Below are 230,686 nucleotides of genomic sequence, written 5' to 3' on the forward strand. Positions count from 1 at the left end.
CCCCTATAATTTGATTCCTAGTTTATTCTTGAACCATGCTTCTATTTCTTCGTATTCCTCTTGGGTAATTTCCCAATTCTCTAGAAATTCTCGAAAAGAATCTCGTCTTGCTTCTTTCATCAACGCATACATAAAGTCATTCAACATTTTTGGTTGCATCAAAATGCTCCTCTCTTTAGGTAGTTCTTCATTTGGTAGTAAAAATGGTAATAAATAAAATTCCCACTAAACTTATTATCTAAGTAGACAATTTCAAAGCCGTAACGAGCCTTGAAAGTATTCAACGAGCCAAGCAATGCAAGTGGATCGTATTTACTTCTGTAGGTTCCGTTTAGTATTTTCTTATAGCCTTCTGGATCTTCAAGTAAGATTGTGAATGGCATATCCTTCGCGCGAATTAATTCATTTTCAAAGCGTGTACGCTCGTCCTTACCCAAGTTTCCAACAATCTCATCTACACTGGCTTTGCGTTCAACTCCACTGTTCAAATAAATATCTCGCATGATGCCAAGCTCTTCATTTTTCGGTAACATTGCTGTGTAATCGCCAGTGTCTAACTTTTTCAATTTGATTGGTACATCCTTGCTGCGTAAATATTCAAGAATATGACCGTTTACTTGTTCACGTGTATCAACCACGATTGTCATTGTTTTTAAGATTTTGTTTAATTCGGTATCTGTGTAATGGTAGTGAATCATTCCGACTCGCCCTCAATAACGTCAGTAGTTACACGAACAACCTCACTCATTCGTACATAATGCCCGCCATGACCTTCTTTTTCGAAAGTAATACAAGCTCCAATTCCTTCTCGCATTGCAGTTTCTATAGTTTCTAAAACTTCTAAAACAGCAGAATGATTTTCTTCTGTAATAGGTTGATCAAATGTCTCTTTAGTGCCATTTTTATATAAAAAGTCGAATTTCATTTTCACTGTTCATTACCTCCTTATTTTTGTTTGTTTTAAGCGTCGTACAGACGTTCTATTAATAAGTTGGATATATTTATCACCCGTCCTCTAAAACGTCTTAAAACGGCTGTAAATCACTTATTTTGATTAGCGTATAAAACAGCACTCTCGTACAATTTTTTCTTCATGACATTCGAAGCTTCATTTTCAAATTGTCGATAGTCTGTGTAAATGTCGTTCCATCCGTTATTAGCTAGTGTCTCTTGCCACTCCATAAACAACATTAATGCATCTACATCTGCACATATCCATTCATTCAATTTCGGATTGTGTTGCCATCCACAGGCTTGATGCACCATCATTCGAATGTGTTTATCGATTGCTTTAGCTTCTTCCCATGATTTGAACCATTTTTCTATTTCACCGAAAATCGGATCAGCTGCCTTTAATACTTCTTCTGGAACCAACTTCGCATTTTTTAGCGATAATCTACCATCCGATTCATCCCGATAAATTTCAGCACCAGATTTCCAAATCATCGATAGTACATGAAGGGTTTTCAAAAATACCACTTCCTTACATTTCAGTAGTTACTATTTTCTTTAAAAACGGCGTTTTAACCCCTATTAAATAACTCAGTTACTTTTAAGTAACTCCCTTGGACCTTACAGCCATATAGGTTTAAGCAATTTTAGTTAAAATCGTTACTTGGAAAGTGCATTACGCTCTTATATATATATATTTATATTTTTTATTTTTTTATTAATATAAAAACCAAATAACAAAAGTAACTTTAGTAATATAAAAATAGTCTTAAACCATTGATATGACTGAATTTCCGAGAGTTACTAATGAGAGTTACTTTGTTAACTCAAAGTTACTAAACTAGCTTAAATGACGTATTTTCAGCCTCTTTTGTAACTATTTTTTCTTCAAAAGTAACTCCTTTAGGGGCACGCTCTTGTAAAGTAATTCCAATGAAAAAGTTTTTGTTTCCTGTACCACGTTCTTTTTTAAAGCCTTTCGTTTCTAACATTCGATAAAAACTACGGTTACTCACTGTGCGTTCACCTGATTTATAACCAAAACTGTCATAGACGGTATATAATTCTTTGGCTTCGATTTTGATATTTTCATTAGTTTTATCTACATAGCAACATTCGGCTAAAAACGGTCCAAGGATGTCCATGTCTTCTTTATAGTTACCCGTTGCTTTTGCCACCACTGCTGGCTCAATTAAACCGTCCTTCTGCCACTTTAAGCAGCCTTCAATTGCCCAGTTGAGTATTCCACTCATTTCTAACGACAACTTCTCAGGTAACTTTTTATCACGTTTATGTGCTGGCAAATTTAAATCAAATGGAATCAACTTAACCCTGCGCCATATACCTTCATCCAAGCCCCCAATGATCGGCTTATGGTTAGTGGTGAAGAATACTTTAAATTCTGGAATGTACTCAAAATACTCTTGTCGTAAAAAGCGTGCTAGGACAGGTTCACCGCCTGTAATTTGCTTAACGAATGATTCTGATAGCTTTTCGCCTTCCTCTGATTCAATCGCTGATACAAAACGCGAACCTACTAACCTAGCTATATCGTTATTAGCACCAGTTTCTTTTTTCTTAATAAAAGTATCTGATTTTGCTTGCTTGCCATATTCCCCTACAAGATCTTTGATTGTGTTGATAAAGGTTGATTTACCGTTACTACCACCACCAACTAAGAACATCATAATTTGTTCTGAAATATCACCAGTGAGGCTATAGCCAATCAATCGCTGCATGTATTCTGCTAGTTCTTTATCTCCCAAAAATATTTGGTCCAAAAATGCTAACCAGTTCGGACATTTAGCATTTTCTTCATAAAAAATGTTCGTTATTTTAGTTAGCTTTAATTCCCTATCGTGCGGTTGTAGCTTTCCTGTTTTCAGGTCTACAACTCCATTTGCAACATTGAGCAAATATTTATGTTGGTCAAAGTCACTACGATCTCCTGGAACCAATACTTTTAAATCTTTAATAGCACTTTCACGTACATTATGTTTTTCACAATGCCTAGCCCATTTTTGTTCAGTTTCATCATCTGATTCACCAAGCTTGCGAACGACTTTGGCTACAATTCGATGAAGCTTTCCTTTTTCGTCAAACTCCCAATACTTGCCGTTCCAGATATACCAACCAACCGATGGAATATAACGAATTACATGGCCGTATTCATATGCTATTCGCTCTGCATTTCCTAGGTCAGTTAATTTGAATTTACGCGATGGCTTTTCAACTTCTTCTGCCACTACTTCATCACTGTGGAAGCTGAATGAAAACTCGCTGTCATTTTGATGGTCCAACACCGTTGTAGTGGTAGAAGATATTGATTCTGCAATGGTACGTTCACCGTATGTTTCACCAGTATCACTAAAATGGATCCTATCCCATTTGTCGCGCATCAAGGATGTTTCCCGGAACATGCTATCCATTCTAGAAGCACTTTTACCTGTCCAGAAGGCCAAATGATTACATAAAGCTAAATCACTAGAAGAATGGTCATCGTTTATCAAATTTCCGTTATACAGTGAACGTATTTCATCACCTGATTTACTACGGAACATTCGCTCCCAAAGTGCATCGTTTGAAAGCTTGATTTCATCCTTTTCGAAGTCTGCTAAATTGACTCGACCTTGTACGTTACTATCATCAAAATACTTTTCAAATATCTCTGCCAGTTCATCAGTGCGATCATATATTTCATTGGAATTTTCACGATTGCCTGTCATGGTGAAGTAGCGTCCATACTGATAAATTTCTAAACCATGTTTTGCACTTTTACGGCCCGTACCCACTACTGACTGTGGAAGGCTACCCTTGATGATGATGTGAATGCCTGTACCACTCACACTAAACTCGGTATAGCTATCCAACGTATCAATAATCTCTTTAGCAAAGTCGTTAATAATTGGATTTACTTTATCTGTATCATCTGCTGCATACGTAATGCATTTATCAATATCAATACCGATATAGTTGTCTTGACGCGAGAATACAAAGCCTATCCCATCTGCATTTGATTCTGTATAAAACTTGGCTGCTGTAGCGAATGTGGACCATGTTCTACGATCATTTGACCGTGCCTCGTTACCATCAACTTGATATGGAATTTTTGTATAACGGCCACTTTTTTCCTCCTTACGCCAAAGTAGCCATTGAGGTAATAGTCGTAATTCTGAAGGTATTTCATTAAAGTTAATTGGTGCTTTCACGTTCTCACCTTCATTCGTTGATGCCTTTGATTTTGATGTTCAAATTATCCAATACGTATCTAATACCTGCCATAAAACCTATTTCCCATTCAACGTCAAATGGTTCTGGACTCTCTTCACATTTACGTTTTTTATCTAAATAATTAGCTGCTATTTTTTCTTCAGGTGTTTCTTCGATTTCGTAATCTAACACTAAAATTCTCGCTAATTCAAAAGGTGAGTATTGAAGCATGCATAAAGCATCAGGATTTATTACAACAGCTTCTTTTTTGTGGTGACTTTCGAAAATTTTAATATGTTCGTGTAATACTGCATCTTCCCAATTCACGTCACCGCTGTTTTTGCACTTCTCGAAAAAATTAGCAACTTCACGACTAACCTTCACTTTTTCAGCCATGTCTCTTTCACCTCATTTACTTTTGCCTTGCCTTTATAAACTAGAGTTTCTTTAGTTCCACATACCGCACAATACATTCGTTTAGTTTGATAAAATTTATCGACCACTGTCACGTGACCACAACCTGTTTTACATTCGTACCGATGAAAAACTTTATTTTCCATTTGTACCACCTTCTCCGTAAAATTTGGGTATAAAAATAGAGAAGTCCGCCTAAAACAGACCTCTCTATTAAGTTTTATTTAGAATGGAAGATCATCACTTCCAACTGTGATTGGTGGTCCACTTGGTTGAGGTGGATTCACTTTAGATTCAGCAACAAATGAAACGCGTGGATATTTACGTTCCTTATCGTTTTTATCCTCAACATGCTTGATGTACACTAACACTGATTTCCCTATAATATTTTTTACTACTTCATCTAAATCAAGGCTTTGTTTACCACTATAACCGCATGCTACTAAGAATGAATTTCTTTTCTTTTCCGTATTTTCCGCGTATTCAGGGTTAGTACTACTTAAAAAAAGTGTGTTATAAAGAACTTTTGCTCCTTGATGTTTTTGATCAATGTCTGAACGAATCTCAACATCAAATCCAATTGAATATTGACCTTGCCACTCTTTGGCCTCTGCATTGATGATAGAAGCTTCATATTTCCCCTCTGCTACTAATTGAAATTCACCTGTTGATACGTTTTCTGAATCGAAATTAATTTTGAAACCCATAATTATTTTTCCTCCTTATTGTTTGTGGAAGGCACATGACCAACCTTAAAAATATCTTCTTGCAAACATGCTTTACGATTATCCAATTGATTCTTAGCGAATAAGAAATCTGTTGGCTCTAAAATAAATCCACGCTTTTGCGTTTCTGGATTGATAACTAATTTGCCTACTACGTGACAAAGACCCATAAAGTTATTCAGAATCTTATCTCGCATATCTGGATATGATCGGTTAACAGCTTGACCACTTGGCAACTCCCATTTATCGGTTGTTTCCCATGCGGTGAACACCACTCGTTTCCCTAATGTTTGGATAAAACGAACACTATCGATAATGAAGAAATCAATCTGTTGGTAGTTAGCCATCGACGGAACCCGATTATTTTTGCCATCTCGTCCTAAATTGCCAAGCATGGAACGAGTTAGTTCTGAAATATTATCAAACACTAAGTTGTCATATTTTGATAAGTCAGTACGAGAAAGATCTCGCATAAGTGCATTCCATTCTTCCCATGCCTGATGACTATTGAAATCCACAATGTCGATATTCTCGCAACCTTTTAAGACTGAATGTGTTTTATCAAGAGGGACATATAGTGTTTTACCTTCCAAATATTTAATAGTGGACGTTTTGCCCATACCAGGTGGAGCATAAAATAAAAACGTTGAAGCATCTATTTGTATATCAGCTGCGCTTGAAACCTTCATATTGTCTTCCACACTCCTTTTCTATTAAAATGGCACGTTTTCAGTAGTTGCATCTTGCTTCGCCTCTACATCTGCGAATGGATCTTCAAATTCTGGCAAGTCCTCATCATTTTCCACTGTTACACTGCCATCATGATTGACTGTATATGGAACACCTTCATGCACTTCTTCAATACTCATTTGACCATCTGGTGCATCATCCTTCGGTTTACCTTCCATGACCTCTTTAGGAGTGCCGTATTGATACGTTAAATCAACAAGGAAATATTGGCCGTATTTGTTGTATTTCTCGCTGATTTTGTTCATAATAAGTGCTTCGTTTTCTTTAGCAGTAACTACAATTTCCTCTGCTTCTTCACGTGTATCTGCATAGTGTTGTTCTTTTTGATTGAGTAATTTTTTCAAGTGGGTTTCCTCCTATCGAATACTTAATGATTGATTTTCAACAAGTTGAGCACCTTCTATTTGCTCACCTGCTTTTAGTGCTTTCGCTAATTCTGAACGACTGATAGTACGCTCTACCTTCACATATTCCTGTGGAAGGCTATCAATATCTGAAACTTCAACCTTAGATGACTTGCGGAAACTGAATGTGAATTTTTCAGTCTTCAAACGCTTCACACCTTTGGCATCTGGTTCAACGGTTTCTAAGGTTTCGGCCATGCGTTCTTTCATTCGCGCAATAGCATTTTCGTTGTACTTCCTACGTTTTGCAAAGCGTTCTTCTTCAGCTTTAATGCCTGCATTTTCGTTTTCTAGATTCTTAATGACCATCGCATAACCTTCTAATTTTGCTTCACGTTCAAGTGAGATAGTATCCATGTAGCCTTTTAATTCTTCTTCATCTGCTCCATCCAGTATTAATTGTTGAAGGTTATACATCATTTCATTTAGTTCTTTGAGTGTGTATATGCTCATGATTCCACCTCGTATTTAGCGTTACTGTCGTTTAGGATAGTAGTAAATTCTTCAATCTCACAATATTCGTGGTTGTTGTAACGTTTATTGTCTTTCAGGCAAATGAAATCAAACCAATCCCCATTTTTTGTAACAACTTTATGTGGTTCATTAGGAGATTCATTCCAAACAATAATATGACCAGGTACAACTTCATTCGGCTGCACCGCCTGTTCAAACTCGCTCACATCAAGACCAAGCGCTCGTCCAAGTGCAATGGCTTTGCCAATATGTTCGTTGAATATGTCAGATGGATTGCATTTTGCTTGTCTGAACATCATTAACATTCCGTTACTGTCATAAATTAAGATTTGAACGGTATGACCAACAATATTCCATTCGGAACGGTATTTAGATTTATGTTCATCAACAAACTTCTTAGCCTTCTCAATAATTGCAGCACGTTGTTGATTTCGTGTTAGTGGTTCAATTGTTTCGTCCACAATTGGAATTTGTGGATTCAGTCCACCTTCGATTAGTTCGTAGACATAATATCCATCTACATATTCTCCATCTACAGGATATTCAGTACCAGAATCTGCTGTATGACTCAACTTATTTTCTTCTATATTTTTACCCTTAAAAACTTTGTACGGTTTTCCGTCTGTAATTTGAGGATGTCTACTTCCGTAGAAAACAATTACATCACCCTCATACACTTCACGATCAACCTTGCGATATTGCTGACCTTCAAATTCGATAATGTCCTCCACAGTATTAGTTGTGGAAGGCCCCTGTATTGAATTATTTATAACAGTCGTTAACTGTGGACGTTCACGTAATTCATGAACAATTAGCTTTAATTCAGCTACTTCGTTTTCTAATGCTGTGATGCGTTGATTTTTGGTTGGTTTTGTTTCAACTAGTTCAAATCTTTCTTCATCAAATGAATGTGATGAACCCTTTTCATTAATAATTTGAACAGTACAATGGGATGGGAAAACTTCTTGCACTTCGTATGGTTTGTTTATTTTGTAATCAAATTGTTTAGCAACATGCTCGTTTTCTTTATTGAAAATTACCTTATCCCCAACATTAAACTTTGTCATTTCGCATCCTCCTGTGGTACACTACCAGTGTCATATAATTTTTTTATCTCGCCATTGGTTGCCGCCTTTGACGAGTTTTTTTGTGCCTCAATTTGGGCATTTTCTGCATCCTCGATGTCTTGCCAGTAATCTGATTCACGGTCGTATACATCAGCGTGTGTGTGGCCTATACGCATGGAATCACCTACTTCTCTATCTCATCGAGAAGCTTTTCTAAGCCTTCACGACTCAATATCAACTTGCCACCTAGCAAACTATAATTATCATCAGAGACTTCACCAGTAGCCATGCATGCCATATTAGGCTTGTACTTTTTCAAAATAACCTTGTCCCCATCAGTGAAAATTTCTACTGCATCCTTTACCTTGATGCCTAATGTAGTGCGCAACTCTTTTGGAATTACTAAGCGACCTAATTCATCCACCTTACGAACCATGCCTGTTGATTTCATGATATTTCCTCCTTTTGATTGGTTAACTGCATAAACAACTCACGATTTCCTGTAGCAAGGGCATTATCAATTAAATGTTGAAGATTGATCTGTTCAATTTCTTTCACCAATTCAATCGTACTTGGATTTAAAACAATGCCGTCTTCTTCCACCAATACCCCCTCCTTAATTGCAACCGTATATGCTGCTTTCATAAAAGCATTAAAGAAGTCGTTAAACACTTCATCACCCCCCCTTCAATCCAATTCAGAACGCTTACGAGCCAACACTTTAAGTAGTGTGGAATACAAAACATCTTCCAAAGGTTGTCCATCAATACCGTGGATGCCCAATTTATTTAGCTTGGAAATGACTGATTTACGCTTTAGGTGATTGATCATCGACATTTGCGTAATATCCCTCCGTGAATGCTTTGACTTCTTCCACAGCATCGATTAACCCAAAAACACGTTGCTGCTTAAGCTTGTACTCTTTTTGCTTGATTGATAGATGACTATCAAATGGTAAGTCTGGCTCGCTTTCCATAGCATCAATTGCAATGCATGTTAACTCATTACTTTCTTGCTCAATCATTTCGTCAAGATGCTCAATCAGTTTGGTCCGTTCCTCCACAATTAATGGAGTTTCGATGCTTTTTGCTAAATCAACCTTTTGCTCATCTGGCATATACGAATAGAATTCGCTATCATAAATATGTTTTCTTTCACCTGTTTCAGGATCTTGAACCTCTACAGAAATAATGTTGTGTTTACGACCTAAAATATTTAAACGCGCTTTCATACTCCCAACCTCCAAATAGTTTGATAGATTTACTTCTGACGTGATGCTACTGCTTTATTTATTGCCTTTGCGATTAGTTCGATTGGAACAGGTTTAATTTTCATTGAACTCTCCTCTCCAACTCGTTATCTTGAAATCGCTCAATCTTCGCTACAATATGGTGCCATTGCTGTATTTCTGTAGCATTTAATATCCGTGTCAACTCACCATGTCGAATCATGATTTTGCTATTATTACGTGTGATGATCTTGTTTCCGTTGGACATCTGATTCACCTACCAAAGCTTGACGTGCTATTTCACCACCATCTTTATCAACTTTTGATCCGTTATATTGCCCATGTTCATCAAATATAGGTGCAATATGATTTTTTTCATCTGCATAAAATTCAAGTGCTTCACGAAGTCTTTCAATCTCAGCTACAAGCGCTGGCACATCTTCACGAGCATGAGAAATGAATTTAGCGTTATCTGGGGCATTACCAAAACCGTTATCATGTATCTCGGCATAACCGTTGTCCTCGCCATCAAACCAAATATCTACAACATGATCACGGTCATCTGTATCGTAAGCAACTTTCCATGGTCCTGGTGTAGCCTTTGACATACGATCTTTAATGGCATTCAACTGTTCTTGATTCACCTTAATGACCTCCTTTTTGCCCGCTTATTCAACTCAGCTTGCTTAACCTCATCTGACATTGCATTCCAATCAGCTACTTTGTATTTCATTTGGTCGCACCACCTAACCATTTATCAATATCATCCAGGTCAAACAACAAAACTCTCGGTGCTGGACGATTAAACGGTATTTCCTTACGTTTTACTAATCTGTATAGAGTTGCTTCTGACATTGGACAGTTATTCAATTTAAGATACTTGTCTAATTCTTTTACACCTCTTACTTTTCGCATCTCAATACACCCTCCAATTTTTGTTTTGTGCATTTTTTAAATATCTAATATCTTACGAATATGCTTAATGTGTTCTTGCGCCTTGGGGCCATCTTTACGACCTCGAATGATATCTGATAGATAAGCATTCGAAATCCCTACCATTGCAGCAAGCTCTTTTTGACTCATCTTTTTTTTGAATAATTCACTTCTTACTTGAGCCCCTAAATCCTCTGACATACTTTAGCCTCCTTCCCTAATCCAATCGCAAAGTTAGTTGTCCGTCATGTAAAAACTTATTAATGAAGAACATCAATCCCTTGCCTGTGACAACTACTTGTCTGTTTACCTTCAGCTCTCCTTCAGAATCAAAATACTGTTGAGTGTGTATTTTCATCAGACCTTGATTTAGAGATTTTTGAGTTGGCATGTTATATTCGCGGCCTTGTCGACTTACCAGGTACCCTTGTCCACGTAACCATTTGAATAATCGATCTCTACCAATGTTTACACCGTTTTGTCGCATGTACTTAGCTGCAGCTTCAATTAAAAGTCCTTCATCACTTGTTGTAATTGCATTTGCTAAGACGACCTTCTCACGGTCATTTTCAATTTGTTGTTTCAATTTGTCGTTTTCATCCACAGATTCAGCGAGCATAATGAGTGCTTCTTTGAATGTGGAGGGCAAATGATAATTTGGTTGTGGTTGTTCAATTAATGCTTGCTCCATTTTATTGAAGGCTTGAATGTACTTAAGTTTAAATTCAAGTGCTTTCTTGCCATTGAAGCCCATTGCTAATAAAGTAAAGCCGTCTCGATTCATGTAATACATGCGATATTGTTGTTTGTTTTGTGGGTGTTCATAAGCCCCTGCTTGAAAGTATTTTTGGGCTTCCTCAATTTTGAGGAGACCCTCAATTTCGCGCAAAACATTGTCATGACGCTTTTCGAATGATTCAGCAACTTGCAATGATGTAGTTACTGCTTGTCTATTTTGTATAACTACTAAATCCAATTAATTTCCTCCTTTCGCCTACCTTTTGTTACAATTTGGATAGAAAGGCAGGTGATACATATGATTTTTGAAGTTAAAAAGCCTGGTAAGAAAATTAAAGATACCCTTGCTGAACTAGGCTCAGATTATGAAATAAAACGTGTTGATTTATGGAACAATATTTATCGTGACTTAGGAAATGGTTACGAACTATTTGTCGGCGAAGTAGATAATACCGATAAAGATTTCAATGTTTCGGTTTCTGTTTATCAAAACAAACCAAACGTTAAATCTGTTGAAACAATCTCCAATATTAAATCCACAGAAGAATTAAGAACTATTTTGAATGAGCTAGTAATCAAATATTACTAATTCGAAATGTTTTCAGTAACACCATTAAATCTTGGCGGTTTAGTTGTTTTCTCTCTACAAGTAATTCAGCTTCCGCCAATGATTTGTCATCAACGACTTCAAATCTACGCCACAAGGTTTCAACTGTTTCTTCCTCATACTTTTTTCTACCAGTGACTACATTCGCAATACCATCTTGGTATGGTTTGTTCCCAACTGAATGACCATTATTTTTTTCCTCACTTGTTGTTCTGGCAACTTGTGAGGTCTTTTTATCAGCCATACTTTTCACCTCATCTTTCATTAAAAACTCATACCGTCATTGGCTCGGTATCACAGCGCATCACATATTTGGAAATTTTTAAGCTAAAAAATTAGCCAATTGTATTGACGAAAAGTATCCAATAGTATACTATTTAGACATAGCTAAATAAGACTTATAAAAAGCCTGATAACAACACTTTGACCGTTCCCCAACGATAATGTGTATTAATTATTGGTTGTCTTTTTTATACTCTTTTTGCTAATAATTTAGCTTATGTGAACATAATAATACAACTGGATACATACGTCAACAATAAAGTATCCAATTGTATAATTTATTTCACTTAAGCAACATGAAAGGTTGGTATTATGCTGTTCGATAGAGTAAAGGAATTATCTGAACAACGTGGTGAAAATATAAAAAATGTTGCTGTGAAATTAGGTTTTAGTGAAAATGCATTTTATAAATGGAAAAATCAAAGTCCTAAATCAGAGACTTTAGAGAAAGTTGCTGATTATTTCAATGTATCTGTAGATTACTTACTTGGTCGCACTGATATAAAAGAACTTCCAGATAACAAAGTACAAAATATCGCTGCGCACCATGATGGAGATGAATGGACTGAAGAAGAATTGGAGGAAATTGAAGAATTTAAACGCTTTGTAGCCATGAGACGAAAGGCTCGTCAACAAAAAGGGGAGTAGCCTATGCATTTATATGATGAATTATTGATTGAGTGTGACAACTTGGATGTAGAGGTATATGAAAAAGATGATATGAAAAGCAAAGGTTTATATGCTGATAATATCATTTGGATAAATAAAATGTTACCTTCCATCATTGAAAAATATTGCATACTAACAGAAGAGATAGGACATCACCATACAACTACTGGTGATATCCTTGATCTAACTAGTATAGAGAATCGCAAACAAGAGTTGAGAGCACGCAGTTGGGCATACGAGAGACTTGTTCCTTTTTCAAAAATAATACAAGCACATAAATTACATATAGTGAATCGTTATGAATTAGCTGATTTTCTTAATGTAACAGAAGACTTTTTAGATGAAGCTCTTGAGTGGTACAAGAGTAAGTACGGTTTATGTGTAACTATTGATAATTTCACAGTTTGCTTTGAACCATTAGGCGTAATTGAATTGTTTGATTGGATTGATAGACCACTATTAAAATACGGAACATGATAATTATTTTAGATTACTATAAAAAATTTTTACCCTTAAATAGAACGTATATTCTTAAAGGTGGTGATTACTATGTGAAACCAATGTAAATTATTTTTATAAAAGAAAGGAGAATAATCTTGGCAAGTTATACAGTTTTACCACCTACCAAGAAAGGAGAACCTCGAATAAAAGTTACTGTTGAGCATGGGTATGATGAAGATACTGGTGAACGACTTAGATATACTAAAACCATACGTATGAAATCCATGTCTGATCGTGCAATAAAGAAAGCTATTACAGATTTCGAAATTGAAGTATCAAATAAAGAAGATGAAAAGTTAAAAAAAGTTGAAAATATTAAATTTGTAGATTTTATTGATCAATGGATGAATTTGTATGTTAAAGCTGAGTTGTCTTTTAAAACACGAGATACTTACAAAGTGAGCTTGAATAACGGTATTATAGAGGATTTAGGTGACTATAAACTTTCTAACATCAAAACTCTGCATCTAGTAGAATGTCTAAAAAGATGGAGAGAAAGATGCCCTAGTGTAGCAAAAGGACAATATACAGTTTTAAAAAGTATCTTCTCCAAAGCTATTGAATGGAAATTAATTAAAGATAATCCTATGGACAACATTAAATCTCCTCGTTTGGAACCTAAAAAGAAGGCCTTAGAATTTTACGATGAAGATCAGTTAAAACATCTTTTCAGAGTATTAGAAAACGTAAATCCTAAACACAAGATCCAGATTAAGTTGGCAGCAATGGTTGGACTTCGACTAGCAGAAGTAGCAGGATTATGTGTGGAATCTTTTGATTTTGACAATAATACTATCTATGTAGACAAAACTCTTCAATTTGATATTGAAATTAGAAAACTAAAAATTTTACCTCCCAAAAACAAAAAGCCTCGATTAGTTAACGTCCCTAGTAGTTTGATGCGTGAACTAAAGTTATTTGTTGATGGCTATTTGGAGCTTAAAAATGAAATGGGTAATGCTTGGAATCCGATAAAAGATGATGATGGAATCCCATTAAATTTAATCTTTACAAAATCAGATGGTTATCCATCAAAGCCTGCTGCTATAGATCTTGCTTGGAGAAGAATTATTGAAAAGTACAATTTACCAAAGTTGAATTTTCACGCTTTACGACATTCATATGCTTCATTTATGGTCAGTCGGAATGTAAATTTTAAGATCATTCAGGAGCAACTAGGTCACTCTGATATAAAAATGACAATCAACACATATAGTCATTTAACCAAAAGAGATAAAAATGAAGCAAGTGACCATTTCGATGATTTAAATTAATTGGTCACTTTTTGGTCACTTGCTCATTTTTTCATCATATTTCTGCAAGCATAACTCCCTAAAATTACAGCCACGGCAATGCCATTTTTCTTGTGTTTGTTCAAAGTCCTCGATGTCTACAGGCTCGTTGGAAAAAATATCAGCCTGATACTTTTTCATTTCTAAAACACTGCGCTGAAACGTATACAAAATGTTCTCCATATCGATGTCTGTAAAACTATATTTCTTGCGCTTGCCTGTTAATAAATATTCATTATAGACCTCGATTTGCGCTAGAGACACACGGTATTTTTGCTGAACATAGTAAGCGTAGAGGGCTAATTGCTGACGGTCATCATCAGACTCTCCACCAGTCTTCCAGTCAACAATAATCCATTTATCCCTCAGTTCATCATAATAATGAAAGTCCATAACAACGAATACCTGGACATCTTCTATTTTCATGGAGCGGAATTGCTCTGGTTCTCCGATACGGAGAGAGCCTTTTTGTGAGGTGATTTGCTGGAATGTTTCACTCATTAAAAAATGATTAAAAACAAGTCGTAAACGTTCTTTATAGTCTTGCACAAGCTCAGGAGAAAGGGTGCCATGATAATAGATTTCCTGCATCATATAATACTTATTTGGTTTTTGCCTCCAAAATTCAAGACGACGAGTGGAGTCAATAAAGGCTGCATTCAGCTGCCCGCGCCCCAATTGAATTAGCTCCTCTACTGTTGGAGCTTTTCCTGTTTGTAAATAATCATTAATGGCCTGCTCAATGTATCGATGGACAATTTGCCCAAATAAAATAGGCATCGATTGCAGCTTTTTTAAGCGATACACCTGTTGATGATATGGCTCCACATTGTAACTGAGCCACCCGTTATGTGAAAAGTAATATTCATAGCCGTATTTGCGGGCACAGCTTGTCAATGTTTTATGACGCGATAACGACCACGAAAAGGTTGGATAGGGTGAAATTTCAAACAGGACAATCACCTCCTAAAGCTGATGGATGAAATCATAAACAAGCTGTATAATCAGCACAATCGTTACAATACGCAGTAAAAGCTTTACCTGATGTGCTTTCACTTTTCTGGCTAGCACAAGCCCAATTTGTGCACCAATCGTCGAGCCAATCATTAAAATAAGCGTTAACGGCCATTCGATTTTCCCTGTAGCAATATAGGTAATCGCTGCTCCTGAGCACATTGCAAATACCCCTACCCGTGATAGCCCCACGGCTTTAATATAGGAAATCTTCTCATGTGCATATGTATAAAGCGCCAATGTACTACTGCCCGGACCAAACATACCGTCATAAAAGCCAACTCCAAGAAGGATAGGACCGTTTTTTCGATTCATCGTAAAACGTTCCTTGTCGCCAAAATCAGCTCCACCCATAAAGGACATGACAAGCGCAAAGCCAAGTAAAATAATAGCAATGAACGTTAATGATTGACTACTCATTAATGAAGCGAAAAGTCCCCCCAATGTACCTCCGATTAAAGAGACAAGTAACACCGACCGCATTTCGTTCCATGCTAATTCCTTACGTTGATAAATTGTATAAAAGCTTGAAAAAGCACTCACCATATTGGACACTTTATTTGCGCCAATAGCCGAATGGACGGGTACACCCATTAGCATCATCGTTGGCAAGGTAATTAAGCCACCACCCCCAACTAACGTACCAATGACATTCCCAATGATGCCAATAAGTAAAAACAACAAGTATTCCATAATATCCTTCTTTCCCTAACACAAAAAGCAATCATTCTATGATACAGTATAACAGATTGTTATTATCAATGATGATGGAAATGAGGAGCAAGGATGCATATACAACAAAAAACACCTACACCACGCTTTTGTCACCAGTTAACGGTTATTGTGGCGACTATTTTTCTAGCTGGCATTACAGCGACACTCATTCAATACGGCAAGCTCCCTGCCATGATTCCTGTCTTGCAAAGCTTCACGAGTGACCATGCCCAATTCGGTCCGAAAATTGCTATTTTTTATTTACCCTTTGTGGCTCTTATGCTCTTTCTACTTTTACACTATTTAGAGATAAAGGCAGCTTATCCTGTGATGCGTAAAAATAAAGCACCTCTCTCCCATAAACAGCGACAAAATGGCATCCTTACGTTTTGTCTCATCAAAAATAGTATTCTATTGTATTTTACCTACTCCCTATTCAATGACCTGACGGTAGCTCTAGGTCGTGAACGTATTTTACAACAATGGCATGCTTACTTATTTTTACTGCTGTTATTTGGCATCTTCATGATAGGGATTGTGCGAGGCATTTTGTTGGCTAAAAAAAGTTAATGTAAAAAAAGAGAGCATGTTTTAACAATAAACATGCTCTTCTTAGATTAATTATTATTCAATGGATGTCATTAATTCATAAAAATATTTTTTCTCCTGCGTCTCATAAAGCTTATACCAAGCATGTAATGTTTCAGGTGTAAAAACATCTAGTAGCCTCAAAACATGGTAGGCAAAATCCAAAGGTGCAATGCCAGATGCCGTTACTAAATTTCCTTCAGTTACGGCTGGCTTCTGTTTAAAATGTTCATCCCCAATATAATGTGGACAAAGCATCTTCAAGTATTCGAGATCGTTGCTCGTATGTTGTCTTGTATCAAGCAAACCAACCTTTGCGAGACCAAATGTTGCACCACAAATTGCAGCTACGAAAACATCTTCATTCAACGCTTTTGAGACTTCATTCAATATAGGCTCATGAATAGATTCTAGCCATGTATTGCCTCCTGGGAGAATCAAGACATCCATGCTATTCAAGTGACATTCAGCAACGGCCATCGTTGGAAGTATGGTGATGCCACCCATCGTCGTAACAGGACTTCTATCAATCCCTACTGTCATCACCTCTAAAGGCTCTAACCCCTTTTTAAAATATCTACCTGTATTTAATTCGGCCATTAAATACCCTATCTCCCAATCTGCCATCGTATCAAATACATAAAGATACACTTTTCTTGTCTGCATAATAAACACTCCTTTTATTGAAACTATGCTTAGTATAAAAAAACTTTACTGACATTCTCCGTCAGTAAAGTTTTCATTTTCATAAAAATGGATGAGCTCATATAGAACGTCAATTATCTTTTGCTTTAGACTTATGGGTTCTACTACTTGGATTGATTTTCCATAGGGAAAAAGTAAATAGGGTACATATGTATGTAGTGCTTCCTCATCTACTAAAAATATTGCGTTCTTATTGGTGCGTTCTTGGAGGTGATACTTTAAAAACCAATGCTGACTGATTGCATCCACAGCACTTGTCTTTCCACAAATGATGAAGGGCACAAGGTTCTGTTTATCTTCGGCTTGGGGAAAAAGGCTTTTCATAAAAAAATCACTGGCAGAGAAAGATTGTGGTCGTTGGAAGGGAATGCCTGTTTGATGCAGACTACTAATTCGGCCTACTTTAAAAGTACGGATTTCATTTCTTACATGACAAAATGCAACGACATACCAGTTTTGTTTCCAATAAACCAAACCATATGGATTAACCACCCTAGACTTAGATTGCTCTTCATTATTAGTATGGTATTCCATTTCTATAGATGTTCTCTTTACTATACTCTCTTCTAATTTTTTTAACAGTGGCTCCAAGGAGGATTCATCTGGACCGATTATCTCGAAACCTTGTAAATGCTGTTGAATCATTTTTTCTTGCTCTTGATTTGAATACATTGTAAGCTTTGCTGTTGCACTGTTTAATGCCTCATCTAAAAAATAGCCAGCTTCTTTTGCAAAAATAGAAGCATGAAGTAATGCCGCTTTCTCATCAACATCAAAAATAAGAGGACTTTTAATAAAATTATTCAACAGGGTATATCCTCCATGATGACCTGTTTCAGCTATAATCGGCACACCGCTGGCAGAAAGTGAGTTAATATAGCGGTAAACGGATCTGATATTAATCTCTAATTTTTCAGCGATTTCTTTCGCGGTAATTTTCCTACCTGAATTCAACATCCATAAAATCTGCATCATTTGATCCATTTTAGACAAACATTTTCACCTCATTGAATTAATTTATGATTTCTGACACAAAATCAGGCTACCTGATACTGTTATCAAGTAGCCCTTCCATTATGCCTTTACCAATTCATCTTCCATTTGCTTAAAATTATGTATTAAACCGTATTTCTGTATGCCACGTGCTTGTTGGATGCTGGCATCCGCGAATTGGCGGAAATTAGCCTGATCCTTTATTGTACAGGCATAGACCGCTTCAATTGCAAGTTGCATCCACGGCTGTGTTAGTTTATCACTTCTCATATCGGCCGCTCGACCTTCCAGCGCAGCAATATAGCATAGTGCATAGCTAGTTAAAGGCTCCTTATCAATTTGTCTTGCGGCTACTTTAGCAGCACCAAGATTCTCCTCCATAATGGCCTTAATAAAGAGGTAATTGTACTTAATGGCTGGCTGCTTATAATGATGGATGATGACATCGATTGCCTGAATCTGTTCCTCTTTTGTCCCGTAAGCTGATGCATAGAGAGCAGCAAATATAGGCTCTTTTCGGTGATTTTTAACCCATTTATCCACCTGCTCCATATTGTTTGTGCGGTATAAAATATGTATATGGCGATAAATCATCCCTACCGCAATTAATGCAAATATCCCAAGAGAGATGGATAGACGAACACCCGCTAAGGACAGCGTCAATGCCAATAAAATAATAGCTAAATAAAAGAATGTTAATTTAACAATTTTCATATTACCTCCTACTGTAATTTCCTACGCATTTTACGAGAAAAGATATAGCCTGCCCCTATAAAAAAGATAAGAGCCATCACTTTCATAATAGGAATAATAAACAGCTTGCTAATAACGACTACAACGAGGATATAATAGACAACCATCGCCAGTAAAAACAATGTCAGCTTATTCACGAAGTTCCCTACTTTCCTTTAGTGCCGCCTCAATCGCTGCTAAAGCTTTTGGACCCATTCCATGAAGATGAGCTAATGTAGAAAGCTCAACTCTTTCTAGCTGCTTCAATTCTGTATAGCCCGCTGCATGTAATGCGCGAATTGCTGGTTTTGCTACTCCCTTAGGCCACTCTGTCATGCTTGCACGTCCCTTCACGAAAAAATCTTCTCTGCCCTATTATGCAAGTGACAGCAAAGAAATGCAAATAAGTCAAAATTTAAACATATACAAGCACGCCGCTATGAAATTTACGATACTATGGATACTCCAGCTAGTGACAATGGAACCTCCAGCAATTCGTTCGTTCACCCAGCCCATCACATAGCCAGCAAGCGCTGTAGTAAGCACAACTAATAAGATTACATGAAGCGGAAGCACCGACCATAGCATGGCCCCATGAACACAGCCAAAAACAATACTTTGCAAGAGATTTGCTACTTGAAAATCAAAAATCTTCATCAATCTCTTTAATAAAAAGCCGCGAAATAATAGCTCCTCTGATAAACCTGTTTGAATAATAGCGTAGAAAAGTGCTGGAATGACGGCAGCAGCTCCAAGTCCCGCGAATTGATTCGCCGCTAGCAAGGAGCGATCAATATAGAAAAAGACTAGCGCAAAGCTCGGTATTAACATCGTGAAAGTAGAAAGTACAATGTACATAGCATACCTTCCCTTGTGCACAATAATAGGCTTTTGCAATCCTATCCACGTTAAAAAGAGCTGTTTTTTTCTCGCTGTACAAAGCCACCAAATAAACGGAATCACTGAAAATAACATCACTTGCAAAATGGCACTGATTAAACTATTCATCATCTTATTTCCCCTCCTGTTTACTACAAGCATAGAAGAAAGTGCCATTTTTTTCAATAGATATTTAACGATAAACATTAAATTATTTATCTTTATTATTAATTATTAAATGTTTTACAATAAAAAACGATGTCTAAGGGCTTCTCCTTTGTCTTTTCAGTTACTTTCATTTATACTCAATTACAGATATTAAAGGTCTGTAATAGAGACGATAAAACACTGGAGGCTATCACAATGCGTACATTATCTACACAATTATTAGAAAAGGCACAAACATATGAGCACAGCACAAGAATTTCAGTGCCTGCCTATGACACATTATTTGCCGTGACACAAGCCTATTTCCGCATGCATTTAGGAGAACAAGAAGCATCCCTGCTTGTTGTAGGAGCTGGTGGGGGCAACGAGCTTTCTGCATGGGGACCAACAAACCCTAAATGGATGTTCACTGGGGTTGATCCATCTGAGGAAATGCTCCAAATTGCACAACATAAAGCCGTGCAACTGGATATTGAAAGTCGCGTTCAGCTACTACAAGGAACAATTGAGCGCTTACCCCAATCAACACCGAAATTCGATGCGGCAAGCTGTATCCTAGTTCTTCATTTTATTGAAGATCGACAGGAGAAACTCCATCTACTGCAAAATATTCACAAGCAATTAAAACCTGGAAAGCCCTTTGTCCTCGCTTGTGCCTACGGAGAACGAGAAAGTGACGAGCTACAAGATCGCATCAAAATATGGCAAAGCTACTTTTTAGAGACCGGCTATACAAAAGAAAAGGTAGATAGCATGGGCAAGGGCATCATGAATATTTCCTTCCTCTCCGATCAAGAAATCCAACAGCTATTAAGTGAAGCGGGCTTTCAAAATATTACCCGCTTTTTCTCATCAGGTCTCTTCGCAGGATGGATGAGCCACGCCTAACCACAAAGCCCCCACCATAGTCACAATCAATGGTGGGGGCTGAAACTTAGATTTATAGTGGTATTGAGCGGGCTCTCCACCAACATCCATCACATCGAAAAAATTACCAATAAATACTGTAATAATAAACAGTTTCATCAATCGTCATGCCCATTTTTTCATAGAGCTTCTGTGCTTGGACATTATCTCTGGCAGTTTCTAGCATCATGTAACGCGCATCTTCCTGCTGACAATAGCTATAGCATTGCTCCATCAACGCCTGTGCTACACCTTGTTTTCTGGCTTGTTTCGCCACAAATAAATCATTTAAGAGAAACGCTCGTTTCATAGCTACGGATGAAAAGACTGGAAACAATTGTGCAAATCCAACTGGCTCCTCCTCCAAATATGCCAGGAAAATAATAGACTCTGCTCCCATTACTCGCTCCTGTATAAACTGCTCAGCTTGCTGTAAATCAGATGATTGTCCATAAAATTCACGATAGGCATTAAATAATGGGACTACGTCTCCCATCGTTTGCTGTGTCACCATACAAATTTTCATATTTTAATCTCCATTTCCTTTTGATTGTCCTTCTAGTATGATGGTAGTAAATAATCTGACATTTCAAAAGAAACAGTTCCAAACATTTTAACATGTCAAGGTGGTGCCTGATGGACGATTTTATCTTTCTATTAACAGAAAAAGAGGCAAAATATAAGCAAGTGTACCAGCAAATTAAAGCACTTATTATGCAAGGTTCACTTCAAACAGATGATTCCCTGCCCTCTATACGAAAACTTGCAGATACTTTACAGGTCAGTCGTAATACTACATTAACCGCTTATGAACAGCTTGTAGCAGAAGGATATATACGTGGGGAGGGACGAAAAGGCTATTTCGTCAATGCACTAGAGCAGGTTTTTCTAAAGGAGCAGGAACAGTCCCCTATGACACAGCCAAAAAAGAAGGCTGCATCCTATCTTGTAGATTTTCGCGCTGGGGCTGTCGATCAGCAACATTTTCCCATGAAAACATGGCGCCAAATTGCCAATCAAGTATTACAGGAATCAACCTGTTACGAATATGGAGAACTGTTTGGAGAATCAGTGCTAAAGGAGCAGCTTGTGCAATATTTACTGCAAGCAAGAGGGGTTTATACAACGAGCGACAATATCGTTATTGGTAGTAGCACACAGCAAATGCTCTTGTATCTTGGATTTTTACTAAAAGAATCTTTCCCAAGCATTCTTTTGGAAGACCCTGGCTATGATGGTGCACGGGAAGCCTTCCAGTTACATCACTTCGAAATAGAGCCACTACCTGTAATGGAAACAGGAGCTCAACTTGACATACTCCAAAACTGTCAATCACGCTTAATGTATGTCACCCCGTCACATCATTTCCCATACGGTGTGTCCATGTCTATTCAGCAGCGACAGACCTTAATACAATGGGCTCAACAAGTCGATGGTTATATTCTAGAGGATGATTATGATGGAGAGTTTCGCTATACGCAACAGCCATTTCCTGCCCTTGCTTCCATCGACTCATCAAGGGTAATCTATCTCGGCACCTTCTCTAAATCGTTTTTACCAGGTGTGCGTTTAAGCTATATGGTGCTACCAAATGCACTTGTTCAGCCCTATAAAGAGCGTTTTGCTCATTTTGAACAAAATGCTTCGTCCCTCCATCAACGCACAATGGCCCAATTTATGGCGCAGGGGGAATGGACACGCCATATTAAACGAATGCGTTTGACCTATAAACAAAAAATGCAGCACCTTGTACAGGAGCTACAACGACATTTTGGTCAGCAAATAACCGTGTTAGGTGAGCAATCAGGACTCTATGTATTAGTGAAGATAAAGTCTCCACTTTCTGAGCAGCAGCTGATCCAACAGGCGGCGACTTACGGTGTGAAGGTTTATCCGACAAGCCCCTTTTTTATCCATCAAAAAAATGAGGAACCAATGCTGCAATTAGGCTTTAGTAAATTAGCGTTGGAAGAAATCAAGCTGGGCATCGAGCTGTTAAAAGAGGCGTGGCAGCCATAACCTTCAACGTTACGGCTCTTACCATACCACTTAAAAATAATCAATAAATGTTGGGATACCTACTGGTAAAACCGCCTCGAGCAATGCAATTTCCTCTGTACGTCCCTGTAATCGTTCAATTCGTTCTAAATAGGTTGGACGTTTGTAGCCTAACAGCATAGTAGCCAGTGTTTGCACTGTTAAATGCACAGCATTCATGTCCAACGTCTCACTTACCTTCTGCACAGAAAGGTTTCCATCTTTCATTTTAATGATGTAGGTGCCATTATTCCACGCCACAGTGCGATCACTGACAGCTAGCTGAAGCTCGAAATTCTGACCAATAAATGGATAGCGCAGTAAAAATTCTTTGACATCGACGATTCTTGCCATGAAATAAGGCGATACCTTTTGAATGATCTCACTGTCCTCTAATAGAAAGGCTACCGCTTCATTACCGGTTGTTTTCCCGTAGACATTGTAGACCATCGAGCTGTGAGCCGAGACGAAATTCCATAAACCTTTACGAGCCTCTTCCTGCAAATAGACGATTTCATCAATGTAATAATTTTCCTCCATAATACGATAGAACATGTAGCCCTGTGCCACATCTTCTTCATCATAGTAGACCGCTGCCTGAAGGTTCACATCACTATCTATAAATTTCTCCTCCCAGAAATCCTCCTGAAACTTCTCGTTCCAGGCAATACTATTGCGCACCATTACCCCATGCGTTTTCTGCGCATAGCGTGCGTAGATAGCCACCACATCCTCATGCTTCGGATCAACTCGGCGAATTTTCCCATTAAGCCCTGCATAATGTGGAAGCTGTGTATCCTTCACTTGAAATTCCACAATATCACTCATAATTTCCCATCCCTTTTTGCGGTAATAAGGGATAGAATATGGAAATAAATAGGATATATAATGTCCTTCATTTCGCATACTTTGCAGACTTTCAATTATCAAACTCTCCATTAAGCCATGTCCCGAATATTCAGGGTATGTCCCAACTGCTGTGATGCCACCCATTTCATAAATCTTGCCATGCACATTCACCTCAAAAGGCAAACTTAAAATTTGCGATACAAGCTGTGAACCATCAAACCACCCGATAGCATGCCCTTCATTAAATTGCCTACTCTTAGCATTCACAAAGCGACGATCCTTGTGAATGGACATTGACATTTGAAAGACATAATTCAGTAAATCAATGGACTGTGCCATTTCATCCAATCGAATTTCTCGCATGATTAAGCCTTTTCGTTGATTCATGATTCCCTCTCCTCATCAAATAACTCTCTTAATATCGACTGTGGTGCATCTAAAAAACGTTTGGTCACAATATAATGAATGGTATCCTCATAGCGAATGGATTCAATTTCTCCTTGATCAAAACTATAAATCGTTGCATTCGGATAGCCAAGCAAAATGGGTGAGTGTGTAGCAATAATAAATTGTGCCTCATGCTCAAGGTCCTTGATTATTTTCAGCAAGCTCAGCTGCCTCGTTGGTGACAATGCCGCCTCAGGCTCATCCAATAAATAAATGGCTTTACCCTTAAAACGATTCATAAATAACGCAAGAAAGGATTCACCATGAGATTGATGGTGTAGTGATTTCCCACCAAAAGCAGCATATTTGTTTGGATGGCGCTCTAACAAATCAATATGACTGGCAAATTGATAAAATGTTTCTGATCGAAGAAAAAACCCATTCGATATTTTTGGCAGCCACGACAAACGGATATATTCCCCCAATGAAGATTCCGCCTTATGTACTTCATATAAATTTTGACGACCACCACCAGCCGTATTGAAATCGCAACGATCAGCAATCGCCTCCAGTAATGTTGATTTCCCCGAACCATTTTCCCCAACAAAGAACGTCACATTCGTTGGGAACTCCAGCTCATGCAAATCCTGCAAGCTTGGAATATTAAAAGGATACTCCTGTTTATTGGGAATCGTATCCTGTAACACCTTACATGACTTTAAATACATTTCATTTCCTCCTTACTCTTATTATAGCGAACATCCCTCAAGCTGAAACGTAATCCACCTACCTGTTTGATTGAAATGTTACCTTTTTATGTATCCACCCAAGCCAGCCCAACATAAATAGCCTAAAACAGCTGACGAAGTCCCTACCATTTTCACAACTCGCTATGAGATATTTCCCGAGAAATAAATAAAAAACATGTCGAAAGTTGCAATTACTACCTGTAGTATCATGTCATATTTTTGATTTTTTTATAAAAAAAGTGGACATTGACCTCCTCTCTAACTGATTAAGTGAATGATTTCCCTGCAACATGCAGTAGTGTTTTCCATTGCAATTTTATTTCGCAGTGGCTTGCTGAATGATTGTCTCTAATAAGCGGGGTGTCTCTCTTTTCGATTACCTTGGAACCCTTTCTGAGCGATTCCATCCACTTTTGGATTACTTTCATTACCTAAATTGATCCGATTCAAAAAAAGGCTCAATACCTATTTCTTTTAATAAGAATTTCCGATGACTTCTTTTATCTACCAAATGTTGTTTAGGTATTAAAATTTCTTCTCTTAATCGCTGAAACAAATTCGGGTTATGCTCTGGAAACCATTCCTCATATCTGACCCCTTGATTTAATTCTATTTTTATTAAAAATAAAACAATATCTTCATACATATAGGGGAATTCTTTCTCTATCTGCTCATGATGTGCTAACAATGCATAAAGATAATCTTTTAAACGATAAAATCGCTTCTGGTCTAATGAATTCGAGCTCCATTTTTTATTTTCCTCCCACTCTTGTATGGGCTGAAATATCTGAAGAGAACCCGTTTCCCAAGTACCCAGCATACAAGTAAATGCAGCTATAGCGTATTTTCTCGTTTCATCATCTGGATCTCCAAAATATTTATAGTATTCCTCCCGATACTTACTAAAATTTCCGCTAGTATGATAACCTCCAATAGCAAAACCCTCCAACCCCCGTTTTGCTTGTTCTATGATATTATTTGTCATTCTACTTACTCGCCTCCTTTTCTTTACTATCTAATCATGTTAATATAACGTGATATTAACATAATTAACCAACCGGCAATGTAAAATATATTTATTCCATTCACCCACAATATGACTATTAAGTATTGTATGGGATTCTACGCCTCTTTCCCCTCACTAAGTTATAAACTTCTATAGGAAACTAATTACTAGTTTTCCTCTGTGCTTGGCTCTCTCATTTTATGATTACCTTCAGTAACTCGATGAGCGGGTTTCCTCTCTTTATGATCACCTCTAACGGCTTTTCGAACGGTTTCATTCATTCTTTGCTCACCATCTCCAAAGTTCTAACTATTATCTTTCGCTCATAAATTGAGTAACAATCAAAAGTCAGAAGGAGAATCGCGATGTTTGTGACGCATTACTACGAAAACAAGACGTCCGTTTTAAGTCAATTGCTCGTCAAGCTTCCTACTGTGGAAGAAGATATTCGCATTAAAGGGCGCAAGGCAAAGGTGTTGGAGGTACTTCAAGTTGATGACAACAATTTTCATGTGAAGATATTATTCGAAAAAATCCCTAAAAAGCAGCCTCTTAAAGAGCTTGGAAAGAAAAAGAGATAATCAACTAAAACATGGTTTATTCCCTTAATTTTCGGGAATAAAATAGGTAATGATTGCGAATCATTCACTTTAAATTTCTTCAAGCAAAACCGTTGACTTTTTAATTGATAACAATTATCATTATCAATAGATTATTTCTTTCTCCAAATTGCTTCATTCAGAATCCCCCTCTTTTTTGAATAAGCATGTATCAAACGGATATTCTTACATCAGACTAAGAGTATCCGTTTTTATCTGTACATGAGGAGAACTTTACATACTAAAGGAGCTGTTTTGACATGGATTATCGTATTGAAAAAGACACTATGGGTGAAATTAAAGTACCTGCTAATAAAATTTGGGGCGCGCAAACACAGCGCAGTAAAGAAAATTTCCAAATTGGTACAGAACAAATGCCAATCGAGCTTGTGCAAGCTATGACAATCCTAAAGAAAAGTGCGGCGATTGCGAATAATAAACTAGGCAAACTTTCTGATATTAAAGCAAATGCCATCGTGCAGGCTGCAGATGAAATTTTAAATGGTCAATGGGACGATCAATTTCCTCTTGTGGTTTGGCAAACTGGTAGTGGTACACAATCCAATATGAATGTGAATGAAGTCATTGCTCACCGTGCGAATCAACTATTAGAGGATGCAGGTGAAGCGGACCGTATTCATCCAAATGATGATGTCAATAAATCACAAAGCTCAAATGATACATTCCCAACAGCATTGCATATTGCGGCTGTTTTAAAAGTGGAAGATTATTTATTACCAAGACTACGTTTATTAAAAGCAACTTTGGAAGATAAAGCAGCTCAATTTAAGGACATTATTAAAATTGGTCGTACGCATTTACAGGACGCGACACCTCTCACATTAGGTCAAGAAATTAGTGGTTGGGCAGCCATGCTCTCAAAATCAGAGCATATGATTATCCAAAATATTGACTATATGAAGGAGCTTGCAATTGGTGGAACAGCAGTCGGTACAGGAATCAATGCTCACCCTGAATTTGGTGATCGTGTGGCTGAGGAAATTAGTGAGCTAACAGGCAAACAATTCACATCAGCTGCAAATAAATTCCATGCCCTAACAAGTCATGATGAAGCAGTTGTAGCACACGGTGCATTAAAGGCTTTAGCGGCTGATTTAATGAAAATTGCCAATGACGTTCGCTGGCTAGCAAGTGGCCCTCGTTCAGGTATTGGGGAAATTACGATCCCAGAAAACGAACCAGGCTCTTCCATTATGCCAGGTAAAGTAAACCCTACCCAAAGTGAAGCAATGACAATGGTTGTCACACAAGTAGTTGGAAATGACGCAACAATTGCCTTCGCCGCTTCTCAAGGTAACTTTGAATTAAACGTCTTTAAACCAGTCATCATTTACAACTTCTTGCAATCAACTCGCCTATTAGCGGATACAATGAAATCATTTAACGACCATTGTGCAGTAGGCATTGAGCCAAACAAAGAGGTACTCGATTATCATTTACAAAATTCATTAATGCTTGTAACAGCGTTAAACCCATATATTGGCTATGAAAACGCAGCAAAAATCGCAAAACAGGCCCACAAAGAAGGCACGACCTTAAAGGCAGCAGCCATCGCAAGTGGCTTACTTACAGAAGAACAGTTCGATGAATATGTAGACCCAGCAACAATGATTTATCCGAACGTAAAATAATGAAAGCGACCATAAAAAGATTGAGGCTAATGGGCTTCAATCTTTTTTGTTTATGAGAAATATCTTTAGCATGGATGAAAGCAAAATTAAAAGACATGAATCTCGATAGACTATCGAATCCATGCCAAATAGCTTCCTAATGAAAATAATTGTATCTATCCTATGCAGTCACTTCATCGGAGAGTGGTTTATTCTGCCTCCTATGTAATCCATAACTCCATTACAGATGCTTATAACTAGTTAAAATTCTCTCAGCTTATTTTATCCAGCTTTACATTAAACGACAATTCATCGTCAATTAGATTAAACGTATCAGCTTTATCTTGTTTAGATAATTTAGAGATATAATGATAGTAGTTTGGTAATAATTCAAAATCATAATTTAAATAATCTCGTATTAATTGGTCATCTTGAAATTTTGAAACATCCCCGTCTAACAAATCATGTTTTATTAACTCTTTAGTGTTGTTCGTAAAATCAGATACTACGTATGAAAGAACATTGTTCTCATATCGTAAGTTTTCAGAGGCACCTGAATAATTTAATAAAGATAGTAATTTCGCATTATTAAAATTCTGTTGGTTAGTTAAAGATGAAATCTCCATTAAGTAAATCGATTCTAGGTGGTCATGATAAGGATTTTCAATATCTACTCCATTATACATTGCTTGTTTCTCAAAGGGTCTTATTCTCCCGGTTTTTAATAGTAATAAGTGATTATGATTGCTTAGATAGATGTTTTTGGAAGTATCTAATCTAAGTAAATTATCTCCGTTTGGAAGTAATGGATTTAATCGTTTTATCTCTCCTGTTGAAGTGTTTACTAAAAAAATACATTGATAAAAGGGATGTCCATAGTTAATTTCTCTTTTCGTAATAAAATACAATAAATATTGAGGATTAAGATAAATTAACTTGGAATAATAGCTTTCATCCTTAATTTCTTCAGAAGAAAAATAATTATTTAAATTTAATGTGATAGCATGTATTTGATTAAATGTTTCAAGATTAATTCTATAAAAGTTTATGTTATTTTTTTCTTTTAGACTAAAACAAAATTCATTATTCATAATATCCAAAGCAAACTCGTCATAGCGGGTGTCTAAACGTTGTATATTTTTGATCGTGCCGTTTTTTAAATTAATCTCACAATGCGCAATACTAGCATGTTCTAATAAAATAGCCTCGAACTCTTCTTTAATTTCATTTGTAGGAATTAGTTGTTTATTATTCAAAAATATTCCCCCTTCAATATTGCTAATAAATATTTCACTTTGAGCTTTTACTCCTTTCTGGCCTCTGTATAAAGAAGTTTTTCGAGTTCGTCCACCTTGCTCCCGTCTAATTGGTGTGTGAGCCCATATGTTTCACCCTTGCCATCGTTATTGATGATTACGTTGAGATCGTGAAGTAATTCAGTGAAATACGTAAAACACTTAGTTAATTCTCCATAGGACTCAGCTGTATCAAGACCTTGCTGTTTCTCAACCGATATTACATAATCCAGATGTCCCATCAAAATCTGCAGTACATTTAAATTTTCAAAATCCTTTTGAAGGTCTTCCCCTTGAACCCTAAAATATATCATTTCCTTCGTGAGACGATCTGCCCTTAGATAATATTCGTCTACGTCTGTTGTTTTGTTAATATCTTGGGCATGATAGGCAATCCAAGCTTCCAACGTTGGTTCAATCTCATAGTTATTGAAGCCTTCAGGGGTTGATACATCATTCCAGATTTTCGAAGGGTTTACTGCTGCTACGTGTTTGATTGTTGTTTCTTCTGTTTTTACCTGTTCCCCTTTCGTTTCTCCTTCCTCGGTACAACCTATTAACAATCCACTTATCAATAGTCCTGTCAATACAACATTTACGAGCTTCATCTCTCTCACTCCTCTTTAGAAGGTTAGCCATTTATTATAATAATACCTTACACTAGTTAATTTTTATAATATTTTCCATTTAAAAGTTACGTTTAACATGGCTGATTCTCTATGTATCTCGCAGTAATAGCAAAATTAAAAGCCACCCTCATGATGAGAGCGACTTTCCTAACCTCCTAATATTCACTTTTCAATAGGGAAAAGATAGCGAGATCCACATACTTCCCTTTTTCAAATTCATGTTGCCTCAAAAGACCTTCTTGAGAAAAGTTTAATTTTTCCAATAGTTTGATAGATGCTGTGTTTTCTGGCTCTATTTTTGCTTCGATTTTATTGATTCCCATGGATGTAAAGGCAAAGTGGATGATCGAACTTAAAGCCTCTTGCATCACACCCTTCCCCCAATAGTCAGGGTTTAAATCATAGCCAATTTCTATACGATTATGCTCTTTTTCATAATTCAAATAGCCACATGTGCCAATCACCTTGTTGGTCTGAATTTCCTCGATTACCCATCTTAAGCCTTTTTGTTCTTTAAAAATTTTCTCATACCAATTGATTTCATCAATAGCATCTTCAACTGAAGCAAACAATGGTAATGGCAGGTACTTCACTACATTTTCATTAGAATAAAGTCTCAAAATATCTTGGCCATCATCCATTATCCCTTTTCGTAAAATAAAACGCTCTGTTTCCAATTGAGGAAAAACCGTAAATTCGAATTGTGTATGCATACTACTCCCCTTTTTCACCATTTATTAGCATTTTACTATTGAATAATAACACAAAAATCTCTCATACTCTCTTTTACTGCTATTACAAATCACTCGTTATTATAGTAAATTGATTACAACCAAATGGCACCAACTCCGTCTAATAATTGAAAGGGTGTGGAAGATGCTTGAACATGTGAGAACATCAATAGAAGTTAGCGGTGAATGTAGTAAGGAGGAGAGGCTTGAATGGTTGATGAAGGCATACGGAGATGACATAGCACGTCTTGCCTTTACGTATATGAAGCACAAGCAGCTTTCGGAAGATATTGCGCAAGAAGTGTTTATAAAGTGCTATGAGCATTTAGATAATTTCAGGAATGAATCTTCCTATAAAACATGGTTATATCGAATTACTGTCAATCTATGTAAAGATAAATTAAAAAGCTGGTCTTATAGAAATATTGTTCTGACAGAATTTTTCTCAAAAATTAAGAGTACTAGTCAATCCCCTGAGTTGGAATTAGTCGGACAGGAGGATAAACGATTACTTTCTGAAAAAATCCTTGCTCTACCAATAAGATACCGAGAACTCATTATTTTCTATTATTATGAAGAGCTGTCCTATAACCAAATAGCTGATTTGTTAGATTTGCGTTTACAAACCATTAAGTCTCGACTTCATAGGGCTCGACTTATGCTCAAAAAATCAATGGAAGGGTGCAAGATAAATGAATGATATGTTTAAAAATATAGGCAAGGCATTGGATGACACGGCATTCCAGGACATTCATTTTAATGAGAAACATAAAGAAAAAGTAAGGCAGAGGCTTCGAAAAGATTACAAGAAACAGCCCCAATTCCAATCCATTTTCAATCATTTGTTACCTATAGCAGTCATTGGTTTTTTTCTTATAGGAGCTAGCTATTTTATGGTCACGGAGCTGACAGTACAACCAGTTGATAAGGGAGACCGTTCACAAGAACCTATAATGGAAACTACTCTTTATCATCCCCCGATCCAAGAAGAATTTTACGGGGATATGACGAAAGAGGATGTCGTGAGTAAATTATTAAATTCGATTGATTATTTTCACTCAGCAGCTGGAAAATTTGAAGAACATAAAATTTCTCAAGACGGTTCCACTAGAACATTGGGTGTTACTTATAAAGTAAGTACCAAAAAAGAAGTTGGAGGCTATGAAAAAATAATCGCTTTAGATGATAACACGACGGGAATCAAGAACGATACACAGGAGTACTTTTATAACAACAGAAAGAGCTGGTTAAAATATACAGCACTTTATGGACAAAAAGTTTATACAGTTAGTGAAACGAAACAGAAATCAAAACGAGACGTAGTTACTCCTGAGCAAGCTTTTAGTATTGACTTGAAATATCCGCCTATTTCATATAATAAATTGAGAGAAAGACCTTCATTTGGAAGTTCAAGTATGTCGTTATTCGCTTATGAGAAAGCTGCTAGTTATTTAAGAAATATGGAGCATTGGGAGATTGAAAAACAAAATGAAGCGTTGTTAGGTCATAATACAATCGTATTAGCTGGGAAAATGGATGAAACGGTGACAAATAGTGAAAATTTAAAAGGCACGACAGAAGCGTTTCGTTTTTGGGTGGATAAAGATACTGGGATTCTCGTTAAAAGTGAAACATATGACCAAAATGGTGAGCTGACAAGCTATGTTCATCCAGAAAGGCTTGAAGTGAATGTATCTATTGACCCACAAGAATTTATTCCAGACTTAGAGGGCTATCAGCTTCCTAGCAAACAGAAAAAAGATTGAGGCTTATTGCTTCAATCTTTTACTTTATGAAGATTTTAATTTCTCAACATCAGCAAACATTTCTCAACTATTTCTACCTCATCTACTGACAGTTGGTCTAACAGCAGTGCCAGTTTTTTCTCATGTTCCTCTCCTTCTTCTCCTATCCAGCAAATGTAGATTTCGCAATAATCTCCTTTGGGAAGGAATTTTTTTAGAAAGTCACATACATGGTGAAAAGTTCTTTTGGCTTTTTCATAGTTATGGGGGGAATACACTTTATTTTCGTTATGCATTTGCCAAATGGGCTCTCCCTTTGTTTCGATTTCATATACATAGGGTGTTGTAAAATGCTTTGCCTGTACAATTTGGCGATTCTCTTTTACCGAGAAAAAATAATTTATGTCAACTTCATTTTCTGTATAGTCATCCTGTATTTCAACTGGAAAATTGAAGCCTATATAGGTTGTCATACTCATATTTTGCTCCTCCTATTAAAAAACCCTGTAAATGTACAGGGTGTCAGCAACGTAGCTGTTGATAATGTAAATAGACACGCTTTGGAGTTCGTGCTTCTACGAATACTTCTTGCATCACCAATTCCTGGACCACGCTTTGAAGAAATTGCTTGAAGCAAAAAGGCTTCAAACGACGGGTTGTCCGCTTCCTTTTGTGAGGCTTGCTACCGTAGTTGGTCTACCGTGATGGCTGTTGCTTTGATGGTTTGGTGTTGCGGCGGTGTTTTTGGTTCAATATAGAGCGTTGTGTAATACGCATCCGCAATGACAATCACGTAAATAATGAATAGTAATCGTTTTGTTCAATGGTTCAAAAAAATCATTTCTCCCTTTTTTATAGCTGACAACGAAAACTTGTCTACTTATCATACGAGCAATTGATCAAAAGGTTTCAAAAATATTTAAAGGGAGACAATTTTCTGTCTCCCTTACGCCTCTAGGCTTCTGCCACCATCATTTTCCCAGCGATCAATGTCCCAGTGATCCTCATCTTTTTCTCTCAAAATACCCATTGCATTCAATGGAACGAATGACATTTTGTCCCTCACCCTTTTCAAGCGTTCTTCTCTAGTTTATGAAGGGAAAGGGGTTTTCGTTCATCGTAAAATAGGCTTAATTTTAAAGCCTAAGGCAATCGCAGCTCCAATGCAGCTAAAAAGACAGCCTAAGATTAAATAAATACTGAGTGTTGATTCGCCGATGACAACAGACGCAATACCACCAATCACGGGGAATAATGCAACCATATAGCCACTTTTTGCCCCTCCAATTCGTTCGACTAGTTTTAAGTAAAATAACCATGCGAAAAAGGATGCAATAAGCGTTAAATACAAGAGCGCCGATAAGTAGGTAAAGGATTTGGGTATTACGACTGTTTGTCCCTGTAGCCAAACAATGGCACACATGACTGCACTACCCACTGCAAAACCAATGGCATTCGCATAAATCGGGTTGATTTGATGCTTGGCATTTCGGGCAGAGCTTGCATCCCCAATGGCTGTTAGGACAGTCCCTACGAAGGCAATTAACACTCCTTTTAACTCCATATTATGTAAAGATGGATAAATCAGCACCCCCACGCCGATGACGCCTAAAATACCGCCAATTAAAACACGACGATGCAATGGCTCCTTGAGAAATATCCGTAGGGCGATGGGTGTTAGTATGACTTTTAATGAAAAAATTAATGTGACAATAGCAGCCGAGCTCCATATCGTCGCATAATACAGCGCTAAATAGCTGAATGCAAAATTACAAACGCCAAAAACGATGATAAAAGGTACATCGCCCTGTTGTGGTTTACCCTGTGGCTTCAAGAACCAAGCAAGGATGAAAAATAAAAGGGCTGTCATGACTAAACGATAGGTTAAAGATAATTCTAAACTGACTGGCGTTCCTTGAATTTTGACTGCAATAAAATTAAGACCCCAGACAATCAAACAAAAGATATACATAAAATTTGTCATGCTGTTTTAAATTCCTTCTCCGATGCTATTCCTGCCATCTTCCCATAATGATCGTGTGATAGAACCTGCCATCTGCAAGGCATTTATCATTTTTCAGAATGCCTTCCACTAAAAAGCCCATTTTTTTATAGAGCTGTATCGCTTTCTCATTGGTTTCTAACACTTCTAGTGCTATTTTGCGAATACCATTGGCATCTGCCCAATCAATGGATTCTTGCAGCAAGGCTTTTCCTATGCCATAGCCCCAAAACTCTTTACTGACTCCAACACCAAAGGTTACTTTATGGGCAAGCCTTTTGAGTGGAGAGCCCTCACATCTTGAGAACCCAACGATCCGATCACCGACAACCGCTACTAAACATAAATTTTTTGAGCTTTCGCTATCCTGTTGAATAAGCTGCTCAAAGCCTGCTCGATCAATCAATGCCTCGCCCTGTTCACGATCGAAGTTTTCCGTTTCACCGTCTAATTGCAAGCGTAAATCTGATAAGGCTTGGGCATCTTCGCGTCGGGCACAGCGAATTGTATAGGATAGCTCTTTTATCTGGAGCTCTTTCTGATCAATCAGCATGTTGGAATCCTCCAATTGACTGAATCCGCACAAAACGATTATGCCAAATGGATTCGTGATGTTGAATAATTTGTGGTGCTGCCAGTACATTACTATCTAAGGTGCTATGTGCATCTTCTATTAAAATATTATGATGGTAGCCATGACTAAAAGCACTACGGATTGTTGTATCAAGACAAAACTCTGTTTGAGCACCCGCGAAAATCAATTGGTCGATGTGATGCGCTTGTAAATAAGCTGCAAGCTCCGTTTGATAGAAAGCGTCCCACGTTGTTTTTTGAATCACTTGATCCTCCGCCTGTCTAAGTAATCCATGATACAGTTCCCAGCCTGGTTGACCTAATGCAAAATCCACATCATCTGCGTCTGTATGCTGAATAAAAATAACGGGTACTTCGTTGCGCCGTGCCCATGTAATGGAGGCATTAATATTTTTGATAATAGCTTCACTGTTCCAAAGATTTTGCTGGCCATCTAGAAAGAAAGCCTCCTGTATATCGATAATGATGAGTGCTTGTTTCATCGTATCCTCCTTTGTGCATCAGTAGTAACTTTTTTAATTGTACAGAAAACGATCTTCCATTAAAAGAAAATTTTGCACAACAAAAAGCACCTTTACAACATCGTAAGGTGCCTCAACTATGTACACTACCATCTAATACATGCCACTATTAGATGGTGTCATGCGCTCGCATCATTTGATATAGGCTAATGTTTGATAAACTTGGTGAACCGAATGATTAAATGCTTGCTGTTCCTCTTCGTTTAAATGCAATTCAATTACACTTTCAATACCAGCTCCCCCTAAAACAACAGGGACACCAATGCAGGCATTGTCTACTTGATATTCGCCCTGTAAATACGTAATGATGGGCATTACTTTCCGTTGATCCTTCACAATCGCTTCAATCATTTGGACAATGGCGGCAGCTGGGGCATAATAAGCACTGCCATTGCCAAGTAGGGCGACAATTTCGCCTCCACCTTTTCGCGTTCGCTCCACTAATTGCTCAATCTGTGCTTGTGGCATTAATTTTTCTAATGGTATTCCTCCGACATACGTATAGCGAACGAGTGGCACCATTTCATCGCCATGTCCACCCAAGACGAAGCTCGATATATCCTCGACAGCAAGCTGAAGAGCCTGTGCGATAAAGGTATTAAAGCGCGCTGTATCTAAAACACCTGATTGTCCCATGACACGATTTTTGGGAAAACCCGTTGTTTCCAGACAAACATAGGTCATAGCATCGACAGGGTTACTTAAGACGATAATATAGCTAGTTGGCGCATAACGTTTGATTTGTTCGCTTACCGTGCGGATGATTGCCGCATTTGTATGAATTAAATCCTGCCGTGTCATCCCAGGCTTTCTTGCAATACCTGCCGTGATAACCACAATATCAGCATGAGCTATTTCCTGATACTTTGAAGTAGCCGTCACCTGTACGTTAAATCTTTCTATTGGTCCAGCTTGGAGAATATCTAATGCCTTCCCTTTCGCAGCATTTTCGAAGTCTGGTAAATCGATAAGCACAATATCCCCGATCTGTTTCTGTGCGACCATTAACGCTACGGTTGCACCTGTATGTCCAGCGCCAATGATGGCGATTTTGGGTCGCCTAAAGCTCATTTGCCTCCCCCTCCTAACGACATAGATTCATCGACTACTTATCTGCCTGCTCATCCTCTACAAGTTTTGTTTGTTGAGGCTTCTGGCGAGTGCTTGTTTTTTTGGCTGCTGCCTCCGTCACTTTTATCGGCTGTGTTTCATCAATAATCGCTGTGAATACTTCATTGGCTGCTCGTGGAATTACATGTGCGCTTAGTAGCTTGCTCGTTCGCGTTGCTGCCGCTTTACCAGCATCAACCGCAGCCTGTACTGCACCAACATCTCCCTCGACAATAATGGTTACGATACCACCGTCTACTAGCTCCTGTTTCACTAATTGGACATTGGCTGCCTTTAGCATGGCGTCCGCAGCTTCAATGGAGCCAATCAAGCCATACGTTTCGATCATTCCTATCGCTTCTGTCACTGTGCTCACCTCACGATTCATCTGTGCCATCTATAATGCCAACAACAATGGCATCAATTGGACAAATACTGGACGTAGAAAAACTTCGTACAGCAGCACTGCCCATTGTTAAAATGACGTTATCTCCAACACCTGCACCTATACGATCTGCCGCAACAATTTGTTCATCACTTAGTTGACCATCCAGCTTTATTGGCTGGATAATGAGTAATTTCAATCCCTGTAGCCCTTCCTCTTTACGTGTTGCCCAGATATTTCCGACCACTGTTCCTATCCGCATGCATCCTCATCCTTTTTCGTGAAACTGAAGTTCAATTTCTAATTTTTCCACGGCCTCCTTCGCCAGTGCCGTCAACCTTGCCTCTTTGGGGACTATCACTGTCTCACCTTGATAACGGCTTACATCATTTGCCGTTATAATCTTGTGGTTAATTTTAATTGGAGGACTGACGAAGTTATTGTAAGGCTCTCCTGCCATCTTGCCTGTTATAATTGTACCCGTTTCACCCTGTTGGATGAAGGCTGCGTTTGCTTCATCTGTATCAATATGCATTTCTAAATGATAGTGATCAGCCACACGAATTTTCACTTGCTCAAAGGTAATGGGACGTCGCCCTTGCACCTTAACGGAGACGTATTGACCGTTCTGAACCCCTAACTGCTGTGCATCAGCAGGTGCCATATGAATATGTGCTTGTGCGATAATGACCCCTTCTTGTAAAATCAAACTTCCTCTAGGTCCTACCAGGATACAGCTAGCTGAACCAGCAATTTCTCCCGATTCACGCAAAGGTGGTTGAATTCCTAGGGCAATGGCATCTGTATGACTAATTTCAATTTGTGTGAAGGTGCGAGTTGGACCTAATACACGTACATTTTGGATGCTTCCTTTTGGTCCCACCACCTGTAGCGTTTCATGTGCTGCAAACTGACCGGGTTGAGCTAACATTTTTTTTACACTCAGCGTAGCACCTTTGCCAAATAGCTGCTCGACATGCTCTTGTTGTAAATGAATATGCCTTGCTGAGATACCTATAGGAATTTCATTGGGTGTAGGAGCTGCTTCTTTTTTAGGTAGTAATTCGGCTATGACATCATTAACAATTTTTATTATTGCTTGTTCATTCATATAGCCACCTCACTCATTATTGCATTTTTAAAATCGCTTCCAATTCTGCATGTGGTCGCGGAATCACATGTACAGATAATAGCTCTCCAACACGTTGTGCAGCTGCTGCTCCTGCATCTGTTGCGGCTTTCACAGCCCCTACATCCCCACGAACAAGCACCGTGACAATACCTCCACCAACATGGACTTTACCAACAATATTCACGTTGGCAGCCTTGACCATTGCATCAGCTGCTTCAATAGAGCCCACTAAGCCCTTTGTTTCAATCATTCCTAATGCGCCTAAATTCATTTCGTATCCCTCCTTCTATTAAAATGCCTCTGCATCTTCAGGTAATGTTTGGCCACCATCAATAATGATCGATTGACCCGTAATAAAGCCTGCCTCCTTACTACTAAGGAACAATGCAGCATACGCTATATCCTCCACACGACCAAGGCTACCAAAAGGAATCGCCTTCGCCATCTTCTGTAGATAGGTGTCACCAAGACCATCTAAGCCTTCTGTTGCGATATTTCCTGGTAACACGGCATTGACCGTAATATGATAGGGTGCTAATTCAAGAGCCGCAGTCCGCATAAACCCTAATTGAGCTGCCTTACTTGCGGCATAATGTGTCCATCCAGCATAGCCAGTCACTGGACCCGTTATCGACGAGGTAATAATGACCCTGCCAGCATTCGCTTTCTTTAAATGGGGCACGCAAGCTTTGACAGCAAACATCGTTCCTCTGGCATTGACATTTAATACCTGATCCCAATGGTCCGTCGTCATGTCCTCTAGTTTCCTCGAGGGAAATATACCAGCATTGGCACATAAAATATCGATGGAACCAAAAGAGCTAGCAACCTCCGTAGCCATGCTTTCAACAGATTCATAGTTTTCAACATCAACAGTGGCAGCAGAAGCGGAGAATCCTTGCGCTTGTAATTGATTTGCTACATCTGTGGCAGCTTCCATACCTCTTGCTGCAATCACCACATGAGCACCCTGTTCAGCAAATACGGTAGCAATCCCCTTCCCAATTCCTTTACTACCACCAGTAACTATGACAACCTTCCCTGTTAAATCGACCTTCAACTCGTTCCTCCACCTTTCCTTTTATTCATTTTAAGTACTTGGCTTTTTCGCAATTTCTGTTACTAATCCATTCACCGCGATATCTGGCCTTAAAATAGTTGAAGAGGCAATCCATTGATTGGCTGCTTTAGCTAGTTGTGTACCTATGGCTATCGCTTCCTGAATGGCCGCTGTGTCCCCTTCAATGGCAATGGTTACTAGAGCCAAATCGATGGTTTCTTGTCGAAGTATTCGAATATCCGCTGCTTTAAGCATAGCATCTGCGATTCGTATTGAAATCGCAAGTCCTCTTGTCTCCACAATACCAATCGATTTCATCATGTAACAACACTCCTGCTAATATCTTTGTATCGTCATCCCTTTTTCCTGAATCATTTCTTGTGCTAGTGGTGTAAGTTTTGTGTGGGCAGGTAGTGTCAGCCGTTTCCCCTTGTACGATTGAAGCATCTCTGCTGTCAAATAGTTTGCCACTATAGTCGAACGAGCCGGTTCCTCTTGCTGCTTTAAAAATCGAATAAGCTGTGCAAATAACTGAATGTCACAGCCAAACTCCTTTAAGCGCTCTATATGATGCAGCAACATTTTCATGTAAGGATTCGGTTCCTTTGCTGTGACAACAGCAGATAATTTTTCATTTGGAATTAAAATTGCTGTTTGATTGCTAACCAGCAACTCAGACAGGTACAAGGCTGCCGGTGTAGTAGGCAAGCCTTGGGCACTGCTGACGATAAATGCTTGATCCACTTCGAGAAAAACAATAGCATCGTAGAATAGCTGAGTGGGACTTGTGGTTTCATTTGCCTGCCACTCCTCAACATGGCAATAGCTTTGTAATACGTCCACCTGTTTCTTAGAAATGGTCGTATGAGAATGGACAAGCAAAAGTCTTTTATGCTTTTTATCCATCATCGATATGACTACTTCTTCGATGATTCTCTGTAATTCTTTTATATCCATACCTGTCACTCCATTTTGATAAGCTTGCCAATTGTATGCTGTTGAAGAGCGGCGGCATTCGCTTCATCTGTATCTACATGCATCTCAAGGACGAATGCTGAGGAGACACGCACAACCACATTCATTAATCGGAGCTGACGTCCATCCCCACAGATTTCAACCGTCACGATTTCCTTATCTTGGACATTGAAGGCAGCAGCATTGGATACAGCCATATGAATATGTGCTTGTGCAATAATCAATCCTTGTGTTTTATGGAGAGTTCCATGAGGTCCAATTAATGTGATTGATTCAGATTTTTCTAAGTCGCCTGACATACGAATCGGTGGTGTTACACCAAGCTTGATGGCATCCGTTTGACTGATTTCGACTTGGGTTGCAGTGCGAAATGGGCCTAAAACCCGAACCTTGTCAATTTGGCCTTTGGGTCCCTTAATCGTTAGAACATGCTGTGAAGCAAATTGACCTGGCTGGGAAAGTTCCTTCCATTTCTGTAACGCTGCGTCTCTACCAAATAAATAATAGAAATCCTCCTCATTAACATGACAATGACGGGCAGAAATCGCAATCGGGATACTTTGATTTGTAACTTCAGTGGCATGTATTTGATTGTTTGTCATCACAATCCCTCACTTTTCACTTAGGTAAAATTGCGTATAATTCTGAATGAGGGCGTGGAATAACATGTACCGATAATAGCTCACCTACCCGACGTGCGGCCTCAGAGCCTGCATCCGTCGCTGCCTTGACTGCCCCGACATCACCTGTCACCAGCACCGTCACAATGCCGCCACCAACATGTACTTTCCCTACAATATTGACGTTTGCTGCCTTTACCATGGCATCTGCCGCCTCAATTGATCCGATTAAGCCTCTTGTTTCAATCATGCCTAAAGCTCCATTTATCTCTACGCTCATTTCCTTTTCCTCCTCTAATTACTTAGCTTTGTGAGTACTTCCTCTACAATCTTTTCAATGGACAACCTGTCAATAGACACCCCTTCAATTGCTTGCATCGCTGGAGCCTGTATATTTTGTGGATGCTTTGGGGGTGGAATCGTTAGTGCCTTCACACCATAGGCCACTCTTTTTTTATTTAATAAATGATGTGCAGAAATATTATCACTCGTAATATTTCCCCCATAGGCCCCACAGCCCAATGTAAAGGAAGGCGTTAAACTTGTCGTACCGCCTGCAGCCCCAACAGATGCTAAAGTATTGACTAATATTCTGGACACGGGCATTTGAGCGGCAAACTGCTTAACAAAATGTTCGTCCTGTGCATGAATAGCCAGGCTATGTCCTCTCCCTCCAACGTCAAGCAAGCGACGGCAAATCTTTACGGCTTCTTCCTGAGAACGAGCCGTATAAAGACCTAGGATGGGAGAAAGCTTCTCCATGGAAAATGGATACTCCTTCCCAATCTGATGTTCCTCCGCGACTAATACGCGTGTATGTCGAGGGACATCAATATTAGCCATTTTGGCTATTACGGTTGCTGGCTTCCCGACAATTTGGCTATTTAATGTACGAGCTACTGGTGAAATCACCTTTGCTAATTTTTCCTTGTCCTGCCCACTTAGAAGGATGGCCCCATTTTCTGCTAAAGCAGCCATCACCTGTGCTTTGACCTCCTGATGTACGACAATAGCTTGTTCTGTGGCACAGATCGTACTATTATCAAATGATTTACTATCGATAATTTGCTTCATTGCCTCGTTCACATTTGCTGTGCGATCAATATAGACAGGAACATTCCCAGGGCCAACACCATAGGCTGGTTTCCCTGAGCTATAGGCAGCTTTGACAAGCCCTGCTCCACCAGTTGCTAAAATTAGCTGTACATCACGATGATGCATAAGTTCCTCTGTTCCTTTTATTGTTGGATGGCTAATCCATTGAATAAGTCCCTCTGGTGCTCCTGCATGAACGGCTGCCTGCTGACAAATTTTCAATGCCTCGATAGTGCAGTTGACTGCTGTTGGATGAGGACTAAAGACAATGGCATTTTGGGCCTTTAGGGCAATTAGCGTTTTAAAAATGGCTGTAGCAGTCGGGTTCGTAACAGGTGTAACTGCCGCAATAACACCAAATGGATAAGCAATTTCCACCTGCCTTGCTACCCTATCCTCATGTATAATGCCGATTGTCTTTTCATGCCGAATGGCTTCATAGACACCTTGAGAAGCCAACTCATTTTTTATTTTTTTATGTTCAATAATGCCCATCTTTGTTTCCGTAACAGCTAATACAGCAAGATTTTCTGCCTGTTTATAAGCAGCTTGGGCAATGGCCTCTACAATTCGATCGACCTGCTCTTGCGTAAAGCTGGCATACATTTTTTGCGCAATCGAAGCGGCTGCTATTCCGTCTCTTGCCTCTTGTATCGAAACCAAATCTTGGTCTCTCACCATATGACGAACCTCCCGTCATGTAAATTTTTTTAGGGCAATTAAGTCGCTCGAATTAGCTACAGAGACAGTGCCTGATGATTGCTGGTGCAGACTTTGCCAATGCTGTAATTCATGCGTAGATAATGCTACATAGGCAGGGGCAGTTGTTTGCTGCGTCTGATGTTGGTTTTCTTTTATTAATCGAAATGATTGCCATTCCTGTAATTCCTCATTTGATAACGTTTTAGAAGCTTGTTCAGGCTGAGAGCCTTGCGTTAGTTTTTCCAATACCAATTCAGTAATCTTGGCAATTAGCTGATTGTCCATATGCTCACTCCTTTTCGATTAGCATGGTGAGAACAGATTCGTCATACGCTTCAATAATTGCGGTTGCATCAGGTAAATAATCCTTTGGGTATGTGGCACTAGGAATGATGCCAATTGAAAAGCACATGCCAGCATTTTTAGCAAAGAGCATATCTGCATTCGAATCGCCAATCATCACGGCTTTCTCAAGCGATACTTGAAATTGTTCCTTTGCCACATATGCTAAGTCTGGGAAGGGCTTACTGGATGTAGCTTGGTCACTTCCTAGAACGAAATCAAACAAAGCTAATAACTCTAGCTGTTGTAAATGTGATTTGGCTCGTGCCGTTTGATCAGCTGTAATCACCCCTAATTTCATCCCTTTATTTTTTAAGGTTATTAAGAGATTACGAATACCTGGTAATGCCTGTACCTTGCTATTTTCCTGCTGCGATGTGGCTAAGTTGGAAGCTGCTCTCGCAAGTGTTACCCCTCTGCTCCATGGGATTCCCTGCTGATAGAGTAAGAACGCCACGATCGTCTCAGCTTCTTGTATACTTCCAATAGCTAGAGGACTCGTTGGGTCAATCGTTGTTCCATTGTCATTAACCCCTATGTTTCTTAAAAAAGTTTGTAAGGAAAAATAGATCTCTAAGTCTGAATTTTCAGTTAAATTAGCATATAAATTTTTGGCCCAGGCAATCCATAAAGAATCTATTTCTATGATTGTTCCATCCTTATCAAAAATGACCCATTCCACTTTTGTCATAGGAAAACCCATCCCTTTATTTATTCTCGTATAGCCTCTATTGGCGATACTGGTGCTTGCACCTCTACCTGCACTGTAGCGTCCTTCGCAAAGCGTTCCTCTGGTGCATCCTCGTTAATATGGTGTCTTGCCCACACCCAATAATAGATCGTTGCCACTGCAAAAACAGCCAAACAAACGATGAAAAAAGTCAAATTCGCAAAGAAGCTCGCAAAGATAGCAATGATGGCTAGCACAAGTGAGACAATAGGCGTAAATGGATACAGCGGTGTCTTAAAGGTACGTACTAAATGAGGTTCTTTTTTACGCAAAATCAACACCGATAAATTCATCGTAATATACGATACTAATGCCCCAAATGTAGAAATTAAAATTAAATCATCTGGATTAAATAAAATGACTAACACTAACCCGATAAAGCCTGGCAAAATAATGGCCATATATGGTGTTTGACGCTTTTTATGCATCTTCGATAACATGCTTGGCAAATAGCCTGCACGTGATAAAGCATAGACCTGACGAGAGTAAGCCAAAATCACACCCGAAAAGCTTGCAATTAGTCCTACTAAGCCAACAGATGCTAAAATCTGCGCCAACCAGTACGTATTTCCAAAAACAGCGGCAATCGCTGCTGGCAATGGATCTTCAGCAACCGTCATGACATCGATGCCAGCTAGCCCAATGGCAACAGTTGTTGTCAAAATGGATAAAATCAGCAAGGTCACCATACCTGAAATTAATCCCTTCGGCATGTCCTTCTGCACATCTCTCGTCTCCTCTGATAACATAGGCAACATCTCGATTGCTAGGAATAGCCACATCGCATAGGGCAATGCTGACCAGATGCCTTTAAATCCACCTGGTATAAGATCGCCATTCTCAGGGAATAAATGGCCCACATTAATTTGTGGTAAACCAACGAAATACATTAATACTAATAGCCCTAACGCGATAAAGACAAGCACCATTTCGATTGTGGCGTATTCCTTAATGCCAATAATATGAACCCCCATGAACAGAGCATACATAAAGGCAGCTGCCACCACTGTCGGTACGGCTGGAAACAAAAAGCTGATATAGCCCCCAATACCAATCGCGATAATTGGTGCGGCAATGACATATTGCAGCACGACACCAACTCCTGTAATAAAACCGATATAACGCCCCATCGCCCGTCGAGCAAAGGAGTAAGGTCCTCCTGCATAAGGTAACATCGTCGATAATTCAGAAATACCTAAGGTCATCGTTAAATACATAATCGCCATAAATAATGTGGCAATGAGCATTCCTAAAAAACCAGATTGACTTAAACCAAAATTCCAGCCAAAGTAGTTACCAGAAATCACAATGCCGACGCCAATTGTCCATAAATGGATGGGTGTAAGGGCTTTCTTTAATACGATGATTTCATCCTTTTTCGAAGACATGTTATTCGCCACCTTTGATCGTTATTTAGTTGGTACAGTCTTGATACTTTTCTACATAAGCTTTCACTAAATCATCACTCTGAAGCGTGTAATTTTCACCAAGTAAGCGCGTTGTCTCATTATCACGACTTCCAATCCACGAAATAAGCTGTAGTCTTCTCATTAATATAAAAGTTGGAATCATTTCTTTTTCTTCGTCTGTTAATAATCGAATTTTGCTGTAGCCCTTAAGCCATGAAGCGATCAACTCATCAAGATACGGCATGTGCTCAATAAAGCTCACCGATGTGGCTAAATCATATAAAAACCACCCAAAACCACAATCATCAAAATCAATCACTTTAATTTCGTCCCCATAGATGAGTAAATTAGCTAAGCGTAAATCCGCATGGATAAGACCAAATCGTGTTTTATCTTTCCCAAATGCCTCAAGCTTCTTTTGAATGATATGTGATGCTTCCTCATATAAAGCGATTCGTGCAGGGGTCATTCCTAGTCCATCCTGCCATCTCGCCCATTTTGGAGATTGACCTAGAATCGTGTCATAGTCCCATGTCATGCGCTGAAAGGCTTGGTAATAATCATGCTGCTCGATTGTGTGTTTATGGAACATGGCTGTAATTTCGCCTAATGTTTCAAATTGCTGAATTAAGTCATCTTCATTATTCTCATCAGGAGCATTACCCTCCAAAAATGTAAATAATGTGCTATAATATATCGTGTCATTATACGAATGAGCATGTACGTAGTCACCGTCATCTGCTCGCATCGGTAGTGATACATCAATAGGAGATTGCTCATGGAGCGAGTTTAACCAGGCAATCTCCGCTTCGATCTCCTCTTTTTTATGGTAATTTGGTCGGCTGATCCTCAGAATATATTTTTTGCCCTGCCCATCTTCTACGAGATACGTCGCATTTTCGGAATAATCAATCATTTTACAAGATGCTTCTAGTAAACAACTAAACTCCTTTAATGCATCATTTGCTGCTTGATGAAAGTTGGAAAGGACCAATTCTAAATCTATGAAATCCATTTGACCCATCTAGAAAACCCCCTGTTTACTAAATTGACAAGCTTTCTTTCCTTTAATAGCGTGCAAATTTCACAAGCTGCGCTGCTTCTTTTATGCCCGCCTCACATTTTTCAAGCAATTCATCACAGTACGCTTTATCACATAATAGCCCTGGCTTAAATTGCAACACACGTGTATCCAGCATTGAATAAATGGCCCATACACCATGTTTGTACAAGGAGCTCATCACATATTTAGCCCCTTCAGGATGATTAAATTCTAGGCCCATAACAACTCCAAGCTGACGAATGCCCACAAAGAAATCAGGATATTGTTGTTGAATACGCTCTAAACCACTTCGTAGATAACGAGCAACATATTCTACATTCTTTACTACTTCAGGACGTTGGGAGATTTCTAATACTTTCATCGCCACTACACAACCTAGTTCTGCTCCACCAAATGTAGAAATATGGGCTAGTCCATCTTCTTCCATCCAGCCGCCTGCTCGTTCATTGACCACTGTAGCTGCAATTGGATAGATACCGCCACTTAGCCCCTTTGCTGTCACCAGAATATCCGGTTTCACGCCATAATGCTCAATTCCCCACAGCTTACCTGTTCTCATCAAGCCCGTTTGCACCTCATCTGCAATATATAATGCCCCGTATCGTTCACAAAGTGATTTGACATCAGCCAAGTAATTAGCAGTGGGCAAGGGGAAACCATATGTCGCAGGAATAGTCTCGATAATTACGCTAGCTACATCCCCTCTAGCAAGCTCTCGTTCCATTGCCGCCAGATCATTGAAAGGTACGTGCACAAATTCATGGGGACTGCCCTCACTTAAAAATGGTTTTGAATAGCGTTCATTGCCAAGCGAAACTGCAAGACCTGTGTGTCCATGATATCCATTTTTAATGGAAATCGTTTTTTTACGTTTTGTAGCATAACGCGCACACTTTAGAGCCACATCAATTGCTTCACTTCCACCACTAGAGAAAATAGAATATGTTAAGCCTTCTGGTGTGCAGGCTGCTAATTTTTCAGCTAACTGTGCACGTGCAGTAGATGGAAAATGATGATTACCAATGTCAAAATAATTGGTTCCTTCCACTAATGCAGCAATGACTTCTGGATTACGATGGCCAAGGTTATATGTTCCGCCATTGAGATGCGCATTCATTAATTTTTTGCCATCCACATCGTAGAAATAATAGCCCTCTCGTTTCCCGATAACGACATCAACACCATCGATTTGCCACTGTTTCGTTTTTCCTGGATTCCACCAGTCAATTGATTTTTGTAAGGTTGCCTGTTTATTTGCAAAATAGTCCATAGTTTCCACCTTCCTATACATTGACGTCATCCAACATTTCACCTGCAATGAATAATTCCACTTTTTTCTGCTGTAATCGTTCCTGCCATTGTGTGGAGCTCTTTTGATCTGTAATCACCATCGAAACGTCCTCTAAATGACAAATATGCGCAAATGTAGAGACACCAAATTTCGTATGGTCTGCTAAAATAATCGTATTTTCTGCCCGCTCTATTAATTTCTTTGAAATCGCTGCGCCCGTAATATCATAGTCGGTAATACCATCTGCTAACGAAATTCCGCCTGCAGCAACAAAGGCTTTATTTGCCTTTAGTTGATTAAAAAATAAATCAGCTAATGGACCTCCCATAAATTTTTGTCGATGTTCATATTCTCCTCCCGCAAAGAGCACCTTCCCTTGAAAGCATTCTGCGGCTAATGATAGAACTGGGAGTGAATTTGTGACGACAATGACGTTGGGCTTATCACCTAAATAACGAACAATTTCATAGGCTGTTGTACCATGACCGATAAAGATAACATCACCGTCTTCCACAATACTTGCAGCAGCCTTACAAATCCTTCTCTTCTCTATATTGTTAAGTGACGTTTTCTGTTCAAAGGTCCTCTCATACTTTTCCTTTGCCTTCACAGCCCCCCCATAGACTTTGTGTAGAAGCCCTTCCTTCTCCAATCGATCCATATCTCTACGTATAGTCTCGCCTGATACATTTAATAGCTGCTCTGCATCACTTACCTTCACTTTTCCTTCTAAATCTAAAATATCTAAAATCACTTTTTTACGTTCCTCAAACGAAAGAGACATACATCATCACTCCAAACACAAAGTTAAATCCAACAAAATCCACAAATCCAACACTTTATTTCTGTATTTATGTGGATTTGTTTTGAATTTTAAATAATAGTTTAATAATTGTCAATACTCTGAATCTTATTTTCTGTATGATTTTTTCTCTCTAAAGCCACTTATTTCTCTTAAGCGTAAAATGAAAACTCCACAAAAAACCAATTTCAGTTGTCTCCAACTGCTCTCTAAAACCTTTTTTAAAATATTTTTCTACAACTATTTTTTCCCATAAAAAATCCCCCTTCATGGTTGAAACCATAAAGGGAGATGACGAGATTATTTTGTTAATTCCTCTACAAATTCAACAGGTACGTATGTTTTGCCAGATTCTAATAAAGCAGGGGCTACTTTAAATTGGCGAAGCGCTTTATTATAACCATATTCTTTTTGACCTCGCGTAATTGTATACGAAAGGGCTCCTTTTGAAACAATGGCACCTTTTGGCGTTACTTCTACTTTAAAGCCTAGCTTTTCAGCGATTAAGCGTAGCGGCACCATTTTTGTCCCATCTACTTCGTAAAAGTCTTTATTGATAATTTCTTGAACCGCTGAATCAACTGGAGCTGGTTCTGGTGTTGGAACTGGATCCACTTCAACAGGCTCTTCCTTCTCAATTGTATCTAATACTATCACTTTTGATGGCGGTGTTTGAGCAGGGATGCTCATCGTTGCGATTGTGTAGAACACCACTAAATGTTGCTCTTTTAAATCGTCCACTTTCACAGCTTTGCCAGTAGCACTTGCTAGCTTCGTGTCTTCCCCAACATTTAACTTGAGGTTATTTTCAGTATCCACTAAATCTTTATTGAAGAAATCCACTTCCACGCTACCCATTTCTTCTGTTTCTACAATGATTACTTCTGGGTTGTATTGTGGTGGATAAATCGCAAGCATCGGCTTCTTGGCATATGAGTAAGCTGACACCTTATCTCCTTTTTGAAGCTTGGCTTCTTTTCCCATATTGTCAAAAACTAATGAGTCTTTATTGGCAATCACAATATTTGTATTGTCACCATCAACCAGTGTATAGTATGTGGCATTTTCACGTACTTCTACGTTTTCAACTGTACCTGTCACTTTAATAAAAATAGGCTGCACTTGTTGCTCCGAAGTTTCTGCGTTAATCACAGTAGCCTCTCCTTCGTTCGCTGATGCAGTTGGAGCTCCAATCGCGCCCCCTAATAATAATGCTGACATAGCAAATGGTACGACTTTCGTCATTTTCATACAAAAAGCATCTCCTTCATTTTCCCGAATTCAATAAAGTAGTCGTGTTCACACGAAAAAGGTTACAAACTGTCTCCATTTTTATGGCTAGAGCTTTGCTTCCTCATTTTGAGCGATAGCGATTTGCGAGCGACTTCTCTTGAATATTCGATTTACTAGATGGCGGTGCTTTGCTTTTGGATATTCGCTTCTTCGCAATTTTATTCTCCCCCGATCAAAAGATAAATCTCAGACGATTCAGGATGCGCTGTAAGAAATACTGGTTTTCGCTTTGCTGGGTTCTTAGCTCGCGGGCGACGTCGGGGTGGTCAGTGATGACGCCGCTGACATTTTTTTCGATAAAGGTTTGCAGGGAGCGGTCGTCATTGAGTGTCCAAACAAATAAATCGGTCGGATGTTGCTTCAATTCTTCGATAAGCTGCTCCGTTACCCAGGATTCCTCCAATGCGATAAAATCAACATTTTCCTCCATCGGTCCAATATTGAGTGCATAGACAATACCGACTCGCAAATTCGGCACCAATTTTTTTAATTGCGTCATTTTCTGTCCATCAGCGGATTGCACATAATAGGAATCTAGCACCTTGTATTTTCGTAGCTTCTCTACTAATTTAGGTAAAACATCTTCTGTTTCTTGACCATGCACCTTTAATTCGATTAGAAGCGCCACATCTAACGCTTTGGCAATTTCAATACAATCATCTAATGAAGCAATTTTATCGCTAAAGCCATTTTGATGAATGGTTAACGTTTTTAGTTCGCTCAGGGTCATATTCGCAATAACACCATTTTTACCTGCTAACCTTCGTAATGTTCGATCATGGAAGACGACGAATTCCCCATCCACCGTTTGTTGAATGTCGATTTCAATTAAATCTGCCCCCGCATTGGCTGCACTCACCAATCCACTAATTGTATTTTCTACATTGCCTGCTACATAGCCGCGGTGGGCAATAATTTTGGTATCTGGCGCATAGACACTTTTCTCTAATGAATTGATATTCATCATACTTAATACGAGAAACACAATGCCACTGATCAATAGTAATGGCTTATAGTGCCGCTTCCGATGTGTAGTTCCGCTCACTTTTCCTATAACTAGCGTATTATACGTGATGGCGACCATAACTTGTGAAAACATCGCCTGTAATAAACTAAATAGCACCACAAAGACCATTTCTAAAAAGGCTAGTGTCAGCCCAGCCGTAACCAAGGCTGCACTTGGCATTAAACGTTCAATTAAATAGAGGGGAAACGTAGCGACCACTGTGATACCAAGCATCATCAACAGATGACCTGTTAAAAGCATAGCTAGTAGCACGACTAGTTCAAATAAACCACGCTTGGAAAATCGCCAGCTTTGCTTAAAAGAACGCAAAATAGAGATGTTCGGCTGGATTGTAAAGATAGGTAACGTTAAGATGCTTCGAATACCTATCATCACGATGATGCTTGCCACCGCAGCATATGCTAGCCTACCCGCTTGACTACTCATGATTTCTTCAGTTAGAAAATGTGGTAGGGAGATGGATTGAGTCAATGTAAGGGGTAGCATAAAGGAAGCTAGTGGCATTAATAGTGCTAAATAGACGATGAGAAATAGAACTTGCACACTAAAAAAATAGACAACCTTGCGATTTAATTGTTGCCATAAAGGAAGAAATCGGTAACGAAGTCCTCGTTGCTGATGAAAGGCCATGAGAAATAGAAAGCCCATCTCATAATATACAAATAATAAAAACAGCAAAATTAATAGACAAATCATTATCATCACAAAGGGATGCGTCACAAAGCTTTGCCAATTTTGCTCAGTAATATGTGTAAACCCTGTTACTCGTAGCATGAGCTTCAAAACGATAGAGGTTACAGGGATCATTAATAAAAACTGAAAGATTCTAATTAATGCAAAAACCTGTACATAATCGAATCGATAAACATAAATATTATGGACAGCCTGTCGCATTACTTGTCCTGCCTTGTGCACATACTCACCCCTATCATGCTGTTAAAATCGCTCACTACTAACGTATGTTTTGACTGCTATGACCCATTCCTCGAAGCCAATAAAATAGCACTCCTCTACACCAAAGTAGGCGTCAATTTTTGTATTAATCGTGACATTCACCATTTTTTTGAAACTTTTTAGCAGGCCACCCTGTATATAACTAGATACCCGCTACAGAAAGGAGCGCAAACATGAAATTCAACCTTGGTGATATCATTAGTACAACCGTTCTTTTATGTATGTTTCTAGCGATCTTTTTCGTAATGATCCATATGATCAAAAAAATGAAATCCACTGCCCCTGTGTCTCCTCCACCAACCATGCAACAGCAAGTAGAGGACTTATCAAAACGTGTGTCGACCCTAGAACAACAAGTAAAACAATTAACTGACAAACAATAGTCCCATAAAAAAATCGCTGGGAAGGATAACCTTCTCAGCGATTTTCATATACTATCTGACCATTCACAACCGTACATGCGACTTGAATGTGTGGAAGCTGCTCCATCTCTACCGTAAAAACGTCTTCTTGTAAAATCGTAAAGTCTGCAGCAAAGCCTTCTGCAATTTTGCCACGCATCAATTGCTGTCCAATGATTTCAGCCGCTCCTACTGTATACAAACGGACTGCCTCAAATCGGGAAATTTTCTCATGAGGGTTATAGCCATCATGTGTTTCCCCAAAATTTCTTCTAGTGACAGCCGCATAAATACCATGCAACGGGTTTGGCACTTCAATTGGCGCATCACTGCCGCCTGCGACAATCAGCCCTCTGTCAAGAAGCGATTTTAAAGGATGTAAGCCCTGTGCGCGCTCCTCTCCAAGTCTCGATAGCTCTGCTTGGTATTCTCCCTGTACAAACTGCGGCTGCATATCCACTGCCACTGGTAATGCAGCTAGCTTGGCTAATAGTTCCTCATCGACTAAGCTACAGTGAATTACGCGATCAAGCTGACCTTCCTGAGGAGGATATGCCGCAAAAACGTCTAAAATCGTGTCGATTGCTAAATCCCCAATGGCATGCACGGCAACGGTTTGTCCATATTGACGCGCCAGCTGAACATAGCTTGTTAATTGCTCAGTTGTATGAATAAGCATCCCTGCATTGTCCGAATCATCGCAGTAAGGCTGACGTAGTGCAGCCGTACGACCTCCAAAGGCTCCATCAATAAAAATTTTCATCGCACCAAACTCCAAAAATGGTGAGGAAGCTAAATCCATCTTCGCAACCTCTTCAAAGACTGTATGATGCTGTAATACATGCACCTTAAAGGATTGCTGTGCCTCTACTATTTTGCGATAAGCCTGAATCGGCTGGCTTGGCGGTCCATAATAGCTTAAATCCTCTGAATGTCCCCCTACTAAACCATAGGATTGCAATGAGGTCACCGCCTTTGTCAGTGCATCCTCAATATACGCAGGTGTAATATGTGGCATCTGGTTAACAATTAAATACAAGGCAGCATCCTTTAGGATCCCTGTGAGCTGACCATCTACTTTGTCAATGACACCCCCCTCTGGCGAAGGAGTCCTATTTGTAATTCCTGCAAAAGCGAGTGCCTTGGAATTGGCTAGAATCAAATGATGACAGCTCCGTTTAATGATTAAATGAGCATCTCCAAGGGCATCTAGCTCTGCTAAGGTCGGAAAAACGGGCTCCTCAAATTGGTTTTCATTTAGTCCAATCGCAATGACCCATTCATGTGCTGACGCCTCAGCCATTCGCTCCTGAAGCTTCACAAGTAACGCCTCTTTACTCGTAACTGCCGATACATCAAGATGCTTGAGTTTTTCTCCGTAGCCAATAATATGTAAATGGCTGTCGACAAAGCCTGGATACATGATATTGCCCTCTAAATGTTGGATAGAAGCAGCTAGTGGCGACAAGCTCTCCACTGAGCCTGTCGCCACAATTTTTCCATCTTCAACAAGGACTGCATCCACTGTTTCACCAACCTGAGCCATCGTGTAAATCTTACCACCTGTCCATAATGTTGCCAAAACAATTCCTCCCATGTCCTATGCTATTGCTTCAATTAAGTGCGCTCTTTCTAAGCGACGTCGAACGATCACACCAATCCATGCTGCAAGTACCGCTTTGACGATACCAACCACGATAAATGGTGCAACACCACCCATAAAGGCAGCTGTCCATGTATAATCTGCTACAATTTTTAACCACACTGTCCCAAACGCTAATGTAACAATCATCCCAATGATATTCGCAATAATAGCTTGAGTAAATGTAATACCAAATTTATCTAAGTATAAGCCCATAATAAAGGCTGTGGCAAGGAAGCCTACAATATATCCACCTGTTGGACCAACTAAAATTCCTAGTCCACCTGACATACCGCTAAATACAGGTAAACCTGCTGCCCCTAGTAAAATATATAATAGAACAGATAACGTGCCTAATCTTGTCCCTAAAATCGTCACGATAATTCCAACCGCTAACGTTTGACCTGTAATCGGGATAAGTGGTAGTGGGATTGTTACCTGTGCTAAAACTGCGATTATTGCTGCCCCAAATGCTGCTAACACATATTGATATGTACTTCCTTTTTTCAATGTAAAAAGCCTCCCCTTGTGCGTTAACTAATAATAAAAATAAGTTAACACAAAGATAAAGCAAATGAAAACCATTGTCAATCTATTTTAGAATAAAAAAAGAAATTGCTAGATTAGCCTAGCAATTTCTTGCCAAAATCATTACCATAAAGGTTCATTCATCGGGTCTTTCTCTTGTAGCTTAAACACATATGGCGCAATTTGATAATGGTAGAAGAACATGCCCACTAAAAAGAAAATGAGACCGATAACAAAATGATGGAAAACATGCTGTAGCATAATCAGCAGTGGCACTGGCATCGTCATTACACCACTGATTTGCATGGATTTTTTTGTGCGATATTGTTTTTGTCCACAATGAGGGCACACAATTTCACTATTTTTGCGATATAATTTACGTGCATCCTTCTCAGACCAACTCTCCCCACATTCAATACAAACAGGTAAACCATACCCCTTTTTCAATAGATAGCGTTTGACAATAAATGTAGCGCCTATAAAAATGCTCAGTAAAATCATTCCTCTTACATAATCCGAAGCAAATAGTGACCACCAATGCCAATTATCGGACTGTAGGCTAGCCGCCTGATGGCCTGAACTCTGTTGCCCCTTCTGTTGTGTCAAGATATAGCTAAAACCGATAACAAAAATAGTAAAGGTTGCGAACACGATGCGATATGTCCATTGACCATCTGCTTTACGTTGAACTTTTCGTCGTGCTTTCTCCGCGATTACCTGTTTGCGCTGCTGTGAGAGCTTGACATCTTGTAGCTCCTTTAATAGTTCCTCTTTAAATTGATTCATGGCGTAGCACCTCCCAATCAAAGTCACCCATTGCTGTTGCTAATTGTTTACGAGCTCGCTGTAATCTTGTGCGAATCGTTGCTTCTGGACAGTGTACAAGCTGTGCAATTTCCACTGTCGACATCTCCTCAAAATAATACAAAATCAAGACCTCTCGATAGGCAACTGATAATGTAAACAATGCCTCTACCAGCTCTTTTTTTACCGTTTTCTCTAGCATCTCCTTTTCAGGTGTCATAGCTGTTGTGCGCCCCGTGATCTTTTCAAACAATGTCAGTCGTTTACTTTTCCAACTTCGTAAATAATCGTGACTTCGATTAACCGTCATTTTCACTAAATATGTACGTAAGGATGCTTCCTGACGAAACTGTCCCTGCTTTTGATAAAAGGCGATGAACACATCCTGCACGATGTCCTCCGCCGTTGCCTTATTTTTTACATATAGATAGGCGACCTTTAGTAAGTAATCACCGTGCTCCTCGATTATCTGTTCAATAGCCATCATTGCCCTCACCTACTTTCTACACTACTGACGGTCGCCATAACGAATGCGATTCATTTTATCAAAAAAAATCCGTAATTTTTAAATCATTACGGATTTCTTCAAGCTAAATACCTATTTTTTGCATAGTAGAGACAACTTTGAGCATTCGATCGTCTAAATCGGCGCCTGTGAATCGAGGCAATCTCAATTCATTCACGATAGCACCATCAGACATAAAAAGGATACGCTCTGTTCTTGCGGCAATCTTTGGATCATGGGTCACAAGCATCACCGTTGTGCCTTCACTATTGATGGAGGCTAATAAATCCATGATTTCCTGAGCAGACGTTGAATTCAATGCGCCTGTGGGTTCATCTCCAAAGATCACCTGCGGGTTGCTAATCAAGGCCCGGCAGATGCCTGCCCGTTGAAGCTGCCCACCAGACACTTGTGTAATATCTCGCTTTGCCAAGTCTGCAATCCCCATTTTGTTCATGATCTGTAGTGCCCTTTCTGTCAAGGCCCTGACATTTTTTCGCTCATCACGCATCGCAGGTAACAGGATATTATCGAGGATATTTAAGCTTTTTAGAAAGGTCGGCTGCTGAAAGACAAAGCCCATTTTCGTTCTACGCAAATCAGCCAGTTCTTTGTCACTTAATGTCGTTAAGTCCATTCCATCAAAGATGACCTGACCTTGATCAATACTGTCCATTCCGCTAAGGGCATACAACAGTGTCGATTTACCACAGCCTGATGGGCCCATGATGGAAATAAACTCCCCTTGATTGATGGCAACTGATACATCCAGTAAAACGGGATGCTGTTCTTTGCCTACCTGAAACGTCTTTGCTATTTGCTCACCACTTACGATATTCATAGGTTCTACTCCTTTATATGCTCAATAATTTTTACCTGCCCTGCCCTTGACGTACCAAATAGCGTAGCTAGCAGAACAACGCTTGTAAGCGCTAGTGGGCAAAAAACATACGCTGCTAGTGGATTAATCATAAAATCAAAGGAAGCCGCCCCGAATGAGGCAATGACCGTACTAGTTAAATATTCACCTAACGTGTTTGCGAGCAACGTCCCCATCGAGATAGCAAGCAGTAATACAAAAATCGAACGTGCAGCATATTGTGTAGCTATATCGACATTCGTGAATCCCAATGCCTTCATGATAGCGATGGGCGCTTGATCCTTCGCAATCAGCATATTCATAAATAATAATGTCACGAGCACACACAGCAATAAGGCAATGACGAGTGCTGCACGAGCTGCCTTTTCGATGGCATGAATCGTCGTACCAAAAGTTTGATAAATATAATCATCAATACCTGACACTTTGGCAAATGAGAAGGTTTTTGCATATTCCGCCCTTTTATCTGCAACAAGAGATGGATCTGCCATCGTACTATAGACGACACTCCACATGCTATCCGTAGAATGGTCAGAGAAAGCTGCCTTCGCAGTCTTGCCTCCATTGGTAATATCTGAATAAATACCGCTGATCCTCAAATTTTTCTTCTGTCCATTAATGACCACTGCTAAACTATCGCCAACCTTTTTTTGAAGCTCCTCTGCATTGAGCACCGAAAGTGCCACTTCATTAGGAGCAACCGGAGCCTCTCCGTGTGCATATTCTAAGGGAAAAATCGTATGGTCACCCAGCTCTATTTTTAGGTTTTGCGCTGTTCCGTCCTCGGCAATCGTTGTGAATTTTTTTGTTGTCAAAACAGTGTAATTCTTAATGGCTGTGTCATGCTCAAGCCTATCCATCACCGCTGCCACCTGTTGTTCATTTTGCTTGCCTTGTGGGATATCAATTCGGATGTCACTGTTCCCAATACCCATATACGTAATAAAGCTTTTAGCTGCAATTGTGTTGTGTAAGTTTTGAGGGACGATGATAATAAATGTTGCCAATACTAATACTGCAAGCATTGTCGCATAAAGTGTTTTTCGTGATAGCACATCCTTTATGCCAAGGAAAAGATTAATCGGTAGCCTTTTATTGGCGCTGAGGTTCAATAATTTTGCATGTTGCCCTTTTCCTTGCATTGTGCCAAAGCGCAGAGCCTGCGTGGCTGATAGCTTGCGAAACTGTTTCAGTACCGATTGTACATAGCCCATAATCACGATAAACACGAGCAACAACCCCAAACCTGTGAACAACCAAATGAGTGAAACATTGTCCGTTTCTCCCATGAACAGACGGATATTTTCTAATAGAATATCTCGAAGGAAGAAGGAACAGGCAAAACCGAGCATACAACCAATCACAGCTATAACGCCATATTTGGCTAGATACATTTTCTGAATATCTGCCACTCGTAGGCCAATTGCTTTCATCACACCGATTTCTCGAGTATCCTCTTCAATTTTAGTGAGCAATGTAAATCGAATACACATAAACGCAATAGCGACTACAAGGACACTGATGAGCAAGATAACAGCAATCATAAGCCCATCTGATATGGCATTCAGCATTTGAAAAAGCTTATAGGTAATGGTTGGTCCATTTGCTTCTAACCCTGCACTTGTATAGGCTTCTTCAAAATTCTTTAAATCCGCTAAATTTTTCAAACGAAACTCAATTAAATATTCAACTGTTCCCGCTTCCTGGATTGCTGCATAATCTTGTTCACTGACAAGAAAGCGTTTGGAGGAAGCCAGCATTGAGTTCATCTGTGAATCCCTTAGAAATCCTGCTATTGTAAAGGTTTGATCATGAACGATGACAGTATCCCCCAAGTCGGCAATGCCGTCCTTCCAATAGCTTACAGGTACATAAATATCACCATTTGCCACTTCAATCACATGACCATCAAGATCAAGTAAATAATCAAATTTCTCACTTTGTGTGCTGAAACCATTGTCCTGCACACTGTGTGCCAATGTGGTACCCGCAATATGGATCTTCGAGCCCTCCACATTTAAAAATTCATTCATTTGATATTCATCTACATATTTATTTTGCTCTGCAAATTCAGAAAGCCGCACTTGATCGATTTCCCCTGCATGCATCTGAAGAAAATGAGACGTTTCTGCTTGTTTCATCAGTGTGTCAATTGCGCTTGTCAAATGGACCATAAGTACTGCTGATAGTGTGACAAGTAAAGCTGCTACCGCCACAAATAGCATGGTCATACCTGTAATTAGCTTACTATTTGCCATATCATTTCGCACAATTTTCCAATACATAAGTCACCTCTTTGTATATTGTTAATCGCCATCAAATCTAACAAGACCTAAAATATTTAGTTCGGACTGCCTTCTCCTTTATTTCCAAACATTCGCATCATATACAATAAGCTACCACTTTCCACCCCTAGCATTCGTTCAATATTAAAAATTAATGCCGGAATACGAGCAGCTCTTTCCTCATCTGTCATCAACACGAGATCATCATCGAATACCGTATTGGTATAAGCGATAATCATTTCCATACACTCATAGGGATAAGGCGTTTGGTAAATACCTTGCTCAATGCCCTCCCGAATAATGGCAGTAAGGATTGGTGGCACTTGATTGATGACCACTTGCTGTATTTTACGGTGCATCAAGGCATTTTGCGGTCTATGAACATGCTCCATCATTTCCTGTCCACCCTGTTCATTTTGCATATTCAATGCCATGACAACGCGCAATATCCGCTCATTTACAGCTATAGTCTTGTCTGCTGCAACGGTTTTCGCCTTTGCGAGCATTGTGCTTGTATAACGCTCAATGAGCGCATCCATAATGTCTTCCTTAGATTTAAAGTGATAATAGAGGGTACCTCGAGCAATGCCTACTTTTTCCAAAATATTACTCGTACTAGTGCCATCAAATCCCTTCTGTGCAAATAATTCATCCGCTGCATCTAATATTTCATTTCTGCGTTCTTCCGCTTTTTTTATTTCTCTCATAAGACAACTCCTTATAATTGACCGACTGCCTGTCGATATATCTCTTCTTTATCCTAGCATAGGACTACTTCTGTTGGCAATAATTTCTACAAAAAAAAGAATCTGCTTTACGCAGATCCTTATTTTTGTAGTTCCTCGTTCTTCCGATATTCCAAAATATCGCCAGGCTGGCAATCCAATGCCTCACAAATAGCCTCTAATGTTGAAAAGCGGATGGCTTTGGCCTTGCCGTTTTTTAAAATCGAAAGGTTCGCCATCGTGATGCCAACTTTTTCTGAAAGCTCTGTGACACTCATTTTTCGTTTCGCCAGCATTACATCAATGTTAATGATCATTGCCATAGTATTCACCTCAAACCGTTAGATCATTTTCTGATTTGATATCGATGGCATTTTTTAGAAGCTTTTGCAGCACAGCAGCAAAGACTGCCACGACAAAGGAAGCAAAAATAATGACCATTCCGATAAGGATAAGACCTGGGGCATCGTCTACTTCCGCAGCATAGTATATCAGTGGCATGCCAACCACGTAAACACTACTAATAAGAATTGCACAATATTTGATCTTGATTAAAGCTTTGACAGACAGCTCTGAAAATGCAATGTTTTGGTCAATATAGCTTAATAGTTTGATCGTCGTAAATAGCGCAACAAAATAAGCAATAGCCGTTGCATAGACGCCAATTAAAGCAACAATGGTTAAAATGGGAGAATGCTCCACTGTATTCAAAGCAACACGAGGCACCACCCATACACATAAGGCAAGAACGGGTATACCTATTAGAAAAACAGCTATCTTTAAAAAGAGCGTTTCTCGTTTCATCTTACGCACCTCTTTTATTTATTCTCCTGTTTAATTTATCATATAGTTTATCGTTTTTCAATAAATTTTTATTCCAATTCAAGATGCGTTATAACACCCATTATTTGGTTTACTTTACTTTTTATTGTGCTATAATCAATCCAACCATTGAAAAGGGGGTATTCGATGATTTATTCGCCAACCGAAAAGACGATAGAAACGACACGTTTAATACTTCGACTTTTTACGCAAGCAGATGCACAGGAAGTAAGTGTTTTATGTAACAATTATGCGATCTATAAAAGCACATTGAGTTTACCTTATCCTTATACATTAGAATGTGCATTATCATGGATTTCCACGCATCAACAAAACTTTGAGGAAAATCGAAGTTACGAATTCGCGATAACAGACAAACAAAGTGGACAATTATATGGAGCGATAGGACTGTCAAATCAATCCCAACATCAAAGAGGAGAAATCGCTTATTGGATTGGAGAGCCCTATTGGGGTAATGGCTACGGAACAGAAGCTGCTCAAGCGATGATAGAATTTGCCTTTCAGGAGAAACAGTATCATCGTATTTACGCCCGGTATTTCCATTCCAATCCCGCCTCTGGGAAAATTATGGAGAAATGTGGCATGCGCTATGAGGGAACCTTAAAGGATCATATTTATAAAAACGGTACTTTTGAAGATATTGTGTTTTATGGCTTGCTTAATCCATCACACTAGCAACACGTTTACGAAAGAGGCACTTCCCTCGTAGATATGCCTCTCTCTCTTTTAAATACCATTTCCCATATCGCAATAATGATTATAGTGCGTAATTTGGTTGCGGCCGTTACGCTTTGATTTATAGAGCGCTTCATCCGCATGCTGGATAAGCTCCTCTACTTTCTGAATTTTGCCATGATCATTCGTACTGACACCAATACTAAATTCCAACTGAACCGTTTGATTATTCACTGTTAGTGACAGTGCCGTTAAGGTTTGATACAGGTTGTCAGCCAATGTTTGCACTGATTCACCTTCCTTTACTTGACTCAACACAATGAATTCATCCCCACCAAAACGGGCAACAATGGACTCAAAGGGCTGAAAATAGTCCTGTAAAGTTTTGGCTGTATTCGTCAAAGCATCATCGCCAAATAAATGACCATTCATGTCATTGATTTCTTTAAAATGGTCTAAATCCACCATCATCAAGGCCAATTGCTGATGATTTTCAGTCGCCTTTTCGACCATCTTTTTGGCCTGTTCATCAAAATAGCGACGATTGTAAATATTCGTCAGAGGATCAATATAGGCATTTTTTTCAAACTGCTTCTTATGATCGTTATATTCCATTTCAAACAATACATGTGAATAGTTTTCACGCTGGATTTCTAACAAAATATTTATATATTCCTTTTGTATCGCACATAATACAATTTTATTGCCTTGCTCCTCAATTAGCTTCACTAAAGAATTATAAATTAATTGAAGTAAAGAAAGGTCATTGTTTTGTAAAGCATAATGCTTTGTCTTTTGATATAAATCGATGGCCTCACTTATACGTCCCTGTCTTTCACACAGGAAGGCATAGGCATTGAGTACCTCAAGTTGTACTTTCGAATAGGGTGGATGATGAATCGTTGCCATTAATTCTTGTAATATCGTATTGGCTTCCTCAAATTCTTCAAGCCAAATAAGTGCAACAGCTAGGTTTGTCTTCGGATGGATAATCCCTGTATAAGGCTCTTTATGCTTTATTTCAAACGCATTCGCATAATATAAACTCTTTAAGGCAAATTCCTTAGCTGTCCGATAGCTTCCCATGGATATTTCTAAGTCGCTCAGATTGTTATAGATTTTCCCCATGCTCTCCACGTGCTGAATTGCTTCAGCAATTTTTAAGCCTTTCAGCATCAACTCTTCTGATTTCTTTAAATGACCAAATGTTCCCCAATAAATGGCTGCTAAATTGTAATATTGAATTACATCAATATCGTTGCCATGTTGAAAAGTTAGCTCACGATATTGTTCAAGGACACTTATAGAAAGCTGTAAATCACCCGTTTGAAAATAACTGGCACAGCTATAACGTAATAGAAGGATAGCCTTATCATACATTTCAAGCTTAATGGCACTTTCAATTGCGGCACTACTTATTTCTATATATTCTAAAAAACGATCCGCATTATATAACTCATTAAGCGTAATCCATAGTTCTTCAAATTCTTGTGCGTTCATACCGCCCCTCCTTTTCTTCATCCTTACTTCTTTAATACTACCTTTGACCTTAAAATATTACAATTCTTTGGACTCATTTATTTTTTCGACATTAAGTAATTCGGCCTAATAAAGAAAATCACTGTGTATTTTTTCCTACATTCAATTAAAGGTTATTTTAACATGGTACTTTCACTATAATTTTCCCCTAAACAAAAAACAAGCCTCTTTCAAGAGACTTGTTAAGATTCTTCTATGCCTAGGATGGCTATTAATGCCTTCGCTCTGTTGGCACTAAGGTGAATTTCTCCGCTTCCAGCCTTTTGGAGATAAATTGAACCCCCATAGCCCTTCCACATTTCAATACGGACGCCTTCTACTTCAAATGAATATTCGGGTGGCCTTTTCATATAATTTGCGGGCTGCCAAGGGATATCCTGTAAAAACTGAGCGACCTCTTTGTCATTTTCTAGCTCAAGCTTTTTTGTAATGGTTGGCTCTAGCTTTTCCAGTTTAGATAATAAACCATAATTTCTTACGACCCCGTTTTCCTCTATACTGCCTGTTCCCATAGAAGTTAAAGTAATATAATCCCCCTGCTTGACAGGAAAATCATCCAGCACAGGATACCAATTGGCCTGTTCATATTTTTCAGCAAGCTGTTCTTCCGTCATATGATCAAGGTCCTCGGGAATCACTCCTTCAATAAATAAGAAAACATTCGCTTCAACCTTTGCAACTGTTCCAACCATTGAAGAGCCATGTGAACTGGTCCGTATTACGATTTTATGCTCCTCTTGAAAGGCTGTTGCCTGATCAGTATAATGCGCTTGGAAATATCGTTTGGCATCAATATTGGCTACTTCTTGGTAAGCATAAAAAGTTGGATATTTTTCTTTATAGAAGGCATATAGCTTTGTTCGCGTTGTATACATCGGCAGTAGGGGCTCGAGATATGTTTCAACATACTGTTTCGGTGCTAATCCCTGAAATAGTGCTTCGTATTCAGATGCTTGATAAAGCATTTCCAACTGTTCTACCTGCTTCTTTCTCTCCGCCTCTAGCTCTGCCTTAGAATAATCAATCCCTAATGATTTCGCAAAATAGTAGGCGGCAACGAGCTTCTCATACGATAGATAGGCTTCCTCTTTATAAAATTCCTGCTCTTTCCCTGGCCACATTAGCCGATTAATCCGTTCGAAATGCTCAAGCTGTCTTTCATGAAATAGTGAGGTTGTTTGCTCTGTTTCGTTCGTAAGAAGCTGCACCATCATAAACCCCACCACACAAAGTGTCAGTAGGATGGTTAATAGAGTGAAACGAAAAGGCTTCCTTCTATTGATAGACTGTTTTAGTACTTGTTTTTTGACTCGTTCTTTGCTTGCTGTCATATCACCAGCGACTTTGAGTAATTCCTTCTGTATCTCATTCATGTCTAAGCACCTCCCATTCCTCCTGCTTTAGATGAGGCTTTAATGCTTCTCTTGCCCGCTTCAGTCTTGTTTTCACCGTATTCTCCGCAATGCCAAGTAGCTGGGCAATATCACGAATTTTCATTTCTTCAAAATAATAAAGGATAATAGGCTCCCGATAGGTAAGTGAAAGCTTTAAAATAGCTGCCCCAATGTGAGACCGTTCCTCTGCTGCCACAAGCTCATCTCGTTGTTTATTCCCCTGAATAGGAAATATTTTTTCTTGTAATAGTAATTTCTTATAATGCCAGCTTTTTAAATAATCCTTGCTTTGATTAATCGTTAGAGTGGATAAATACGCACGCAACTGCCCGCGTTCTTCATAACCACGCTGAGAAAATTTAATAAAGACCTCTTGCACAATATCCTCTGCGGTTTGTCGGTTTTTTACATAAAAATAGGCGAGACGTAATAAATGTGCTGCATGTTCTTCGATCATTTCCTCAAGTATGCCGTCCACCTCCCCTTCTTACACTATAAACGACTGCCACTGAATGACCGTTTCATTTTTTTAAATTTTTTCCTCAAGCACCTTGACCTTGGAGCATACTCCAATGTTAGGATGAATTTAGGAGGTACTTACATGAAAATTAAACAATTCGCCGAGAAATTTCAATTAACAACTGATACCGTTCGCTACTATGAAAAAGAGGGACTCTTACAGCCGCAAAAACAAGACAATGGCTACCGTGTGTATGATGCCATGTGTGAACATACAATGAAATTTATTATCGTTTTACGTCAGCTAGGCTTTACGCTTCAAGAAATTAAACATTTACTGACACTCGAACAAAAGCCTATTTCAACAGCATGTAATGAAGAAACGGTACAGCTATTTTCCACAAAGATTGCCCAAATTGAGCAGCAACTACGATTCTATCAGCATGCGCTTCATTCGTTACAACTGACAAAAACGTTAATGGCTGACGGACAATTTGAAGAAAATCAAGAAAAAATTGCCTTACTCATTGAGGATATGTATCAAAATTTACTGGAAGGTCGTGGTTAAATGTCACTACGTAAAATCATCTCAATCGAATATATCCTTGCTTTCATCATCACAGCTTCTTTCTATGGTCATCTAAATTTTCCATGGCTTTATTTTATTGTGTTTTTATTGCTCCCAGACATCACCATGGTTGGCTATCTCATCAATACAAAAATAGGCGCTCTTTTCTATAATATGGGGCATAGTTTTGTGTTACCTGCCATGTTGATGGTGATTGGTTTGCTAACGACTACATCAATACCTCTGATGGCTGCCCTGATTTGGCTCGCACATATTTTCTTAGATCGCGCACTTGGCTATGGTTTAAAATATGATGACGCTTTTAAGAAGACACATTTACAGCAGATTGCGTAATGAGGAGGAAAGTATGGCTAGCCATTTAACACTGCGATTTTTAGTAGAAATGGGTTAGAAAAATCTCCTAATTAAATGCTCTCTCGGGGTGGGATTACCATTATTCATCATCGGAATATGGAGTTGCTCTCTTTAAGCTAGCTGTTCTTGTTTTGTATAAAACAGGCAGAACACTAATTCCAAGCATGGTCATTTTCAGTCAACTAGTCTCCTTTCTCTTGCATCAAAAAACCAGCCGCCCTGCACAAACAGGTGGCTGGTTTTAGCGAATTAAACTAATAATAGTATGTGGTTCATGTTTTATATCGTCATATTTATTGACCATATCCAACACGATAGCTCCATCCTGTGTTATAGCATACACCCAGACGGCATGAGGATTTTGTTCTACATAATCCTTCCATGTAAATACTTCTGTAATTTTCGTTTGACGAAGTTGTGCACCTTGCTCTATCAGTTCATTGAGCTGATGAATATCATGCTGTGCATCGACAAGAAGCTGTCCCCCGTACTTCCGTGAGTAATTTTTAGGGTCTGTAGAATGTAAAGCCGTTTGAAAAATATTGAGACGCCCTAATTCTGGAACAAAGTCTGCACAAACAAGGACATTATAGGCGTCCTGCTTTGTTGCTACAATTAGTTGATCATATGGGGTTAAATCAACATAAAACTCAGTATGCTCGCTTAAAATATCACCTGTTTCCGTCTTAATACCATTTTGTCGAGCAGCAGATAAATCTTCCCATGCACGATCCATCATCAACACATCAATTCCGTTATTTTGCAGGGACGTTGCAAGCTGTGTTGTAAATGGAGAAGCGCCTACAATCACAATACCTTTCCCAGTGGAAGCTTGTAGATCTAATTTTTTCGCAAGCCAGCCAATGCTAAAGCCATGGGCAACCACTGTCGCAAAAACAAGTGCTAATGTGAGCGCTGTTAATAATTGTGCACTTTGAAAACCTACGTCTTGTAGTGCCGTTGTAAAGTAACCTGAAACGGTTAATGCTACAATCCCTCTCGGTGCAATCCACCCAATTAAGGCCCGTTCTTCCAATGTTAAGCCCGTATTAATGGTTGCAATCCAAATTGATAACGGTCGAACAATAAACATCATTGCTAGCACGAATAGTAGCATACGCCAATCAACGATTTGCCATAACGTATCGATGGTTAAAGACGACGTCAGCATAATAAAGACACTTGAAATTAAAATAACCGAAATATTTTCTTTAAAATGCAACAGCTCATGATGGCTTGTTAAATGCATATTTGCCATCACAAGCCCCATCACTGTCACAGCCAGTAAGCCCGTCTCGTGCATGATGGCATCGCTTAGGGCAAAAACAAGTAAAATAGTAGCAAGTAACAAAGGTGATTTCAAAAACTCTGGAATTAAACCACGCTCCAAGCATTGCCCCATTACATAACCGACGACCCCTCCTAACAGGGCGGCTAAAAAGGCGGAAACAAAGAAAACGGTAAGAGATGTCCCACCTTCTAAATGATATATACCCAAAACGACCTGATACGCAAATAGCGCTAACAATGCGCCAAAAGGATCTACAACGATGCCTTCCCACTTTAAGATAGCTGCTGGTCGCTCCTTCAATTTTGCTTGTCTCAATAAAGGCAAAATAACGGTTGGACCTGTCACAATAAATAATCCACCAATGACAAAAGAGACTGGCCATGATAGCCCTGCAACAAAATGCGCGGCAGTAGAGCCTGCAATCCAAGCGATGGCTGCCCCTACTGTGGAAATACGCAATATGGACTTCTTAAAGCCACGTATTTCTCGAAAATCAAGGCTTAAACTTCCTTCAAATAATATAACGGCAACTGCCAGAGAAATAATGGTATGAAAAATAGGGCCAAATGTCTCTTTAGGAGACACTAACCCTGTAAATGGACCAATAATTAGCCCAGCGATACTCATAATGACAATGGCAGGCATGCGAAAACGCCATGCTAACCACTGTGAAAACAAACCGATAAAAATAATAAAAGGTAACTGAAATAGTAAATTGTCAAACATATGTACCACCTACAATATCCTAGGATGAATGTATATTCCCTCATTTTAGAAGGACTAAACCTGTTACCTTACATTATGTACGTATTGTGCCAAAATTATCACTTTACCTCATCATGACCATAAACGTAATCACATTATAAAGCGCTGGTGCAACCAAAGCGAAAGCTAAACATACCACTGCAGCCCATTTTGTGTTCTTAATACCACGATCATCACCTGTCTTTAGATGATGAAAATAAGTTAATGTGAAATAAAAGCATAAAATCATAAACAAGGGGAAAATGAGTTGTTGAGCAAAGCCATGTAGAAATGTAGCCACTGAAGAAACCTCCTATTATATCCTCTTTATATAAATATTGTAATATACTAATTCTATTTCTACCATAAAAAAGCAGGATCCTCCACTCTGATCCTGCTCCTAATTATTTAGATGAATCTTTTTAACAATGATTCATATAGACCCACCATTAACAATCCAATTAATATTGGAATGAGGGATGTAAAACTGAAATAAAAGCCTACATCCTGATATTGTCCCGTAAAGTGAAATTGTAGCCAAGACACCTCATATGTTTCTCCTACCCCATATAAGAAAATAGTGGTAAATAAAAATAATGCCAGACATTTTAGTCCTTGCGCTTTTTTCATAGTATCACCTCATTGTACAACGGTCATTTGTTGCGCATAGCTTAAAAGATCCTCAACTGTTAATTCTGGATTTTGCCCAACCATACTATATTGGTAGCCGTTTTCTTGCCAAGCAAGGGAACGGAAATTTTCACCATCCATAACAGTGCCTTTTTGTCCTCGAATATCTATTTCTTTTTCATTTAAAATGGGACCAATATCTGCAACACTAGCATCTGCTTTAAAAATCGTGACAAAAAAGGCTAGCTCTCCATCTAAAACATAATCGAAAGAGTATTCTGGTCGTTCCTCTATCCCTTTAACCATGGATATGTTGTCTAACGTTAGACCATTTACTTCTGGTACTAATAAAAACTTTTCAAGCTGCTGCTTTACGTCGTCCAATGAAACGGATTCAGAAGTATCCTGTCCGCTAATTTCCTGAATCGTTACATCCTTTGGTAGATCTAGTGTAAATTGTTGAGCATCTATTTTTTCACCAAAATTAATCTTAGAATATTCAGTGAGCATATGAGTCCCTGCACTATCTGTCTTCATTTTTAATGTCAGCCAAGTCTTTTTATCAATCCAAGCTTCAATATCGCCGAATAACGATTCCGTATTCTTCGTTTTTGCGACGATTTTATAGGTATCTCTACCTGCAACCTTCTCTTCTCCTGCTATCTTAATATCATGCGTATCTTTAACCATATTAAAAATAAGCTGTACCTGATCTTTAGGTGATTGCAAGCTGTCTAATTCGGGTTGTGAATAATCCATTGTGTAGGCTGTTTTTTCAGTGACATCATAGCTAATCACTTTAGCATCATTTTTGACTGTGATAACATGTTCACCATTATCGCCTGTCATTTCTATCCGTCTATTGCTATCCTTTACCCATTCCTTCACTTGAGCTTTACCACCTAGCTCTCCCATATCTAACGTATATTCGCCATAATAAGTGAGTGGCTCTTTCGATTCTTGAAGGGCTTGGTCGATAATTTCCTGAGGTGTATAAGTTGCCTCTGAATTACAGCCCACCAAGCTAAATGTCATAACAGCAATTAAGCCTGCTGCTCGGCAAGATCTTTTCCAATTCATCATTCATTTACTCCTTTATAAGGTGGTAGCCAGCAAATTACCGCTGTTCCAATGTTCTCTCTAGAAAGCAGTTCGACAGTACCCCCATGTTTTTCAATAATTTGTTTTGTAATATTTAAGCCTAGTCCTGTTCCTCGTTCACCAGCCTTTGATCTCGCATAATCTGCTTGATACATTGGCTCGAATAATTTAACAATGTCCTGTTGTGGTATGCCTCTTCCGTGATTTTGCACAATTATATACATACCTTCTTGCTTGTTTAAAGCAGACTTCAAGAAATCAAAGCCCCATTCGGGATCATTTCCAGCATTGACTGCCGCTAAGCCTATTGTTGTCCCCTTTTCCCCATAACGCCAGGCGTTGCTCAATAAATTATCAATGACACGCTGAAGTTGTTTAGGATGCACAGCATAGAGTCCATCCACGGCACAGAAGACTTTTAATGTAAATCCTTCTTCCTCACATAACGGTTCATAGTCAGACAAGGCCATGTCAAAAAATTCTTCTCCATCCACAGCAATGAGCTCTAATGTATAGTTCGTTGATTGAAGTAAGGTAAACATCATTAAATCCTCTAGCATATGCTTCATCCGATCTGCCTTCGTAACGATGACCTGCTGATATTCTGCCACCTGCTGTTCTGATAAGCCTTTATTTTGTAAAGATTCCGCATAGGCTTGGATGGCTGTAAGGGGTGTTTTCAAATCATGGGAAATACTTGCAATCATCATTTCTTTTTGCTGTTGTTCCGCTTTTAAGGAAGCCCGAGTCTTTTCAATTTCAACCTGCATCGCCTCAAATGTTTTGGCGAGTGCCCCAATCTCATCTTTTCTTACGCTTAGAGTTGATTTAACATGCTGACCTTTCGCAAAATGACGCATGTGCTGCATCAGTTCACCTAATGGCCGATTCAGTTTCCGATGAAGCAACAAGATGACAGTTAAATAAATGATAAGAAACAACAGGATCGTGCTTGCGATGACAAGCCATGAACGCTTTTCTACACCCTTTACCCAATCTGTTCGTATTAATTGAATTTCATAGATGCCAAGCAAATCACCTTTTAGATATACAGGCTCCTTGTATGTAAAGGCGTTGTATGCTTGCTGTAAATCATATAAACCATTTAACATACGCTCTTTCCCTACATAGCCCGTTAGCAAAGGGTTGGAGGAATATAAAACATAGCCAGATTTCGTATAGAGGGTAATCGCCAGCTTCTCATTGGTAAGTTCCTCTATCTCCTCAAAATCGGCATTTTTTTGATAAAGCACTGGATTGTCAACGACATCTTTTACCTGATTTAGCTCTGTCCACTTGTCAAAGTACTCCGCCACATTTTTATCTTGGTAATAAGCATTAATCCACACATAAAGGCTATAAGCTCCTACTATGGGTATGACCATTACAATAAAAAACATAATTAGTAACCACGCTTTTATTTTCATAATGGTTCACCAATAAAACGGTAGCCCTTACCCCACACAGTTTGAATGAAATTTGGGTTTTTCACAGAATCCTTGAGCTTTTCGCGCAATGCCTTGATATGCACTGTGACAGTATGAGTGTCCTCTAACGTTGCTTGCTGCCAAATATGCTGATACAGTTCTTCTTTTGTAAAGGTTTGACTCGGATTTTTAGCTAGCAGCCTAACAAGGGCAAACTCCTTTTGAGTTAATGCAATTTCTTGCTGATAAACACATACTATTTGTCGTTGCCAATCTATTGTTAAACCATTCGCATAGGCAGTATGCTCTTCTATCACGTCTTGTTTGTGGTAGCGTCGCCAGCGTCTAAGATGAGAGGCAACTCGTGCCTTTAATTCTTCTAAGCTAAATGGTTTAGCGATATAATCGTCTGCCCCCTGCAAGCCCTCCACCTTATCCGCATCTTCCTTGCGGGCACTCATCATTAGGATTGGCACATCACTCTCCCAACGGATATTTTGACAAACCGTTAACCCATCCATTTCTGGCAGCATCCAATCCACTAGCACTAAATCGAAAGGTTGCGTTTGAAAATCTTCCAGTCCCTCAAGGCCCGTAGTAGCCCATGTCACACAATAGCCCTCCTGTTCTAGCGTATCCTTCACAATGCGCCCAATCGCTGTATCATCCTCAATCAGTAGTAATTTTTCCTTCATCATTTTCCTCCTGCATTCACCTTACTACGGAAAAAACGATTTTCTCCGAACTTTACACTTTCTTTATAATTACCTTAGAGCGTATCCGCACTTTATACAAGGGGAGGAGGCTACCGATTTCATCGAAGCAGTTTTCTTCCTGCCTGGGCTATCCGCCAATTTTGTGGGGCTATCCGCCACTTTAACCGGGCTATCCTTCACTTTTACCGTTCTATCCGGTACTTTAACCAGGCTATCCGCCACTTTGCCGCTCCTATCCGCTACTTGACCGAGCTATCCGCCACTTTTGCCGTTCTATCCACTACTGTCCTGGCTATCCTTCACTTTGCCGCTCCTATCCACTACTTTAACCGGGCTATCCTTCACTTTGCCGGTTCTATCCGCTACATCCTTCATTTTTATCCCATTAAAAAAGGAATGCACTGTGATTGTGCATTCCTAAGCGAACTAGAAAAATAAACTTAGAATATAGTAAATCAATGCTGCCATGACAGCAGAGATTGGCATCGTGATGACCCATGTTGTAACGATTTTACGTGCCATCCCCCATTTAACGCCTTTAACACGATGTGCTGTTCCGACACCCATGATGGATGAAGAAATTACATGTGTTGTAGAAACTGGTAAATGGATTAATGTGGCACCAAAGATAATCGATGCAGAAGCTAAGTCTGCTGCTACCCCATTTACTGGGCGGATTTTCATGATTTTACCGCCAACCGTTTTGATAATTTTATAGCCTCCGACAGATGTACCAAGACCCATCGCAGTTGCTGCAGCAAAACGTACCCAGAAAGGAATATCATCTCCTTGGTGTAGGCCGCCGGCGATTAGCGCCAAGGTAATAATACCCATTGCCTTCTGCGCATCATTTGTCCCGTGTGTAAAGGATTGTAAGGCTGCTGTCCCAATTTGCATTGTACGGAAGCCTTTATTCGTTCGATATAAATTCATATCTTTGAAGATGACTTTTAATAATGTCATCATCAGGAAACCAGCTGCGAACGCTAGTAATGGTGAAAAAATAAGTGCTTGAAGAATTTTAATAAACCCAGCATAGTTCAAAATATCAAATCCTGCTGCGGCAATAGCTGCCCCCGCAACAGAACCTATTAATGTATGAGAAGAACTCGATGGAATCCCAAAATACCATGTTAATAAATTCCATGTAATGGCAGATAATAAGGCTGCTAAAATCACAACAGAACCTGTAATATCGCCATCATAGGCATTTAAAGAAAATGGGTCCACAATATCTTTTGTTAGGGCTTTGGCTACCCCAACGAATGTAATCGCTCCTACGAAGTTCATTACTGCTGCCATATAAACCGCAGTACGTGGCTTTAAGGCACGGGTCGATACAGAGGTAGCAATCGCATTGGCTGTATCATGGAAGCCGTTAATAAAGTCGAACACAAGTGCGAAAATAACGACTAATATGGTGATTAATAAGATCGTATCCATTTCGTACACTCCATCTTATGCATTACGCATAATTATTGTTTCAATTGTGTTTGCTACTGTTTGACAGCTGTCCGCAATGTCTTCAAATTGCTCATAAATATCCTTGAAAACAATCAAACGCATTGGGTCTTTTTCTTGGATGAATAATTGCTTCATCGAAGAACGGAAAATTTCATCACATTCACGTTCATTGTCCTTAATTTGAATAGCATGTTTACGCATTTCCACAAGCTTTTTACTATTTAACAGTTCCATGGCTTGTACCATTTCATCTGTACTCTTCGCAATATATGTGAGGAATTGGCGCATTGGCTCTGTTACTTCTGTTAGGTTGTACATATTGAAGTGCGCAATACAGCCTTCCATTCCATCAATTACATCATCTAATTTATTGGCTAAGGCTAAAATATCTTCACGCTCAATTGGCGTCATAAAAGATTTATTCAGCATAACAATTAGCTCATGGATTAATTTATCGCCACTTGTTTCGTATTGCTTCATTGTATCTGCGATTTCTTTTAGTGCATCTATATCTTGAATACGTGCATTATGAGCATAGTAAATACCCTCATTCACGTTTTTCGCGATTTTTAATAGTGATTGAAAAAATGGATCTTGCTTGTTTGAGTTGAACATCCTGTTCCTCCTGTTGAAAAAATATTGTCGATTTCTGAACCATCATAACAAAACATTTACACAATTCAACAAAATTTTAAACACTTAGCTGTTGATTTTACAAAACTGTAATATAAAATTTGCCACATTTATTTTCAAGCTATTTTCAAAGTTGCAAACGTTGGAAATCAAATATTAAAAATCACGATTTTTTCTTTAAAAACGCCCATTTTTTCTTTTATTTTTATAAAAATACTTGAAATAAACTTTTTCCTGCTTATTTGTTTACCTTGTGAAATGTTAAGGAATTGTAAACAAAATTTACATGAAAATGTTGGAATTTCATTGTGATTTTTTGACTTTCGCAGTACGCTATGTTAAAACGCGATGAAGAAAGATGGGAGCATATTTATGGATATTGATTTACTTTCACTCACAATATTATTACTACTTGCTTTTATCGCCTCTTTTTTAAATGCGATTGTTGGAGGTGGTGGGCTCATCTCCTTACCTGCATTAATGGCTGTTGGTTTACCTCCAAGTACAGCTATTGCCACAAATAAACTGGCCAATACCATTAGTAATGGTACAAGTATGCTAACTTTTTTACGTGCAGGTAAAGTAGACTTCAAGAAAATTGGAAAAATCCTCCCCTTTATCTTTGTAGGATCTTTACTCGGTGCCTTTACTGTCCATCTTGTATCCCCTGCTATTTTAAAACCACTTATGCTTGTTATGCTCGTCCTTGTAGCTGCTTATACAATGTTTAAAAAAGATTGGGGACAGCAATATCAAGAGCGTGTACTTAGTACAGTCAAACATTTAGCCTATATAGGTGCATTTGCGGCAATTGGCTTTTACGATGGCTTTTTTGGACCAGGTACGGGTTCATTTTTCATTTTTATTCTATTAATGATGGGCTATGATTTTCTCCAAGCTGCTGGTAATGCGAAAGCTTTTAATTTCACCTCAAATTTAGCGGCATTAATCATGTTTTTAATTTTAGGAGAAGTTCATTTTCTCTATGGTTTTTCGATGGGCTTTGTCATGATCTTTGGGGCAATCCTTGGATCCAAATTTGCGCTGAAGCGTGGAACGAGCATGATGCGGGTCATCTTTATTGTCATGACATGTTTATTGATTTTGAAAAATGCCTGGGATTATTTCTTTCATTGAGACCGCCAATTTTCAGTCAATTGACAAAAAATATTAGCGTGCTATAATACTTTTGGGCTTCACCGCATTGAAGCGCAGAAGTATTTATTAGGAGGATTCACATGTTTCGAATAGAAGCAAAGAGTAACCCTCGATTTCTTGAGGCAAGCTTTATCACTATTTTAATTATCGCCATAATGGCTTATAGTATTGGCTATTTAAAGGCTACGCCGCATATCCCGATTTTTCTTGTGATTGCCCTTTTACTGGCTTATGGATTACTGAAAAAAGTACCCTTTCGCGATCTTGAGGGTGGTATGATTGCTGGTGCTAGCGCTGGACTTGGCGCCGTTTTTATTTTCTTTTTTATTGGCATTTTAATTTCCAGCTGGATTATGGGTGGAACGATCCCAACCCTTATCTATTATGGCTTTTTAACTGTGTCGCCAAACTTTTTCTTTGCTATCGTGTTTTTAATTTGTAGTATCGTTGGTATTTCAATTGGAAGCTCTCTGACAACTGTCGCAACGGTTGGTGTAGCATTTATGGGCATTGCCGGAGCTATGGATATCTCGCTAACCATTACAGCTGGAGCGATTGTTTCTGGGGCCTTCTTTGGTGATAAAATGTCTCCATTATCCGATACAACCAATCTTGCTTCTGGTACAGTTGGTGTAGACCTTTTTGAGCATATTAAAAATATGGGCTGGACAACCATCCCTGCTTTTCTTATCTCCTTTGTGCTCTATGCTATTATCTCCCCAACAGGAGCTGCTACATCCTTTGAGACAGTGGAGCAATTTAAAGGGGGTTTACTGTCTACAGGACTTATTCATTGGTATACATTATTGCCAATTGTTGTTCTCGTAATCATGACTTTTTACAAGGCACCTGCAGTCATTACATTGGCTGTTGTGTCCATTATTGGAGTAGGTCTTGGCTCTTTACTTGACCCAGTTCCCGCTTCAGATGTCTTCAAAATTCTGTTTGATGGCTATGTCTCTCAAACTGGTAATAAAGAGGTAGATGCCTTGCTCACTCGTGGTGGGATGAATAGTATGCTATTTACAATCGCGCTTGTCTTACTTGCCTTAACAATGGGTGGCCTTTTATTCACACTAGGCATTATTCAAAGCATTTTAGCGAAGGTCGAAAGCTTATTTAAAAGTGCTGGTTCTGTTATTACAGGCGCTGCCATCACCGGCATCGGTGTTAATACATTGATCGGTGAACAGTACTTATCCATTCTATTAACTGGTGAGGCCTTTAAGGCACAATTTGCAAAGGTTGGGCTTGCACCAAAAAACCTTTCACGCGTCATGGAGGATGCAGGTACGGTCGTCAACCCACTTGTACCCTGGAGTGTTTGTGGTATTTTTATCACAAGTGTCCTCGGTATTTCCACACTGGATTACCTACCGTTCACCTTCTTCTGTTTACTAGGACCAATTCTAACGATCTTGTTTGGCTGGAGTGGCAAAACATTAACAAAGCTTTAACCATAGCAAAAGGTAGCTGAAAAAACACCAGCTACCTTTTTATTTTACTCAAAATTTTTATGGAAACACCATTTCTTACTACCTTGACTATGTGTTGTATAAAATAATTTTAATCCCTTATCGGATCGGAAATTTGATAGCGTGTAAAGCTAGCTGTTGGAGAGAAAGCTATCATTCCAATTTGGAATCAAAATTCATGATTTTTCGCATTTCTGTTGGATGACCTCCTTTGCTATGCTCTACTAAAGGAGATGAAAGAGGATGACAACAAAAACAAAATGGAATGCTCATTTATATGATGAAAAGCATGATTTCGTGTCAAAATTGGGTACAAGCTTAGTCGATCTACTAGCGCCGCAAAAAAATGAACATATTTTAGATGTGGGTTGTGGTACAGGAGATTTGGCTAATGACATATCAGCACTTGGAGCTTCTGTGCTCGGAGTAGATGCGTCGGCTACAATGATTTTAGCTGCTCAGCAAAAATATCCTGCCATTAACTTTCAAACGATGGAAGCTACAGCGATGCACTTTTCTCAGCAATTTGATGCCGTTTTCTCCAATGCCGCACTTCATTGGATGAAGGAACCTGATGTAGTTATCGAAAATGTCTATGGTGCACTGAAGAACGGTGGACGCTTTGTTGCTGAAATGGGTGGACAAGGCAATATTGCATCTATCATTTGGGCTCTGCAAAAAAGTATGGAAACTTTACAATTTCCCTATATCGACCACTATTTCCCTTGGTATTTTCCAAGCGTCGAGGAATATCAATCAAAATTAGAAAAGGCAGGCTTTCAGGTCGAGAATATCACACTCTATAAACGCCCTACACCACTTCAAGGGCAGGATGGGCTTCGCAACTGGTTGGTCATGTTTAGTGAAAATCTTCTACAGCACTTAAAGGCTGATGAGAAAGAGCAGGTTTATGCGACATGTGAGGAATTATTAAAGCCAACTTGTTTCCAACAGAATGAATGGGTCATTGATTATTATCGTCTGCGCTTTATTGCTCGTAAAAAATAGATTACAAAAGGTTACTATTCTGTTGTAGTAACCTTTTTTCAATGCTAAGAGCGAGGCAGCAATATTACAATGACGCCTATTAAGCATATCCCTGCGCCAATAAAGTCTAAATGATCGGGCTTTTTGCCATCAATGCCCCACCCCCATAAAATAGACAACACGATGAATACCCCACCATAGGCTGCATAAACTCTGCCAAAGGTAGGGAAGGACTGGAATGTTGCAACAACGCCGTACAGAGCAAGTGCAATACCGCCAATAATGCCCCAATAAAAAGGTTTACCCTCTCGTAACCAAAGCCAAATTAAATAGCCCCCACCTATTTCACCAATTCCTGCAAAAATAAATAATAATATAGCGATCATACTGTATCTCTCTTTCTCATTTTCTCTCTATTATACATGTCTTACATACTCCAATATGTAATGGTGTCCGTTATTCCGATTAAAATTAATAGGATACCTGCTGTTAGTTGAATAGCTCTTCCCATCTTCATGCTTTTTCGTAGGATAATACGCTTGGCATCAAAGACATAGATCAACAGAAGCATGATGATGAGCGGTACAGCGGTCGCTACGCCAAAAATACTAGGTAGAAGCAACCCATAGGAAGTGCTTGCCACAAGGGGCATTAACCATACAAAAAATAGAACAAACATAGTGGGACAAAAGGCAATAGAAAAACTAGCGCCGATTAAGAACGAGCCAAATTTCCCCTCTTTTACTACAGGCGGCAGCAGCGATGTTAAACGTTGTAGAAAGGTTAATTTGAATAAACCGATTAGCACCAGCCCTGTTAGCAGCATCATCGGCCCAATAGCCTGACGAAAGATTGGAAAATAAACGGTCATCTTTGTTTCAAATGATTGCCCAAAAAGCCAAGCACAAAAGCCAAGCACACTAAAAACAACCACTTTCCCCACAATAAAAAACATAATTTCTTGCCAATTACTGCTCTTTTGAAGTGTTCGATTGCCGTAAAATGTAATGGCACTCATATTACCTGTTAACTGACATGGAGCAAAGGCGCCTATCAAGCCAAGAAGAATGGCCATCATCAGGGCAGAATGCTCATAGCCCTGTACAAATTGCGTAAGCGGTTCACTAATCAACTGACTAATGGTGGACAATATACTATACATCTAAACACCCTCTATCTATTATTTATACTAAAATAGTATAAAGGTACATTATGAATAAACAGTGCAGAAAACGGCTTTACCCATACACGCTATTACACGCTACTAAAAAATCATCATAATCAGCCGAGACATACTTTGTAAGCAAGTAAGTATCCGATACAATATGAGAAAATTCTTTTACTGAATAGCTATGCAGAAGATTTTGCTGACAATCTGCTTCAATTACACTCTTAGGCAGCAAGGCAATACCAAGACCATGCTTGACGAAATGCTTAATTACCTCTGTTTGATTAATATGCATTGTTTGATGGCTAGTAAATTGCTGTAGCACCTGTTGTACTTCCTGCCAATAGGGCGCATATTCATGTGTGAGAAGCGTTTCCTGCTGTAAAAGGGTGAAAGCATCATATTCCTTTTTAGTAATAGGAGCAATTAAATGCAATGGTTCTTGTGCGAGCATCACTGTGTGAAGCTCACGAGTTGAGGTTAATTTGGATAAGCCCATATCGATTACACCAGTAAATACCGCTTCCCCAATTTCATTGGATTTTAAAAGCTCTATCACTATCTGAGTAGAGGGCTTTCGATGCTGAAATGCTGTAATAATAGCTGGTAATGTTGAATTCGCTATTTGCGGAGCAACGCCAATCGTAAGCTTAGCGGTGTAGCCTTTTACGAAGGAATCCATTTGTTGTAGCCCTTCATCTAAAGCGGACAGGATTTTTTGTGCCTGCAGACGAAAATAAGCACCCTGCTGATTTAACGTCACCTGTTTGCTCTGTCGATTAAATAATGGGGTTTGCAATGCCCTTTCTAAATGTTGGATATGCTTCGTTACAGTCGATTGTGTAATAAATCGTTTTTCAGCTGTTTCTCGAAAGTTTTCAGTTTGTGCTGCCACTATAAATGTGCGTAGCCACTCTGTCTCCATCGCCATCCCTCTTTCGTTTTCAACTAGTATAACGAAAAATTTGTAAGTCTTGAAACCTTTTTTCAACATAAGCGTATGTATAGCTAACGATGTCAGTAGGAGGAATGAAAGATGTCTTTTTTTCATAAAGCATTAGCAAGTATTGGTATAGGTTCAGCGACAGTGGATACAAGATTGGAGAAGGATACTTATCGTGCTGGAGAGGTCATGCAGGGGGAAATCATTGTACGTGGCGGTCAAGTTGAGCAACAGGTCGACACGATTTACCTATCCGTCAATACGACGTATATCCGTGAGTCGAATGATCACAAACATACAGAGGTTGCCGCACTGCAGAAGGTTAAAGTAACAGAGCCTTTCACACTGGGCGCGGGCGAGGAAAAAATCTTCCCTATTTCACTAACATTGCCATTTGAAACACCAATTAGTGCAGGTAAAACACAGGTATGGATTCAAACGGGCCTTGATATTAAAAATGCGGTCGATCCGAGTGATAAGGATTATATTCGTGTCGAGCCAACAGCATTAGCAGGTCATATATTAGATGCGATTCGTGGATTAGGTTTCCGTTTACGTGAAGCTGAATGTGAACAAGCTCCTTCACGCTTCCGCGGCTACTATCCATTTGTCCAGGAATTTGAATTTGTACCCACTGGACAATATAGAGGCCATTTAGATGAGCTTGAATTAGTTTTCCTTTCTCAATCCAACCATTCTGCAGAGATTTTCATGCAAATTGATCGCAAAGTAAAGGGCATTGGTAGCTTTTTTGCTGAAGCATTAGATATGGATGAAAGCTATGTTCGCACAACGGTTACGATGCATGACCTACCGACACTGCAAGCAAAGCTTCAGCAAATCATTTCAAAGCATGCCTAATGAACTAAAAAGTAGTTGAAGCCTTACTTCAGCTACTTTTTTTATGATCAAATAGGAGGGGTGAAAAGGATGATGATGAAAGCGGCATTATTTGATTTAGACGGAACATTATTAAATAGAGATGCATCTGTCGAACTCTTCATTGAGCAGCAATATGAGCGGTTAAAGGAGGTACTAGGCTCCATTCCAAAAGAACAATATATAACTCGTTTTATCCAATTAGATAAGCGGGGCTACGTTTGGAAGGACCATGTCTATCAGCAATTAGTAGAAGAATTTCAACTTGTTCCTATTACGTGGGAAGAACTTCTTCAAGATTACCTAAACGAATTTAAATATAGCTGTGTCCCTTTTCCTAACCTTATCCCTATGCTAGAACAATTGAAAAAGGATCAGTTGGCTTTAGGCATAATTACGAATGGCTATGGGCATTTTCAGATGGACACTATAAAGGCATTAGCCATTGAACATTATTTTGATGTCATTTTCGTTTCTGAATGGGCAGGAATGAAAAAACCCGATCCTCAACTGTTTTTAAATGCCATCGAAAAGCTAAATGTCCTTCCTCATGAATGCGTTTTTATCGGCGACCATCCTGTGAATGATGTCAAAGGTGCTCAACATGTGGGAATGAAGGGCATTTGGAAAAAAGATAAACAATGGCAACATGTTCAAGCGGATGCCATCGTGGAGGATTTATTAGAAATACCGATATTCATTGACTCTTTCAGCCCATCATGCTAAAAAAACCCATCTACCAATAAGTAGATGGGTTTTTGTTCTATCTTATGTCACAGCTTGCTTTACTTTTTCTAGCACCTCTTCAGCTGTCGCTAGCTGTAATGCCTCTGTTGCTAAAGCCTGCATCTCTGGGACAGATAATTGCTTTAGCAAGGCACTCGTTTTTAAAATAGACGTAGCACTCATGGAGAACTCATCTAAGCCTAGGCCTAGCAATAGTGGAACAGCATGCTCATCGCCAGCCATTTCTCCACACATTCCTACCCATTTTTGTTCTTGATGGGCAGCTTTAATGACCATTTGAATTAAACGTAATATGGCTGGGTTATAGGGTTGATATAAATAAGAAACTTTTTCATTCATCCGATCTGCCGCCATTGTATATTGAATTAAATCATTTGTGCCGATGGAGAAGAAATCCACTTCTTTGGCAAAAGTATCTGCCATTACGGCTGTCGAGGGAATTTCAACCATCATCCCGACCTCGATGGAAGAGCCTACTGCAATCCCTCCAGCTATCATCTTTTCCTTTTCCTCAAGCAAAATGGCTTTAGCCGCACGAAATTCTTGAATGGTCGCTATCATAGGGAACATAATTTTTAAGTTTCCATAGACAGATGCTCGCAGTAGTGCTCGCAATTGTGTGCGGAATAACTCCTGCTGGTCAAGACATAGACGAATGGCACGGTGACCAAGGAATGGATTCATTTCTTCTTGCAAAGGTAAATATGGCAGGTGCTTGTCGCCACCAATATCGAGTGTTCGAATAACAACTGGCTTGCCCTTCATTCCTTCCAAGACTGTTTTATACGCTGTAAATTGTTCTTCCTCAGAGGGTAAATTTTCTCTGCCCATATATAAAAACTCTGTTCGATATAAGCCAATTCCCTCTGCTCCATGACGCAATACACCATCCAAATCATTTGGCGATCCAATATTAGCCGCTAGCTCAACATGCACGCCATCTTTAGAAACGGTTTGCTCATTCACTAAAGTAGACCATTCCGCCTGCTGTACCCGATATTTTTGTGCCTTTTCCTGATAGTCTGCAATCACATCGGCACTTGGATTCACTAGGACTTGACCCGTCAAACCGTCAACAATTATAGTATCGCCATCCTGAATTGTTGTCGTAGCAACCCCTGCCCCTACGACTGCTGGGATTTCTAAGCTACGAGCCATGATGGCCGAATGGGATGTACGCCCACCAATATCGGTAATAAAACCGAGAACATAGTTGCGATCTAATTGGGCTGTCTCTGAAGGTGTCAAATCATTCGCTACGATAATTACCTGTTTGTTCATATTGCTTGGATTTGGAATATGTACTCCGAGTAAATGTGCTAATATGCGATTTGTCACATCTTTAATATCTGATGCACGGGCACTCATGTATTCGTCATCCATACCTTCAAATAATGCCACAAACATATTGCTTACTTCATGCAATGCATACTCCGCATTTACCGCTTCGTCTGCAATTTTTTGATTGATAGGCCCAATTAATTCGGGATCATGAACCACTAATAAATGTGCCTCAAAAATTGCGGCTTCTTCTGCACTAAATTTTTCGAATGTTTGCTGTCGAATGACAATCAGTTCTTGCTCTGCTTTGGCAAGAGCGGCTGCTAAACGTTTCTGCTCTGCCTCGATATCATGAACAGTTGTTTTAGCGAATGTTAAATCTGGTTGGACGAAACGATATGCTTTCGCAATGGCAATGCCGTCTGAAGCGGCAATACCAGTGAGTCGTGTCATTGTGCAAGCCCCATTTCCGTGATGAGTGTCGTTAGTGCTGCTAATGCTTGCTCTTCGTCTTCCCCCTCTACAACAAGTGTAAATTGTGAACCTTGCTTTAAGGCTAATCCCATCACACCTAAGATTGATTTCAAGTTAGCTGCTTTTTCTTCTGTGCGTATTTCTATAGATGAAGCAAATGGTGTTGCTTTTGCCACAAGCTGGCTCGCTGGTCGTGCATGAATACCTAAAGGATCGACTACTGTAAATTGTTGTGTTTTCATAATTTATTCTCCTCTTCTTGTAAGTCTGTTAAAACCATTACATTTGGATGTTTTGATAAAGCAGTTGCAGGTACGTCTTCTGTATAATCAGATGCCAGTAAACGCTCTAACACCTCACGCTTAGCTTCTCCCACTGCGAGTAACAAAATGCATTTTGCCCGCATAATCGATTGAATACCCATCGTGTATGCCTGTGTTGGCACTTCGTCAATGGATGAAAAGAAACGCGCGTTAGCTTGACGAGTAGATTCTTCGAGTGTTACAAGATGTGTTAAAGAAGCAAATGACGTACCAGGCTCATTGAAGCCGATATGACCATTTTGACCGATACCAAGCAGTTGGAAATCTAAGGGATATTGTTGCAGTAATCCTTCATAGCGAGCTGTTTCCACTAAAGGATCTACTGCTAATCCATCTGGTAAATACGATGCTAAAAATGGTTTTTGGTTCAATAAATGTTTGTTCATATAATAGGCGTAGCTTTGCTGATGAGTTGCCTCAAGCCCAACATACTCATCCAAATTAAAGCTAATACAATGTGAAAAATCAATATCTGTTTTACAGATTTTAGCATATAGTGGTTCCATTGTCCCACCAGTAGCTAACCCGAACGTTGTGGCGCCATTATTTTTGGCTTCAACGATGGTCGCTACTGCATGTGAATATAAATCATCCATTGAGGAAAATCTTTTTACTTTCACCACATATCCTCCTTTGTATCCTAGAAATGAATACGCTGACCATACTGATCAATAAGCGCATCGTTATTAGTTTCCCCTAAATTACTGCTACCAAACACTGGTACACTAGTGCCCTGTGCATGCATAAGCTCAATGATTTGAGCGAATAAAGCATTTAATAAAGTCGCACCTAACACCGTTGATACAGGGGCATACTGCAATTGGTCAACGGTTAACACACCATCACCTAATGGCACATGCGTATTCAAAACTTCATCTACTACTTGTTCTAAACGCTTGCCTGACGGATGGCGCGATGGCTGGTGCTGATATTCCAGTGATTGCAGTGAAATGGTCAAAGCGCCCGCTTCCTTTGCATAGATAGCCATATCAATGGGCACTGGATTATTGGCAGAGGTTGAAATGATGATACAAACATCTTGGTCATCAAATTGCAGCTGATCCTTATAGAAGGCTAAAAAAGCCTGTTTTTTTTCATTTTGTGAGGATTGCCGTGCACCCTGATGTAGCATTAACGATTCTATGTGTATCGGTTTGACAGGCACTAAGCCACCTGCTCTGTAGTAACATTCCTGTGCTAATAGCATGGAATGACCAGAGCCAAAGAGCTGGATAATGCCTCCCTTTGTGAGACGTTTAACAATTTGCTTGGCAATATGCATAAGTTGGTTGCTTTCCTGCTGTGCCACCATTGTTAAATATCGATTTACTTGTTGAAAATAGGTATTCATGTTCTATCACCTTTTCATTTCCATCGTTTCATGCAAGATGTTTGTATACCTGCTGCATATTAGTAACTATTGTCCACTTGAATTTGCATCATATAAGACCTTGCCCGCCTTAATCGTTTGGTGGAGCTTTAATTGTTCATCTAAAATCACTGCATCCGCATCAAAGCCTTGTATAAGCTGACCCTTATTACCTAGCTTCAATTGCTCGGCAGCATTAAAGCTGGACATTTTGACAAGCTCCTCCAGCGTACAATTCGTAATGTGATGCATATTCCGTACAGCCTGATCCATTTTTAAAATACTGCCTGCTAATGATCCATTTGACAAATGAGCGCCTGCTTCTGTCACATGAACTGTTTGACCACCTAAATCATATGCTCCGTAAGGCATTCCCTTTGCACGCATGGCATCGGTAATTAAAATAAGCCCGTCTGCTCCCTTTAAGCGGTAGGCCATTTCCACCGCGCCTTCATGCATATGGATAAAGTCAACAATCAGTTCTGCTTTAATCGCATCTAGCAACAGGACACCGCCAACTACACCTGGATCTCGATGGTGGAATGGACGCATTTGGTTATATAAGTGTGTCCCCTGTGTGGCACCTAATTGAGCCGCTTGTTGCATTTGCTCAAAGGTCGCATCCGAGTGACCAATTGAAACAATGACACCGCTAGCAGAAATACTTTGCACAGCTGCCATGCCATTTGGTTCTTCTGGTGCTAGTGTAATTTGCTTAATTTTATGGCCACTTAGTTGCTGCCACTTTGTCCATATAGCCAAATCTAGCTCGACAATATATTCAAGCGGCTGTGCCCCTGCTCGCTGCTTTGAAACAAATGGCCCTTCGATATGAATACCGAGTACCTCTGCTTCGTCTGGCTGTGGCTGGAACTGTGCTACATTTTCAATAGCTCGTTCAATGTTGTCATAGCTTTGTGTCATCGTTGTAGCTAAAAAGCTTGTCGTTCCTTCTTTTAAAAGGGATTGAGCCATTGTATGAAGCCCTTCATCAGAAGCATCCATCGTATCCATTTGAGCGGATCCATGAATGTGCATATCAATAAATCCTGGCAATAAAAACTTCCCTGAACCATCAAGCTGTTCTACATCGTGGATATCAAGCTGAGGAGCAATTAGCGCAATTTTACCATCCTTCATCCATACATCAACCTGCTCATCTCGTCCATTGCCATTCACTACTGTGATATTTCGAATGAGTAAACTCAAGAAAAACATCTCCTTCTTGAACAAGGGCTGTCGAAAAGGCATCCGTGTGCAATAGCGCATTGCCTCTGTATACCTTCGCTAACAGCCCCATTAGTCGTTACTTCTTCATTGTAATAATATTCGTTGAGCCTGCTCGTTGATAGCCAGTCTTTTCAAGTGTAATCTCTTGCCCCATTAAACTTGTAAAGACAACTGGTGTGATGACAGAAGGTACTTGCTCTTCAATCTGTACAATGTCTGCTTTTAATAACGCATCCCCACGCTTAACTTTTTGACCATCTGTAACGAACAGATCAAAACCATCACCATTTAGTTTGACTGTATCTAAGCCAACATGAATTAATACTTCAATGCCCGTATCAGATTTTAAGCCAATTGCATGCTTTGTTGGGAACACCATCACTACTTGACCATCAAATGGTGCATAGACTGCACCATCTGTCGGACGTATCCCGAAACCTGGGCCCATCAAGCCTGCTGAAAATGCCTCATCAGGCACTTCTGTTAAAGGTAATAAATCGCCCGTCATTGGCATTTCGAAATCACGGAATGTCACCGTGTCATTCTTCACCGTTTCTTCCAGGACAGGCTGTGCAACTGGAAGTCCTGCATTGGCTGGTGCTGGATTGCCTTTTTTCAAACGTTCTTTGATGGCTTCAGCTAAAAACTCCACGGATGTCCCAATGATTACTTGGACATTGGTTTTACTAATACGCATAACTCCTCTTGCACCTGTTTGCTTCAATGTTTTTTCATCGACGCTAGCAGAATCCAGTACAGACAAGCGTAAGCGGGTTGTACAATAATCCACCTGCTTAATATTGTCTTTTCCACCTAATGCTTCAATTGTATAATATGCACGTAAATCGATATCATCAGCAATAGCATTTACTTCGCCATCCTCATCCTCATCGTCTTCACGTCCAGGTGTTTTTAAGTCTAATTTTTTGATTAAGAAATAGAATACTACAAAGTAAATCGCCCCAAAGCCTAAACCTAAAGGTAATAAGAGCCATGGTTTATCTGCCAGACCAAGGTTTAGTAGGTAGTCACTTAAGCCTGCAGAGAAGCCAAAGCCATCACGGAACCCAACAAGATAGGCCACAGCCAATGAAATACCTGTTAATACAGCATGAATACCATAAAGAACTGGTGATAAGAACATAAAGGAAAATTCAATAGGCTCTGTAACACCCGTTAAAAAGGCTGTTAAAGCGATGGAAACGAACATCCCTCCAACGATTGGACGCTTTTCTTTTTTCGCTGCAAAATACATTGCTAGACAGGCTGCTGGTAAGCCAAACATCATGATTGGGAAGAAACCAGCTTGGAAATGTCCAGCTGTTGTGTCTCCTGCTAGGAAACGGTTAATATCCCCTTTCACGATTTCGCCTGCAGCATTTGTAAATTCACCGAAATCAAACCAAATAATTGTATTGATTACATGGTGGAGACCCACTGGAATTAATAGACGGTTGAAAAAGCCATACATCCCTACGCCAAGTGATCCTGCACCGATCATCCAATTGCCGAAAGCATCAATGCCACCTTGAATTGGTCCCCAAACAATCGCTAAAATACTACCTAAAATTGCCATGGTGATGGACGTAATAATCGGTACAAAGCGCCGTCCACCGAAGAATGATAACCATTCTGGAAATTTCACATTATAATATTTGTTATATAATAAGCCTGCCGTAATACCGGCAATAATACCACCAAACACACCCATATTTAATTCTTCGTTAACAGTCTCTAAAACGGCGACTAAAACAAGATGCGCAATCGCACCCGCTAGAGCTGCGCCGCCACCACTATCGTGTGCAAATCCCATCGCAATACCGATAGCAAAAATAATTGGTAAATTCCCTAGTATAGCATCACCAGAAGCGGCCATAATACTAGCAATGTACTGGATGGCTTCATTCGGTATGGCCCCAAGCATATCCGCTGAACCTAAACGCAATAGTAATGCTGCTGCTGGTAATGTTGCGATTGGAAACATGAGCGACTTACCAATTTTTTGTAAGAAAGCAAACATTCTTTATCCCCCTTTGGTATAGTTGTCTAGACCACTTTAGTAAAAAAAAAAGCGTTTTCACTAAGTTGCTATTATTATAGGCGCAATTCAAAAAAAAATAAATACTTTTTTAATATTTCGTGATGTTAAACAAAAAAACCGCACCCTAATCCAAAATTAGGGCACAGTTCTTCTTTAGCTTATGCCGTGACATCACGTTTCATAAAGGTTGAATAACTAATGACAAGGAAAACTACTGCGTAAATAGCAAGTACTGTTAATGAGAAGGGCAACGTCACATCAGCAATCATGGAGCCACCACCATGCTCATACTGTGTTAAATCAGAATGTGTGAGCCAAATATATTTGACGATGTCGTATCGGCTTAAGAACATAACTATCATGCCGCCTGTAAAAGAAAGGAACATCGTTAAACCGATTGCTAATGAACTTGAACGGAATACTGAACCAATCAAAAAGGCAAATAATGTAGACATCACAAAATCGCCACCAGATAATAGGTAATGATAGGCTAAATCACTCCATACGGCCTTTTCAACGATCTGTCCATTGACCATTTCTAATTCCACACCTGTTCCCATGCCGAACAAGACTAAGCCGATAAGGGCACTTACCACCACATTGACCACATACAATAGCAAACCAAAAAGGAATGTTGTCAGTAATTTTGACGTCAACACTTTGGCACGGGACATTGGACGCGTTAAGAGCATTTTAATCGTCCCTGTTGAAAATTCGCTCGATACAATACTAGCTGCGGTAATGACTGTAAATAAAGTAACAAGCGTAAGCATACCGCTTGTAAAGGACATAAAGCTTGCAAGACTACTATCTTTTTGACTTGGTGCATCATTCGCTAAACGATATTCAGAAATAGCCATCTGCTCTTGAAAGTATGCTTTATCTTCCTCCGTTAAATCCTCACCTGCTAGCGTCTCTTTATAGGATTGAATGGCCTCCTGCTCTATGTCCTGCCATGAGCCTTCCGTCGGGGATTTTACTTCATAATATTTGGTGATTCCAGCAGGAACAATAATGACAACAATCAGCATAGCCACCATTGCCCATGTTCCTTTTTTATGCCATAATTTCATCCACTCATTTTGAATTAGCTTCAGCAATTTGTCCGCCTCCAGTCATTTCTAAGAATTGATCCTCTAATGTTTTTTGATGTGGCTGTACGGCAAATAATTGAATACCCGCTTGGACTAGTTGTGTAGTCATAGCTGGAACATCTTCTTTCTTCATTTCCACCACATAGCCTTGATTCTCTGCTACAAAGTTAAAGTCACACTGTTCCAGATAAGCAGACACCTGCTCTTTTGGCTCAGCCTCCACATAATAAAACGATGAGCTTTCATTGTGAATATCGCGCAGATCAATTAGCTGCCCATTTTGAATCACGGCCACTCGATCACACATTAATTCAATTTCTGATAATAAGTGACTTGAGACAAAGACGGATACGCCCTCTTCTGAAGCAATCTTACGCAGGTACATACGAAACTCACGAATACCAGCAGGGTCTAAGCCATTCGTTGGTTCATCTAAAATTAAAAATTTCGGTCTGTGCAATAACGCCTGGGCTAATCCTAGTCGTTGTCTCATACCAAGTGAATACGTAGAGACCTTTTCATGTATACGATTTTCGAGCCCAACTTGTTGAATGACCTCCTGAATTCGTTCCTTTGTTACATTTTTATGCATACGTGCAAAATGTAGTAAATTTTTATAGCCTGACATAAATTTATACATTTCTGGATTTTCAACAATCACACCAACCTTACTAATGGCTTCCTCGTAATGCTCCTTCAGTGAAAGCCCGTCGATGATGACATTGCCCTCTGTTGGATGCATAAGCCCTGTCATCATTCGGATTGTTGTTGTTTTCCCCGCTCCATTCGGTCCTAAAAATCCTGTAATTTGGCCTGGATATAAATCAATGTTTAACTGTTGAATTAATTGCTTTCCTCGAATAGTTTTCGATAAATTTTGCAATTGTACAATCGGTTCTGTCATATTTTTCACCCTTTCTAATCTATTTCGCCTGAGCATTATGCAGTCTGGCACGACAACATTGCTTTATTGACGATTCTTTCTTCACCTTTAGCTGTCTTTTACTGAAGGACGATAAAACCCTTTCATCCACTCAACTGCATCCTTATTAGCCACATCGCGTAATGTTTCCACATTCTCGTAGGCCATGATTGATCCTGCCTGCAATAAAATAATTTGATCTAAAATAGGCTCTACCTCATATAATTCATGTGTAGATAGCAAAATCGTTTGATTTTCGATGTCCGTAAATTGAATTAAGCCTTTAATCAACTGCTCTCTCACAATTGGGTCTAGCCCAGCAAATGGTTCGTCCATGACATAATAAGGAACCTCTCGTCCAAGGGTGGCAGCCATTTTCATGCGACCACGATTACCCTTTGATAATTGGCGTAGCTTTGTGCGTGTATCTACCTGTAAAAATTGTGCGACGATACAGGCTTTGTCATAGGAAAAATCTTCAAATTGCGAAGCATAATGCTGGAAAAGCTGTTCACCCGTGTAGTACTCAAAAAATAAATCTGTATCTGGTAAATAAGCAATTTTGTCAGCACTTCTACGTGTGACTGGCTTACCCTCTAGTGTGATCTCACCAGCAGTGGGTCTCAGTAAACCAGCCAAAACTTTCATAAGCGTAGATTTACCACTACCATTTTCCCCAACTAGTCCAATGATTTGTCCAATTGGAAAGGAGAAGGATAGATCCTGTAAAACTGGCTTTTTCTTATATTGAAAAGATACATTTGATAGCTGTAACATCCCTTCACCTCACGCTTTATTTTTCAAAACTACAAGCATCTCTTCCTTCGAAAAGCCTAATGCCTCAATCGATGTTAAAAAATTTTCAGCCAGCTGATTTTTCATCTCTTCCCGCAATAACTCAATGCGCTCCTCATTGCTCGTAATAAATGTACCCTGTCCTCGTTTGGTTTCCGTTATATTCATTGCCTCTAACTCCTTGTATACACGTTGCACCGTATTGACATTGACACCTGTTTCTACTGCATATTCTCGAACGGAGGGAAGTCGATCACCTAGCTCCAACTTCCCCTTCAAAATGTCTCCACAAATTCGATCGACAAGCTGGCTATAAATGGGTTTGTCACGCGAAAAATCCATCGTCATCGTAAAACCACCCTTTCAAGCCACTTCGATGCTGCTAAAAACAGCAGTAGTAGTAATAACGTAATGGCTATTTCCTCAACGACATATATCGAGCCAAGCATCCATTCCATCGTCAATTCTTTCGCTTTTGGTAGATAGTGTTCGATGTTTTGAAGCGAAACTTCCCCATGGAGGAAGATCGTTCGATACAGCTGACTCTCCGTTACCCGCGCCCAACCAGCTGTGGTTACATAAAACACAATCATTGTCAGCACAATTGAAAAACGACCTATTATGCGCTTCAATTGCAAATAAAAAGCTAAAAAGAATAAAAGAACGATAAATAGCATTAATTGTAAAATTGTCAATATAATAACAATCATTACCAAAACTAATAAAATTTGTCCAGCGCTCGCGATCAGCTCATCCTTAATATTGAAAATGGCTATACTCGTGAAAAGGATAGTGAAGAGGACATAACCTACTAATGAGCAAACCAATTTTGCTCCGATAAGCTTTGTGATAGAGCTTGTTGAATGGAGCCAGCTCTCCTTTGCTTTAATATCCAAACGCATCGATGCTAAAAATTGTAAGATAGAATAGAATCCACCTAGAAAAAGGACGAGCATCGTAAATGCAAATGCTAGTTGATGCTCATGTGCAAAGAGATCGACATACTGATGTAAGATATATGGAACGATCCAAGATAGCATAAGTCCCATAAATATCCCTACTAGAAACCATGAGCGATAAAGTACCCATTCTTTTTTTAAAAGTCCTGTAAAGCTTTTCAATCACAACACCTCGTGTCATAGTGTACTAGTCACATATTACACTATGACTTTTTTGTTGGCAAGTGGTAAATACAAGAAAAAGGAAATTTTGTTTACTCAACAATTAAGCTTATGCTCAAAGAAGGTATTCACCTATTAAACACAGAATATATGGATAGCACTCTAACACTAAGCGTAAGGTGGTACTTGAATGGATAAAAGAGTTGTCTTTGATTTTGAAATTGAATTTACCAATGGTGGTGGCATACAAGGGCAGGATTTTCGCCTTGATATTGATGGAGATGACATATCGGACGAAGAGCTAGCTAAGTATATTGTGGAAGATATGAGGTTGCTCATGGTTGGCAAGGTAACGATCTTAAACAAAAAAATTATTAATGAAAAACATAAACGAAAACCTCTTGTTGAGCAAGAAAGGACATGAAGCTCGTTGAAAGCGATACTATTTGATTTAGATGATACCTTACTTAATCGAGATCATGCTGTCGATAACCTGTTTTATATTATTTTGGAAAAATACTATGGTGTTATTCAGGGTATGCTCAAAAAGGACATGCTGGAAAAATTTAAGGAATACGATAAAAGAGACTATGGGATTGCCGATAAAACCAATGTTTTATCATCGTTTTTTAATGCGTTTCCATCAACCTTTCAATTGCATCGCCATGACATGCAAGATTTTTGGGATCAGCAGTTTCCATATTGCTTTTCTATTGATCAACATGTGTTGAAGGTTCTCCAAACGATGAAGAAGCAAGTACAAGTTGGCATTATCACAAACGGCTCTACACAGCGACAAAAGGCTAAAATCACACATACAGGTTTAGCTAGCTATTTTGATGTTATCCTTATTTCGGAGGAAGTAGGCTTAACTAAGCCTGACAAACGCATATTTGAATTAGCTCTACATCAGCTCCAAGTTCAGCCAAATGAAGCCTTATTCGTTGGGGATGACTTAGCAAAAGATATTGCTGGTTGTCAGCGAGCAAGGATGAAGGGCATATGGTACAATCCTCATCGGCTCACGAATCCTACTGACATTAAACCTGATGCAGTGATTCATTCATTTGAGCAATTAATAAAAGGAAGAGCCCTGTTTAACTAGGACTCTTCCTTTGACTGTTACACCATTTTCCCTACTACTTTTACCTTTAATCTTGTTGCATTTTCTGGATGATACGCGAGAGGTGTTTCTTCTACTTCCACTAGCTCAATGGTATCCTCAAGAGCACCTGCTAATACGGCTTGTTTCACAGCCTTGTTTTGTGCATCCTTCAAGGATTCCTCACGCGGTTCTTTGGAATAAATATAAATTTGCTCATATTGACCACTAATTTGTGCAATCGAGGCTCCGATGGCATTCGCAACACCACCGTATTCAGATTTTACAATTGTGGAAACGCCCCGAATCTTTTCTGGCACAATGATACCACCACCCCCTACTAAGACTAGTGACACATCCTCTGAGGAAGTTTTCATCTTATCAATCGCCTGTTCTAGTAACGAAGAAATTTCTTCTTGAACGGCTTTGGCAAAGGCTTCATCAATATGTGCCACTAACGTGGAATCACCTACATCTGCTAAGCCTAAACGGACAGCGATATCTGTTGTCGTTAAGGTCGAGCCACCGAAAACAAGGGCCTCCTCACTGATTTTATAGCCTACACTATCCGGCCCGACTGTAATTTTGTTGCCGTTCACACGAACAATACTTCCCCCGCCAAGTCCGACTGAAATAATATCTGGCATCCTAAAGTTTGTCCGAATGTCTCCCACTTCAACTGCGACCGAGGATTCTCGCGGGAAACCATCCTGTAATACACCGATATCTGAAGTGGTACCCCCAACATCCAATACCATCGTGTTTTGAATTTGAGATAAATACGATGCTCCACGGATACTATTTGTTGGTCCACAGGCAATTGTTAAAATTGGGAATTGCTTGGCGTAGTCGATAGACATTAATGTACCGTCATTCTGGCATAAATAAACCTCTACATCAAAAATGCCTTCCGCTTGTAACGCCTGTACAAAGCCCTGTGTTGTTGTCTCAATCACCTTACATAATGCAGCATTTAGAATCGTAGCATTTTCACGTTCTATTAACCCGACTGAACCTATTAATGAGGAGCAGGAAATTGGAAATTCCTCGCCATAGACTTCTTGAATCCATTCACGAACCTGCAATTCTTGATCATTTTTAATAGAGGAAAAGACACCAACAATCGCAATGGATTCTACTTGACCACGCCATTCCTCTAGTAGTTTTGTAATTTCCTGTTGATCAAGCGCACTCAATAATTGGCCGTCATATTCATAACCACCATGGGCAATGGCATAATTACCAGATAATTTATCAATCATATCCGCTGGCCAAGCTGTATAAGGGAGTACGGAAGCCGTCGCTGGATAACCTAGTCGAATGACACCAACCTTTGCTAGTTTTTTACGTTCAACAATGGCATTGGTGCATTGTGTTGTCCCTAACATCGCATGAGTAATTTTTGTTTTGTCAATATTTGCACCCTCTAGTAATTGTTGCAGTGACTTTTCAATCCCTGTTTTAATATCTAAGCTTGTTGGTGATTTCACACTGTAAATAAGCTGGCTATTATGATCTAAAAGGATGGCATCTGTGTTTGTTCCACCTACATCGATTCCAATTTTATACATGCTCTGCTACCTCCTTTTTCACCAATTCCTCAATTGGCGTATACTCATATTCATAGCCAAAGTATTTGGGTCCAGCTGTTTCAATACCTTTTGCTGTACGCCATTTCTCATGTGCTGGTAAGCCAATCACACGCACACGTTTACCATATTTTAAGCTCTCTGTTGTAACAGGCAGTAAAGTTTCATAATCCACCAAACAAATTAAGTCTGGTGTCATCGCTATAACCTGCCCGTTTTTCTCAGCTAATAAGTTTTCATTTTGGAAATGAACCTTCATTTGATCATTTTTATAAGATTCAATACCTTCAAGATTCATTTTACCTAGGTTAAAGCCGCCCTTCGTTTCACGAATAACATCCACTATTTTTCCTTGGAAAAGCTCATATCCTTCCGCAAGCTTTAAAAGGCTTTGTAGCTTATCGTTCACCTCTTGATCTTTCGAGGCAATAATTTCACCGATTTTTTCAGAAAGCGTCACTATATGATGAACACCGCTTTGTTTAATTTGCGCACCCGTTGTTGGGTAGAGGCTCACTAAAGAACTAGCGCCCATTTCTACTGTTGCTGTTCGAGCGATACGCTCGGTCCATTTATTATCAATCGTTTCAAAAATACCAATATTCCCTTTTTCATCAGTGATGGCCATTGGCGTTGCCGAAATCCCATCTAAGTGGAATGTCACCATTTGTAATTCCGGAAATGCACGCCCCATGCCATCACAATCAATCAATGGTAAGCCAAGCTGTGCTGCTACTACAATAGGAATCATCGAATTGACCCCACCTGCTTCCATTGGATAGGTGCCTGCAATTTTTTCTTTCCCCAAATATTGGGCGAGCTTTTGGAAAACCTTAACAAACTCATCGCCACGTGGGAATTTTTCTACTAAAACTGATGGTGCCCCCATCATTGCGGCTGGAATGAAAAAATCATCATCCGCAATTTCATCCACTGAATACAACTTTACAGGGCCATTTTTTTCGATAGCAGAAAGCGCCATTAATTTTCCAATATAGGGATCTCCTCCCCCACCTGTTCCTAAAAATGCCGCCCCTATGGCAATATGTTCAATAGCTGCCTGATCTAAATATCTCATCTATGTTCCTCCAATATGACCGTTTTTTGTACAGATACACGATACCCAACATAATAAATCACGAATGAAATAATGATGCCAATCATCGGTTGGTTTGGTAGCGCTGGCAATGCTGGGAATAAGGAAAATACCACTGGCATACAGGCAATTACAGCACCTACTAGCCAAGAAAATACACCTAATCGATTGACCCCTTCAACTTCCTGCCAGCTATCTGTTTTGCCTTTATGAATGACCCAGTAGGAAGCAATCATCACCCCTGCAACAGGCGGAATCATCGCCGATAAAATTGACATGATAGGTGTAAAATAATTTAAAATCCCTACAACGGCTAAGATTGTGCCAATTGTACCCGCCACACCTATGGCTAATCGTTCTTTGTTTTTAGCAACATCAAATACATTAATTAAGGCAATACCACCTGAAATTGCATTGACCAAATTGGTTTTCCATGTTGCTAAAATCAGACCCACTCCACCAATAAAGGGTGTTGCGATATGCAGAAAGACTGCTGTAATATCACTTGTTTGATAGGCAATCGTTAAGACAGCTCCCACAGCAATCATTAGCACCCCTGCAGGAATAATCCCTAATGTAGCGGCTTTGAAAACGTCTGAACGCTTTTTTGAAAATTGCGAATAATCACCCGCTATAACAGCCCCTAATGCAAAGGACCCAATCGTTACAGCTAAACCATCCATAAAGCTCATATTGCCCTGCGGCTGATAATCCCGAACGAGCTGTAGTTGCTCACCAGTTAATATTTGACCTAAACCATACAGACAAATGATGACGAGCAATGGTACGGCGATATAGCTTAAAATACGCAACACCTTCATCCCATAAAGTGCGGATACGACCATGACCATACCACTAATGAAGGAAGCGATTGGAATGGGTATATTCAAATGATAGATTGCTAATAAGTTTGCTAAGGCTACGCCACACACATTGGCCTGAATGCCAAACCACCCTAAGCAAGCAATGGCTAAGATAATGGATAAAATTGTACGAGAGCCCTTTTTACCAAACACCTGTCCTGCTATATGGACAGTGGGCTTTCCTAAATCACTGCTTTGCATGCCTTGCAAGATCATGATGATCACGACAATAGCATAGCCTACAAAAGCAACAGCCAGTGCCTTTGATAAGCTCATATTGGTAATCAGTGCGTTACCGACTAATAAACTGGGAATACAAATCATGGCACCAGCCCAAATAATGCCTAAGCTATACCAAGATTGACCTTTATTTTCATTTTGCATGTGACTCCCTCCTTATTTGGTGATGGATTAATGTTTTTAATTATAGAAGACAGGTGAGTGTCGAGTCTTTTGCGCAAATGAAAAAAATAATCTGAAATTTTGTTCAAAATGACAAAATTTCAGATTATTCTAATCATTAATCAATCGATATAGCATGCAAGCCATGTAGGCATCATAAAATTCCGAATATACGGTAACATCTGTGCCAATCAGCTCACTAATTTTTTTGATGCGGTATTTCACCGTGTTTTTATGGATATAGAGGAGCTCTGCACAGCGCTCCACACTAGCATTTGCATCTAATAAAAAGGTTATCAATGTCTGCAAGGAATCATGGTCACGTAAAATGGGTTCAATTACAGATAAATATTCTTCAATCATTTCCTCGCCCTGCTTACTGACATCAATTGCCCTTTTCATGGAGCGCACTTCCGCTGCAGTAAACAATTTTCGCATCGGATAAATCGTATGGGCTTTGTCCCCCACCTGATTGACCAATTGATACATTTGACGAACAGACTTTGTATTTCTCATTTTAGGTGCATAAACAATTTCTGCGATTTGGGCATCATACTGAGTCGTTTCACTATATTCAATGGCAATTTCAAACTCATGATGCTTATAAAAGCAATTGCCTACCAGTACAATCATACAATGGTCAATGCATTGGATGACTCTTGTTTGATAATATTTGGACAGTTGCTCTTCTAATTCATCGCGAATTCTTTTTTCGTCTGCTAAATCATGCATGTAGACAAGCCACATCATTTGAATGGCGGAAACATCAATATGAAGAAGATTGGCTAATCTTCTCATTTTTTCCCCCTCGTCATTGATAATAGCTTTAACTAAGGCATATTCACTAACCTCATCATGCTTGTCTCCCCATAAATTTATGGCTACTTGCACAACCTCACTTACTTTTTCAATTGTCTTAGCAGGTAATTTTGTATTTTCTTTAATCAGAAATAAAAATAGCGGTTCGCCATTTTTTTGATGTACTCTTTTATAGTCTACGACACAGGCGACATCACTTTTTAGCAACTCAAGCTTGCCTGCTTCCCTCTGAAAATTGGATTGGGAGCATTTTTCAATGACATTCGCTACATCTAATGATGAATTTCGTGGCCACATCACTTGGTTCACAATGTCAAAATGACTATTGGTGAGCACAATATTAGCCTTTAAACGATCTGAAAGCATTTTCAGTGTAATTTCAACACTTCTTAAATGCTCAGGTAGTAACGATACCTTTTCTAATGTCTCTTTGACAAAATGATCATTAACGCCTTGATTACTAACAATCGCTTCCATAACCTCATAGATAACCTCGTTATAGCGCAGTGAATAATCATTTCGCGGCATACAAATGATAATAAAGCCTTGTGCCTCCGCTAACGCTAGCACTTCTTCTGGAATATCAGGCAATACAATGCCGACATAATATAAAATAAGCCCCAGCTCTCCTAAATCATGTAAATGCTGAATCGTTTCACATTGCTGCTCCACACTATCTCGAATGGAGTAAAAGGAGCTAATGACAAGCTCCTCTGCATACCATTCCTCCTGTACACGGTTAATAATTTTCGAATAAAAATCAACATTCGATACCTCTAATACAGATAGAGATGATACAGTACGGTGTAAGTTATCTCGCCCTGTTAACACCTCTGCCCCTCGAAAAGATGGCAATTGTAATAATTCATTGACCGTTACCCCATGTTCCACCACCACTTTTCTTTACAACTCTTTTGAAGAAGAATACCATATCCCCTACTATCTTTCAAAATACAGTTTGCTCTCTATTTTTACTGGTAGCTTGTTAGTGTTAAAATAGTAACTAAATGGATAAGATCAGAGAGGAAAATTAGGATGTCTAATCAGACAAAAACCATTGGTACAAAAATCAGACACAGTCTACAGGCAGATTGTCAAAGCTGTTTTGGCTTGTGCTGTACCGCTTTAAATATTGTGGCTTCTAGTGATTTTGCGATCAATAAACCTGCAGGCACGCCATGTCCTAATTTGCAGGATAACTATAGCTGTCACATACATAGTCAGCTACGAGAGACAGGTTTTAAGGGCTGTACCGTTTTTGATTGCCTAGGCGCAGGTCAACAGGTTTCACAGGTGACATTTCATGGACAGGATTGGCGACAATCTCGTGAGCATGCTGACAAGATGTTTCGTGTTTTTCCTATTATGGAACAGCTTTACGAAATGATTGCATATGTGGCGGAGGCTTTGTCCTATCAGGTGGATAATATGCTTTATGAACAGCTAATTGCTCAATTGAAGCACCTACAGCAGACAATAGCTCAGGATGCAGATACCTTATTAGCATTGGATATGGTAGCTATTCGTATGCCGATCAATGCACTATTGCTCCAAACTAGCGAACAAATTCGCCAGCACATTGTGAAGGGAAAGGCTTCTAGAAACTTGAATCAGCGTGGGGCTGATTGGATGGGCAAAAATTTAAAAGGCAAGGATTTACGAGCGACTGATCTAAGGGGGAGTTATTTAATAGCAGCTAATCTTCAAGATGCGAATTTACAGGGAGTAGATTTCATCGGGGCTGATTTGCGAGATACCAATTTACGCGGTGCTGATCTTTCAACAAGTCTGTTTTTAACCCAAATGCAAATCAACGCGGCACAGGGGGATCGTTCGACTAAATTACCTTCCTATATAAAACGACCTGCTCATTGGCAATAAAAAAAGGTAGATGGCGTTTTACGCTCATCTACCCTTTTTCATTAGGCTTGTTTCTTTTTATAAAGCACAGTAGCCGCCACTAACACAAGTAAAATAGACTGTCCTATGATTGTTTCCACCGTTGGATAGAAGCCAATCAAGCTAATAACAGGTAAGCCATCAACAATCGTTGTGGACAGATTATCTGTCAGCTGCAAAGTATGCAGACTGACACCAATAATTTTAAAGGCTAGCACATAAATTAAAATAGTTGCTACTGCAAAAAATTTGTGAATTGGAATTTTGCCACTTGCTTTAAATAACACAACTGCAAGTACAGCAAGAATGAGCAGTGCCACCACAATTCCAAGTATAAACTGCGACGTTTCCATTTTAGGTGCAATCCCCGCATAAAAGACTAGTGTTTCTGCACCTTCACGGAAGACCGATAAAAAGCTAATCATAGCCATCGCAAAAATAGAGCCACTCGAAATGGCATTACCCATTTGTTTGGAAATATAGCGATTCCAACTGACCACGCTTGATTTACTATGCAGCCAAATACCCACACCGATCATCATCGCTGCAGCAATTAACCCTACATAGCCTTCCATTAACTCGCGATTCGTATCCATCGTTGCCGAATTTAAAATCGTCGACATAAGGATGGCAGCTACGGCGGATAATAGAACGCCGACAAACGCTCCGACATAAATCCATTTGCGCATCTTGTTTTGTCCTGATTTATTAAGGAATGACACTAAGGCTAAAATAATCAGTAATGCCTCTAGTCCTTCGCGTAATAAAATTAACGCAGCGTCCCAAATGGTGTAATCGGTATCCCCTTGAATTAGCTCAATTTCAGTACGGAATGTATTTAATTGTTTGGTAATAGCTTGCTGATCGACGTTGGATTTTAATAAATCACTCGCGATAATCGGCATATCACTTTCAATTTTCGTGTAAAGACTACCATTACGTGTGGAGATTTCAATTTCTACGCTTGGCCAAATGGTAATAAACTCACGTATTTTATTTGAAGCTGCCTGGTAATCACCAGCGTTGACAAAATCATTGGCCTCATCTATATAGGCAATTAATGTCGCTAATGAATACTCTCCCTCTACCACTTCGGCTGTTTCTTTACCAGCTACAAAATCCTCAATCGTTTGCTTTAAAGCAGCAAATTGAGATTGCATAAGCGCTACATCAGGCTCCTCGGCAGAAATAGAGATACGAAGAAATGCCATTTGTGTTTCGATTTGCCCGTACATTGCGATACTTTGTTCACGCACAGGTCGCTCATTTTTATTCCATTTACTATTAAAATCTTTGTAGGCTTCATCAATGGCCTGAATATCACCACTTGCTAAAGCTTTTTCAAAGTCTGCCATTATCGGCTTAAATTTTTGTCCAAACTCTGCTCGCTGTGCCGCTTCATCTACTGGATTTTCAAGCTTTTCTAAAGCACGCAATGCATTGGATAGTGCGGATAGCGCCTCTAAACGCTCATCCTTGGACGTTGCCTCAGTAGCCTGTGCAAGGATTTCATCAACCTTTGCTTTTGCCTCTTTCTGCTCTGAAGATACTTTAGCCCAATCAATAGCAAATTGTTCAAGTGCCTGCTTGGCCTCCGCCTCTTTATCCTGCTTTGTATTCATCAGTGCATCACTAATCGCAATATAGAGATGACTATAGGACTGCGCAGCTTGCACAGGTAAAGCTAAAGTCAGCATAAGGGCAAACACGATACTACAGCGCGTTAAAAAGTGCTTCACCTAAATAACTCCCCTTTTGTACACCAGGGAAGCAAGCAAACACGGCACTGCCTCGATGGGTAATGTACTCATTCATTTTATCCATACGCCCTAAGCTATTTTGGATGGTTGTAAATTGGGCTGGGTCTTTTTGAAAAGAAATAAAGATTAGCCCCGCATCATGGGTCCCTGTATTCGACATCACGCCTGACGCATAAGAATAAGAGCGTCGCAAAATACGCGCACCTGATTTCCGCGCCAAATGGACATGTGATGTATCAGGCATAATATAATTGCCCTTATCATCCTTTGCCTCTACATCAAAATCATCGAATTCCTTTGTTTTGCCAAAAGGTGCCCCACTGTCGCGGTAACGGCCAAATGTTGCCTCTTGATCTTTCAATGATGTACGATCCCAAGTTTCAAGATGCATTTGAACTTTACGCGCAATTAAATAAGAGCCACCCTTTAACCAGCCTTTATCCACCCACACAACCTCATTTAAGTCTTTTTCATCCGTAATGGCTGGATTTACAGTACCGTCCTTAAAGGCGAAGAGGTTTCGTGGTGTCCCTCCACTAGCTGGAAACGAGTTAAAGCCCGCCTGTGACCATTTTATTTCTACTTTACCTGAAGCAGCTCGTACTAGATTACGAACAGCATGGAAGGCTACCTGCGGATCATCTGCACAAGCCTGAATACACAAATCACCACCTGTGTATTCTCTCTGTAGCTGATCTTTAGGGAAATGTGGTAAATCCTTTAGCTCCGCTGGTTTTAAATGCTGGATGCCCAGTTTATCGAATAATGAAGGCCCGACACCAATGGTAATGGATAGATTAGATGCATCTAAGCCCTCTGCCTCTCCAGTATCGCCAGTTGGCACTCTTGTATTTGTCGATACATCGACCATGACTTCACCATTCATTAAACGCACAACAAGGGGTGTCCATTGCTGGAACAACGCTTGTAGTTCCTTCTTTGATGTCACTAATACATCTAAAGAAGCAAAATAAATATTCGTCTGTACAGGTGTCACAATACCTGACTGATGCTTGCCATAGAAATTGACCTTATTGCTAGCCGTCGTGCTATCTGCTACTGGCTCAAAGACATCATAGCCCATTGCTTTCATGACACCACCCAAGCCAGAGGCACCGATGGCAACACCTGCCACACCGATACCTGTTAGCTTTAACATATCACGTCTAGAAATTTTTTTATTTATAAATTTTTCCTCGTTTGACGTTGTCATTGTTTATGTTCACTCCAAAATGATACCCATTTGACTTAATGGTTCTCCAAGCTGATTCACCGCTGCTGCCAGTGCTTTTGTGTTTTCCTCCGTTAATTCTTCGTAAGATATATAGCCACCATCAGCCGTTGTATGCTGTGCTAATAAATCGTCTACTGCTTTGAATTTTTCATCAAGTGTTGCCACTAATGTAGAATCTTTTGCTTCTAATTTTGAGCGTAAAATCTCAAAGATTTTTTCTGCGCCTTCAATATTCGCTTTAAAATCATAAAGGTCTGTATGAGAGTAAATTTCTTCCTCACCTGTAATTTTAGATGTTGATACTTCATTTAATAAATCTACTGCACCTGTAATCATTAAGTCAGGTGTCACTTCCACTGTTTGCACAAGTGCATGCAATTCCTTCGCATCTGCAAGAAGCTGATCTGCTACAGCCTCATAACCTTTTGTTGTATTTTCTTCCCAAAGAGCATACTCAAGCTTATGGTAGCCTGACCATTCTTCCTCACCCTTACCTTCTTCTTGAATATCTGCTAAACGTCCATCGATGCGAGGGTCAAGATCACCGAAGCTTTCCGCAATTGGCTCAGAACGTTCAAAATACATACGTGCTGGCGCATACGCTGCCTTTGCTCCTTCAATATCGCCTGCTTTGAATAGGTTCACAAATTTCTCTGTATCTAGTAAAAATTGATCCATTTGCTCTAACGCAAATTGTTGATAGGCTGATAATTCAGAAGATAAATCCACCTCTTTTGTAGCTTGCTCCGCCTGTTCTGTTGCTGGCTTATCTTCTTTTTTTACTTCTTCTGTATTGCCACAGCCAGCCATTAAAATGCCTCCTGCTACTAATACCGACAAAAATGATTTGTTTTTCATACTTCGTACCTACTTCCGAATTTGTTTTATATTGTGATGATAATGATTATCATCATCTATTGCAACAACTATTTTTGTAAATAGAAAAAAACGTCATTTTTCAGTTATTCTTTACGAACAACTAGAAAAAAGACGTTTTTTCTACAATATAATGATTCTAATCTACAAAATTTTTGCTTGTTTCAAATTTTCATGTTTTCCATGTAAAAGGTAATAAAGCACAATCGACACTAAAATAACAAAGACCATCGAGAAGAAAATCGAGCTGTAGCCCATAGAGGGTACAAATAAGCCTAAGAAATAAGGCCCGACACCTAAGCCTAAATCATAAAAAATAAAATACGTAGATGTCGCAAGTCCTAAACGCTCATTTGGTGTTACTTTGATGGCAATTGCCTGTGCCACCGAGTTGAAGTTTCCATAGCCAATCCCGATACAAGCGGCAGCGATTAAAAAGGCAATCGTAGTTGTTGCTGAGCTAAAGGCATACATGCCTATTGCAAACAACACTAAGCATGGATAGATAATGATATTTGCCCCTCTTGTATCAAGCAATTTCCCTGTAAATGGACGTGTAGCCAAAATGACAATAGCATAGATAATAAAGAAGTAGCTACCTGCTGATACTAAATCTAGCTCCTTTGCATAAAACGTCATAAACGACATCACACCTGAATAAGCAAAGCCAATCACAAGCGCCACAAAGGCAATCGGTACTGCACGCATTTCAATAAAGTTCGTCACTTTAAACCCAGCCTTTACAGCTGTATCCTTTGCTTTTTTCGGTGCATCTGGCACGGTCACAATGTAATACATAAAGAAACAAATAATCGCTAACACAGAATCTACTGCAAAAATCATACGATAATCTGCAAATAGCTGTGTTAATAATATTCCAATAAATGGGCCAATGGCTGTGGCTAGAATAGCGCTTAAGCTATAATAACCAATCCCTTCTCCACGACGCTCAGCTGGTAAAATTTGTGCAATAATGGTACCTGTTGCTGTACTGGCAATCCCTAGTGCAATCCCCTGTACTAAACGATTGATCATCAGCAGCGGTAAATTGCCTGCTATAAAATAAGACATTGTTGATAACATAAATAATAATAGTCCACAAAATAATGTTTTTTTGCTACCCCAGTCTCCAATAATACGCCCTGTCCCAAGACGACCTAATAGTGTCCCGATAATAAAAATACTCGATACAAGCCCAGCTGTACTTGTAGAGGCATTAAAATGCTCCACCGCATATGCTGCTATCGTAACCATTAATAAATAAAAGATTAACGTAATGGTAAAATTAATAAGTGAGACAATTAAAAAATCTTTTGTCCATAGTTTCTTTCTGGCTGCTTCCACGTTGCTCTCCCCTATTGATTAATATTCATACAAATTCTTGCTAAAACCTGTGTCGCAATGTCAATATCTTGTTTTGGCACGCCTGCCAAAGCCTGCTCAAAAAATGGATGTAGATGCGACTTTATTTCCAGCACAAGCTCTTCCCCATGCTTTGATAGGTGTACCAGCTTTTCACGCTTATCCTTGCCCGTCATCGTTTCCACATAGCCTAGCTCCACCAGTTTATGTACAAGCTTCGTGACACTTGGCTTCTCTATAGACATGAAATTCGCGATATCTACAAATGAATGTGGACCCTTATCATTCAAGAAACGAAGCACTGCCCACTGTGAGCTATATAACTGATAAGGTTCAAGCTGCACATTCAGCTGATTAATAAACGGCCGATACATTAAGCGGTACTGATTAAAAAATTCCTGTTCAATTGTCACACTATCACTTCCTTTTATATTAGTTAGCCTAGCTAACTATATACCTAAAAACTCTATTTGTCTAGTAGGAAATAAGCGAAACATCGCTCTTGGGAGTGAGTGGTATCCTGCTCTATCCACTTAAACGAGGCGTATCCTCCACTTTCTCTGTTCTATCCATCACTTTGCGCGTTCTATCCTCTACTTTCCTTGTTCTATCCATCACTTTCAGCACTCTATCCACTTACACGAGGCGTATCCTCCACTTTCTCTGTTCTAACCATCACTTTGCGCGTTCTATCCGCTACTTTCCTTGTTCTATCCATCACTTTCAGCACTCTATCCACTTACGCGAAGCGTATCCTCCACTTTCTCTGTTCTATCCGCCACTTTGCGCGTTCTATCCGCTACTTTCTCTATCTTATCCGTCACTTTCAGCACTCTATCCACTTAAACGAAGTGTATCCTCCACTTTCTCTGTTCTATCCACCACTTTGCGCGTTCTATCCGCTACTTTCCTTGTTCTATCCGTCACTTTCAGCACTCTATCCACTTACGCGAAGCGTATCCTCCACTTTCTCTGTTCTATCCGCCACTTTGCGCGTTCTATCCGCTACTTTCTTTGTTCTATCCGTCACTTTCAGCACTCTATCCACTTACTTCAAGCGCCCTTTCTCTCTACAGCACTAAAAGCGACAATTCAGACCGCTTGAATTGTAACGCTTAGTTCGCTATTCCTTAATCCAATATTTCCGATGCTTTTTGACACCCTCTGCTTTCAAAGGGAGTTGTTGCATCAACTTGTACGCTAAATCGGGAGAGTCAATGCCAAAGAATTCGCGGAAGCTTCGATTGGTTACCTGCTGCCCGACTAGTAACCTGTAGTCCTCTAATGTTCGAACCAATGCATCATCGTCCACCAATCCACAACGTGGGCACGTCCATTTTTTATAGTGATACAATAATCGCTGCCCGTTAACACACTGTGGACATAACACACCCTTCACCATTTCCTTAAGAGGCACCTCTACCTCTTTTTTCAACTTTGTGTGCAGGGACAATAGAAGGTTGGCTAATTGTAAAAGATCAACGCTTTCTGTAGGTTGATAATGCTCTATCCATTTTTGTAGATGAAATCGTAACCCTTTCACATGAAATATCGGTTGCCCCTCAAAACCCTTTGTTAAAATGCCATTTTTCGTTGCCAGCACTACCGCATGTACAACAGGTAATTCGATACGTTCTTGCAGTAGAAGCTTTTTCATCCATATGACATGCCGATCCAGCTGAACAAACGGATCAGTCATTCCTTCCACAGTGCCATCCAATGTCATCCGTGTAAACTGTGCAAAAGGGACATCATATGAGAGATTTCCTGTTATATTTTTGATTTCAAGAATAAGTAAAAAATGAGGGCAGAGAAAGATGGTATCCATTTGATGGGTAGATCCGTAGCTATTTGCGGTTTGAAAATCATGTAGAAAATAATGTGGGGTTGGTAAATCGATTTCGAGCCATTCTGCATCAACACGTTGTTCCCCTGCAAGACCTGCTTGGACACGGCTCAAACGTTCACCATAATAAGCGTAGTTATTATGCGTCTGTGGCAATCTACGGAGCACCACCTCTAGTATTTTTTGCAAGTCCGATGGTTGTCGTGCTAATAGAATCATGTATGCACCTCCTGTTCTGATTATACAAAAAAAGAACCTCAACAAATGAGGTTCTCAAAAACTTGAAAGATAGATGATGTAAAATCTTTTTTTCATTATTTTTATTAGATCGAAAGACTGTTTTTGTGACCAATAACTAATACATTTCTATACATTTTTGCGTAATAAATATAGAAAATAAGGTGCGCCAATAAATGCAACAACAATCCCAGCAGGAACCGTTGCACTTGCAATAGCAACACGTCCAATGGTATCAGCAAGCATTAGCAAGCTTGCGCCAATGAATAGCGTCAATGGTAAAAAGAATTGGTAGCGTGGACCAACGAGCTGTTTTGCAATATGGGGAGCCATCAAACCGATGAAGGCTACTCCCCCTGTTACGGATACCGCGGCAGCCGCTAGTGCAACCGCAACAATTAATAATCGGAAACGTTCTCGCCCAATGTTCATACCAAGACCGACTGCTGTTTGCTCCGTCATGGCCAAGACATTTAAAACGTTGGCTTTATAGAAAATGTAAGGGATGCCCAGTACAAGCCAAGGCATTAGCGCCCAGAAAAATGGCCAATCTGTGCCCCATACATTTCCGGCTAGCCATTGTGCAATAAATTGTACATCGCTCCGCTCAGCAGAGGATATTAATACCATCATGACCCCTGATAAGGCTGATGCTACGCCTACCCCTACTAAAATGAACTGCACAGGATGGACACCCTTATTACGCTGATAAGAGAAAAAGTAAATACCCAGTGCTGTCACTAAGGCACTACAAAAGCCGACAATCGGTAAAATATAGGCAAAGTGAGGAAGGTCGCCATCTACTAGCAAATAAAAGACAGTAATCCCAACACCTGCGCCAGCACTGATACCTATAATTCCTGGGTCTGCTAAATCATTGCGGGTTACGCCCTGTAATACGGCCCCTGCCAGTGCTAATGCCATACCCGCAGCCGCTAGCACAAACATTCTAGGTAAACGGACTGAAAAGAGTACAAAGGACTCTTTAAAGCTACCATCGCCCAGTAAGGTTGGAAGAATTCGGTCAATAGAAACCGAAGCAGCACCTAATGAAATCCCTAAAATAAAAATGAACAAGGTTACCACAAGCCATATGAGTAACCATTTACGCTGTTTTTTGCGACCTTCTTTAAACAAATTGACGTCCTCCCTTCCGCACTAATAATAGGAAGAATGGAAGACCTAAAATCGAAATAATAGCGACAACTGGCGTTTCATAAGGTGCGTTAATCATGCGCCCTGCGAAATCAGCCAACACCATAAACCAGCCACCAACAATGGCGCTCATCGGTAAGACAAAACGATAGTCTGTCCCAACAAACGCGCGGACAATATGCGGTACCATTAAGCCAACGAAAGCTAGATTTCCGACTAGGGCCACAGCAGAGCCAGCCAGAATAACCACAACGAACATCATTACACCCTTTACGAGCGTAGTATTTTGTCCGACACCCACTGCTACTTCTTCATTTAAGCTTAAAATCGTTAATTGACGACTAAAAGCAAATGAAAGCAGTAAGCCAATAATAATAACGGGTACGATCAATAATGCCTGCCATGTTGTGCCAATGAAACCGCCACTTGTCCACATCGAAACATCTTTGGAAATTTGAAATAAAATGCCCGTCCCTTCAGCGATTGCCTGTAATAAGGCTGTGACAGCCGCACCAGCTAAAACAAGCTTTAAAGGGGAAAAGCCTTTTTTAGTAGAAGCACCAATCCCATAAACTAACATCATACCGATTCCCGCCCCAACAAAGCAGGCTAAAATTAACGTATAATACGAGAATTTAGGGATAAATGCCATTGTTAAAGCAAGGGCAGCATTTGCCCCTGCCGTTAAACCAAGCAGCCCTGGATCAGCTAATGGGTTCCGTGTAACCCCTTGCATAATCGCCCCAGCGACTGCGAGGGCACTCCCAACAAAAATAGCTGCAATGATACGAGGAAATCGAATTTCACGTAAAATCGTGTAATGTTTACCTCCACTTTGTCCGACAATTGCTTGAAAGACATCTTGAATGCTTGTATTCGCTGCCCCTAAGCACAGCGAGATACTGGCAGTACCAATTAATACAAGCAATGCAAGCAATACCTGAAGCCAAAATGGAAGCTTTCGAAACTTTGTCATTCGCCTTCGCTACTCTCTACTAATTATTGTAAAAATTTCTCTTCAAAGAACTTCAGTTGATGTTCTAATGTGATAGGGTCATTGAAATAAAAGGCATTTGCATTCACTTCAAATAAATGACCATTTTTCACTGCTTCTAAATCTTTAAACCATGCTGCATCTGTAAAGGAATTATCTTGATCTTGGAACATACTGAAGATCACATAGTCACCTGCATATTCCCCTAAAACTTCTTGAGAAATAGCATAGTAGCCAGGCTCTAACGCTGTTTCTTTTACTTTCTCAGGCATTTTCAAGCCCATTTCTTGATATAAAATCTCTGTTCCACGACCCCAGTTATCGCCATAAATATAGAACTGTTTATTAAAGTTCTCTGCTACTGTTACAGTCGCATCTTCACCGATTTTTTCTTTAATCTTTTTACCAGCTTCTGCTGCACGTGTTTTAAAATCTTCTACCCAAGCAGTTGCTTCTTTTTCTTTATTTACCACTTTACCGATTTCGATGAACTGCTGTAAATAGTCTACTTTACCATACGTAAATAATACAGTTGGCGCGATTTCTGCTAATTTATCAGCATTTTCAATACCATTTAAGCCAATAATTAAATCTGGTTCTAGCTCAAGAATTTTTTCAATATCAGTATTTTCAACTACAACAGCATCTTTAATCGCATCTTCGAAGTTGGGATTTTTTGCTGCCCATGCATCCACACCAACCACATTTACATCAAGCTGTAATAAGCTTCCTACAAAAGAAGATAGTACAACAACACGTTTCGGATTTGCTGGTACTTCTACAGGGCCTGACTCTGATTGATATGTGATTGTTTCTGTTGAAGCTTCCTCTTTTGAGCCTTCATCAGCCTTCTCTGTTTTTTCTTCCTTACTGCCACATGCTGCAAGTACGAGCACAAGCATCATAAACATTGGTAATAGCCACTTTTTCATTGTTATTCTCCTTTTAAATGGTTTGTAATAAGTCATATGTAATGCACATTGGTTTGTTCGTTCGTGGATCTTTGCCAATAACTGCATCTATATTAAATACTTTTTTCAATACTTCTGGAACCATCACTTCTTCAGCCGTTCCGAATTTTACAAGCTCACCTTGTGAAAGCGCTACAATATAATCTGAAAAACGTGCCGCTTGATTTAAATCATGGAGGACCATGACAATCGTGCGCCCCTGTTCTTCATTCAGCCTGTAAAGTAGCTCTAAAACTTCTAGCTGATGAGCCATATCTAAATAAGTTGTCGGTTCATCTAAAAAGATAATGTCGGTTTCTTGGGCCAAGGCCATCGCAATCCATACGCGCTGACGTTGTCCACCAGATAAAGCATCTACAGATTGTAAACGGAATTCTTCTGTTTTGGTTACCTGTAAAGCCCAGCCAATAACATCTTTATCTTTTTGTGATAAATTCCCGAAGCCCTTTTGATAAGGAAATCGACCGTAGGATACAAGCTCTTCCACTGTTAAACCATGTGCACTTTCTGGACTCTGTGGTAAGATTGCCAGTTCTTTTGCTAATTCTTTTGTTTTCAACTTGGAAATATTTTGACCATCTAATATGACCCGTCCACTCTCATGCTTTAAAATCCGTGTGATAGCTTTTAACAAGGTTGATTTTCCACAACCATTTGAACCAATGATTGTCGTGATTTTGCCATCAGGAATTTGCAGCGATAAGTCATGCACAATCGTTTTATTCTCATAACCAACACGAATCGATTCAACTTCTAAACGCAAATCGGACCCTCACTTTCTTTTTACTTCTTTCCATGCTATGATATTCAAAGCTAAAAATGATAATCATTATCACTAGAATTAGTCTAGTTACCTGATAAGATTTTGTCAATTACTTTTTTACTATTTGTTAAGGATGTGGCAATAAAAATGCAGCATGTGTATGATGTGACAATTATTGGCGGTGGCCCAGCTGGCTTATATAGTGCCTTTTATAGTGGTTTACGGGGTTTAAAAACAAAATTATTAGAAAGTCAACCACAGCTTGGCGGTAAAGTATTACTTTATCCTGAAAAGCTGATATGGGATATTGGGGGACATCCTCCCGTTTTGGGTGAACAATTTGTTAAACAATTAATCGAGCAAGCCAAAACATTTGATCCTACAATTTTGACAGGTACAAAAGTAGATTTAATTGAACGTCACAATGATATTTTTGTCATTCATACAGCAGCCGGTGAAAAGCATTATTCTAAAACGGTACTGTTAGCTGTAGGTGGCGGCATTATTAGCCCTCAAAAGCTAACACTTGAGGGTGCTGAAAAATATGAAATGTCCAATCTACATTACACTGTGCAATCGTATAAACGTTTTGTCGATAAGGATATCATGATCTCAGGCGGTGGTAATGCAGCCATCGATTGGGCTGTTGAATTAAGTCCGATTGCCAAAAGCGTAACGGTTGTTTACCGCAAAGAGAATCTATCAGCACACGAAGCCACTGTACAGGAAGCACTGGATGCAGGTGTGCGCATTGAGTGTAATACAACGATTACAAAGCTTTCCGCAAATATTGATAAAACGGCTATTCAATTAGTCACATGTGAGAATACGATAACGAAGCAAAGTTATACGCGTCAAATCGATGAGGTAATCGTCAGTCATGGCTATAATCGTGAGGCGTCTCTTGCATTTGATGAGGCCATTGCCATTCCGAAAAAGGATGATTATTATGTTGAAGGAAAGGCAACAGGTGAAACAGCACAGCCAGGTATTTTTGCAGCAGGTGATATTTTATCATTTGATGGAAAAATTAATTTGCTACTTGGCACATTCCAAGATGCCGCCAATGCAGTCAATTCTATTAAAACGTATTTAGAACCAACTGCCTATCGTCATGGCATGGTGTCCTCACATAATGAGCTATTTAAAGAGAAAAATCGCTCTATTATCGAAAAGCAATTTGCACCAGCCCATTAAACCTAAATATAACCCTCTTAAGAGCCTGATCTTAAGAGGGTTTCTAGTTTTTTATCTAAATAAACTTAATAACGCCCCCATCTGTCTCAACATATTTACTCCATTTGTAATCGTCCCAGCATGCCCCATAATTGTATTTAAATGATCTGGTAAATTTCCTAATCTAGGACCTTGCTGTTGTTGATTGGGAGAATAGTATGGTTGCACCATCCTACCTCGAAAAGGTGGGCCAAAATATTGCCTATTGTTTGGCGGATATGGACCTCTTCTAGCATTCGGCTGAAAATATGGCATTTATACACCCCCTATCTGAAAGCTTCTCACTAGTATATGTGAAAATTTTTATAGCGAATTAGACTTTTGAAGAAGAGGTTAAAAATAATAAGGGAACCATACTAGTTTCCCTGTCATACTATAAGAAAAAAGAAGGTGGTACTATACAAGACTCTCATTATCTTACCTTTTTAGCTAAGTTCGGGGTCGGAGGCGCACATCCTGGGGGCATTAATCTATCAAAGGCTGTTTTGCAAGCAGAGAATATCGAACGAAACGCACATATTTTAGATGTGGGATGTGGTACAGGGCAAACGGCTGCTTATTTAGCATCTTCCTATCAAGCAAACGTCACAGGTCTCGATATTCAGCCCATCATGATAGAAAAGGCTCGTCAGCGTATGCATAAAGCACGTCTACCTGTTAAACTTTTGCAAGGCTCTATTGAACAAACCTCGTTAGCGAACGAGACATTTGACTTGATTCTAGCTGAGTCGGTTCTGGCCTTTGTTAATTTGCAGCAGGCTTTGCAGGAAATTTATCGTTTATTGAAAAAAGGTGGCCGCTTCATTGCTATCGAATTTACCATTCCTCAAACACTTCGTACCGAACTTGCAGACGACCTCCAACAATTTTACGGCTTTCAGTCTCTCCTCAGGAAAAAGGATTGGGTAAGACTACTGCAACAGGCTGGTTTTTATGATATCCGTATACAAAAAAACAAATCCATCTCATCCAAGCCTGAATTTCAAGTTTCCAAAGATATAGAATCCGAATTCTATAAAATCATGGATCAGCATATTGCCATGAATGAAAAATACGAAGACCTTTTAGACTATCGCATCTATACCTGTACAAAATAATGAGCCGGCAGCAAAAGCGTTGCTGGTTTTTGTGCTGGCACAGCATACTTTATGACACCTGTCATCTAGATTCTTTGACTGGTGTGAATAGGTTTTCTCTTGAAATTTTCTTATCCTTAAGGTAAGAAAAAAAAGAAAGAGTGATCGAACTTATGCAAACACAACAAAGACTCCCCTTTATCGATATGTTAAGAGGCTTTGCCGTCTTAGGAACGCTTGGCACAAATATTTGGATTTTTGCTTATCTTGGTGATTTATCGTATATAACAACAAGTGATTATTCTGGTTGGTGGTCCTTCAATGATTTTTTACGTATGGTTGTATTATTTTTCGTTAATGGCAAGCTGCTTGGATTGTTAACAATTATGTTTGGAGTAGGTCTGCAATTAAAATATCAGCAAGCCTTACGGAGAGGTACAGCCTGGCCAGGAGTGTACCTGTGGACTATCGTCTTCTTAGGGTTAGAGGGGCTACTGCACTACACGCTTGTGATGGAGTATGATATTTTAATGAGCTATGCTGTCACAGCATTCATCGTCGCTTTTATTGTACGTTTGGGTGATAAGGTCATGACAGGAGCCTTTTATTTTTTTGGTGGCTTTCACATCCTAATGATTCTGCTTATTTTTATCAGTACCTTACAAGGAGCTGGTGTTTCATTAAATGGTATGGCATCCGTTTCTGAGCTCTATGAACATGGCACATGGTTTGCGCAGGTGCAGCATCGTCTCACAAACTTTTTATTTTATCGCTCAGAAGCTATATTTATTATCCCGATGAATGTCTTTTTATTTTTACTTGGTATAAAGTTCATGCGTAATGAGGTATTTTCACCAACTGACAAAGGACGTCAAACTCGACAAAAGCTATTTAATATCGGTGTATTCGTTGGCTTTCCTATCAATCTGCTTATTTTTATTCCTGGTGGGCTTTTTGATTTACCTGTTCGCTATCTTTGTGCCCCTCTTCTATCCATTGGCTATATTGGAATTTTAGGTAAACTGGTAGAATATAAGAGGCTAGACTGGCTTTGGCAGCGCTTTGCTCATGTTGGTAAAATGTCTTTAAGCTGCTATGTCCTCCAAAACGTGCTTGCGTCGATTATTTTTTATGGCTGGGGGCTTGGCTTAGGTGGGCAAGTCAATAGCTTCACTGTCATTGGTATTTGGCTATCTCTATCAATCTTACAACTTGTTATAGCGTTCGCTTGGTTACAGAAATTTCAAATGGGCCCTATGGAATGGATTCGTAAAAAAGCCCTTCAAGCGATGACACAGTAATCAGCAACAAAGGATGGTGCTAGTAATAAAAATATATCCTAGAGAACAAATTAAGCATTATTTAATCATTGATGCAGCTTCTGTCATTTTCCTATTCGCATTAGTATTAGGGTCTCATTCCCTTCCCTTAGCTATGAAAATAACAGTGCTCCTTTTATACCTAATAGCCTTCTACATGGCTTTATGGCATCGAGATTGGCGGCTACTTTCCGCATCTCTAGTAGCCTTTGTCCTTATCACCTTACTTAGCATAATTGTCGATCCTTTTATGCTTATTTTTGGCTTTACCTTTGCCGACTTACTAGGACGTGCAAAATCAAAATGGCATATTGCCTGTGGGATTGTAGCCATCGCTGTCATGTTTTTGACGGTTTTGTACATGACAACAGATTCCCTTTTACCAAAGGAATCACAGGTACTAGTACCGATAATGATGTTTCAACTGGTGCTCCCGATTCTCATTTATTTTGTGGAAAAGTCGAAAAATCTGCAGGCTGAGCTGGCAGACGTAAATACACAGCTTGTTCAGCAAGAGGAACGACAACGGATCGCTAGAGACCTTCATGATACAATTGGCCATACGCTCACAATGATTAAAGTAAAAACCGAACTAACGACCAAACTGATTGACCGAGATCCTTCAAGCGTGAAGCCTGAGCTACATGACATATTAGCCACTTCCCGTACCGCCTTAAAACAAGTACGTGAGCTTGTGTCTGATATGAATTTTATTTCTTTGCAAACGGAGCTTATCCATTGCCAACAGCTTTTACAAAGCGCGAATATTACGACAACCCTTGACAATCAATGTCCTCAAATCGTACTTTCTAGTGTGGAGGAAACGATGCTTGCTCTATGTGTACGAGAGACGACTACGAATATTCTCAAGCATAGTCAGGCAAAAAAATGTCATTTCACCATTCAATGTTGTGCTGGACACTATACACTTGTGATGAAAGACGATGGCATCGGTTTACAGTCACAAGGACGTGGGAATGGCATCCACTCCATAAAAGAAAGAATGCATATGCTGCAAGGCTTTGCCCTGATTGAAAGTGACACACCAGTAGGCACCAGCGTCACCCTCACTCTACCAATTCAAGATGGAAAGGAGCCTCTAACATGATACGTGTATTACTAGCAGAAGACCAACAAATGTTACGTGGTGCCCTAACTTCGCTACTAGCGTTTGAGCCTGATATTGAGGTCATAGCTGAGGTTGCAGATGGACAACAAGCATGGGAATTGATCCAGCAGGAGCCACCAGATATTTGCCTAGTCGATATTGAAATGCCCCATCTATCAGGGCTTGAGCTTGCTGAAAAAATTAAACAGGCCAACCTCCCTTGCAAGGTAATGATTGTAACAACCTTTGCACGCCCTGGTTATTTGCAGAAGGCAATGGATTGCGAGGTACACGGCTATCTATTAAAAGATGAACCCATCGATTATTTAATTGCTACTATTCGAAAAATCATGCAAGGAGAAAAGGTGGTCAGCAAGGATTTAGCCGCCTCCTTATTTATGAAGGAGCAAAACCCTTTAAATGAACGAGAAATTGCGGTGCTTCAGCTAGTCAAAAAAGGCTTGACCACAAACGAAATCAGTAAGCAGTTATTTTTAACGAAGGGCACGATTCGCAATTATTTATCTACCTCTATTCAAAAGCTACAAGTTGAATCTAGACAGCAAGCCGCTCAGGTAGCAGGTGAAAAAGGCTGGCTATAAAAAAAATCTCGCCACAGCTGTGACGAGATTTTTACAATGTTAGCATAAAATACGTTCCATTTATTAGGCTTCAAATGACAGATTCATTATTTTATTAAGCAAAAGAACGTTTATTTTCCTTGTAGCACTATATCTGTTGCTATAGCCCAGTTGTTTAATGGGATTACGGTATAGCTGACATTTGCCTTCAACGTACCACCATTCGTTAGATCAAAAATGCCCACAGCACCTTTACGTGATGAATAACGATATTGTGCTTGCAATGTACTCCCATCACTGCCTTTTAATGCTACACTTCGGCCAGCAAGTAAATCAGATTGCGGATCGTTTCTTAATTGTAATTCAAAGGATTTTTCATCCATGGCTTTCGCTGTTTGCAGAGTGATTGGCGCGATTTCTTTCGCTACAAAGCTCCTTACATCTATTTCCGCCCATTGTGCGTACACATGGTAAGTCACACCTGGTTTTAAAATCTTGCCAGCAGGGAGTCTAAACTGAGGAGCCTGTCTGCCATCAGCTGCTTGTGTAAATGGTACATAATTAGCAACAAACTCTTCTCCCTCACTTGTTCTCACCGTCACATAGCGATCACGTAAGGAAGAAATAACATCAAAGCGTTTGCCGCTAGCATCTCGATTATGACCATCTAAGCTAAATGCTAAATCTCCACGGCCTGCGCGATAGGCTTCAATAATATTAGCATAATCTACTACGCCATCCTCCTGAAAGGATTCCAATGTAAATGTATCATTTGTGACTTGCTCCACATTGCGTACATATACCTTTTCATCTGTGCCCTCAAAAACTTTATTGCGTTGCTCTTTATAGCTCAATGTATAGATAAAATCATCTTCTTGGAATGTTGTTGGTACAATATATGTACGCTTAGAGCCTGTCATTAAGCGTGGCACATTGACAATCTCTAAATCTCCATTAAACGTAAAATGTTTTTTTATAGCATCTAAATGATTTAGGTCTATATCAGCTGCTGCTAATGGCTGATTAAATGTAATTTGTAGTGTCATTGTATTTAATGGCTTGATGTTTGTAATTTTAGCTACTTGCTCGTTTTCCGCTACTACTGCTTTATTGCTTGCCGCATCTGCATTTAATGGCTCGCCTATGGTTACTAGACCTGCTGATACTACGGATAAAGCCAATGCTGCTGGGACAATACGTTTTCTTAATTTCATTTGTTGAACTCTCCTTTATGGTGTAATTTGGTTGACAAAATTTATCATAAAGTCCATATCTAAACTGCTACTAAATAAACTATTAAAAAAGAATTAAAAAATAGGAAAAATAATTTAAGAACAAAAAACTGTAGAGAGCTGTCTCTACAGTTTGCATGTTGTTGAAAAAAGATGATGTCAACGCCAGAAAAAGCAACTTTGCAAGTCGAGGGGTTGATTTCCGTTACGCCAGCGTCCTTTCCAGGGGGCGTCCGATGAGCCGCTTCACTCACTTACGTTCGCTCCAGGGTCTCCTCTGTGACGCTAAATCCCCTAGGAGTGACGCTGGCTCCACTCCAATCAACCATTCTGCAAAGTGTCTTTACTTTTTTATAGTAACAAATCGTCCATTAACTGTATTCTTAGAGGGGATAAGTTCTTATTTTCAATGTGGAGAAGTGATGCATGACAACACCTCTTCATAAAGAGTAGTGAACACCTTCACTTTATTTGAAAACCTTTGCTAATAAGTTAGTGGGTTGAAGTGGAAGGCTGCTTGACTCCCATGGGATAGCAAGACAGGCGAAACTCTAAATGGAGCGGTAGCGGAGGAAGTGATTCGGCGCTCGCCCACAGGAAAGCAAGTAGCCTGCAACGGAAATCCATTTCTACCTTTCAATTGACTGTTTTGTTTTTCAACACTAAGAAAACTGTAGAGAGCCGTCTCTACAGTTTGGGTTACTTTGCGCCTGCTGCAAGTAGAATTTGTTCGATTGCTTTAAATCCTCGTTGTTTTGCATGTTGCAGAGGTGTCACGTTATTTTGATCGGGAATATTTACATCAGCACCATGTTCAATTAGTCGTTGTATTACGGTTTGCTGTGTTGGATTGCCGTTATTTAAGACAATCGCCTCCATCAGGGCTGTCCAGCCTAAATGATTCACATGATTGACGTCAATATCGGTATTGCTCAATAGCTCCTCGATGACCTCCACATGACCATGCTCTGCTGCTGGTATGAGTGCTGTCCCCCCATATCGATTTAAAATAGTCGGATCAGCACAAGCTTGAATGGTCATCTTTAAAATAGCCAGATAGCCCTCCGCACCTGCATAGAGAAATGGCGTATTTTGCTGATTATCCTGAATATTAACATCTGCTCCTGCATCTATTAATAATTTAACTGCCTCTATATCCTGATTATAGGTAGCTATCATCAAAGCTGTTCGATTATTTGAATCTTGTACATTGATGTCCCCTTTTTGTTTCAAAGCAAGTTGAAGCCCATCGATATCTCCCCTTTCAGCTGCCTTGAGCAACTCACTCGCCCATTCTGTTCCCACCACTTCACTCCCACCTTTATCATGCTGTATTGTTTCTGTATCAATTGAGGCACACCCTTGAAGTAAAAATGTTAATGCAATGATAACTGCCTGCCTTTTTTTCAATTTTAATACACCGCCTTTCCTTCCTCAGTGTAAGCGGTAATGCTAAATTGCCCATTAACGAATTCTTAAAAAAGTCTAAAAAAACTACCCCGTCACAAGGACGAGGTAGTTTTACTTAAACATTGAAGCGATAGCCTGCACCCCATACTGTTTCCAAAAACTTGGGATGCGCTGGCTCTCGTTCAATTTTTTCACGTAGCTTTCGTATATGAACAGTGACAGTCGAAACGTCTGCAGCTGATTCATAGCCCCAGTTTCGCTCATATAGCTGTTCCTTACTTAATACTTGATTGGGGTGTCTAACAAAAAAGACAAGTAAATCAAATTCCTTCGTTGTAAAGGCAATCTCCTCACCATTAACAAACACCTTTCTAGCCGAAGTATCGATTGTAATACCATGAATGGACATCATATGATTTGTTTGTTGATGGCTCGCCAGACGCTCATATCTTGACAAATGGGCCTTGACCCTTGCCACTAATTCACTCGGACTAAATGGTTTTGTAATATAATCATCCGCTCCTAGTCCAAGACCACGAATTTTATCAATATCCTCCTTTTTAGCTGAAACAAATAAAATGGGAATATTGTGTACCGCTCGAATCTGTTTACAAATGTCAAAGCCACTTATCCCTGGTAGCATAATATCCAAAATGATTAAATCATAATTACCTTTAAGTGCCTGCTGTAGCCCATCCTCTCCATGATGTTGGATATCTACTGTAAAGCCATTAATCTCTAAATAATCTCGTTGAAGCTCAGCTATGCTCACCTCGTCTTCAATTAGCAGAATTTTTTTCATGATGATTCACCTTCTCCTCAGCCTTTTTCAATGAAATGAATATGCTCGTGCCCTTTGCTAATTCACTCTTTGCCCAAATATCGCCACCCATTTCAACAACGATTTGTTTGGCAATGGCTAACCCTAAGCCACTGCCTCCTGTTTGCGAATTACGTGAAGGCTCCGCACGGTAAAATCGATCAAAAATATAGGGCAATGCGACAGGATCAATGCCTGCACCATTATCTGTTACCTGAATAATCGCATCCTCTACTCGCTCATGCAAGGAAATAATGATTTGCTTATACGGCTTATCCATATATTTTTCGCTATTACTTAAAAGGTTCGTCAGGACACGTCTTAATTTATCTCGGTCCACCATTGCCAAAAGCGGCGAGCCTGCTGATAGATATTGTAAATGAATATCTCGTGCAATAAAATCAAAGCTTGCATCCTCTACATAATCATGCATATATTGCTGGAGATTGATGCTTTCCAACTGGAAGGGAATCTTTTTCAAATCCAATTTAGAAAATAAGAATAGCTCATCAATTAATACATCCATATCCTTTGCCTTTGTATAGATAGTCGTTAAATATTTATCCATCTTTTCCTCTGTATTTGCCACACCATCTTTAATGCCCTCCACATAGCCGATAATGGAAGTCATCGGCGTTTTTAAATCATGGGAGATATTGGAGATGAGCTCCTTTCGATTTTCCTCATATTGAAGCTGAAGCTGGATGGATTCTTTTAATTTGACTCTCATTTCCTCGAATGACCGATTCAGTTGACCAATTTCATCCTTCGAGTGGGTCGCAATTTCAAAATCCAAGTCGCCCGATTTAATTCGTTCTGCCCCTTCCTTTAATGCCGATATCGGTTTAATAATACTTCTTGATACTAAATAATTTAAAAAGCCAATAATCATCATAAACAGGACAAATAAAATACCTAAAAGAATCGGTAGCAGTTCCCTCGTTACCTCTGCATGGGAACTAACCTCTCTCAATACGAAAATACTCCCCTCTGTTTGATCTGGAAAATAAAAATCAAATTTAACATACGTATAAAAGGCTCGATTTATCATGATGGTGTCACGAGAATTAATATTGGTCGCTTCAAAGCTAGGTAAGCTTTGAAGCAATAATTGTTTATGCTCTTTCTGTGTTGAATACACGATTTGATGATCTTTTCGTACCACAATCTCTATCGAAGGCGCATTGATTTGTTCAAGCTGTTCGAGATCTAAAAGCTGCTGGGGACTTTTTTTAGCTAGTAATTTTAAATCTAGAAACGCATTTTCCTCTACTGTCGTCAAAGGCTTTTGGACATAAGATTTTTTATAAAAATGCTCAATCGCTTTGACATCACCTGTAATGGCAAAGGAAAAAAGAAATACCGCTGCTAGTAATAGTGTGATGGCAATGATGATGACACCCACATAAGATAGCAAAAACCTTGTTTTTATTGACATCTACATACCCCCATAAGCTGAAACTACTAGCAATGTACCATACAAATCTTAAAACTTTATAAAATCATGCTGAAAAATCTATAAACATTTTTGCCGCTTCAGTATAGTATTGCGTTCCTATAAATGAAATAAACAAAAAAAAAGATACGGCACAAACCCGCTGTGCCGTATCATCTTAGCTTTATTTAGTTTCTTGTGCTCTTAGCTTCTTCTTTGTTTGCCAACCTAAAAGGATAAATTCAATTACTACCACAGCGATTAATGACGCACCAAATAGCGGCATCATAATCCCTAATATGACAAGGAAAATAATGAATGGCATGGATATTTTATGAGAAATTTGCGGTGGTGCAGACAGCTCCCCTTTTTTTCTACGTAAAATCCAAGTGCGAATGCCCCACACGATTACGGCTAAAAAGGCTAGACAAACCACTAAGTTTAAAAGCTTATTCGGCCAGCCGAATAAATGCCCCTCATGTAATGGTATTCCCCATGTAAAGAATTTAGCTAATGGGCCATAATCGTCATAATTCACTTGATCGATAAACTTGCCACTATACTGATCAAAATACATTGTGGCTTCTGCTGTAGGTTTTACATCTAGCCCTGTTACACCAGAATTGCTAGCCTTCGCCACTGTATAGACGCCCTCACCGTTTGTCGGATAAATTATAGAGTAAGGCTTAGCAATGCTCATCGAATTGATTTCTTTTTCAAGCTGAGCAATCGTCATTTGGCTGTCGTTCGTATAACGGACAGCACCACCGCCATGATGTTGAGCATGTTCTCCTTCTGATGTCGGTGCCTCTAATTGACGAGTGGCCCATGGAATTTCAGAGACATCAGATGTTGGTGGCTTTTGTTGGAGTAATGGATACCCAAAAGTAGGATTTTCTGACGCTATATCTGCAAGCATGGAACCTTGAAAAGCAGACCATAATAGCCCAGTCGAAATGAACATCACCATTGGAATGGTAATGATTGTCCCAACAAGTGCATGCAATCTCTTACTTTTTTGCCTCTTATTCTCTGACTTGCCCTTCTTTAGGAGATTTCCCTTGAATGTCATATAAAGACCTGACAGTAATAAAAAGATCGTCCAACAAGCTGCTAGCTCTACTAAATAGTTTACAAAGGTACCACCAATAAAGAGGGAGCTATGCGTATTTCTCATAATATTTGAAAATGTATAATCGGCGTCCTGACTACCAACCATTTGATTGTGATCATCTAAAAATACGTACTTTTGTTTAGTGCCATTTGATAAAGTTAAACGCGTATTATATGGCTCCTCCAACATAATCACTTTTGTAGTAGAGTATCCTGCAAATGCTGCCTCCGCTTTTTCCACGGCTTCATCAATTGTTAAGACCTCTTCCTTATGGCTCTCACCAAAGAAATAATCGTCATATAATCGATTTTCTACATCTGTAAAAAACAAATAACCAATCCCACTTAATGTGAGAGACAGCAATAAAGGCGTAATAAAAAGTGCTGCGAAAAAATGCAGTCGCCAAAACCTAGAATAAAGCAAATTTTTCATATTTAATCTCCAATCTCTCTATTTATAGCAGATTAATTATATAAGTAAAAAGTGAAATATGAATGAAGTCCTAAAGGCAGTTTTATGACAAACAAATGTATTCCAATTGGTATTATGTTATTTACTCATAAAAATGGCTACTTCGTTTTTCGAAGTAGCCAAACATATTCTATCCTCTTAATTCTTTCAAAACATTTGCGTATGCTGCTAAAATAGATTGCTCATGTGAAGCATCATGCCCAACATATTGTTCGACAAGCTCCTTTAAGGGTTTAGGCTCTTGCATAATTTCAAATTTGAATAAGCTTTCATAGTACTCAACAACTTGTGGATTCATGTGGACCGCTCCTTTAATTTTTTCCATAAAAAAACATCTTTCCCTCATCAGAAAGATGTCTACTATGACAAATACACGACATAATACGGTGATTGCCAGATGGAAAGAAGCTTTCTATTATTCATAGAAGCACCCTTTTTAGCAATCATCGTACTATGAGCATGCAGGAGAAATTCTCTAGTCACACTCAACACCCCCTATCCGCGTAGGTTTTTTGGCTGTACTAGATAAAGGCAGGTCTCCTGGCTTATGTTCATCACACCTTTCACCTTCCCATTACGACTCGTAACAGTGGCCTTTTGAAATGTGCTCCCATTTACAGTTGCGGGACAGCGTCGGATTCACACCGATCTTCCCTTTTAAACAAATTAAAAAATCTAATTTGTACCTCTATCCTATTATTCCGTTTTTATTATTATACCATAGTATTAAATCTTAACAGAATAGAAATGTTGGTCTTTTGAAGTTCTAAAGATTAGATTTAGAGCTCTATCCCTCTCTTTCGAGGTTTTATCCACTTAATTTGAAGCGCTATCCTCCACTTTTGAAGTTCTAACCGCCAGTTTAAATTCTATCCTTCCAGTTGATGATTCTATCCGCCAGTTTTTGAATTCTATCCTCCACTTTTGAAGTTCTATCCGCTAGTTTAAACTCTATCCTTCCAGTTGATGATTCTATCCGCCAGTTTTTGAATTCTATCCTCCACTTTTGAAGTTCTATCCTCCAGTTTAAATTCTATCCTTCCAGTTGATGATTCTATCCGCCAGTTTTTGAATTCTATCCGCCAGTTTTTGAATTCTATCCTCCCATCCATTTCAAATATTTAGAAATTACTCTATAATTAAGAAAAAAAGGGGGCGGTCTGAGATGATAATGGGTTTACATCATGTGCAAATTACAATTCCGAAAGGTTGTGAGGAGCAAGGGAAGGATTTTTATTGTCATGTCTTAGGACTTCAAGAATTAGAGAAGCCTGATTCCCTTAAAGGACGTGGGGGATTTTGGTTACAGCTTGGTCAACAGGAGGTCCATGTAGGGACAGAGGATGGCTTAGATCGTTTGACCACAAAGGCGCATATTGCATATCAAGTAGCGGATATTCAGTATTGGCGGAAGAAACTCGCAGCTCATCAAATCAAGATACTCGATCCTGTGCCTATTCCTCATTACGAGCGTTTTGAATTCCGTGATCCCTTTGGTAATCGTGTAGAAATGATACAGAAAATCGTGTAGGCTGCCTCGTTTTGGGGCAGCTTTTTTCATGGAATTGTTCCATATTACATCTTACTGAAACATTTGTAATAAAACTGTAAATTCCCTTGACAAAGCCTTCTATAGCAAGTGTTGAAGCCCTCCCTTCAGTTACCCTGGTAACATTTACCGCCCAGAAGCCCTACTTTTTCATGCTACGATTATTTCCATGGCAAAGGTATACAGGAGAAATCCTACTAGATGCTTTAGGAGGTTACGCAACATGAATAAACGATTTTTATCTACAACACTTGCATTAACAATTGGATTTAGTTCATTTGGAATGGTGCAAACAGCGATCCAGCCAATACAAGTAGAGGCTGCGACTACAAATGCTCAGAACAACGCACAGGCGGTAGCTGCAAAAGCAGACCAATTAATTCAGACTGGTAAAAGCTTAATGGGGCAAGCAACATACAGCAATTCAGTTTACAAGCCTACATACCCATACAAATTTTCTTGTGCTTCATTTTTAATGTACATCTTCGAGAAAAACGGGGTAGACCTTGGTACGTATAATGAAAATTATATGATTCAGCAAGGGACTTATGTAGCGAGAAACCAATTACAAAAAGGCGATTTAGTGTTCTTTAAAAGTAAAAAAACAGGAACTGATCCCGATCATGTCGGCATGTATATTGGCGACAATAAAATCATCCATATGGCTGATACCAAACAAAATATAGTTATCTCTGATTTAAATAGTAAGCCGTATTATACGGAAAACTATGTATCTGCACGTAGAGTATTACCTACTCTGCTATCTGCCAACCCTGCTACAAAAGGCGATAAAATTGTAGAGAATGCTCTATCCTATAAAAACAAAGTAACGATTAGTTCCACAACAAATGAGGCTAGCTTACGCTTTACAGCTCCAACTTTCGTTGATTTTATCTATCGTAAAAGTGGTGTGACACTCGGCGCAACTTCATTAAACCAATTAATGAACCAAGGATCCACTGTGGCACGTGCTAACTTAAAGAAAGGTGACCTAGTTTTCTTTAATAGTGTCAAAGGTTCTAAAACACCTTCACTTGTCGGGATTTACGCAGGAGATCACCGTATCATCATCCCTAATTCAGATGGTGTAATGACAAGAGTATTATTTGTAGATTACTATACTGAACATTATATTACAGCGAAGCGCGTTTTCTCTGGTAGCACCTCTACGCCCAGCGTAAGTGCACCTTCAGCAAGTACATCTGCCGATAAAATTATTGCAACTGCTACTGGCTTAGCAAGCAAAGCAAAATTCGGCTATACGTACAATGAGAGTGCACTGACTTTTACAAGTGCGGGCTTTACTTATTATGTCTTTAAAAAGCATGGTATTGATTTAAAAGATAAACTAGCAAGTAAACAGGCTTTAGTAGGGACACGTATTCAAAAATCACAATTACAAAAAGGGGATCTACTGTTCTTCTCTACGAATAATGGTGGACAAGAAATCACACAAACGGGTATTTATATAGGCAATAACCAATATATTAGTATGACAACTAATAATATTGTAAAACAAAACATTTCTTCGACGTGGGCACAAAAGAATTTTGTAAGCGCTCGACGCGTCTTAAAATAAATGAGGATAGGGGTGTCTCAATCATGTTGAGACACCCTTTTTCTATGCGTTTTTTAGTTTATTGGCAAATTCGATCATGGATCTACTAGACATCGGTCCCTTAATTAAAACTATCGTGTCCGCATCTAGCTTTGGTTTCAATAATTCTAAAACGCCTGCTACCTCTTTAAACGTATGAACCTCTGCGCTGGTTCCATCCTTTTGCGCTTGATCGGCAATCTTCTCTGCCCTTTTGCCGATGGTAATCAATGTATCGATCTTTCTTACTGCTACCATGGAGCCGATTTCGCGATGATATTTTTCTTCAAAATTGCCTAATCGCTTTATATCCCCTAAAACAAGAATGACCTTTTTGTCTTTTCCCACCGTATCTAGCACTTTTAAGGCTGCCTCTACAGATGTTGGGTTATTTGTCCATGTATCATCAATAATCGTACTGTCACCAAGTCCTGTCGTAAACTCTAAATGTCTTGCCATCTGTTTAAATGTTCTTAGTCCTGCGATTGCCTGACGAATGGTCAGCCCCATTTCATGGCTCGCTGCAATCGCGGCTAAGGCATTATAGACCTGATGCTCTCCATACCCTGGGACAAACACATTGTATGTTTCATCCGCTACCTCTAAAACAAACTTCATGCCCGTATTGGCAAACTCCACTTTCGAAGCCTTGTAATCTGCCGTATCCTGTAAGCCAAACTTGATAATCTTCCCTTTAAATCTTTTCAATGAGATTTTTTTAGTATTGGCATCATCAGCATTAATGATTAACGTGCCATCTTCTTTAATGCCTTCCACAATTTCTGCCTTAGCCTTAATATAGCCCTCCAAATTGAGACAGCCATCTAGATGATGCACACCAATGTTTGTAATGATCCCAATAGTTGGCTGATAGATCATACATTGATGTTTAATATTCCCCGTATTCCCTAAGCCTAATTCAAAGATAGCAGCTTGTGTTTTATCGTCAATGCCCGTTAAATAAGGTAATGATTGCCTTGGCTCGTTTTTACTACTGATGGATGCTTGCACTTGCCAATGCTGACTAGCAATATGTTTTAACATCTCTTTTGTCGTTGTTTTCCCACAAGTTCCTGTTAAAGCCACAACGGGAATTTCAAAGAGCCCACGATAATACTCGATAAATGTCCAATATGCCTGTGCAACACTTTTCACTTGTAAAACGGTTGTATTTTCCAGTGCATTTTTTAACTCTGTAGACGATTTATCGGATATGATAAGAGACGGACCTTTCCGATCAATCTCTTGCCAATTGATTTGATCGTTTCGACTAACAAACAGGAGCGAATGGCTCTTTGTTAAATCATGCCGATTATAGTAGATCGCCTGCTTAACAGACCATTGTTCAGATCCGTGAATGAGCTTTCCCTGTAGGACATTTCTAAGTTTCTGCACACTAATGGATTGCAAGTGTACTACGCCTCCTCTCTTTATCAATCTTGTAGATGACTTATTTCTTCTCTTGATCTAGCGTGCTGCTTTTTGATCAATTACTATACCTTATTAGAAAGCTCTTCTATGTGGCACAGTCAATATCCTATATGGAAAGAAGCTAATCAGCAGGTGGTGGAGGCTTTAGCTTTAGCTCCGTTGCTAGTTTAGAGACCTGTTTGCTATACATATCTCCCTTTATGAGAATGATGGTATTTTCATCCACAATCTTCTGCAATAACGGATAGACTAGCGTACTATTTTTAAATGTATAAACAGGCGCGCTAAATCCTAGCTTTACTGCATGATCAGCCATAATCCCTGCGTGTTCTCCAATGGTAATCAGGACATCCACGCCAATCCGTTGAATTAATTCACCCGCCTGTTCGTGAATAATGTAGCCCCATGAACCTAAATCGGTAATCGTACCAATAACCGCAATCTTTTTCTTGCCGTCACCTAATTCATTCAACACTTTTAAGGCAGCCTCTAAGGAAGTGGTTGTAATACTCCATGTATCATCCAATAACATGGAATGATTAATGCCCTCAAAGAGTTGCAGTTGTTTTTTTAATTGACGGAATGATTGAAGCTGTTGTGCTGCGACTGGAATAGGGATCCCCATATCATGGACCGCGGCAATGGCAGCAAGAGCATTATAAACCTGATGCTCTCCAAACCCTGGTACAAGTATGTCATAGCTTTTTCTATCATGATGCAGAATAAATTTCATCCCTTTTTGATAGTAATGGATATGGCTTGCGCGAAAATCACAGGAGTCATGCTTTCCTACCCTAATCAAACGCCCACGAAATCTCGAAACATCTATTTTTTTCGTATTCATATCTTCAGCATTGATAATTAATGTACCTTTTGGATGAATGATATCTAGCATTTCTCCCTTTGCTTGAATATAGCCTTCTAATGTTTTGCAATAATTTAAATGATGGGCTCCGATATTCGTAATAATACCGATTGTCGGTTTGAAATATCTCCCTGCATTCGTAACGTCTCCAGGTGAGCCCACTGCTGTTTCAAAAACGGCAGCCTCGGTTTCATCCTCAATGCCCAGTAAATATTGCAAAGAAGCCGTTCTAGAATTGCTGCTCAATGTCGTCGCAGTCACTTTCCGATCAGCCGAAAGAATATGTTTAATCATCTCTTTTGTCGTTGTTTTGCCTGATGTACCTGTGATCGCGACAATCGGAATATGAAACTGGCTGCGATAAAAATGGACAAATTTCCAATAGGCCTCTTCTGCATTCGCTACCTGTATCATAATGACATGATTGGGAATGTCAGTTGGCCGATAAGCTCTATCGGTCACTAGCACTAGAGGAGAAAGTGGCTCAAGATTTTTCCAATTAACAATACGTTTACTTGTAAAAAGGGCCGTATTGGACTTTTTCACTTGCTTTAATCGATAAGCCCCATGCTGAATCAGTGTATCCTCTGACCCGTGCACTAGATAGCCTGCCGTAATCATTGCTAAATTTTTCACCGAAAGAGGCTTCATATCTTTTCTCCCTCCTTTCTTTTCTAGTATATGTAACCTTTTAAAAGTTGCTTGGATGTAGACAAGATACATAACTAGAGGAAATCTATTTCATTGCATATATATAAAGGTGATTAAGTATCTAAGTACCAATAGAAGGAGTGATATACCTGAAAGCCATTGTATTTATCGGTACAAACAAATCTGGGTCTAGTCGTGAAGCAACAAGGGCAGCAGAAAAATTAGGCTACTTCACAGTACTTTTCACAAATAATGAAAAACAACTTCAGCAGCGCAGAGCCTACCCCGACATCCATAAAATGATACTCATTGATACTTTTGATATCGAGAGCATGAAAGATGAAATTGAGAAACTAGGAAAAGCTGGATTAAATATTAAAAGTATCGTTAGTTTTGTTGATCCATTTGTCCATATTGCTTCAATACTATGTGATGAATTTTGTCAGAACTATACATCCTCCAGTGCCATTGAAACTATGGAGGATAAAGAAAAAACAAGAAAGTTTTTACAAGATCAACCATACTCACCAAAATTTTCGCTCATGAAACCGAACGAACCTATAGCTAAAAATTTAACCTTTCCATTAATCGTAAAATCTCCTAAATCAACTGGCTCAAAAGATGTCTTACTAGCAACGGATGCCGACCAGCTCAATAACCACCTCAAAGCACTACGCAGTAAAAATCCCTATGAAACCATCATGATTGAAGAATATCTAGATGGCCCTCAATATTTAGTAGAGGCGGTTGTTTATCAACAACAACCACATGTCATTGGTATAATTGAGCAAGAAATTACGCAAGGAAAACGATTTATCATTACTGGCTATGGTGTTCTAGTGAAAGCCCCTAAAGACATCCAATCAGGCATCGAGGAGGTACTCCATTCCATCGTGAAAGCCTTTGGTATTGAGAATGGGGCACTTCACTTAGAGCTTCGATTAACCCAAAATGGTTGGAAACTTATCGAGATCAATCCTCGAATTTCAGGTGGCGCTATGAATAATATGCTACAAGCAGCTCTAGGTTTTAGTTTAGTAGAAGAAACACTGAAGATTTTGCTAGGAGAACAGCCTAATCTGCAACCAAGACATAAAAAATTTGTGTATACAAAATATGTCATTGTGGAAAGTAGAGGAATTTTAGAAAAGGTTATTGGCAAGGCAAGAGCGACAAGATCAAATGGCGTCGTTGAAGTATATGTCAAACCGAGAAGAGGCACCCTCCTCACCCCACCTTTATCGATGGGTCATCGTTACGCCTATGTCATTGCAGAGGGAGCAACCTTGAAGGAAGCAAGAAATCACGCAATCACTGCAGCGAAGGAAATAAAATTCATTTTGAGAGTTTGAAAAAAATAACCCGAATAATTGCCGCTTGCCAGTGGACAGTTACTCGGGCTTTTTTATCTTCATCAGTCGTAAACGATTATTCTTCTTTAAACGTTTGATCTAAAAACTTCACGGTTTCAAACATATTGGTTTTACTTGCACCCTTCACAAGAATGGTATCATGGGGCTTAATGAGCTTTTCAAGAAGGGCATGCAATTGATCTTTATTAATAAAATGATGTACTCTGGATGGGTCCATGCCCTTCGCGATGGCAGCATTACTCATTTCATCTGTCCTAAAGCCATAGGTAATAAATTCATCGATGCCGATCTCATACACGTACTCTCCAACCTTACGATATTCCTCTTCCCTCAAGACACCAAGTTCTCGCATTTGTCCAATAATGGCTACCTTGCGATTTGTCGCGATATTCTTCAGTACATCGAGCGCAGCACGAACCCCCTGCGGATGAGAGTGTACGGTATCATCAATAACCGTTATATCATCACGGCAATTATAAATCGTTAAACGTCTTGGTGGTTTTTTAAAGTTGAGCCCTGCCTGAATATCAAGTGGACTAAATCCTAAAAGATCAGCCACTGCCACTGCATTCAATGCGTTGTATACATGATGTTCTCCTAAAATAGGAATATATAATTCTATTTCTTGCCCATGCAGCTTCATTTTAAAGGACATGCCGACATCTTTATATTGCAAATCATATGCACGGTAATCCGCTTCTTTTTTAATGCCTACCGTGATGATTTTCCCTTTAAATTGCTGTGTCTCTAAGTATCTTGAATTGTCATCATCTTGATTGACAATGAGTAATCCCTGTTGATCCATACCATGAATCAATTCCGATTTTGCCTTGGCAACACCCTTTACATCTCCATCAAAGTTCCCAACATGGGCTAAGCCTATATTCGTTACAATACTAATATTCGGCTGGATGATGCTACAGTGATTGGTAATAATGCCTGGGTAAGCCATACCATACTCTAATACAACGGCCTGATGTGTATCATTGATTTCTTCCTTATGCTTTTTCGTATGCTCCGTCGTATTCCAATAATCCTTTGATTCAAATACATTCCACTTTTTCGATAAGATCGAACCCACAAATGCCTTTGTTGTGGTTTTCCCTGCACTTCCTGTAATCGCAATAATAGGTAGGGTTTTCTTTGCCTCCACCTGCTTCGTTTTTTGTTGGACAATTTTCTTTTTCAGCGGTTTTTGATTTTTGGCAAGATACATGGCATAACGGATGGAATGAATGACCACATCTAATTCCAAGTAAAAGGCAGGAGGACAGCCTGGGCGCCAATTGACCTCATACATCCAAATTTTTTGATTTTGATCTAACCCTACATCAATGCCAATTTCATCAATAACTTCCCCAAATTTCGCCATTTGAATTTCATCCAGATGATGTGCCAGCGCCAGTGAAAAATGCTCAAGCATTCGCCGAATATTATAGGCCTCATCCTTAAACTCCTGCTCCAAAAAAGGATCTAAATAATTGGTATAGCCACCGTTATTAATATTCGGTATGATGGAGCCATTCGGTGCAATGCGTGGATACACCGTTGTCACTACCCATTTACCTTCTCCATTTTTTTGAACATGCAGGCGGAAATCATAGACCTGACCAGATTTTGTAACAGATTGAATATACGGCTGCATAATAAAGGTGCCAGACGCAAGTTGCTCCTTTATCAATGCATCCAATTGTGGCTTTGTATAGGTTGTCGTGGTGCTATCCTTTCGCACCTCAAAATATTTGGCTCCCGCCTTCGTTATAAAATAAATACCCTTCCCTTTTCGTCCATCAATTGGCTTAAACACCACTCGTTTATAATAATTAACGAACTTATGAAATAAATCGGCATCCTTTACAATTTCAGAGGGAATCAAATACTGTTCAAATTCCTTCGCTTCCTTTAATCGTTTCATCACATTCCATTTGTTCCCGATTGAATGGGTTGTGAATGGAATCTCCTCTTTTAAACGGTCAATAATCTCCTTCGAGACAGATAATTTCTCAGGGCTTCCTGCATTATAGATAACATCAGGAAAGGGCATTGTTTTCTCTTGCCATTGTCCATTCTCATAGACCTTTGCTCGAATAGAACGTTTGGCAAAGTCCACACTTTTAGGTGTGAAGTAAAAAAATGTTGCGCCTTCAGCTTTCGCAACTGCTGCAAAGGCATAGGACTTGAGTACTGTTGTTGGATCAAGTCGATGATGCAGCATACCAATAATCGTCATAGCTAAACTTCCTTTCATTAGATTCTCTCTCTATTACATTCACTTTGTATCCCTTGCATATAGACAGATGCTCTAGCTTTAGTAGTTTAATATGGTACTACCATTTCGGCTCTATGATAAATTTCCCCTTCAACATGTCTGGTTTTAAGAGCTGAATGGCCGATATACCACTGAGTTCAATAGATTTCTTTGTACTTGTTTTTTCTAACCTCACCACATCTGCAATCGAATTTGTATCGTTTCCTTCATAATCAAAAGCACGCAACAATGATACTGTGCCACGGCAACGCTCTCTATCAACATCCTCAATGCGGAAAAACTCTGTCTCAAACTGTTTCACTGTATCCAATAAGCTTAAATGAGCACCACTATGTGTAATTAAAAAAAATGGAATCGTATCACTCCCGACAATTTTAATAAGTAGCTGACCAAAATATTTAGAATGAAAATTCATCATAATATCCTGAAGATCCTTTAAATCACTTAAAGCTTCACATAAAAAGTGATTTCTTTTCTTATCACTATTCAATTCGTAGCCCCCTCTCTTAGTTTGACTATACGATTTGATCCGTGTAAGTTGCCCTCTCGTTATCATATGTTGCGACAAAAAATATGGCGACTTCTTCCTAAAGAAACTAAAAAAACCTCCACCAATGAGGGGGAGGCTTTTGCAAAAGCTTATGTTGCGAGGAGATCATGTATTGTATATTGTTCTAATGCCGTAACGGTATGGTGTTTTGTATTGAATAATAATTGCTTGGTAATCTCGTTCGGAATGACCACTGTATAAAGTCCCGCTGCTACAGCGGCTTGTGCGCCATTCGGTGAATCCTCAATTGCCATGGCCTCATCGGCCTCTACTCCTAATTGTTCAAGCGCCTTCAAGTAAAGCTCTGGATCAGGCTTAACATTTGTCACCGTGTCAGCGCTACAAAAGCAATCAAAGTAATGTCGGATACCCAGCCGTTCCATATACACATCAATCCATTGACGACTGGAGCTACTAGCAAGTCCAATCTTCAAACCCGCTTCCTTTGCCTGCTGTAGCAATGTTAAAATACCAGGTCTTAGCGTTTCCGTTTCCATCCATTGTGCATGGCGTTGCTGAATGGATGTTTGAAAAGCCTCCACATCCAGTTGTATGTGATGATGTGTAACAAGATATGTATAGGGATTAAAGGTTTGAAGATTGGTCCCAAGGCACTTAGCATAGGTTGCTAACGATAATTCAACACCATATTGTGCATAGGCATCTTTAAAAACGTTATACCATGCTGTTTCCGTATCAATGATTGTACCGTCAAAATCAAAAATTAGAGCTTTTATCATCAAATTCCCCCATTCTATTGGTTTGCGCTGAACTAAGCCTAGGTTTTGGCAGGGCTATCCATCGATTTTCTAATCCTATCCATTACTTTCGCATCTCTATCCGCCTATCCTCAAGCATCCAACTCTTTTGCAAAGCTATCCATCACTTTGCTAATCCTATCCATCAATTTAGACCCGCTATCCGCTACTTTCGGATCTCTATCCGCCTATCCCCTCAAGCATCCAACTCTTTTGCAAATCTATCCATCACTTTGCTAATTCTATCCATCAATTTAGACCCGCTATCCGCTACTTTCGCATTTCTATCCGCCTATCCTCACAGATCTGACCCTTTTCCACCACTTCTTTACCTTTATCCCCCTGATTCAACAAGATAACGCCTCCTATAATGAGGACAATACCGATCGCAGAATAAACAGTAAAAATATCGTGCCAAATGACAATGCCTACCAGAACGGTTAAAGCTGTGCCGACACCTGACCAGATAGCGTAGGCCAAGCTTAATGGCATGGTTTTTAAGCAGAGGGATAGGCTATAAAACGAAATACCATAGCCAATTGTTACCGCCAAGGATGGAACGAGGACAGTAAAGCCGTCTGAGAACTTCAGCATGGTTGTTGCAAAGACCTCGCTTATAATCGATAGTGTTAAAAATAAATAGCCTTTCATCCTGTTCAGCCTCCTAATGACCACCAGCAAGATTGAGTACCACAACACCCAAGATAATGCATAGAATCCCTAATACCTTCTTGCGATTAAATCGTTCCTTATAGAGGACAACTCCCACAATAGCGGTTAACGCTGTCCCTAAACCTGCCCAAATTGCATAGGCTGTGCCAATAGGAATCACTTTTAATGTTAAGGCTAAACAATAAAATGCCGTTCCATAGCCTACTACTACGCCAATTGATGGCCCAATTCGTGTGAAGCCCTCCGTACGCTTGAGCAAGGAACTGGCAAAAACCTCTGCTATAATAGCGAGCATTAAAAAACTAAAAGCCGTCATTCAAAAAATCCTTTCTGCTTTGCTTCTAGATGTCATCTTCTTCCTCTACATACTCCAATATATCTCCTGGCTGGCAGCCCAAAGCTTTACAAATGGCATTTAATGTAGAAAAACGTACGGCTCTTACTTTGCCTGTTTTTAAATTAGAGAGATTGACAATCGAAACATCTACCCTCTCAGCAAGTTCACTCAGCTGCATTTTACGATCCGCTAGCATACGATCTAATCGAATAATTATGGTCATGTTTTCACTTCCTAAGCTGTTGCATCATATTCATCCTGAAGGAATGCACCGTATCGGAAAATACGTGCAAAGGTCCAAATCACCACACCACATAGTAAAAGAGTCCAGTGAATGCCTGTAAAATGATAGCTAATCCCCTTGATCAAACCCGTCTCTACAAATCGGGACTCCAATTGGAATTGTTGCATAATCAGATAGACGGTATATGTACGAAATACATTTACTGTCAAGCTCAGTACAATCACACAGTAGGCAATTCTCTCCATTTTTTTACTATTTGCGAGTGAAAATACAATACCTTTTGATAAGTTACTTAATATATTCCTCACTTGTACAATAATCATTAATAAAATAGCTATGTATATTGTAGCAGTAAATAGAAAGGTCATGACATCTTTTTTTGAATAGTGAATGTCCCTTGTCACATGGTCTGCCAGCTTCATTTCCAATCCTTCTAACTGAACGGCAGCGGTCACACTGCCCTTTGCTAATAAATGATTCACTTGTTGCTCTGATACCACCATTGCTCCCACCATAAAAATCGCGAGCATCGTCAAGACAAAAATCATCATCACCATGATGATGGTAAAAGCGGTACGAAGCCCCTTTGTCATCCATCGAAATTCTTTACTTTGAATTGTTTGCCCCATTATCAACCTCTCCCTCCTTTCTCTCTATTATACATCCCCTTTTATCTCTATCAATAATTTATTAATGTTTATCATTAATAAATTATTGATAAAAATAAACCCTCTAAAGGTAGAGGGTTTATTTTAATAATCCTATCTTTACTAAATATTCTTTTGCTACTTCTGCTGCAAGCTTTCCTTCTACATTCACCTGATAATTCATTTCTCGCATTTCATCATCTGTAATGTGATCAGCTAGTTGATTTAACGCTTCTCCAATCTCTGGATAGTCAATCAGCGTTTCTTTCCTTAGTAAAGGCGCTCCCTGGTATGGTGGGAATAATGCTTGATCGTCCTCCAATACACGTAGCTTGTATTGACGAATTTCACTATCCGTTGAATAAGCATCTAGCAAATTAATATCACCTGATTGTATTGCCTGATAGCGAAGCTTTGGCTCCATCGTTGCAAGTGTCGTAAAGGCTATCCCATACCGTTTTTGTATGCCAACATAGCCATCCTCACGGTCATTAAATTCTAATGTAAAGCCTGCTTTCACCTTCTGCTCTATCGGTTTAAGATCAGAGATTTTTTGCAGTTGATAGCTCTCAGCCAGCTCCTCTGATACAGCGAGTGCATACGTATTGTTATAGCTCATGGGACTTAGCATGACCATATCGAATTGCTCCTGCATCCCCTCTTTCGCCTGAAGATAGACGTCTTCTTGGTTATTATTAATGGCTTCTTCCTTTAAAAACTCCGAAATAGCGGTGCCTGTAAATTCAGGATAAATATCAATGCTGCCCGATTTCAATGCATTAAATACAAATGAAGTTTTACCAAGCCCTGGCTTTAATGTCACCGTTAAATCGGTCTCCTGCTCAATTAATAATTTATACATATTGATGAGAATCTCAGGCTCCGCACCAAGCTTTCCTGCAATGACAATTTCATCTTGCTGTTTACTGCTTAGGAGCGGGAAGAAAATCATTACCAGTGCCGCTAAACTAATGAGACTCAACGTCGTTACTGTTTTTTTAAAGGACAGAGATTCTAACTTTTTAAGCGCCACATCAAAAATCAGGGCTAAAATAGCAGCGGGAATGGCTCCTATAAGAATGAGTGCCGTGTTATTTCGGTCAATCCCAAGTAATATAATATCTCCTAAGCCTCCTGCACCAATTAAAGCAGCTAATGTTGCTGTTCCCACAATCAGCACCATCGCTGTCCGAATACCAGCCATCATAACAGGCATAGCAAGTGGTAGCTCAACCTTTACTAAACGCTTTGATCGATTCATTCCCATAGCTAATGCCGCTTCTTTCAGTGATGGGTCAACCTCATTGATGCCCGTGTAGGTGTTTCGTAGAATAGGCAACAGCGCATAGACGACTAACGCAATAATTGCGGGAACTTTCCCAATACCGAATAAAGGGATTAATAAGCCGAGCAACGCTAAGGAAGGAATCGTTTGCAGCACAGCACTGATTCCAATAATACTCTCGGCTATTTTCTTTTTATTGGTTAAATAGATACCTAGGGGAATAGCGATGAGGACAGCAAAAAATAGCGCAATAAAAGAGATTTGGATATGCTCTAGTAATGCAGCCAGCAGCTGTGCCTTCCGTTCCTGAAATACATCTACCACATTAGCCACCATGCACATGCCCTCTTTTCTTAGAATCCGCTGCTAAATAACGAAGCGTGGAAGCTCTTGTCACCATGCCAATGAGCTTGCCATTCTCTTCGACACCTAACAAGTCATGCTCGGCTAATTTTTCAAGAATCGTCGGAAATGGGGCATCTACAGGAATGGTATGCCCAAAGTCGTTTGTCACTGTGATTGGCTGTAACACATCATGGATCGTAAACAATTGATCCGACTGCTTACCTCCAATAAACTGTTGGACAAAATCATTTACAGGATTTTGTAGCAATTGCTGTGGAGTGCCTATCTGAACAATTTCGCCATCTTTCATAATACAGAGACGATCTCCTAATTTCAGTGCTTCCTGCATATCATGTGATACAAATACTATGGTTTTCTGGATGGTACGCTGCATCTCTAGTAGATCATCCTGTAGTTTGGTGCGACTAATAGGGTCTAGCGCACTAAAGGGCTCATCCATTAAAATAATTTCTGGGTCAGCTGCCAAGGCACGAACAACGCCAACCCTTTGCTGTTCGCCTCCTGACAGCTCCTTTGGCTTACGCTGACGATATTTCGCTGGCTCTAGACCCACCAACGCTAATAGTTCGTCTACACGCTGATGGATTTTCGTTTTACTCCATTTCTTCAGTTCTGGTACAACCGCAATATTTTCCTCTATTGTCATATGCGGAAATAGGGCGATTTGCTGTAGTACATAGCCAATACTCCAACGCAGCTCATGGATATTATAATCGCTAATTCTTTTATCATTGATCCAGATGGTGCCTGCTGTTAAGGGTATTAATCGATTAATCATCTTCAACAAAGTAGTTTTGCCGCATCCACTAGGGCCAATAATAACAAAGAATTCACCCTTTTTAATTTCTACATTTAGCGCTTTGACAGCTATTTGGTTGTTATCATATTGTTTTGAGACATTGTCAAATGTAATCATCTGTCATCTCCTTTAAAATGTGCTCATGAAATGCGTTCACTTTTTATATTTCACCAACAAAAATCATTTCAAACATTTGTAGATAGCTGCAACTATTTCATTCTAAATACCTCGCCTTTGGGTACAAACGGTAGCTTGGCCCCCTGTGGTAGTACGAAGGCATGCTGTCTTTTAATGGCTAAACGATCACATTGTCCATCTGTAATAATCAGAATAGGACCATCCTTTGGAAAATCCTGTGCTGCTTCAAGTAGCTGTATACCAGGCTGTAACACTGTGCCTCCTCTACCTCTTACCTTCACTTTCGTTAATAGTTCTTCAGGGGCTAGATAGCCCGCGTCATAGGCAACAGCATCACAAAATATAACCCGAACAAAGGGGACATCTCTAGCGATGCTATAGCTCGCTATTGTGCCGAGTGCTTTTCCTAGTAAGAGACGGTCCATGGAGCCTGATGTATCAATAAGGACTGCGAAAGTACGTCCATCTTCCTCACCGCTTTGATGAATCCATCTTGGTCTAGCTATATCAGGTGTCGATGCTTGCCTTCTACTGGGGCGGGTATACGTTCTAACTTTCTCTATCGGTTGAAACATCCGATCAAACCATTTGGCTAATGCCACATCCCAGGCAATAGGAGGCTGTGCTAGGCTACGAATTTCCTCAATGAGCCCTTGTGGCAAATATCCTCTCTCTTGGGTCATATGATAGCTTAACCCTTGACTCAATGCCCTTCTATAAAAAGCATCTAAATCCACCCCAACCTTGCCTTCCCAAAAATCTGGTGGATTCGTTTCGATCATATCTCCTATGCCCTGCCCTCGAAAGGTTCTTAATTTGCGATACATCCTAATCTCTGTAACTATACGATCATAAATAGATTCGGCTGAAAGTCCCTTTAATTCTGGATCATATAGCCCGCCAAATGCTGGCATCTCGCCGATTTGCATATCGATGAGCCAGCCATTGATAACATAATCACAAGCAACATTCCATAAGTAAGGATCACGTCCTTGTCTGCGGGTCGCATGGCTTAAACCTGCATGCAGCAATTCGTGTGCCATGAGAAACCGCATTTCCTCATCGGTCATTCCCACCGCCGTATTCAAATAAATTTCCTTTGTTTCGACTGCAATGGCTGCGACCGAAATATCCATTCTTGTGCAAATAAGTGGGTCTTCAATGATCGCAAAATCTGCTGCCAAAGCACCAAATAAGGGATAGGAGCTCATAAACCAAGCCTTTGCGCGCTGTGCTTGTGTTACCCTCGTTGTGCCTCCCAATGTATTTTCTACCCCTCCCGCTACTCGTATGGCACTTTGCACGGCTTTCGATAAACCTTGTGCAAATAATGCAGCGAAATTACTATTCCCTCGATAAAAATAGCCTGTTTGATTTTGTGATATAACAAAGTCCCCTTGACCTGGCATTGTACTATAGCCTTTCAAATCATCTGGCACACCTTCGCGTAAAAATCTTTCATATAATTTTTCCTCAGAGCTAATGGCCTCAAAAAGAGGATTACTCATTTCCTTTGGTGCTTGACCAAATTTTAGCTCTGCTAAAAATTTTGTTATATAGCAGTCACAGGCAATATTCCACAGCTCCTGCTGCTCTTTTGGTTGATGATGATGTAAGCCTAGGTGTAGCAAGCAATGCGCTATCACATAAGCCCATTCATTTGGCTGACCTTTTTTATCCTGATTCACATAAATAACACCTGCGCTTGTAATGTAAGCCCAATCCTTTTGGGGCATACTTTCGTATTGCATGTAAACAGCATGACACAACGCCTCGAACAGGGGATGTGTACAGACAATGTCATGCCCACGTGCAATGGCTTTCTCATTTTTATGCTCCTGCTGTGATGCTTTCTTCTTTTTGGCCATACGCTACCCTTCCTTTTTGGCTACTAAACGCGGTAAATCTCGGATAACCTCCAGCATAAACCAGGCAGGTAATGCTTCACCCTTTTGCTCTGACACAACCATCTGTGCAATTTCTAAGCTGATGGATGATAGGTCCTTGATCAAGTCTTTGGCACGAAAGGCTAATTGCCGTTGATTGCCCTTCAATGTCGTATGCTCGTTCGGAAGCTCCTTCAGTAACTGAGCCCGGAAGGATTGTGCCATGAAATAAAGCAAATCTCTTTCATCAGGTTGATCGGGCCAACGTAATTCTCCTTGAATAATTTTAGCGAGATCATATTTACTTTGCACTTGCTTGATAAAGGCTTTAAATTGACTGGCAGTATGCGCGGATAGGCAGCTACTTGCTAATAGATCAATTGTTTGTTCTTGTAAGCTATTGCCATATGCATACAAACAATCACTTAACATATGCCATGAACGAGGCGTGGAGAAGGGTTCTTCTGTTTTCGGTGGTTCGTTCCATAAATGATCGGGACGCATTTGAATATACTCAATCACATATGGATGTATTTCATGTGCATAGGCCCATTCAAGCCAATCTTTATGCGATGCCCTCAGCTGAACATGAACCATCCGATTGATTAATGCGGAGGACATCGGCTTAACAATCGCGTTATCCTGAGCCCGATTGCCTGCACCAATAACAATCGTACCCTCTGGCAATGTAAACTCTCCAATTCTGCGTTCATGAATAAGACTATAAAACGCTTTTTGTACTTCTTGTGAGCAAGCATTTAATTCATCTAAAAAAAGGCAATATGGTTCATCGCGTGCAATCATTTTAGGTGGACAAAAAACACTGTAGCCATCCTTAATCTGCGGAACACCAATAATATCCTCAGGTGCTAGCTGACTGCCCAATAACGATACACAATGTAGCCCTAATTCACTAGCAAAATTTTCAACAATCGCTGATTTCCCAATGCCAGGTGCTCCCCATATAAAGACTGGTCTTATTGTCGCTACATTCAGTAGAAAATCATATAGCTGTTTTTGTGTCACATTAAAAATTGTATTCAATCAAAACGCCCTTTCAACTAATTGTTTTAAAGGTTAATAATACCATTTTCTATGAAATTATTCTTGTCTCTACCATTCTATGAAATTGACTGCCAATTACTAGCTGTGAGAAAATAATAAAAATTGTAGTAGAGAGGTCGTGACCTATGCATAATGGCTTTCAGTTTTTGGCGATTTCACAACTAGCAAAAAGGTTTCCAGCAGACTCTTGGTGGGCAAAGTTTTACAAGGATTTTAGTGAGGATGATCTAGTAGCGTACTATGAGGGGGATTTAACACTTCCCTCTCTTGATTTGGACTGGGATATGCCATTCCCACAACAGGACAAGACCATTCTCATTTTCATCAATGGTCATCTAACCGTAGACACCCTCTATAATTTAGAGACAGATGGGGCAATTGGGCTGATAGTGATGGGCAATGTACTTTCTAAAAATATAGCTGTAGGTGGTCAGGAAATCTATGTGCACGGGCATCTGACAGTCGAGAATATATTATGTGGCTCCTACAATCATGGCGAAACGATCGTTAATGGCAATCTTCAGGCAGCAATTTTGGTTCAAGATGATGAGTATCGCATCAACGTAAAGGGTCAGAAGTCGATTCCTTGTATCGTAAATATATGGCACGGAGATGGCGTTTTTCAGGAACTCCCTATCCGTATTGAAGATGTATTAGTAGACGAGATATTTTTACCTGAGGATGAGGATGACATCGGCTTTTCCTTCACTTCACTCGTGGAAATTCTAAAACAAGGGCGTTCTGCACTCACTCAATTTACAAGCGTTCCTCAAAGGACAATAGCAACTCCTATTTATTTCACGCACCATTCGATCAATGCGGAAAACATACTGAAACTGACTTCATGTATTCTGATGACACCTGACAAACCTTCTTTCGATTTGACGGAACAGGATGTTTATTTTATGATCCAACGCGCACATACCAATGCTGATGGAGATGTACGCAATGATAGTATTTATATATTGACCTCGCAGTGTCATTATTTTATTTGGCTTAATGAGGATCAATCCGTCTCTCTCTTGACAAAAACACTAGATGAAGAAGCTGAATGGTGGGATATTACAGCATCCCCCCAGGAGGATTTAGTGGATTTACAACAGCACTGGCTGATGTTGTTAACCTGCATCAATGTAGCAGAACTTTACTTGCATAGTATCGAGGTGCGAGATGTACAACAAATTCTCCAGCATCCTACGATTCTGGATTTAGACGATGAACATGATGGATTGTGGGATGGTTCCAAATGCTATAGCTTCCGTCAAACCTATTTGGATGATGAAGGCGATAGGATACATGCTCGCATTGAAATTATGACGCCTGATGAAGCGTATTATTTTTATACGCTCGAAAATCAATCCTATGTTGCTCGCCACTATCAGCCTCCTAACGTTTTTGGTCGACAAGAGCTATCTTATTTAAACACGATTCAATGGGAAGCGTCCGAGCGATATTTTGAGAGATTCAAACAATTTATGTCTCAGAATTTTAAGATAGATTTAGGAACTAATTAAGGCAAGAAACGTTCTATGAATGATGAAGTCTATTCAACTATACATCTCTTTCACTCTCTGTAATAATGAGAGATAGCTAAACTTTTAATAGAAGGGAGGGAGATGTGGTCACGACCAACATCCAGCTACAATGAAATACGTGCTAAACTTTTTTAAAGGACTTATGATTGCCGTTGTTGTTATTTGTATTTCGTTTTATATGGTGACACAGTTATTTAATACGACTGAAAGAGAAGAGTCTGTGGTTATTGATGATCGTCCAAGTGTGGAAGAGTTTATCGGTGAGATTGCAGAGACCGCACGAGATCTTGGTGCTGACAATGACTTATATGCATCCGTGATGATTGCTCAGGCGATTCTAGAAAGTGAGCATGGGCAAAGTGGACTTGGCTCTGCCCCTAATTATAATCTTTTTGGAATGAAAGGCAGCTACCAAAATAATTCCGTCACACTCGAAACCACAGAGGATGATGGGGCAGGCAACCTTTCTACCATCATGGCTGACTTCCGCAAATACCCTTCCTATGAAGCATCCATGCAGGATTATGTAAAATTAATGCGTAATGGCGTGTCATGGAATAAAGATTTTTACGCAGGCGTTTTCAAAAGCAACACAACTACCTATACAGATGCGACCAAGTTTTTAACAGGCTCCTATGCAACTGATTCGGCTTACAATGAAAAATTAAATACATTGATCGCAAAATATGACCTTCAGCAATATGATAGCCCTGTAAAAGATAAGAAAACCATCACGGTGGCTGATGGAGATTCACTTATGAAGATTGCCGAAGCCTATAATGTGAAGGTGACATCACTTAAGCAGTGGAATCAGCTTCGAACAGAACGTCTTGAAGCAGGCCAGCAACTTAATATTTATCATTATTAACATAAAACGTCCATGACTCATCAAGGAGTATGGACGTTTTTTCTCATGAAACTTATTCGTTTGTCTAAACGTCTTAGTGTAAAAATGCGGAAAGGATAGGAACACAGTGAAGCATACACAATTGCTCAGTCTTCTCGCCGTTAACCTTATGCTATTGCCATTGATTCAGCTTAGCTACAACCTATATTTCACAACAAAAATAGCTGAGGGTTCCTTTTATCTTATTATTTTCCCCGCTCTTATTATTTTATCGAACCTTTTACTATGTTGTAGTCGGCAAAGAGTAGCAGCCTCTATCCATTGGACCTTTGTCTATGTGGGACAAGGCACCTCTATCGCCTGTTATTTTGTGTGGCATTATGGGCAACTAGAGCCCTATCCAGATATGCCCCCAGGTGAAGCAGTGTTTGATTTATGCATGAGTACATTTTTAATTGGGCTCTGGCAGTTTATCATGTTAGCACTGATCCATCTCAGTACGTTTATCATCCTCAAGATGGGACTGACCTTTAAAAAAGCTTAACTAGTCTTCTGTGAGTTATATAAAGTACCTACTGCTAGTATGGTCGTGGCTAAATCCTGTCGATAGAGGGGATGTTTGGCATCTAGACTATTAATCGTTACTTCATTACCACCTAACGATGAATGGACATACAAATCATCACCCATGTATAGAGCAATATGACCTGGAAAATAGATTAAATCACCCTTCTGCATTCGGGCTTGCTCTATGTTAACGATAGGGAAGCCCTCTACTATTCGGGCATCACGATAAATATAGACACCGTTTAACATATAAGCCATTGAACATAAACCAGAGCAATCAATACCTAGTGGCGATTTGCCACCCCAGCGATAAGGGGCCGTTAAATAGCCGAGCGCTGTGTCCACCACATTTTCTCGGAACTGCTGCTCCGATAATGAATGTGCTGTTATTTTTGGTTGTAGCCATTTTGTTCGAACATACCCTATTTGTCCTGACACTAGCTGTACAGCTGACCATTCTTCAGGTACTGCTTCGTCTGACATAACACGAATGGAAGAGCCTCTTACAAGCGTTAGCAGCTTTGTAGTTTGAATACGTGGCTGCTGCAAAACATCTGCAAAGCTTTGACAAACTACATACTGTGCATCTTGTTGCCATGTAGATGCAAGTGCTTCCTCTTGCAGTAAGTCTGCCTTCTGACAATAACCCTCGTAACGATAGGCCGTTTGAATAGAAACCCAATCTTCATTGACATCCCTGATGATCTCTACGGTCATCCCATAAAGCACTTCATCGACTAGTTCAGAAGCTTTATCTGGCATGGCATGCAAGCTAGCAATCATGGCTGTAACGATAGCCTTCATCCTTCTCCCCCTTCCGCTTCACCAGCTGGTCATAGACAACTTTTGATAGACGACCAATGAGTTGGCGCGCCTGATCATTGTCCGTTACATTTGTTATAAAAACACCCATACTATAATCGACTGCATTCGTATAAAATATCCCCACATCATGATCGACTGTATCCAGTCCGCCTGTTTTATGTGCCAGCCTCACATCCTCTACTAGATAGCGCTTTAGGGAGTCATGTATACGCTGACGGCTTAAAATATTAATGACTAGTTTATTGTAGGTAGGCGTTAAAAGCTCTTGCTGATAGATACGCGTATAAAGATGCGCCATATCCCTTGCTGATGTGCGATTATCTATGCCCTTTGCTAGCCGCTCCACATCCATCATTTTTCGTTGTAGTAGTGTGTCCTGTAATCCGATATGCTGAAAATAGTCATTCAAATATTCCATGCCAACTACTTCGATTAAGACGTTCGTAGCTGTATTATCGCTAGTAATAATCATCCACAATAGCAGATCATAGAAAGTGCTTTGTGTAAGTCTTTGTTCACTAATCACACTAAAATCCACCCAATCAGTTGGTGAAATCGTAAGCGTAGAATTAAGTGATAATTTGTTTTTCTCTATATATGAGAGCAAGGCTAACAGAATCGGCACTTTGATTAAACTTGCACTTGAAAATGAAGTCTCTAGCTGATGACTGATGAGCAACTGATTCGTTGTTAGATTTTTTATAAACAAATGTACGTTGTAGGGCGATTCTTGAATAAGTGTAGTAATTCTCTGCTCCATAGGCCACCTATCCAACTACATGGATACGCTGATTGTCCGCATCCACCTTGACGCTTCTTCCTAAAGGAAGCGACATTGTTGGTAAACAATGACCACATGCCAAATCTGCAATTATAGGCTTCCCTAAAGGCACTAGAATTTCTTGAAAAATAGTTTGTAATGATAAGCTGTGTGCTGGCTTTTCGGGATTTTCAGGTTCGCAATTTGTCCAAGCGCCCAATAAAATGCCTGCCACGTCATCTAGCTTTCCTGCCAGTTTTAATTGTGTCAGCATACGATCCACCCGTTGCTCCGTTTCATCGATATCTTCTAAAAACAGAATTTTACCTCGTGTATCAATTTCATAGGGTGTGCCAAGTGAAGCTGTCACTAATGTTAAATTGCCACCGATGAGTTGACCTGAAGCGCTCCCAGGAACCAGTGTAGACATGGGCTGGTGAGAGGGATTTTTTAAGTAATACGCCTTTCTTTCATTCTCCATAATCAGCTGAATGAACGACTGCCAAGTATAGTCATCCATCTCCTGTCTAATAAATTCTGTGGATGGCATCGGCGTATGATAGGTTACAAAGCCACATAGCTGATTAAAAGCTATATGTAGAGCGGTCACATCACTATAGCCAGCAAATACTTTGGGATTGGCACTTATCAAGTCAAAGTCTAATTGGGCTAAAATTTTCGTCGCACCATAGCCCCCACGTATACAAAAAATACCATCAATCATCGGATCACCAAACATACGATGAACATCTGCTACCCGTAAATCATCTGTGCCTGCTAAATAGCCATGTCTTGCGTGACAGGTCTCCCCAACGACCACATTGAGCCCTAGCTTTTCGATACTAGCAATAGCAGGTTTCAGCTTTTCGGGTGACGTTGCTCCAGAAGCACTAATAAGACCAATTGTGTCACCCTTTTTCAATGCCTTTGGACAAATCATATCTTTTCCTCCCTTTTCAGTGAAGTACGATAATGGGCCAGTTCCTCTTCATTGGCTAAAATAAAATGACCTTCCTCTATTTCAACAAATGAGGGGGGATTTTCCTCATAGCGATGCTGTGACGGATCATACACTTCTACAACTTTCTCCCGCTCTTTATAGGGATTCGGCTCTGGTACTGCTGATAACAAAGCCCTTGTATATGGATGCAGCGGATGAGCGAAAAGCTTTTCTGTTTCCGCTAGCTCCACAATCTTCCCCTTATAAATGACTGCCGTACGATCCGTAATAAAGCGGACAATCGATAAATCATGGGCAATAAATAAATACGTTAAATGATTTCGCTGTTGAAGGCTTGCTAATAAATTTAATACTTGCGCTCGAATGGATACGTCTAAGGCGGATATTGGCTCATCTGCAATGATAAACTCTGGCTCCATCACTAACGCACGAGCAATGCCAATACGTTGTCGTTGACCTCCTGAAAACTCATGCGGAAAGCGGCTTGAGAACTCTGGAAGTAGCCCAACGTCCAATAACGCATCGCGCACCTTTTGTTGCCGATCTGCCTCATCTTTATATTTTTTCGAAGGGTATAAGCCCTCTGAGACAATATAATCTACTTTTGCTCGTTCATTCAGAGATGCCATAGGGTCCTGGAATATCATTTGGATTTTTTGCGTAATTTCTCTATCCCAATCTTTCGGGATTTTCCCCTGGATACTTTTGCCATGGTACAAAATTTGTCCCTCTGTGACCTCATTGATGCGCATAATCGCTCGACCAATCGTTGTCTTCCCTGAGCCTGACTCACCTACAATGCCAAATGTTTCGCCTTTAAAAATTTGAAAGCTGACATCATCAATGGCTGTAAACTTATTTTTTCCTTTGCCAAAAACAACAGATAAATTTTTTACTTCTACAAGCACCTCTTTATCAGTCATTCGCATACTGCCTCCCCTCTGCAAAAAATGCTTGTAAGGCTGCTGGAGGCTCTACCTTTGGTGCAAGTGGGTCTAATAACCATGTACGAGCATAGTGGGTATCACTGACCTGAAAAAAAGGTGGCCGCTCGATAAAGTCAATTTTCAATGCATATGGATTGCGTGGGGCAAAGGCATCTCCCTTTATTTCCTGAAAAAGATTCGGAGGTGTGCCCTTGATGGAATACAATTGTTCCCCTTTTGAGCCAAGCTGTGGTAAAGAGGAAATAAGCGCCCACGTATAAGGATGCTTACTATGAAAGAAAATTTCATGTGTTTCCCCAACCTCGATGACATCGCCCGCGTACATCACGGCAATACGGTCAGCCACTTTTGCGACTACGCCTAAATCGTGCGTAATATAGACGATTGTTAAGCCGTATTTTTGCTGAAGACTTTTTAAGAGCTGTAAAATTTGTGCCTGAATGGTTACATCCAAAGCTGTTGTGGGCTCATCACATATTAAAATATTCGGCTTACACGCAATGGCAATCGCAATAACGATGCGTTGGCGCATCCCTCCTGAAAATTCATGCGGGTATTGCTTATAGCGCTTTTGCACATCAGTAATGCCGACATCCGTTAACAGTTTTAGTGTTTCTGCATAGGCTTCCTTACCTCTTAAGCCTTGATGCATAACCACACATTCTTCAATTTGCTTTCCAATGGTTTTGAGCGGGTTTAACGATGTCATCGGATCCTGTGTCACCATCGCTATTTCCTTACCACGAATCCCTAGCCATTCTTGCTCTGTTGTGAATTTGCCTAAATCCTGTGCATTGTAAATAATTTGCCCCTGCTTAATACGACCATTTTTATCGAGCAAGCCCATAATGGATTTCATCAGCACGGATTTACCCGAACCTGATTCACCCACAATGGCTAAGCTCTCTCCCTTGTAAAGGTCGAGTGAAATACCGCGAATCGCTGTTAAAATTCGACCACGTAGCGTAAACTGAATCACTAAATTTTGGATGCCTAATATGCTTGATTTTTTCACTGTCACTCGCTTCCTCTCCTTATACATGGTTTTTCGGATCTGCTGCATCTGCAAAGGAATTACCAATAATATAAAATGCGATCGTAATAACGCTTAGCACAATACTTGGGAAAATAAGCTGATACCTTAGATCTGGTGACATCATAAGGACACGTCCTTCATTAATTAAATTTCCTAAGGATGGCTCACTGATCGGAAGCCCTAAACCAATATACGTCAAAAAGACTTCGGCCCCAATTGCAAAGGGTATCGCTAAGCTCATGCGGAGCATAATGACAGAAATTAAATAAGGTAATAGATTTTTTAGGATAATACGATAATCAGGTGTGCCTAAGCACTTTGAGGCTAGATTGTATTCGCGGTCACGCAAAATAACAATTTGATTGCGGATAAACCTCGCCATTTCCACCCATCCCGTAATACACATGGCAATAATAATTGTTGAAATACTTGGCCGTAAGATATAGGACATTAAAATGAGCACAATGGTTGTGGGGATATTATCGACAACATTATAAAGCTGTGTTATAGGCGCTTCTAATTTCCGTGAAAAGCCCCATAGCGTGCCAATTGTAATGCCCACCACTGCCTCCACTAAGGCGACAACACAGCCAATAAAGAGTGAGGTTCTCGTCCCCGCCCAAATACGAGACCATAAATCCTGACCGATTGAATTCGTGCCAAACCAAAATTCTGCACTAGGTGCAATATTACGTGCCTGCATCCCTGTTTGTTCATCCAAGTAAATTTCAGTTGGTGATTTTTGCGCAGGTAAATAGGGCTGTAGAATCGTAAAGCCAACAATGATGATCACCCCAACTAATAAAAAAACGGCCAGTCGATTTTTCAAAAAGGATTGCCATGTAGACCGCCAATAAGAATAATTTGAATAGCCCGTTTCCTCCGCCTGTTTTGCGTCCACTTCGGCAAATTCAAATAGGGTTTCACGTGATTTATTTGAAATATTATTGATTTCATCTGTATACATCCCCATTAACGCACACCCCCTCCCTTGCCTAATTTAATACGAGGGTCGACAAGTGCCATAGCAATATCCCCTAAAATAAGGCCAATGATACCAAGGGAAGAGAACACTAACACTAGGCCTTGCACAATCGTATTATCCTGTCGCTGAATAGCATCCACAAGTAAGCCCCCCATCCCTGGAATGGAATACAACGACTCTATATAAATCGAGCCTGTAATCGTAAACAGAATCGTTGCAGGTAAATATTGTGCCATGGGAATAAAGGCATTACGTAATACATGTTTGAACATCAGTGTCCGCTCCTTTACGCCCTTTGCCCTAGCCAGCTTAATATAGTCCTTGTTCAGTTCATCGACCATATAGCGTCGCATCCACATCGCGTAGGAGGCAGTTGGAGCCAATGCCATTGACGTAAGTGGAAGAATCCAAGTAATCGGTCTGTATTCATCAAACAGCATCGGTAAGTGAAAGAGTTCTGTAATATACATTTGAATAACTAAGTAATAAACAGCCGCAGGGACTGCAACAACAAATACGATATAGCCTGTCCCAAGTCGATCCAACCAACGTCCCTTACGATAGGCCATCATTATTCCTAGCGGCACACCAATCAGGAGTGATATAGCGACTGCTCCTAAACCAAAGAGCAGAGAATACGTGATTTTATCTGCAATAATCGTCACTACTGGGACATCGGTACGATAAGTCACTGATTTACCCAAATCCCCCTGCAGTAAATTCTTGTAAAAATTCCCTAGTTGGACAAGGATTGGGTCCCGCAAGCCTAGACTTGTTAAGTAAATTTCCTGCTGAGCAGGTGACATTTTATCAGCTGCCGCTCCTAAATAGCCTTCCTCTGGCATTAGCCGTAATAATGAAAAGACAATGGTGATGATAATAAAAAGGGTTAAAACGGATTGTAAGAGTCGTTTTCCTATATACTGCAACATCGCGCCATCCTCCTTTGTCAAAAAGACGAAAGGAGATGCCGACTATTCTTTTCGGTATCTCCTTTTCATCTACGAAATTCTACTACTTTTCAGCATTGGCTAGTGCTTCCGCACGTTCTTGCTCCCACTCAGCAAGCGCTTTTTTAAATTCTTCATTACTCATTGGCTTTTCTAGCACTTGCTGGCCTTTAAATTTCTCTGCCGTTACACCAAATGGCGAATATTGCGCCTCGAATGGATTTAATTTAGATGCCATATAGCCACTACCACCAACTGAATATGGAATAACAAAGGCTTCCTCAATTAAAAACGCTTCTGCCTTCGCAAATAGCTCATAGCGTTTAGCTGTGTCAATTGTTTCTTTCGCTTGATCCACAAGATTTTGATAAGTTGTTTTACCATTCGCCTCTTTATAGCCCTCTGCTAATTCTGGTTTATTGTAAGTACCATCGACTGTGAAAGGATCTGTATACGTAGATGGATCTGCAAAATCAGGACCCCAGTTCGCCTCTAAGAGCGCAAATTTACCTGGACGACGTACCTCTGATAAAAAGCCTGTCGATGGACCAGCCTCTACAATAATGTCGACATAATCTGTCCCTAGTAGTTTTTCCATTTGCTGCTCGACTACTTGAGAGCGATTAGCCCAATCTGGCATACCAGCGTTATAAGGCATTAAAACCTTTACAGGGAATGTGGCCTTACCTGCTAACGCTGTTTTTGCCTTTTCTTTATACTCTAGGGCCAGCTCTTTATTGAAGGAATCCTCATTGGAAATGGATGTAAGGGGTGCTAGTTGTGTATAATCCACTCCTTCCACATCAACAAAGTTTTTCGGTGTAATGGTATTGCTCAGCAAATCTGCTGGATTATATGGCTCAACCGTTAGCATCGCGGAGACACGGTCAAGCGCATGGAATAAGGATTTGCGGAAATCTTTATTATTGACGGCGATTTTCCAGTTATCAGGTTCGTATTGTGCGTCAAATTGTGGGTTGAAGTTGAGTGCATAAAAGTAGGTATAGAAGTTATTTTGTGTTTGACGAACCTGAGATTTTTTCTTTTCATCTTTAAACCATTCATCAATGATGGAGGTCGGGATACTAGCCGAATCGATTTCGCCACGTAAAAAGAGCTCAGGCGCCACAGTTGCCGCTTCTTTATTGTATTTATAGCGAATACGGTCAATCAGCACCTTGTCTTTATCCCAGTACGTTTCATTTTTCACAAGAACGCGTTCATTTTGTGGCTCAAATTTATCTAAAATATAGGCACCGTTATAGAGGAAGTTTTCACGTGTTGTGCCAAAATCCTCTCCCTTTTCCGCAATGAACTTGCCATTCACAGGGAAGAAACAAACATAATTCAACATAGAAAGAAAATAGGGTGTCGGCGCCTCTAAAGTATATTCTACTGTATGTTCATCTAGCGCCTTTATGCCTACCTCCTTGAAATCGTTCATCTCGCCATTATAGAAGGCTTCCCCATTTTTCACCACCGTCGCAATCCAAGCTGTCGACGATTCATTTTTAGCATCAAGCACATAGTGTAAGCCATCCACAAAGTCTTGTGCCACAACATCTGCATATTCCTTGCCCTCATGTGTCACCCATTTTGCATCATCACGCAATTTGAATGTCCACACTGTAGCATCCTCATTCGCAGACCACTCTTTCGCTAATCCTGGCTGGACCACCCCATAGTTGTCATATTCAATGAGCCCATCCACCATATTCGCAGCTACCGCAAATTCATTTGTTTCTGACGTCTTTAAATAATTTAACGTTTTAATTTCCCCTGAATACACCACTCGATATTCCGATGCTTTTTCACTCGCTGACTTGTCATTACAGGCTACACAAAATAATACGATCAGACATACGAACAGCAACCAATATTTTCTCACAAGCATCCCCCTAGTCATCTTTTTATAATGAAAATCCTATTGGTAGGATTGCATCTTCAATAGGATCATTCAAACATAAGCTAGGTCTGTCTAAATCGACCATCTATCGATGAAATGAACAACGGTACATACTCGTTGTCACGGTTATGAGATTAAATTGTCAGTTCTACCAAACCACTCAGACAGCGTGTCCCACTGCATTTTGAGCAGGTCTAGCAAACTTTTGAGCGGGTCCACCACTTTTTGATGACTTCTCACCTTTCATGAATTAGAATCCTCACTTGATATAAAAGCTCCCACTAAACCTTACCATCATGTTAAAAATTGCAGGACACGCAGCACCTCATAAAAATCATGGGTCATGAACTCCACGGTATTATGCGGTTTGAATTTGGCATTTGGATAAAATGAATTACGATAGGCTCGTGTATGGTCACGATAAATAATTTCTACCCTAAAGTGTTCTGGCAACGTTACCTGTAATGCGGCACGTGGAACCTTCATAGAAGACTCCACCAGTCGCTTAGTTTCCATGATAGTTAGTTGTGGACTGACACTAATCGTCGCATTGCCAATGCCTTCCTTTGTAGCAAACGTGACAATGTGTTCATTTACGGCCTGAATCTCTTCTGTCAACCCCACATCCCCACTTACAAAGGAAACGGGCACATCGTGTAAGGCTGCTGCATACGTGTTGATGAGAAATTCGCTCGCATATTCGCCATTGATTTTGACATCTGCGTATGTGCAAAATGTGTGGGCTAGTGGGTTACGTTCACTGCCACCCTTGCTGTGATAGCCGATAAAAATAGCACGATCGAAGCTTTTATCGAGACCCGCTACCATACACATAGGGTCGTATGTCCAGCCACGGATAACTTTACAGTTGATTGGTAAATTGGAAATGTCTAGATTGCGGGCTGAATCATGTGCGTCCTTTACTAAAATTTCGGTTGCGCCCCCCGCTATCGCTCCTTCAATGGCAGCTTCTACTTCTCGTGTCATTTGTCTTTGGAAAAACTGATAGTCAGGTGCATTTAACTCGGTTTCACTCCACGAAGTTGTACCTGTAATTCCTTCAATATCTGCACTAATATAAATTTTCATAGAAATCGAAACTCCTCTACATTATGATTTTGAATTGTTGCGTGTACTGCTCCGTAATGAGCTACCTGTGCTTGAACACGTCTAGCCCATGCCACATTGCCATAATCGTAATGCCACCATTCCTCCTCATAGTTCGTAAATCCAGCAAGTGTCATACAGTTATACAGCAAACGTCGGTGCTGACAGGCAAGTGGATTTTCATGCGTTTGCTGTTCAAAATAACGGGTCGCCGATTTTTCATTCATTTCATCAAATGCAGTCCCAAGATCGAGGGCTTTACCATGAACATCTGCAAGTGTTACATCGATGGCACCCCCTGTTAAATGGGGGGCTAAATGGGCTACATCTTTACTTGGAAATGCTACATATTTTTTGGTCGCCTGCACAATCTCTTGTGATGTTAGCTGCGGCATCCTTTTTGCTAATTGCTGAGAAAAATGGCTAAACAAATGCTGCTGTACTTGAAATGGGCGATAGCCATCATAAAGTAATAAGCAATACTCTTGAGGTAATAATGTTAACGCCTGTTGCAAACGCTCATAGACACCTTCTCTTACATAAATAACTCGTAAACTATTAGAAATCTGTTGCTGATAGTAGATGGGCTCCATAAATATCCTAGGATGAGCACCTGTAAGCTGGATAAGCGGCTCATTGTTTTCACAGACAACTGGTGATGGCGAGGGGCTTCCATTTAGAGAGGGTGCTATCGGTTGAAAAAGGTTCATAATAACAGAACCCCCCTTTAAATAGTTAGATAATTCAGTTTTTTAAGTTGAATGTTATCACATCTCTCTATCATTGACTAGATAAAAAAAGAATAATTACAAAATAATGGATAAACTCTTATAATGATACATATTCCTGCAATTGACGGATCGAAAAACCACTTATATCCTCTAATTAAGGATTTTATTCATCTTATAGCTCGCTCATGCTAAAAAATTAACGAAACCTGTTTTGGTGCTCAAAAAAAGCCATTGAAACACAATTGCTGTTTCAATAGCCTTTTCTTTTATGCCTGTTGAAAGGAATAAGCTTGCACTGTATGACCATTGCGGCCAGTTGTTGTCTTAGCTTGGGATAATGAATTTAGTATCGCTTCCTCAGTCGCTTCCGCTGCGGCTGTAAACAATTGATTCATGATGGGATGATCCTCACGAAGCTGACTTCTAGTCTCAATAAGCTGATCAGTGGTATGAGGAATACAATGTGCCGTCGTGAAGCCAATCACAATGTCACCACTACCATGTGAAAAATGACTGCCTGTCCGTCCTAAACCAATACCACAGCGCTTAATGACACGTGTTAATTGTCGACTACTTAGCGGGGCATCTGTCGCAAGGACAATGATAATGGAGCCATCTGTTGGTGATAGAGTAGATTGGTTTTGCATAGTTGAGACTTTGTAATGCTCGGCTAAAAACTCCCTGTCTTGTCCAAAGTTACTAAGAACTAGGCAGCCTACTGTATAGTTCACTTCATTTGATTCTACTTTGACGATGCGAGAGGAAGAACCAATTCCTCCTTTGTAGCCGAAACACATCATCCCCTTTCCTGCACCAACAGCGCCTTCCTGTGCCGTCTTTGTAGAGGCTTGACGAATGGCTTCTATGGCATGCGCAGGTGTCACTGGACAAGCTCGAATCGAATTAAGATAACTATCATTACACTCGCCCACAACGAGATTAATGGTTCCTGTTGTCAGTCCAATGTCTTCATTCCTATCAAGCATATAGCTTAATGTACCTTGTGTCACAGCTGGTACGCCAAAAGTATTGGTTAACATAATGGGCGATTCCAGTACACCTAGTTCATTCACTTGCACAAGTCCCGTTGTTTTTCCAAAGCCATTTAGTACATAGCTTGCCGCTGTCACCTTTTGCTGAAATACATTGCCTCCATGCGGTAAAATGGCTGTAACGCCTGTACACGCATAGGCCCCATTCTGATCTAATGGCTCATCCAATGTCACATGCCCCACTTGAACTCCTTCTACATCGGTGATGCAGTTTTTCTGACCAACTGGTAACACACCAATTTCAATGCCCAATTGTCTTACTTTTCCCTGCATATTATGCATCCTCCTCAATCGCCATTAACACAGCAGCCTGTGCATGGATAGCAGTTGTATCAAACACTGGAATGCTAACATCCTCCTGCTGAATCAGTAAGCCGATTTCCGTGCAGCCCAAAATTACCCCTTGTGCCCCCGCATGTACAAGCTCCTCTATCACTTGGCTATAGTACCTTTTAGATGCTGGTACAATGGTACCAAGACACAATTCATTGTAAATAATTCGGTTGACTTCCATTCGGTCGTTGCTGTCAGGCACGATCACCTCTATGGCAAAGCTTTCTACCCTTGCCTTATAAAACGCTTGCTCCATTGTGTACTTTGTACCAAGAAGCGCTATTTTCTGTAGCCCCGCTTCTTTGATTTGCTTAGCTGTGGCATCCGCAATATGTAAAATAGGAATGGTTATAGCAGGCTCGATAACATCAATGACCTTATGCATTGTATTGGTACAAATGATGACTAGGTCTGCGCCTGCCCGCTCCAGTGCTTGTGCAGCTTGAGCTAGAACCTCACCTGCTTTGTCCCACTCCCCGTTAGCTTGAAAATGCTCAATTTGCTGGAAATCTACACTAAACAAAATACATTTCGCAGAGTGTAGGTCCCCTAGCCTATGTTTAACCTGTTCATTGATAAGTCTGTAATATTCAGCAGATGACTCCCAGCTCATCCCACCGATTAAGCCGATTGTTTTCATGTCTACATCACTCCTTTTTCTATTATTATACGCCTCCCTCACACAAAAATAAGAGAATTTTCCAAAAGCAATAGATGGTGTTTGGAAAATAATACATAAAAAGAGTTTCCCCCATTAATAAAATTAAAATCTCAAAATTTTATCATATTTCATTATATTAAAAAAAGTTGATTTTATATAAAAAAACAGTGTAGACTAAAGCGTATTGTGAAAGGAGGACAACTTATGGAATGGATCTCAACAATAGTTGATAGTGGAAATAATATTTTATGGACATATATCCTCATTATCTTACTTTTAGCAGCAGGACTATATTTTTCATTCGGTACGAAGTTTGTACAAATTCGTCTTTTTCCTGAAATGTTTCGTTTAATTGTAGAAAAAAGAGAGGGCGATTCGGGGGTTTCTCCGTTCCAAGCCTTTACCATTAGTGCTGCTTCACGTGTCGGCACAGGAAATATTACAGGGGTAGCCTTAGCCATTGGTGTAGGCGGTCCTGGTGCAGTATTTTGGATGTGGATAATCGCGATTTTAGGGATGGCCACTGCCTTCATTGAAAGTACCTTAGCACAGGTCTATAAAGTGAAGGATGGCGATACATTCCGTGGTGGGCCCGCCTACTATATGGAGAAAGCATTAGGTCAACGAAAGCTTGGCATTATTTTTAGTATTCTATTAACATTAAGCTTTGGCTTTATTTTTAATGCTGTGCAATCCAACACAATTGCCACTTCAGTCGGCGAAGCCTTCGATGTAAATCCAAAGATAATCGGAGCTATACTTGTCATTTTAACTGGATTAATTATTTTTGGTGGTGTCCATCGAATTGTAAAGGTGACACAAGTTCTTGTTCCCGTTATGGCCATCTTCTATTTACTTGTAGCTCTTTTTGTCGTAGTGACCAATTTAGCGGAAATCCCACATGTTTTTTCATTAATTTTCACTCATGCATTTGGCCTACAGGAAGCTGCTGGTGGCGCAATTGGGGCAGCAATCATGCAGGGCGTACGTCGCGGTTTATTTTCCAATGAAGCAGGGATGGGGAGTGTACCGAATGCTGCTGCGACTGCTAATACTTCACATCCTGCTAAGCAAGGACTTGTACAAAGCTTAGGTGTCTTTTTTGATACGATTATGATTTGTACAGCCACTGCCTTTATCATTATTTTAGCGGGCTTATATGATAAAGGTGAGAGTGATGGTATTATTTTGACGCAAAATTCTTTAGCTGTTCATGTTGGTGATTGGGCTCCTTATTTTATTGCCATCTCCATCATTTTCTTCGCTTTTAGTTCGATTATTGGTAATTATTATTATGGTGAATCCAATATTGAATTTATGGATGCCCATAAAGCTTGGATGTTTTGCTATCGAATTTTCGTATTAGTTATGGTCATGTTCGGCTCCATCGCACAGGTACAGCTTGTATGGAATCTCGCTGACCTCTTTATGGGGCTGATGGCGCTTATCAATATCGCCATCATTATGATGCTCGGTAAAATTGCCTTCCTCGTGCTAGACGACTTTACTGAGCAACGTAGAGCAGGAAAAAATCCTGTCTTCTATGCAAAATCAATCCCAACCTTAAAAAATACAGACTGTTGGGAAGAAGAAGATCGATAAAATACTGAACGCCACTTCTAAAATTGGAGTGGCGTTTTTTGAAAAAAACGGTTGTTCTGCTCTACTAGTACAGCATTTATCAAAACTTAACGCCACCCCAAATTATGGAGTGGCGTTGTGCTTTAATATTTAAACTGACTAATCAGTAGCTTTAATTCATCCGCCATATGTGCGAGTGCTTGCGCAGAGGCATTGATTTCCTCCATTGAGGCTAATTGCTCCTCTGTTGATGCTGCGACATCCTCAGACGCCGCTGCATTGCCTTTTGCAGAGAATGCCAAATCTTCGGTTACTGCTGCTACCTCTTGAACACCTGCAGACATCTGTTCAGAGGCTGAAGAGACCTCCTCCATTTTAGGGGTAATTTCATTCATACTTGTCATAATGACTTGGAATTTTGCAATGGCTTCATCGGAAATATGCAATCCACTTTGCACATCCTCTGTAACCTTCGCCATAATACTGACAGATTGCTCCGTTTCTTGCTGAATCCCTCGGATAAGCTCAAATATTTGTTTCGCTGATTCCTGTGATTGCTCTGCAAGCTTACGCACTTCGTCTGCCACGACTGCAAAGCCTTTCCCATGCTCTCCTGCTCTCGCTGCTTCGATAGCTGCATTTAAAGCTAGTAAATTTGTTTGATCTGCAATGCTTGTAATCACATCTAAAATGGATGTAATTTGCTGAGAGCGTTCATGCAATGTCTGGATTTTCGCATTGGAGTCTGCTACGGATAAATGAATGGATTGCATTTGATTCTTTGTATTTTGAACAGCTTGTCCGCCTTCATCCGCCTGTAATGTCGCATGCTGTGAAAGGTCCGTCACAGCGGAGGAGATTTCAGCAATATGCAGAATGGCAGTAGAAAGCTCATGTAAAGAAGCTGCATTTTTATTGGCACTAATCGTTTGAGAATCAGCACTTGTTGCAACATCCTGAATGGAAATCGCCACTTTTTCTGTTGCAATGCTTGTCTGATTGGCATTGGCAGTTAGCTCTTCTGCTGAAGAAGCAACCTCCTCTGCATTTTGTTCAATTTTTTGAATTAGTGTCCGTAAGCTTTCTTGCATATCATTAAAGGCTTGTCCTAATTGGCCAATCTCATCTTTTGACGTAATGGTTACCATTTCCGTGAGATCCCCTTTGCTGATCGTAACCGCACTATCCTTTAAGGCTTTAATTGGTTTAATGACAGCCCTCATTACAAAATAAAAAATGATAGAACTGATGATAATTGCTGCTATGAGGACTAGAATCGTATGGTATAAAATCGAGGAAGCAGACTCATCAATTTCTTCAGCAAAAATCGTTCCTGTTATTTTCCAATTTGTCAGTTCATTTGTCGTATAGAATAAAAGACGATCATCACCATTAAAGACATATTCATACGTACCTGATGGACTTTCGTACATTTTATCAAGGAAGCTTTCTTTCAGCTCCCCTCCTGCTTCAAGTGTAGGATGTGAAATGACCATCTTGTCTTTTCCAAAAATAGAAGGATACCCATTTTTTCCGATTCGAATTGAATCAGCAATTTTTTGAAGATCGGTTAATTTTATATCAATTGCCACAACTCCAGCATGATCCTTCGTCTGCTTAGCAACTGTTACCACCATATCACCCGTCCCCGCATCCTTGTAAGGGTTGGTGATCAAGGTTTCTCCTTTTAAAGCTGTCGCCTCTTTATACCAATCTCGATCTAATGGATTATAGTCTGCACCATTCAATTTTGGCTCCTGTGTAAATCGACCGTCATTCATGCCAATATAAACACTCAATACATCTGCATTAAGCTTTGTATATTGCTGAAATTTAGCCACAATCGATGCTTGTGCTTCTTCATATTGGCCCTCATCTATTTCACTGCTAAATACATTGATGTCACTCATTTTCTCACTAATCGTTTTGTCAATGAGCTTATTTAAAATGCCTACACTTTCATTGGCACTAAATAAAATTTCTTCTTCAATCGAGTCTTTTGCAGATAAATAAGACAAACTCCCCACAGATATGACAGGGATAAGTAATACTAGCGCAAATAGCGTATAAAGCTTGCCCTTAAAACTGCTAAATAGTTTCTTCATATATCAATCTCCTTTTGATTTTTTTAAAACCTCTCCCTCTCTTTATCTCCTTACCATTTCTCCCAAAGCTTTTATCGGACGAAAAAAACTATTTCTAACATTTTTACGATTTTCATACTATTCAGGCTTTACCGACAAATAAAAACCCCTGTACCTGGACAGGGGTAAGTTGGATTTAGTATTTAAACGACTGAATAGATTCTTGCAGGTCTATAGCCATCTTTGCTAGATGGGTTGAGGCTGCTGCTACCTCCTCCATCGCTGCATTTTGTTCCTCGGAAGAGGCTGCAACACTTTGCACATGATGGCTTGATTTACTCGACACTTCACTAATATAGTCGATTTCTTGCACTAACTTTTCAATATCTTGATGGATTGTTTGAATGGCTGCCGTAACAAGCTCGGTCTGTGCTTGTACATCATTAATGGCATCATCAATTTGTATAAAATTATCCCTTGCCACATTAACCTTTTCACGACCTACATGGACAGAATCATTACTATTTACCATATCTTCCTCGATAATCCTCGTGCTATCTGTAATTTGTGCCACTACTTTTTCAATATCGACTGCAGCAAGATTTGACTCATCTGCTAGCTTGCGGACTTCCTCTGCCACTACCGCAAAGCCTTTCCCATGCTCCCCGCTCCTTGCGGCTTCAATGGAGGCATTGATTGCTAGTAAATTGGTCTGTGTCGCTATACTCTTAATGACATTTACTGCTGATACAATCGCCGCTGTATTGTCATCTAAATCTTGCACACGTGTATTTAGCTCACTTGTGTTAGTAGAGATTTCATTCATTTGCACTGTTACATCATGTACAGAAGAACGACCTGTTTGTGCCATATTTTTCGTGTTGACTGTTGCTTGATTCACGCTTTGTATGCTTGTAGAAATATCATTCATTTTCTTCAAAATATGGGCAGATAAGTTTCGCACATCACCTGTTAACGTATCCTGCTGATCAATACCTTGTGCAATATCATGAATAGATTCTGTTACCACCTCTGTCGCCTGTGTAACCTCCATGCTACTTGCTGTTAGCTGTTCTGATGTTGCGGCAACTTGCTCAGAGGAGTTTCCTACCTGTTTCATCATCAGTCGAAGCTTTTCGGACATACTATTGAAGGAATCGGCTAAGTGCGCAAACTCATCCTTGGTTTTAAATTGTAAATGCGTATGCAAATTCCCTTCCGAAAATTTATCCATTTCTACCACGGTTTGTTGAATATTTTTTGCGATCCGTCTACCGAATAGTGTCGCAATGATAATGCTTATAAGTAGAGATATAGCCACTAGAATCATAATTTCAAGGCCACTTCTCTCTCCTTTTTGCTTTGTCGTCTCAATATGTGCTAGCATATCTTCTTGCTGCGCTGTTGCCATCGTTTTTCCAAAAACAACTAATTTCTGAGAGCCCTCACCTAAAATCGGTAAAGCCATTTGTTGTGCTTGCTGATGATCCCCGCGTTGATAAAGTGGCACAATCTGCCCATCTATAGCCTTCTCCCAGTCATTAAGCTGGGATAGAAATTTTTCAAAATCCTCATTGCTATCGCCTATTTCCTGAAGTCGATTAATCGACGTATGTAAGGTATTGCGGATTTCATGATGATTGTTGAGCATTTCTTCCTTGCCATATAACATATACCCACGAATAGCCGCATTCGCTCGTACGGTTTGGAACGAGATATCTTGATATAAATGGATTAATTCCGTATTGTCTTCGATTTCTGCTAATGTGTGATTATTATTATTCAGGTAGTACATAGCAATTCCTGAAATAAGCAGTAAAAAGATGAGGACAATACCAAAAGCAAATTGCAATTTCCGTTCCACAGTTAGTCTCATATGATTCCCTCTATTCTTCTATAATCCACTTGAGTATAGCCTACCTAAACCTATTAGCCTATAAAATCTATGCTTCTGCTCCTAAACTATCGCTAAAATTTAACAATAATGAGAATTTCGCATCTAATCTATTGACAATAATATCCACTATTTTACTAGTTGAAATAGGAATTAATCATTTGGAAACCATAGAGATAACACCAAAAGAGCGGAAGTAGCAGGAGCATTTTCAGAAAATGACCTCTTTTTTCTAAAAACTCTCGAATGCCTGATGTCAGCATCATCGCACTCAATAATAGTAAGCTATGTTGAGCCCCATAAATCTGCAAAGAGAATGTAATGACCAAGGGCAGGATGGCTGGATAAATAGAATCAGCTAGTGATCTTTTTTCCTCCGTATTGGAGGGCATGCTTTCTTTCTCTGTAGATTTAGTGGCTGTTAATTTCTTTGCAAGCATAAAGACAAGACCAAAAAATAAAATGGTATAAACAATAAATAATAGCCACGACATTTTGCTTTCCTCATTTAACAAATGAAAATAATCCTCAGCTTCTTGTGCTTGCAGTGCATAATACTGTCCTGTTTTTTGATCCATTAGGAAGAATCGTTCATCCTCGACTATTACTTTCATGGCCGTGTCCTTGCCGTTATGGAAGCGTATGTATAAATCACTTACTGCTTCATGGTTGGCTGGTCGACTGCTAAGGTCCTTTTTAGTTTGTAAAACTTGCTGAAGGCGATCTGTATCTTTCACCTCATAGCGGTCGACGTAGAATACTTGCTTTAATGGATATAAATATTGCTCTTTGCCATTACTTCCAGACAAATACCATGCCTCTTTAATCGATTGAATAGGGGTATGCAGCGACACTAGCTCCTCACGCTGCCTTTCATTGTAAACGAAGAGTAGTAGTGTGCTTAAACTCAAAACAATGCCTAGAATAAGTGTATAACTATAACCACCCTTGTGCACTTTATCACCTCCTTTACCACTTTACATTTATAGTAATTATTGTCATATACGATTTACTACTCTAATAAGTTTCAGCTATACTTAAATAGAGGTGATGATGTATGAGTAGACCAGAATTATACGTACATTTAGTAGTCGGTCCTGATTGTGATTTTGAATCCATGGCCATTCGAGCGGCACTGGAATCCTTTGGTGCAGGCGTTACACTCGATTTAATTGGCAGACCAAATGATTTCATTGATATTTTATCTGGAAATGATCTTCCTCACAAAATGGATTATTTGCTATTAAACTTTCACGGCGATGAGGGGCGATTTTGTCTGCCTGAGCTAGGAGAAGAGGTATATGAAGAAAATGAACCAAGGAGTATCTATTTTGAACCTCAAGATGTCTTAACCTATTGTCAGCTACAGGGTGTCAAGGTCATTGCGGCAGGCTGTACATTAGGCTGGCAGCAGCTAGCGACAGCCTTTTTAGAGAGTGGCTGTCATTCCTACCTAGCACCTGATGATTATATTGAGGGTAATGCTAATCTCATGTTTCTAATTCACTTTTTCTATGAGATAATCACAAATCATAGAAGTCAGCAGGAGGCATTTGAACTCGCTCAAGCAACCGACCTAGAAACAGCCTTATACAAGCTCTATTTAGCGGAAAAAAAATCGTAGCACCTACTACTTGGCTACGATCTTTCTTCTTTAGCGTTGATGTTTGTCTAGCATGGCTTCAGTAAAAGCTTGTGACTGTCCTTTAGGAATACTGAGTGTTTGCCAATCAGAGCCTTTTACCTGTTTGGCGATATAAATGATTTGACCGACGTGCTGTGCATAGTGTGCCATTTGTCTTTCAATGGCATCAATGACCGCTAGCCGCTCCCCTCTAATCGTGACATGCCCCTGTAAATCGGATTCTGTTAAATTTGCCAAGGCCTCTAAAAACACTTGCCACCCCTTGTCCCAAGCGGAGATGATTGCCTCTTTGGTGTGAAGACTATCCTCAAACTCATCATCCCGATTTCTCGTTGGCTTTTCTCCATCTGTCGATAAAAAATCTGTCCAGCGGGAAATCATATTACCACTTACATGCTTTACAATCACTGCAATACTATTGGATTCTTCATTGTATGCCCAGTGCAATTGTGCCTCTTCCATTTGGGCAAGCGTTTTATCCCCTAGCTCTTTCACACTTTGAAATCTTTTCTGGACAACTTGTAAATAGGTTTGTGCAATTGTCATAGTCGAACCTCCATCCCCTCTTTTCTATCATTCTATTATAGCTCAATTGAAATGTCTCATGACTTATTCACCAAGAATAAATTCTCTTGCAAGGATCGCCATTTTTTCTTGAACCTCCTGTGGGTTTCCATCGAGTTGATACCCGATATGATAGACATAGCCGTTATAGTAAGAATAAAACTCATTGGCTCTAGTTGTCATTTGAAAGATTCGCTTATCCGTCTCATCGTAATTGTAATAAGTATATACATACCCTCGTTCTGGTGACATCTCCCGATAAAACAGGGGATTCATAAAATTTAAGCCTATATTCGAAACTTTCATCCCTAAAGTTTCTTCCATATTTTTAGACTTCACATAGCTCGCTAAGGGATTATACTTTACATTTGTCACGGTAAAATTAATAAATTGTAAATCCACCCCAGTGGAGGATTTTTCTTTATAGCTAAATTGAAATTGCTTTTGTTTACTACCATCCTCCATTTTTGCTGATACCGCATAGACCTCATGTATATTTGGTTGAAATGGTAAATTTTCAGGATCAGTGAGATGAACGACATCCTCCAGTGATGTTGCTACTGATTGCATCGCCTCTAAACCTTGAAGTGGTGCATAATATTGGATATGTTTTGCCTGACTTAAATAATTAGCAAGTGGAAGAAAATTACTGTATGCTGTACCTTTTCCCTCCACTTCTGTTTGAAATAAATCCGTGAATGTAGGTGTTTCTCCTTCATCCTGTGTAGCTAACTCGCCCATCGGTTTTGCTGCTTGCCATGCAATGAATAATAAAATAGAGCAGGTAATCATTATCGTAACGGCACGATATGTCCATCTTGGCTTGGGCATAACAGGCTCTTGCTGAATCTGTTGTCGAACCTTATGAATAATGGCTTCCTTATATGCTGAAACATCTTGTAGTACCTGCATTGTATGCTTATCCATGGAAAAGCACCTCCCATTCAATATGTTGTAACTCTATTTTTAATAGCTCCTTTCCTTTCTTTAAACGTGATTTCACAGTACCTTCAGGAATCGCAAGTAGCTCCGCAATCTCTTTAATCGTCATCTCCTCCAAGTAAAAATAGACAATTGCTTCTCGTGGTTTGAGAGGTAAGCTTAAAATGGCATCATCTAACAGCGCTTGTTCATCTTGACGAATCAGAGTGTCCGGCAATGTTGATTTTTGTTTGGTAAAAAATTTATGCTGAAATGTTATTTTTCTGTATGCCCAGCTTTTTAAATAATCTTTGCATTTATTGATTGTCATGCGGGCTAAGTATGCCTTCATCTCTCCTCGTTCCTCATATTGTTTTTGATGATAGAACTTAATAAACACATCCTGTACAATATCCTCGGCTATTTGTAAATCCTTTGTATAGTAATAAGCAATTCGAAACAATTGCTCCGTATGTATAGCCATTAACTGCTCGAAATTTTCATGATCTGACACGCCATCATCCTCCTTCTACACTATAAACGACTCACAACCAGAAAAAGATTATTTTTCCAGATAGAAAAATACATAAAAAACCGCCTCAACCATTTGAGACGGTTTACTGTTACTTTATAAATTTTCATCAATATATGTTTCGATATCAGAAGCTATCGTATCAATCGGTACATCTTCAATGTTTTCAGCATAACCATTATACATTTTGACGAGGACACCATCTTTATCGACTAAGAAAAATTGATTGCCATGAATGACTTGGTCACTGTTAGGGTCGTTTTTCACTAAAATCTTTGTATTTTTCACCGCAAATTGTTCGATATATTTCTGTGAATACCCTGTAAGAAGGTTCCATTTAGATTCATCTGGAACATTGTATTTACTAAGATAATCCGCTAACACATCTGGTTGATCAACATCTGGATCTACTGAAAAGGCAACGATGTTATAGTCCTCTACTCCTTTTTTCTGAAGCTTTTCTTGGACTTGTGCCATGTTTAATGACATGGGCGGGCAGATGGACACACAGTTTGTGAAAATATACATACCAATCCAAGGCTTACCTTTTAAGCTTTCAAGCGAAACCGTTTCACCACGTTGATTAACATGTTCAAAATTGGGTATTTCTAGACTATAATCTGCTTTAAATTTTGAGTTTCCACATGCGCCTAGCACAGATGCACAGGCTAACAGCAGCACTAGCCCTATTAATTTACGTTTCATGTCAACACTCTCCCTAACCTACACTATCCCCATCCTAACGTAGGTTGTAAGCGTTGACAAGAACTTCTAAGTGACAGCTTTCGTACATCTTTGTGAAATCCATTTCATTTTAATGAAACGAGTGCAGCATGAATCGCATCAAGCTTTACTTCGACGCGGTGTAATAAATAAAATGACACTAAAATCGGGAAACCGATATCGGATATCATGTTTAACCACTGTTCCATCCTTCTCCTCCTCTCTCATGTTAAAAATGGTCTTTGCACTTCTCGTAGCAAAGACCATTGTTGAATTATTCTGTTACTACTTCAAATTCTGTGACTTGACGATCTACAATACGAGCTCCCTTGATGGCTGACAGTGCACCACTTTGCCCAGTAAAAACATTTTTAGCCATAATCGTTGTCATTGCCTGCTGAATGTCAGTCACCGTGATATCCGGCTTCGGTGCATCAATCGAAAGGGTTGTCGTTTTCCCATCAGTTGTGGCAAATTGCAATTCTAGAACTTGTGTCATTCTGTGATCCCTCCTTAAGATAAATCGTGTGTTTCCTGTTTCGCAATGCCAGCCAGTGACAGTGATGAAAGACTAGCAATAGCATAAGCAACAGCTAACAAATCGTCCGCGCTATGTGTGTTGTTAATATTTCGATACGATTTCGTGGTGAACGTAGGCTCATTGTTCTCATCATAGCCATCCACATACTTGAGACGCAGTGTAGCATTTACAAAGTTAACATTAGCCATGTAGCATCACCTCCCTTCTGCACACTATATAAAGGCGAATTGCTAAAAAAGGGACATTAAGGATGAATTTTTTTTCGGAAGCTTTTATAATAGAGTGAGAGAAGGCAAAGAGGTGAACGATTTGTTACAAGGTTGGTTTTTATGGTTTATTTTATTTTGGGTTGTCGTCCTCATTTCATTGATGGCTATTGGCGGATTCTTCATGTTCCGCAAATTTTTAAAGGCACTCCCAAAGCAGGATGGAAAATCAGATTTAGATTGGCAAGAATATTATTTAGATAAAACCGTTCACTTGTGGGGACAAGCTGAAAAAGAATTACTCTATGAACTCGTAAGCCCCGTCCCTGAGCTTTTTAGACAAGTGGCGAAGGAAAAAATTGCAGGAAAAATTGGCGAGCTCGCATTAGAAGAAAAAGCAGCTGCCATTAACAATGACCTCATTATTCGCGGCTATATCCAAGCAACACCAAAACGCGATCACAAATTTTTACGCAAAAAATTAGAGCAAATGCAAATTGACATCTCCCCCTATGAACATCTATTCGAATGAGTAAACGCTGCACAAATCTTTGTGCAGCGTTTTTACTTAGCTATGGGATTATTGTCCTAACCTGTGTTTTTAAGAAGCTATCCTCCACTTTGCTAGCTTTATCTCTTTATTTAGACTCCTATCCGCGCTTTGCAACTCTATCCGCTACTTTTGAGATTTTATCCGCTACTTTTATGAGGCTATCCTGATCTTTTCCAGTTTTTTCCTTTTTATTTAGACCTCTAACCGCGCTTTGCAACTCTATCCTCTACTTTTGAGGTTCTATCCGTCACTTTTATGAAGCTATCCTGCACTTTGCTAGCTTTATCCTCTTTTTTTGGACTCCCATCCGCGCTTTGCTGCTCTATCCGCTACTTTTATGAGGCTATCCAGTTCCTCTAGCGCTTACATGCATAAAAAAACTACACTAGCTTCAGCACTAGTGTAGTTTTGGAATTGTTTTTTTGACGCGTTTAAACTGGATTAGCATTGCGATACGCCAAGGTACTAACATGGCAAAGGCTAATATCCAGAACATACCTGCTAATTCACCGACATCGATGGAGCTACTTAAAATCATTTTCGCCACTACTCGGAAGATTAACAATCCGATTAATATAAAAGCGAATGCTTTTGAACGTTTTAAATAAATATCTCGACCCTTTACTTCAAATTTAGAAGTAGCAATTAATATTGTCGAGAATACCATTCCTACAGCTGCCGCCTCTAAGATTTGCATTGGTGGTACACGGAATTGCTCGAATAAAAACATCAGTGCACCAGAGGACATCGCTATTGGTGGAATAATAATTTTCTTCTCATTTGTCGGCATTTTGGAAGCTCTCATTCGTATGACCATCACAAAGCTCCCCATAAGAATGGCCATAATGGTCGACCCTATAACATAATAGTGAGAAGGGATGCTGCTTAACATAAAAAAATCCTCCTCTAATGTCTAATTAACAATTTTGTCCAAGTAATTGATCAGCAACAGCCTTTAATCGTTCTGGCTCGAAAGGCTTTGTAATAAAATCCTTTGCCCCACTCTCAATCGCTTCTACGATTAATTTTTGCTGCCCTAATGCTGTTACCATAATGATCTTTGCATCTGGAAATTCTGGGATGATTTTTTTTACGGCTGCAATACCTGTCATAACGGGCATCGTTACATCCATTGTGACTAAATCTGGTTGTAACTCACGATACATCGCCACAGCTTCCTTACCATTTACTGCCTTACCGACTACCTCATAGCCCCATTCTGTAAACATATTACTGATTGCAACACGCATAAATAGCGTATCATCTACTACTAAAACTGTAGGCACATGTTCATCTCCCTCCACGTTAAAGTTCGGTATGCCTCTTTAGTTTAACAAATTAAAACCCTGTAAATCCACCGAAAATAGGCTGTAAAACGCGTGTAATATACGTTAAGCCATCAAAGAATAATAAAATCCCAACGGCAATCATGATGTAACCGCCGATTTTTACAATTTTCTGGCTGTGTGTACGAATCCAAGTCATTCGTGAAATGAAGAAAGATAGCACGAAGAATGGAATGGCGAATCCTAAATAATACGCAAACATATAGCTAAAGCCCGCACCTGGGTTTGTACTTGCTAACATGATAATCGATGCAAGGATTGGTCCTGTACATGGTGTCCAGCCTGCCGCAAAGGCAATACCAATTAAGACAGACCCAAAATAGCCAGATGGTCTATTTTTAAATTGGAACTTTCGATCCTTCATTAAGAAGTCTATCTGCAATAATCCGACAATCATTAGACCGAATACGACGATTAAAATAGCCCCAACCTGTCGTAATAATGTTTGATAATTCAGGAAGAATTCTGCTGCATATGAAGCACTTAGTCCAATAATGATAAAGATAATGGAAAAGCCTAGTAAAAAGAATAGTGTGTGGAAAATGGCACGTTTTTGTAGCATACCTTTTTCTGATTTTAGCTCATCTAATGTCATACCCGTTATGTACGATAAAAATGCTGGATATAATGGAAGAGTACATGGTGAAATAAAACTTAAGAACCCTGCACCAAAAGCTAAAAATACGTTAATATCAGATCCCATATTTTTTATTCGCTCCTTACAGTTACTGCATCCATCGTACCAAAAAACAAAATAAAAAGCGCCCTTCTAGTTTGTGAACGTTTCATGGCAAAATGATGAGATTTTTGAGAAGTCCCACCAAGCTACTTCTGCATTATGCGCTCCTGTTGATTTTCTGTCAACAAAATCCGCCAATCTTCCCCCTTTTTCAAAAAGAGTATAGCTAATTTTTCTACCTTTTTCTTGACAGTGTCGATTACTTGTCATTAATGTTGAAAGAAGCTTCTGTTTTTCATAGACACTATCACGCTCATGTTATCGTAAGAAACTATTTATTTTATACTCATTGTTTAAATCATCTGGATATAAAGTCATCAGATGACCTTATTATAGGTTTATATGATTCAGTATTATTTCCTCAAATTTCGACAGTACCCTACTCTACACAAAGTGTTCATGGTAAACCATGAGTAAATGACTTATTTTCATGTATAATGATGATAGCAAATGAGCGAAAAAAAGAGGTGTAGCCCTTGGAATTAAGAAAGATTAGACCAAAAAAGATCTATGAAGAAGTATCCGAAATCTTGCATGAAAAAATTCGAGCTGGTGTCCTAAAGCCAGGTGATCGGCTTGACTCAGTTGAGCAGCTTGCCGAGCAATTACAAGTGAGTCGTTCCGCTGTACGGGAGGCATTATCTGCATTAAAAGCAATGGGATTGATTGAAATCAAACAAGGCTCTGGAACGTTTGTCAAAAGTGTGCCAGCCCATCAGCTTGACTTTCCTTTATCCACCGCTATGTTAACGAATAGACAGGATATTGCTCATTTACTAGAAGTGCGCAAAATTATTGAAGTGGGAGCAGCAGGACGTGCAGCCCTCCAACGTACAGATCAGGATATTCAGGCAATGGTACAAATTTTAGAGGATATGAAGCAGGCACATGGTGATGGCGAGCTTGGTGAAAAAGCAGATTATCAATTTCATGCAGCTATTGCCAATGCCTCTCAAAACCCCCTACTCACTATAATTTTAGATCAAATTTCTGGTTTAATGATCGAAACGATGAAAGAGACACGGCGAATTTGGTTGTATTCACAAAAAACAACGAGCGAACAATTATATGATGAACATATGCAGATTTTCCTCGCGATTAAACAGCAAAACGAAGAGCTAGCCAAACATGCAATGGCATCTCATTTAAGCAACGTTGAAAAAGTGCTATTACAATATTTCGAAACAACAGAATCCAATTCACACTAAAAACTACCTAGTACAAGCTAGGTAGTTTTTCTTTTCTGAAAATTCATTAAAAAACGTTTTCACTTTTTCAAATTTGTTGTAAGATTAAATTATTGACAAGTCATCTGATGACCAGTTGTTTACAAAAGGAGCGATGAAATATGAAAGTCACACTATTCGCCACTTGCTTAGTGGATATGTTTCAAGGGGATGTGGGAAAAGCAGTTGTTGAAGTATTAGAAAGACTTGGCTGTGACATCGACTTTCCAGAGGATCAAATTTGCTGTGGACAGCCTGCTTACAATAGCGGCTATGTCGAAGAATCGAAAAATGCGATGAAAAAAATGATCACAGCCTTTGAGCAAGCTGAATATGTAGTCTCTCCCTCTGGTTCCTGCGCTTATATGTTGAAGGAATATCCAGAAGTTTTTAAAGGAGACCCCATATGGGAGCCAAAAGCGCAAGCATTAGCAGCTAAAACCTATGAATTCACAGAATTTATTGTCAACGTATTAAAGATAGAAGATGTTGGAGCGTATCTAAAAGGTAAAGCTACTTATCATACGTCATGCCATATGACAAGATTACTTGGTGTAACAGAGGCACCCTTCCAATTATTAAAGAACGTCAAGGGCTTGCATTATGTGGATCTCCCTGGTAAGGATCGATGCTGCGGATTTGGTGGTACATTTTCTGTTAAAATGGGCAATATTTCTGGAGAAATGGTCCATGAAAAAGTACTGAATGTGGAAGAAACAGGCGCTGACATTTTGATAGGAGCTGACGCAGGCTGCTTATTGAATATCGGTGGCCGCATTCAACGTCAGGGTAAGCCAATTAAAGTGATGCATATTGCAGAAGTGTTAAATTGCCGATAAAAGGGGGAAATAAACATGGCCATGAAAACAAGTGATGATCGGTTTCAACAACGTGTCACGAAAGAGCTAGATAATCAGTTTATGCGTCGTGCGGTTTCGAGTGCCCAAGAACGTTTTCAAACACGTCGCCTTCAACAAGCAGAAGAATTAGGACATTGGGAAGAATGGCGTTCTCATGGAGAGGAAATTCGTAAGCATGTTTTAGCAAATCTTGATTATTACCTTTATCAATTAAGTGAAAATGTTGCCAAACGAGGTGGGCATGTGTTCTTTGCGCAAACTTCACAGGAAGCAACCGACTATATTCAAAGCATTGCTAAAAAGAAAAATGCGGCAAAAATTGTGAAATCCAAATCAATGGTAACAGAAGAAATTAACTTAAATACAGCTTTAGAAGCGCTTGGTTGTGAAGTGATTGAGACAGACCTAGGTGAATATATTTTGCAGGTGGCAGATCACGAGCCCCCTTCGCATATTGTTGCGCCAGCCTTGCATAAAAATAAGGAGCAAATTCGAGATGTTTTTAAGGAAAAACAAGGCTACAGTCAAACAGAAAAACCAGAGGAACTTGCCCTTTATGTACGTGAAAAATTAAGACAGGAATATTTAACAGCCGATATTGGTATTACAGGCTGTAATTTTGCTATTGCTGAAAGTGGATCGATTACACTCGTTACAAATGAGGGCAATGCTGATTTAGTAACAGCGCTACCAAAAACACAAATCACAGTTATGGGAATGGAAAGAATAGTTCCTACATTTGAAGAAATGGAGGTCCTTGTTAGTTTATTAACAAGAAGTGCTGTCGGTCAAAAGCTAACGAGCTATATTACAACGTTAACAGGCGTAAAGGACGAAGAGGATACGGATGGACCAGAGGAATTTCATTTAGTTATTGTTGATAATGGACGCTCGGCTATTTTAGGTAGTGAATTCCAGCCTATTTTACAATGCATTCGCTGTGCTGCCTGTGTCAATGCTTGCCCTGTCTATCGTCATGTTGGTGGGCATACGTATGGCTCTATCTACTCTGGACCTGTAGGTGTTGTGCTTTCTCCACTTTTAGGAGGATACGATGATTTTAAAGAACTGCCCTACGCTTCTACATTGTGCGGTGCTTGTACAGATGCATGCCCTGTTAAAATTCCATTACATCAGCTCATTCATCGCCATCGTCAGGTCATTGTTGAAAATGAGGGCAAGGCACCTATCTCTGAAAAGCTTTTAATGAAGGCATTTGGTCTAGGGGCTTCCTCCCCTACCCTATATAAAATGGCGACAAAAATGGCTGCACCTGCCATGTCTCCATTTACTAAAAACAAGACTATTTCTAAAGGGCCAGGCCCATTAAAAGCATGGACTGAGGCAAGGGATTTCCCTGCACCAAGTAAAGACAGCTTTAGAGACTGGATGAGACATCGTACAAAAGGAGGCGGGCAATAATGACTGGTATGATTCAGCGTCGAGAAACCTTTTTAGCAAATATTGCGAAGCAGCTCGGACGTTCGCCTAAGACAGAACTACCACGACCAACTTGGCAGTATCAGCCACAAGATCGTGTGCTCAAAGATGCGACAAAGGATGAATTGGTGGAAATATTAATCAAGCAGTGTGCCAACATCCATACCAATATTGTCATTTCTAATACTGCCACACTTCCAGAGGATTTACAGGACGTTGTTGACAAGTATGGAGGTCAGTCTGTTATTACATGGAAGGATAAACGGTTCCAGGACTACGGATTATCCGCACTTATGAACGAACAATGGCCACGAGCCAATATTCAGCTTTATGAATGGGATTCACAGCAACCTGAGGAAAATATCCGTCAAGCTGAAAAAGCAAATATCGGTGTGACAATTAGTGAAATGACGTTAGCAGAATCGGGAACTGCCGTGCTTTTTAGTAGCAAAGATAGAGGGAGGAGCATTAGCTTTTTACCCGAAAAATCAATCATTATCATTCCTAAAAGTACAATTGTGCCTCGTATGACACAGGCAGCTCGTTGGATTAGTGAAAAAATCCGTCAGGGTGAAAAAATTGCTTCCTGTATCAACTTTGTTACGGGACCAAGTAACTCAGCCGATATCGAAATGATTCTTATCGTTGGTGTCCATGGCCCTATTCAAGCAACCTATATTGTCATTGAGGATCAGTAAAAGAACAGGCATGCATTTCACTGCATGCCTGTTCATGTTGTTGAAAAGGATGATGTCAACAGCAGAAAAAGCAACTTTGCAAGGTGAGGGGTTGATTTCCGTTCCGCCAGCGTCCTTTCCAGGGGGCGTCCGATGAGCCGCTTCACTCACTTCCGTTCGCTCCAGGGTCTCCTCTGTGACGCTCAATCCCCTAGGAGTGACGCTGGCTCCACTCCAATCAACCATTCTGCAAAAGGGGCTTTTCCTTATCTTTCATACTAGCTAGCCGTAGTAATCAAATTAGCCTATTATTTGTATGATTAGAGAAAGGATAGACTCTTAATTTCATTGCGAAGAAGTAATGAGTGTCAAAAGCCCTCCATAATGGGTAGTGAAGACCTTCACTTTATTTGAAAACCTTTGCTAAAAAGTTAGTGGGTTGAAGTGGAAGGCTACTTGACTCCCGTGGGATAGCGAGACAGGCGAAACTCTAAACGGAGCGGTAGCGGAGGAAGCAATTCGGCGCTCGCCCACAGGAAAGCAAGTAGCCTGCAACGGAAATCCATTTCTACCTTTCAATTGACTGTTTTGTTTTTCAACACTAAGAACGAGGCTGGGACAAAAAGAAAAAATGTTAGACCAAGATATAATTAGTCTAACATTTTTTTGATTTAGGAAGGCATATTTAACTTCTTAAAGTGAAAAAGCTAATATCCATTTTTATTGTTTTTCAATATAATCGAGTTCTGTCCCAGCCTCGTTATTTTAAGTTATTGTGTTCGCGACCCCTTCTGGTAGAGCTGCTTTTTCGTAATACTCTGGATGTGCCTCTTTTAAAATAGATGAGCGCAGCATCACAAGTGAAATGATAATAATAATGACACTCGTTACTGGTAAAATAATAATTGCTGGTAATGAATCATATAACATGCCATAGACTACCATACCAATCGGCATCATGGACATCGCCATTGTCTCCATTAGCCCAAAAACTCGCCCACGGTACTCTTCTGCAATATTTTTTTGCATATACACCCCGATGGGCATATTAATCCCCATTTCGAAAATTGCGAAAATAAAGTAAATGATGAGATAGAAGATCACAATAGCTATATAGGAAAAATCAGTAACTAAAGGGATGACTGCTAAGCCAACACTTCCCGCCAATAGTAATAAGCTGATTTTCGAAAAGCGTAAAGGGACCTTTACTTCAGATCTTGTTGCGAAATAAAGGGATGCTAAGAGCATGCCTAATGCACCAGATGCTTCAATAAAGCCAAAGTGTGTGGATTCTACTTTTAGCAATTCAATAATGATGTACGTTCCTCCAACAGCGATGGCAGAAAAGAATAGGTTGATCCACAATGCTACCCACATAATGGTCTTAATGACGTTACGTTGCTTGATATAATGAAAACCACTTTTCAGCCCTTCCCACATCTTTTCTTTTTTCGTATCTTCCCCTCTTGTACTATAAAGGTTAAAATCCATTGTTGCCTCTAAACAAAAGGCAATCGCATAGGCCACCATATTCACCATTAAAAATACATCCATATTAAAAAATCCATACATCATACCACCAATGACTGGTCCTCCAATTGCAGCTACGGACATTGACATTTGGTTAAATGACATCGCACGTTGTAATCGCTCTGGATTGACAAGTGTGGCAATAGCAGATGAAAACGTTACACCAGAAAAGGCTGAGCAAATAGTATTAAAAACAGTAGCTATGTATATAGCATAAACAGACATTCCTACTGTTTCTGTATAAAGCAGTAATCCCCCTACTGTCAAAATGGTTCCTGCCTGTGCTATTAATATTGTGCGTTTTTTTGAAAAATTATCTGCGACATAGCCTGCTAAGGGTGCTACAAGTGCGCGTGGTAATACTGAACAAATCATATTGGTAGCGAAGCTCATTGCCGACCCAGTCATCGATAAAATATACAAGCTAATACCGAATGCCATGACGTTTGCACCCAACATGGCAATCATTTTACTCGCCGTGAACGTCCATAAGTGATAGGTCGCCTTTTTTAATTTTTCCGCTTCTTTCATCTATACCCCTCCATTATTTAACTAAATTAAAAAGTTTAATTAGGTTAAACAAAATATACCATAGCTCCCTCTTTTCACGCAAGCAAAAGTTTAATATAATTAAACAAAAGGAGGCGAGGCAGTGGACTCTTTAGGCACACGAATTCGCAAATTAAGGAAAGAACAAAAATTAACATTAGAGGCACTTGCCGGTGATCGTCTAACTAAAGGAATGTTAAGCCAAATAGAAAATGATAAGGCTAAACCTTCTATGGAAAGCCTTGACTATATTGCTGAACGTTTAGGTGTAAAAGCTAGTGCATTACTGGAAGAAGTAACCCCATCCTCCATACGCCAGTTATTGGAGCAGGTGGAAAGTTTATTTGCAGAAGTAAAACGTGGTGATGCTCATCATCATCAAGAAATTGTCGATTTAATTAAGCCGTCTGTGGAGGGCTTGCCTCAAAGTTATGAAGCTGGCCGTTTATTGTATATTTACGCAGATGCCCAGTATGAAGCTGGATTAACAACATGGGAAGTCCCGCTTCAGCAAGCCCGCACTATTTTTAAGGAAATTAATTTACTTAGCCATTGGTTCAAAACCTTTATCCTAGAGATGGCTATTTTAGCAGCAAAACGTCAATATACAGTGGCGTACGATTGTATCTTACAGGCAAAGGAAATTATCGAACAAGAAGACTATCAGCTCGATTCTCGTGATGCCTTATTAATGACTTATTATACAAGTATTTTCCAACTTGCAATTGGTGAGCATGAGGAAGGGAAAAAATTAATTCAAGAGACGATTGCCAATGCTCATAAAAACCAACTGTTCTATCAGATTGATAATATGTACAGAATTGGTGCCTATTGTGCCATGATTGATCGTGATTTTGAACAAACCAATCATATGTTTATGAAACTGGAGCAATATCAGGCATTTGCTGAACGTGTTGAGGTTGATGCTTTTATTTTTGTATTGAAGGCACATTATTATAATAATTACAGCAATAATTATGACCAGGCTCTGATCGAAATAGAACGTTTTTATCAGCTTAGACACGATGATTATTTAGACAAGCTAGATCCAAACTTTTACTATGCTGAAAAAGGAAAATCCTTATATTTACTTGGACAATATGAGGAGGCGAAGGCTGCATTCGAACAGTATAAACACAGACCGATCTATATTAATCATCCATATGATATTTTAAGCTTAAATGAATGCTTTTCCTATAAAGCCCTTTGCTTTGCACATTTTGGTGAGCTAACAACAGCCTATGAAATTGCAAAAATGGCCTATACAGATTCACTGGATTTAGTGGATTTGCCCTATAAACGAAAAATTGAGGAAGTCTATCGAACGATTAAGGCACAGATTGATTCCATAACTTAATTAGTAAAGGGATTGCACAAGGCTGTGCAATCCCTTGTTTTTATTGCTGACGATCACTCTTTATTTGTTTATGGATCTTGCGTAACGCTTTTTTCGACCCACGTTCGATATCGTGCTGAAGCTTCCGATCCTGATAGTCTACAAATAATGTTTCTAAATCATATCCTTCAGGGTATAACTCTGTTGCAGGTAATTCAAGGGCAAGCCGCTTAACATTCACCTCTAGTATTTGCCCCTGATAGAATACGCTGACATTATTGTACGGATTCATTTCTTCATATACCAATCCCACATCATCATAGTCCAATAATTTCACACGATCCCCTTTGGCAAATGTATAAGCTGCTGCCAAGCTTTTTTTCTCTTCTTTAGGCTTTCGAATTTTACTATCCTGAACGAGCGTCAGCTGATATTCTTTATTATTGATATAATCCTTTGCTCTTTGTAAAACCGCTTCGCGGACATTCATTTTTTTAGAAATCCATAAGGCATTGCTTTCTCCAGAGGTGCCGATGAGTAATTGGTACAAAGGCTCTAATGTTTCAACATGGAAGCGCATTGCCGCATTCATAAAATCAGGATGCATGTCAGAAAATCGTTTAATTTCACCATAATGTGTAGTTGCCACAGTTATACAGCCCATTTGATAAAATTCTTCTAATAGCGCAATGGCTAGTGCAGCTCCTTCATTTGGCTCTGTTCCACTGCCAATTTCATCAAACAGTAAGAGTGTATGATTATTAGCAGCTCTCATAATATCGGAAAGATTTTTCATATGAGAAGAAAACGTACTGAGTGCATTCTCTATACTTTGATTATCGCCAATATCAACAAAGATATGATCAAATACAGCCATTTCCGTTCCTTCGTCCGCTACAATATGGAAGCCCGACATCGTAGCTAATGTTAAAAGGCCAATGGTTTTCAACACAACTGTTTTCCCACCAGCGTTTGGACCTGTAATCATTAAGCTACGGTAGTCTTTCGCGATGGAAAATTGAAGGGGTACCGCATTTCCTGGTAGTAATGGATGCTTACCATTGATTAGTTGAATATAACCGTAATCATTTATACGTGGCTCCCTACCACCAATTTGTCTACTGAACTTCGCTTTGGCAAAAACCATATCGTATTGACTAATCAACTCCATGTTAATGGTGATGGCATGAAGATGTTCCATCAATAGCCCTGATAAAGACGCTAAAATCTGGTATTCCTCCACGGCTTCCTCAGCCTTTAAGGTAGCTAATTCTACATTTAATTTAGCGACAACACTTGGCTCCATAAAAACGGTTGCCCCTTTTGAGGAAATTTCAACGACCGTACCCTGTACATGATTTTTATAGGTCGCCTTAATTGGAATCGTATAGCGATCATCCTTTTGACTAATAAAAAATTCCTGAATATACGGTTTATTGGCACTGTTATTTAAAAATTTCGTTAAACGTTCTTTAATTTTTTCCTCTGTCGTTTCCATATGATGTCGGATGCGTTTTAATTCACGACTAGCGGCCGAATCTACACGATTGGCTTTGATCGCAAAATTAATTTCCTCCTCCACGCTTTTAAATTCAGCCATAGAATGAGCGTAAGAGGAAAGAACAGACGCAAAAAATGCCTTATCTAACATAAATTTTTTGATGTTGCGGCAGCCTCGTAAAAAATCAGAGATACTCACTAGCTCACTGGGATCTAGAAGCATTCCCTTTTCAAGCTTTGTCATAATATGCTCAATATTCGATACCCCTAAAAACGGAACATGCCCCTCTGCATCCAATATTGCACGAGCTTCTGTTGTTTCATTCAACCGATTTTTTACCACTGTTAAGTTTGAGCTTGGCATTAATTTATCTAAAAGCTGTTTTCCTAACCCGCTGACACAATAGGATTTAACGATGTCCTTTAATTCATGATATTGTAATTTTTCAAGTGTAGTATTATTCATTTCTTTTTGCTCCTCATTGTAATGTTTTATCATACATGAAGATACCTACCCAATAATAGATAGCAATGATGGTTTAAACAAAATAAAAAAGCTGTGAGGAATCCCCACAGCTCTATCTTTAAAAGGCGCGTTTTCCTGGCATCACAAATAAAACTTCAGCTAATTGAAGTTTCTATCCTATCTGCCACGCTTAATAAAGTATTGTAGGTATCTACATAGGTTGTTGAAATAGATCCATGACAAAATAAGGGGTGTTTATAACATGTATCCCCTGCTGTCGTCATCGCCACTATTTCATTCAATTTTTACCTAGTTAGAACCTACCGCACTCACAAAAAGCACCTCTCATTAATTGATCATTGTTATCTAATTATTGTCATTTTACTATATGCTAACAGGAAAGTAAAGGTACCTACCTTGTCGAATCTATCAAAAAGACTCTATTGTTAGCCTCACCCTACTCAGTCTACTATTCTTTAAGATACGATTAAACAAATAGCAGAAAATCTAGTAGCTCAATCCGATAAGGAAATAAAAAAGTTTTGTCCATTACAAAGCGAAGTGATTAAAGTTACATAAAAAAGACCTGTAGAAACATCTACAAGTCTTTTACGAAACTGATTTATGATGGGCTTTTCTTGTTTCTATAATTTTCGAACCCGAAAATAAAAGTAAAGCTGCCCAAATAATGCTGAATGCAAGGAGCTCAACCTGACTAAATGGCTCTTTGTATAGCACGATGCCTAAAATTAAGACAATCGTTGGCGATACGTATTGGATAAATCCTAGTAAATATAAAGGAATATTTTGTGCCCCCTTCGCAAATAAAATAAGCGGGACGGCTGTTACTAAACCACTAAAGATCATCAAAATATCTGTTTTAACATCAACATGTAAAAACGAGGCTTGATGTGTAGTAAAAAGATAGACATAATAGCCTAATGCAAAGGGTAAAATCAATAACGTTTCAATGGCTAGGCCTCTTGTAGCATCCAGTGTAATTTTCTTTTTCAGCACACCATAAATAGCGAAAGATAGCGCAATCAATAAAGCTACCCAAGGTACTGAGCCGTAATTGATCGTTAAAATAATCACCGCAATAAAAGCAATTCCTGTTGCTACCCATTGTGCACGACTCAGCGATTCTTTAAAGAAAATCACCCCGAAAATTACAGACAATAGCGGATTAATATAATAACCTAAGCTCGTTTCAATGAGATGATTATGCGTCACTGCCCAAATATATAAATACCAGTTCATTGAAATGACAAAGGATGCACCCGCAAGCTGCCAGAAATGCTTTTGATGTGACCATAAATATTTTAAATCTGCTACGAGATCCTGACGCATTCGAAATACGAGCACTGCCAGCACCGTAAAGACAAAGGACCAAATGACACGGGATAATAAAATCTCCATACTTGGTACATGCTCAAGTAATTTCCAATATAGAGGGAATGCTCCCCAAAAGGCATAGGCAAAAAAGGCTGCCAAAACTCCTTTTTTCTCATTTGACATGCTATTAACGCTCCTACTCTTACTGAAATCGGTTAACGATTTCCTATAATCTTAAACTAGTTAAAGAATAGACTCATTATAGGACTTTGAGTAGCTGTTGTAAATGCCAAATTTCTAGTTCCTTTTAAAAGCTGTTAACCTTTTTGTTCCGACTCTAGCTCAGAAATATACTTGCGTACAGTACTATAGCTAATCTCTGGATTGATTTGGCGCTTGATGCGAATATGGATTTCTTTAATTCCAACCCCTTGCTCACGCATATCTCGAATCATCGACTTCAAGGGCCCCGTCAATGACTCTCGTGACATCGCTGTATATTTACTTAGTTCAATGAGAAGATCTGTATTTTGTTGACGGAGCACCTTCATCTCCTCCACCACGCAATTGTATTCAGTTACCTTTTTCTGCAAGACGGTGTTTTGCTGCTTTAATTTTTGTAAATCTTCTGTTAGCTGTGCATTTTGTTTTTTTAGCATTTTTCGTTCCCGTTCTAAACCATTTTGCTTGTTATCAAAATCTTTATACATCGCATTATATAACTCCTCCATATGCAAAAGCTCTAGATAGCGACTTTGCGGTACAATCATTAAGCTATCTGTCGTGTATAGAGCAAGTGTTCCATCTTTAAAAGGCTCATACGACAATGTAGAGGGATTGATTTTATTTGCCATTTATTTTTTCACTCCTCCACGAATAATTACATGTAATCGAATACCTTTGTGTAGCATCTTTCCGCTTCCTTTTCTATTTGATAACCATTCTCATTTAACATTATCATAATCACTTTTTTGCTTTTTGTCAAAGATCATTTCCATTGTGTGGAAGGAGCCTCTATCTGCCTACCCTTTCCATAAAAAAAGCCTCTTGCAACAATAGCTGCAAGAAGCTTTAGCCTTACATTTTTTTCAGTTTCTCATACTCCAATTGCAAACGCTCAATACGTTTACGACCTTCTTCACGGTTTCTTGCTGTTTCTGCTTGAATTTGCTTTGTTTCTTGAATACCAGCCATAATTGTTTGCCATGTTGTTTCAATGGTTTCGATTTTAATGCTTGGGCTACCAGCTTGACGAGCGATATTCACACTGTTCTTACTAATATTTTCTGCATTACGCACAAGCATTTCATTCGTACGGCGATCTAGTTCCACCATAGAATCAGAAATTAACTTTTGACGCTTCAATGTCACTGCGTGAATAAGCCCCTGCTTAAAGATCGGAATCGTTGTGACAAAGGCAGAATTAATCTTGGCAATTAGATGATTGTTCCCTTGCTGCATTAAGCGAATTTGTGGTGCTGATTGGAATGATACTTGTTGTGCCATTTCTAAATCATAACGACGTTGCTCTAATAATTCCACAGCACGAAGCATTGTTTCATATTCCATAGCTGCCAATTGATCACCACTTTGAGCCTTTTGTTCAAGTGCTGGTAAAGACGCACGAACCTCTTCTGTTTTCACTTCAATAGCTGCAACAAATTTACTTAATGATTGGAAGTAGTTTAAGTTTTGATCATACAAATTTTCAAGGTCAATGGTATTACGCTTCATTTCCCCTTCATATTTTTGGATTTCACGGTAAATGACATCCACTTCTTTATTCATGCTGTCATACTTAGATAAGAACCTTTCCAATTGCTCTTTTCCTTTGTTAAAGAGCTTGGAGATGAAACCGCCCTTTTTCTCTTCCGCAAAATCCTGTGGATCAAATTTATCCATAATTTTATTCAGGTTATTTAAAAGCACACTCGATTCTTCCAGCTTACTAGCTTTCATCGTTGCGAGCATTTTATCAGAAAAGGTTGAAATGCCACTTGCCGTTTCTTTACCGAGCTCTAGCATGGCAATTTGATCTTTGACATCAATTTTTTGTGCAAGTGTATGAACCTCTGGATCCTGCTTTAACATTAGCTGGTTTTGAGCGATTTGTGATAGTTCCTGCTCAGATACAAGTACTGGCTTTTGCTCAGCCGTTTGCTGTAAAAGTGGATTTGGCTGTAATAAAGGATTTTCTGAAGCGAATGGGTCCTTGGATTTTAAAAGATCATTGTTGAATTCAGACATATGTTTTACCCCCTGCAATTTATCTCTACTAATTACTTACGATTACCATGTAAAAAAGTTTCATTTTCTATAGGATGAAAAAATACGAATCTGCTATACAATAGCCATTCTGATGTACCTTATATTGCAAACTATATTGATTAGGGTGAGCATTATTAACAAAAATTTCCACTTCAGTGCAATAGTGAAGAATTTCTGCTATTTCTTTACTAGTAGGACACAGCTGTTGAAGCTTTTGAAAGAGCTGCGCTTTTTCTTCGATTGTTGCTAAACGCTGATTTGATGATCGGTCAAGAATTGCCTCCACCTCTGATTTAGCTAACATCATCCCATCCCCTTTTATAAATTATAGCTTCTTTCTAGCCAAAATTCGACTGATTCCGTAAATTCCTTTACATTGTTTGCTAACAATGGCACCATGACACCAAAAAAGCAGCTACATTATCCATGTAGCTGCCATTATGTTATGTTGTTACCTTTAATACCGTTTTAATTTTTTGAATGACGCCGCCAGAGCTATATGTCAATACACTACGTTTATAGAACGATAAACTGAATAGGTATACGACAACAATCGTTACGACTAAAATTCCTAAAGAAAGTAATGGTACAATGCCACCGATATCTGTAGCGCCAATACGCATTGGCATGATCATGCCAGAAGTTAGTGGGATATAAGAGAATATTTTAATGATAATTGTATCTGGATTCCCCATGCCTGTCAGCATAACATAAAAGCCAATAATCGTAATAATCATCGCAGGCATTAATACTTGACCCGCCTCTTCTACTTTCGATACTAAAGAGCCAAATAATGCACCGATAATAAGATAAAGGATAACTGTTAACAGTAGGAATACGATCGCATAGATGACATAGCCAACGGACAATTCCTTGACAATACTAGCAGCTGCATCCCAAACCATCCCACCTTTGATAAACTTCGCATAGATAAGGAACACGATCGCAATAATGCCCATCTGTGTTAAAGCGAGCAATAAAACGCCAGCGATTTTTGCTTTAAAATGTGTCGCTGGTTTGACACTAACTAAAAGCATTTCCATTGCGCGTGAGCCTTTTTCAGAGGCTATTTCAGTCGTAATCATCGAGAGGAATGTAGAAATGAAGAAATAGATTAAAATTCCAACCGCATAGGAAACTACTAGCCCTGATTGCTTTTCTTCTTCACTTTTCCCACCTGTTGATGCCTCATTTAAGTTTTTCGTTGAAATTGTTGTTTGAGCTGCCATAATTTGTGCTGCTTGCTCAGGTGAAAGCGATAATTGTTGTACGGCATAGTGTTGTCCTGCATATTGTAATAAGGATGATAATGTAGATTGATCGTTTAATTTCAGTGGTGTGAACGTAGCAATTTCCGCATGTAATTGACCATTTTGATCGTTAATCGTCACAATCGCATCCAGCTTGCCGTCCTTTACTCTTTTTTCAAGGGTCGATACATCTTGCTCATCCTGAATAAAATTCATATCTCCATTCGAGACAAAAATACCACTTAGATCAGCAGAGGTTTTATTAATAATCGCGATTTGCTGTGCTTCATCATCACCTGTGAATAATTCCTTAATTTCTGACCAGAAGACAGCCACTGACATGACAATTACATATAAACAAGTCATTAAGATAAAGGATTTTGATTTAATTTTAGCTTTATATAATTGCTTCATTAATAAACTAAACTTCGACAACATGGCCACCTACCTTATCTTTAAAGATTTCATCTAACGATAAATAATCTAAGCTGAATTTTTCAATATACTTCCCATTGGATAGCTGCTCAAAGATACCTTGAGCAAAGCTTTCGTCCACTAATGTAAGCACGGTTTGCTCCTTCTCTATACGCACATCCTTGACACCCTCAAGTGCCAATAATTGTGTTGTTGACCAATCCGTACGGACAGCAAGCTTTGTTTTACCATATTGTTTCTTTAAATCTAGTAAGCTTCCAGAAAATAAAGAAACACCTCGTTTTAATAAACACAAATGATCACAAAGCTCCTCGACATTGTCCATTTGGTGACTGGAGAACAAAATCGTCGTGCCTTGCTCTTTCAATAGTAAAATAGCATCCTTTAGTAAATCTTTATTGACGGGATCTAGCCCACTGAACGGCTCATCTAAAATTAAAAACGCAGGTTTATGGATAAAGCTTGCAATGAGCTGTACCTTTTGCTGATTTCCCTTTGACAGTGTTTCTGCCTTATCCTTGCGTTTTTCCTCCAGTTCAAAACGTTGAATCCAAAAATCTATTTCCTTTTTCAGCTCTGCTCGTTTCATGCCACGTAGCTCACCAAAAAAGTAAAGCTGCTCCTCTACCTTCATTGTTGGGAAAATACCACGCTCCTCTGGTAAATAACCAAGGACATCTCGGTTAATGGCATTAACTGGCTGCCCATCCCAAGTAATCGTCCCCGCTGTCGTCTCCTGTAAATCTAAAATCATTCGGAATGTCGTTGTTTTTCCTGCACCATTTTGACCAATTAGACCGAAAATTTCCCCTTTTTCAATGGTAAAATTTAAATCATCTACAGCTGTAAAATCCTTGTACTTCTTTGTGACATGCTGTAACTGTAACGTCATGTTGTCTTCCTCCTTATCCTTCAAATATATGTAAGTCTTGTTTCAAGCCCTTTTTACGATTTTCATTTTTTACTATAGGAATGAATAACAGTAAGGCGACAAGCAAATTCATGCACCCCACACTTGTATTCATAGATCCTACAACGAATTCCCGTAAACCAAGGGATAGATTATAAATACCAATGATTAAATTTAACAGTAGCACGAATATAAAAATGTGATTCATGGATTTAATATAGTTTATTTTCGAGGAAGCATCTGAAAATATCTCAAAAGGGCCCTCCGATTTTGGTTTTCGATAATAGGCCCACCCACCAAACTTAGACACACTCTCGATATTCATTTCGTCTAGAAACTCAAAATAATCCTTTGACTTTCTATTGACAAATTCATTTCGATAAATATATTGACCAAGTATCCCTTTTTCAAAAACAAAGTAGCCTACCACTGTCTTTTTAAGATTCCACCCCCGATCTGCCATGTCATTGACCCATCGTTCTTCCTTTTCATAATCAGTAAAAAAACGATACACTCTTTTTTTCATTTTGCATCACCCCTACTATAAAATCATGCTTCCTTTTTCATTATTTTCTGATTTCCCGGAAAATAATAGACGCTTCGTTAATCCGAAAATACATTTAATTCTCTCTTTAATCGATTACGTATACGCATAAGCTTATAAAATGGGAGGGCAAATAATACAACAACCACAAGATTCAGCGTATTTAACGCGAAACCAACCCAGTCTGTTGTTTGCTCCGAAAAATCGCCAATTAAACCGATCAGTCCAATGAACAAATTAAGTAGAATAAGAGAAAGTAAGAGCATCATCTTTTTTGACAGGTTACCAATTTTCGTTTTTTTATCTGTATACAGCTCAAATGGACCTTCCTGTGCTGCTTTTCTAAAAAATACAAAATTTCCAGAGCGGTCTACTTGTTCAATGTCAGAGGATTTGAGAAATTCGAGAAATTCCTCTTCATAGTGCGTACCGAATCGCTCTAATTCATCATGGCGATAAATATAGCTATTTGGTTCTCCACGCTCAAACGTAAAACGAATCCATGTAAATTTTTTTAAGTGCCAGCCCTGACTAGCCATGTCATTGACCCACTTCTCTATTGCATAGGGATTAATCATCAATCGATATTTATGCATATTATTCAACTCCTCTCGTTATACGGATACCATTGTCAAAAAGTTCCCTTAATCTTAAAATTTCATATTCCACCACTGTTTTTCCAGTTTCGGTAATCATATATTCTTTCTTTCTGCCATCTCCATCAAGTGCCTCTATCCATCCTCGTTCCAACAACGTTTTAATCGCACCATATATGGTTCCTGCCCCTAAGCGCACTCTTCCATTGCTCATTTCTTCCACCAATTGCATAATGCCATAGCCATGCCTCGCCTCAAATAAAGCTAATAAAATATAATAAACGCCCTCTGTTAATGGCGGATGCTCCTGTGTCATACAAATCCTCCTTTATATCGTCCATCAATATATCGTCAGTCGATACATTTAAAATATATCAGCAGTCGATATAATTGTCAACGCTCATTCAGAGTGTTGCAGATCCTCGTACACTATGCTAGGATGTAAGTAATTACTTGCATGGAAGGAAGTATGTTCTTGACAACGAAAGGAACTGCGCAACGAATTATCGAAGCTGCTCTACAATTGATTAGTGAAAAAGGCTATACAGCTGCAACGACCAAAACCATTGCAGAATTAGCAGGTGTCAATGAGGTCACTCTTTTCCGTCACTTTGGTAACAAACATGGTTTATTAAAGGCCATTATTGAGCAATTTTCTTATTATCCGCTTCTACAGCAGGAGATCAATCAAAATGTAACGTGGGAATTAGAAAAGGATTTGTTAAATTTCTCACTGAAGCATTTTCATTTTTTAATGTCGATTAAAGATTTTGTCATGATCGGCTTTAAGGAATCCATTCAATTTCCTGAAATTAGTGAGGAAATCGCCAATATCCCTCTCCTCATCAAAAAGGAGCTCATTCACTATTTTCAAGAGATGCATCAACAGGGGAAAATAAGGGAAGTTGATTTTGAAGCAGCAGCGCTATCGCTTATCGCTTTGAATTTTGGTCATTTTATGTCACGTGCTCGACTTGGAACTATCGTATCTGACTTACCAACGGAAGAACTTTTACAAACTAGTGTTGCTATTTTTTCTAGGGGACTCGTTTCCTAGAAAAAATTTTTCTAATCAATGCAAGTAAGTACTTACTTAATTATAGGAGGAATAAAAAATGACAGGTTTACAAGCACTATTGCGAGTTCGTGAAACCTATATCGGCATTGTTGCAACCATTGCCTTCCAATTAATCTTCTTTACAATTTGGATGACTGCCTATGATGGTGTCAATGAAAGAGCAGAACAGTTAAGCATTGGTATTGTTGTAGAAGATTCTGTAATGGGTCAACAGGTAGCACAGAACATCAAAGGCTCCATCCCCTTTGGAATGGAGGACTATTCTTCGATGAAGGAAGCTGAGCGCGCATTAAACGAACGACAAATTAATATGATTATGCAAATTCCATCCGATTTTACCAATCAAATTCAGGCAGGGAAAGAGGCTGAAATTATTTATGCGATTAATCAAGCCAATGCAAGTGTAGCGAAAAATATGATGGAGGGTGTAGCAAAGCAATTAACAGAAGAAATCAATCAAGCCCTGTATCCAATGCAACAAAATCAAGCGGTTGCAGTCTTTGCTCAACAATTTGCTCAGCTTCCCTTCGAGCAACACACTGCCCAACAAATTACCACTTCTGTCAAAACGACAGTAATGAATGTCAAAGACCATCCCGTCGATGGTACGATTGTAAAAACCAATGATGTAAAGGGATTTGCTGCAAACTTTGTCCCACTTATGGTCATCATCTCCTCCTTTGTGGGAGCGATGGTTATGATTATGCAACACCAACAAGCAGCACAGCTCGTTCAAGACAGCCTATCAAAATGGCAATTGTTTCTCGCAAGACAGCTACTCAATGTGGGCGTAGCCTTTACATTGCCATTCATAACAATTGGCTTGATGCACCTTTTTAATATCGATAGTCAAGAAAGCCTGCTGTCGATTTATCTCTTCCAATCTGTAATGTATCTTGCTTTCCTCAGCTTGGCCCAAGTATTTGTGATTGCCTTTGGAAATATGGGGATGATATTTAATATTTGTGCTCTCTCACTCCAATTAGTAACATCAGGTGTACTTGTTCCAAAAACCATGCTATCTGAAGGATACAAACAGGTCGCTGCCATGCTACCTGCCTCGTATGGAGCAGATGGCTACTACACAATCATCTTTGGTGGTAGTTCTGATAATCTCCTGCAAAACAGTAGCTCATTGGCCATCATCATCTTTGTGACACTAGCCATCGCTACGTTGATCGTCACATTTAAGCCAGCTCCAGTCCGATGATTTAATAGAAAAGAGAAGGTCTACAAGTTGATGTAGACCTTCTCTTTGGTTATCCGCTACTTTTTCTCTTCTATCCTTCAAATTGAGCGTTCTATCCGCTACTTTTTCTCTTCTATCCTTCAATTCTGGCGTCCTATCCGTCACTTCTCTCTCTATCCTTCAAATTGAGCGTTCTATCCGCTACTTTTTCTCTTCTATCCTTCAATTCTGGCGTCCTATCCACTGCTTCTTACTCTATCCTTCAAATTGAGCGTTCTATCCGCTACTTTTCCTCTTCTATCCTTCAATTTTGGCGTCCTATCCATTGCTTCTTACTCTCTCCTTCAAATTGAGCGTTCTATCCGCCACTTTTTCTCTTCTATCCTTCAATTCAAGCGTTCTATCCCCCACTCCTCACATTCTTTAAAATAGCTGCTAGCTGTTGATTTAACATGGTCACGCTATCGCTGAAATCGCCACGATACCATTGGATGATGAGCCCGATGATGGCGTTTGCTTGATAGGCACTATAATAGTCGATCGAGATATGATCCCCCATTTGATGTATGTGCTGTGTGGTAATATCACGTTTTAGTAGGGAATAAATGCCATCAAAAAGCATGTAATAGTAGGTCAGCGGGACATTTTTAGAAAAGACGATACGGTAAAACATTTTAAAGCGTTCAATATGATGAAAAATACGGATGGTATTGGGATCTAATTGATTTGTGTCCAATGTCGTGACGGCACGATAGGGTTCTTCATAGGATTGATATAAATCCTCCATTATCTCCTGAAAGTATTCTTCAAAGAGCCCCTCTTTTTGCTCGTAGTGTAAATAGAAGGTTCCTCTATTGACCTTTGCTTCTCTACAAATTTCAGCAATGGAGATTTGCTCCAATGGTTTTTGGCTAAGCAAGGTCAATAAAGCATCGTGGAGAGCTTGCTTCGTTTTAATAATCCGTAAATCCGTAGTACGCAATTTTTTCAGCTCCTTAATAAACAGATTGTCCAAATGTGTTGATTACTCAACACATCCCGTTTTTTTGCATATTGAAATCGCTTTCATCTTTATTATATGATTTTAATGAACAGATGTTCAATAAATAAAGAAATTACGATGAGGAGGTCTTTGAGATGAGATTAGAAGGTAAAGTAGCCATTGTGACAGGTGCAGCTTCAGGTATGGGGAAAGCCATTGCAGAAGGATATGCAAAAGAAGGCGCTAAGGTTGCCGTTTCAGACTTAAATTTAGAGGGTGCCCAAGCGGTTGTGGAAGGTATTCAAGCGGCTGGAGGAACAGCATTTGCCATTCAGACCAATGTCGCATCAACAGAAGACTTACAACGTTTATTTGATGAAACAAAAACGAACTATGGTCAATTAGATATATTAGTCAACAATGCAGGTATTATGGATGGTATGGAGCCAGTTGGAGAAATTTCTGATGAACGATGGGAAAAAGTATTTGCTGTGAACACAACAGCTGTTATGCGCTCTATGCGTATGGCTACAGAAATTTTCCTTGCGCAAGGACATGGTGTCTTTGTCAATAATATTTCTGCTGGTGGCTTATATGGGGCACGGGCTGGGGCTGCTTATACAGCTTCAAAACATGCGGTAGTTGGTTTAACAAAAAATACAGCCTTTATGTATGCTGATAAAAATATTCGCTGTAATGGTATTGCGCCAGGAGCAGTGATGACCAATATCGCCTCTTCCATGACAAACATGAGCCAAACGGGTGCTACACGACAAGCACTAGGACTATCCATCAATCCGCGGGCTGGTCAGCCAGAAGAAATCGCTCAATTAGCGATCTTCCTAGGCTCAGATGAGGCTAGCTTTGTGAATGGACAAGTTATTGCGGTTGATGGTGGCTGGACAGCTTACTAATCCATAAGGAAACACGCACAGAGACATTTTCTGTGCGTGTTTCTTTCATTATATAACTTTTCGAGACGGAATCATGCTTCCAATTACTGCCCCTATTAACGCTGGCAGTATCCATCCTAAGCCAATATCATAAAAAGGTAGCATCGCAGAATAGTATTTCTCTACTGCATCCAATATACCTAACTTCGCATCTGGCACACTTTCTACCAGCGCTTTATAGCCGTCAATCAGGCTAATGAAAAATGTAAAAATCATCGCTATGGCATACACTGTTTGCTTATTCTTAAAGAAGGATGAGCTTAGAGCGAGCAAGATTAGGACGATTGCTAATGGATATAAGAACATTAAAACTGGAATAGCATATTTGATAATATTGTTTAAACCAAAATTCGCAATCGTAAAGGATACAGCACACAACAGAAACACAAACCATTTGTAACTAATTTTTGGAAATACCTCATGGAAAAACTCACTACAAGATGTAATTAAGCCGATACTTGTTTTTAAGCAAGCGAGCACGATGATGACCGCCAATAAAATAGCTCCAAATGAGCCGAAATAATGATCGGCCACTGCCGCAAAGATTAAACCACCATTATCAAAAGTCCCGACAGCATTAATACTGGAAGCGCCCATATATGTTATGAGACCATAAATCAGCGTCATTAAAGCCATCGCAAAAATACCTGATGTCCATGTAGCCTTGGCAATTTCCTTACGATCTGTAATCCCTGCACTTTTAATTGCATTAATGACAACAATCCCGAAGGCTAGTGAGGCAAGGGCGTCCATCGTATTATAGCCTTCTTTAAAGCCTGTCATAAAGGCGGCATCCATATATGCACCAATTGGCTGCTGGAAATGGCCCATTGGCTTCGTAATGCTTGTAATAATTAAAATAAATAAAACAACTAAAAATGCAGGCGTTAAATATTTACCGATATAATCCATTATTTTCGCTGGATTTAAAGAAAAATAGTAGACAATGGCAAAAAATATAAAGCTAAATACAGCTAGTAGCAGTGTTGCATGCTGTGCTTGAATATATGGCTCAAACCCTACTACAAATGGTACAGTTGCTGTACGTGGGATGGCAAAGAATGGTCCGATTGTTAAGTACAGTGCCAATGAAAAAATAATACCAAATATAGGATGAACACGATTGGCTAGATCACGTAAACCATTACTACCTGATAAGCCAATTGCCAAAATTCCGAGGAATGGTAAGCCGATAGCAGTCACTAAAAATCCGATTAATCCAAACCAAAAATTAGTCCCTGCAAATTGACCCATTTGAATAGGAAAAATTAGGTTCCCTGCTCCAAAATACAGTCCAAATAACATGGTACCAATGACTGCGTAAGTTGAAAAAGGTATTTTTTGTTGCATAATTGATGTGCTCCTTAGAAGTTTTAGACTATAGCAAATTATTTTAATCGAATGATTTTTCACTACAATTTCATCATGTTATCAAGCATTTATTATAATTACAATAGTTTTTTCGTTTATCCAGTGAGATTCAACAAAAAAAGAGCTGTCTACTGACAGCCCCTTCTTAGTTTGCAACTGACCATTCAATATGATCTAAAAATTTATAAACATCTTCATACACTTTATCGCGTTCTTTATCCAATGTAATAATGTGGCCAGAGTTTTCATACCAAATGATTTCTTTGTCGTCTGTTTCCACAGTATTTAAAATAAAAGGTGCGCTTTCTTGATAGAGGTCATCATCTAGTGAGCCTTGTAACACAAGAGTTGGTGCTTTGATCGTTGATAATTCTTCACGCGTTTCTGTTGTTAAACGTGTTACGCCGTCCAATGAATCCTTCGGTGAAATACGTAATTCATGTAATTCTGAAATAATTTGATCTTTTGATTTATTTTCAAAGTGTTTATATAAACGAGCATAGTGGTACAAACGTGTAAATAAGCCTTTTGAATTATCACGTGTAATCGGTGCACACATCGCTACACATGCTTTCACTGGGAATGTCTCTGCTACCTTTAATGAAAAGACACCTCCAAGTGAAATCCCAACAACAGCGATTTCTTCATAGCCTTTCTTTTGTAGGAAGTTATAACCTTCTACTACATCGTTCCACCAATCTTCTGGTTTTGTTTCTAATAATGCTTCTGGTTCTACGCCATGCCCACTATAAATTGGTGCATGCACAGTGTAACCTCGTTGAGATAAAAATTCTCCTAGCTTTTTCACATCTTTTGTGCTACCTGTGAATCCATGCAGTAATAGTACGGCTTTATTGCCTCCCTCGATTGTTAGAGGTTGTGGCTTTGTTAACTTCATTTTATGATATCCCCTTCACGGAAATTAATAATTGTGTATTTTATGTGTCTATCTTAACACCCTTTATTCATAATGTACAATTTATAGTTTTTATCAAATCAATGTGTATTGTGCATGAATGATGTCAACTTAACGGCTGTACTATCACACTTTCTGCTACTTAACTTTTCCATTCTGCTAAATAATTGCAACGTCCTTTTAAAAAATTTTTGCTACCTATACTTCCCGTCTGTTTCCCGTTATAATGCAGATAACTTAAAAATCACAAGAAAAGAGGTGAAAAAAATGGAGTGGCAACAATTAGAATATTTTGTAACCGTTGCAAAGTTAGAGCATATGACACGGGCTGCCGAAGCATTAGCGATTTCACAGCCAGCACTTAGTCGTTCAATTTCAAAGCTGGAGGAAGAATTAGGTGTACCGCTTTTCGACAGACAAGGGCGCTCGATTATGCTAAACCGATATGGAGAGCTATTTTTATATCGTGTCCAGCGCATGCGTAAAGAATATGAAAAGGCTGTTTTAGAGTTACAGGAGCTTAATAATCCCGAACTCGGAGATGTATCACTCGGTTTTTTACATACACTTGGAACGAGTATTGTACCCGACTTGATTCGTGCCTTCCGTCAAAAACATCCCCATATCCGTTTTCATTTCACACAAAACTACTCCCATTCACAGTTAAAACAATTACTGGCAGGTGAGTTAGACCTGTGCCTACTAGCTGCGATCGATACAGAGCCACCAGTTTGTTGGAAGGAGTTATGGCGAGATGAGCTCTTTATAATGGTCCCAATTGACCATCCATTAGCCCATCGTAAAAGCATCAAAATGAAAGAATTGGAGCATGAAAGTTTTGTCTTAATGAAAAAAGGCTATGCATTACGCCGCTCAGCTGATCGCTTATTAAATGCTGCGGGCATTAAGCCTAAAATTTCTTATGAAGGTGATGAAGTATCGACAATCGCTGGGTTTGTTGGTGCGGGGCTTGGCGTTTCCTTACTACCCGATGATGAGGATTTAAACCCGAAAAAAATTGTTAAAATCCATGTTGAGGATATGGTATGTGAACGAATTATCGGCATGGCTTGGATAGAAAATCGTTATTTACCGCCATCTGCACGTCAGTTTAAACAATTTGTCTTTGATTTTTATGACAATAAATAATATAAAAAAGATCAAGGCTTTGGCAGCCCTGATCTTTTTTATGCTACAGTAATTTAACCTGATAGGAAAAAATATCCGTTGTATCGCCTTTCATTGCAAATACTCCCTGTTCGACGAGCGTCAGTAAGCGATACTCTACAAAATCATTTCCTACATAATGGACAAATGTTTCAAATGTCTGTGCCAAAATATGCGTAGGCATTAGCCACTCTTCATTTTGCTGTAAATGCAAATTTTTTGCACTGGCGATAATGTATGCATCCATTGCATCTTCCTCTACATGCAATAGTTCACTTTTCCATAACCGTAATGTACTTGGCTGTTCTTTGATGTTTTCCCATTCCTTAGCGAGTTGCTGACATTCTTGCACAGAGAATCGTTTTGCACTAGGGCGAAGCTTCATTAGCATTTCCGAGGAAAGCTCGCCTGTATGGCGAATGTCTAAATTGGGGTGAATACTCTTCAGATTCTCCGTTGCATCAATACCATACACCATACTGCATTTATGAATTAACTCACTCATCACATAGCGCAGTCCTATCTGTTCATGTGTGTTGTGACTATACCAAATCCACACATCCACATCACAAGGTAAATTAGCGATTTTTTTCCTCCAGTTTTCATACATCTCATCATACAATTGCTGGTCATCATCATCTAAAATATGCGTGGCTAACCAAGTTTTACGTTCTTCAAAGTTTTGAAGAGGTCCAATCGAGAGATCATCATGGACACTTAGAACTGATTCATTTCGCTGCAAACGATGTTGACGAATTGCAAGTTTCATAGAACCCTGCGTTGCTAAGCTAAAGGTAATATGTAAAATAGCCATGTCCATTCCTCCCTACTGTTTGCTGATGGCAATCTGTATCCCGATAAATGTGAATAGAATACCTTGAACTGTATTTAGTCGTTTAGCAATCGCAGGTTTACCAATAATGACTTGTCTAACTTTCCCTGCAAATATACTAAACAATGAAAATAATACAAGCGCTTGTATTAAAAATACAATACCCAAAATAAGCATTTGAAACGCCACATGTCCTTGCGATGGATTAACAAACTGTGGTAACAGCGCTAGGAAAAATAACGATACTTTAGGATTTAAAATATTCATTAATATTCCTTTTTTATATAATTTAATATAGGCTTGCGTATTTTGCTGTTGCAACGTAAAAGGGTCTCCTTTAGCACGAAATGATTGCCAAGCTAGATATAATAAATACGCTGCTCCTGCAAATTTGACGATGGTAAAAATAATGGTCGATTGATAAATTATCGCAGAAATACCAAGTACTGCTGCACTAATATGAACAAGTAGCCCTGTACACAATCCAAGAGATGTGGCAATACCCGCTTTTTTATCTTGTGTAATACTTTGGGCAAGCACAAATAAATTATCGGGCCCTGGCATAATGGTTAAAATCATCGCAGCCCCTAAAAACGCAAATAACGTTGAGATGTCCAAAACTTTCCCTTCCTTCAACTTCTTTTAAAAAACTATATACATTATACTACATGACGTTGTTCTCACTAGATGTAAGTTTATGACTTTATCCAAAAATTTTTTTCAAATTTCGGTTTCACAATTTATGCTCGCTCAAGCGATACTTTTCTTCCCTAATCCATTATAATAGTAGAAACTCATGATAAACCAGATAACTTCCATAAGAGGTGATTGATAATGGCAGTAAGTGATATTGTCACGCAATATGAGGATGAGCATGGACAGGTTTACTATAAAATGAAATCCCATGACATTGAGGTAAAGGCCACACAAAACGCAGGCTTAGCACCTGTCATCACGTATTGGATGGCTGACAAAGAGATTACAGATTCCATTCGAAATTTACGCTTCAGTCCACGTGCCCCATCTAGCTATATACAAGATTACGAAGAATTTCAAGCAATGCTTTATGCGAAAGAGCAACGGGCCATTAACCAGCTGTATGAACAAATGAGCATTAAACCCAAAAATATGTCTTCAGGGAAACAAGTCATTTGGAGTTTCTTTGTCATTGTGCTGGCTATGCTTCCCCTTTTCATTGCGATTTGGTGGTTTAAATAATTGAATAAGCGACCTCTTTAGCGTTTTAGCGCATCCCTTTCTTAATTTATCAAAACTTTCAAGTAATTTATCCATTCAGCTTGACAGACTTATAGAAGTAGTGCATCCTTTAGTCAATAGATGAGAAAACGAACGAAGACCAGTAGTTAGCCACTGCTTGAAAAGAGAGCGATGCCCATCGGCTGGAAGGCATTGTACAAGAAAGACTAATGAAACCTACTTCGTGAAACGTCCTAGCCAAACTAGGCGCAGTCTCGAGCGTTATGAGAAAAGTGGAATGTCGCATGATATTCAATGTAGGTGGTACCACGGAAGGCAAGTCTTTTCGTCCTAATTTTTAGGATGAAAAGGCTTTTTTTATCTTGATTCAGCAATGATGGAGGTCGTGAGATGGAGAGAAAAAGAATTGTTGTTAAGATTGGTAGTAGCTCTTTAACGAATGCGAAGGGTGAAATCGATAAAGTTCGCTTAATGGACCATGTACAGGCAATCGCCGAGTTGAAGAAATTGGGACATGAAGTGTTACTTGTCTCTTCAGGTGCTGTAGCGGCGGGTTTTAAACAACTTGGCTACCCTGCTCGCCCTGTGACAGTGAAAGGAAAGCAGGCAGCTGCTGCTGTAGGACAGAGCCTACTTATTCAAACGTACAGTGCCTTATTTAGTATTTACGATATCATGCCTGCACAGATATTATTGACACGAACAGATTTTTCTAAAAAAGAATGCTATAAAAATGCCTATGCGACTTTCGAGGAATTGTTAGAGCGATCCATGCTACCGATTATTAATGAAAACGATACAGTGTCAATTAGTGAATTAACCTTTGGAGATAACGACATGCTTTCAGCACTCGTCAGTGGACTTGTCCATGCAGATCAGCTCATCATTTTAACAGATATCAATGGCCTTTATAATGCCAATCCCAATAAAAACCCTCAGGCAGAGCGCATTGATCGACTAGCTGCTATTACAGACGATTTGCTACGCTTTGCGGATGGAACAGGATCAAAGGTTGGCACAGGTGGCATGACCTCTAAGCTGCTGGCAGCACGAACAGCGCTACGTGCAGGTGTGAAGGTATTTATCGGTACAGGTCATGGTGCACAGAAGCTCGTCGATATTTTAGCAGGACATGGTGATGGCACTTATGTGGAGCATGATGAGCTCGCAGTGTTAACAAATCATAAACAGTGGATTGCACTCACGGAAATTTCTGGTAAAATTTTTATAGACAGTGGTGCAGAACAGGCCTTAATGAATAATGGTAAGAGTCTATTGCCTGCTGGCGTCTATCGTGTAGAAGGTGAGTTTGTCAATGGTGATGTTGTAGAAGTCTATAGTGAGAAGGACTTACTAGGACGTGGCGAAGTACTGTACTCTTCCCAAGAGCTTCTCTCTGCCATGGGAAAACGGACTGATACATTGCTGAAAAGCCCTATTGAGGTAATTCATCGAGACAAATGGCTGAAAATTCAAACGAATTAAGGAGGAATGACAAATGACAAGTGAAATTCAAGAAAAAGGACAACGCGCAAAAGCCGCAAGCTACATGTTAAATATTAAAACAACCTGCGAGAAAAATGAGGCACTGAAAAAAATTGCAGAACAGCTATTAATCGATCAATCTGACATTATGGCTGAAAATGCAAAGGATTTGGCACAAGGGGAGCAGCAAGGTATCCCTGCGTCTACATTGGATCGCATCATGCTCAATGAAGAACGGATTGCAGCAATGGCCGATGCCATTCATTTACTCGTCTCCTTAAACGATCCAGTAGGTACAATTGTTGAACGTATTGAAAAAGACAATGGGCTCCGCATTGAAAAACGAATTGTGCCACTTGGTGTTATTGGTATGATCTATGAAGCTCGACCAAATGTCACGATCGATGCAGCAACACTCTCTCTAAAAACAGGTAATGCAGTTATTTTGCGCGGAAGCTCCTCTGCTAAGTTTTCTAATATGGCTCTTGTTGCAAGTATTCATCGCGCGCTTGCTAAAACATCCATCCCTACCGATGCTGTTCAATTAATTGAGGATACAAGCCGCGAAACAGCCAAAGAACTCTTCCATTTAAAAGAGTACTTGGATGTGCTCATTCCTCGTGGTGGCAAAGCGCTGATCGATTTAGTTGTCAATGAAGCGACTGTTCCTGTACTGGAAACAGGTGCAGGCAACTGCCACATTTACGTGGATGAAATGGCGGATTACATAAAAGCAGAGAAAATCTGTCTAAATGCTAAAACACAGCGTCCTTCTGTTTGTAATGCAGCAGAAAGCTTACTCATTCATCCTACTTGGTTTCAAGAACATGGCGTCCAGCTTTTAACGTCCCTTCATCATGCAGGTGTAGCCATCATCGGTGATGAGCAAATATGTCAGCAATTTGCAGCTGCTCTTCCAGCTACGGCGGAAGATTATGCGACAGAGTTCCTTGATTTAAAAATAAGCGTTAAATTGGTGGAAAATGTCTATGAAGCGATTGAGCATATTCAATACTTTGGCACAAATCATTCTGAGGCCATCATTACAGAAGATCAATTAACCGCCGAGACGTTCTTAAACAATGTTGATGCAGCAGCAGTGTATCATAATGCCTCAACCCGCTTCACAGACGGCTTTGAATTTGGCTATGGTGCAGAAATCGGTATTAGTACACAAAAGCTACATGCCCGTGGACCAATGGGCTTGCCTGCATTAACATCAACAAAATATGTTATTCATGGCAACGGCCAAATTCGTGAATAGCTGTATTTACTACTTATAGTTTACTAAAATAATAGAAGGAAGGTTTCGGATGAACATCTCAGCAATCATTAAACTAACCGTCTCCATGGCACTGTTTGGTTCCATCGGCTTTTTTACCGTTCACACTGGTGTTCCCGCTACAGAGCTTGTCTTTGTTAGATGCATTTGCGCAACCCTCTTTCTAGGTGGTATGTGGCTCATCACTGGTGGACATAAAACAGAGGTATGGGATAAGAAAGAAATTTTTCAAACGCTTATTTGCGGTGTCTTTATTGTGTTAAACTGGGTATTTTTATTTAAAGCCTTTGAGGAAATGTCCATTTCAATTGCCATTTCCATCTATAATTTAGCCCCCATATTTGTGTTAATTTTAGGCGCTATCTTTTTGAAGGAAAAAATGACCATTCAGGCACTTGTTGCAACAATCACTTGCTTTATCGGTAGTATTTTTATCATCGGTCTCAATAATTTTGTGTCGTTCTCAGAATTTATGCATTCTGGCTTTATCTGGGCCTTACTGTCAGCGGTATTTTATGCCCTTACAATGCTAACAAGCAAAACCATCACGAAGCTTAGCTCGTATGCGTTAACCTATATTCAAACAACAGTTGGAATCGTGATACTACTGCCTTTTATCGACTTCTCACTGTTTGATGGATTAACGTCAACCAATTGGTTTTATATACTCGGCACAGGCTTTATTCATACAGGATTTGTTTACTATTTATTTTTTGATAGTATTCGTAGCCTGTCTACGATTCTTGTCTCTGTATTGGTTTTTGTCGACCCTGTTGTCGCCATTTTACTGGATATGCTATTGCTTGATTTTATGCCAAGCTTTACGCAAACGATGGGGATCCTTCTCATTTTCGCTGGTATTTTTTATACCATTTATGTTCCTAAGAAAAAGCGACTACCACAGGAGGTCTCATAATGGGCAAGCTCTTCACAATTGGAGAATTATTAGTTGACTTTACACCGACACAGCAGCACGGCTCCCTAGCCAACATTGAGCATTTTACTAAACATGCAGGAGGAGCACCTGCCAATGTAGCCGCTGTCTGTGCAAAGCTAGGACAGCAGGCGGCCCTTCTCACACAAGTCGGTCAGGATGCCTTTGGTGACTTCCTAATCAAAACGTTGCAGCAAGCAGGTGTAGATACACAGTTTATTCGTCAATCAACGGATGGTGAAACAAGTCTTGCCTTTGTTTCATTAAATGAACATGGCGAACGAGATTTTCAATTTTATCGCCGACATGCTGCAGATCTCTTATACAAACAGGAATACCTCCCCTCGCAGCTATTAACAGCGCACGATATCGTTCACTTTTGCTCTGTTAATCTTGTAGAGAGTCCTATGAAACAAGCACATCTTGCCCTTATTGAACAGGCACATCAAGCAGGAAGCCTTATATCCTTCGATCCGAATGTGCGCCTTCCTTTATGGCAGGATAAGACGGCGTGTTGTGAAACCATTCTAGCCTTTTTACCAAAAGCCCATATTGTCAAGCTTTCAGAGGAAGAACTGTTGTTTTTAACAACTCTAGAAGATGAACAGGAAGCTGTTCAAACGTTATTCAAGGGATATGTAGAAGTTATTATCATTACACATGGTGCTGCTGGGGCTACCTTATATACGAAAAAACATCATGTGAAGGCTCCTGCTAACAAGGTACAAACCGTTGATACAACTGGTGCTGGTGATGCTTTTATTGGCGCGATTTTAAGTCAATTTCTTCATCATCAACTAACAGTAGATCAAGTGGCAGCTCATTGTGAACAGTATGCAATGTCTCTGCTATCTTTTGCAAACGGATATGCGGGCATTTCAACAACAAAGCATGGGGCGATTCCATCCTATCCTGTACTTTCATTAGATATGAAACTAGGATAAATCGAAACTTTTTGTTCTTATTGTTCGTATGTACTAGTGACAGGTCATTAAAGGAGGGCTTATATGGAATCGATGACAAAAAAACGCACAGCTGCATTTTTAATCGATACAGCTGTTTCAACAGCTGTCACGTTTGGGGTTGAATACTTCCTACGAAAAAAAGTAAAAAATGAGGCTGTTCATGCACTCGTTACGCCAACCGTGGTATTGTGGGCGCTAGAATATGCACAACTCCGTAAAAACGGACAAACGATTGGCTACAAAGCAATGGGATTGACACTCGAAAATGAAGATGGTCGTCCATTATCAGAATGTCAAATTATTAAACGCATGGCTTATCGAGACACTATCAGTACGTTCGATTATCTTAAAGATCGCCAAGCCTTTGAGCAGCAGCATGGTCAACGTCTTCCTCATGATAGCTTTGCAGGTACGGTTGTAAAGAAAAAATAAAGGAAAGCTGCCTTATCGTTTGGGCAGCTTTCTTTAATTGGCGCATTTTGCTAAAGTGTTAATCTTCCTGATCGCCTAACCATTACAGAAAGTAGTATGGAATTCTCTTTAGAGAAGTATGCTAATCTTTGGAAATAAACTGCTGTATATCATTCGATAAAATCGCGTTTTCTGACGGAAACCAAAAATAAGTAGTACCATCAAATTGTATGCCATATTGAAAAGCAATGGCATCGTCTGTATAAAGGAGTACATCATAACGGTTCGTATCCCCGTTTGGCTCAAAGGATGGGGCTGGTTTACTATTGACTAAAATTGCCTTTATATCTGCCATGTCAGACTGGTTTGTATAGCTAGCCGTTTTCCGATTGCCTTCTTCCGTAGATGAGTAAAATTCTATTTTCTTCACTTCTTCTAATGGAACCTGATCAAAATTCCGTCGCGGCGGAGCTTCAGCTCTTATCATATAAATTCGATAGCCATTAATAACCGACTGATCCTCTACCGCAATGGCATCGTCCAGACCCTTTATCGCATAAAGCTTTGTTCCCTTCTCATGGAAGGCTGCATCGCCATCCTTAAAGCGATAGGAAGTTCTTTTGATATGATCTGCCACTTTAAAATCAACTTCCCCTATTTCCTTATCAATGAATGAACGATCGGCTAACGCTACTTCATATACAGCTTCATATTGCTTACCATCCCATTTGATTAAATCAACCCATTCGATGATGACTTGACTACCGCAAGCAGTCAGTAACAACAAACACATGATACAAAGACATATCCATTTCTTCAACAACATCCCCCCTTTCAGCAGTAGACCCAAGCAACGATTAAAAAGTTACAAAGTATGACGCTAAGTCTGGCATGTTCTATAATCGTGTGAATTTCGTCTGCTACCAGTATTTCTTCATTAAAATATGGGGTATGCCACAATCCATAAATTCTTCACCTTCACGCTGATAGCCTAATTTTTCATAAAAGCCTTCTGCATAGGACTGAGCATTTAATTTTGCTTTTGTTAGCCCTTTATCTCGAGCAATTTGCTCTAGGCCCACAATAACTTCCTTACCAAGGCCATATTTGCGGTATTCTTCTAATATACAAATACGCTCCAATTTGCCATAGTCCTCTACAACTCGAAGTCTCCCTGTTCCAACAGGTTGCTCATTGTAATACACCAAAATATGATCGCATGGAGCATCCAGTGCATCAAATTCATCATATTCTTCTTCCTCAGGGACTTGCTGCTCTTCAATAAAAACGCTTCGTCTAAAATCAAACGCTGTTTGTAATTCTGCTTCAGTTGTCACTTTTTTTATAGTCATTACTATTCCTCCTAGTTTCTCCTGCCTTATCATCTTCTCTAGGTGCAATTTCACTTTGAAGATGATAGTATTAGTATAGAATGATTTTTATTGCAATTACAACAAAAATCTCAGGAGGATCGAACATGAAAGAAATCTTACGTGAAATAGGTGCCATAGCACGGGCATTAGACTCGATAAGCAATATTGAATTCAAGGAATTGGATTTGACAAAGGGGCAATATTTATATGTCATCCGTATTTGTGAACATCCAGGTATTATTCAAGAGAAAGTCGCAGAGCTATTAAAGGTAGACCGTACAACGGCTTCACGAGCTATTCAAAAATTGGAGACCAAAGGCTTTATTGAAAAACGAATTGAACAAGGTAATAAGAAAAATAAATTACTTTTTCCTACAGCTAAAAGCATGGACATCTATCCTTTTTTAAAACGGGAGGGCGAATATTCCAATGCCCGTGCGCTTGAGGGGTTTTCCAATGAGGAGATTAACAGCATTCACAGTCTACTAACACGTGTGTTGCATAACATCGAAATTGACTGGGAAGAGGTGAAGAAAGGGCATAAACGACAGTATTAAAGGCGATTCCTCGTGTTTTTCGCACATTTGGAATCGCCTTAGGCTAGACATTGGCTGCAAATACTCGTTTTAATACAGCAACCATAAAATCAAAGTCCTCGTCTGTACAGCACAGCGGTGGACTTAACGTAATGATATTATTGAAGCCTTCAACTGTATCACCATTTCTTCCAATAATTAAGCCATTTGCTTGACAATCAGCCATGATTTTCGCGATTAGCTCAGGCTTAGCAGGTGTTTGAGATTGTTTATCTTCAACCAGCTCGATGCCAATGAGTAACCCAAGCCCACGAATATCGCCAACGAAAGGCAGCTCTAATAGGTCTTGCAAATCATGTAGGAATTGAATACCCAAATCTCTTGCTCGCTGCACAAGTCCTTCCTCCTCCATGATTTTTATATTTTCTAAGGCCACTGCACAAGCTGCTGGATTGCCCCCAAACGTATTGATATGGCGAAAATGACTATAGCCGTCCGTCTCTTTAAATTTTTCATAAATGTCTTTCCGTATAGCTGTAATGGATAGTGGTAGGTAGGCACTCGTTAATCCTTTCGCCATGGTAATGACATCTGGTCGAATATCAAAATGCTGATGGCCAAATAGCTTACCTGTCCGTCCGAAGCCACAAATGACTTCATCCATGATGAGTAATACTCCATGCTTTCTACAAATGCGCTCGACTTCTTTGACATAAGTTGGATGTGGAATAAGCACTCCACCACCTGTGATGAGTGGCTCCATAATGACAGCCGCAATGGTTTCTTTTTGCTCCCAAATAATTTTTTCTTCCAATTCTCGGGCAAGTGCTAGGCTGTATGCCTCAATTGACTGCCCTTTTGGACGACGATAGTGATCAGGTGGAGCAACATGTAAGAAGCCTGGTGTCAGCGGCTCGTACTTAAATTTCCGTAATGCCTGACCTGTAGCTGCTAATGCCCCAAGTGAACTGCCATGATAGCCCCGATAACGAGCAATGATTTTGTAGCGGTTCCCTTCCCCATTTTGTTGATGGTATTGACGTATTAACTTAAACGCTACTTCATTCGCATCTGAGCCACTAGTGGAATAAAACATCATATAGTCATCATCAAGTAAGCTGTTTATTTTTTCAGCGAGCCTGATGGCAGGTTCATGGCTTTGTGTTAAAGGAGCATAGCAAAGCTTTTTTAGCTGCTCATACGCAACCCTAGCAAGACGCTCACGCCCATACCCTACATTCACTGCCCATAAGCCTGACATGCCATCTAAAAAGCGATTGCCTAAACTATCTGTAATCCATGCCCCTTCTCCCTGCTCAATAATGGGAGGTGCTTTGTCGTTATAGATAGACATGTGATGCCAAATGTTTTCATGATCTTTTTGCTGTAAAGTATGTGTAAACTGATCGTTTCGCTCCATATCATGACCTCCAATCGTGTATCATCGGTGTCTTTTTGTCTATCACCATTTTCCCTATTAAGCTAGTTAATATTGAAATTTTCTGATTTCTCTAACATAATGAAATAGACATTGTACATTCGAAGGGCAGGTGCTAATTGATGTCGAAACATCCTCTACTCGTACGTGATGTCCTCAAGCGCAAGCATTTTGAATCGGCGAAGCTTATTGCAGGGCAGCACGGCCTAGATCGCCAAGTATTGTGGACACATATATTAGAAATTAAAGATTTTGAAACCTTAATCAATGGTGGTGAATTAATTTTAACGACGGGTGTCGGTTTACAGCTAGAACGAGAAACACAAATAGCCTACTTACAAAACCTTATTCGTAATGAGGCAGCTGGTCTTTGTATAGAAATTGGCGACTATTTTGACCATGTTCCCGTAGAATTGATTGCCATGGCAAATGCCCATCATTTCCCTATCATCATCTTTGAGGAAATTGTACGATTTATTGATATTACGCAAGATTTGCACACGTACATAATTAATCAACACCAGCAGGCACTTACACAGCTAGATACACTATCCAAAACGTTTATGGAATTATCATTAATGCCAAATGGTATTTTAAAAATATTACAAGTGCTCCATCAAGATACAAATGCTCCCTTTCTATTTGTTTCAGAAGATACAAAAAGCTTTTATTATCCTATGGAGGCTAAAAAATATTTACGTGTCATGGAGGAGCATTGTCAGCAGTTAGAACTACAAGAGCCCTTGTACCTTCTATCCTTGGGTAAAGACCATTTTGTCATTATTCCTGTTAATGGACTTGGACAAGTGTGGGGCTATTTATGTATGCATTCTGAACTGCCAAAGCAGAGTGATTACACCTTGTTAAATCTTGAACGAGCAACTATGTCGATTGCCCATATTTTAATGCGTAACCGCATGCTTCAGGAGCGACAGCAAAGCCGGGAAGATGAATTCATACTAGCCTTAATTCAAGGTCAGCCAGTAGATATTCAATACTACCAAAGCTATTTACCAATCGAAAGTCGTAATTTATTTTACCGAGTCATCGTGTTCAATCTACATGATGAAGCCAATACTGTGCCTGAAGAAGAATGGCAGGAAATCCAGCTACAAAATGCCATGTATGTTCGTTCGATTCTGAAAAAGCTTGGCTTTTTCCCTACTGTTTCAGTAAGACAGCACGAGATAATTATTTTAGCCTTTTTCATTGCCGCAGATTATATGAAAGACAATCGCGACGCTTTTGATCAAGCCATTTCACAAATCATTGCAAGAAAAGCAGCACAATTTTTTGAGCAACTTACCCTTAGCTATGGTATTAGCAATGTCTATCAAACGATCGAAAGTGTTCATCTGGGCTATAAGGAAGCCAAATCAGCCATCCAAATGCAGCATCATCAATTGACGAGCTCCATCTATTATAAGGATTTAGGTGTTTATCGATTGTTATTACAGCAGGATCAAACAGCTCTCTTACAATTTGTAAAAGATTATTTACAGGAAATTTTAGTATTAGACCAAAAAAGTAGCCATGATTTATTTCAAACATTAGCTGTTTATCTGTCCTGTAATGGAGCTAAAAATGATACTGCAGAACAGCTGTTTATTGTCCGTCAAACACTTTACAAACGAATAGAACGCTTAGAAAGTATACTAGGTGCTGATTTTTTACAAGCTCCCCATCGCCTCAATCTTGAGATGGCAGTTAAGGCATATGAACTGTTGCAAAAGACAGCACCTGATCTATTACGATTTTGAACGCGGGTCCATAAAATCTCGTAAAGCATTACTGAGCATATATAAGCCTAAAACAAGAATGGTAATGGCTCCTCCAGGGGCATACGTATACCAAGGGGCACCGATTAAATAGGCTTGTGAATCTTTTAACATTCTACCCCAGCTAGGGTTTGGTGGCTGTACCCCAAGCCCTAAATAGCTCAGTGCTGCCTCGGCTAACATGGCTGTCGCAAAAGTCACAGTTGCTGCCACAATAATTTGCGACGAAATGTTTGGCAAAATATGACGAAACATGATGCTATAAGGCTTAACACCAATTAATTTCGCTGCCAGCACATATTCCGAGTCACGTTGTTGCACAAAGCCACTGCGGGCAATCCTCGCAATAGCAGGTATCGCGATAATCCCCAGCGCTATCGCTGTATTCGTTATTCCTGGGCCGAATACTGCTACAAGCATTAATGCTAAGATGATTCCTGGAAAGGCCATTAAAGCGTCCATCGTACGCATAAATATTTCATCGACCCAGCCACCAACATAGCCTGCAATTCCGCCTATGAGAATACCAAATATCGTTCCAATCGCAACCGTTAATAGACCCACGGCAAAGGCTGTTTGTGTCCCCTTCATAATGCGACTAAAAATATCTCGCCCAAATTCATCTGTTCCAAACATATAGGCACCACCTGGACCACGCAATTTTTCAGGTATATTCATCGCGTTGACATCATGGGGTGTATAAAAAAAGCTAACAATCATGACGAGCAGAAAGCCAACAATGACGAGGAGACCAATGACTAAATTGATTTTTTTAGTATAGCGCTGTAATTGTTTCATGGTAGTCACCTCTTAACGTAATCGAATTCTAGGGTCCAACACAGAATATAAAACATCCACGATAAAATTAATCATGACGACAGCTACTGTAATATACATAACGATCCCTTGTACGAGTGGAAAATCACGATTACTGATAGCCGTAATCAATAACTGACCAATCCCTGGCAATGAAAACACCTGCTCCACAATAATCGTTCCTGCCACAACCTCCGCCATAATCAACCCAAAAACCGTCAATATCGGAATCATGGAATTTTTCAAAACATGCTTATACATTACATTTTGTTCAGACATCCCTTTACTGCGTATCGTACGGACATAATCGAGCTGGACCTGCTCCAAAATGGCTGTACGAACATAACGAAAATTCACCGCAATTTGGGGAATCGCAATCGTTAAGGCAGGAAGTATTAGGGTACTGAGCGCCCCTGCTACACTTTGTGTCCAAGGTATATAGCCACTTATTTTAAAGAAGCTGAACTGTAGGCCAATGTAAAGAATAAGCATCATCCCTAACCAAAAGGAAGGCACTGCCATACCGATCTGGGTTACAGTCGATAATGACACATCACTTAATTTATTTTGTCTTCTTGCTGCAAACATCCCTAAAGGTAATGAGATGATTAAGACAATGATAAGGGTGAGTCCTGCTAATGACATGGTGACAGGAAGTCGATCAAATAGTAATTCTTTTACTGGCATGGAAAATCGAATGGAATTCCCTAATTGCCCTGTCAATAAGCCCTTCATCCAATCCATATATTGTTCATAAAGAGGACGATCCAAGCCAAGCTCAGATCGTAAATTTTCAATTTGAGTGGGATCCGCCTCTGTTCCTAGCATTGTGCGAACTGGATCACCAGGTAAAATTTGAAAAACACCAAATGTAATAATGGATACTAGAAGGATGGTTGTTATTAACAGGATGATTCGACGTAGGATATACATCATAAGCACTCATCCCTTTCTAGTTTGAAAACTTGACCTCTGACATATCGTGGAACCAGAATGGATAGCTCTTGAGCCCCGTCACCTGTTTGTCAGATCCCCAAACGATTTGATAATCCGCAATATACACTGCTGTTGCCTGCTCAGCTAATATTTCCTGTGCACGATGATAGTACTCTATTTGCTTGGCTTGGTCGGTTTCCTTTAAAACATCAGCCATAATTTTGTCGTATTCTTCATTTTTAAATAAGAAGAAGTTTTCACTATCGTTTGTAGAAATGTAATCATTCAACACTTCAAAAGCAGATGCACGACCTGTTAAGTCAATCGTTGTCATTGCATAGTCACGACCAAAGTAAACGCGATCTAGCCAAATTCCCCATTCCACTACTTCAATTTCTACATCAATTCCGATCTCTTGTAGATTAGCTACGACAATTTGGGCAATATTTGAGTAAATATCATTGTGTGAAGACACTGTAATTTTTGTTTTAAAGCCATCTGGATATCCTGCTTCTGCTAATAACGCCTTCGCTTTTTCCACATCTCGCTCATACATGCTTTCTAAGCCCTTCTTTTGGAAATCGCCCATCGCTGGACTCATATTAGAGCCAAGTGGCACAGCATAGCCTGCAAACACAGAGTCAATAATATCGGCTTTACTAATGGCGTAATTGATTGCTTGACGAACCTTCACATTGTCAAATGGTGCCTTTGTTTCGTTAAATGTAACAATAAGAGAAGAGTTATTATTTTGGTGTGATAAATTATAGCTTCCCTCTACCTCGCTCACACGGTGCCAAGGAACACTCGTTAAATCAACTTCGTTTGCCATTAAGCTCATAATGGCTGCCTGATCATCTGATTGGAAGGCAAAGGTTACTTTATTCAAATAAGGTAATCCTTCTTGCCAATACTGTTCATTTTTCTTAAGCTCTAAATTTGTACCTGGTGCATATTTCACAAAGGCAAATGGACCTGTACCAATTGGATTTTCATTATGCTTTCCATCATTGCTCTTTGGAATAATAGCTGATTGTCTGCCTGTTAATGAATACAAGAAATTTGAATTTGGCTCTTTTAGCTTAATCACAAATGTACTTGCATCAGGCGCCTCTGTAGATGCTACATTATCAAAGCTATTGGACATTTTTTCCCCACCATTTTTCCCCATTAAACGGTCAAAGGAATATTGAATATCCTCCATCGTTAAATCATCACCATTATGAAACTTCACACCTTGGCGAATTTTAAACGTATAGGTTAAGCCGTCCTCAGAAATTTCATAGCTTTCAGCAAGTCCCTCCTTTAAGGAGCCATCCGTTTCAGGAGCCATTAGCCCCTCAAAGATATTTAGAATCATTTGATAAGAAATGGACGCTGTCGCTTTATGTGGATCTAAAAAATCTGGATCATCATTCACACGTACAACAATTTCCTGTGGAGCATCTGTTGCCGCTTGACCATCTGTAGTACCTGAAGTAGTCGTCGTTTTCTCTCCATCACTTGAACACGCTGCCATAACGATTGCCATTAACACTGTTAGTAGTATTAATCCGCTTTTTTTCCATTGCATGGCTGTTCCCCCTTTTTCTAAGTGCTTGTCTTTTGAATGCTTGTATAACTCTCAACATCCGCCAATCGTTCAGCGGCTTTAATGCCAGCCAGAATTGCTTCCTCCATCACCTTTGTCGCTAGTTGGCCTAAATAATCAAGTGCATAGGATTGATCCCCTGTACCAAGCACAAAAATCGTATCGCCATCCAGCATCGTATGAACAGGATAAATCGTGCGTGCTAAGGCATTTTGCGTAAGCTGCGCAATCTTTTTAGCCTCAGCCTTCGTTAGCTTGGCATTCATTGCCACAACACCAATGGTTGTATTTGTACCCGCTAAAGCCTCTGATTGTGCATGTTGCTCTAAATAGGCACAGCAATCCACCCATTGACCAGAATGCGTATCTCTTGCTCCAGCTAAAATTTTCCTCGTTGTCGGGTCCTTGACATCTCCAACTGCATTGACAGCCACGATAGCACCTGCTACAAGACCATCTTTTCCCGCATAGGAAGCACTACCAAGTCCACCCTTCATAGCAAATTCTGGACCAGCTAATTTGCCTACAGTTGCTCCGTAGCCTGCGCCTACATTGCCATTTGGAAATGAGCCAACTTGTGCCGCTTGTGCCGCTTCATAGCCCATTAGTGCTGTAGGTCGTGCATGTGGATCACCGATAAACAAGTCAAAGAGTACAGCACTTGGTACAATCGGTATTTTTGCTACTCCTGCATCTACCCCAATCCCTTGCTCCTCTAAAAATTGCATGACGCCTGTAGCAGCATCTAACCCAAACGCACTACCCCCAGCTAAACAAATAGCATGAACTCGGTCAATTTCATTGATGGGATCTAACGCATCTGTTTCACGAGTACCTGGTGCAGAGCCTCGAACATCCACTCCACAAACTGCTCCGTTTTCCACTACTAGCACCGTACAGCCTGTGATGCCCTCCTTGTTCTCGCGATGTCCTACCTTAACACCTGGCACATCCGTTATATTGCCAAACATTCTTCACACCTCACTTTTTAAATAATTATAATTTTCTGATTTTTTATCATATAAAAAACAGGCTACTCGTTGATGATCATTTTCATTGTGAAGCTTCGGTCTCTCCTGATGGCATCTTTCCATCACATGCGGGCAACGTGTATGAAAGACACAGCCAACAGGTGGATTCATCGGACTTGGTAACTCGCCCTGTAAAAGTATTTCTTGCTTAGGCTCATCAAAATTAACAACTGGTATTGCAGATAGTAATGCTTGTGTATAGGGATGCAACGGATTGGCATATAGCTCCTTCTTTGTCCCAATCTCCACTACTCTACCTAAATACAGCACTGCCACACGGTCACTAATATGCTTCACAACGCTTAAATCATGTGAGATAAATAAATAGGTTAATTGAAATTCATCCTGTAAATCCATCATGAGATTGAGCACTTGTGATTGCACCGACACATCCAATGCTGAAACGGGCTCATCGGCTATAATGAATTCTGGATGAATCGCTAATGCCCGTGCAATTCCAATACGCTGCCGCTGCCCACCAGAAAATTCATGTGGAAATTTATGCATGGCATCCTCAGGTAGCCCTACCTTTTGTAATAGCTCCTTCACACGCTCTTTGCGTTGCTCCTTCGTCAAGGTTAATTGTAGCTTCATCGGCTCTTCGATTATAGAACCGATTCGCATTCGAGGATTGAGAGAGGCAAAGGGATCTTGAAAAATCATTTGCATTTGATTACGGTAACTTTGTAGCTTATTCCCCTTTAAATGCTGGATGGGTTGTCCTTTATATAGCACTTCTCCTGCTGTTGGTTCAACGAGCTTTAAAATTGTTCGCCCAAAGGTGGATTTTCCTGAGCCTGATTCACCAACAATTCCAAGTGTTTCCCCTCTATAAATCTCAATCGAAATATCATCAACCGCTTTTATGACCTTTTTCTCTTCCTTCATCGATTTACGCTTCACAGGAAAGTAGGCTTTTAAATGATTAATTTCCAGCAAAACTTCTTTCTCTGTCATGAGCCAGCTCTCCTTTCTCCGTGAATAAATGACAGCGTACCTTATGTGCCTCCTGAATGTGATGAACAGCAGGTTGCTCCTGATGACAATGTGCCAGCGCATGGGGACAGCGTGGCGCAAAGCGACAGCCGTCAGGTAATGCATACGCAGGTGGCACAGTACCAGGAATCGATGGTAGCCTTTTGACATCTGTTTCAAGGCTTGGCATCGTCTTTAAAAGCGCTGTTGTATAAGGATGCTGTGGATTTAAAAAGAGCTCTCTTACTGGGGCCTCCTCGACAATCTGTCCCGCATACATCACCATAACGCGGTCAGCTGTCTCTGCAACAACGCTCATATCATGGGTAATGAATAAAATGGCTGATCGATGCTCTTCCTTCATTTTTAGCATCAGCTTTAAAATCTGTGCCTGAACCGTGACATCAAGTGCAGTTGTTGGCTCATCCGCAATCAATAGCTGCGGATTATTTGACATTGCGATGGCAATCATAACGCGTTGTCGCATCCCGCCTGAAAGTTGGTGAGGATATTCAGCGATGACCTTTTCTGCATTCGCAATCCCGACTTCTTTTAAAAGCTGTAGCGCTTTATTCCATGCCTCTTTTTTCGATACCTTTTGGTGTCTTCGTATGCCTTCAATCATTTGATTGCCAATCGTAAAAACGGGATCTAAAGAGGTCATGGGCTCTTGAAAAATCATACTAATTTCATTGCCTCGTATACGGCTCATTTCTTTATTTTTATAGGTAAGTAGATTTTTACCGTTTAAAGTGATAGAACCTGACGTAATTTCTCCTGGAGGTATAGGCAGCAGCCGCATAATGGCTAAGGATGTAATACTTTTGCCACTTCCCGATTCACCAACCAGTGCAACGGTTTCTCCTTTATGAATCGTAAAATTCACATCTTCCACAACTTTTGCCTCTTTGCCATTTTTTAAATGGAATTTAATTGATAAGTGATTGACCTCTAAAAGCACATCTTTTTCTTTTGGCTGTTCCATATGCGTCCCTCCATCTCAGTGTTGATTAGGTGGTGCATAGCGTATAGCGATATTTTTCATTTGCGTATAGTTTCGCAGTGCAACAAAGCCCTTCTCTCGACCAATTCCGCTTTTTTTATAGCCTCCAAATGGCATTTGAATGCCTCCAGCAGCCCCATAATTATTGACAAATACTTGTCCCGCCTGCACACGACTTGCCACATAGTGAGCCGTATCGATATTTTGTGACCAAATGCCCGCCACTAGACCATAGTCCGTACTATTGGCTAATGCGATGGCCTCCTCTACAGTGGAAAATGTCAAGACGGTTAACACTGGACCGAAAATTTCCTCCTGAGCTAATGGATCATTTGGATCAACACCATCAAGTATAGTTGGCTGAACATAAAAGCCGTTCTCATAGCCTGCCAATGTCAATGGTTCCCCACCCGTCACAACATAGCCATCTACCTTTGCTTGCTGTAATAATGCAGTGATTTTTGTATATTGTTGTTCATTCAGTAACGGTCCCATCTCCATATCTGCTTCACCTGGTCCTACTTGGATCACTTGGAACCTTTGGGCTAATCGGGAAATGAAGGACTCTTTTATACGTTCCTCAATGAGTAAACGTGCCCCTGCTGAACAAGTTTGACCAGCATTTTGAATAATTGCACGTACGACTCCCTCTAATGCCTGCTCCATATTAGCATCCGCAAAAACAATATTAGGAGATTTACCACCAAGCTCTAATGTCACAGGCACAACATTTTCAGCAGCCGCCTTCATCACCGCAATTCCTGTGGGAACAGAACCTGTAAACGTAATATGATTAATATCGGGATGTGAAGTTAAATAAGGACCAACTTCTCGTCCCAAGCCCGTAATATGCTGGAAAATCCCTTTCGGCAACTTATCGGCGAACCATTCTGCAATGGCATGTGTTGTTAGCGGTGTATCCTCCGCACTTTTCACAATGACTGCATTACCAGTTGCTATAGCGGCTGCTACACTTCTTGCCGTAATTTGAATCGGATAATTCCATGGCACAATATGTACCGTAATGCCCACTGGCTCTAGCACTACTGCATTTAATAGTCCATCTTCAATCGGAATTGTATCTCCCATTACCTTATCCGCTGCACCGCCATAAAATTCAAAATAGCGAGCCGCTGCTTCAATATCTGCTCTTGCCTGTGATAAGGGCTTTCCTACATCCCGACATTCTAGTAAACTCCATTCCTCTGCATGCTTACGAATATAATGAGCAAATTCGATCAATAACTGCCCACGTTCATAGGCTTTCCATTGACGCCAGTCCTCTCGTTCAAAGGCTACACGGGCTGCACGTACTGCCTCTTCTACATGTTCTTTACTCGCGTTGCTAATTTGTGCAATCACTTCACCTGTTGAGGGATTCTTAACATCGAGGTATGTCTGTGCATCACCGTGAACCCACTCACCATCTATCAACATAGGAATTTTTTTCATTGTACCCCTCCTATAATCCACGGCCACCATCTACATGTAATGTCGTCCCTGTGACCATGCTTGCTGCATCTGAGAGTAAATAACTAACAGCTCCTGCAATATCTGCTGGCTTCACCAATCGCCCTAATGGCACAGATTGCACAAAGACACTCTGCTTCGTCTGCTCTACATCAGCACCCTGTGCGGCAAATTGACCAAGCATTTGTGTGTCGGCTGGTCCTGGATGAATCGTATTAACCCGAATTTGACTAGATGCTAATTCAATTGCCAATCCTCTCGTAAAGCTCTCTGCTGCACCCTTTGAGGCAATATAAGCCTGTAAGCCTGGTCTTGGTCGCACTGCTGAAATTGAGGCAATTGTAATAATAGAACCCCTTTGCTGTTTTTTCATAAAAGGGACAACGGCCTTTGTTGTGATAAATAAACTTTTCACATTAACATCCATTAAACGATTCCATTCATCCATAGTGACCTCTTCAATCGGTGTAGCTGACTGGGCAATTCCCAGTGCATTAACAAGGCCATCTATTCTGCCATACTTATCAAAAACCTGCTGGCAGATGTCTTGTACACGTTCCTCCTGTAACACATTGACTTCAAAGCATTGAAGGGCATCCTGTGTAATATCTGATAAGGCATCTATGGATAGATCAAGTCCAATAACTCGATTGCCCAGCTTTAATTGCTCGTGAATAATGGCCTTTCCCATACCGCCTCCTGCACCAGTAACCACAACCACCTTTTGCTCAACTGCCATGCTAAACACCTCCTGCTGTTAAAGTTCTATTAATAATTTCCTGACAAATCGCATCGCCCATTTGTGCTGTTGTCGCTTGTCCACCAATATCTGCTGTTTTCACAACGCCTTCTTGCAGCACAGCTGTAATGGCTTTAACAATGAGCTGTTCTAAATCTGGTCTGCCTTGATGGCCAAGCAGTAAGGCAAGCGACCAAATTTGAGCGATTGGATTGGCAATGCCCTTGCCTGCAATATCTGGTGCTGAGCCATGAACAGGCTCAAACATCGATGGAAAATCCTTTTCGGGGTTCAGGTTGGCTGATGGAGATAGACCAAGTCCTCCAACAATAGCAGAGCCTAAATCGGATAAAATATCGCCAAACAAATTCGACGCTACCACCACTTCAAAATTCTGTGGTCGTTCTACGAAATAGGCGACGAGTGCATCGATATAAATGGATTCGAGCTGTAGTGCTGGTGAACTTTGCTTCACCGTTTTGCCTGTATGCTCGTCCCAGAATTTCATCGAATGAATAATGGCATTCGATTTTGTCGCACTTGTTATTTTGGTTTTACCATGTTGCTTCGCATAATCACAGGCAGCATGGACAATTTTTTCAATCCCAATTCGCGTCATGATTGTATTTTGAATCGTCATTTCCTGCGGCTGCTGTTGGTACAGTCGACCACCACTGTCCGAATATTCACCCTCTGCATTTTCACGGAAGATCACAAAGTCAATTTCTTTGCCGTTAGCTAAGGGCGACGCTATTCCAGGCAGCGATTTAATAGGACGGAAATTCACATATTGCTGAAAATGCTTTCGAATGGGCATAATTAATTCCCAAACAGTAACATCATCGGGCACACGAGCATCGCCAATAGCCCCAAATAAAATCGCATCATATGTTTGAAGTGTTGCTAGTGCATCATTAGGCATCATACAGCCATGCTGCACGTAGTAATCGGAGCTCCAAGGAAAGATGGTTGTTTCAATTTGTAAGGAGCTATGTTGTTCTTGCAAACAATTTAAAACTTTTAACGCTTCCTGCATAACCTCTTTTCCTATGCCATCTCCTGGTATTACTGCTATTTTAATAGCCGTCATTGTGCATCACCCGCCAAAAATTTTAATGCTGCTAAACGGTAAATGGCCGTTGTTTCTGCCAATTCTTCAATATCCACATACTCATTGATTTGATGAGGGATTTCTCGATCTCCTGCACCAACCGTTACAATCGGAATTCCATGCACATGAAGAAACGTACCATCTGTCGCGCCTGGAACACCGTTATATTTTGGTTCCTTTTCTGTTACCTCTCCCACAGCTTCATAAATAGCCTGTACAACAGGGTCTTCCTTTGCTGTTGCTGTTGCAGGTCGGTTATCAAGAACCGTCAGTTCTACTTTGAAATCAGGATCATCCGCTTGTAATCGTTTAATAATCGCTTCAATCTTACCCAGCAGTTCATCATGGTCCTGCGCAGGCACCGTACGAATATCGAGTGTTGTCATACAGTGATCAGGAATGACATTGATTTGCGCATCTCCCTTCACAGGCGCTCGTAAAATGGTTGGTGTAATAGATGGCCAATTCAGCATTGGATCACGCCCTAATCGTGCTTGCTCCTCTTTTTCCAGCTTTTCAAGCTCTACGATGAAACGTGCCATACGCCAGTTAGGATTGATGCCACTCCACGAAATCGCACCATGCGCCATTTTACCGAAAATATCTACCTGTAAACGAATAGCCCCGCGTTGTGCAATACACACATTATTTTCCTGTGGCTCACAAATAATCGCACCATCCACACCATCGGCCCAGCCATTTTTAATAAAATGCTTAATGCCTAGCATAAGCCCTTCTTCATCACATGGAATACATAAAATAATTTTGCCCGTAAACGCCTCTTGATCTAGTAGCAATGACTGACAAGCTGTAATCATACAAGCAAGATTCCCTTTTGTATCATTCGTTCCCCTGCCATACATACGCCCATCTACAATTTCTGCTCCAAATGGATCATAGGCCCAAGCCTCTCGATTGCCCTCTGTCACCACATCCGTATGTCCTTCGAAAAGTAATGTTTTCCCAGGCTTGCCCGAATCAATAATACCAATGACATTTGGTCGCCCTGGCACAACCTCCTCGATATGCGTCTCGATGCCAATATCTCGTAAATACGCCGCTACAAAAGTTGCCACCTCTTGCTCATTGCCCTTCGGATCGTTCTCACGGTAAACGCTTTCAATGCGCACGAGCTTCTGTGTTAAGGCGATGACCGTCTCACGATCTCGCACATACGATTTTGTTGTCTTTAAACTAGTTACTGTCATGCAAAGGACCCTCCTATTTTTAAAGAATATTCTGAATTTATGTTATTTTAACATTGTCCTTTCTCTATGAAACTAGACAATATGTTAATGATTCAAAGAACGCCTTTAACTTTTTGTTTAGCAATAAATCACTAGAAAAATACATTTTTTTCTGTTTTACACGGTTTTTCGATCAATCTATCGAATGAATGAGAGTATTATTTTTGAATTTTGAGGTAGTTAGAGATTTTTAGTTTGGAAGAGGGCAATTCTTTTTTTGAGCGGAATTACTTTTATTTGGAGCGGGTTCCCACTTCTTTGGAGTGGTTCGCTCACTTCTTGGAGAGGACCTATCACTATTCAGGAGCAACCTCATTCACTTATTAGAGCAAACGCCAACCATTACAAAATAGAAAAAACCAGCATTTGCTGGTTTTTCCTGATTATTGTTGACGGGATTCGGTCATTTGCTTCCAAACCGAGCCTTTTGCTTCTTCGCCTTGTTCGATACGGGCAATGGCCATTTTCACTTGTAGCTTCACTTCGAATTCTTTGTCATCCTCGGCAGCCTTTAATGCTGGTAAGGACTGTTCTGTGCCGACCTCATATAAATACATGGCTGCACGCCAGCGAACCAATTTGTTTTTGTCCTGTAAGGCTTGCAGCATGGCTTCTTCAAATTCTACAAAGCCAAGGTCACTCATGCAGTCACCTGCTGTTCGGCGTACTGCTGCACTTTTATCTTGTAGGGCTTTTTCTAAATAAGGGACAACTGCCACATCCTCAATCATGCCTAAGTACACCGTCGCTAGTCGACGGATAGACATTTGTTCATCCTGTAAGGCTAAATCTAATAGCGGTAGATCGTCTAGCTCAGGATCAGCCATTTGATCGAGCAATTGGAAGCGTTTCTCCCATTCAGGTTGCTTGAATTGCTCTACTGTCACTTTGAGTTTGTCCGTTTTCACAGCGGCTTTTTCACCATCATTATTGATCGCTGTAACAATTTCCGCTAAACGGTCTGCAGAATAAGTAACATCAATCTCCTGTTTGACTGTTTCAGCAATTTCCTCCAGCTCACCGTAGCGAACCCCATAATCAATCCACTTACGTTGGAAAATATAGTTTTCATCTACTGCTGACTCAATAATTTGATTAAAAGCATCCACAAAACGGTCTCCACAGCTCATACGATATTCGCGTTGGTTATCAAAAACTTTTACTTGTAAAGGTACCTGCTTGTAAAACTGTACATGGACATAAACCTCTCCATAAAATTCATTGGCCATAACCGTTTCTTCTTGTGTTTGGACATCTTCCCCTAACACTTGACGAATACTTGCTAGAATGCCTTCCCATGCATATTTGGCATTGCGCTCAACAGCAAAGAAATCGGCTACATGGTAAACGCCCTTTACTCCTTCAATCGCTAAAATAGCAGCTGCCTCACCTGTTGCTTCGTCTTTATTATCCTTTGTAAAATTATAGCTCTTCCCGAATGGTAGCTCTGTATCAACAACAATCTTCATAGAATTGGGACTTGGCGTCGGTTCAATGGTAATAATCTTCATGTCTATCGCTCCTTATCCGTTAACTATTTCATCTAAATACGACCATCTTTCAATTAGATGCTCATACTGTGCATTTAGCTCATCCAACTTAGCTGTTAATTCCTGTAGCTTGGTAAAATCTGAGCCTGCATTGGCGATTCCTTCTTCGGTCTCCATAATAGCAGTTTCTGTTTTCTCTATCTCGTCTGCAATCGTTTCCCATTCTTTTTGCTCTTTAAACGATAGCTTTTTTTTGTCTGATTTTGGCTTTTCTGTTTTTGGCTTTTCTACTTTTGGCGTTTCTACTTTGACAGCAGCTGTCTGCTCACGTTTCTCCAGATACTCACTGTATAAATCCAGTGTTTCCTCTACTTGTCCCTGACCATCTAGTATCCATAGCTTTTTCGCAATACGGTCGAGGAAGAAACGATCATGGGAAATCGTGATAACCACGCCTGGGAAATGCTCGATGAAATCCTCTAGCACACCTAATGTTTCAATATCTAAATCATTCGTTGGCTCGTCCAATAATAAGACGTTTGGTTGCTCCATCAATAAACGTAATAAATGAAGACGCTTGCGCTCACCGCCCGATAATTTTCCAATTGGAGTACCATGAGCATGCAACGGGAATAAAAAGCGCTCCAGCATTTGAGCAGCTGAGTAACGGACACCCTCTGCATCGGTAATATCATTTGAAGCCTCACGTATATATTCAATCATGCGCTCATTTTCATTCATTTTCGGCAATGTTTGCTTGAAATGTGCCAGCTTGACCGTTGACCCAACAAGAATTTCACCTTGATCGGGTGTCAGCTCTCCTGCTAGCATGTTCAACAAAGTTGATTTTCCTACACCGTTCGCGCCGATAATGCCAATTCGATCACCTTGCTGTAGTAGAAATGAGAAGTTTTCAAGGATTTTTTGCTGGCCAAAGGCTTTCGAAATTTTCTCAGCCTCCAGCACTTTACGTCCAAGACGTGTTGTCGCAAGTCCCATATCCAAGGAAACATCTTCTGTTTTGCGTTCTAGGTTTTCTTCTAGCTTTTCAAAGCGTTGAATACGAGCCTTTTGCTTAGTTGAACGCGCCTTCGCACCACGACGTATCCATTTTAATTCTGAACGATAACGATTGCGATCCTTCTGTGCAGAAGCAGCTTGCATCTCCTCACGAATAGCTCTAGCCTCTAAATAATCACCGTAATTCCCTGTATGACGATACAAGGTTTGATTTGCTAACTCGTAAATATGTGTTGATAATTCATCTAAGAAATAACGATCGTGGGTGATGAAAATCACTGCACCCTTTAATCGTAAGACCATCTCTTGAAGCCATTCTGTAGACTGTACATCTAAATGGTTGGTGGGCTCATCTAATAAGTAAAGATCCGCTGGTTCAATTAACACCTTCGCTAATGCAACACGTTTTTGCTGACCGCCTGATAGCGTTAGTACCTCTTTTTCAAAAGTTTCAATCCCAAGCTTTGTTAAGGCCGTCTTTGCAAGGGCATTGACATCCCATGCCTGCTCTTCATCCATGCGCTGTTGCAGACTAAATAACGTCTTTTGTAAACTTTCGGATGTTGGGTTACTTGCTAGAGCAGCAACCGTTTCCTCATATTGACGATTCAGCTGTAAAATGGGCGAATCGCCTGAAAAGACAGCTTGTAAAACTGTTTCACCTGCCTGAAATGTAGGCTCCTGTGGTAAATAAGCGACACGGTATTTATTCGGACGATCTACTATCATCGAATCCGCTTCCATGTCCCCAGCTAAAATGGATAACAGGGTTGATTTTCCCGTTCCATTTATACCGATTAAGCCTGCCCGCTCTCCCTCATAAATGGTAAATTCAATATTTTGAAAAAGCGTTTTATCGCCCACTGTTTTGGTTAAATTTTGTACAATTAAATGACTCATTCCACTATTCCATCTCTTTCATGTTAGGTATTGTTCATGCCCACACGATTTTTATGTAGACGATTATTGATATCCACTATTCATCATAACACCAAACCGCAGGTAAACAAAGAACAACAAACTATCAACGAACTGGTGGCATGTCCTGTAAATAGGATTCCATAAGCTGACAAAGCTTGATGATTCCTTGTGTTAAGTCGTGGGGTTCAGGATAAGAGTAACTAATTCTTAGATGGTGATATTGTGGCTCTCCTGGATAACAAGCTGAGCTTGGTAAAAAGGTAATTTGGGCTTGTTGAGCCTTCCATAACAGCTCATCCGTATTGCCATTACTAGGTAAAGACACCCAAATATTAAGTCCACCTTTTGGCTCGATCCACGTAACGCCCTTTGGTGCATGCTTATTCAACAATGCAATGGTCTGATCCCTTCTTATCTCTAGTGCAATGCGCAGTTTTTCTAAATGGGCATGCATTCGGTCTGAACGTAAAAATGGAATCAGTGCCTTTTGTGTTAATAAGGGGTTACCCGAATCGGCACTGGATTTGGCAGATAAAAGTCGTTGATGAACGGTACCTTTTGAAAGGATAGCGCCGATTCTACAGCTCGGGGCCAACGTCTTACTAAAGCCTTTTAAATAAATAACATGACCCCTTGTATCTAAAGCTTTCAGAGGTGGTGGTGGTGGGTTATCGTCAAAATAGATTTCATTCCATGAATCGTCCTCTACGATAAGAAAGCCATATTGTTGGGCAAGATCCAGTAACTCGCTCCTTCTCACTTCACTTAAAACTGTGCCTGTCGGATTGTGAAAGGTTGGATTTGTATAGATAAGCTTTGGCTGTTTGCTTAGGCAGAGTGTCGCTAGAAGAGCTGTCTGCATTCCTTCCTCGTCTACTGGTATGGGAATAATGTGGGCCCCCCGATTTCTAAAGACATCGATTGCTGCTGTATATGTAGGGGCTTCGGTAATGACAATATCTCCAGGTCCAATAAATGTTTTAGCCACTATATCTATACCTTGTTGCACACCGTTTGTCACAATAATTTCCTCTGGTGTTGTGGCAATATTACTATATGCTTGTACATAGTCTCGAATTGCCTTTCGTGCATCTTCATCCCCCTGTACCGTTCCATAACGAGCGACAATCTGAGGATCTGTCTGTAATATTTCTACAATTTCATTTACCAAATAAACAGAGGGTAATAACCCAGGGTGGATGGTAGCACTTGAGAATTTGATCGCATACTCCATTCTTTTATTTAACATAGATTGTGAACGTTGAATGTAATCAGGAATGGTTAGTTGCCAATTATAATCACTACGGCTCTCATTTGTGCTTCTTTGTTCTTTGTTTCGAACAAACGCCCCCTTGCCATGTATCACTTCAATATAACCATTTCTTTCTAATAAGGCATATGCCTTACTGACCGTGACAGGGCTCACTTGATTTTCTTTTGAAAAGCTCCGAATAGAAGGTAATTGACTCCCTTCCTGTAAAAATTCTGATCTTATTTTTTCTGCAAGGATAGTTGAAATTTGATCAATTAAAGATTGATCGGACTGACGATTCAGCTTTATTTCCATTGGACCTCCAACTGTTATAGTCTTCATTTGACTGTTATATATATCACTATATAGTGTAGAGGCAGAAATAGCTAAGTTAAAAAGAAGGGAAATGATGATACATGATGAACATGAAGCAAGATCAGGAAAAAATAAAAACGCTTTTAATGGAGGTAGTTGACCATGCAGCCAATTTTTTTACTAATCTGGAGCATAGAGCTGTAACGAACCATTCCTCTAGCCTTCCTACTCCGACACTTCCAGAAGTGGGTGAGGGTGCTCAGGCAACACTTCAATATTTTACAAAGCAATTTGCTGAAGGCTTAAATAGTAGTGTAGGCTCAAGGTACTTAGGTTTTGTCACAGGTGGATCTACCCCTGCTTCGATTGTCGGAGATTGGTTAGTAAGTGTTTACGATCAAAATTTATCCCATTCTAAGGGCTCTATTGCAGGTTCAATGGAGCTTGCAACAATTGACATGCTTAAGGAGTTATTGCTATTAAGCGATGATTATCGAGGAACATTTGTCAGTGGAGCTACGATGGCTAATTTTGTAGGACTTGCTCAAGCAAGGGAATGGATTGCACAACACTATGGAAAAAACACTGCGCTGGATGGTCTTTATGGTATCCCTCCAATAAAGATTGTGAGCGGAACGCCCCACTCAAGTATTGTCAAAGCAACTTCTATGCTTGGCATGGGGAGAAATTCCATTCATACTATCCTATGCCTAGAACAGCGAGAAGCCATTGACATCACAAAATTACAGCAGTTTCTTGAAGCAAATCCACATGAACCTTGTATTGTTGTAGCAAATGCTGGAACCGTCAATACGGTTGACTTTGATGATTTACAAGCAATTGGCGAGCTAAAAAGGCGGTACCCTTTCTGGCTTCATATCGATGCGGCTTTTGGTGGCTTTGCAGCCTGTTCACCAAAGTATCGTCACTTTGTCGAGGGCATGAATTATGCAGATTCTATTACAATTGACGCACATAAATGGCTGAACGTCCCTTATGATGCCGCTATGCAATTTACCCGTCATCAATCGTTGCAAGCAACCGTTTTTCAAAATAATGCTGCCTATCTTGGTAGTTCCCTTGAAAATCCAGATTTCTGTGATCTTACACCTGAAAATTCACGTCGTTTTCGTGCGCTACCTGCTTGGTTTTCTTTACAGGCCTATGGTAAATTGGGCTACCAACAATTAATAGAAGAAAATATATTACTCGCACAACAGCTTGGTCAAAAAATAGATGACAGTCCCTACTTTACATTGCTAGCACCTGTTCGACTGAATATCGTGTGCTTCGCCGTCAATCATGAGGCACTGACAGCTGAAATGAACCAACAATTTTTAACAACTTTAAATCAACAAGGCAAAGTATACATGACGCCAACTGTCTACAAAGGTATGCCAGCTATTCGTGCGGCTTTCAGTAATTGGCGTACTTCCCAAGCAGACCTGACAATCATTTGGGAAGCATTAACAACAGCGATATCCTCCTATTTTAATGAATCCATCTAAGCTATTAAATGGTAATGGAGTAGCATGATGAAGGATTCCTCATTTGTTGCGCCTCCAATAATTCACTACAAAACTAAAATGCTACTTGCCATAGGAAATGCACGCTTCATTATTTTTGTACTACGAAGACCATAGCCGAATGAAGCACAAAAACCGCCCTTCAAATTGAAAAGGCGGTTTTTGTGCTATGTGCTATTGACCGATTTCGTGCTGGAGTTGCTTTAAAAAACTTTCCATAAATTGATGACGTTCAAGTGCCATTTGCTTGCCCTTTTCCGTCACCATTAAATCTTTTAACAGTAATAATTTCTCATAAAAATGAGTAACAGACGCGGTATTGTTTTGACGATATTCTGACTCTGACATATTTGTGCGTGCTTCTTCTTCCTTATCATAAAGCTTGCGACCTTTTGCGCCACCATAAGCAAATGTTCTGGCAATGCCAATAGCACCAATCGCATCTAAACGATCTGCATCTCGGACGATTTTTGCTTCCAATGATGTTGCTTCTAGCTCATTCCCACCATTAAATGACACCTGAGCAATGCAATCTCGAATATGCTGCTTTTTACCCTCACTAACAGGTAATTCCGCAATAAGCTGTTCTTCCTTTTCCTTGCTATCGGTATACTTTTTGTCACTGACATCATGTAAAAGTACCGCTATTTTCACAACTTCTTCATCTGCTGTTGGCTCGCTATGTAGGATAGCTAATGCATTTTGATAGACACGTTCAATATGTTGAAAATCATGACTAGCATCAAATTGCTCATATATTTCACGTACTTTATTCATTAAATGATTCATAGTCTACTCATTCCTTTCCTACAAAATTATACTGTATTTTATTACATAAGAGGTAATCTAGAAAAATTAAAAATCAAACCCATTTCAATTGACTAATTTTTCAGAATATTGTATGATAAACGTACAGAACAGCTATTTGTTCTGTACCTCATATTTTTCAGCAATGTACAACAGCTGTGTGTTTAACAGATTTAACATTAACTTCAGCGGGCTTACAATTGAATAACCTGTTTAAAAGATGACGTGCGTATTGAAAACCTATCATCTAAACAAATAAAAGTGAACACTTTCCCTTAGAAATTCTTTGTTTAACCCGCATAGCCAACTGTACATGCCGAAAATGTGAACAACAAGTTAGTTTGTTGCATGACCAAAAGGATTTCGCCAGTTGTAGCAGAAGTGCATTGTTTTTTCATTACTGGTTGTTACCTTCTTCTAGTCAATACCTTGATTATGTATGAACGTAGCTCCTCCCTTTAATGAAAATCGTACACGATAATTGCTTACAGCTTGTGAATACCACGTTCGATGAGTTGTGCAAATCAGTAAGAAATTCATTTAAGCCATCAATGTATGAAGTGAAAAAGGAAGTAGGAACGATTGTGATAAAATGTATTACCATCCCGCTGAAGGACAAATAAAAGCTGCCCATCTTACATTCAAGTAGATGATGGCAGCTTTTACTGTTTTATTTTCTTACTTTATAGAACGCCTTTGATCACTTCATCAATTTCCCGCAATAGTGCTTCGTTTTGCATAGTTGTACTTAATTTTAAGTTAGACTGGTCTACATGAATCACTGCGACATGCATCCCCTCTTTAATACTTGCACTTGGCACTGGCATCATTTTTTCTATATCGAACGTCATGATGAGGTCTGGGAATTTGGATTGTACCTGCCCTTCCTTCGCTAATGTCATGTACTCATTCCAGAACGTCAGATGGTAATCACCCACTGATAATTCCCCTACATCGAAGCCATTTTCCTTTGTTAACGAATAATTTGTGACAGCGCCTGATACGATGTGCATGCCATTCAAATACTGCAACACTTGGGCTAGCTTTTCTTCAAAGGTTTGCCCATTTAAGAAGCGATAGCCAAGCTCTATGGCCATAGTGATCGCTTTTGGTGCGCCATGTTTTTGTAAATAGTCAATCGTTACAGGATTTCGAGTGACCCCGACTAGCCCGCCTGCTAAAATAGAAGCTTGGCGTGCTGTCTTTGCAGTGCTGTGTAAATTCCCTTCCACAAAGCCTTGGACGGCGAAGTCATCTTTTCCTCCTGCATAAAATTGTACAGATTGGTATTCCTGTTGTTCATGGAGATTTAAAGAACCCATGATGCCCGTTGGATGTGCTCGTCCATTACAGGGAGCATCCACAACAGGTACTTGTAATAAGACTGACTGCAACCAGCCATTGATCGTCGTGATGGCACCATTTTCATTTGTAATGATGCCCTTTAGACGTTGATTGACATGGTTGTTCATACTGCGATAGCTCCAACAAAGCTGTTCATTTGAAATATATTGATCGGCCGCTGATGGCGCACCTACCATTGCCACACAGGCAACTAAATCTTCTTGGTCTAATTCAGTAATATCCACGATTTGAGGTTCGCCTGCTGCAAAGATTTCCTCCACTAGCTTGAGTCCTTCCTCTAGGAGACCACCGCCGCCTCCGCCAAGGATTGCTCCTCCATAAACGGCCGCAATCCCATCCTCATACGATAATCCTTTCGCCATTCAGCATGACTCCTTTCTATTTCCCTATTTTGATAATAGAAGTGAAGAAGCTATATAAAGCATCTCCAGCAATAACACCTGCTGCAAATACTGTCATTTCAGATTCTCTCTTACCTTTCGTCACATATGTGAAAATAACACGTAGTAAGATACCCACTAGGACAGCCCAACCAGCAATTGGATTGACAAGTAATAGACCTGTTGCAAATAAGATACCCATTTGACGTTTTGAACCACCAATTAGCTGAATTAATGCACCTGGAATCGCCCAAATCATTAATTGTTTCGCTACATCGCCTGTAACGCCTGATTGAATTGTTGCTGCATACACATGGTTAACAGGTGCTACTAAATCCTGTGCAAAATAAGATTTATAGGATAGCAATACTACAACTGCGGAAATTGCAAAAGCTAGCATACCAGCAATCAATTGTTGCTTGCGACCTTCTTTTTCTAATGCAACATCACTACCATTACCACGTAAAATGAAACCTGTTTTTAAGTCATAGCCCATATCCGCAAATGCTACCCCTGTAGCAGCACTATACCCTGCTAGTAATGCAAGTGCTGGAGCGGGGAAACCAATTAAAATACCAACAATCAGTGTAATAAATGCCACTGCAAATGCAGGGAACCAACCCGCATGCATCGCTGCGATACCTACAATTAGCTCATGGACAAATGCAGCAATCGTTGCAAAGATGATGAATCCTATTAACATACCGAAAGACATGTGTGAAATAATACCGCCTAAAATAGCGATTAATAGAGCAATGGCTAAATATGCTATAAACCCAACACCAAATGCTTGTCGAATTTCTTTTGCATCTTTTGAATAGCTTAACTCTTCTGACTTTTTAGCCGACTTTTTATTCAATAAAGCAAAAGCTACTTGGAAAAGTGCTACAATCCCAGCACCAATCATAACGCCATGTGGAATATAGTAAGCATTTAAGTCAACATTAAATAATTGAACAGAATAGCCTCTTAATAAAAGCCCAATCCCAAACATCGTCAGTGCCCAAATATTACCGATGAACGCTACCCCAAAAGCTGACATTGGAATTTTCAAAACAGATCCCACGATACCAATTAACACGCCACCAATTAATACCTTTGCATTCTTACCGCCTTTATCGCCCGCCTTAATGGCTTCAGCTGTTGCAATCCCTGGTGGCCAAGTACCTGCTGCTGGGAAAATCTTTGTATCGAAAAATTTATATAATAATAAAGCATCAACAAACATCGCTAAAATAACACCGATAAACAATGGTAATACTAAATTTTCATAGCCTAATACATATGGAATACCAATTGGCAACATTAAACTACTTGCTGCACTGAACGTTGCTGCCGAAATGGCAGTTTGAATAATATTTTGTCTGTGTACAGATTTAAAGGCAATTAGCTTGCCAATCGGTATTCTTCCAAGAATCATCGCAAATATTGCCCCAACGATTGATGTATTGGCAGAAATCCCTAAAGTCGTAATCAGCTGTATCCCAATAATTGCCCCCACAACAGATGTTAAGACGATCATTAGTAGAGTTACAGGCTCTAAAGCCCTTGGATGTAATACTTTATTATTCATAGTGTCAGCTCCCCTATTGTTGTTATAATTTTGAAATGTGTGATTGTATTTGCTGAGCTACTTTCACTAACTGTTCAAGCATATTTTTCTCCCTTTGATCATCTAAATCATATACTAACCCAGAAATTGTAAGAGATGCAGTGATTTCCTTTTTATAGTTAAATAACGGTACACTAATGCCAAATGCATGTTCATTATACTCCCCGATGGTAACACACCAGTTGTTTTGGCGAATTTGTTGCAGCTCTTCCTTTAATGACGCTAGGAAAGAAACCTGCTCTTCCTTCGATTGTTCCTCATGAAAGAAGGCCATTAATTCCAGTTGCCTGTCCTCGTCTAAATAAGCAAACATGACCTTACAGGAAGCACCGATGTAAAGGGGTGTCTTTGTTCCTAAAGACACCGCATACTTTACATTTTTATTGCTTTCGGCTATTTTCGTTGTGACACCGTATTCATTGTCCATATAAGTAAGAAATACTGATTCATTGATTTCACTGGCAAGATTTTGCATCAATTCATAAATGGTCGAGTGAGGGTCTTTTGAATTCGATAACACATCATAAAAAAGGTACATTTTATAACCTAATTTATATTTTTTCGTGTGTTCATCCTGTATTAAATAACCCGCTTCTGTAAATGTATTAATGGTTCTTTGCACGACACTTGTCGGCAGTTTCATCATGCGTGAAATTTCACGAACACCTAATGCATTTTCTGTCGTTGCAAAGCATTCTAGTATATCCAATGAGTTTTTTAATGTCTTGACAGTCATCTATTTCTCCCTTTAAGCGTTTTGATAACCGTATCGCTCTTTCGCTACATCTACAGAAATATATTCATTTAATAGATCACGTTCAATGGCCTCTGAGCTTCGTTCATGTGGAGGACCATAACCACCACCAGTAGCTGTCACAAGCTCAATACGATCGCCTTTTTGCAATTCATAATTGGCAAGTACGCCCACTGGTCCAATTTTTGTTCCATCCTTTTTATGAATGATTAAATAGTTGTGAGAGCCTTCTCCACCACCATTTAAGCCGAATGGCGCGAATTGATGTCTACCTAAGTTCACAGAAACCCTTTGACCATCATGATTGACTGTATAAACGCGGCGAACACCTAAGCCACCTCTAAATTGACCAGCACCAGCACCGTCACAATTTAAGCTATATTCATCAATTTGAATACCGTATTTTGTTTCTGCAATTTCAACTGGAAGATTATATGTTTCACCATCTCCCATACAATATTGCCCGCTTTGCCCATCCTCGTCATTCGCTGCTCCCCAGCCACCAACAGATGGCTCAACAATTAGGAATGACTCATCATTTTCAGGATTTTTTCCTGTGAGAATAAACGTACAAACAGATTGTAAATGCCCTGCAGATAAGCGTTCTGGTAAATGCGGCGCAAGAGCTTTCCAAATTAGATCAGCTGCCCCAATACGTGCCTCAAAATTCATCGACACAGGATGTGGACGTTTAGCTGAAACAATCGAATTATCATCTGTGATAATCGTTAAGCGTTTAAAGACACCTTCGTTAATTACGTCAATATCGCCAAGTAATGCTAGGAACATAACGCGCACACTTGCCATTAAACCAAACTGAGAACAGTTCATTGGCACATTGACTGCAGGATGTGAGCCTCTGAAGTCACAAATAAACGCCTCATCACTAATTGTGACTTTCACTTTTATTGGATAAGGTCCACCCTTTAATGGGTCCCCTTCAATATAGTCCTCCGCATAAAATTCACCTTTAGGTAGGTGTTGAAGCTCATACTCTACTATTTTCTCACCCTTGTCCAATAATTTTTGAATGGACAATTTCACCGATTCCGCTCCAAACTTCTGACAAAGCTCTGCGATTCGTTTTTCACCTGTTTTTAAGGCGGCTACTTGTGCAAACATATCACCGATTGAAAGCTCTGGTAAACGAACATTCGTAGAAATGATTTCATAGACTGCATCGTTCAACTCACCTTGATGATAAAGTTTGACACCTGGTAGCTGTAAACCTTCCTGATAGATTTCATTAGAATTACTTGTAAACGAACCAGGGTCCATGCCACCTACCTCTGTCCAGTGTGCTTTATTCGCAGAGTACGCAATAATTTCACCGTTGTAGAAAATAGGGAGAACTAAGCCCACATCCGATAAATGCGAGCCACCTCCAACATAAGGGTCATTGATAATAATGACATCACCTTCGTGTAGTTTTTTCCCATTATCAAACTTTTCAATTACACGCTGTACCATTGGACTTAACATCCCAATAAAGCTAGTTACACCGTTTCCTTGACTAATTAAGTTACCCTTGGCATCTGTTAAACCACAAGCATAGTCTAATACTTCATAGATAACTGGACTCATAGAAGAGCGTGCTAGAGCTATAAACATCTCATCGCCTATCGCTAGCAATGAATCTTGAATAATTTCTATTGCAAAAACATCTTTTTTCATGTTTTATTTCCCCTCCATCTCTACTATCAAATTGCCGTATTTATCAATTTCAATTGATTGATTATTATTGATTACGACCGTAGATGTTGGATTTTCTACAATTGCAGGTCCTGTAATGACATAGCCAGGTACTAATTTTTGTTGGTCATAGACATTGACCTCTATCCAACCTGTTCCCTTCACATATAAATTGCGTTGTGCCTTGATACATGTAGAATTGTCGATATGAGAGAAGTCTAGCTCTTTAAATTGAACCGCCTCATCTTTCCCGTAGATTGTAAGATGTAAGTTGACTAACTCAATTGGTGTGGCTGGTAATTCAAAAGAAAACTCTTGTTTATGTTTGATGTGGAAGGCTTCAGCTAATGCAAGTAGCCCCTCTTCATCAAGCGTAATAGCTGATGCGTTTAATTTAACAGCATGCTCTTGACCTTTGTAGCGTAAATCATAATTAATTTCAAAATAATAATGATCCTTTGATAATGGTGCATCTGCATAGGCATTGGCAATGACTTGATCAATATTTTCTTGAATAGCCGCAAGATGGACTTTGTCAAAGTTCATTAAACTTGTTTGAATGTAATCTTGTCGATATTCGGTCATCATCATTCCTAATGCTGAGAAGACGGACGAGCCATAAGGAATAATGACTTTTTTCATACCAAGCTCTTCTGCTAAATTAATCGCATGTA

At 39.7% G+C, this 230,686-nt stretch carries 246 protein-coding genes and 1 riboswitch (1 of these 247 running past the window's edge); of the genes, 55 read left to right on the forward strand and 191 right to left on the reverse strand.

What is annotated here, in order from left to right; translation table 11 throughout:
• Positions 1–3 precede the first annotated feature (3 nt).
• The 20 genes from NY607_RS01735 to NY607_RS01830 all read right to left on the reverse strand — a co-directional run bounded on the left by NY607_RS01735 (position 4) and on the right by NY607_RS01830 (position 11,132).
• Positions 4–159 carry a hypothetical protein gene (locus tag NY607_RS01735; RefSeq protein ID WP_259419036.1) on the reverse strand — a complete coding sequence of 52 codons (156 nt, stop codon included), beginning with the start codon at positions 157–159 and terminating at the stop codon, positions 4–6.
• Entirely contained in the window at positions 159–698 is a 540-nt protein-coding gene (locus tag NY607_RS01740; protein ID WP_259419037.1) for an ERCC4 domain-containing protein, read from the reverse strand. The genes NY607_RS01735 and NY607_RS01740 overlap by 1 nt, the downstream gene beginning before the upstream one ends.
• Complete coding sequence (locus NY607_RS01745; protein ID WP_259419038.1) at positions 695–931, reverse strand: hypothetical protein; 237 nt, start codon at positions 929–931, stop codon at positions 695–697. Before NY607_RS01745 ends, NY607_RS01740 begins: the two co-directional genes overlap by 4 nt.
• A gap of 110 nt (positions 932–1,041) precedes the next feature.
• Positions 1,042–1,470 carry a hypothetical protein gene (locus tag NY607_RS01750; RefSeq protein WP_396631589.1) on the reverse strand — a complete coding sequence of 143 codons (429 nt, stop codon included), beginning with the start codon at positions 1,468–1,470 and terminating at the stop codon, positions 1,042–1,044.
• Between the two features lie 317 nt (positions 1,471–1,787).
• The gene (locus tag NY607_RS01755; RefSeq protein ID WP_259419040.1) at positions 1,788–4,160 is read right to left on the reverse strand and encodes a phage/plasmid primase, P4 family; all 2,373 of its coding nucleotides are present in this window, start codon (positions 4,158–4,160) and stop codon (positions 1,788–1,790) included.
• Positions 4,161–4,170: 10 nt separating this feature from the next.
• A complete protein-coding gene (locus NY607_RS01760; protein ID WP_259419041.1) occupies positions 4,171–4,557 on the reverse strand; it encodes a hypothetical protein in 387 nt (128 codons plus the stop codon).
• Entirely contained in the window at positions 4,542–4,721 is a 180-nt protein-coding gene (locus tag NY607_RS01765; protein ID WP_259419042.1) for a hypothetical protein, read from the reverse strand. Before NY607_RS01765 ends, NY607_RS01760 begins: the two co-directional genes overlap by 16 nt.
• A 78-nt stretch (positions 4,722–4,799) precedes the next feature.
• Positions 4,800–5,282, reverse strand: a complete 483-nt coding sequence (locus tag NY607_RS01770; protein ID WP_259419043.1) for a DUF669 domain-containing protein — start codon at positions 5,280–5,282, stop codon at positions 4,800–4,802.
• A gap of 2 nt (positions 5,283–5,284) precedes the next feature.
• On the reverse strand, positions 5,285–5,989 hold the full coding sequence (locus tag NY607_RS01775; RefSeq protein WP_259419044.1) for an AAA family ATPase: 705 nt from the start codon (positions 5,987–5,989) through the stop codon (positions 5,285–5,287).
• 24 nt (positions 5,990–6,013) lie between these two features.
• Entirely contained in the window at positions 6,014–6,394 is a 381-nt protein-coding gene (locus NY607_RS01780; protein ID WP_259419045.1) for an organic solvent tolerance protein OstA, read from the reverse strand.
• 12 nt (positions 6,395–6,406) lie between these two features.
• A complete protein-coding gene (locus NY607_RS01785; protein ID WP_259419046.1) occupies positions 6,407–6,907 on the reverse strand; it encodes a siphovirus Gp157 family protein in 501 nt (166 codons plus the stop codon).
• Positions 6,904–7,995 (reverse strand): hypothetical protein, encoded by a 1,092-nt coding sequence (locus NY607_RS01790; protein WP_259419047.1) that lies wholly within the window; start codon positions 7,993–7,995, stop codon positions 6,904–6,906. Before NY607_RS01790 ends, NY607_RS01785 begins: the two co-directional genes overlap by 4 nt.
• Positions 7,992–8,171 carry a hypothetical protein gene (locus NY607_RS01795; protein ID WP_259419048.1) on the reverse strand — a complete coding sequence of 60 codons (180 nt, stop codon included), beginning with the start codon at positions 8,169–8,171 and terminating at the stop codon, positions 7,992–7,994. The genes NY607_RS01790 and NY607_RS01795 overlap by 4 nt, the downstream gene beginning before the upstream one ends.
• A gap of 8 nt (positions 8,172–8,179) precedes the next feature.
• Positions 8,180–8,446 (reverse strand): transition state genes transcriptional regulator AbrB, encoded by a 267-nt coding sequence (locus tag NY607_RS01800; protein ID WP_259419049.1) that lies wholly within the window; start codon positions 8,444–8,446, stop codon positions 8,180–8,182.
• Positions 8,443–8,667, reverse strand: a complete 225-nt coding sequence (locus NY607_RS01805; protein ID WP_259419050.1) for an IDEAL domain-containing protein — start codon at positions 8,665–8,667, stop codon at positions 8,443–8,445. The genes NY607_RS01800 and NY607_RS01805 overlap by 4 nt, the downstream gene beginning before the upstream one ends.
• A 136-nt stretch (positions 8,668–8,803) precedes the next feature.
• Positions 8,804–9,226, reverse strand: a complete 423-nt coding sequence (locus NY607_RS01810) for a hypothetical protein (protein ID WP_259419051.1) — start codon at positions 9,224–9,226, stop codon at positions 8,804–8,806.
• 233 nt (positions 9,227–9,459) lie between these two features.
• Positions 9,460–9,867 (reverse strand): hypothetical protein, encoded by a 408-nt coding sequence (locus tag NY607_RS01815; protein ID WP_259419052.1) that lies wholly within the window; start codon positions 9,865–9,867, stop codon positions 9,460–9,462.
• A gap of 85 nt (positions 9,868–9,952) precedes the next feature.
• Positions 9,953–10,138: a helix-turn-helix transcriptional regulator gene (locus tag NY607_RS01820; RefSeq protein WP_259419053.1), complete on the reverse strand. Its 186-nt coding sequence runs from the start codon at positions 10,136–10,138 to the stop codon at positions 9,953–9,955.
• A gap of 36 nt (positions 10,139–10,174) precedes the next feature.
• On the reverse strand, positions 10,175–10,357 hold the full coding sequence (locus NY607_RS01825; RefSeq protein ID WP_259419054.1) for a helix-turn-helix domain-containing protein: 183 nt from the start codon (positions 10,355–10,357) through the stop codon (positions 10,175–10,177).
• A gap of 16 nt (positions 10,358–10,373) precedes the next feature.
• On the reverse strand, positions 10,374–11,132 hold the full coding sequence (locus NY607_RS01830; protein ID WP_259419055.1) for a phage regulatory protein/antirepressor Ant: 759 nt from the start codon (positions 11,130–11,132) through the stop codon (positions 10,374–10,376).
• A 60-nt stretch (positions 11,133–11,192) separates the two neighbouring features.
• On the opposite strand from NY607_RS01830, the gene NY607_RS01835 reads away from it, so the two are divergent.
• A complete protein-coding gene (locus NY607_RS01835; protein ID WP_259419056.1) occupies positions 11,193–11,483 on the forward strand; it encodes a hypothetical protein in 291 nt (96 codons plus the stop codon).
• Here the strand turns inward: NY607_RS01835 and NY607_RS01840 are convergent.
• Complete coding sequence (locus NY607_RS01840) at positions 11,470–11,745, reverse strand: hypothetical protein (RefSeq protein WP_259419057.1); 276 nt, start codon at positions 11,743–11,745, stop codon at positions 11,470–11,472. The genes NY607_RS01835 and NY607_RS01840 overlap by 14 nt on opposite strands.
• 350 nt (positions 11,746–12,095) lie before the next feature.
• Here NY607_RS01840 and NY607_RS01845 point away from each other — a divergent pair, with 350 nt between their 5' ends.
• From NY607_RS01845 to NY607_RS01855, 3 genes are all read left to right on the forward strand, one after another.
• The gene (locus NY607_RS01845) at positions 12,096–12,431 is read left to right on the forward strand and encodes a helix-turn-helix domain-containing protein (protein WP_259419058.1); all 336 of its coding nucleotides are present in this window, start codon (positions 12,096–12,098) and stop codon (positions 12,429–12,431) included.
• A 3-nt stretch (positions 12,432–12,434) separates the two neighbouring features.
• A complete protein-coding gene (locus tag NY607_RS01850; RefSeq protein WP_259419059.1) occupies positions 12,435–12,929 on the forward strand; it encodes an ImmA/IrrE family metallo-endopeptidase in 495 nt (164 codons plus the stop codon).
• A gap of 119 nt (positions 12,930–13,048) precedes the next feature.
• A complete protein-coding gene (locus tag NY607_RS01855) occupies positions 13,049–14,227 on the forward strand; it encodes a tyrosine-type recombinase/integrase (protein ID WP_259419060.1) in 1,179 nt (392 codons plus the stop codon).
• 15 nt (positions 14,228–14,242) lie between these two features.
• Here the strand turns inward: NY607_RS01855 and NY607_RS01860 are convergent, their stop codons facing one another.
• Positions 14,243–15,199 carry a PD-(D/E)XK nuclease family protein gene (locus NY607_RS01860; RefSeq protein ID WP_310794743.1) on the reverse strand — a complete coding sequence of 319 codons (957 nt, stop codon included), beginning with the start codon at positions 15,197–15,199 and terminating at the stop codon, positions 14,243–14,245.
• Positions 15,200–15,211: 12 nt separating this feature from the next.
• Positions 15,212–15,952 (reverse strand): sulfite exporter TauE/SafE family protein, encoded by a 741-nt coding sequence (locus NY607_RS01865; protein ID WP_115674016.1) that lies wholly within the window; start codon positions 15,950–15,952, stop codon positions 15,212–15,214.
• 93 nt (positions 15,953–16,045) lie between these two features.
• Between NY607_RS01865 and NY607_RS01870 the strand changes: the two genes are divergently transcribed.
• Positions 16,046–16,543, forward strand: a complete 498-nt coding sequence (locus NY607_RS01870) for a hypothetical protein (RefSeq protein WP_009370976.1) — start codon at positions 16,046–16,048, stop codon at positions 16,541–16,543.
• A gap of 54 nt (positions 16,544–16,597) precedes the next feature.
• Here NY607_RS01870 and NY607_RS01875 read toward each other — a convergent pair whose 3' ends face one another.
• The 6 genes from NY607_RS01875 to NY607_RS01900 all read right to left on the reverse strand — a co-directional run bounded on the left by NY607_RS01875 (position 16,598) and on the right by NY607_RS01900 (position 20,002).
• On the reverse strand, positions 16,598–17,227 hold the full coding sequence (locus NY607_RS01875) for a type 1 glutamine amidotransferase family protein (RefSeq protein WP_259419062.1): 630 nt from the start codon (positions 17,225–17,227) through the stop codon (positions 16,598–16,600).
• A 45-nt stretch (positions 17,228–17,272) separates the two neighbouring features.
• Positions 17,273–18,259 carry a helix-turn-helix transcriptional regulator gene (locus tag NY607_RS01880; RefSeq protein ID WP_259419063.1) on the reverse strand — a complete coding sequence of 329 codons (987 nt, stop codon included), beginning with the start codon at positions 18,257–18,259 and terminating at the stop codon, positions 17,273–17,275.
• 81 nt (positions 18,260–18,340) lie between these two features.
• Positions 18,341–18,973 (reverse strand): hypothetical protein, encoded by a 633-nt coding sequence (locus NY607_RS01885; RefSeq protein ID WP_259419064.1) that lies wholly within the window; start codon positions 18,971–18,973, stop codon positions 18,341–18,343.
• Positions 18,974–18,981: 8 nt separating this feature from the next.
• Positions 18,982–19,149 carry a hypothetical protein gene (locus NY607_RS01890; protein ID WP_016993359.1) on the reverse strand — a complete coding sequence of 56 codons (168 nt, stop codon included), beginning with the start codon at positions 19,147–19,149 and terminating at the stop codon, positions 18,982–18,984.
• Positions 19,142–19,327, reverse strand: coding sequence for a helix-hairpin-helix domain-containing protein (locus tag NY607_RS01895; protein ID WP_048390683.1), 186 nt, complete (start codon positions 19,325–19,327; stop codon positions 19,142–19,144). Before NY607_RS01895 ends, NY607_RS01890 begins: the two co-directional genes overlap by 8 nt.
• 72 nt (positions 19,328–19,399) lie before the next feature.
• Positions 19,400–20,002: a CPBP family intramembrane glutamic endopeptidase gene (locus tag NY607_RS01900; RefSeq protein WP_054550943.1), complete on the reverse strand. Its 603-nt coding sequence runs from the start codon at positions 20,000–20,002 to the stop codon at positions 19,400–19,402.
• Positions 20,003–20,233: 231 nt separating this feature from the next.
• Between NY607_RS01900 and NY607_RS01905 the strand changes: the two genes are divergently transcribed.
• Entirely contained in the window at positions 20,234–20,926 is a 693-nt protein-coding gene (locus tag NY607_RS01905) for a class I SAM-dependent methyltransferase (protein WP_259419065.1), read from the forward strand.
• A gap of 103 nt (positions 20,927–21,029) precedes the next feature.
• On the opposite strand, the gene NY607_RS01910 is transcribed toward NY607_RS01905, so the two are convergent.
• Complete coding sequence (locus NY607_RS01910) at positions 21,030–21,470, reverse strand: GNAT family N-acetyltransferase (RefSeq protein ID WP_009370971.1); 441 nt, start codon at positions 21,468–21,470, stop codon at positions 21,030–21,032.
• A 110-nt stretch (positions 21,471–21,580) separates the two neighbouring features.
• On the opposite strand from NY607_RS01910, the gene pdxR (NY607_RS01915) reads away from it, so the two are divergent.
• Positions 21,581–22,963 carry a MocR-like pyridoxine biosynthesis transcription factor PdxR gene (gene pdxR / locus NY607_RS01915; RefSeq protein WP_259419066.1) on the forward strand — a complete coding sequence of 461 codons (1,383 nt, stop codon included), beginning with the start codon at positions 21,581–21,583 and terminating at the stop codon, positions 22,961–22,963.
• 30 nt (positions 22,964–22,993) lie between these two features.
• Here pdxR (NY607_RS01915) and NY607_RS01920 read toward each other — a convergent pair whose 3' ends face one another.
• From NY607_RS01920 to NY607_RS01930, 3 genes are all read right to left on the reverse strand, one after another.
• Positions 22,994–24,217, reverse strand: coding sequence for a GNAT family N-acetyltransferase (locus NY607_RS01920; protein WP_259419067.1), 1,224 nt, complete (start codon positions 24,215–24,217; stop codon positions 22,994–22,996).
• Positions 24,214–24,945 carry an AAA family ATPase gene (locus NY607_RS01925; protein WP_048390527.1) on the reverse strand — a complete coding sequence of 244 codons (732 nt, stop codon included), beginning with the start codon at positions 24,943–24,945 and terminating at the stop codon, positions 24,214–24,216. Before NY607_RS01925 ends, NY607_RS01920 begins: the two co-directional genes overlap by 4 nt.
• Positions 24,946–25,393: 448 nt before the next feature.
• Entirely contained in the window at positions 25,394–25,951 is a 558-nt protein-coding gene (locus NY607_RS01930; protein ID WP_259419068.1) for a hypothetical protein, read from the reverse strand.
• Between the two features lie 386 nt (positions 25,952–26,337).
• Here NY607_RS01930 and NY607_RS01935 point away from each other — a divergent pair, with 386 nt between their 5' ends.
• Both NY607_RS01935 and fumC read left to right on the forward strand, forming a co-directional pair.
• Positions 26,338–26,553 carry a hypothetical protein gene (locus tag NY607_RS01935; protein ID WP_004228943.1) on the forward strand — a complete coding sequence of 72 codons (216 nt, stop codon included), beginning with the start codon at positions 26,338–26,340 and terminating at the stop codon, positions 26,551–26,553.
• A gap of 278 nt (positions 26,554–26,831) precedes the next feature.
• Positions 26,832–28,223, forward strand: a complete 1,392-nt coding sequence (fumC, locus tag NY607_RS01940; RefSeq protein WP_115674005.1) for a class II fumarate hydratase — start codon at positions 26,832–26,834, stop codon at positions 28,221–28,223.
• Between the two features lie 251 nt (positions 28,224–28,474).
• Here fumC and NY607_RS01945 read toward each other — a convergent pair whose 3' ends face one another.
• From NY607_RS01945 to NY607_RS01955, 3 genes are all read right to left on the reverse strand, one after another.
• Positions 28,475–29,458: a hypothetical protein gene (locus NY607_RS01945; RefSeq protein WP_115674004.1), complete on the reverse strand. Its 984-nt coding sequence runs from the start codon at positions 29,456–29,458 to the stop codon at positions 28,475–28,477.
• Between the two features lie 47 nt (positions 29,459–29,505).
• Positions 29,506–30,105 (reverse strand): hypothetical protein, encoded by a 600-nt coding sequence (locus NY607_RS01950; protein WP_054550937.1) that lies wholly within the window; start codon positions 30,103–30,105, stop codon positions 29,506–29,508.
• Between the two features lie 176 nt (positions 30,106–30,281).
• Entirely contained in the window at positions 30,282–30,839 is a 558-nt protein-coding gene (locus NY607_RS01955) for a GNAT family N-acetyltransferase (protein ID WP_048390456.1), read from the reverse strand.
• A 163-nt stretch (positions 30,840–31,002) separates the two neighbouring features.
• On the opposite strand from NY607_RS01955, the gene NY607_RS01960 reads away from it, so the two are divergent.
• Together NY607_RS01960 and NY607_RS01965 are read left to right on the forward strand one after the other, a co-directional pair.
• Positions 31,003–31,557: a sigma-70 family RNA polymerase sigma factor gene (locus tag NY607_RS01960; RefSeq protein WP_054550936.1), complete on the forward strand. Its 555-nt coding sequence runs from the start codon at positions 31,003–31,005 to the stop codon at positions 31,555–31,557.
• Entirely contained in the window at positions 31,550–32,623 is a 1,074-nt protein-coding gene (locus NY607_RS01965; RefSeq protein ID WP_054550935.1) for a hypothetical protein, read from the forward strand. The genes NY607_RS01960 and NY607_RS01965 overlap by 8 nt, the downstream gene beginning before the upstream one ends.
• A gap of 35 nt (positions 32,624–32,658) precedes the next feature.
• On the opposite strand, the gene NY607_RS01970 is transcribed toward NY607_RS01965, so the two are convergent.
• The 23 genes from NY607_RS01970 to NY607_RS02080 form a co-directional block, all read right to left on the reverse strand.
• The gene (locus NY607_RS01970; RefSeq protein ID WP_259419069.1) at positions 32,659–33,081 is read right to left on the reverse strand and encodes a hypothetical protein; all 423 of its coding nucleotides are present in this window, start codon (positions 33,079–33,081) and stop codon (positions 32,659–32,661) included.
• 635 nt (positions 33,082–33,716) lie between these two features.
• Positions 33,717–34,586 carry a DMT family transporter gene (locus tag NY607_RS01975; protein ID WP_004228976.1) on the reverse strand — a complete coding sequence of 290 codons (870 nt, stop codon included), beginning with the start codon at positions 34,584–34,586 and terminating at the stop codon, positions 33,717–33,719.
• A 25-nt stretch (positions 34,587–34,611) separates the two neighbouring features.
• A complete protein-coding gene (locus NY607_RS01980; protein WP_066037479.1) occupies positions 34,612–35,157 on the reverse strand; it encodes a GNAT family N-acetyltransferase in 546 nt (181 codons plus the stop codon).
• Positions 35,147–35,680: a cysteine hydrolase family protein gene (locus NY607_RS01985; RefSeq protein WP_103117891.1), complete on the reverse strand. Its 534-nt coding sequence runs from the start codon at positions 35,678–35,680 to the stop codon at positions 35,147–35,149. The genes NY607_RS01980 and NY607_RS01985 overlap by 11 nt, the downstream gene beginning before the upstream one ends.
• A 171-nt stretch (positions 35,681–35,851) precedes the next feature.
• Positions 35,852–36,790, reverse strand: coding sequence for a malate dehydrogenase (gene mdh / locus NY607_RS01990; protein WP_048390446.1), 939 nt, complete (start codon positions 36,788–36,790; stop codon positions 35,852–35,854).
• A gap of 34 nt (positions 36,791–36,824) precedes the next feature.
• Positions 36,825–37,217: a BMC domain-containing protein gene (locus NY607_RS01995; protein ID WP_016995125.1), complete on the reverse strand. Its 393-nt coding sequence runs from the start codon at positions 37,215–37,217 to the stop codon at positions 36,825–36,827.
• Positions 37,207–37,476, reverse strand: a complete 270-nt coding sequence (locus NY607_RS02000; RefSeq protein WP_016995124.1) for a EutN/CcmL family microcompartment protein — start codon at positions 37,474–37,476, stop codon at positions 37,207–37,209. The genes NY607_RS01995 and NY607_RS02000 overlap by 11 nt, the downstream gene beginning before the upstream one ends.
• 6 nt (positions 37,477–37,482) lie before the next feature.
• Positions 37,483–38,325: a phosphate propanoyltransferase gene (pduL, locus tag NY607_RS02005; protein WP_259419070.1), complete on the reverse strand. Its 843-nt coding sequence runs from the start codon at positions 38,323–38,325 to the stop codon at positions 37,483–37,485.
• Between the two features lie 16 nt (positions 38,326–38,341).
• Entirely contained in the window at positions 38,342–38,617 is a 276-nt protein-coding gene (locus tag NY607_RS02010) for a BMC domain-containing protein (protein WP_048390439.1), read from the reverse strand.
• 18 nt (positions 38,618–38,635) lie between these two features.
• The gene (gene fabG, locus NY607_RS02015; protein WP_103117888.1) at positions 38,636–39,406 is read right to left on the reverse strand and encodes a 3-oxoacyl-ACP reductase FabG; all 771 of its coding nucleotides are present in this window, start codon (positions 39,404–39,406) and stop codon (positions 38,636–38,638) included.
• Positions 39,407–39,436: 30 nt separating this feature from the next.
• Positions 39,437–39,727 (reverse strand): BMC domain-containing protein, encoded by a 291-nt coding sequence (locus tag NY607_RS02020; protein ID WP_048390435.1) that lies wholly within the window; start codon positions 39,725–39,727, stop codon positions 39,437–39,439.
• Positions 39,728–39,742: 15 nt separating this feature from the next.
• Positions 39,743–40,363 (reverse strand): hypothetical protein, encoded by a 621-nt coding sequence (locus NY607_RS02025; RefSeq protein ID WP_259419071.1) that lies wholly within the window; start codon positions 40,361–40,363, stop codon positions 39,743–39,745.
• 5 nt (positions 40,364–40,368) lie between these two features.
• Positions 40,369–40,983, reverse strand: coding sequence for a phosphate propanoyltransferase (gene pduL / locus NY607_RS02030; RefSeq protein ID WP_259419072.1), 615 nt, complete (start codon positions 40,981–40,983; stop codon positions 40,369–40,371).
• A 16-nt stretch (positions 40,984–40,999) separates the two neighbouring features.
• The gene (locus NY607_RS02035) at positions 41,000–41,281 is read right to left on the reverse strand and encodes a BMC domain-containing protein (RefSeq protein ID WP_004229005.1); all 282 of its coding nucleotides are present in this window, start codon (positions 41,279–41,281) and stop codon (positions 41,000–41,002) included.
• A gap of 14 nt (positions 41,282–41,295) precedes the next feature.
• A complete protein-coding gene (locus NY607_RS02040; RefSeq protein ID WP_259419073.1) occupies positions 41,296–42,777 on the reverse strand; it encodes an aldehyde dehydrogenase family protein in 1,482 nt (493 codons plus the stop codon).
• Positions 42,778–42,792: 15 nt separating this feature from the next.
• Positions 42,793–43,083: a hypothetical protein gene (locus NY607_RS02045; RefSeq protein ID WP_004229009.1), complete on the reverse strand. Its 291-nt coding sequence runs from the start codon at positions 43,081–43,083 to the stop codon at positions 42,793–42,795.
• A gap of 4 nt (positions 43,084–43,087) precedes the next feature.
• The gene (locus NY607_RS02050) at positions 43,088–43,831 is read right to left on the reverse strand and encodes an HAD-IA family hydrolase (RefSeq protein WP_259419074.1); all 744 of its coding nucleotides are present in this window, start codon (positions 43,829–43,831) and stop codon (positions 43,088–43,090) included.
• A 20-nt stretch (positions 43,832–43,851) separates the two neighbouring features.
• The gene (gene eat, locus NY607_RS02055; RefSeq protein ID WP_259419075.1) at positions 43,852–45,258 is read right to left on the reverse strand and encodes an ethanolamine permease; all 1,407 of its coding nucleotides are present in this window, start codon (positions 45,256–45,258) and stop codon (positions 43,852–43,854) included.
• A 25-nt stretch (positions 45,259–45,283) separates the two neighbouring features.
• Positions 45,284–46,303 (reverse strand): phosphotransferase enzyme family protein, encoded by a 1,020-nt coding sequence (locus NY607_RS02060; protein ID WP_259419076.1) that lies wholly within the window; start codon positions 46,301–46,303, stop codon positions 45,284–45,286.
• A 43-nt stretch (positions 46,304–46,346) separates the two neighbouring features.
• Positions 46,347–47,612, reverse strand: a complete 1,266-nt coding sequence (locus tag NY607_RS02065) for a class-III pyridoxal-phosphate-dependent aminotransferase (RefSeq protein WP_004229019.1) — start codon at positions 47,610–47,612, stop codon at positions 46,347–46,349.
• Positions 47,613–47,625: 13 nt separating this feature from the next.
• Entirely contained in the window at positions 47,626–48,417 is a 792-nt protein-coding gene (locus NY607_RS02070; protein WP_004229022.1) for a DeoR/GlpR family DNA-binding transcription regulator, read from the reverse strand.
• A 318-nt stretch (positions 48,418–48,735) separates the two neighbouring features.
• On the reverse strand, positions 48,736–49,686 hold the full coding sequence (locus NY607_RS02075) for a copper amine oxidase N-terminal domain-containing protein (protein WP_259419077.1): 951 nt from the start codon (positions 49,684–49,686) through the stop codon (positions 48,736–48,738).
• A 214-nt stretch (positions 49,687–49,900) separates the two neighbouring features.
• A complete protein-coding gene (locus NY607_RS02080) occupies positions 49,901–51,670 on the reverse strand; it encodes a glycerophosphodiester phosphodiesterase (RefSeq protein ID WP_259419078.1) in 1,770 nt (589 codons plus the stop codon).
• Between the two features lie 212 nt (positions 51,671–51,882).
• On the opposite strand from NY607_RS02080, the gene NY607_RS02085 reads away from it, so the two are divergent.
• On the forward strand, positions 51,883–52,092 hold the full coding sequence (locus NY607_RS02085; protein WP_048390417.1) for a hypothetical protein: 210 nt from the start codon (positions 51,883–51,885) through the stop codon (positions 52,090–52,092).
• A gap of 34 nt (positions 52,093–52,126) precedes the next feature.
• Here the strand turns inward: NY607_RS02085 and NY607_RS02090 are convergent, their stop codons facing one another.
• The 9 genes from NY607_RS02090 to NY607_RS02130 all read right to left on the reverse strand — a co-directional run bounded on the left by NY607_RS02090 (position 52,127) and on the right by NY607_RS02130 (position 60,283).
• Positions 52,127–53,692, reverse strand: coding sequence for an amidohydrolase (locus NY607_RS02090; RefSeq protein ID WP_259419079.1), 1,566 nt, complete (start codon positions 53,690–53,692; stop codon positions 52,127–52,129).
• 18 nt (positions 53,693–53,710) lie between these two features.
• Positions 53,711–54,262, reverse strand: a complete 552-nt coding sequence (locus NY607_RS02095) for a biotin transporter BioY (RefSeq protein WP_259419080.1) — start codon at positions 54,260–54,262, stop codon at positions 53,711–53,713.
• A gap of 141 nt (positions 54,263–54,403) precedes the next feature.
• A complete protein-coding gene (locus NY607_RS02100) occupies positions 54,404–55,066 on the reverse strand; it encodes a TIGR04104 family putative zinc finger protein (RefSeq protein WP_054550918.1) in 663 nt (220 codons plus the stop codon).
• The gene (locus NY607_RS02105) at positions 55,053–55,571 is read right to left on the reverse strand and encodes a sigma-70 family RNA polymerase sigma factor (protein ID WP_004229035.1); all 519 of its coding nucleotides are present in this window, start codon (positions 55,569–55,571) and stop codon (positions 55,053–55,055) included. Before NY607_RS02105 ends, NY607_RS02100 begins: the two co-directional genes overlap by 14 nt.
• Before the next feature lie 103 nt (positions 55,572–55,674).
• Entirely contained in the window at positions 55,675–56,430 is a 756-nt protein-coding gene (locus tag NY607_RS02110) for an ABC transporter ATP-binding protein (RefSeq protein ID WP_103117877.1), read from the reverse strand.
• Positions 56,431–56,435: 5 nt separating this feature from the next.
• Complete coding sequence (locus NY607_RS02115; RefSeq protein ID WP_259419081.1) at positions 56,436–58,754, reverse strand: ABC transporter permease; 2,319 nt, start codon at positions 58,752–58,754, stop codon at positions 56,436–56,438.
• Between the two features lie 56 nt (positions 58,755–58,810).
• Complete coding sequence (locus NY607_RS02120; RefSeq protein ID WP_048390403.1) at positions 58,811–59,461, reverse strand: TetR/AcrR family transcriptional regulator; 651 nt, start codon at positions 59,459–59,461, stop codon at positions 58,811–58,813.
• A gap of 119 nt (positions 59,462–59,580) precedes the next feature.
• Positions 59,581–59,802 carry a helix-turn-helix domain-containing protein gene (locus tag NY607_RS02125; RefSeq protein ID WP_004229042.1) on the reverse strand — a complete coding sequence of 74 codons (222 nt, stop codon included), beginning with the start codon at positions 59,800–59,802 and terminating at the stop codon, positions 59,581–59,583.
• A gap of 10 nt (positions 59,803–59,812) precedes the next feature.
• Positions 59,813–60,283, reverse strand: coding sequence for a DUF2975 domain-containing protein (locus NY607_RS02130; RefSeq protein ID WP_004229044.1), 471 nt, complete (start codon positions 60,281–60,283; stop codon positions 59,813–59,815).
• Between the two features lie 165 nt (positions 60,284–60,448).
• Here NY607_RS02130 and NY607_RS02135 point away from each other — a divergent pair, with 165 nt between their 5' ends.
• Entirely contained in the window at positions 60,449–60,997 is a 549-nt protein-coding gene (locus NY607_RS02135; protein WP_004229045.1) for a GNAT family N-acetyltransferase, read from the forward strand.
• Positions 60,998–61,048: 51 nt separating this feature from the next.
• Here NY607_RS02135 and NY607_RS02140 read toward each other — a convergent pair whose 3' ends face one another.
• The 3 genes from NY607_RS02140 to NY607_RS02150 form a co-directional block, all read right to left on the reverse strand.
• Positions 61,049–62,497 (reverse strand): tetratricopeptide repeat-containing diguanylate cyclase, encoded by a 1,449-nt coding sequence (locus tag NY607_RS02140; protein ID WP_259419082.1) that lies wholly within the window; start codon positions 62,495–62,497, stop codon positions 61,049–61,051.
• Positions 62,498–62,718: 221 nt separating this feature from the next.
• Positions 62,719–63,909 carry a hypothetical protein gene (locus NY607_RS02145; RefSeq protein ID WP_131519864.1) on the reverse strand — a complete coding sequence of 397 codons (1,191 nt, stop codon included), beginning with the start codon at positions 63,907–63,909 and terminating at the stop codon, positions 62,719–62,721.
• Complete coding sequence (locus tag NY607_RS02150) at positions 63,902–64,408, reverse strand: sigma-70 family RNA polymerase sigma factor (RefSeq protein ID WP_066037455.1); 507 nt, start codon at positions 64,406–64,408, stop codon at positions 63,902–63,904. Before NY607_RS02150 ends, NY607_RS02145 begins: the two co-directional genes overlap by 8 nt.
• A 123-nt stretch (positions 64,409–64,531) precedes the next feature.
• Between NY607_RS02150 and NY607_RS02155 the strand changes: the two genes are divergently transcribed.
• Both NY607_RS02155 and NY607_RS02160 read left to right on the forward strand, forming a co-directional pair.
• On the forward strand, positions 64,532–64,957 hold the full coding sequence (locus tag NY607_RS02155) for a MerR family transcriptional regulator (RefSeq protein WP_048390393.1): 426 nt from the start codon (positions 64,532–64,534) through the stop codon (positions 64,955–64,957).
• The gene (locus NY607_RS02160; protein ID WP_048390391.1) at positions 64,958–65,311 is read left to right on the forward strand and encodes a DUF4260 domain-containing protein; all 354 of its coding nucleotides are present in this window, start codon (positions 64,958–64,960) and stop codon (positions 65,309–65,311) included.
• Between the two features lie 262 nt (positions 65,312–65,573).
• Here the strand turns inward: NY607_RS02160 and NY607_RS02165 are convergent, their stop codons facing one another.
• The 8 genes from NY607_RS02165 to NY607_RS02200 all read right to left on the reverse strand — a co-directional run bounded on the left by NY607_RS02165 (position 65,574) and on the right by NY607_RS02200 (position 73,320).
• A complete protein-coding gene (locus tag NY607_RS02165) occupies positions 65,574–67,349 on the reverse strand; it encodes a cation:proton antiporter (protein ID WP_054550908.1) in 1,776 nt (591 codons plus the stop codon).
• A gap of 103 nt (positions 67,350–67,452) precedes the next feature.
• Positions 67,453–67,668, reverse strand: coding sequence for a hypothetical protein (locus tag NY607_RS02170; RefSeq protein WP_048390387.1), 216 nt, complete (start codon positions 67,666–67,668; stop codon positions 67,453–67,455).
• Between the two features lie 107 nt (positions 67,669–67,775).
• On the reverse strand, positions 67,776–67,997 hold the full coding sequence (locus NY607_RS02175) for a hypothetical protein (protein WP_004229062.1): 222 nt from the start codon (positions 67,995–67,997) through the stop codon (positions 67,776–67,778).
• Positions 67,998–68,006: 9 nt separating this feature from the next.
• Positions 68,007–69,077, reverse strand: coding sequence for a LolA family protein (locus NY607_RS02180; protein WP_131519863.1), 1,071 nt, complete (start codon positions 69,075–69,077; stop codon positions 68,007–68,009).
• On the reverse strand, positions 69,077–70,525 hold the full coding sequence (locus NY607_RS02185; RefSeq protein WP_054550907.1) for a HAMP domain-containing sensor histidine kinase: 1,449 nt from the start codon (positions 70,523–70,525) through the stop codon (positions 69,077–69,079). Before NY607_RS02185 ends, NY607_RS02180 begins: the two co-directional genes overlap by 1 nt.
• A complete protein-coding gene (locus NY607_RS02190; RefSeq protein WP_054550906.1) occupies positions 70,522–71,220 on the reverse strand; it encodes a response regulator transcription factor in 699 nt (232 codons plus the stop codon). Before NY607_RS02190 ends, NY607_RS02185 begins: the two co-directional genes overlap by 4 nt.
• Positions 71,221–71,667: 447 nt before the next feature.
• Positions 71,668–72,684, reverse strand: coding sequence for an inorganic phosphate transporter (locus NY607_RS02195; RefSeq protein ID WP_004229076.1), 1,017 nt, complete (start codon positions 72,682–72,684; stop codon positions 71,668–71,670).
• A gap of 15 nt (positions 72,685–72,699) precedes the next feature.
• Positions 72,700–73,320, reverse strand: a complete 621-nt coding sequence (locus NY607_RS02200; protein WP_004229078.1) for a DUF47 domain-containing protein — start codon at positions 73,318–73,320, stop codon at positions 72,700–72,702.
• 390 nt (positions 73,321–73,710) lie between these two features.
• Here NY607_RS02200 and NY607_RS02205 point away from each other — a divergent pair, with 390 nt between their 5' ends.
• The 3 genes from NY607_RS02205 (at position 73,711) to NY607_RS02215 (ending at position 76,979) form a co-directional block, all read left to right on the forward strand.
• Complete coding sequence (locus tag NY607_RS02205; protein ID WP_259419083.1) at positions 73,711–74,475, forward strand: sulfite exporter TauE/SafE family protein; 765 nt, start codon at positions 73,711–73,713, stop codon at positions 74,473–74,475.
• Positions 74,476–74,576: 101 nt separating this feature from the next.
• Positions 74,577–75,953, forward strand: coding sequence for a Na+/H+ antiporter NhaC (gene nhaC / locus NY607_RS02210; RefSeq protein WP_048390375.1), 1,377 nt, complete (start codon positions 74,577–74,579; stop codon positions 75,951–75,953).
• Positions 75,954–76,214: 261 nt separating this feature from the next.
• Positions 76,215–76,979, forward strand: a complete 765-nt coding sequence (locus NY607_RS02215; protein ID WP_131519861.1) for a class I SAM-dependent methyltransferase — start codon at positions 76,215–76,217, stop codon at positions 76,977–76,979.
• A gap of 44 nt (positions 76,980–77,023) precedes the next feature.
• Here the strand turns inward: NY607_RS02215 and NY607_RS02220 are convergent, their stop codons facing one another.
• The 3 genes from NY607_RS02220 to NY607_RS02230 form a co-directional block, all read right to left on the reverse strand.
• Positions 77,024–77,344, reverse strand: coding sequence for a YnfA family protein (locus NY607_RS02220; RefSeq protein ID WP_259419084.1), 321 nt, complete (start codon positions 77,342–77,344; stop codon positions 77,024–77,026).
• Between the two features lie 41 nt (positions 77,345–77,385).
• Positions 77,386–78,120: an urease accessory protein UreH domain-containing protein gene (locus tag NY607_RS02225; RefSeq protein WP_259419085.1), complete on the reverse strand. Its 735-nt coding sequence runs from the start codon at positions 78,118–78,120 to the stop codon at positions 77,386–77,388.
• Positions 78,121–78,196: 76 nt separating this feature from the next.
• Positions 78,197–79,051, reverse strand: coding sequence for a LysR family transcriptional regulator (locus NY607_RS02230; protein WP_259419086.1), 855 nt, complete (start codon positions 79,049–79,051; stop codon positions 78,197–78,199).
• A gap of 111 nt (positions 79,052–79,162) precedes the next feature.
• On the opposite strand from NY607_RS02230, the gene NY607_RS02235 reads away from it, so the two are divergent.
• Positions 79,163–79,930 (forward strand): sporulation protein, encoded by a 768-nt coding sequence (locus NY607_RS02235; protein WP_054550900.1) that lies wholly within the window; start codon positions 79,163–79,165, stop codon positions 79,928–79,930.
• A gap of 72 nt (positions 79,931–80,002) precedes the next feature.
• Positions 80,003–80,674 (forward strand): HAD family hydrolase, encoded by a 672-nt coding sequence (locus NY607_RS02240; RefSeq protein WP_237900944.1) that lies wholly within the window; start codon positions 80,003–80,005, stop codon positions 80,672–80,674.
• 42 nt (positions 80,675–80,716) lie between these two features.
• Here NY607_RS02240 and ptsP read toward each other — a convergent pair whose 3' ends face one another.
• The 11 genes from ptsP to NY607_RS02295 form a co-directional block, all read right to left on the reverse strand.
• The gene (gene ptsP, locus NY607_RS02245) at positions 80,717–82,429 is read right to left on the reverse strand and encodes a phosphoenolpyruvate--protein phosphotransferase (protein ID WP_259419088.1); all 1,713 of its coding nucleotides are present in this window, start codon (positions 82,427–82,429) and stop codon (positions 80,717–80,719) included.
• The gene (locus tag NY607_RS02250; RefSeq protein ID WP_004229305.1) at positions 82,426–82,692 is read right to left on the reverse strand and encodes an HPr family phosphocarrier protein; all 267 of its coding nucleotides are present in this window, start codon (positions 82,690–82,692) and stop codon (positions 82,426–82,428) included. The genes ptsP and NY607_RS02250 overlap by 4 nt, the downstream gene beginning before the upstream one ends.
• Positions 82,689–83,393, reverse strand: coding sequence for a glucosamine-6-phosphate deaminase (locus NY607_RS02255; RefSeq protein WP_237900336.1), 705 nt, complete (start codon positions 83,391–83,393; stop codon positions 82,689–82,691). Before NY607_RS02255 ends, NY607_RS02250 begins: the two co-directional genes overlap by 4 nt.
• Positions 83,394–83,413: 20 nt before the next feature.
• A complete protein-coding gene (locus NY607_RS02260) occupies positions 83,414–84,124 on the reverse strand; it encodes a sugar isomerase domain-containing protein (protein WP_237900334.1) in 711 nt (236 codons plus the stop codon).
• Between the two features lie 66 nt (positions 84,125–84,190).
• Positions 84,191–85,351 carry an N-acetylglucosamine-6-phosphate deacetylase gene (gene nagA, locus NY607_RS02265; protein WP_259419089.1) on the reverse strand — a complete coding sequence of 387 codons (1,161 nt, stop codon included), beginning with the start codon at positions 85,349–85,351 and terminating at the stop codon, positions 84,191–84,193.
• A 97-nt stretch (positions 85,352–85,448) separates the two neighbouring features.
• Positions 85,449–87,392, reverse strand: coding sequence for an N-acetylglucosamine-specific PTS transporter subunit IIBC (nagE, locus tag NY607_RS02270; RefSeq protein WP_259419090.1), 1,944 nt, complete (start codon positions 87,390–87,392; stop codon positions 85,449–85,451).
• A gap of 179 nt (positions 87,393–87,571) precedes the next feature.
• A complete protein-coding gene (locus tag NY607_RS02275; protein ID WP_259419091.1) occupies positions 87,572–88,513 on the reverse strand; it encodes an ABC transporter permease in 942 nt (313 codons plus the stop codon).
• A complete protein-coding gene (locus NY607_RS02280) occupies positions 88,491–89,411 on the reverse strand; it encodes an ABC transporter ATP-binding protein (protein ID WP_259419092.1) in 921 nt (306 codons plus the stop codon). The genes NY607_RS02275 and NY607_RS02280 overlap by 23 nt, the downstream gene beginning before the upstream one ends.
• 87 nt (positions 89,412–89,498) lie before the next feature.
• Entirely contained in the window at positions 89,499–90,206 is a 708-nt protein-coding gene (locus tag NY607_RS02285) for an ABC transporter ATP-binding protein (RefSeq protein WP_066037440.1), read from the reverse strand.
• Positions 90,207–90,215: 9 nt separating this feature from the next.
• Positions 90,216–90,572 carry a GntR family transcriptional regulator gene (locus tag NY607_RS02290; protein WP_048390347.1) on the reverse strand — a complete coding sequence of 119 codons (357 nt, stop codon included), beginning with the start codon at positions 90,570–90,572 and terminating at the stop codon, positions 90,216–90,218.
• Positions 90,569–91,345, reverse strand: coding sequence for a hypothetical protein (locus tag NY607_RS02295; RefSeq protein ID WP_259419093.1), 777 nt, complete (start codon positions 91,343–91,345; stop codon positions 90,569–90,571). The genes NY607_RS02290 and NY607_RS02295 overlap by 4 nt, the downstream gene beginning before the upstream one ends.
• A gap of 190 nt (positions 91,346–91,535) precedes the next feature.
• Between NY607_RS02295 and NY607_RS02300 the strand changes: the two genes are divergently transcribed.
• Together NY607_RS02300 and NY607_RS02305 are read left to right on the forward strand one after the other, a co-directional pair.
• Positions 91,536–91,769, forward strand: a complete 234-nt coding sequence (locus tag NY607_RS02300) for a cyclase (RefSeq protein ID WP_237900322.1) — start codon at positions 91,536–91,538, stop codon at positions 91,767–91,769.
• 6 nt (positions 91,770–91,775) lie between these two features.
• Positions 91,776–92,450: an HAD family hydrolase gene (locus NY607_RS02305; RefSeq protein ID WP_259419094.1), complete on the forward strand. Its 675-nt coding sequence runs from the start codon at positions 91,776–91,778 to the stop codon at positions 92,448–92,450.
• A 17-nt stretch (positions 92,451–92,467) separates the two neighbouring features.
• On the opposite strand, the gene NY607_RS02310 is transcribed toward NY607_RS02305, so the two are convergent.
• From NY607_RS02310 to NY607_RS02325, 4 genes are all read right to left on the reverse strand, one after another.
• Positions 92,468–94,018, reverse strand: a complete 1,551-nt coding sequence (locus NY607_RS02310; RefSeq protein ID WP_054550891.1) for a hydantoinase/oxoprolinase N-terminal domain-containing protein — start codon at positions 94,016–94,018, stop codon at positions 92,468–92,470.
• Positions 94,011–95,114 (reverse strand): S-methyl thiohydantoin desulfurase family protein, encoded by a 1,104-nt coding sequence (locus NY607_RS02315; RefSeq protein WP_237900318.1) that lies wholly within the window; start codon positions 95,112–95,114, stop codon positions 94,011–94,013. The genes NY607_RS02310 and NY607_RS02315 overlap by 8 nt, the downstream gene beginning before the upstream one ends.
• The gene (locus NY607_RS02320) at positions 95,111–96,379 is read right to left on the reverse strand and encodes a cytosine permease (RefSeq protein ID WP_112117837.1); all 1,269 of its coding nucleotides are present in this window, start codon (positions 96,377–96,379) and stop codon (positions 95,111–95,113) included. The genes NY607_RS02315 and NY607_RS02320 overlap by 4 nt, the downstream gene beginning before the upstream one ends.
• Before the next feature lie 129 nt (positions 96,380–96,508).
• Positions 96,509–98,113 carry a PucR family transcriptional regulator gene (locus NY607_RS02325; RefSeq protein WP_237900317.1) on the reverse strand — a complete coding sequence of 535 codons (1,605 nt, stop codon included), beginning with the start codon at positions 98,111–98,113 and terminating at the stop codon, positions 96,509–96,511.
• Positions 98,114–98,251: 138 nt separating this feature from the next.
• Between NY607_RS02325 and NY607_RS02330 the strand changes: the two genes are divergently transcribed.
• Positions 98,252–99,097, forward strand: coding sequence for a pentapeptide repeat-containing protein (locus tag NY607_RS02330; RefSeq protein WP_237900315.1), 846 nt, complete (start codon positions 98,252–98,254; stop codon positions 99,095–99,097).
• 41 nt (positions 99,098–99,138) lie between these two features.
• Here NY607_RS02330 and NY607_RS02335 read toward each other — a convergent pair whose 3' ends face one another.
• From NY607_RS02335 to NY607_RS02380, 10 genes are all read right to left on the reverse strand, one after another.
• Positions 99,139–100,854 (reverse strand): FTR1 family iron permease, encoded by a 1,716-nt coding sequence (locus NY607_RS02335; protein WP_259419095.1) that lies wholly within the window; start codon positions 100,852–100,854, stop codon positions 99,139–99,141.
• The gene (gene efeB / locus NY607_RS02340) at positions 100,829–102,088 is read right to left on the reverse strand and encodes an iron uptake transporter deferrochelatase/peroxidase subunit (RefSeq protein ID WP_259419096.1); all 1,260 of its coding nucleotides are present in this window, start codon (positions 102,086–102,088) and stop codon (positions 100,829–100,831) included. Before efeB ends, NY607_RS02335 begins: the two co-directional genes overlap by 26 nt.
• A gap of 9 nt (positions 102,089–102,097) precedes the next feature.
• Positions 102,098–102,967 carry an iron uptake system protein EfeO gene (efeO, locus tag NY607_RS02345; RefSeq protein WP_048390316.1) on the reverse strand — a complete coding sequence of 290 codons (870 nt, stop codon included), beginning with the start codon at positions 102,965–102,967 and terminating at the stop codon, positions 102,098–102,100.
• Between the two features lie 162 nt (positions 102,968–103,129).
• On the reverse strand, positions 103,130–104,329 hold the full coding sequence (locus NY607_RS02350; protein WP_131519847.1) for an MFS transporter: 1,200 nt from the start codon (positions 104,327–104,329) through the stop codon (positions 103,130–103,132).
• 11 nt (positions 104,330–104,340) lie between these two features.
• Entirely contained in the window at positions 104,341–104,760 is a 420-nt protein-coding gene (locus NY607_RS02355; RefSeq protein ID WP_259419097.1) for a MarR family winged helix-turn-helix transcriptional regulator, read from the reverse strand.
• A 710-nt stretch (positions 104,761–105,470) separates the two neighbouring features.
• A complete protein-coding gene (locus NY607_RS02360) occupies positions 105,471–106,412 on the reverse strand; it encodes a nuclease-related domain-containing protein (protein WP_237900311.1) in 942 nt (313 codons plus the stop codon).
• 147 nt (positions 106,413–106,559) lie between these two features.
• Positions 106,560–107,567, reverse strand: a complete 1,008-nt coding sequence (locus tag NY607_RS02365; RefSeq protein WP_048390307.1) for a FecCD family ABC transporter permease — start codon at positions 107,565–107,567, stop codon at positions 106,560–106,562.
• Positions 107,560–108,561 (reverse strand): FecCD family ABC transporter permease, encoded by a 1,002-nt coding sequence (locus tag NY607_RS02370; RefSeq protein WP_048390305.1) that lies wholly within the window; start codon positions 108,559–108,561, stop codon positions 107,560–107,562. The genes NY607_RS02365 and NY607_RS02370 overlap by 8 nt, the downstream gene beginning before the upstream one ends.
• Before the next feature lie 23 nt (positions 108,562–108,584).
• Positions 108,585–109,511: an iron-hydroxamate ABC transporter substrate-binding protein gene (locus NY607_RS02375; protein ID WP_048390303.1), complete on the reverse strand. Its 927-nt coding sequence runs from the start codon at positions 109,509–109,511 to the stop codon at positions 108,585–108,587.
• Positions 109,512–109,524: 13 nt separating this feature from the next.
• Positions 109,525–110,313 carry an ABC transporter ATP-binding protein gene (locus tag NY607_RS02380; protein ID WP_237900309.1) on the reverse strand — a complete coding sequence of 263 codons (789 nt, stop codon included), beginning with the start codon at positions 110,311–110,313 and terminating at the stop codon, positions 109,525–109,527.
• 147 nt (positions 110,314–110,460) lie between these two features.
• Between NY607_RS02380 and NY607_RS02385 the strand changes: the two genes are divergently transcribed.
• Positions 110,461–111,510, forward strand: a complete 1,050-nt coding sequence (locus NY607_RS02385) for an NAD(P)/FAD-dependent oxidoreductase (protein ID WP_131519845.1) — start codon at positions 110,461–110,463, stop codon at positions 111,508–111,510.
• A gap of 51 nt (positions 111,511–111,561) precedes the next feature.
• Here NY607_RS02385 and NY607_RS02390 read toward each other — a convergent pair whose 3' ends face one another.
• A complete protein-coding gene (locus NY607_RS02390) occupies positions 111,562–111,804 on the reverse strand; it encodes a hypothetical protein (protein ID WP_004229360.1) in 243 nt (80 codons plus the stop codon).
• A gap of 230 nt (positions 111,805–112,034) precedes the next feature.
• Here NY607_RS02390 and NY607_RS02395 point away from each other — a divergent pair, with 230 nt between their 5' ends.
• From NY607_RS02395 to NY607_RS02410, 4 genes are all read left to right on the forward strand, one after another.
• Positions 112,035–112,646 carry a class I SAM-dependent methyltransferase gene (locus NY607_RS02395; RefSeq protein ID WP_237900307.1) on the forward strand — a complete coding sequence of 204 codons (612 nt, stop codon included), beginning with the start codon at positions 112,035–112,037 and terminating at the stop codon, positions 112,644–112,646.
• A 152-nt stretch (positions 112,647–112,798) separates the two neighbouring features.
• Positions 112,799–113,926, forward strand: a complete 1,128-nt coding sequence (locus tag NY607_RS02400; RefSeq protein ID WP_237900305.1) for a DUF418 domain-containing protein — start codon at positions 112,799–112,801, stop codon at positions 113,924–113,926.
• Positions 113,927–113,939: 13 nt separating this feature from the next.
• Positions 113,940–115,052 carry a sensor histidine kinase gene (locus NY607_RS02405; protein ID WP_259419100.1) on the forward strand — a complete coding sequence of 371 codons (1,113 nt, stop codon included), beginning with the start codon at positions 113,940–113,942 and terminating at the stop codon, positions 115,050–115,052.
• Complete coding sequence (locus NY607_RS02410) at positions 115,049–115,654, forward strand: response regulator transcription factor (protein WP_004229368.1); 606 nt, start codon at positions 115,049–115,051, stop codon at positions 115,652–115,654. The genes NY607_RS02405 and NY607_RS02410 overlap by 4 nt, the downstream gene beginning before the upstream one ends.
• Before the next feature lie 110 nt (positions 115,655–115,764).
• Here the strand turns inward: NY607_RS02410 and NY607_RS02415 are convergent, their stop codons facing one another.
• The 7 genes from NY607_RS02415 to NY607_RS02445 form a co-directional block, all read right to left on the reverse strand.
• On the reverse strand, positions 115,765–116,847 hold the full coding sequence (locus tag NY607_RS02415; RefSeq protein ID WP_259419101.1) for a hypothetical protein: 1,083 nt from the start codon (positions 116,845–116,847) through the stop codon (positions 115,765–115,767).
• A gap of 717 nt (positions 116,848–117,564) precedes the next feature.
• Entirely contained in the window at positions 117,565–118,275 is a 711-nt protein-coding gene (locus NY607_RS02420; RefSeq protein WP_259419102.1) for an ankyrin repeat domain-containing protein, read from the reverse strand.
• Between the two features lie 115 nt (positions 118,276–118,390).
• Positions 118,391–119,077 (reverse strand): response regulator transcription factor, encoded by a 687-nt coding sequence (locus NY607_RS02425; RefSeq protein ID WP_112117822.1) that lies wholly within the window; start codon positions 119,075–119,077, stop codon positions 118,391–118,393.
• On the reverse strand, positions 119,055–120,533 hold the full coding sequence (locus NY607_RS02430; RefSeq protein WP_259419103.1) for a sensor histidine kinase: 1,479 nt from the start codon (positions 120,531–120,533) through the stop codon (positions 119,055–119,057). The genes NY607_RS02425 and NY607_RS02430 overlap by 23 nt, the downstream gene beginning before the upstream one ends.
• Positions 120,534–120,714: 181 nt before the next feature.
• Positions 120,715–122,076, reverse strand: a complete 1,362-nt coding sequence (locus NY607_RS02435; RefSeq protein ID WP_259419104.1) for a PepSY-associated TM helix domain-containing protein — start codon at positions 122,074–122,076, stop codon at positions 120,715–120,717.
• A gap of 169 nt (positions 122,077–122,245) precedes the next feature.
• Positions 122,246–122,413, reverse strand: coding sequence for a hypothetical protein (locus NY607_RS02440; RefSeq protein WP_167444835.1), 168 nt, complete (start codon positions 122,411–122,413; stop codon positions 122,246–122,248).
• A gap of 62 nt (positions 122,414–122,475) precedes the next feature.
• Complete coding sequence (locus NY607_RS02445; protein WP_259419105.1) at positions 122,476–122,598, reverse strand: hypothetical protein; 123 nt, start codon at positions 122,596–122,598, stop codon at positions 122,476–122,478.
• A gap of 30 nt (positions 122,599–122,628) precedes the next feature.
• Positions 122,629–122,820, reverse strand: a riboswitch (cobalamin riboswitch).
• Positions 122,821–123,280: 460 nt separating this feature from the next.
• On the opposite strand from NY607_RS02445, the gene NY607_RS02450 reads away from it, so the two are divergent.
• Positions 123,281–123,646: a VOC family protein gene (locus tag NY607_RS02450; RefSeq protein ID WP_131519837.1), complete on the forward strand. Its 366-nt coding sequence runs from the start codon at positions 123,281–123,283 to the stop codon at positions 123,644–123,646.
• 241 nt (positions 123,647–123,887) lie between these two features.
• Positions 123,888–125,243 carry a C40 family peptidase gene (locus NY607_RS02455; RefSeq protein WP_131519836.1) on the forward strand — a complete coding sequence of 452 codons (1,356 nt, stop codon included), beginning with the start codon at positions 123,888–123,890 and terminating at the stop codon, positions 125,241–125,243.
• A gap of 42 nt (positions 125,244–125,285) precedes the next feature.
• On the opposite strand, the gene NY607_RS02460 is transcribed toward NY607_RS02455, so the two are convergent.
• Positions 125,286–126,671: a UDP-N-acetylmuramoyl-tripeptide--D-alanyl-D-alanine ligase gene (locus NY607_RS02460; RefSeq protein WP_131519835.1), complete on the reverse strand. Its 1,386-nt coding sequence runs from the start codon at positions 126,669–126,671 to the stop codon at positions 125,286–125,288.
• A gap of 142 nt (positions 126,672–126,813) precedes the next feature.
• Complete coding sequence (locus tag NY607_RS02465) at positions 126,814–128,208, reverse strand: Mur ligase family protein (protein WP_131519834.1); 1,395 nt, start codon at positions 128,206–128,208, stop codon at positions 126,814–126,816.
• A 140-nt stretch (positions 128,209–128,348) separates the two neighbouring features.
• On the opposite strand from NY607_RS02465, the gene NY607_RS02470 reads away from it, so the two are divergent.
• Positions 128,349–129,560 carry an ATP-grasp domain-containing protein gene (locus NY607_RS02470; protein WP_237900296.1) on the forward strand — a complete coding sequence of 404 codons (1,212 nt, stop codon included), beginning with the start codon at positions 128,349–128,351 and terminating at the stop codon, positions 129,558–129,560.
• Between the two features lie 76 nt (positions 129,561–129,636).
• Here the strand turns inward: NY607_RS02470 and NY607_RS02475 are convergent, their stop codons facing one another.
• From NY607_RS02475 to NY607_RS02525, 11 genes are all read right to left on the reverse strand, one after another.
• Positions 129,637–131,829, reverse strand: coding sequence for a YheC/YheD family protein (locus tag NY607_RS02475; RefSeq protein WP_259419106.1), 2,193 nt, complete (start codon positions 131,827–131,829; stop codon positions 129,637–129,639).
• Positions 131,830–131,908: 79 nt separating this feature from the next.
• On the reverse strand, positions 131,909–132,340 hold the full coding sequence (locus NY607_RS02480; RefSeq protein ID WP_066037421.1) for a hypothetical protein: 432 nt from the start codon (positions 132,338–132,340) through the stop codon (positions 131,909–131,911).
• 149 nt (positions 132,341–132,489) lie between these two features.
• The gene (locus NY607_RS02485; RefSeq protein ID WP_259419107.1) at positions 132,490–133,140 is read right to left on the reverse strand and encodes an HAD family hydrolase; all 651 of its coding nucleotides are present in this window, start codon (positions 133,138–133,140) and stop codon (positions 132,490–132,492) included.
• A 288-nt stretch (positions 133,141–133,428) separates the two neighbouring features.
• Positions 133,429–133,809 (reverse strand): DMT family transporter, encoded by a 381-nt coding sequence (locus NY607_RS02490; protein ID WP_259419108.1) that lies wholly within the window; start codon positions 133,807–133,809, stop codon positions 133,429–133,431.
• Positions 133,810–133,822: 13 nt separating this feature from the next.
• Positions 133,823–134,146, reverse strand: coding sequence for a DMT family transporter (locus NY607_RS02495; protein WP_048390263.1), 324 nt, complete (start codon positions 134,144–134,146; stop codon positions 133,823–133,825).
• 25 nt (positions 134,147–134,171) lie between these two features.
• Positions 134,172–134,390 (reverse strand): helix-turn-helix domain-containing protein, encoded by a 219-nt coding sequence (locus NY607_RS02500; RefSeq protein WP_004229412.1) that lies wholly within the window; start codon positions 134,388–134,390, stop codon positions 134,172–134,174.
• 11 nt (positions 134,391–134,401) lie between these two features.
• Positions 134,402–135,040 (reverse strand): DUF2975 domain-containing protein, encoded by a 639-nt coding sequence (locus tag NY607_RS02505; protein ID WP_066037418.1) that lies wholly within the window; start codon positions 135,038–135,040, stop codon positions 134,402–134,404.
• 118 nt (positions 135,041–135,158) lie between these two features.
• Positions 135,159–136,679: an osmoprotectant update ABC transporter permease/substrate-binding subunit OpuFB gene (gene opuFB, locus NY607_RS02510; RefSeq protein WP_269898708.1), complete on the reverse strand. Its 1,521-nt coding sequence runs from the start codon at positions 136,677–136,679 to the stop codon at positions 135,159–135,161.
• Positions 136,669–137,625, reverse strand: coding sequence for an ABC transporter ATP-binding protein (locus NY607_RS02515; RefSeq protein ID WP_048390257.1), 957 nt, complete (start codon positions 137,623–137,625; stop codon positions 136,669–136,671). The genes opuFB and NY607_RS02515 overlap by 11 nt, the downstream gene beginning before the upstream one ends.
• Before the next feature lie 92 nt (positions 137,626–137,717).
• Positions 137,718–139,514, reverse strand: coding sequence for a vWA domain-containing protein (locus NY607_RS02520; RefSeq protein WP_259419109.1), 1,797 nt, complete (start codon positions 139,512–139,514; stop codon positions 137,718–137,720).
• Between the two features lie 3 nt (positions 139,515–139,517).
• Positions 139,518–140,576, reverse strand: coding sequence for an AAA family ATPase (locus NY607_RS02525; RefSeq protein ID WP_048390252.1), 1,059 nt, complete (start codon positions 140,574–140,576; stop codon positions 139,518–139,520).
• A 146-nt stretch (positions 140,577–140,722) separates the two neighbouring features.
• Here NY607_RS02525 and NY607_RS02530 point away from each other — a divergent pair, with 146 nt between their 5' ends.
• The 3 genes from NY607_RS02530 to NY607_RS02540 all read left to right on the forward strand — a co-directional run bounded on the left by NY607_RS02530 (position 140,723) and on the right by NY607_RS02540 (position 143,523).
• The gene (locus NY607_RS02530) at positions 140,723–142,111 is read left to right on the forward strand and encodes a hypothetical protein (RefSeq protein WP_259419110.1); all 1,389 of its coding nucleotides are present in this window, start codon (positions 140,723–140,725) and stop codon (positions 142,109–142,111) included.
• Positions 142,112–142,241: 130 nt separating this feature from the next.
• Positions 142,242–143,000, forward strand: coding sequence for a glucosaminidase domain-containing protein (locus NY607_RS02535; RefSeq protein ID WP_259419111.1), 759 nt, complete (start codon positions 142,242–142,244; stop codon positions 142,998–143,000).
• A gap of 106 nt (positions 143,001–143,106) precedes the next feature.
• Positions 143,107–143,523, forward strand: a complete 417-nt coding sequence (locus NY607_RS02540; RefSeq protein WP_259419112.1) for a hypothetical protein — start codon at positions 143,107–143,109, stop codon at positions 143,521–143,523.
• Here the strand turns inward: NY607_RS02540 and NY607_RS02545 are convergent.
• The 12 genes from NY607_RS02545 to NY607_RS02600 all read right to left on the reverse strand — a co-directional run bounded on the left by NY607_RS02545 (position 143,520) and on the right by NY607_RS02600 (position 155,779).
• Positions 143,520–144,350 (reverse strand): C40 family peptidase, encoded by an 831-nt coding sequence (locus tag NY607_RS02545; protein WP_259419113.1) that lies wholly within the window; start codon positions 144,348–144,350, stop codon positions 143,520–143,522. The two genes, NY607_RS02540 and NY607_RS02545, sit on opposite strands and share 4 nt — an antisense overlap.
• The gene (locus tag NY607_RS02550) at positions 144,319–145,131 is read right to left on the reverse strand and encodes a serine hydrolase (protein ID WP_054550861.1); all 813 of its coding nucleotides are present in this window, start codon (positions 145,129–145,131) and stop codon (positions 144,319–144,321) included. The genes NY607_RS02545 and NY607_RS02550 overlap by 32 nt, the downstream gene beginning before the upstream one ends.
• A gap of 7 nt (positions 145,132–145,138) precedes the next feature.
• Positions 145,139–146,071, reverse strand: coding sequence for a S66 peptidase family protein (locus tag NY607_RS02555; protein ID WP_259419114.1), 933 nt, complete (start codon positions 146,069–146,071; stop codon positions 145,139–145,141).
• Positions 146,068–147,015 carry an ATP-binding cassette domain-containing protein gene (locus tag NY607_RS02560; RefSeq protein WP_259419115.1) on the reverse strand — a complete coding sequence of 316 codons (948 nt, stop codon included), beginning with the start codon at positions 147,013–147,015 and terminating at the stop codon, positions 146,068–146,070. The genes NY607_RS02555 and NY607_RS02560 overlap by 4 nt, the downstream gene beginning before the upstream one ends.
• Complete coding sequence (locus tag NY607_RS02565) at positions 147,008–148,081, reverse strand: ABC transporter ATP-binding protein (protein ID WP_103117823.1); 1,074 nt, start codon at positions 148,079–148,081, stop codon at positions 147,008–147,010. The genes NY607_RS02560 and NY607_RS02565 overlap by 8 nt, the downstream gene beginning before the upstream one ends.
• Complete coding sequence (locus NY607_RS02570) at positions 148,074–149,048, reverse strand: ABC transporter permease (RefSeq protein ID WP_066037407.1); 975 nt, start codon at positions 149,046–149,048, stop codon at positions 148,074–148,076. The genes NY607_RS02565 and NY607_RS02570 overlap by 8 nt, the downstream gene beginning before the upstream one ends.
• Complete coding sequence (locus tag NY607_RS02575; RefSeq protein WP_131519820.1) at positions 149,048–149,992, reverse strand: ABC transporter permease; 945 nt, start codon at positions 149,990–149,992, stop codon at positions 149,048–149,050. Before NY607_RS02575 ends, NY607_RS02570 begins: the two co-directional genes overlap by 1 nt.
• Positions 149,993–150,074: 82 nt before the next feature.
• Positions 150,075–151,898 (reverse strand): peptide ABC transporter substrate-binding protein, encoded by a 1,824-nt coding sequence (locus tag NY607_RS02580; RefSeq protein WP_131519819.1) that lies wholly within the window; start codon positions 151,896–151,898, stop codon positions 150,075–150,077.
• A gap of 312 nt (positions 151,899–152,210) precedes the next feature.
• Positions 152,211–153,005: a M55 family metallopeptidase gene (locus NY607_RS02585; protein WP_259419116.1), complete on the reverse strand. Its 795-nt coding sequence runs from the start codon at positions 153,003–153,005 to the stop codon at positions 152,211–152,213.
• Positions 153,002–153,733 carry a M15 family metallopeptidase gene (locus NY607_RS02590; RefSeq protein ID WP_227744834.1) on the reverse strand — a complete coding sequence of 244 codons (732 nt, stop codon included), beginning with the start codon at positions 153,731–153,733 and terminating at the stop codon, positions 153,002–153,004. Before NY607_RS02590 ends, NY607_RS02585 begins: the two co-directional genes overlap by 4 nt.
• Positions 153,734–154,020: 287 nt before the next feature.
• A complete protein-coding gene (locus tag NY607_RS02595) occupies positions 154,021–155,079 on the reverse strand; it encodes a DmpA family aminopeptidase (protein ID WP_131519817.1) in 1,059 nt (352 codons plus the stop codon).
• Between the two features lies 1 nt (position 155,080).
• The gene (locus NY607_RS02600) at positions 155,081–155,779 is read right to left on the reverse strand and encodes an aspartate/glutamate racemase family protein (protein ID WP_259419117.1); all 699 of its coding nucleotides are present in this window, start codon (positions 155,777–155,779) and stop codon (positions 155,081–155,083) included.
• Between the two features lie 225 nt (positions 155,780–156,004).
• Between NY607_RS02600 and NY607_RS02605 the strand changes: the two genes are divergently transcribed.
• Entirely contained in the window at positions 156,005–157,402 is a 1,398-nt protein-coding gene (locus tag NY607_RS02605) for an alanine/glycine:cation symporter family protein (RefSeq protein WP_237900268.1), read from the forward strand.
• Positions 157,403–157,524: 122 nt separating this feature from the next.
• On the opposite strand, the gene NY607_RS02610 is transcribed toward NY607_RS02605, so the two are convergent.
• The 3 genes from NY607_RS02610 to NY607_RS02620 all read right to left on the reverse strand — a co-directional run bounded on the left by NY607_RS02610 (position 157,525) and on the right by NY607_RS02620 (position 162,315).
• Entirely contained in the window at positions 157,525–159,486 is a 1,962-nt protein-coding gene (locus NY607_RS02610) for a methyl-accepting chemotaxis protein (protein WP_237900266.1), read from the reverse strand.
• Between the two features lie 175 nt (positions 159,487–159,661).
• Entirely contained in the window at positions 159,662–161,341 is a 1,680-nt protein-coding gene (locus NY607_RS02615; RefSeq protein WP_237900265.1) for a methyl-accepting chemotaxis protein, read from the reverse strand.
• A 155-nt stretch (positions 161,342–161,496) separates the two neighbouring features.
• Positions 161,497–162,315, reverse strand: a complete 819-nt coding sequence (locus NY607_RS02620) for a hypothetical protein (protein ID WP_259419118.1) — start codon at positions 162,313–162,315, stop codon at positions 161,497–161,499.
• A 101-nt stretch (positions 162,316–162,416) separates the two neighbouring features.
• On the opposite strand from NY607_RS02620, the gene NY607_RS02625 reads away from it, so the two are divergent.
• Positions 162,417–162,983, forward strand: coding sequence for a delta-aminolevulinic acid dehydratase (locus NY607_RS02625; RefSeq protein WP_237900261.1), 567 nt, complete (start codon positions 162,417–162,419; stop codon positions 162,981–162,983).
• 30 nt (positions 162,984–163,013) lie between these two features.
• Here the strand turns inward: NY607_RS02625 and NY607_RS02630 are convergent, their stop codons facing one another.
• The 7 genes from NY607_RS02630 to NY607_RS02660 all read right to left on the reverse strand — a co-directional run bounded on the left by NY607_RS02630 (position 163,014) and on the right by NY607_RS02660 (position 166,473).
• Positions 163,014–163,550, reverse strand: a complete 537-nt coding sequence (locus NY607_RS02630) for a DUF1572 family protein (RefSeq protein ID WP_237900259.1) — start codon at positions 163,548–163,550, stop codon at positions 163,014–163,016.
• A gap of 63 nt (positions 163,551–163,613) precedes the next feature.
• The gene (locus NY607_RS02635; protein WP_237900257.1) at positions 163,614–164,495 is read right to left on the reverse strand and encodes a hypothetical protein; all 882 of its coding nucleotides are present in this window, start codon (positions 164,493–164,495) and stop codon (positions 163,614–163,616) included.
• Positions 164,488–165,003: an RNA polymerase sigma factor gene (locus NY607_RS02640; RefSeq protein WP_081011064.1), complete on the reverse strand. Its 516-nt coding sequence runs from the start codon at positions 165,001–165,003 to the stop codon at positions 164,488–164,490. The genes NY607_RS02635 and NY607_RS02640 overlap by 8 nt, the downstream gene beginning before the upstream one ends.
• A 114-nt stretch (positions 165,004–165,117) precedes the next feature.
• Positions 165,118–165,726, reverse strand: a complete 609-nt coding sequence (locus tag NY607_RS02645) for an SCO family protein (RefSeq protein ID WP_259419120.1) — start codon at positions 165,724–165,726, stop codon at positions 165,118–165,120.
• Between the two features lie 104 nt (positions 165,727–165,830).
• On the reverse strand, positions 165,831–165,953 hold the full coding sequence (locus NY607_RS02650; RefSeq protein WP_004229459.1) for a YvrJ family protein: 123 nt from the start codon (positions 165,951–165,953) through the stop codon (positions 165,831–165,833).
• Between the two features lie 65 nt (positions 165,954–166,018).
• Positions 166,019–166,243 (reverse strand): DUF2922 domain-containing protein, encoded by a 225-nt coding sequence (locus NY607_RS02655; protein ID WP_259419121.1) that lies wholly within the window; start codon positions 166,241–166,243, stop codon positions 166,019–166,021.
• Positions 166,244–166,257: 14 nt separating this feature from the next.
• Positions 166,258–166,473: a DUF1659 domain-containing protein gene (locus tag NY607_RS02660; RefSeq protein ID WP_237900254.1), complete on the reverse strand. Its 216-nt coding sequence runs from the start codon at positions 166,471–166,473 to the stop codon at positions 166,258–166,260.
• 121 nt (positions 166,474–166,594) lie between these two features.
• On the opposite strand from NY607_RS02660, the gene NY607_RS02665 reads away from it, so the two are divergent.
• A complete protein-coding gene (locus NY607_RS02665) occupies positions 166,595–167,023 on the forward strand; it encodes a DUF2621 domain-containing protein (protein ID WP_004229468.1) in 429 nt (142 codons plus the stop codon).
• Positions 167,024–167,441: 418 nt separating this feature from the next.
• Here the strand turns inward: NY607_RS02665 and NY607_RS02670 are convergent, their stop codons facing one another.
• Genes NY607_RS02670 through NY607_RS02680 form a run of 3 tightly spaced genes read right to left on the reverse strand, consistent with a single transcriptional unit; the run spans position 167,442 to position 169,093 of the window.
• On the reverse strand, positions 167,442–167,936 hold the full coding sequence (locus NY607_RS02670) for a CcdC family protein (protein ID WP_004229470.1): 495 nt from the start codon (positions 167,934–167,936) through the stop codon (positions 167,442–167,444).
• Positions 167,937–167,961: 25 nt separating this feature from the next.
• Positions 167,962–168,348, reverse strand: a complete 387-nt coding sequence (locus NY607_RS02675) for a response regulator (RefSeq protein WP_004229473.1) — start codon at positions 168,346–168,348, stop codon at positions 167,962–167,964.
• Positions 168,349–168,382: 34 nt separating this feature from the next.
• Complete coding sequence (locus NY607_RS02680) at positions 168,383–169,093, reverse strand: cytochrome c biogenesis CcdA family protein (RefSeq protein WP_016995208.1); 711 nt, start codon at positions 169,091–169,093, stop codon at positions 168,383–168,385.
• 512 nt (positions 169,094–169,605) lie between these two features.
• On the opposite strand from NY607_RS02680, the gene NY607_RS02685 reads away from it, so the two are divergent.
• From NY607_RS02685 to NY607_RS02700, 4 genes are all read left to right on the forward strand, one after another.
• Positions 169,606–170,337 carry a FadR/GntR family transcriptional regulator gene (locus NY607_RS02685; RefSeq protein ID WP_281114715.1) on the forward strand — a complete coding sequence of 244 codons (732 nt, stop codon included), beginning with the start codon at positions 169,606–169,608 and terminating at the stop codon, positions 170,335–170,337.
• A gap of 140 nt (positions 170,338–170,477) precedes the next feature.
• Entirely contained in the window at positions 170,478–171,194 is a 717-nt protein-coding gene (locus NY607_RS02690) for a (Fe-S)-binding protein (RefSeq protein ID WP_259419122.1), read from the forward strand.
• 15 nt (positions 171,195–171,209) lie between these two features.
• On the forward strand, positions 171,210–172,637 hold the full coding sequence (locus tag NY607_RS02695; RefSeq protein WP_237900249.1) for a LutB/LldF family L-lactate oxidation iron-sulfur protein: 1,428 nt from the start codon (positions 171,210–171,212) through the stop codon (positions 172,635–172,637).
• Positions 172,637–173,353: a LutC/YkgG family protein gene (locus tag NY607_RS02700; protein WP_237900247.1), complete on the forward strand. Its 717-nt coding sequence runs from the start codon at positions 172,637–172,639 to the stop codon at positions 173,351–173,353. The genes NY607_RS02695 and NY607_RS02700 overlap by 1 nt, the downstream gene beginning before the upstream one ends.
• Before the next feature lie 744 nt (positions 173,354–174,097).
• Here the strand turns inward: NY607_RS02700 and NY607_RS02705 are convergent.
• Positions 174,098–175,393, reverse strand: coding sequence for an MFS transporter (locus tag NY607_RS02705; protein ID WP_259419123.1), 1,296 nt, complete (start codon positions 175,391–175,393; stop codon positions 174,098–174,100).
• A gap of 121 nt (positions 175,394–175,514) precedes the next feature.
• On the opposite strand from NY607_RS02705, the gene NY607_RS02710 reads away from it, so the two are divergent.
• Positions 175,515–176,768 carry a helix-turn-helix domain-containing protein gene (locus NY607_RS02710; protein ID WP_237900244.1) on the forward strand — a complete coding sequence of 418 codons (1,254 nt, stop codon included), beginning with the start codon at positions 175,515–175,517 and terminating at the stop codon, positions 176,766–176,768.
• A gap of 40 nt (positions 176,769–176,808) precedes the next feature.
• On the opposite strand, the gene NY607_RS02715 is transcribed toward NY607_RS02710, so the two are convergent.
• From NY607_RS02715 to NY607_RS02760, 10 genes are all read right to left on the reverse strand, one after another.
• On the reverse strand, positions 176,809–178,713 hold the full coding sequence (locus NY607_RS02715; RefSeq protein ID WP_259419124.1) for an endonuclease MutS2: 1,905 nt from the start codon (positions 178,711–178,713) through the stop codon (positions 176,809–176,811).
• A gap of 609 nt (positions 178,714–179,322) precedes the next feature.
• Entirely contained in the window at positions 179,323–180,231 is a 909-nt protein-coding gene (rarD, locus tag NY607_RS02720; RefSeq protein WP_259419125.1) for an EamA family transporter RarD, read from the reverse strand.
• Positions 180,232–180,365: 134 nt separating this feature from the next.
• A complete protein-coding gene (locus NY607_RS02725; protein WP_259419126.1) occupies positions 180,366–180,902 on the reverse strand; it encodes a hypothetical protein in 537 nt (178 codons plus the stop codon).
• 223 nt (positions 180,903–181,125) lie between these two features.
• A complete protein-coding gene (locus NY607_RS02730; RefSeq protein ID WP_048390185.1) occupies positions 181,126–182,295 on the reverse strand; it encodes a toxic anion resistance protein in 1,170 nt (389 codons plus the stop codon).
• Positions 182,296–182,362: 67 nt separating this feature from the next.
• On the reverse strand, positions 182,363–182,620 hold the full coding sequence (locus NY607_RS02735) for a hypothetical protein (protein ID WP_237900238.1): 258 nt from the start codon (positions 182,618–182,620) through the stop codon (positions 182,363–182,365).
• A gap of 139 nt (positions 182,621–182,759) precedes the next feature.
• Positions 182,760–184,004, reverse strand: a complete 1,245-nt coding sequence (locus tag NY607_RS02740; protein ID WP_237900235.1) for an ABC transporter permease — start codon at positions 184,002–184,004, stop codon at positions 182,760–182,762.
• The gene (locus NY607_RS02745) at positions 183,988–184,893 is read right to left on the reverse strand and encodes an ABC transporter ATP-binding protein (RefSeq protein ID WP_259419127.1); all 906 of its coding nucleotides are present in this window, start codon (positions 184,891–184,893) and stop codon (positions 183,988–183,990) included. The genes NY607_RS02740 and NY607_RS02745 overlap by 17 nt, the downstream gene beginning before the upstream one ends.
• A gap of 13 nt (positions 184,894–184,906) precedes the next feature.
• Positions 184,907–185,437 carry a DUF2812 domain-containing protein gene (locus NY607_RS02750; protein ID WP_259419128.1) on the reverse strand — a complete coding sequence of 177 codons (531 nt, stop codon included), beginning with the start codon at positions 185,435–185,437 and terminating at the stop codon, positions 184,907–184,909.
• 77 nt (positions 185,438–185,514) lie between these two features.
• Complete coding sequence (locus tag NY607_RS02755) at positions 185,515–186,051, reverse strand: DUF2812 domain-containing protein (RefSeq protein WP_259419129.1); 537 nt, start codon at positions 186,049–186,051, stop codon at positions 185,515–185,517.
• A 1-nt stretch (position 186,052) separates the two neighbouring features.
• Positions 186,053–186,367 carry a PadR family transcriptional regulator gene (locus NY607_RS02760; protein ID WP_237900230.1) on the reverse strand — a complete coding sequence of 105 codons (315 nt, stop codon included), beginning with the start codon at positions 186,365–186,367 and terminating at the stop codon, positions 186,053–186,055.
• Between the two features lie 153 nt (positions 186,368–186,520).
• Between NY607_RS02760 and NY607_RS02765 the strand changes: the two genes are divergently transcribed.
• Together NY607_RS02765 and NY607_RS02770 are read left to right on the forward strand one after the other, a co-directional pair.
• Positions 186,521–187,108, forward strand: coding sequence for a TetR/AcrR family transcriptional regulator (locus tag NY607_RS02765; RefSeq protein WP_259419130.1), 588 nt, complete (start codon positions 186,521–186,523; stop codon positions 187,106–187,108).
• A 58-nt stretch (positions 187,109–187,166) separates the two neighbouring features.
• A complete protein-coding gene (locus NY607_RS02770) occupies positions 187,167–188,339 on the forward strand; it encodes a YhgE/Pip domain-containing protein (RefSeq protein ID WP_237900228.1) in 1,173 nt (390 codons plus the stop codon).
• 379 nt (positions 188,340–188,718) lie between these two features.
• On the opposite strand, the gene NY607_RS02775 is transcribed toward NY607_RS02770, so the two are convergent.
• Entirely contained in the window at positions 188,719–189,300 is a 582-nt protein-coding gene (locus NY607_RS02775) for a TetR/AcrR family transcriptional regulator (protein ID WP_131519799.1), read from the reverse strand.
• A gap of 155 nt (positions 189,301–189,455) precedes the next feature.
• Between NY607_RS02775 and NY607_RS02780 the strand changes: the two genes are divergently transcribed.
• Positions 189,456–190,214: an SDR family oxidoreductase gene (locus NY607_RS02780; RefSeq protein ID WP_131519798.1), complete on the forward strand. Its 759-nt coding sequence runs from the start codon at positions 189,456–189,458 to the stop codon at positions 190,212–190,214.
• Positions 190,215–190,262: 48 nt separating this feature from the next.
• Here NY607_RS02780 and brnQ read toward each other — a convergent pair whose 3' ends face one another.
• Both brnQ and NY607_RS02790 read right to left on the reverse strand, forming a co-directional pair.
• Complete coding sequence (gene brnQ, locus NY607_RS02785) at positions 190,263–191,603, reverse strand: branched-chain amino acid transport system II carrier protein (RefSeq protein WP_131519797.1); 1,341 nt, start codon at positions 191,601–191,603, stop codon at positions 190,263–190,265.
• Between the two features lie 166 nt (positions 191,604–191,769).
• The gene (locus NY607_RS02790; RefSeq protein ID WP_131519796.1) at positions 191,770–192,522 is read right to left on the reverse strand and encodes an alpha/beta hydrolase; all 753 of its coding nucleotides are present in this window, start codon (positions 192,520–192,522) and stop codon (positions 191,770–191,772) included.
• 285 nt (positions 192,523–192,807) lie between these two features.
• On the opposite strand from NY607_RS02790, the gene NY607_RS02795 reads away from it, so the two are divergent.
• Positions 192,808–193,689, forward strand: coding sequence for a LysR family transcriptional regulator (locus NY607_RS02795; protein ID WP_016994379.1), 882 nt, complete (start codon positions 192,808–192,810; stop codon positions 193,687–193,689).
• 43 nt (positions 193,690–193,732) lie between these two features.
• Here the strand turns inward: NY607_RS02795 and NY607_RS02800 are convergent, their stop codons facing one another.
• Both NY607_RS02800 and NY607_RS02805 read right to left on the reverse strand, forming a co-directional pair.
• Positions 193,733–194,521, reverse strand: a complete 789-nt coding sequence (locus NY607_RS02800) for a DUF1835 domain-containing protein (protein WP_048390151.1) — start codon at positions 194,519–194,521, stop codon at positions 193,733–193,735.
• 12 nt (positions 194,522–194,533) lie between these two features.
• Positions 194,534–195,157 (reverse strand): LysE family translocator, encoded by a 624-nt coding sequence (locus tag NY607_RS02805; RefSeq protein ID WP_048390149.1) that lies wholly within the window; start codon positions 195,155–195,157, stop codon positions 194,534–194,536.
• Between the two features lie 216 nt (positions 195,158–195,373).
• On the opposite strand from NY607_RS02805, the gene NY607_RS02810 reads away from it, so the two are divergent.
• From NY607_RS02810 to NY607_RS02835, 6 genes are all read left to right on the forward strand, one after another.
• Positions 195,374–195,757, forward strand: a complete 384-nt coding sequence (locus NY607_RS02810; RefSeq protein WP_004229554.1) for a hypothetical protein — start codon at positions 195,374–195,376, stop codon at positions 195,755–195,757.
• A 390-nt stretch (positions 195,758–196,147) separates the two neighbouring features.
• A complete protein-coding gene (proB, locus tag NY607_RS02815; RefSeq protein WP_131519795.1) occupies positions 196,148–197,242 on the forward strand; it encodes a glutamate 5-kinase in 1,095 nt (364 codons plus the stop codon).
• A gap of 13 nt (positions 197,243–197,255) precedes the next feature.
• Entirely contained in the window at positions 197,256–198,506 is a 1,251-nt protein-coding gene (locus NY607_RS02820) for a glutamate-5-semialdehyde dehydrogenase (protein WP_131519794.1), read from the forward strand.
• Between the two features lie 49 nt (positions 198,507–198,555).
• Positions 198,556–199,440, forward strand: coding sequence for a DMT family transporter (locus tag NY607_RS02825; RefSeq protein WP_259419131.1), 885 nt, complete (start codon positions 198,556–198,558; stop codon positions 199,438–199,440).
• The gene (locus tag NY607_RS02830; protein WP_115673921.1) at positions 199,440–200,402 is read left to right on the forward strand and encodes a carbohydrate kinase family protein; all 963 of its coding nucleotides are present in this window, start codon (positions 199,440–199,442) and stop codon (positions 200,400–200,402) included. Before NY607_RS02825 ends, NY607_RS02830 begins: the two co-directional genes overlap by 1 nt.
• 63 nt (positions 200,403–200,465) lie before the next feature.
• Positions 200,466–200,855, forward strand: coding sequence for an RDD family protein (locus NY607_RS02835; protein ID WP_048390139.1), 390 nt, complete (start codon positions 200,466–200,468; stop codon positions 200,853–200,855).
• Between the two features lie 121 nt (positions 200,856–200,976).
• On the opposite strand, the gene NY607_RS02840 is transcribed toward NY607_RS02835, so the two are convergent.
• On the reverse strand, positions 200,977–201,654 hold the full coding sequence (locus tag NY607_RS02840) for a hypothetical protein (protein ID WP_048390137.1): 678 nt from the start codon (positions 201,652–201,654) through the stop codon (positions 200,977–200,979).
• 100 nt (positions 201,655–201,754) lie between these two features.
• Complete coding sequence (locus NY607_RS02845; RefSeq protein ID WP_066037722.1) at positions 201,755–202,186, reverse strand: GNAT family N-acetyltransferase; 432 nt, start codon at positions 202,184–202,186, stop codon at positions 201,755–201,757.
• A 125-nt stretch (positions 202,187–202,311) separates the two neighbouring features.
• Here NY607_RS02845 and NY607_RS02850 point away from each other — a divergent pair, with 125 nt between their 5' ends.
• Positions 202,312–202,764, forward strand: a complete 453-nt coding sequence (locus NY607_RS02850; RefSeq protein ID WP_237900219.1) for a MarR family winged helix-turn-helix transcriptional regulator — start codon at positions 202,312–202,314, stop codon at positions 202,762–202,764.
• 43 nt (positions 202,765–202,807) lie between these two features.
• Here the strand turns inward: NY607_RS02850 and NY607_RS02855 are convergent, their stop codons facing one another.
• Positions 202,808–204,163 carry an aspartate aminotransferase family protein gene (locus NY607_RS02855; RefSeq protein WP_131519788.1) on the reverse strand — a complete coding sequence of 452 codons (1,356 nt, stop codon included), beginning with the start codon at positions 204,161–204,163 and terminating at the stop codon, positions 202,808–202,810.
• Positions 204,164–204,303: 140 nt separating this feature from the next.
• On the opposite strand from NY607_RS02855, the gene NY607_RS02860 reads away from it, so the two are divergent.
• On the forward strand, positions 204,304–205,941 hold the full coding sequence (locus tag NY607_RS02860; RefSeq protein ID WP_259419132.1) for a PucR family transcriptional regulator: 1,638 nt from the start codon (positions 204,304–204,306) through the stop codon (positions 205,939–205,941).
• On the opposite strand, the gene NY607_RS02865 is transcribed toward NY607_RS02860, so the two are convergent.
• From NY607_RS02865 to pdxR (NY607_RS02925), 13 genes are all read right to left on the reverse strand, one after another.
• On the reverse strand, positions 205,930–206,757 hold the full coding sequence (locus NY607_RS02865; RefSeq protein WP_004229583.1) for an ABC transporter permease: 828 nt from the start codon (positions 206,755–206,757) through the stop codon (positions 205,930–205,932). The genes NY607_RS02860 and NY607_RS02865 overlap by 12 nt on opposite strands.
• Positions 206,758–206,769: 12 nt before the next feature.
• Positions 206,770–207,711 carry an ABC transporter permease gene (locus NY607_RS02870; RefSeq protein WP_131519786.1) on the reverse strand — a complete coding sequence of 314 codons (942 nt, stop codon included), beginning with the start codon at positions 207,709–207,711 and terminating at the stop codon, positions 206,770–206,772.
• A 16-nt stretch (positions 207,712–207,727) separates the two neighbouring features.
• On the reverse strand, positions 207,728–209,284 hold the full coding sequence (locus tag NY607_RS02875) for an ABC transporter substrate-binding protein (RefSeq protein ID WP_009374229.1): 1,557 nt from the start codon (positions 209,282–209,284) through the stop codon (positions 207,728–207,730).
• Between the two features lie 17 nt (positions 209,285–209,301).
• A complete protein-coding gene (locus tag NY607_RS02880) occupies positions 209,302–210,273 on the reverse strand; it encodes a P1 family peptidase (RefSeq protein WP_054550828.1) in 972 nt (323 codons plus the stop codon).
• 3 nt (positions 210,274–210,276) lie between these two features.
• Positions 210,277–211,290, reverse strand: a complete 1,014-nt coding sequence (locus tag NY607_RS02885) for an ABC transporter ATP-binding protein (protein ID WP_066037719.1) — start codon at positions 211,288–211,290, stop codon at positions 210,277–210,279.
• Complete coding sequence (locus NY607_RS02890; RefSeq protein WP_004229594.1) at positions 211,259–212,293, reverse strand: ABC transporter ATP-binding protein; 1,035 nt, start codon at positions 212,291–212,293, stop codon at positions 211,259–211,261. The genes NY607_RS02885 and NY607_RS02890 overlap by 32 nt, the downstream gene beginning before the upstream one ends.
• 15 nt (positions 212,294–212,308) lie before the next feature.
• Positions 212,309–213,763, reverse strand: coding sequence for an aldehyde dehydrogenase family protein (locus NY607_RS02895; protein WP_048390125.1), 1,455 nt, complete (start codon positions 213,761–213,763; stop codon positions 212,309–212,311).
• A 10-nt stretch (positions 213,764–213,773) separates the two neighbouring features.
• Positions 213,774–214,520 carry an SDR family NAD(P)-dependent oxidoreductase gene (locus NY607_RS02900; protein WP_131519783.1) on the reverse strand — a complete coding sequence of 249 codons (747 nt, stop codon included), beginning with the start codon at positions 214,518–214,520 and terminating at the stop codon, positions 213,774–213,776.
• Position 214,521: 1 nt separating this feature from the next.
• On the reverse strand, positions 214,522–215,610 hold the full coding sequence (locus NY607_RS02905; protein ID WP_131519782.1) for a tartrate dehydrogenase: 1,089 nt from the start codon (positions 215,608–215,610) through the stop codon (positions 214,522–214,524).
• A complete protein-coding gene (locus NY607_RS02910; protein WP_131519781.1) occupies positions 215,607–216,839 on the reverse strand; it encodes a M20 family metallopeptidase in 1,233 nt (410 codons plus the stop codon). Before NY607_RS02910 ends, NY607_RS02905 begins: the two co-directional genes overlap by 4 nt.
• Positions 216,840–217,261: 422 nt before the next feature.
• On the reverse strand, positions 217,262–218,389 hold the full coding sequence (locus NY607_RS02915; RefSeq protein WP_131519780.1) for a conserved virulence factor C family protein: 1,128 nt from the start codon (positions 218,387–218,389) through the stop codon (positions 217,262–217,264).
• A gap of 12 nt (positions 218,390–218,401) precedes the next feature.
• Entirely contained in the window at positions 218,402–220,288 is a 1,887-nt protein-coding gene (locus NY607_RS02920) for an ABC-F family ATP-binding cassette domain-containing protein (protein WP_259419133.1), read from the reverse strand.
• 124 nt (positions 220,289–220,412) lie between these two features.
• Positions 220,413–221,876 carry a MocR-like pyridoxine biosynthesis transcription factor PdxR gene (pdxR, locus tag NY607_RS02925; RefSeq protein WP_237900209.1) on the reverse strand — a complete coding sequence of 488 codons (1,464 nt, stop codon included), beginning with the start codon at positions 221,874–221,876 and terminating at the stop codon, positions 220,413–220,415.
• Between the two features lie 101 nt (positions 221,877–221,977).
• Between pdxR (NY607_RS02925) and NY607_RS02930 the strand changes: the two genes are divergently transcribed.
• Positions 221,978–223,384, forward strand: coding sequence for a pyridoxal phosphate-dependent decarboxylase family protein (locus NY607_RS02930; protein ID WP_131519777.1), 1,407 nt, complete (start codon positions 221,978–221,980; stop codon positions 223,382–223,384).
• A 192-nt stretch (positions 223,385–223,576) separates the two neighbouring features.
• On the opposite strand, the gene NY607_RS02935 is transcribed toward NY607_RS02930, so the two are convergent.
• The 6 genes from NY607_RS02935 to NY607_RS02960 form a co-directional block, all read right to left on the reverse strand.
• On the reverse strand, positions 223,577–224,191 hold the full coding sequence (locus tag NY607_RS02935) for an HD domain-containing protein (RefSeq protein ID WP_112117768.1): 615 nt from the start codon (positions 224,189–224,191) through the stop codon (positions 223,577–223,579).
• Between the two features lie 701 nt (positions 224,192–224,892).
• Complete coding sequence (locus NY607_RS02940; protein ID WP_131519776.1) at positions 224,893–225,936, reverse strand: S-methyl thiohydantoin desulfurase domain-containing protein; 1,044 nt, start codon at positions 225,934–225,936, stop codon at positions 224,893–224,895.
• Between the two features lie 16 nt (positions 225,937–225,952).
• Positions 225,953–227,527: an OPT/YSL family transporter gene (locus tag NY607_RS02945; RefSeq protein ID WP_004269402.1), complete on the reverse strand. Its 1,575-nt coding sequence runs from the start codon at positions 227,525–227,527 to the stop codon at positions 225,953–225,955.
• A 22-nt stretch (positions 227,528–227,549) separates the two neighbouring features.
• The gene (locus NY607_RS02950; RefSeq protein ID WP_054550817.1) at positions 227,550–228,302 is read right to left on the reverse strand and encodes an IclR family transcriptional regulator; all 753 of its coding nucleotides are present in this window, start codon (positions 228,300–228,302) and stop codon (positions 227,550–227,552) included.
• Positions 228,303–228,314: 12 nt separating this feature from the next.
• Entirely contained in the window at positions 228,315–229,994 is a 1,680-nt protein-coding gene (locus NY607_RS02955) for a hydantoinase B/oxoprolinase family protein (protein WP_131519775.1), read from the reverse strand.
• Between the two features lie 3 nt (positions 229,995–229,997).
• Positions 229,998–230,686: the 3' portion of a hydantoinase/oxoprolinase family protein gene (locus NY607_RS02960; RefSeq protein WP_131519774.1), read on the reverse strand. The gene runs 1,348 nt beyond the window's last position; only the last 689 of its 2,037 coding nucleotides appear in the window; its start codon lies beyond the right edge, outside the window; its stop codon occupies positions 229,998–230,000.

It is taken from the genome of Lysinibacillus sp. A4 (assembly GCF_024919535.1).
Lineage (GTDB): Bacteria > Bacillota > Bacilli > Bacillales_A > Planococcaceae > Lysinibacillus > Lysinibacillus capsici.

Bases quoted from the DNA above. Each gene is read 5' to 3' on its own strand.
- NY607_RS01735 (WP_259419036.1), bottom strand. From the start codon at position 159: ATGCAACCAAAAATGTTGAATGACTTTATGTATGCGTTGATGAAAGAA.
- NY607_RS01740 (WP_259419037.1), bottom strand. From the start codon at position 698: ATGATTCACTACCATTACACAGATACCGAATTAAACAAAATCTTAAAA.
- NY607_RS01760 (WP_259419041.1), bottom strand. From the start codon at position 4,557: ATGGCTGAAAAAGTGAAGGTTAGTCGTGAAGTTGCTAATTTTTTCGAG.
- NY607_RS01765 (WP_259419042.1), bottom strand. From the start codon at position 4,721: ATGGAAAATAAAGTTTTTCATCGGTACGAATGTAAAACAGGTTGTGGT.
- NY607_RS01770 (WP_259419043.1), bottom strand. From the start codon at position 5,282: ATGGGTTTCAAAATTAATTTCGATTCAGAAAACGTATCAACAGGTGAA.
- NY607_RS01775 (WP_259419044.1), bottom strand. From the start codon at position 5,989: ATGAAGGTTTCAAGCGCAGCTGATATACAAATAGATGCTTCAACGTTT.
- NY607_RS01785 (WP_259419046.1), bottom strand. From the start codon at position 6,907: ATGAGCATATACACACTCAAAGAACTAAATGAAATGATGTATAACCTT.
- NY607_RS01790 (WP_259419047.1), bottom strand. From the start codon at position 7,995: ATGACAAAGTTTAATGTTGGGGATAAGGTAATTTTCAATAAAGAAAAC.
- NY607_RS01795 (WP_259419048.1), bottom strand. From the start codon at position 8,171: ATGCGTATAGGCCACACACACGCTGATGTATACGACCGTGAATCAGAT.
- NY607_RS01800 (WP_259419049.1), bottom strand. From the start codon at position 8,446: ATGAAATCAACAGGCATGGTTCGTAAGGTGGATGAATTAGGTCGCTTA.
- NY607_RS01810 (WP_259419051.1), bottom strand. From the start codon at position 9,226: ATGAAAGCGCGTTTAAATATTTTAGGTCGTAAACACAACATTATTTCT.
- NY607_RS01820 (WP_259419053.1), bottom strand. From the start codon at position 10,138: ATGCGAAAAGTAAGAGGTGTAAAAGAATTAGACAAGTATCTTAAATTG.
- NY607_RS01825 (WP_259419054.1), bottom strand. From the start codon at position 10,357: ATGTCAGAGGATTTAGGGGCTCAAGTAAGAAGTGAATTATTCAAAAAA.
- NY607_RS01835 (WP_259419056.1), top strand. From the start codon at position 11,193: ATGATTTTTGAAGTTAAAAAGCCTGGTAAGAAAATTAAAGATACCCTT.
- NY607_RS01840 (WP_259419057.1), bottom strand. From the start codon at position 11,745: ATGGCTGATAAAAAGACCTCACAAGTTGCCAGAACAACAAGTGAGGAA.
- NY607_RS01845 (WP_259419058.1), top strand. From the start codon at position 12,096: ATGCTGTTCGATAGAGTAAAGGAATTATCTGAACAACGTGGTGAAAAT.
- NY607_RS01850 (WP_259419059.1), top strand. From the start codon at position 12,435: ATGCATTTATATGATGAATTATTGATTGAGTGTGACAACTTGGATGTA.
- NY607_RS01865 (WP_115674016.1), bottom strand. From the start codon at position 15,952: ATGGAATACTTGTTGTTTTTACTTATTGGCATCATTGGGAATGTCATT.
- NY607_RS01870 (WP_009370976.1), top strand. From the start codon at position 16,046: ATGCATATACAACAAAAAACACCTACACCACGCTTTTGTCACCAGTTA.
- NY607_RS01875 (WP_259419062.1), bottom strand. From the start codon at position 17,227: ATGCAGACAAGAAAAGTGTATCTTTATGTATTTGATACGATGGCAGAT.
- NY607_RS01885 (WP_259419064.1), bottom strand. From the start codon at position 18,973: ATGAAAATTGTTAAATTAACATTCTTTTATTTAGCTATTATTTTATTG.
- NY607_RS01895 (WP_048390683.1), bottom strand. From the start codon at position 19,327: ATGACAGAGTGGCCTAAGGGAGTAGCAAAACCAGCAATTCGCGCATTA.
- NY607_RS01900 (WP_054550943.1), bottom strand. From the start codon at position 20,002: ATGATGAATAGTTTAATCAGTGCCATTTTGCAAGTGATGTTATTTTCA.
- NY607_RS01905 (WP_259419065.1), top strand. From the start codon at position 20,234: ATGCGTACATTATCTACACAATTATTAGAAAAGGCACAAACATATGAG.
- NY607_RS01910 (WP_009370971.1), bottom strand. From the start codon at position 21,470: ATGAAAATTTGTATGGTGACACAGCAAACGATGGGAGACGTAGTCCCA.
- pdxR (WP_259419066.1), top strand. From the start codon at position 21,581: ATGGACGATTTTATCTTTCTATTAACAGAAAAAGAGGCAAAATATAAG.
- NY607_RS01920 (WP_259419067.1), bottom strand. From the start codon at position 24,217: ATGAATCAACGAAAAGGCTTAATCATGCGAGAAATTCGATTGGATGAA.
- NY607_RS01925 (WP_048390527.1), bottom strand. From the start codon at position 24,945: ATGTATTTAAAGTCATGTAAGGTGTTACAGGATACGATTCCCAATAAA.
- NY607_RS01930 (WP_259419068.1), bottom strand. From the start codon at position 25,951: ATGACAAATAATATCATAGAACAAGCAAAACGGGGGTTGGAGGGTTTT.
- NY607_RS01935 (WP_004228943.1), top strand. From the start codon at position 26,338: ATGTTTGTGACGCATTACTACGAAAACAAGACGTCCGTTTTAAGTCAA.
- fumC (WP_115674005.1), top strand. From the start codon at position 26,832: ATGGATTATCGTATTGAAAAAGACACTATGGGTGAAATTAAAGTACCT.
- NY607_RS01950 (WP_054550937.1), bottom strand. From the start codon at position 30,105: ATGAAGCTCGTAAATGTTGTATTGACAGGACTATTGATAAGTGGATTG.
- NY607_RS01955 (WP_048390456.1), bottom strand. From the start codon at position 30,839: ATGCATACACAATTCGAATTTACGGTTTTTCCTCAATTGGAAACAGAG.
- NY607_RS01960 (WP_054550936.1), top strand. From the start codon at position 31,003: ATGCTTGAACATGTGAGAACATCAATAGAAGTTAGCGGTGAATGTAGT.
- NY607_RS01965 (WP_054550935.1), top strand. From the start codon at position 31,550: ATGAATGATATGTTTAAAAATATAGGCAAGGCATTGGATGACACGGCA.
- NY607_RS01970 (WP_259419069.1), bottom strand. From the start codon at position 33,081: ATGAGTATGACAACCTATATAGGCTTCAATTTTCCAGTTGAAATACAG.
- NY607_RS01975 (WP_004228976.1), bottom strand. From the start codon at position 34,586: ATGACAAATTTTATGTATATCTTTTGTTTGATTGTCTGGGGTCTTAAT.
- NY607_RS01980 (WP_066037479.1), bottom strand. From the start codon at position 35,157: ATGCTGATTGATCAGAAAGAGCTCCAGATAAAAGAGCTATCCTATACA.
- NY607_RS01985 (WP_103117891.1), bottom strand. From the start codon at position 35,680: ATGAAACAAGCACTCATCATTATCGATATACAGGAGGCTTTCTTTCTA.
- mdh (WP_048390446.1), bottom strand. From the start codon at position 36,790: ATGAGCTTTAGGCGACCCAAAATCGCCATCATTGGCGCTGGACATACA.
- NY607_RS01995 (WP_016995125.1), bottom strand. From the start codon at position 37,217: ATGAATCGTGAGGTGAGCACAGTGACAGAAGCGATAGGAATGATCGAA.
- NY607_RS02000 (WP_016995124.1), bottom strand. From the start codon at position 37,476: ATGCGGATAGGAACAGTGGTCGGAAATATCTGGGCAACACGTAAAGAG.
- pduL (WP_259419070.1), bottom strand. From the start codon at position 38,325: ATGAATGAACAAGCAATAATAAAAATTGTTAATGATGTCATAGCCGAA.
- NY607_RS02010 (WP_048390439.1), bottom strand. From the start codon at position 38,617: ATGAATTTAGGCGCATTAGGAATGATTGAAACAAAGGGCTTAGTGGGC.
- NY607_RS02020 (WP_048390435.1), bottom strand. From the start codon at position 39,727: ATGATGAAATCGATTGGTATTGTGGAGACAAGAGGACTTGCGATTTCA.
- NY607_RS02025 (WP_259419071.1), bottom strand. From the start codon at position 40,363: ATGGATATAAAAGAATTACAGAGAATCATCGAAGAAGTAGTCATATCG.
- pduL (WP_259419072.1), bottom strand. From the start codon at position 40,983: ATGACAAACAATCAAATACATGCCACTGAAGTTACAAATCAAAGTATC.
- NY607_RS02035 (WP_004229005.1), bottom strand. From the start codon at position 41,281: ATGAGCGTAGAGATAAATGGAGCTTTAGGCATGATTGAAACAAGAGGC.
- NY607_RS02040 (WP_259419073.1), bottom strand. From the start codon at position 42,777: ATGGTGAGAGACCAAGATTTGGTTTCGATACAAGAGGCAAGAGACGGA.
- NY607_RS02045 (WP_004229009.1), bottom strand. From the start codon at position 43,083: ATGGACAATCAGCTAATTGCCAAGATTACTGAATTGGTATTGGAAAAA.
- NY607_RS02050 (WP_259419074.1), bottom strand. From the start codon at position 43,831: ATGACAAAAGTGGAATGGGTCATTTTTGATAAGGATGGAACAATCATA.
- eat (WP_259419075.1), bottom strand. From the start codon at position 45,258: ATGTCTTCGAAAAAGGATGAAATCATCGTATTAAAGAAAGCCCTTACA.
- NY607_RS02060 (WP_259419076.1), bottom strand. From the start codon at position 46,303: ATGGGTCAAATGGATTTCATAGATTTAGAATTGGTCCTTTCCAACTTT.
- NY607_RS02065 (WP_004229019.1), bottom strand. From the start codon at position 47,612: ATGGACTATTTTGCAAATAAACAGGCAACCTTACAAAAATCAATTGAC.
- NY607_RS02070 (WP_004229022.1), bottom strand. From the start codon at position 48,417: ATGTCTCTTTCGTTTGAGGAACGTAAAAAAGTGATTTTAGATATTTTA.
- NY607_RS02075 (WP_259419077.1), bottom strand. From the start codon at position 49,686: ATGAAAATGACGAAAGTCGTACCATTTGCTATGTCAGCATTATTATTA.
- NY607_RS02085 (WP_048390417.1), top strand. From the start codon at position 51,883: ATGAAATTCAACCTTGGTGATATCATTAGTACAACCGTTCTTTTATGT.
- NY607_RS02100 (WP_054550918.1), bottom strand. From the start codon at position 55,066: ATGAATCAATTTAAAGAGGAACTATTAAAGGAGCTACAAGATGTCAAG.
- NY607_RS02105 (WP_004229035.1), bottom strand. From the start codon at position 55,571: ATGATGGCTATTGAACAGATAATCGAGGAGCACGGTGATTACTTACTA.
- NY607_RS02110 (WP_103117877.1), bottom strand. From the start codon at position 56,430: ATGAATATCGTAAGTGGTGAGCAAATAGCAAAGACGTTTCAGGTAGGC.
- NY607_RS02115 (WP_259419081.1), bottom strand. From the start codon at position 58,754: ATGTATTGGAAAATTGTGCGAAATGATATGGCAAATAGTAAGCTAATT.
- NY607_RS02120 (WP_048390403.1), bottom strand. From the start codon at position 59,461: ATGAGAGAAATAAAAAAAGCGGAAGAACGCAGAAATGAAATATTAGAT.
- NY607_RS02125 (WP_004229042.1), bottom strand. From the start codon at position 59,802: ATGGCAATGATCATTAACATTGATGTAATGCTGGCGAAACGAAAAATG.
- NY607_RS02130 (WP_004229044.1), bottom strand. From the start codon at position 60,283: ATGAAACGAGAAACGCTCTTTTTAAAGATAGCTGTTTTTCTAATAGGT.
- NY607_RS02135 (WP_004229045.1), top strand. From the start codon at position 60,449: ATGATTTATTCGCCAACCGAAAAGACGATAGAAACGACACGTTTAATA.
- NY607_RS02140 (WP_259419082.1), bottom strand. From the start codon at position 62,497: ATGAACGCACAAGAATTTGAAGAACTATGGATTACGCTTAATGAGTTA.
- NY607_RS02145 (WP_131519864.1), bottom strand. From the start codon at position 63,909: ATGAATGAGATACAGAAGGAATTACTCAAAGTCGCTGGTGATATGACA.
- NY607_RS02155 (WP_048390393.1), top strand. From the start codon at position 64,532: ATGAAAATTAAACAATTCGCCGAGAAATTTCAATTAACAACTGATACC.
- NY607_RS02160 (WP_048390391.1), top strand. From the start codon at position 64,958: ATGTCACTACGTAAAATCATCTCAATCGAATATATCCTTGCTTTCATC.
- NY607_RS02165 (WP_054550908.1), bottom strand. From the start codon at position 67,349: ATGTTTGACAATTTACTATTTCAGTTACCTTTTATTATTTTTATCGGT.
- NY607_RS02175 (WP_004229062.1), bottom strand. From the start codon at position 67,997: ATGAAAAAAGCGCAAGGACTAAAATGTCTGGCATTATTTTTATTTACC.
- NY607_RS02180 (WP_131519863.1), bottom strand. From the start codon at position 69,077: ATGAATTGGAAAAGATCTTGCCGAGCAGCAGGCTTAATTGCTGTTATG.
- NY607_RS02185 (WP_054550907.1), bottom strand. From the start codon at position 70,525: ATGAAAATAAAAGCGTGGTTACTAATTATGTTTTTTATTGTAATGGTC.
- NY607_RS02190 (WP_054550906.1), bottom strand. From the start codon at position 71,220: ATGAAGGAAAAATTACTACTGATTGAGGATGATACAGCGATTGGGCGC.
- NY607_RS02195 (WP_004229076.1), bottom strand. From the start codon at position 72,684: ATGGATACGATCTTATTAATCACCATATTAGTCGTTATTTTCGCACTT.
- NY607_RS02200 (WP_004229078.1), bottom strand. From the start codon at position 73,320: ATGTTCAACTCAAACAAGCAAGATCCATTTTTTCAATCACTATTAAAA.
- NY607_RS02205 (WP_259419083.1), top strand. From the start codon at position 73,711: ATGGATATTGATTTACTTTCACTCACAATATTATTACTACTTGCTTTT.
- nhaC (WP_048390375.1), top strand. From the start codon at position 74,577: ATGTTTCGAATAGAAGCAAAGAGTAACCCTCGATTTCTTGAGGCAAGC.
- NY607_RS02215 (WP_131519861.1), top strand. From the start codon at position 76,215: ATGACAACAAAAACAAAATGGAATGCTCATTTATATGATGAAAAGCAT.
- NY607_RS02220 (WP_259419084.1), bottom strand. From the start codon at position 77,344: ATGATCGCTATATTATTATTTATTTTTGCAGGAATTGGTGAAATAGGT.
- NY607_RS02225 (WP_259419085.1), bottom strand. From the start codon at position 78,120: ATGTATAGTATATTGTCCACCATTAGTCAGTTGATTAGTGAACCGCTT.
- NY607_RS02230 (WP_259419086.1), bottom strand. From the start codon at position 79,051: ATGGAGACAGAGTGGCTACGCACATTTATAGTGGCAGCACAAACTGAA.
- NY607_RS02235 (WP_054550900.1), top strand. From the start codon at position 79,163: ATGTCTTTTTTTCATAAAGCATTAGCAAGTATTGGTATAGGTTCAGCG.
- NY607_RS02240 (WP_237900944.1), top strand. From the start codon at position 80,003: ATGATGAAAGCGGCATTATTTGATTTAGACGGAACATTATTAAATAGA.
- ptsP (WP_259419088.1), bottom strand. From the start codon at position 82,429: ATGACACGACTCACTGGTATTGCCGCTTCAGACGGCATTGCCATTGCG.
- NY607_RS02250 (WP_004229305.1), bottom strand. From the start codon at position 82,692: ATGAAAACACAACAATTTACAGTAGTCGATCCTTTAGGTATTCATGCA.
- NY607_RS02260 (WP_237900334.1), bottom strand. From the start codon at position 84,124: ATGAATACCTATTTTCAACAAGTAAATCGATATTTAACAATGGTGGCA.
- nagE (WP_259419090.1), bottom strand. From the start codon at position 87,392: ATGTTTGCTTTCTTACAAAAAATTGGTAAGTCGCTCATGTTTCCAATC.
- NY607_RS02280 (WP_259419092.1), bottom strand. From the start codon at position 89,411: ATGACAGAACCGATTGTACAATTGCAAAATTTATCGAAAACTATTCGA.
- NY607_RS02285 (WP_066037440.1), bottom strand. From the start codon at position 90,206: ATGTTACAGCTATCAAATGTATCTTTTCAATATAAGAAAAAGCCAGTT.
- NY607_RS02290 (WP_048390347.1), bottom strand. From the start codon at position 90,572: ATGACGATGGATTTTTCGCGTGACAAACCCATTTATAGCCAGCTTGTC.
- NY607_RS02300 (WP_237900322.1), top strand. From the start codon at position 91,536: ATGGATAAAAGAGTTGTCTTTGATTTTGAAATTGAATTTACCAATGGT.
- NY607_RS02310 (WP_054550891.1), bottom strand. From the start codon at position 94,018: ATGTATAAAATTGGAATCGATGTAGGTGGAACAAACACAGATGCCATC.
- NY607_RS02315 (WP_237900318.1), bottom strand. From the start codon at position 95,114: ATGAGATATTTAGATCAGGCAGCTATTGAACATATTGCCATAGGGGCG.
- NY607_RS02320 (WP_112117837.1), bottom strand. From the start codon at position 96,379: ATGCAAAATGAAAATAAAGGTCAATCTTGGTATAGCTTAGGCATTATT.
- NY607_RS02330 (WP_237900315.1), top strand. From the start codon at position 98,252: ATGTCTAATCAGACAAAAACCATTGGTACAAAAATCAGACACAGTCTA.
- efeB (WP_259419096.1), bottom strand. From the start codon at position 102,088: ATGACAACGTCAAACGAGGAAAAATTTATAAATAAAAAAATTTCTAGA.
- efeO (WP_048390316.1), bottom strand. From the start codon at position 102,967: ATGAAAAACAAATCATTTTTGTCGGTATTAGTAGCAGGAGGCATTTTA.
- NY607_RS02360 (WP_237900311.1), bottom strand. From the start codon at position 106,412: ATGATTCTATTAGCACGACAACCATCGGACTTGCAAAAAATACTAGAG.
- NY607_RS02370 (WP_048390305.1), bottom strand. From the start codon at position 108,561: ATGACAAAGTTTCGAAAGCTTCCATTTTGGCTTCAGGTATTGCTTGCA.
- NY607_RS02375 (WP_048390303.1), bottom strand. From the start codon at position 109,511: ATGAAAAAGTGGCTATTACCAATGTTTATGATGCTTGTGCTCGTACTT.
- NY607_RS02385 (WP_131519845.1), top strand. From the start codon at position 110,461: ATGCAGCATGTGTATGATGTGACAATTATTGGCGGTGGCCCAGCTGGC.
- NY607_RS02390 (WP_004229360.1), bottom strand. From the start codon at position 111,804: ATGCCATATTTTCAGCCGAATGCTAGAAGAGGTCCATATCCGCCAAAC.
- NY607_RS02400 (WP_237900305.1), top strand. From the start codon at position 112,799: ATGCAAACACAACAAAGACTCCCCTTTATCGATATGTTAAGAGGCTTT.
- NY607_RS02405 (WP_259419100.1), top strand. From the start codon at position 113,940: ATGGTGCTAGTAATAAAAATATATCCTAGAGAACAAATTAAGCATTAT.
- NY607_RS02410 (WP_004229368.1), top strand. From the start codon at position 115,049: ATGATACGTGTATTACTAGCAGAAGACCAACAAATGTTACGTGGTGCC.
- NY607_RS02415 (WP_259419101.1), bottom strand. From the start codon at position 116,847: ATGAAATTAAGAAAACGTATTGTCCCAGCAGCATTGGCTTTATCCGTA.
- NY607_RS02425 (WP_112117822.1), bottom strand. From the start codon at position 119,077: ATGAAAAAAATTCTGCTAATTGAAGACGAGGTGAGCATAGCTGAGCTT.
- NY607_RS02430 (WP_259419103.1), bottom strand. From the start codon at position 120,533: ATGTCAATAAAAACAAGGTTTTTGCTATCTTATGTGGGTGTCATCATC.
- NY607_RS02435 (WP_259419104.1), bottom strand. From the start codon at position 122,076: ATGAAAAATTTGCTTTATTCTAGGTTTTGGCGACTGCATTTTTTCGCA.
- NY607_RS02440 (WP_167444835.1), bottom strand. From the start codon at position 122,413: ATGAATCCACAAGTTGTTGAGTACTATGAAAGCTTATTCAAATTTGAA.
- NY607_RS02450 (WP_131519837.1), top strand. From the start codon at position 123,281: ATGATAATGGGTTTACATCATGTGCAAATTACAATTCCGAAAGGTTGT.
- NY607_RS02455 (WP_131519836.1), top strand. From the start codon at position 123,888: ATGAATAAACGATTTTTATCTACAACACTTGCATTAACAATTGGATTT.
- NY607_RS02465 (WP_131519834.1), bottom strand. From the start codon at position 128,208: ATGAAGCCTCTTTCGGTGAAAAATTTAGCAATGATTACGGCAGGCTAT.
- NY607_RS02475 (WP_259419106.1), bottom strand. From the start codon at position 131,829: ATGAAAGGAAGTTTAGCTATGACGATTATTGGTATGCTGCATCATCGA.
- NY607_RS02485 (WP_259419107.1), bottom strand. From the start codon at position 133,140: ATGATAAAAGCTCTAATTTTTGATTTTGACGGTACAATCATTGATACG.
- NY607_RS02490 (WP_259419108.1), bottom strand. From the start codon at position 133,809: ATGAAAGGCTATTTATTTTTAACACTATCGATTATAAGCGAGGTCTTT.
- NY607_RS02495 (WP_048390263.1), bottom strand. From the start codon at position 134,146: ATGACGGCTTTTAGTTTTTTAATGCTCGCTATTATAGCAGAGGTTTTT.
- NY607_RS02500 (WP_004229412.1), bottom strand. From the start codon at position 134,390: ATGACCATAATTATTCGATTAGATCGTATGCTAGCGGATCGTAAAATG.
- NY607_RS02505 (WP_066037418.1), bottom strand. From the start codon at position 135,040: ATGGGGCAAACAATTCAAAGTAAAGAATTTCGATGGATGACAAAGGGG.
- opuFB (WP_269898708.1), bottom strand. From the start codon at position 136,679: ATGGTGGCTAATGTGGTAGATGTATTTCAGGAACGGAAGGCACAGCTG.
- NY607_RS02515 (WP_048390257.1), bottom strand. From the start codon at position 137,625: ATGATTACATTTGACAATGTCTCAAAACAATATGATAACAACCAAATA.
- NY607_RS02520 (WP_259419109.1), bottom strand. From the start codon at position 139,514: ATGGCCAAAAAGAAGAAAGCATCACAGCAGGAGCATAAAAATGAGAAA.
- NY607_RS02530 (WP_259419110.1), top strand. From the start codon at position 140,723: ATGCATAATGGCTTTCAGTTTTTGGCGATTTCACAACTAGCAAAAAGG.
- NY607_RS02535 (WP_259419111.1), top strand. From the start codon at position 142,242: ATGAAATACGTGCTAAACTTTTTTAAAGGACTTATGATTGCCGTTGTT.
- NY607_RS02545 (WP_259419113.1), bottom strand. From the start codon at position 144,350: ATGAAGGCTATCGTTACAGCCATGATTGCTAGCTTGCATGCCATGCCA.
- NY607_RS02550 (WP_054550861.1), bottom strand. From the start codon at position 145,131: ATGGAGCAGAGAATTACTACACTTATTCAAGAATCGCCCTACAACGTA.
- NY607_RS02555 (WP_259419114.1), bottom strand. From the start codon at position 146,071: ATGATTTGTCCAAAGGCATTGAAAAAGGGTGACACAATTGGTCTTATT.
- NY607_RS02560 (WP_259419115.1), bottom strand. From the start codon at position 147,015: ATGACTGATAAAGAGGTGCTTGTAGAAGTAAAAAATTTATCTGTTGTT.
- NY607_RS02565 (WP_103117823.1), bottom strand. From the start codon at position 148,081: ATGTATAAGGAGAGGAAGCGAGTGACAGTGAAAAAATCAAGCATATTA.
- NY607_RS02570 (WP_066037407.1), bottom strand. From the start codon at position 149,048: ATGGGGATGTATACAGATGAAATCAATAATATTTCAAATAAATCACGT.
- NY607_RS02575 (WP_131519820.1), bottom strand. From the start codon at position 149,992: ATGTTGCAGTATATAGGAAAACGACTCTTACAATCCGTTTTAACCCTT.
- NY607_RS02585 (WP_259419116.1), bottom strand. From the start codon at position 153,005: ATGAAAATTTATATTAGTGCAGATATTGAAGGAATTACAGGTACAACT.
- NY607_RS02590 (WP_227744834.1), bottom strand. From the start codon at position 153,733: ATGAACCTTTTTCAACCGATAGCACCCTCTCTAAATGGAAGCCCCTCG.
- NY607_RS02595 (WP_131519817.1), bottom strand. From the start codon at position 155,079: ATGCAGGGAAAAGTAAGACAATTGGGCATTGAAATTGGTGTGTTACCA.
- NY607_RS02600 (WP_259419117.1), bottom strand. From the start codon at position 155,779: ATGAAAACAATCGGCTTAATCGGTGGGATGAGCTGGGAGTCATCTGCT.
- NY607_RS02605 (WP_237900268.1), top strand. From the start codon at position 156,005: ATGGAATGGATCTCAACAATAGTTGATAGTGGAAATAATATTTTATGG.
- NY607_RS02610 (WP_237900266.1), bottom strand. From the start codon at position 159,486: ATGAAGAAACTATTTAGCAGTTTTAAGGGCAAGCTTTATACGCTATTT.
- NY607_RS02615 (WP_237900265.1), bottom strand. From the start codon at position 161,341: ATGAGACTAACTGTGGAACGGAAATTGCAATTTGCTTTTGGTATTGTC.
- NY607_RS02625 (WP_237900261.1), top strand. From the start codon at position 162,417: ATGAGTAGACCAGAATTATACGTACATTTAGTAGTCGGTCCTGATTGT.
- NY607_RS02630 (WP_237900259.1), bottom strand. From the start codon at position 163,550: ATGACAATTGCACAAACCTATTTACAAGTTGTCCAGAAAAGATTTCAA.
- NY607_RS02635 (WP_237900257.1), bottom strand. From the start codon at position 164,495: ATGGATAAGCATACAATGCAGGTACTACAAGATGTTTCAGCATATAAG.
- NY607_RS02645 (WP_259419120.1), bottom strand. From the start codon at position 165,726: ATGAAACGTAAATTAATAGGGCTAGTGCTGCTGTTAGCCTGTGCATCT.
- NY607_RS02650 (WP_004229459.1), bottom strand. From the start codon at position 165,953: ATGGAACAGTGGTTAAACATGATATCCGATATCGGTTTCCCGATTTTA.
- NY607_RS02655 (WP_259419121.1), bottom strand. From the start codon at position 166,243: ATGACACAAGTTCTAGAATTGCAATTTGCCACAACTGATGGGAAAACG.
- NY607_RS02660 (WP_237900254.1), bottom strand. From the start codon at position 166,473: ATGGCTAATGTTAACTTTGTAAATGCTACACTGCGTCTCAAGTATGTG.
- NY607_RS02670 (WP_004229470.1), bottom strand. From the start codon at position 167,936: ATGTTAAGCAGCATCCCTTCTCACTATTATGTTATAGGGTCGACCATT.
- NY607_RS02680 (WP_016995208.1), bottom strand. From the start codon at position 169,093: ATGGGATCTGATATTAACGTATTTTTAGCTTTTGGTGCAGGGTTCTTA.
- NY607_RS02690 (WP_259419122.1), top strand. From the start codon at position 170,478: ATGAAAGTCACACTATTCGCCACTTGCTTAGTGGATATGTTTCAAGGG.
- NY607_RS02695 (WP_237900249.1), top strand. From the start codon at position 171,210: ATGGCCATGAAAACAAGTGATGATCGGTTTCAACAACGTGTCACGAAA.
- NY607_RS02700 (WP_237900247.1), top strand. From the start codon at position 172,637: ATGACTGGTATGATTCAGCGTCGAGAAACCTTTTTAGCAAATATTGCG.
- NY607_RS02705 (WP_259419123.1), bottom strand. From the start codon at position 175,393: ATGAAAGAAGCGGAAAAATTAAAAAAGGCGACCTATCACTTATGGACG.
- NY607_RS02715 (WP_259419124.1), bottom strand. From the start codon at position 178,713: ATGAATAATACTACACTTGAAAAATTACAATATCATGAATTAAAGGAC.
- rarD (WP_259419125.1), bottom strand. From the start codon at position 180,231: ATGTCAAATGAGAAAAAAGGAGTTTTGGCAGCCTTTTTTGCCTATGCC.
- NY607_RS02725 (WP_259419126.1), bottom strand. From the start codon at position 180,902: ATGGCAAATAAAATCAATCCCTCTACATTGTCGTATGAGCCTTTTAAA.
- NY607_RS02730 (WP_048390185.1), bottom strand. From the start codon at position 182,295: ATGTCTGAATTCAACAATGATCTTTTAAAATCCAAGGACCCATTCGCT.
- NY607_RS02735 (WP_237900238.1), bottom strand. From the start codon at position 182,620: ATGTTAGCTAAATCAGAGGTGGAGGCAATTCTTGACCGATCATCAAAT.
- NY607_RS02740 (WP_237900235.1), bottom strand. From the start codon at position 184,004: ATGTTGTCGAAGTTTAGTTTATTAATGAAGCAATTATATAAAGCTAAA.
- NY607_RS02745 (WP_259419127.1), bottom strand. From the start codon at position 184,893: ATGACGTTACAGTTACAGCATGTCACAAAGAAGTACAAGGATTTTACA.
- NY607_RS02750 (WP_259419128.1), bottom strand. From the start codon at position 185,437: ATGAAAAAAAGAGTGTATCGTTTTTTTACTGATTATGAAAAGGAAGAA.
- NY607_RS02755 (WP_259419129.1), bottom strand. From the start codon at position 186,051: ATGCATAAATATCGATTGATGATTAATCCCTATGCAATAGAGAAGTGG.
- NY607_RS02760 (WP_237900230.1), bottom strand. From the start codon at position 186,367: ATGACACAGGAGCATCCGCCATTAACAGAGGGCGTTTATTATATTTTA.
- NY607_RS02765 (WP_259419130.1), top strand. From the start codon at position 186,521: ATGTTCTTGACAACGAAAGGAACTGCGCAACGAATTATCGAAGCTGCT.
- NY607_RS02770 (WP_237900228.1), top strand. From the start codon at position 187,167: ATGACAGGTTTACAAGCACTATTGCGAGTTCGTGAAACCTATATCGGC.
- NY607_RS02780 (WP_131519798.1), top strand. From the start codon at position 189,456: ATGAGATTAGAAGGTAAAGTAGCCATTGTGACAGGTGCAGCTTCAGGT.
- brnQ (WP_131519797.1), bottom strand. From the start codon at position 191,603: ATGCAACAAAAAATACCTTTTTCAACTTACGCAGTCATTGGTACCATG.
- NY607_RS02790 (WP_131519796.1), bottom strand. From the start codon at position 192,522: ATGAAGTTAACAAAGCCACAACCTCTAACAATCGAGGGAGGCAATAAA.
- NY607_RS02795 (WP_016994379.1), top strand. From the start codon at position 192,808: ATGGAGTGGCAACAATTAGAATATTTTGTAACCGTTGCAAAGTTAGAG.
- NY607_RS02800 (WP_048390151.1), bottom strand. From the start codon at position 194,521: ATGGCTATTTTACATATTACCTTTAGCTTAGCAACGCAGGGTTCTATG.
- NY607_RS02810 (WP_004229554.1), top strand. From the start codon at position 195,374: ATGGCAGTAAGTGATATTGTCACGCAATATGAGGATGAGCATGGACAG.
- proB (WP_131519795.1), top strand. From the start codon at position 196,148: ATGGAGAGAAAAAGAATTGTTGTTAAGATTGGTAGTAGCTCTTTAACG.
- NY607_RS02820 (WP_131519794.1), top strand. From the start codon at position 197,256: ATGACAAGTGAAATTCAAGAAAAAGGACAACGCGCAAAAGCCGCAAGC.
- NY607_RS02825 (WP_259419131.1), top strand. From the start codon at position 198,556: ATGAACATCTCAGCAATCATTAAACTAACCGTCTCCATGGCACTGTTT.
- NY607_RS02830 (WP_115673921.1), top strand. From the start codon at position 199,440: ATGGGCAAGCTCTTCACAATTGGAGAATTATTAGTTGACTTTACACCG.
- NY607_RS02835 (WP_048390139.1), top strand. From the start codon at position 200,466: ATGGAATCGATGACAAAAAAACGCACAGCTGCATTTTTAATCGATACA.
- NY607_RS02845 (WP_066037722.1), bottom strand. From the start codon at position 202,186: ATGACTATAAAAAAAGTGACAACTGAAGCAGAATTACAAACAGCGTTT.
- NY607_RS02850 (WP_237900219.1), top strand. From the start codon at position 202,312: ATGAAAGAAATCTTACGTGAAATAGGTGCCATAGCACGGGCATTAGAC.
- NY607_RS02855 (WP_131519788.1), bottom strand. From the start codon at position 204,163: ATGGAGCGAAACGATCAGTTTACACATACTTTACAGCAAAAAGATCAT.
- NY607_RS02860 (WP_259419132.1), top strand. From the start codon at position 204,304: ATGTCGAAACATCCTCTACTCGTACGTGATGTCCTCAAGCGCAAGCAT.
- NY607_RS02865 (WP_004229583.1), bottom strand. From the start codon at position 206,757: ATGAAACAATTACAGCGCTATACTAAAAAAATCAATTTAGTCATTGGT.
- NY607_RS02870 (WP_131519786.1), bottom strand. From the start codon at position 207,711: ATGATGTATATCCTACGTCGAATCATCCTGTTAATAACAACCATCCTT.
- NY607_RS02875 (WP_009374229.1), bottom strand. From the start codon at position 209,284: ATGCAATGGAAAAAAAGCGGATTAATACTACTAACAGTGTTAATGGCA.
- NY607_RS02880 (WP_054550828.1), bottom strand. From the start codon at position 210,273: ATGTTTGGCAATATAACGGATGTGCCAGGTGTTAAGGTAGGACATCGC.
- NY607_RS02885 (WP_066037719.1), bottom strand. From the start codon at position 211,290: ATGACAGAGAAAGAAGTTTTGCTGGAAATTAATCATTTAAAAGCCTAC.
- NY607_RS02890 (WP_004229594.1), bottom strand. From the start codon at position 212,293: ATGGAACAGCCAAAAGAAAAAGATGTGCTTTTAGAGGTCAATCACTTA.
- NY607_RS02895 (WP_048390125.1), bottom strand. From the start codon at position 213,763: ATGAAAAAAATTCCTATGTTGATAGATGGTGAGTGGGTTCACGGTGAT.
- NY607_RS02900 (WP_131519783.1), bottom strand. From the start codon at position 214,520: ATGGCAGTTGAGCAAAAGGTGGTTGTGGTTACTGGTGCAGGAGGCGGT.
- NY607_RS02905 (WP_131519782.1), bottom strand. From the start codon at position 215,610: ATGACGGCTATTAAAATAGCAGTAATACCAGGAGATGGCATAGGAAAA.
- NY607_RS02910 (WP_131519781.1), bottom strand. From the start codon at position 216,839: ATGACAGTAACTAGTTTAAAGACAACAAAATCGTATGTGCGAGATCGT.
- NY607_RS02915 (WP_131519780.1), bottom strand. From the start codon at position 218,389: ATGAAGATTATTACCATTGAACCGACGCCAAGTCCCAATTCTATGAAG.
- NY607_RS02920 (WP_259419133.1), bottom strand. From the start codon at position 220,288: ATGAGTCATTTAATTGTACAAAATTTAACCAAAACAGTGGGCGATAAA.
- pdxR (WP_237900209.1), bottom strand. From the start codon at position 221,876: ATGGAAATAAAGCTGAATCGTCAGTCCGATCAATCTTTAATTGATCAA.
- NY607_RS02930 (WP_131519777.1), top strand. From the start codon at position 221,978: ATGATGAACATGAAGCAAGATCAGGAAAAAATAAAAACGCTTTTAATG.
- NY607_RS02935 (WP_112117768.1), bottom strand. From the start codon at position 224,191: ATGAATCATTTAATGAATAAAGTACGTGAAATATATGAGCAATTTGAT.
- NY607_RS02940 (WP_131519776.1), bottom strand. From the start codon at position 225,936: ATGGCGAAAGGATTATCGTATGAGGATGGGATTGCGGCCGTTTATGGA.
- NY607_RS02945 (WP_004269402.1), bottom strand. From the start codon at position 227,527: ATGAATAATAAAGTATTACATCCAAGGGCTTTAGAGCCTGTAACTCTA.
- NY607_RS02950 (WP_054550817.1), bottom strand. From the start codon at position 228,302: ATGACTGTCAAGACATTAAAAAACTCATTGGATATACTAGAATGCTTT.
- NY607_RS02955 (WP_131519775.1), bottom strand. From the start codon at position 229,994: ATGAAAAAAGATGTTTTTGCAATAGAAATTATTCAAGATTCATTGCTA.